The 229,366-nt window shown below is 49.9% G+C and carries 214 protein-coding genes, 2 tRNA genes, 1 other RNA gene, 2 pseudogenes and 1 CRISPR repeat array (1 of these 220 cut by a window edge); of the genes and pseudogenes, 40 read left to right on the top strand and 179 right to left on the bottom strand.

The genetic code is table 11. The annotated features are described in order from the left end of the window. Nucleotides 1-240 precede the first annotated feature (240 nt). Together ACI1P2_RS07870 and ACI1P2_RS07865 are read right to left on the bottom strand one after the other, a co-directional pair. Nucleotides 241-1,167, bottom strand: a complete 927-nt coding sequence (locus ACI1P2_RS07870) for a LysR family transcriptional regulator (RefSeq protein WP_355318456.1) — start codon at nt 1,165-1,167, stop codon at nt 241-243. Between the two features lie 38 nt (nt 1,168-1,205). Then, a complete protein-coding gene (locus tag ACI1P2_RS07865; RefSeq protein ID WP_355318454.1) occupies nt 1,206-1,826 on the bottom strand; it encodes a rhomboid family intramembrane serine protease in 621 nt (206 codons plus the stop codon). Between the two features lie 109 nt (nt 1,827-1,935). Between ACI1P2_RS07865 and tpx the strand changes: the two genes are divergently transcribed. Continuing rightward, nucleotides 1,936-2,454 carry a thiol peroxidase gene (tpx, locus tag ACI1P2_RS07860; protein ID WP_355318452.1) on the top strand — a complete coding sequence of 173 codons (519 nt, stop codon included), beginning with the start codon at nt 1,936-1,938 and terminating at the stop codon, nt 2,452-2,454. 63 nt (nt 2,455-2,517) lie between these two features. Here the strand turns inward: tpx and ACI1P2_RS07855 are convergent, their stop codons facing one another. The 4 genes from ACI1P2_RS07855 to ACI1P2_RS07840 all read right to left on the bottom strand — a co-directional run bounded on the left by ACI1P2_RS07855 (nt 2,518) and on the right by ACI1P2_RS07840 (nt 5,836). Next, a complete protein-coding gene (locus tag ACI1P2_RS07855) occupies nt 2,518-2,910 on the bottom strand; it encodes a DUF1499 domain-containing protein (protein WP_355318450.1) in 393 nt (130 codons plus the stop codon). A 205-nt stretch (nt 2,911-3,115) separates the two neighbouring features. Next, nucleotides 3,116-3,308, bottom strand: a non-coding RNA gene (ssrS, locus tag ACI1P2_RS07850) — 6S RNA. A gap of 55 nt (nt 3,309-3,363) precedes the next feature. Continuing rightward, nucleotides 3,364-4,125 (bottom strand): YesL family protein, encoded by a 762-nt coding sequence (locus tag ACI1P2_RS07845; RefSeq protein WP_355318448.1) that lies wholly within the window; start codon nt 4,123-4,125, stop codon nt 3,364-3,366. Between the two features lie 163 nt (nt 4,126-4,288). After that, a complete protein-coding gene (locus tag ACI1P2_RS07840) occupies nt 4,289-5,836 on the bottom strand; it encodes a DEAD/DEAH box helicase (RefSeq protein ID WP_355318446.1) in 1,548 nt (515 codons plus the stop codon). A 337-nt stretch (nt 5,837-6,173) separates the two neighbouring features. Between ACI1P2_RS07840 and ACI1P2_RS07835 the strand changes: the two genes are divergently transcribed. The 4 genes from ACI1P2_RS07835 (at nt 6,174) to ACI1P2_RS07820 (ending at nt 10,325) form a co-directional block, all read left to right on the top strand. Then, nucleotides 6,174-6,995 (top strand): YitT family protein, encoded by an 822-nt coding sequence (locus ACI1P2_RS07835; protein ID WP_355318444.1) that lies wholly within the window; start codon nt 6,174-6,176, stop codon nt 6,993-6,995. A gap of 171 nt (nt 6,996-7,166) precedes the next feature. Continuing rightward, nucleotides 7,167-7,355: a hypothetical protein gene (locus tag ACI1P2_RS07830; RefSeq protein ID WP_355318442.1), complete on the top strand. Its 189-nt coding sequence runs from the start codon at nt 7,167-7,169 to the stop codon at nt 7,353-7,355. Nucleotides 7,356-7,611: 256 nt separating this feature from the next. Then, nucleotides 7,612-8,793 carry a putative glycoside hydrolase gene (locus ACI1P2_RS07825; RefSeq protein WP_355318440.1) on the top strand — a complete coding sequence of 394 codons (1,182 nt, stop codon included), beginning with the start codon at nt 7,612-7,614 and terminating at the stop codon, nt 8,791-8,793. Nucleotides 8,794-8,960: 167 nt separating this feature from the next. Then, complete coding sequence (locus ACI1P2_RS07820) at nt 8,961-10,325, top strand: MATE family efflux transporter (RefSeq protein WP_355318438.1); 1,365 nt, start codon at nt 8,961-8,963, stop codon at nt 10,323-10,325. A 337-nt stretch (nt 10,326-10,662) separates the two neighbouring features. Here the strand turns inward: ACI1P2_RS07820 and ACI1P2_RS07815 are convergent, their stop codons facing one another. The 6 genes from ACI1P2_RS07815 to ACI1P2_RS07790 all read right to left on the bottom strand — a co-directional run bounded on the left by ACI1P2_RS07815 (nt 10,663) and on the right by ACI1P2_RS07790 (nt 17,376). Further along, nucleotides 10,663-12,369 (bottom strand): glycoside hydrolase family 13 protein, encoded by a 1,707-nt coding sequence (locus tag ACI1P2_RS07815; protein WP_355318489.1) that lies wholly within the window; start codon nt 12,367-12,369, stop codon nt 10,663-10,665. A gap of 47 nt (nt 12,370-12,416) precedes the next feature. Then, entirely contained in the window at nt 12,417-13,202 is a 786-nt protein-coding gene (locus tag ACI1P2_RS07810) for a glucose-1-dehydrogenase (RefSeq protein ID WP_355318436.1), read from the bottom strand. Between the two features lie 240 nt (nt 13,203-13,442). Further along, entirely contained in the window at nt 13,443-14,414 is a 972-nt protein-coding gene (gene pfkA, locus ACI1P2_RS07805) for a 6-phosphofructokinase (protein WP_355318435.1), read from the bottom strand. Between the two features lie 20 nt (nt 14,415-14,434). After that, nucleotides 14,435-15,514 carry a tetraprenyl-beta-curcumene synthase family protein gene (locus ACI1P2_RS07800; protein WP_355318433.1) on the bottom strand — a complete coding sequence of 360 codons (1,080 nt, stop codon included), beginning with the start codon at nt 15,512-15,514 and terminating at the stop codon, nt 14,435-14,437. A 94-nt stretch (nt 15,515-15,608) separates the two neighbouring features. After that, the gene (locus tag ACI1P2_RS07795) at nt 15,609-17,015 is read right to left on the bottom strand and encodes an MATE family efflux transporter (protein ID WP_355318487.1); all 1,407 of its coding nucleotides are present in this window, start codon (nt 17,013-17,015) and stop codon (nt 15,609-15,611) included. Between the two features lie 163 nt (nt 17,016-17,178). Continuing rightward, complete coding sequence (locus ACI1P2_RS07790; protein WP_355318431.1) at nt 17,179-17,376, bottom strand: cold shock domain-containing protein; 198 nt, start codon at nt 17,374-17,376, stop codon at nt 17,179-17,181. 157 nt (nt 17,377-17,533) lie between these two features. On the opposite strand from ACI1P2_RS07790, the gene ACI1P2_RS07785 reads away from it, so the two are divergent. The 5 genes from ACI1P2_RS07785 (at nt 17,534) to ACI1P2_RS07765 (ending at nt 21,483) form a co-directional block, all read left to right on the top strand. Beyond that, nucleotides 17,534-17,767: a hypothetical protein gene (locus tag ACI1P2_RS07785; RefSeq protein ID WP_355318429.1), complete on the top strand. Its 234-nt coding sequence runs from the start codon at nt 17,534-17,536 to the stop codon at nt 17,765-17,767. Between the two features lie 7 nt (nt 17,768-17,774). Further along, the gene (locus ACI1P2_RS07780; RefSeq protein ID WP_355318428.1) at nt 17,775-17,957 is read left to right on the top strand and encodes a hypothetical protein; all 183 of its coding nucleotides are present in this window, start codon (nt 17,775-17,777) and stop codon (nt 17,955-17,957) included. Between the two features lie 195 nt (nt 17,958-18,152). Next, nucleotides 18,153-19,940, top strand: coding sequence for an oligoendopeptidase F (pepF, locus tag ACI1P2_RS07775; RefSeq protein ID WP_355318486.1), 1,788 nt, complete (start codon nt 18,153-18,155; stop codon nt 19,938-19,940). 122 nt (nt 19,941-20,062) lie between these two features. Continuing rightward, nucleotides 20,063-20,428, top strand: coding sequence for a LapA family protein (locus ACI1P2_RS07770; protein ID WP_355318426.1), 366 nt, complete (start codon nt 20,063-20,065; stop codon nt 20,426-20,428). Nucleotides 20,429-20,445: 17 nt separating this feature from the next. Then, nucleotides 20,446-21,483, top strand: a complete 1,038-nt coding sequence (locus tag ACI1P2_RS07765; protein ID WP_355318425.1) for a M42 family metallopeptidase — start codon at nt 20,446-20,448, stop codon at nt 21,481-21,483. A 154-nt stretch (nt 21,484-21,637) separates the two neighbouring features. Here ACI1P2_RS07765 and ACI1P2_RS07760 read toward each other — a convergent pair whose 3' ends face one another. The 10 genes from ACI1P2_RS07760 to hemE form a co-directional block, all read right to left on the bottom strand. Further along, nucleotides 21,638-22,201, bottom strand: a complete 564-nt coding sequence (locus ACI1P2_RS07760; protein WP_355318484.1) for a DNA-3-methyladenine glycosylase I — start codon at nt 22,199-22,201, stop codon at nt 21,638-21,640. Nucleotides 22,202-22,239: 38 nt separating this feature from the next. Further along, nucleotides 22,240-23,955: a DUF4179 domain-containing protein gene (locus ACI1P2_RS07755; protein WP_355318423.1), complete on the bottom strand. Its 1,716-nt coding sequence runs from the start codon at nt 23,953-23,955 to the stop codon at nt 22,240-22,242. Continuing rightward, nucleotides 23,912-24,481, bottom strand: coding sequence for an RNA polymerase sigma factor (locus ACI1P2_RS07750; protein WP_355318422.1), 570 nt, complete (start codon nt 24,479-24,481; stop codon nt 23,912-23,914). The genes ACI1P2_RS07755 and ACI1P2_RS07750 overlap by 44 nt, the downstream gene beginning before the upstream one ends. Nucleotides 24,482-24,607: 126 nt before the next feature. Next, nucleotides 24,608-26,524 carry an ABC-F family ATP-binding cassette domain-containing protein gene (locus tag ACI1P2_RS07745; RefSeq protein ID WP_355318420.1) on the bottom strand — a complete coding sequence of 639 codons (1,917 nt, stop codon included), beginning with the start codon at nt 26,522-26,524 and terminating at the stop codon, nt 24,608-24,610. A gap of 13 nt (nt 26,525-26,537) precedes the next feature. Further along, on the bottom strand, nt 26,538-27,344 hold the full coding sequence (locus ACI1P2_RS07740) for a DUF92 domain-containing protein (RefSeq protein WP_355318419.1): 807 nt from the start codon (nt 27,342-27,344) through the stop codon (nt 26,538-26,540). A 214-nt stretch (nt 27,345-27,558) separates the two neighbouring features. After that, nucleotides 27,559-28,182, bottom strand: a complete 624-nt coding sequence (locus tag ACI1P2_RS07735; RefSeq protein ID WP_355318417.1) for a fumarylacetoacetate hydrolase family protein — start codon at nt 28,180-28,182, stop codon at nt 27,559-27,561. After that, nucleotides 28,179-28,958 (bottom strand): glycerophosphodiester phosphodiesterase, encoded by a 780-nt coding sequence (locus tag ACI1P2_RS07730; RefSeq protein ID WP_355318416.1) that lies wholly within the window; start codon nt 28,956-28,958, stop codon nt 28,179-28,181. Before ACI1P2_RS07730 ends, ACI1P2_RS07735 begins: the two co-directional genes overlap by 4 nt. Nucleotides 28,959-28,994: 36 nt before the next feature. Next, the gene (locus tag ACI1P2_RS07725) at nt 28,995-30,461 is read right to left on the bottom strand and encodes a CapA family protein (RefSeq protein WP_355318414.1); all 1,467 of its coding nucleotides are present in this window, start codon (nt 30,459-30,461) and stop codon (nt 28,995-28,997) included. A 369-nt stretch (nt 30,462-30,830) separates the two neighbouring features. Further along, entirely contained in the window at nt 30,831-31,775 is a 945-nt protein-coding gene (hemH, locus tag ACI1P2_RS07720; protein WP_355318412.1) for a ferrochelatase, read from the bottom strand. A gap of 51 nt (nt 31,776-31,826) precedes the next feature. After that, nucleotides 31,827-32,891, bottom strand: a complete 1,065-nt coding sequence (hemE, locus tag ACI1P2_RS07715; RefSeq protein ID WP_355318411.1) for a uroporphyrinogen decarboxylase — start codon at nt 32,889-32,891, stop codon at nt 31,827-31,829. 223 nt (nt 32,892-33,114) lie between these two features. Between hemE and ACI1P2_RS07710 the strand changes: the two genes are divergently transcribed. Then, a complete protein-coding gene (locus ACI1P2_RS07710) occupies nt 33,115-34,332 on the top strand; it encodes an MFS transporter (RefSeq protein WP_408976161.1) in 1,218 nt (405 codons plus the stop codon). A 76-nt stretch (nt 34,333-34,408) separates the two neighbouring features. On the opposite strand, the gene ACI1P2_RS07705 is transcribed toward ACI1P2_RS07710, so the two are convergent. The 7 genes from ACI1P2_RS07705 to ACI1P2_RS07675 form a co-directional block, all read right to left on the bottom strand. Continuing rightward, nucleotides 34,409-35,374, bottom strand: coding sequence for an ABC transporter ATP-binding protein (locus ACI1P2_RS07705; RefSeq protein ID WP_355318407.1), 966 nt, complete (start codon nt 35,372-35,374; stop codon nt 34,409-34,411). Next, nucleotides 35,367-36,353, bottom strand: a complete 987-nt coding sequence (locus ACI1P2_RS07700; protein WP_355318405.1) for an ABC transporter ATP-binding protein — start codon at nt 36,351-36,353, stop codon at nt 35,367-35,369. Before ACI1P2_RS07700 ends, ACI1P2_RS07705 begins: the two co-directional genes overlap by 8 nt. Nucleotides 36,354-36,365: 12 nt before the next feature. Next, entirely contained in the window at nt 36,366-37,292 is a 927-nt protein-coding gene (gene opp4C, locus ACI1P2_RS07695; RefSeq protein WP_355318403.1) for an oligopeptide ABC transporter permease, read from the bottom strand. A 62-nt stretch (nt 37,293-37,354) separates the two neighbouring features. Further along, nucleotides 37,355-38,308 carry an ABC transporter permease gene (locus ACI1P2_RS07690; protein ID WP_355318401.1) on the bottom strand — a complete coding sequence of 318 codons (954 nt, stop codon included), beginning with the start codon at nt 38,306-38,308 and terminating at the stop codon, nt 37,355-37,357. 63 nt (nt 38,309-38,371) lie between these two features. Next, nucleotides 38,372-40,090, bottom strand: a complete 1,719-nt coding sequence (locus ACI1P2_RS07685) for an ABC transporter substrate-binding protein (protein ID WP_355318399.1) — start codon at nt 40,088-40,090, stop codon at nt 38,372-38,374. A 217-nt stretch (nt 40,091-40,307) separates the two neighbouring features. Further along, a complete protein-coding gene (locus ACI1P2_RS07680) occupies nt 40,308-41,246 on the bottom strand; it encodes an ArsR/SmtB family transcription factor (RefSeq protein ID WP_355318397.1) in 939 nt (312 codons plus the stop codon). Between the two features lie 52 nt (nt 41,247-41,298). Beyond that, nucleotides 41,299-41,931 (bottom strand): O-methyltransferase, encoded by a 633-nt coding sequence (locus ACI1P2_RS07675; protein ID WP_355318395.1) that lies wholly within the window; start codon nt 41,929-41,931, stop codon nt 41,299-41,301. A gap of 261 nt (nt 41,932-42,192) precedes the next feature. Between ACI1P2_RS07675 and ACI1P2_RS07670 the strand changes: the two genes are divergently transcribed. Together ACI1P2_RS07670 and ACI1P2_RS07665 are read left to right on the top strand one after the other, a co-directional pair. Continuing rightward, entirely contained in the window at nt 42,193-43,350 is a 1,158-nt protein-coding gene (locus tag ACI1P2_RS07670; protein ID WP_355318393.1) for a THUMP domain-containing class I SAM-dependent RNA methyltransferase, read from the top strand. 271 nt (nt 43,351-43,621) lie between these two features. Beyond that, complete coding sequence (locus ACI1P2_RS07665; protein WP_355318482.1) at nt 43,622-45,628, top strand: LTA synthase family protein; 2,007 nt, start codon at nt 43,622-43,624, stop codon at nt 45,626-45,628. A 277-nt stretch (nt 45,629-45,905) separates the two neighbouring features. Here ACI1P2_RS07665 and ACI1P2_RS07660 read toward each other — a convergent pair whose 3' ends face one another. From ACI1P2_RS07660 to ACI1P2_RS07610, 11 genes are all read right to left on the bottom strand, one after another. After that, nucleotides 45,906-46,175, bottom strand: coding sequence for a hypothetical protein (locus tag ACI1P2_RS07660; RefSeq protein ID WP_355318391.1), 270 nt, complete (start codon nt 46,173-46,175; stop codon nt 45,906-45,908). A gap of 149 nt (nt 46,176-46,324) precedes the next feature. Next, on the bottom strand, nt 46,325-46,564 hold the full coding sequence (locus tag ACI1P2_RS07655) for a YuzB family protein (protein ID WP_355318389.1): 240 nt from the start codon (nt 46,562-46,564) through the stop codon (nt 46,325-46,327). A 22-nt stretch (nt 46,565-46,586) separates the two neighbouring features. Next, complete coding sequence (locus tag ACI1P2_RS07650) at nt 46,587-46,889, bottom strand: iron-sulfur cluster assembly accessory protein (RefSeq protein ID WP_355318387.1); 303 nt, start codon at nt 46,887-46,889, stop codon at nt 46,587-46,589. A gap of 139 nt (nt 46,890-47,028) precedes the next feature. Then, a complete protein-coding gene (locus ACI1P2_RS07645) occupies nt 47,029-47,304 on the bottom strand; it encodes a hypothetical protein (RefSeq protein ID WP_355318385.1) in 276 nt (91 codons plus the stop codon). A gap of 169 nt (nt 47,305-47,473) precedes the next feature. Next, the gene (locus ACI1P2_RS07640; RefSeq protein WP_355318383.1) at nt 47,474-48,397 is read right to left on the bottom strand and encodes a M14 family metallopeptidase; all 924 of its coding nucleotides are present in this window, start codon (nt 48,395-48,397) and stop codon (nt 47,474-47,476) included. Nucleotides 48,398-48,572: 175 nt separating this feature from the next. Continuing rightward, complete coding sequence (racE, locus tag ACI1P2_RS07635; RefSeq protein ID WP_355318381.1) at nt 48,573-49,382, bottom strand: glutamate racemase; 810 nt, start codon at nt 49,380-49,382, stop codon at nt 48,573-48,575. A 196-nt stretch (nt 49,383-49,578) separates the two neighbouring features. Further along, nucleotides 49,579-49,920, bottom strand: coding sequence for a YtxH domain-containing protein (locus ACI1P2_RS07630; RefSeq protein WP_355318380.1), 342 nt, complete (start codon nt 49,918-49,920; stop codon nt 49,579-49,581). A 183-nt stretch (nt 49,921-50,103) separates the two neighbouring features. Next, entirely contained in the window at nt 50,104-50,739 is a 636-nt protein-coding gene (locus tag ACI1P2_RS07625) for a helix-turn-helix transcriptional regulator (RefSeq protein ID WP_355318378.1), read from the bottom strand. Nucleotides 50,740-50,752: 13 nt separating this feature from the next. Next, nucleotides 50,753-51,196: a DUF86 domain-containing protein gene (locus ACI1P2_RS07620; RefSeq protein ID WP_355318376.1), complete on the bottom strand. Its 444-nt coding sequence runs from the start codon at nt 51,194-51,196 to the stop codon at nt 50,753-50,755. An 84-nt stretch (nt 51,197-51,280) separates the two neighbouring features. Next, a complete protein-coding gene (locus tag ACI1P2_RS07615) occupies nt 51,281-51,568 on the bottom strand; it encodes a Dabb family protein (protein WP_355318374.1) in 288 nt (95 codons plus the stop codon). 136 nt (nt 51,569-51,704) lie between these two features. After that, nucleotides 51,705-52,133, bottom strand: a complete 429-nt coding sequence (locus ACI1P2_RS07610) for a phage holin family protein (protein ID WP_355318372.1) — start codon at nt 52,131-52,133, stop codon at nt 51,705-51,707. Between the two features lie 266 nt (nt 52,134-52,399). On the opposite strand from ACI1P2_RS07610, the gene ACI1P2_RS07605 reads away from it, so the two are divergent. Then, a complete protein-coding gene (locus ACI1P2_RS07605) occupies nt 52,400-52,984 on the top strand; it encodes a helix-turn-helix domain-containing protein (RefSeq protein ID WP_355318370.1) in 585 nt (194 codons plus the stop codon). Nucleotides 52,985-53,333: 349 nt separating this feature from the next. On the opposite strand, the gene ACI1P2_RS07600 is transcribed toward ACI1P2_RS07605, so the two are convergent. Next, a complete protein-coding gene (locus ACI1P2_RS07600; RefSeq protein WP_355318367.1) occupies nt 53,334-54,497 on the bottom strand; it encodes a sn-glycerol-1-phosphate dehydrogenase in 1,164 nt (387 codons plus the stop codon). A gap of 202 nt (nt 54,498-54,699) precedes the next feature. On the opposite strand from ACI1P2_RS07600, the gene ACI1P2_RS07595 reads away from it, so the two are divergent. Next, on the top strand, nt 54,700-54,912 hold the full coding sequence (locus tag ACI1P2_RS07595) for a hypothetical protein (RefSeq protein ID WP_355318366.1): 213 nt from the start codon (nt 54,700-54,702) through the stop codon (nt 54,910-54,912). A gap of 23 nt (nt 54,913-54,935) precedes the next feature. On the opposite strand, the gene ACI1P2_RS07590 is transcribed toward ACI1P2_RS07595, so the two are convergent. Next, nucleotides 54,936-55,484: a GNAT family N-acetyltransferase gene (locus ACI1P2_RS07590; RefSeq protein ID WP_355318364.1), complete on the bottom strand. Its 549-nt coding sequence runs from the start codon at nt 55,482-55,484 to the stop codon at nt 54,936-54,938. A gap of 166 nt (nt 55,485-55,650) precedes the next feature. Here ACI1P2_RS07590 and ACI1P2_RS07585 point away from each other — a divergent pair, with 166 nt between their 5' ends. Continuing rightward, nucleotides 55,651-56,529: an AraC family transcriptional regulator gene (locus ACI1P2_RS07585; protein ID WP_355318362.1), complete on the top strand. Its 879-nt coding sequence runs from the start codon at nt 55,651-55,653 to the stop codon at nt 56,527-56,529. Between the two features lie 160 nt (nt 56,530-56,689). Here ACI1P2_RS07585 and ACI1P2_RS07580 read toward each other — a convergent pair whose 3' ends face one another. Both ACI1P2_RS07580 and ACI1P2_RS07575 read right to left on the bottom strand, forming a co-directional pair. After that, on the bottom strand, nt 56,690-57,202 hold the full coding sequence (locus ACI1P2_RS07580) for an SRPBCC domain-containing protein (protein WP_355318360.1): 513 nt from the start codon (nt 57,200-57,202) through the stop codon (nt 56,690-56,692). Nucleotides 57,203-57,223: 21 nt separating this feature from the next. Then, on the bottom strand, nt 57,224-57,556 hold the full coding sequence (locus ACI1P2_RS07575) for an ArsR/SmtB family transcription factor (protein WP_355318358.1): 333 nt from the start codon (nt 57,554-57,556) through the stop codon (nt 57,224-57,226). A 198-nt stretch (nt 57,557-57,754) separates the two neighbouring features. Here ACI1P2_RS07575 and ACI1P2_RS07570 point away from each other — a divergent pair, with 198 nt between their 5' ends. Beyond that, entirely contained in the window at nt 57,755-58,516 is a 762-nt protein-coding gene (locus tag ACI1P2_RS07570) for a polysaccharide deacetylase family protein (RefSeq protein ID WP_355318356.1), read from the top strand. A 580-nt stretch (nt 58,517-59,096) separates the two neighbouring features. Here ACI1P2_RS07570 and trxA read toward each other — a convergent pair. The 3 genes from trxA to ACI1P2_RS07555 all read right to left on the bottom strand — a co-directional run bounded on the left by trxA (nt 59,097) and on the right by ACI1P2_RS07555 (nt 61,745). Next, nucleotides 59,097-59,465: a thioredoxin gene (gene trxA, locus ACI1P2_RS07565; protein WP_355318355.1), complete on the bottom strand. Its 369-nt coding sequence runs from the start codon at nt 59,463-59,465 to the stop codon at nt 59,097-59,099. Between the two features lie 257 nt (nt 59,466-59,722). Next, nucleotides 59,723-61,057, bottom strand: coding sequence for a sensor histidine kinase (locus ACI1P2_RS07560; protein WP_355318353.1), 1,335 nt, complete (start codon nt 61,055-61,057; stop codon nt 59,723-59,725). Between the two features lies 1 nt (nt 61,058). Continuing rightward, nucleotides 61,059-61,745, bottom strand: a complete 687-nt coding sequence (locus ACI1P2_RS07555; protein WP_355318351.1) for a response regulator transcription factor — start codon at nt 61,743-61,745, stop codon at nt 61,059-61,061. A 211-nt stretch (nt 61,746-61,956) separates the two neighbouring features. On the opposite strand from ACI1P2_RS07555, the gene ACI1P2_RS07550 reads away from it, so the two are divergent. From ACI1P2_RS07550 to ACI1P2_RS07540, 3 genes are all read left to right on the top strand, one after another. Then, complete coding sequence (locus ACI1P2_RS07550) at nt 61,957-62,766, top strand: DJ-1/PfpI family protein (RefSeq protein ID WP_355318349.1); 810 nt, start codon at nt 61,957-61,959, stop codon at nt 62,764-62,766. Nucleotides 62,767-62,768: 2 nt separating this feature from the next. Next, the gene (locus ACI1P2_RS07545) at nt 62,769-63,410 is read left to right on the top strand and encodes a DUF2306 domain-containing protein (protein WP_355318347.1); all 642 of its coding nucleotides are present in this window, start codon (nt 62,769-62,771) and stop codon (nt 63,408-63,410) included. A gap of 61 nt (nt 63,411-63,471) precedes the next feature. Beyond that, nucleotides 63,472-64,263, top strand: coding sequence for a DJ-1/PfpI family protein (locus ACI1P2_RS07540; protein ID WP_355318346.1), 792 nt, complete (start codon nt 63,472-63,474; stop codon nt 64,261-64,263). A gap of 111 nt (nt 64,264-64,374) precedes the next feature. Here the strand turns inward: ACI1P2_RS07540 and ACI1P2_RS07535 are convergent, their stop codons facing one another. Further along, a complete protein-coding gene (locus tag ACI1P2_RS07535; protein ID WP_355318344.1) occupies nt 64,375-65,253 on the bottom strand; it encodes a hypothetical protein in 879 nt (292 codons plus the stop codon). 127 nt (nt 65,254-65,380) lie between these two features. Between ACI1P2_RS07535 and ACI1P2_RS07530 the strand changes: the two genes are divergently transcribed. After that, nucleotides 65,381-66,322 (top strand): zinc-binding dehydrogenase, encoded by a 942-nt coding sequence (locus ACI1P2_RS07530; protein ID WP_355318342.1) that lies wholly within the window; start codon nt 65,381-65,383, stop codon nt 66,320-66,322. Between the two features lie 107 nt (nt 66,323-66,429). Here ACI1P2_RS07530 and ACI1P2_RS07525 read toward each other — a convergent pair whose 3' ends face one another. After that, on the bottom strand, nt 66,430-67,347 hold the full coding sequence (locus ACI1P2_RS07525) for an NAD(P)/FAD-dependent oxidoreductase (protein WP_355318480.1): 918 nt from the start codon (nt 67,345-67,347) through the stop codon (nt 66,430-66,432). A 270-nt stretch (nt 67,348-67,617) separates the two neighbouring features. Here ACI1P2_RS07525 and ACI1P2_RS07520 point away from each other — a divergent pair, with 270 nt between their 5' ends. Continuing rightward, nucleotides 67,618-68,442 carry a MurR/RpiR family transcriptional regulator gene (locus ACI1P2_RS07520; protein WP_355318340.1) on the top strand — a complete coding sequence of 275 codons (825 nt, stop codon included), beginning with the start codon at nt 67,618-67,620 and terminating at the stop codon, nt 68,440-68,442. A gap of 203 nt (nt 68,443-68,645) precedes the next feature. Here the strand turns inward: ACI1P2_RS07520 and ACI1P2_RS07515 are convergent, their stop codons facing one another. The 9 genes from ACI1P2_RS07515 to ACI1P2_RS07475 all read right to left on the bottom strand — a co-directional run bounded on the left by ACI1P2_RS07515 (nt 68,646) and on the right by ACI1P2_RS07475 (nt 78,800). Then, nucleotides 68,646-69,365, bottom strand: coding sequence for an N-acetylmannosamine-6-phosphate 2-epimerase (locus tag ACI1P2_RS07515; protein ID WP_355318338.1), 720 nt, complete (start codon nt 69,363-69,365; stop codon nt 68,646-68,648). A 5-nt stretch (nt 69,366-69,370) separates the two neighbouring features. Then, entirely contained in the window at nt 69,371-70,939 is a 1,569-nt protein-coding gene (locus tag ACI1P2_RS07510; protein ID WP_355318336.1) for a maltose/glucose-specific PTS transporter subunit IIC, read from the bottom strand. Nucleotides 70,940-71,242: 303 nt separating this feature from the next. Then, complete coding sequence (locus tag ACI1P2_RS07505) at nt 71,243-71,761, bottom strand: SDR family NAD(P)-dependent oxidoreductase (RefSeq protein WP_355318334.1); 519 nt, start codon at nt 71,759-71,761, stop codon at nt 71,243-71,245. A 78-nt stretch (nt 71,762-71,839) separates the two neighbouring features. Further along, nucleotides 71,840-73,291 carry a glycoside hydrolase family 1 protein gene (locus ACI1P2_RS07500; protein WP_355318332.1) on the bottom strand — a complete coding sequence of 484 codons (1,452 nt, stop codon included), beginning with the start codon at nt 73,289-73,291 and terminating at the stop codon, nt 71,840-71,842. A gap of 69 nt (nt 73,292-73,360) precedes the next feature. Beyond that, nucleotides 73,361-74,797: a glycoside hydrolase family 1 protein gene (locus tag ACI1P2_RS07495; RefSeq protein WP_355318330.1), complete on the bottom strand. Its 1,437-nt coding sequence runs from the start codon at nt 74,795-74,797 to the stop codon at nt 73,361-73,363. Between the two features lie 62 nt (nt 74,798-74,859). Further along, on the bottom strand, nt 74,860-76,254 hold the full coding sequence (locus tag ACI1P2_RS07490) for a PTS transporter subunit EIIC (protein WP_408976160.1): 1,395 nt from the start codon (nt 76,252-76,254) through the stop codon (nt 74,860-74,862). 56 nt (nt 76,255-76,310) lie between these two features. After that, nucleotides 76,311-77,147, bottom strand: a complete 837-nt coding sequence (locus tag ACI1P2_RS07485; RefSeq protein WP_355318327.1) for a PRD domain-containing protein — start codon at nt 77,145-77,147, stop codon at nt 76,311-76,313. Nucleotides 77,148-77,186: 39 nt separating this feature from the next. After that, a complete protein-coding gene (locus ACI1P2_RS07480; protein ID WP_355318325.1) occupies nt 77,187-77,681 on the bottom strand; it encodes a PTS sugar transporter subunit IIA in 495 nt (164 codons plus the stop codon). A 489-nt stretch (nt 77,682-78,170) separates the two neighbouring features. Further along, entirely contained in the window at nt 78,171-78,800 is a 630-nt protein-coding gene (locus ACI1P2_RS07475) for a TetR/AcrR family transcriptional regulator (protein WP_355318323.1), read from the bottom strand. 166 nt (nt 78,801-78,966) lie between these two features. Between ACI1P2_RS07475 and ACI1P2_RS07470 the strand changes: the two genes are divergently transcribed. Next, nucleotides 78,967-79,320: a winged helix-turn-helix transcriptional regulator gene (locus tag ACI1P2_RS07470; RefSeq protein ID WP_355318321.1), complete on the top strand. Its 354-nt coding sequence runs from the start codon at nt 78,967-78,969 to the stop codon at nt 79,318-79,320. 123 nt (nt 79,321-79,443) lie between these two features. Here ACI1P2_RS07470 and ACI1P2_RS07465 read toward each other — a convergent pair whose 3' ends face one another. From ACI1P2_RS07465 to ACI1P2_RS07410, 12 genes are all read right to left on the bottom strand, one after another. Next, nucleotides 79,444-80,667: an MFS transporter gene (locus tag ACI1P2_RS07465; RefSeq protein ID WP_355318319.1), complete on the bottom strand. Its 1,224-nt coding sequence runs from the start codon at nt 80,665-80,667 to the stop codon at nt 79,444-79,446. Between the two features lie 19 nt (nt 80,668-80,686). Beyond that, complete coding sequence (locus ACI1P2_RS07460; RefSeq protein WP_355318317.1) at nt 80,687-82,111, bottom strand: hypothetical protein; 1,425 nt, start codon at nt 82,109-82,111, stop codon at nt 80,687-80,689. A 301-nt stretch (nt 82,112-82,412) separates the two neighbouring features. Next, a complete protein-coding gene (locus ACI1P2_RS07455) occupies nt 82,413-83,318 on the bottom strand; it encodes a phosphatidylinositol-specific phospholipase C (protein ID WP_355318315.1) in 906 nt (301 codons plus the stop codon). 72 nt (nt 83,319-83,390) lie between these two features. Continuing rightward, a complete protein-coding gene (locus tag ACI1P2_RS07450) occupies nt 83,391-84,806 on the bottom strand; it encodes an extracellular solute-binding protein (RefSeq protein ID WP_355318314.1) in 1,416 nt (471 codons plus the stop codon). A gap of 106 nt (nt 84,807-84,912) precedes the next feature. After that, nucleotides 84,913-85,719, bottom strand: coding sequence for a carbohydrate ABC transporter permease (locus tag ACI1P2_RS07445; protein ID WP_355318478.1), 807 nt, complete (start codon nt 85,717-85,719; stop codon nt 84,913-84,915). A 58-nt stretch (nt 85,720-85,777) separates the two neighbouring features. Continuing rightward, complete coding sequence (locus ACI1P2_RS07440) at nt 85,778-86,551, bottom strand: carbohydrate ABC transporter permease (RefSeq protein WP_408976159.1); 774 nt, start codon at nt 86,549-86,551, stop codon at nt 85,778-85,780. A 218-nt stretch (nt 86,552-86,769) separates the two neighbouring features. Continuing rightward, nucleotides 86,770-87,480 (bottom strand): glycerophosphodiester phosphodiesterase, encoded by a 711-nt coding sequence (locus tag ACI1P2_RS07435; RefSeq protein ID WP_355318310.1) that lies wholly within the window; start codon nt 87,478-87,480, stop codon nt 86,770-86,772. Between the two features lie 246 nt (nt 87,481-87,726). Further along, the gene (locus tag ACI1P2_RS07430) at nt 87,727-88,737 is read right to left on the bottom strand and encodes a LacI family DNA-binding transcriptional regulator (RefSeq protein ID WP_355318308.1); all 1,011 of its coding nucleotides are present in this window, start codon (nt 88,735-88,737) and stop codon (nt 87,727-87,729) included. Between the two features lie 143 nt (nt 88,738-88,880). Beyond that, a complete protein-coding gene (locus tag ACI1P2_RS07425; protein WP_355318307.1) occupies nt 88,881-89,174 on the bottom strand; it encodes a DUF6809 family protein in 294 nt (97 codons plus the stop codon). Between the two features lie 354 nt (nt 89,175-89,528). Further along, nucleotides 89,529-89,612 carry a putative holin-like toxin gene (locus ACI1P2_RS07420; RefSeq protein ID WP_355318476.1) on the bottom strand — a complete coding sequence of 28 codons (84 nt, stop codon included), beginning with the start codon at nt 89,610-89,612 and terminating at the stop codon, nt 89,529-89,531. A 315-nt stretch (nt 89,613-89,927) separates the two neighbouring features. Beyond that, entirely contained in the window at nt 89,928-90,011 is an 84-nt protein-coding gene (locus ACI1P2_RS07415) for a putative holin-like toxin (protein ID WP_355318476.1), read from the bottom strand. A gap of 245 nt (nt 90,012-90,256) precedes the next feature. After that, nucleotides 90,257-91,051, bottom strand: coding sequence for an SDR family oxidoreductase (locus ACI1P2_RS07410; RefSeq protein ID WP_355318305.1), 795 nt, complete (start codon nt 91,049-91,051; stop codon nt 90,257-90,259). Nucleotides 91,052-91,219: 168 nt separating this feature from the next. Here ACI1P2_RS07410 and ACI1P2_RS07405 point away from each other — a divergent pair, with 168 nt between their 5' ends. Then, complete coding sequence (locus ACI1P2_RS07405; protein ID WP_355318303.1) at nt 91,220-92,092, top strand: LysR family transcriptional regulator; 873 nt, start codon at nt 91,220-91,222, stop codon at nt 92,090-92,092. A 7-nt stretch (nt 92,093-92,099) separates the two neighbouring features. Here the strand turns inward: ACI1P2_RS07405 and ACI1P2_RS07400 are convergent, their stop codons facing one another. Next, the gene (locus tag ACI1P2_RS07400; protein ID WP_355318301.1) at nt 92,100-92,267 is read right to left on the bottom strand and encodes a sigma factor-like helix-turn-helix DNA-binding protein; all 168 of its coding nucleotides are present in this window, start codon (nt 92,265-92,267) and stop codon (nt 92,100-92,102) included. 184 nt (nt 92,268-92,451) lie between these two features. Further along, nucleotides 92,452-92,646 carry a hypothetical protein gene (locus ACI1P2_RS07395; protein WP_355318299.1) on the bottom strand — a complete coding sequence of 65 codons (195 nt, stop codon included), beginning with the start codon at nt 92,644-92,646 and terminating at the stop codon, nt 92,452-92,454. Nucleotides 92,647-92,720: 74 nt separating this feature from the next. Between ACI1P2_RS07395 and ACI1P2_RS07390 the strand changes: the two genes are divergently transcribed. Next, nucleotides 92,721-92,888, top strand: a complete 168-nt coding sequence (locus ACI1P2_RS07390; protein WP_355318297.1) for a hypothetical protein — start codon at nt 92,721-92,723, stop codon at nt 92,886-92,888. Nucleotides 92,889-93,055: 167 nt separating this feature from the next. Here the strand turns inward: ACI1P2_RS07390 and cydC are convergent, their stop codons facing one another. The 5 genes from cydC to ACI1P2_RS07365 form a co-directional block, all read right to left on the bottom strand. Further along, nucleotides 93,056-94,786 carry a thiol reductant ABC exporter subunit CydC gene (gene cydC, locus ACI1P2_RS07385; RefSeq protein WP_355318295.1) on the bottom strand — a complete coding sequence of 577 codons (1,731 nt, stop codon included), beginning with the start codon at nt 94,784-94,786 and terminating at the stop codon, nt 93,056-93,058. Beyond that, nucleotides 94,783-96,603 (bottom strand): thiol reductant ABC exporter subunit CydD, encoded by a 1,821-nt coding sequence (gene cydD, locus ACI1P2_RS07380; RefSeq protein WP_355318293.1) that lies wholly within the window; start codon nt 96,601-96,603, stop codon nt 94,783-94,785. The genes cydC and cydD overlap by 4 nt, the downstream gene beginning before the upstream one ends. Nucleotides 96,604-96,670: 67 nt before the next feature. Next, the gene (locus tag ACI1P2_RS07375; protein ID WP_355318291.1) at nt 96,671-97,687 is read right to left on the bottom strand and encodes a cytochrome d ubiquinol oxidase subunit II; all 1,017 of its coding nucleotides are present in this window, start codon (nt 97,685-97,687) and stop codon (nt 96,671-96,673) included. Further along, a complete protein-coding gene (locus ACI1P2_RS07370; protein WP_355318289.1) occupies nt 97,684-99,048 on the bottom strand; it encodes a cytochrome ubiquinol oxidase subunit I in 1,365 nt (454 codons plus the stop codon). The genes ACI1P2_RS07375 and ACI1P2_RS07370 overlap by 4 nt, the downstream gene beginning before the upstream one ends. Before the next feature lie 256 nt (nt 99,049-99,304). Beyond that, nucleotides 99,305-99,907 carry a TetR/AcrR family transcriptional regulator gene (locus ACI1P2_RS07365; RefSeq protein WP_355318287.1) on the bottom strand — a complete coding sequence of 201 codons (603 nt, stop codon included), beginning with the start codon at nt 99,905-99,907 and terminating at the stop codon, nt 99,305-99,307. Between the two features lie 96 nt (nt 99,908-100,003). Between ACI1P2_RS07365 and ACI1P2_RS07360 the strand changes: the two genes are divergently transcribed. After that, nucleotides 100,004-101,017 (top strand): alpha/beta fold hydrolase, encoded by a 1,014-nt coding sequence (locus tag ACI1P2_RS07360; protein WP_355318286.1) that lies wholly within the window; start codon nt 100,004-100,006, stop codon nt 101,015-101,017. Between the two features lie 125 nt (nt 101,018-101,142). Here ACI1P2_RS07360 and ACI1P2_RS07355 read toward each other — a convergent pair whose 3' ends face one another. Genes ACI1P2_RS07355 through ACI1P2_RS07335 form a run of 5 tightly spaced genes read right to left on the bottom strand, consistent with a single transcriptional unit; the run spans nt 101,143 to nt 106,063 of the window. Then, entirely contained in the window at nt 101,143-101,898 is a 756-nt protein-coding gene (locus ACI1P2_RS07355) for an ABC transporter ATP-binding protein (protein ID WP_355318285.1), read from the bottom strand. Then, nucleotides 101,861-102,715, bottom strand: coding sequence for an ABC transporter ATP-binding protein (locus ACI1P2_RS07350; RefSeq protein ID WP_355318283.1), 855 nt, complete (start codon nt 102,713-102,715; stop codon nt 101,861-101,863). The genes ACI1P2_RS07355 and ACI1P2_RS07350 overlap by 38 nt, the downstream gene beginning before the upstream one ends. Then, nucleotides 102,715-103,518, bottom strand: a complete 804-nt coding sequence (locus tag ACI1P2_RS07345; protein ID WP_355318281.1) for an ABC transporter permease — start codon at nt 103,516-103,518, stop codon at nt 102,715-102,717. The genes ACI1P2_RS07350 and ACI1P2_RS07345 overlap by 1 nt, the downstream gene beginning before the upstream one ends. After that, nucleotides 103,515-104,450 (bottom strand): ABC transporter permease, encoded by a 936-nt coding sequence (locus ACI1P2_RS07340; RefSeq protein WP_355318280.1) that lies wholly within the window; start codon nt 104,448-104,450, stop codon nt 103,515-103,517. Before ACI1P2_RS07340 ends, ACI1P2_RS07345 begins: the two co-directional genes overlap by 4 nt. A gap of 11 nt (nt 104,451-104,461) precedes the next feature. Then, nucleotides 104,462-106,063: an ABC transporter substrate-binding protein gene (locus tag ACI1P2_RS07335; protein ID WP_355318278.1), complete on the bottom strand. Its 1,602-nt coding sequence runs from the start codon at nt 106,061-106,063 to the stop codon at nt 104,462-104,464. 140 nt (nt 106,064-106,203) lie between these two features. Here ACI1P2_RS07335 and ACI1P2_RS07330 point away from each other — a divergent pair, with 140 nt between their 5' ends. Next, nucleotides 106,204-106,959: a class I SAM-dependent methyltransferase gene (locus ACI1P2_RS07330; RefSeq protein ID WP_355318276.1), complete on the top strand. Its 756-nt coding sequence runs from the start codon at nt 106,204-106,206 to the stop codon at nt 106,957-106,959. A 96-nt stretch (nt 106,960-107,055) separates the two neighbouring features. Here the strand turns inward: ACI1P2_RS07330 and ACI1P2_RS07325 are convergent, their stop codons facing one another. The 19 genes from ACI1P2_RS07325 to ACI1P2_RS07235 form a co-directional block, all read right to left on the bottom strand. Further along, nucleotides 107,056-107,805 (bottom strand): SDR family NAD(P)-dependent oxidoreductase, encoded by a 750-nt coding sequence (locus ACI1P2_RS07325; RefSeq protein WP_355318274.1) that lies wholly within the window; start codon nt 107,803-107,805, stop codon nt 107,056-107,058. Between the two features lie 13 nt (nt 107,806-107,818). Then, complete coding sequence (locus ACI1P2_RS07320) at nt 107,819-108,250, bottom strand: MarR family winged helix-turn-helix transcriptional regulator (protein ID WP_355318272.1); 432 nt, start codon at nt 108,248-108,250, stop codon at nt 107,819-107,821. Between the two features lie 248 nt (nt 108,251-108,498). Next, entirely contained in the window at nt 108,499-110,070 is a 1,572-nt protein-coding gene (locus tag ACI1P2_RS07315; protein ID WP_355318270.1) for a response regulator, read from the bottom strand. A gap of 76 nt (nt 110,071-110,146) precedes the next feature. After that, the gene (locus tag ACI1P2_RS07310; RefSeq protein ID WP_408976158.1) at nt 110,147-111,886 is read right to left on the bottom strand and encodes a cache domain-containing sensor histidine kinase; all 1,740 of its coding nucleotides are present in this window, start codon (nt 111,884-111,886) and stop codon (nt 110,147-110,149) included. Between the two features lie 189 nt (nt 111,887-112,075). Then, the gene (locus ACI1P2_RS07305) at nt 112,076-113,710 is read right to left on the bottom strand and encodes an extracellular solute-binding protein (protein ID WP_355318266.1); all 1,635 of its coding nucleotides are present in this window, start codon (nt 113,708-113,710) and stop codon (nt 112,076-112,078) included. Between the two features lie 49 nt (nt 113,711-113,759). Beyond that, on the bottom strand, nt 113,760-114,632 hold the full coding sequence (locus ACI1P2_RS07300) for a carbohydrate ABC transporter permease (protein WP_355318264.1): 873 nt from the start codon (nt 114,630-114,632) through the stop codon (nt 113,760-113,762). Nucleotides 114,633-114,711: 79 nt separating this feature from the next. Further along, entirely contained in the window at nt 114,712-115,668 is a 957-nt protein-coding gene (locus ACI1P2_RS07295) for an ABC transporter permease (protein WP_355318262.1), read from the bottom strand. 178 nt (nt 115,669-115,846) lie between these two features. After that, entirely contained in the window at nt 115,847-118,942 is a 3,096-nt protein-coding gene (locus ACI1P2_RS07290; RefSeq protein WP_355318260.1) for a family 43 glycosylhydrolase, read from the bottom strand. 426 nt (nt 118,943-119,368) lie between these two features. Continuing rightward, a complete protein-coding gene (locus tag ACI1P2_RS07285; protein WP_355318258.1) occupies nt 119,369-120,613 on the bottom strand; it encodes a Gfo/Idh/MocA family protein in 1,245 nt (414 codons plus the stop codon). Between the two features lie 75 nt (nt 120,614-120,688). Continuing rightward, nucleotides 120,689-121,510: a sugar phosphate isomerase/epimerase family protein gene (locus ACI1P2_RS07280; RefSeq protein WP_355318257.1), complete on the bottom strand. Its 822-nt coding sequence runs from the start codon at nt 121,508-121,510 to the stop codon at nt 120,689-120,691. A gap of 38 nt (nt 121,511-121,548) precedes the next feature. Beyond that, nucleotides 121,549-122,718, bottom strand: a complete 1,170-nt coding sequence (locus tag ACI1P2_RS07275; protein WP_355318256.1) for a dihydrodipicolinate synthase family protein — start codon at nt 122,716-122,718, stop codon at nt 121,549-121,551. 15 nt (nt 122,719-122,733) lie between these two features. Beyond that, nucleotides 122,734-123,885, bottom strand: a complete 1,152-nt coding sequence (locus ACI1P2_RS07270; protein WP_355318254.1) for a Gfo/Idh/MocA family protein — start codon at nt 123,883-123,885, stop codon at nt 122,734-122,736. Between the two features lie 257 nt (nt 123,886-124,142). Then, nucleotides 124,143-124,979, bottom strand: a complete 837-nt coding sequence (locus ACI1P2_RS07265; RefSeq protein ID WP_355318252.1) for a helix-turn-helix transcriptional regulator — start codon at nt 124,977-124,979, stop codon at nt 124,143-124,145. Nucleotides 124,980-125,325: 346 nt separating this feature from the next. Continuing rightward, nucleotides 125,326-125,413: transfer RNA gene (locus ACI1P2_RS07260), tRNA-Leu, on the bottom strand. Between the two features lie 109 nt (nt 125,414-125,522). Beyond that, on the bottom strand, nt 125,523-126,347 hold the full coding sequence (locus ACI1P2_RS07255; protein WP_355318251.1) for a glycosyltransferase family 2 protein: 825 nt from the start codon (nt 126,345-126,347) through the stop codon (nt 125,523-125,525). A gap of 212 nt (nt 126,348-126,559) precedes the next feature. Further along, nucleotides 126,560-127,564 carry a Gfo/Idh/MocA family protein gene (locus ACI1P2_RS07250; protein ID WP_355318249.1) on the bottom strand — a complete coding sequence of 335 codons (1,005 nt, stop codon included), beginning with the start codon at nt 127,562-127,564 and terminating at the stop codon, nt 126,560-126,562. A 1-nt stretch (nt 127,565) separates the two neighbouring features. Beyond that, nucleotides 127,566-128,660: a Gfo/Idh/MocA family protein gene (locus ACI1P2_RS07245; RefSeq protein ID WP_355318247.1), complete on the bottom strand. Its 1,095-nt coding sequence runs from the start codon at nt 128,658-128,660 to the stop codon at nt 127,566-127,568. 4 nt (nt 128,661-128,664) lie between these two features. Continuing rightward, on the bottom strand, nt 128,665-129,513 hold the full coding sequence (locus tag ACI1P2_RS07240; RefSeq protein ID WP_355318245.1) for a sugar phosphate isomerase/epimerase family protein: 849 nt from the start codon (nt 129,511-129,513) through the stop codon (nt 128,665-128,667). A gap of 52 nt (nt 129,514-129,565) precedes the next feature. After that, nucleotides 129,566-130,729: a Gfo/Idh/MocA family protein gene (locus ACI1P2_RS07235; protein ID WP_355318474.1), complete on the bottom strand. Its 1,164-nt coding sequence runs from the start codon at nt 130,727-130,729 to the stop codon at nt 129,566-129,568. A 227-nt stretch (nt 130,730-130,956) separates the two neighbouring features. Here ACI1P2_RS07235 and ACI1P2_RS07230 point away from each other — a divergent pair, with 227 nt between their 5' ends. Beyond that, nucleotides 130,957-131,799: a helix-turn-helix transcriptional regulator gene (locus ACI1P2_RS07230; RefSeq protein ID WP_355318243.1), complete on the top strand. Its 843-nt coding sequence runs from the start codon at nt 130,957-130,959 to the stop codon at nt 131,797-131,799. A gap of 27 nt (nt 131,800-131,826) precedes the next feature. Here ACI1P2_RS07230 and ACI1P2_RS07225 read toward each other — a convergent pair whose 3' ends face one another. Then, entirely contained in the window at nt 131,827-132,156 is a 330-nt protein-coding gene (locus tag ACI1P2_RS07225; protein WP_355318241.1) for a hypothetical protein, read from the bottom strand. Between the two features lie 156 nt (nt 132,157-132,312). Here ACI1P2_RS07225 and ACI1P2_RS07220 point away from each other — a divergent pair, with 156 nt between their 5' ends. Further along, on the top strand, nt 132,313-133,284 hold the full coding sequence (locus ACI1P2_RS07220; RefSeq protein ID WP_355318239.1) for a bile acid:sodium symporter family protein: 972 nt from the start codon (nt 132,313-132,315) through the stop codon (nt 133,282-133,284). Nucleotides 133,285-133,330: 46 nt separating this feature from the next. Here ACI1P2_RS07220 and ACI1P2_RS07215 read toward each other — a convergent pair whose 3' ends face one another. The 3 genes from ACI1P2_RS07215 to ACI1P2_RS07205 form a co-directional block, all read right to left on the bottom strand. After that, the gene (locus ACI1P2_RS07215; RefSeq protein ID WP_355318237.1) at nt 133,331-133,816 is read right to left on the bottom strand and encodes a MarR family transcriptional regulator; all 486 of its coding nucleotides are present in this window, start codon (nt 133,814-133,816) and stop codon (nt 133,331-133,333) included. Nucleotides 133,817-133,907: 91 nt separating this feature from the next. Then, entirely contained in the window at nt 133,908-134,312 is a 405-nt protein-coding gene (locus ACI1P2_RS07210; protein WP_355318235.1) for a RidA family protein, read from the bottom strand. A 164-nt stretch (nt 134,313-134,476) separates the two neighbouring features. After that, a complete protein-coding gene (locus ACI1P2_RS07205) occupies nt 134,477-135,022 on the bottom strand; it encodes a hypothetical protein (RefSeq protein ID WP_355318233.1) in 546 nt (181 codons plus the stop codon). A 173-nt stretch (nt 135,023-135,195) separates the two neighbouring features. Between ACI1P2_RS07205 and ACI1P2_RS07200 the strand changes: the two genes are divergently transcribed. Then, nucleotides 135,196-136,392 carry an oxalate decarboxylase family bicupin gene (locus tag ACI1P2_RS07200; RefSeq protein WP_355318231.1) on the top strand — a complete coding sequence of 399 codons (1,197 nt, stop codon included), beginning with the start codon at nt 135,196-135,198 and terminating at the stop codon, nt 136,390-136,392. Nucleotides 136,393-136,480: 88 nt separating this feature from the next. On the opposite strand, the gene ACI1P2_RS07195 is transcribed toward ACI1P2_RS07200, so the two are convergent. From ACI1P2_RS07195 to ACI1P2_RS07180, 4 genes are all read right to left on the bottom strand, one after another. Next, on the bottom strand, nt 136,481-138,397 hold the full coding sequence (locus ACI1P2_RS07195; RefSeq protein WP_355318229.1) for a PTS fructose transporter subunit IIABC: 1,917 nt from the start codon (nt 138,395-138,397) through the stop codon (nt 136,481-136,483). A 19-nt stretch (nt 138,398-138,416) separates the two neighbouring features. Then, entirely contained in the window at nt 138,417-139,328 is a 912-nt protein-coding gene (pfkB, locus tag ACI1P2_RS07190) for a 1-phosphofructokinase (protein ID WP_355318228.1), read from the bottom strand. 2 nt (nt 139,329-139,330) lie between these two features. Then, nucleotides 139,331-140,077, bottom strand: a complete 747-nt coding sequence (locus tag ACI1P2_RS07185; RefSeq protein ID WP_355318227.1) for a DeoR/GlpR family DNA-binding transcription regulator — start codon at nt 140,075-140,077, stop codon at nt 139,331-139,333. Nucleotides 140,078-140,358: 281 nt separating this feature from the next. Further along, a complete protein-coding gene (locus ACI1P2_RS07180) occupies nt 140,359-141,225 on the bottom strand; it encodes an alpha/beta fold hydrolase (protein ID WP_355318225.1) in 867 nt (288 codons plus the stop codon). Nucleotides 141,226-141,417: 192 nt separating this feature from the next. Between ACI1P2_RS07180 and ACI1P2_RS07175 the strand changes: the two genes are divergently transcribed. Next, entirely contained in the window at nt 141,418-141,990 is a 573-nt protein-coding gene (locus tag ACI1P2_RS07175; RefSeq protein WP_355318223.1) for a TetR/AcrR family transcriptional regulator, read from the top strand. 105 nt (nt 141,991-142,095) lie between these two features. Here the strand turns inward: ACI1P2_RS07175 and ACI1P2_RS07170 are convergent, their stop codons facing one another. From ACI1P2_RS07170 to ACI1P2_RS07125, 10 genes are all read right to left on the bottom strand, one after another. Then, nucleotides 142,096-143,679: a glycoside hydrolase family 43 protein gene (locus ACI1P2_RS07170; RefSeq protein ID WP_355318221.1), complete on the bottom strand. Its 1,584-nt coding sequence runs from the start codon at nt 143,677-143,679 to the stop codon at nt 142,096-142,098. After that, nucleotides 143,676-144,122 (bottom strand): hypothetical protein, encoded by a 447-nt coding sequence (locus ACI1P2_RS07165; protein ID WP_355318219.1) that lies wholly within the window; start codon nt 144,120-144,122, stop codon nt 143,676-143,678. Before ACI1P2_RS07165 ends, ACI1P2_RS07170 begins: the two co-directional genes overlap by 4 nt. Then, nucleotides 144,119-145,090, bottom strand: a complete 972-nt coding sequence (locus ACI1P2_RS07160; RefSeq protein ID WP_355318218.1) for a pectinesterase family protein — start codon at nt 145,088-145,090, stop codon at nt 144,119-144,121. Before ACI1P2_RS07160 ends, ACI1P2_RS07165 begins: the two co-directional genes overlap by 4 nt. A gap of 33 nt (nt 145,091-145,123) precedes the next feature. Continuing rightward, nucleotides 145,124-146,014 (bottom strand): dienelactone hydrolase family protein, encoded by an 891-nt coding sequence (locus ACI1P2_RS07155; RefSeq protein ID WP_355318216.1) that lies wholly within the window; start codon nt 146,012-146,014, stop codon nt 145,124-145,126. A 15-nt stretch (nt 146,015-146,029) separates the two neighbouring features. After that, entirely contained in the window at nt 146,030-147,382 is a 1,353-nt protein-coding gene (locus ACI1P2_RS07150; RefSeq protein ID WP_355318214.1) for a glycoside hydrolase family 28 protein, read from the bottom strand. Then, a complete protein-coding gene (locus tag ACI1P2_RS07145; protein WP_355318212.1) occupies nt 147,369-148,523 on the bottom strand; it encodes a glycoside hydrolase family 88/105 protein in 1,155 nt (384 codons plus the stop codon). The genes ACI1P2_RS07150 and ACI1P2_RS07145 overlap by 14 nt, the downstream gene beginning before the upstream one ends. 46 nt (nt 148,524-148,569) lie before the next feature. Then, complete coding sequence (locus tag ACI1P2_RS07140) at nt 148,570-150,054, bottom strand: extracellular solute-binding protein (RefSeq protein WP_408976164.1); 1,485 nt, start codon at nt 150,052-150,054, stop codon at nt 148,570-148,572. 66 nt (nt 150,055-150,120) lie between these two features. Then, nucleotides 150,121-151,632: an extracellular solute-binding protein gene (locus tag ACI1P2_RS07135; RefSeq protein ID WP_355318209.1), complete on the bottom strand. Its 1,512-nt coding sequence runs from the start codon at nt 151,630-151,632 to the stop codon at nt 150,121-150,123. Nucleotides 151,633-151,647: 15 nt separating this feature from the next. Next, the gene (locus tag ACI1P2_RS07130; RefSeq protein ID WP_355318207.1) at nt 151,648-152,292 is read right to left on the bottom strand and encodes a YesL family protein; all 645 of its coding nucleotides are present in this window, start codon (nt 152,290-152,292) and stop codon (nt 151,648-151,650) included. 21 nt (nt 152,293-152,313) lie between these two features. Next, complete coding sequence (locus tag ACI1P2_RS07125) at nt 152,314-153,234, bottom strand: ABC transporter permease (RefSeq protein ID WP_408976163.1); 921 nt, start codon at nt 153,232-153,234, stop codon at nt 152,314-152,316. A 312-nt stretch (nt 153,235-153,546) separates the two neighbouring features. Here ACI1P2_RS07125 and ACI1P2_RS07120 point away from each other — a divergent pair, with 312 nt between their 5' ends. Then, entirely contained in the window at nt 153,547-154,431 is an 885-nt protein-coding gene (locus tag ACI1P2_RS07120) for a carbohydrate ABC transporter permease (protein WP_355318204.1), read from the top strand. A gap of 84 nt (nt 154,432-154,515) precedes the next feature. On the opposite strand, the gene ACI1P2_RS07115 is transcribed toward ACI1P2_RS07120, so the two are convergent. From ACI1P2_RS07115 to ACI1P2_RS07040, 16 genes and pseudogenes are all read right to left on the bottom strand, one after another. After that, complete coding sequence (locus ACI1P2_RS07115) at nt 154,516-156,759, bottom strand: helix-turn-helix transcriptional regulator (protein WP_355318202.1); 2,244 nt, start codon at nt 156,757-156,759, stop codon at nt 154,516-154,518. A gap of 534 nt (nt 156,760-157,293) precedes the next feature. Then, nucleotides 157,294-157,513, bottom strand: a pseudogene (locus ACI1P2_RS07110) (AIM24 family protein); the annotation flags it as partial. A 12-nt stretch (nt 157,514-157,525) separates the two neighbouring features. Then, a CRISPR array of direct repeats spans nt 157,526-158,102; the repeat unit is 33 nt; unit sequence ATTTCAATCCACACGCTCCATGTGGAGCGTGAC. A gap of 182 nt (nt 158,103-158,284) precedes the next feature. Beyond that, on the bottom strand, nt 158,285-158,575 hold the full coding sequence (cas2, locus tag ACI1P2_RS07105; RefSeq protein WP_355318472.1) for a CRISPR-associated endonuclease Cas2: 291 nt from the start codon (nt 158,573-158,575) through the stop codon (nt 158,285-158,287). Between the two features lie 8 nt (nt 158,576-158,583). Further along, nucleotides 158,584-159,610, bottom strand: a pseudogene (cas1c, locus tag ACI1P2_RS07100) (type I-C CRISPR-associated endonuclease Cas1c). Then, complete coding sequence (cas4, locus tag ACI1P2_RS07095; RefSeq protein ID WP_355318200.1) at nt 159,607-160,266, bottom strand: CRISPR-associated protein Cas4; 660 nt, start codon at nt 160,264-160,266, stop codon at nt 159,607-159,609. Before cas4 ends, cas1c begins: the two are co-directional and overlap by 4 nt. Then, a complete protein-coding gene (cas7c, locus tag ACI1P2_RS07090; RefSeq protein ID WP_355318198.1) occupies nt 160,253-161,119 on the bottom strand; it encodes a type I-C CRISPR-associated protein Cas7/Csd2 in 867 nt (288 codons plus the stop codon). The genes cas4 and cas7c overlap by 14 nt, the downstream gene beginning before the upstream one ends. Before the next feature lie 11 nt (nt 161,120-161,130). Next, nucleotides 161,131-163,065 carry a type I-C CRISPR-associated protein Cas8c/Csd1 gene (gene cas8c / locus ACI1P2_RS07085; RefSeq protein ID WP_355318196.1) on the bottom strand — a complete coding sequence of 645 codons (1,935 nt, stop codon included), beginning with the start codon at nt 163,063-163,065 and terminating at the stop codon, nt 161,131-161,133. Continuing rightward, a complete protein-coding gene (gene cas5c, locus ACI1P2_RS07080; RefSeq protein ID WP_355318194.1) occupies nt 163,066-163,785 on the bottom strand; it encodes a type I-C CRISPR-associated protein Cas5c in 720 nt (239 codons plus the stop codon). Between the two features lie 20 nt (nt 163,786-163,805). Further along, nucleotides 163,806-166,274, bottom strand: a complete 2,469-nt coding sequence (gene cas3 / locus ACI1P2_RS07075) for a CRISPR-associated helicase Cas3' (protein ID WP_355318192.1) — start codon at nt 166,272-166,274, stop codon at nt 163,806-163,808. A gap of 400 nt (nt 166,275-166,674) precedes the next feature. Next, the gene (locus tag ACI1P2_RS07070; protein WP_355318190.1) at nt 166,675-167,553 is read right to left on the bottom strand and encodes a carbohydrate ABC transporter permease; all 879 of its coding nucleotides are present in this window, start codon (nt 167,551-167,553) and stop codon (nt 166,675-166,677) included. Between the two features lie 15 nt (nt 167,554-167,568). Then, nucleotides 167,569-168,459: a carbohydrate ABC transporter permease gene (locus tag ACI1P2_RS07065; RefSeq protein ID WP_355318188.1), complete on the bottom strand. Its 891-nt coding sequence runs from the start codon at nt 168,457-168,459 to the stop codon at nt 167,569-167,571. Nucleotides 168,460-168,495: 36 nt separating this feature from the next. Then, on the bottom strand, nt 168,496-169,770 hold the full coding sequence (locus ACI1P2_RS07060; RefSeq protein WP_355318186.1) for an ABC transporter substrate-binding protein: 1,275 nt from the start codon (nt 169,768-169,770) through the stop codon (nt 168,496-168,498). Nucleotides 169,771-169,856: 86 nt separating this feature from the next. Further along, a complete protein-coding gene (locus ACI1P2_RS07055; RefSeq protein ID WP_355318184.1) occupies nt 169,857-170,762 on the bottom strand; it encodes an AraC family transcriptional regulator in 906 nt (301 codons plus the stop codon). A gap of 179 nt (nt 170,763-170,941) precedes the next feature. Continuing rightward, nucleotides 170,942-172,315: an amino acid permease gene (locus tag ACI1P2_RS07050; protein ID WP_355318182.1), complete on the bottom strand. Its 1,374-nt coding sequence runs from the start codon at nt 172,313-172,315 to the stop codon at nt 170,942-170,944. 161 nt (nt 172,316-172,476) lie between these two features. Beyond that, nucleotides 172,477-172,866 (bottom strand): hypothetical protein, encoded by a 390-nt coding sequence (locus ACI1P2_RS07045; protein ID WP_355318180.1) that lies wholly within the window; start codon nt 172,864-172,866, stop codon nt 172,477-172,479. Between the two features lie 184 nt (nt 172,867-173,050). Then, nucleotides 173,051-173,935, bottom strand: coding sequence for an SDR family NAD(P)-dependent oxidoreductase (locus ACI1P2_RS07040; RefSeq protein ID WP_355318178.1), 885 nt, complete (start codon nt 173,933-173,935; stop codon nt 173,051-173,053). A gap of 142 nt (nt 173,936-174,077) precedes the next feature. Here ACI1P2_RS07040 and ACI1P2_RS07035 point away from each other — a divergent pair, with 142 nt between their 5' ends. Next, nucleotides 174,078-174,539, top strand: coding sequence for a MarR family winged helix-turn-helix transcriptional regulator (locus ACI1P2_RS07035; protein WP_355318176.1), 462 nt, complete (start codon nt 174,078-174,080; stop codon nt 174,537-174,539). 49 nt (nt 174,540-174,588) lie between these two features. On the opposite strand, the gene ACI1P2_RS07030 is transcribed toward ACI1P2_RS07035, so the two are convergent. The 4 genes from ACI1P2_RS07030 to ACI1P2_RS07015 form a co-directional block, all read right to left on the bottom strand. After that, complete coding sequence (locus ACI1P2_RS07030) at nt 174,589-175,056, bottom strand: MEKHLA domain-containing protein (RefSeq protein ID WP_355318174.1); 468 nt, start codon at nt 175,054-175,056, stop codon at nt 174,589-174,591. A 126-nt stretch (nt 175,057-175,182) separates the two neighbouring features. Continuing rightward, complete coding sequence (locus tag ACI1P2_RS07025; RefSeq protein WP_408976157.1) at nt 175,183-175,419, bottom strand: hypothetical protein; 237 nt, start codon at nt 175,417-175,419, stop codon at nt 175,183-175,185. 96 nt (nt 175,420-175,515) lie between these two features. Continuing rightward, nucleotides 175,516-175,611, bottom strand: coding sequence for a hypothetical protein (locus ACI1P2_RS07020; RefSeq protein ID WP_355318470.1), 96 nt, complete (start codon nt 175,609-175,611; stop codon nt 175,516-175,518). A 17-nt stretch (nt 175,612-175,628) separates the two neighbouring features. After that, nucleotides 175,629-175,898, bottom strand: a complete 270-nt coding sequence (locus ACI1P2_RS07015) for a hypothetical protein (protein WP_355318170.1) — start codon at nt 175,896-175,898, stop codon at nt 175,629-175,631. 358 nt (nt 175,899-176,256) lie between these two features. On the opposite strand from ACI1P2_RS07015, the gene ACI1P2_RS07010 reads away from it, so the two are divergent. After that, nucleotides 176,257-177,129, top strand: a complete 873-nt coding sequence (locus ACI1P2_RS07010; protein WP_355318168.1) for an Rpn family recombination-promoting nuclease/putative transposase — start codon at nt 176,257-176,259, stop codon at nt 177,127-177,129. An 82-nt stretch (nt 177,130-177,211) separates the two neighbouring features. Here ACI1P2_RS07010 and lpdA read toward each other — a convergent pair whose 3' ends face one another. After that, on the bottom strand, nt 177,212-178,597 hold the full coding sequence (gene lpdA / locus ACI1P2_RS07005) for a dihydrolipoyl dehydrogenase (protein WP_355318166.1): 1,386 nt from the start codon (nt 178,595-178,597) through the stop codon (nt 177,212-177,214). A 172-nt stretch (nt 178,598-178,769) separates the two neighbouring features. On the opposite strand from lpdA, the gene ACI1P2_RS07000 reads away from it, so the two are divergent. Further along, the gene (locus ACI1P2_RS07000; protein ID WP_355318468.1) at nt 178,770-179,336 is read left to right on the top strand and encodes a TetR/AcrR family transcriptional regulator; all 567 of its coding nucleotides are present in this window, start codon (nt 178,770-178,772) and stop codon (nt 179,334-179,336) included. A gap of 95 nt (nt 179,337-179,431) precedes the next feature. Here ACI1P2_RS07000 and ACI1P2_RS06995 read toward each other — a convergent pair whose 3' ends face one another. The 10 genes from ACI1P2_RS06995 to nrdR form a co-directional block, all read right to left on the bottom strand. Then, entirely contained in the window at nt 179,432-183,007 is a 3,576-nt protein-coding gene (locus tag ACI1P2_RS06995; protein ID WP_355318164.1) for a discoidin domain-containing protein, read from the bottom strand. Nucleotides 183,008-183,034: 27 nt separating this feature from the next. Then, complete coding sequence (locus ACI1P2_RS06990) at nt 183,035-184,402, bottom strand: ABC transporter substrate-binding protein (protein WP_355318162.1); 1,368 nt, start codon at nt 184,400-184,402, stop codon at nt 183,035-183,037. A 49-nt stretch (nt 184,403-184,451) separates the two neighbouring features. Continuing rightward, on the bottom strand, nt 184,452-185,324 hold the full coding sequence (locus ACI1P2_RS06985; RefSeq protein ID WP_355318160.1) for a carbohydrate ABC transporter permease: 873 nt from the start codon (nt 185,322-185,324) through the stop codon (nt 184,452-184,454). A 2-nt stretch (nt 185,325-185,326) separates the two neighbouring features. Next, nucleotides 185,327-186,181 (bottom strand): carbohydrate ABC transporter permease, encoded by an 855-nt coding sequence (locus tag ACI1P2_RS06980; RefSeq protein WP_408976162.1) that lies wholly within the window; start codon nt 186,179-186,181, stop codon nt 185,327-185,329. A gap of 103 nt (nt 186,182-186,284) precedes the next feature. Then, nucleotides 186,285-187,607 (bottom strand): response regulator, encoded by a 1,323-nt coding sequence (locus tag ACI1P2_RS06975; RefSeq protein WP_355318156.1) that lies wholly within the window; start codon nt 187,605-187,607, stop codon nt 186,285-186,287. A gap of 14 nt (nt 187,608-187,621) precedes the next feature. Further along, complete coding sequence (locus tag ACI1P2_RS06970) at nt 187,622-189,433, bottom strand: cache domain-containing sensor histidine kinase (RefSeq protein WP_355318154.1); 1,812 nt, start codon at nt 189,431-189,433, stop codon at nt 187,622-187,624. A 203-nt stretch (nt 189,434-189,636) separates the two neighbouring features. Further along, the gene (locus ACI1P2_RS06965; protein WP_355318152.1) at nt 189,637-191,886 is read right to left on the bottom strand and encodes a discoidin domain-containing protein; all 2,250 of its coding nucleotides are present in this window, start codon (nt 191,884-191,886) and stop codon (nt 189,637-189,639) included. Beyond that, nucleotides 191,883-192,026 (bottom strand): hypothetical protein, encoded by a 144-nt coding sequence (locus ACI1P2_RS06960; RefSeq protein ID WP_408976156.1) that lies wholly within the window; start codon nt 192,024-192,026, stop codon nt 191,883-191,885. Before ACI1P2_RS06960 ends, ACI1P2_RS06965 begins: the two co-directional genes overlap by 4 nt. Before the next feature lie 215 nt (nt 192,027-192,241). Further along, nucleotides 192,242-192,314: transfer RNA gene (locus ACI1P2_RS06955), tRNA-Ala, on the bottom strand. 99 nt (nt 192,315-192,413) lie between these two features. Continuing rightward, on the bottom strand, nt 192,414-192,881 hold the full coding sequence (gene nrdR, locus ACI1P2_RS06950) for a transcriptional regulator NrdR (RefSeq protein WP_355318148.1): 468 nt from the start codon (nt 192,879-192,881) through the stop codon (nt 192,414-192,416). 107 nt (nt 192,882-192,988) lie between these two features. Here nrdR and ACI1P2_RS06945 point away from each other — a divergent pair, with 107 nt between their 5' ends. Beyond that, entirely contained in the window at nt 192,989-193,216 is a 228-nt protein-coding gene (locus tag ACI1P2_RS06945; RefSeq protein WP_355318147.1) for an alpha/beta-type small acid-soluble spore protein, read from the top strand. Nucleotides 193,217-193,275: 59 nt separating this feature from the next. On the opposite strand, the gene ACI1P2_RS06940 is transcribed toward ACI1P2_RS06945, so the two are convergent. From ACI1P2_RS06940 to citZ, 15 genes are all read right to left on the bottom strand, one after another. Then, on the bottom strand, nt 193,276-193,839 hold the full coding sequence (locus ACI1P2_RS06940; protein WP_355318145.1) for a lytic transglycosylase domain-containing protein: 564 nt from the start codon (nt 193,837-193,839) through the stop codon (nt 193,276-193,278). Continuing rightward, the gene (coaE, locus tag ACI1P2_RS06935) at nt 193,836-194,432 is read right to left on the bottom strand and encodes a dephospho-CoA kinase (RefSeq protein WP_355318143.1); all 597 of its coding nucleotides are present in this window, start codon (nt 194,430-194,432) and stop codon (nt 193,836-193,838) included. Before coaE ends, ACI1P2_RS06940 begins: the two co-directional genes overlap by 4 nt. Before the next feature lie 18 nt (nt 194,433-194,450). Beyond that, a complete protein-coding gene (gene ytaF / locus ACI1P2_RS06930; protein ID WP_355318142.1) occupies nt 194,451-195,140 on the bottom strand; it encodes a sporulation membrane protein YtaF in 690 nt (229 codons plus the stop codon). Between the two features lie 100 nt (nt 195,141-195,240). Continuing rightward, the gene (gene mutM, locus ACI1P2_RS06925; RefSeq protein ID WP_355318140.1) at nt 195,241-196,077 is read right to left on the bottom strand and encodes a DNA-formamidopyrimidine glycosylase; all 837 of its coding nucleotides are present in this window, start codon (nt 196,075-196,077) and stop codon (nt 195,241-195,243) included. A 64-nt stretch (nt 196,078-196,141) separates the two neighbouring features. Further along, nucleotides 196,142-198,793: a DNA polymerase I gene (gene polA / locus ACI1P2_RS06920; RefSeq protein WP_355318466.1), complete on the bottom strand. Its 2,652-nt coding sequence runs from the start codon at nt 198,791-198,793 to the stop codon at nt 196,142-196,144. 209 nt (nt 198,794-199,002) lie between these two features. Further along, entirely contained in the window at nt 199,003-199,662 is a 660-nt protein-coding gene (gene phoU / locus ACI1P2_RS06915) for a phosphate signaling complex protein PhoU (RefSeq protein WP_355318138.1), read from the bottom strand. 28 nt (nt 199,663-199,690) lie between these two features. After that, nucleotides 199,691-200,449 (bottom strand): phosphate ABC transporter ATP-binding protein PstB, encoded by a 759-nt coding sequence (gene pstB, locus ACI1P2_RS06910; protein WP_355318464.1) that lies wholly within the window; start codon nt 200,447-200,449, stop codon nt 199,691-199,693. 158 nt (nt 200,450-200,607) lie between these two features. Beyond that, complete coding sequence (locus ACI1P2_RS06905) at nt 200,608-201,807, bottom strand: methyl-accepting chemotaxis protein (protein ID WP_355318136.1); 1,200 nt, start codon at nt 201,805-201,807, stop codon at nt 200,608-200,610. A gap of 183 nt (nt 201,808-201,990) precedes the next feature. Then, complete coding sequence (locus tag ACI1P2_RS06900) at nt 201,991-202,722, bottom strand: response regulator transcription factor (RefSeq protein WP_355318134.1); 732 nt, start codon at nt 202,720-202,722, stop codon at nt 201,991-201,993. A gap of 104 nt (nt 202,723-202,826) precedes the next feature. After that, entirely contained in the window at nt 202,827-204,638 is a 1,812-nt protein-coding gene (gene pnpS / locus ACI1P2_RS06895; RefSeq protein WP_355318132.1) for a two-component system histidine kinase PnpS, read from the bottom strand. 219 nt (nt 204,639-204,857) lie between these two features. Beyond that, complete coding sequence (locus ACI1P2_RS06890; protein ID WP_355318130.1) at nt 204,858-205,727, bottom strand: SDR family oxidoreductase; 870 nt, start codon at nt 205,725-205,727, stop codon at nt 204,858-204,860. Nucleotides 205,728-206,101: 374 nt separating this feature from the next. Continuing rightward, entirely contained in the window at nt 206,102-206,524 is a 423-nt protein-coding gene (locus tag ACI1P2_RS06885; RefSeq protein WP_355318128.1) for a hypothetical protein, read from the bottom strand. A 136-nt stretch (nt 206,525-206,660) separates the two neighbouring features. Beyond that, nucleotides 206,661-207,602 carry a malate dehydrogenase gene (mdh, locus tag ACI1P2_RS06880; protein ID WP_355318126.1) on the bottom strand — a complete coding sequence of 314 codons (942 nt, stop codon included), beginning with the start codon at nt 207,600-207,602 and terminating at the stop codon, nt 206,661-206,663. A gap of 11 nt (nt 207,603-207,613) precedes the next feature. After that, nucleotides 207,614-208,906 (bottom strand): NADP-dependent isocitrate dehydrogenase, encoded by a 1,293-nt coding sequence (icd, locus tag ACI1P2_RS06875; protein WP_355318124.1) that lies wholly within the window; start codon nt 208,904-208,906, stop codon nt 207,614-207,616. Nucleotides 208,907-209,049: 143 nt separating this feature from the next. Further along, complete coding sequence (citZ, locus tag ACI1P2_RS06870; RefSeq protein WP_355318122.1) at nt 209,050-210,162, bottom strand: citrate synthase; 1,113 nt, start codon at nt 210,160-210,162, stop codon at nt 209,050-209,052. A 313-nt stretch (nt 210,163-210,475) separates the two neighbouring features. Here citZ and ytvI point away from each other — a divergent pair, with 313 nt between their 5' ends. Beyond that, nucleotides 210,476-211,594: a sporulation integral membrane protein YtvI gene (gene ytvI / locus ACI1P2_RS06865; protein ID WP_355318120.1), complete on the top strand. Its 1,119-nt coding sequence runs from the start codon at nt 210,476-210,478 to the stop codon at nt 211,592-211,594. A gap of 216 nt (nt 211,595-211,810) precedes the next feature. Here the strand turns inward: ytvI and ACI1P2_RS06860 are convergent, their stop codons facing one another. The 6 genes from ACI1P2_RS06860 to ACI1P2_RS06835 all read right to left on the bottom strand — a co-directional run bounded on the left by ACI1P2_RS06860 (nt 211,811) and on the right by ACI1P2_RS06835 (nt 216,637). Continuing rightward, a complete protein-coding gene (locus ACI1P2_RS06860; protein ID WP_355318119.1) occupies nt 211,811-212,203 on the bottom strand; it encodes an FxsA family protein in 393 nt (130 codons plus the stop codon). A 3-nt stretch (nt 212,204-212,206) separates the two neighbouring features. Then, complete coding sequence (locus ACI1P2_RS06855; RefSeq protein ID WP_355318117.1) at nt 212,207-212,683, bottom strand: acyl-CoA thioesterase; 477 nt, start codon at nt 212,681-212,683, stop codon at nt 212,207-212,209. 299 nt (nt 212,684-212,982) lie between these two features. Next, on the bottom strand, nt 212,983-213,738 hold the full coding sequence (pstB, locus tag ACI1P2_RS06850; RefSeq protein WP_355318115.1) for a phosphate ABC transporter ATP-binding protein PstB: 756 nt from the start codon (nt 213,736-213,738) through the stop codon (nt 212,983-212,985). A 19-nt stretch (nt 213,739-213,757) separates the two neighbouring features. Next, the gene (pstA, locus tag ACI1P2_RS06845) at nt 213,758-214,654 is read right to left on the bottom strand and encodes a phosphate ABC transporter permease PstA (protein ID WP_355318113.1); all 897 of its coding nucleotides are present in this window, start codon (nt 214,652-214,654) and stop codon (nt 213,758-213,760) included. Continuing rightward, a complete protein-coding gene (gene pstC, locus ACI1P2_RS06840; protein ID WP_355318111.1) occupies nt 214,654-215,589 on the bottom strand; it encodes a phosphate ABC transporter permease subunit PstC in 936 nt (311 codons plus the stop codon). Before pstC ends, pstA begins: the two co-directional genes overlap by 1 nt. A gap of 109 nt (nt 215,590-215,698) precedes the next feature. Beyond that, nucleotides 215,699-216,637 carry a phosphate ABC transporter substrate-binding protein PstS family protein gene (locus ACI1P2_RS06835; protein WP_355318109.1) on the bottom strand — a complete coding sequence of 313 codons (939 nt, stop codon included), beginning with the start codon at nt 216,635-216,637 and terminating at the stop codon, nt 215,699-215,701. 187 nt (nt 216,638-216,824) lie between these two features. Here ACI1P2_RS06835 and ACI1P2_RS06830 point away from each other — a divergent pair, with 187 nt between their 5' ends. After that, nucleotides 216,825-217,727 (top strand): LysR family transcriptional regulator, encoded by a 903-nt coding sequence (locus ACI1P2_RS06830; protein WP_355318108.1) that lies wholly within the window; start codon nt 216,825-216,827, stop codon nt 217,725-217,727. A gap of 118 nt (nt 217,728-217,845) precedes the next feature. Here the strand turns inward: ACI1P2_RS06830 and ant(6) are convergent, their stop codons facing one another. From ant(6) to ACI1P2_RS06795, 7 genes are all read right to left on the bottom strand, one after another. Beyond that, nucleotides 217,846-218,694: an aminoglycoside 6-adenylyltransferase gene (gene ant(6), locus ACI1P2_RS06825; protein ID WP_355318106.1), complete on the bottom strand. Its 849-nt coding sequence runs from the start codon at nt 218,692-218,694 to the stop codon at nt 217,846-217,848. 113 nt (nt 218,695-218,807) lie between these two features. Beyond that, complete coding sequence (gene pyk, locus ACI1P2_RS06820; RefSeq protein ID WP_355318104.1) at nt 218,808-220,223, bottom strand: pyruvate kinase; 1,416 nt, start codon at nt 220,221-220,223, stop codon at nt 218,808-218,810. A 112-nt stretch (nt 220,224-220,335) separates the two neighbouring features. Continuing rightward, nucleotides 220,336-221,328: an acetyl-CoA carboxylase carboxyltransferase subunit alpha gene (locus ACI1P2_RS06815; RefSeq protein WP_355318103.1), complete on the bottom strand. Its 993-nt coding sequence runs from the start codon at nt 221,326-221,328 to the stop codon at nt 220,336-220,338. Between the two features lies 1 nt (nt 221,329). Next, nucleotides 221,330-222,223 (bottom strand): acetyl-CoA carboxylase, carboxyltransferase subunit beta, encoded by an 894-nt coding sequence (gene accD / locus ACI1P2_RS06810; RefSeq protein ID WP_355318101.1) that lies wholly within the window; start codon nt 222,221-222,223, stop codon nt 221,330-221,332. Nucleotides 222,224-222,381: 158 nt separating this feature from the next. Then, nucleotides 222,382-222,570 (bottom strand): glutamate decarboxylase, encoded by a 189-nt coding sequence (locus ACI1P2_RS06805; RefSeq protein WP_355318100.1) that lies wholly within the window; start codon nt 222,568-222,570, stop codon nt 222,382-222,384. 165 nt (nt 222,571-222,735) lie between these two features. Next, nucleotides 222,736-223,230: a phosphatidylglycerophosphatase A family protein gene (locus ACI1P2_RS06800; RefSeq protein WP_355318098.1), complete on the bottom strand. Its 495-nt coding sequence runs from the start codon at nt 223,228-223,230 to the stop codon at nt 222,736-222,738. Between the two features lie 134 nt (nt 223,231-223,364). Beyond that, nucleotides 223,365-226,982, bottom strand: a complete 3,618-nt coding sequence (locus ACI1P2_RS06795) for a DNA polymerase III subunit alpha (RefSeq protein WP_355318096.1) — start codon at nt 226,980-226,982, stop codon at nt 223,365-223,367. Nucleotides 226,983-227,169: 187 nt separating this feature from the next. On the opposite strand from ACI1P2_RS06795, the gene ACI1P2_RS06790 reads away from it, so the two are divergent. Both ACI1P2_RS06790 and ACI1P2_RS06785 read left to right on the top strand, forming a co-directional pair. Further along, nucleotides 227,170-227,496, top strand: coding sequence for a YtrH family sporulation protein (locus ACI1P2_RS06790; protein ID WP_355318094.1), 327 nt, complete (start codon nt 227,170-227,172; stop codon nt 227,494-227,496). A 12-nt stretch (nt 227,497-227,508) separates the two neighbouring features. Continuing rightward, nucleotides 227,509-227,985: a hypothetical protein gene (locus ACI1P2_RS06785; RefSeq protein ID WP_355318092.1), complete on the top strand. Its 477-nt coding sequence runs from the start codon at nt 227,509-227,511 to the stop codon at nt 227,983-227,985. Nucleotides 227,986-228,201: 216 nt separating this feature from the next. Here the strand turns inward: ACI1P2_RS06785 and ACI1P2_RS06780 are convergent, their stop codons facing one another. After that, nucleotides 228,202-229,366, bottom strand: partial view of a DRTGG domain-containing protein gene (locus tag ACI1P2_RS06780; RefSeq protein WP_355318091.1) — the 3' portion only. Its footprint extends 170 nt past the window's final position; the window shows 1,165 of its 1,335 coding nt (coding positions 171-1,335); its start codon lies beyond the right edge, outside the window — the gene reads right to left on this strand; it ends in the stop codon at nt 228,202-228,204.

Genomic DNA, 229,366 nt, shown 5'->3' with positions numbered 1-229,366 from the left:
AATTCGGTTCACATGAACACTTTTTTAAGCGGATATTCCATCTGCTTTGTTTGCTGTACGCTTTTTCCTTGCTTGCACCAAAAAACAAACGGCACAGGGCTTTTCCCCATGCCGTTTCCGATTCCATTTTATTTTCAGCTCTTGTCTTTGAGCTAAACTTAATGACATTGGCCCTCCGGGGCACCCTTTGTTGTGTTGTTATGGTCTGGCTCCTTAGAGAGTGCGTCGATAGACGTTTTCTTAAGAGATGTCAGGTTTGTAGATAGCTTCAATATTCTGCTGCAATCCAAAATAATTCAGCAAAAATTTCCGGAATGACTGCGCCACTAACGGGAGCTTGTCATCTGTCCGGTGAATCAGGCCGATGGTACGGGTTACCTTCGGCTCTGATATTTTCACTTTAGCCGGCTCGAGCCGGTTGGTCTGGAACAACGCCATTTCAGGCAGCAGGCTGACACCCATACCGGCAGCCACCAAACCACGGATCGTATCCGTCTCCTCCCCCTCAAACGAAACATTCGGCGTAAAGCCTGCCTGAATGCATGCATCCCACACGATGGGCCGCAGCGAATAACCGCTTCCGAACAATATAAATTTCTCATCCTTCAGTTGCTCCAGCCGGATGCTCTTCTCCCCGGCAAGCGGGTGATTCGGAGGCAGTATTGCTTGAAGCTCCTCCGTCAGCACAATATCGCCACCGATTTGTTCGTGGCTGTGCGGAAAAGGCGATACAAACGCCAAATCAATCTCACCTGACAGCACATCCCGGATCAGTGTCGGATACATCCCCTGTTTAAAACGAAATTTCACATTAGGATAGCGGTTCCGAAACTCCGCCACGACAGAAGGAATGAGATGAATGCCTAAACTGTGCGGAAATCCGATCCGGATTTCGCCATTTTCCGGGTCCAGAAATTCATGAACCTCCATGACGGCCCGGTCCAGATCCTTCATAATGCTTTCCACCCGTTTGCAGAAGAGCTGCCCGACTGGCGTAAGCTGCAAATTACGGCCTTTTTGCATAAACAAATGGACGCCCAGCTCCTCTTCCAGCTGATGAATCTGCCTGCTTACCGCCGACTGCGCCACATGAAGCTCTTCTGCGGCTTGCGTTACATGTTCTTTTTGTGCTACTTTTACAAAATACTGCAGCTGTCTTAGTTCCACTTCAATTTTCGCTCCATTCTTTTGCCTTATACGGCTGTTCAGGCTCGTGTCCGTCGCTTGAACAGGCGGATCATGAGTCCATAGATGAAGAATCCGCTGATCAAGCCCCCAAAATGTGCCATCCAGTTGATGTTCGCCACGGCCAGCGAGAAGATTACACCAAGGATCAGCAGCGAATACAACGTTTTTCGGGATGCCTCATCCATCATATTGCGTTGGAACAAGGCGATGTATAAAAACGCGCCATATATCCCGTAAATTGCCCCGGAAGCACCGATTGAAACGGTGATTTGACTGATTGAGGTAAAGTAGGCATCCGATATGATGTTCCCCACAACGCCTGCGCACAAATACAAAACAAGATAGCGCACGGACCCAAGCAGCCTTTCCAGAGGAGGGGCAAACACCAGGATGGCAAAGGAATTGAAGAACAGATGGCTGAACCCCCCGTGCAAAAAGATGGAGGTCACATAACGCCAGTACTGTGTATCATAAATTCCCATATTCAGCTGGGCTCCCAGCTCAACCAGCGTGTTCGTGTTAAATCCTCCGTTAAGAAGCACCAGCCCGGCCATAACCAGATTGGCCAGCAAAATAAGACAGGTTACGGGATAATAACGAATGTAATTGTTCCAGCTTTCATATCGCAAAAAAATCAAAATGAGGCCCCTCTCTGCATTACGTTTCTAACCAAGTGGACATCGTCTTTCATAAAAGATTATAATGTATTTTGGCACCAATAACCAATGTTATAAGGAGGAAATACATATGACACAGGAACGTAACGGTGTGGCAACCTTCAAAGGCAATCCGCTCACGCTCATCGGACCCGAACTCAAGGTCGGCGACAAGGCTCCTGATTTTACACTGAATAAAAATTTGCTCGAGGAAGCCACACTGAAGGACTTTGCCGGCAAAGTCAAGCTTGTCAGCGTAGTGCCTTCGCTGGACACTGGAGTATGTGACGCGCAGACCCGGCGCTTTAACGAAGAAGCGGCTGGTCTTGGGGATCAGGTTGTCGTGCTTACCATCAGCGTGGACCTGCCTTTTGCCCAGGCACGTTGGTGCGGGGCTGCCGGAGTTGACCGTGTCATCACCCTGTCGGATTATAAGCAACACTCCTTCGGTGAAGCCTACGGCGTATTTATCAAGGAGTTTCACCTGGATATGCGCTCCATCTTTGTCATTGATGCCGATGACAACATCGCTTATGTGGAGTATTTGGCGGAAATGGCCGACCATCCTGATTACGAGAAAGCAATCGAAGCTGCGAAGAAGCTCGTTTAAAGCAAAAAAAGCGAGGAAGGCCAGTCCTTCTCTCGCTTGATTTTTTTACAGGTATGCCCGCCCTTACTCGTGAATTTTGTAGGCGCCCATTTTTTTGTCCAAAACACCATACAGCTGCAGAATAATGCGGTAATTGGCCCCCAAATCCCCCATGGAGCCCCGCGAAGCGGAGTAAATATCGATTGCGCTGCGCACGGGAGAGACCGAAAGAATCGAAACGGTAATATCGATAACACGCCCGAAAGCGGTACGCTTCTCCAGTGTAATTTCCCCTACCGAGGATACCTCGTGCAGCACCTTGAATCCGGGTATTTTTTTTAATGTCGATGAGACTTCTTCCCATGCCTTATCCTTCGATAAATTATAGTATCGTGTTTTGAGCAGGGGATCCTTCGCCTTGTCACCCGTGCCTTCGTGACTGCGGATAACCCCCACAAGCGTCCTTTTCAGCGACAACCTATTTCCTCCTTCACCATCACCGTGCCCTGCGGTATCTCTGTAGATGCGTTATTTTCTATTGCAAACGCTTTAAAACATGCGGAGCGTACAAACTCTTTCCCTAGGCAGACGGTATTTTGCTTACTTACAGTTTATCATTGTTTCACAACAAAAAACACCCCTGTTTCTTCGTGAAAAGAAAAGAGATGTTTCTCATTTAACAATTGGCCCCGCCGTTGCCGTCCGACCATAGCGTCTTCTGAACCTGCTTCAGCAGGTGGGTGACCGCAGGAAGAGCATTTGAAGTCCCCATGTCGAAAGTGACAGGGCTTTTCAGCCGCTTTCCATGTAGATCTCCCTAGACATTGTCATTGGTTCAAAACAACAAATGATCGTAACGTACACAGCAGGATGTGTTATTACTTATTATAGACCTCGTCACTAAAAAAGTAAATATTGACGAGAAATGTTTTATTTTTTTGTTTCCTCCGCTGCCGCTTCTTTCCCTTCCGGGTCACCGTCCACCTGCTGCTTCTGCAGCTGCTCCTGCATTTTCAGAAAGGTGCCGTAGAAGTTGAAAAAAGCGAACCATGCGATAATACACGGGATGAAGAAAACAAACAGCACAGGGTAGCGAATCCCTACATATACAAGCACAGCGCTGCCTAGCAGTGTGGAAAATACGCGGAATGGCCGGATCAGCGTCAGCAGAATCGCGTTTTTAATAATTTGCCCAATTGTCATATGGTAATGCGTAACCATGGAGAAAAAGTTGAACATTGACACAAACAGGATGATGAGCAGAATCAGCATAATTACGCCGATCATCTGCAGATTCGGAAACTGCGTCATGTACACGGTGTAATCCACATACATTACAATGGTCAGCAGGGTGTAAAACAGTCCGCCGACCAGACTTTGCTTGTAATTTTGTTTAAAGCCGGCAAAATAGGTACGGAAGACCGGTACGTCGCTATCCCCCATGACCCATTTGCGTACAACCGTGAACATGGCAGCCGTTGCAGGAAATAAAGTAAGCGGTGCCACAATTGCCATCGCCCAGTTCATCTGCAAAGATTCATTAGTCATCTGCTGGCTCATGACGATCAGCTTCATGATTAAAAAAAACAGAAAGGGCGATGAACAAAGCGCCCACAGCAGGTTTGTGGCAGCGAAGCGAGTAATCCATTCCGTCAGACGGTATATGCCGCCCATGGCTCCTTTGAATTCCAAATTTAGTCTCCCCCTCAGCGTTGCCCAGTCTCTTTTGGCTATTATTTATACTATAACTTAATTGGCCCCGTTTCCGCCACCCACACAAGCAAAAAGCCGGAGTGTCCACCACTCCGGCTCCTAATGCCTGTCCTCTTATCTCCGCCCAACCGGCGGCAAAATCTTAAGATTCAAACGAATCCTCTCTTCTTGGCCGGCGTGTATCCGAACCTTCTCCAGTACGTGGCTTGCGATCCCCGCGGTCACGGTTATACCCGCCTCCGCCGCTGCGGTTGTCGCGGTTATAGCCGCCTCTTCCGCCACGGTTGTCACGGTTATATCCACCGCGTCCGCCGCCAAAGTTGGAAGGCTTGCGTCCGCCTGAACGGATATCCGGTCTGCGGCGCTTCGCACGAATCGGATCCTCCGGAGTCAGCTCGATCTGCGCATCACGCTTCTCGCCTGTCAGGAGCTTCATAGCAGCTGACAGCAGCTGTACGGAGTCATACTGCTCCAGCATTTGAATAGCGAGCCCTTTATATTCGTTCAGTTCACCCTGCTCAACCACTTCAAGCAGACGCTCGGCCGTAAGGCGCTGTTTGCCTTCGATCGCTTCCGCCAATGTAGGCAGCGGTTTGCGCGGAATACGGTGGCGCGTCACACGCTCGATGAAATGAAGATGATCGATTTCGCGTGGAGTCACGAAGGACCATGCTGCGCCTTCCTTGCCTGCGCGCCCGGTACGGCCGATCCGGTGCACATAGCTTTCAGGATCCTGTGGAAGATCGAAGTTCACGACATGGGTTACACCCGATACGTCCAGACCGCGTGCGGCAACGTCCGTCGCAACCAATACATCGATGCTGCCATCGCGGAACTTACGCATTACCGTATCGCGCTGGTTCTGCGACAGGTCGCCGTGCAGTCCGTCAGCGGAATAGCCGCGCTTTTGCAGCGCTTCGGCCAATTCATCAACACGGCGCTTAGTGCGTCCGAATACGATAGCAAGCTCAGGGGATTCCATGTCCAGCAAACGGCTGAGGGCCTCAAATTTTTGACGCTCAGGAACCTCGATATAAGCCTGGTCGATCAATGGAGCGCTGACCTGCTTCGGAATCACCGACACATGCTCAGGATTTTTAAGAAACTGCTGTGCCAGCTTTTGAATATTCGGCGGCATCGTAGCCGAGAACAGCATCGTCTGGCGATCTTCCGGCACTTGTTTGAGGATGGATTGAATATCATCCATAAAGCCCATATCCAGCATTTCATCCGCTTCATCCAATACAACGGTATTCACGTCATCCAGCTTGATGGTTTTGCGGTTGATATGGTCAAGCAAACGTCCTGGTGTACCGATAATAATCTGGGGTTTCTTCTTAAGGGCACGGATCTGGCGCACAATATCTTGTCCACCGTAAATAGGCAATGTGCGAAGTCCTTTGAAGCGGGAGAGTTTTTCTATTTCTTCGGCCACCTGGATGGCAAGCTCACGTGTAGGCGCCATAATGAGGGCTCTGATTTTATCGTCCGTTTTGGAGATTTTACTGATCAACGGAATACCGAATGCTGCGGTTTTACCGGTACCGGTCTGTGCCTGGCCGATCATGTCGCTGCCTGTCAGTGCGATAGGGATCGATTTCGCCTGAATCGGAGTTGCCTCCTCAAATCCAAGCTCCGTAATCGCCTGAAGTACCTTGGGTTCGAGATCAAATTCTGCAAATGTCGTCAAATTTATTCATACTCCTTCTTGTAACGGATGTAGTGGACAATCCGCGGTCTTGTCTGTATTCTTAAGTAGCAGTATTATGGTTTAGGTTTTCCCTGTAGCAGCGGCAGATTACAGCTCATTTTCATCCGTCCGAACCATGTATTTCCGCATCACAGAGGAATGACCTTATCACATCTTTCAAAAAATACGTCTGAGTGCCAGTGAAGCATTTCAAATTTAAAGCGTTCAGATTGGAAATAGCTCCCTACTCAAGAATATCCACATCGCATTATAGCACAAATCAAATCAATTTTACCAGCAAGCTGGTTTACACATCTTCAAATGAGGTGAACTCACCGTGCCAAGGCTGGCCTGGAACTGTTTTGTTATCATCCTTGGAGCCGCGTCCATCGCTAGCGGTTTTAATTTGTTTTTGGTCCCGCATCACCTGCTCAGCGGGGGCGTCTCCGGCTTATCCATGCTTGTCGGGTATTTTACAAATGCGAATCTCAGCGTGATGTATTTCGTGTTCAACATTCCCATTCTGCTGGCGGGTTTATTCATTCTGGGCCGAAGATTCATCGGATTAAGCATCCTGTCCGTTATCGTCACCACGTGGCTGATCGCTGTCATTCCCGTAGAGGCGCTTGTCTCCGATGCCCTGCTTGCTTCCGTATTCGGAGGTGTGCTTGTCGGCATAGGCGCGGGCATTTCGTTTCATGTCGGGGGCTCCACGGGCGGCTTCGATATCGTGGGCTCGATTGTAACTCGCTACCGTGATTTTCCTGTGGGAACGGTCCTCGTGGGTCTGAATGGACTGGTCGTTCTTGCAGCAGGCTATCTAAGTGATGACTGGAATACTGCGCTTGCCTCCATGGTATCCATTTATATCAGCGGCAAAGTCGTCGATATTATTCATGTGAGTCATACCAAAGTAACGGTGTATATTATTACTGACCGGACTGAAGAAATGCTGTCCCGCCTGCTCACGCTTCCCCGCGGGGTAAGCAAAATCAAGATTGAAGGCGCCTTTTCCCATAAAGAAAAGGACATGCTGATGACAGTAACAACGAGATATGAGCTAGCTGAGCTGAAAAGGATCATTAAGGAATCCGACCCCGCAGCGTTCGTTAATATCGTGGAAACGGTAGGCGTGATGGGTGCTTTTCTGAGAAGATAATCAGGTATCCGTGCACGAATGGACCGATTTGTGTTACACTTGTAATGCACGGTTCCACTAAGACCAGCTTTTCCAGCTTTTTCACAGGTCCTCGGCTTTTCCGATTTACGCACTGAATGATTCGTTGTGAATGATTCCGAGCAGAAACAGGAAAGGGTGATTTTTGTGGAAATGGAAACGGTAAAACTGTCCGATATCGTGATGAAGTGGTTTCCTGAAATGCTTCCTTTTCTCAAGGAGAATGAGCTCAATTCCCGGATTGTGCTCAGGGACGGCATCGGTATTCTTGAAGCTGACGATGCTATGGAGATTATTCAGTACAGCATTTGCGAACACCAGAGCCATTCCTTCCTTCATTAATTTTTTGGCAAGGCCTCAGCTAATAATAATGAATGACTGCCGCTGCACCGCCGGGTTGTTCCCGGGGGGCAAGCGGCTTTTTTTATTTTGGACATGCATATTACCGGCCGATTCAGTCATCCAATATAGGGTAATAGAAGATCTAGGATGTTTGAGCCTGATCGTTATATGAATGGTTACAAACATGTCCTTTTTCGACAAAAAACATCTAGTATAATCAGGTAGACATAGCAAGAAAGGGAGAGAATTCGTAAAGATGAACATCATCTGGGCAATCATGGTAATGTTCGGAGCCCTCGGAGGAACGGGAGATCCGGGAGGAACAGCAGGCGGCACGTCTGTAAAGTCGTCTGTAGAGACGGCAATCAACAGTGCAATCATCCGGTCACAGGGAGCCGACACTGCCGTGAACGCAGACACTCCTCCGGCCAAGGTCGATCCGCAGCCGGGAGCACCCCTCGTAAAAGGAATTTACGTAACGGCATACAGCGCTGGCGGAGAACGCATGGCCAAGCTGCTCAAGCTGCTGGATGATACGGAGCTGAACTCCATGGTCATTGATGTCAAGGACGACGCGGGATACATAACCTATCCGACCCAAAATGCAAAGCTGAAGAAAATGGGCAAACCCCAGCCTTTTATCAAGGATATCTCAGCTTTGATGGCCCGTCTGAAGAAGCATAACGTCTACCCCATTGCCCGCATCGTCGTATTTAAGGACACGGTCCTTGCCAAGAAAAATCCGAAGCTGTCCTTCCGCAATCCAGACGGCTCCTTGTGGAAGAATGGCGGCGGCGACAGCTTTGTAAACCCGTACAACAAAGAAGTATGGGATTACAATATTGAAATTGCCAAGGAAGCCGCCAAGCTGGGCTTTAAGGAAATCCAGTTTGACTATGTGCGTTTTCCAGAAGGATTCGAGAAGAAGGCCGGCAAGCTGACTTACTCCAAAACCGATAAATCGCGGGTGGATGCCGTTGCGGAGTTTGTCCAGTATGCCCGCAAGCAGCTCGCACCCCTGGGCGTCAGAGTATCGGTGGATATTTTCGGATACGCGGCATCTGTTCCTGCGGCGGAGGGCATCGGGCAGGATTTTGTGAAAATATCGGAGAACGTAGATGTCATTTCGCCGATGGTCTACCCAAGCCATTACTCGACAGGCTGGTACGGTGTTAAGGACCCCGATAAAAATCCTTACAAGGTCATTAAGGGCTCAATGGCAGACACGCATAAGAAGCTTGAGACCACCAAAGATCTGAAGCCTGTCATCCGCCCCTGGATTCAGGATTTCACAGCCAGCTGGCTCGGCAGTGGCCATTATATCAAATACGGAAAGAAGCAGATCGAAGACCAGATCCGCGCCATGAAGGAAGCGGGCGTTGACGAATATTTGCTCTGGAGCGCCTCGAACCGGTATACCCCTGGTGTCAATTATTAAACTTACAGCCATTATCATTATTCCTTGCAGGAGACCCGCGAATGCCGCGGGTCTTTTTATTGAGCCCTGCTACCTTTAGTAAAATATACTGTTCAGATTTCGGTTCATCGCTTACAATAAAGCTCTGACATTAGATGGAACATTAATTTTATAAAGGATGCGCGGTTATGAATACAACTTATTCGACTGCCGAGAAGTGGACGCAGTTTGCTGTTATTCTGCTTCCCATTCTGGTAACACAGATTACTTTATCGGCCATGACCTTCTTTGATACCAACATGTCCGGCAGGTATGCACCAGCGGATTTGGCCGGAACCGCCATAGGCGTCAGCCTGTGGAATCCCATTCAAACGGGGCTCAGCGGCATTCTGATTGCCGTTACGCCCATCGTGTCCCAGCTGATTGGCAAACAGCAGAAAGACAAGGTTTCATTTTATGTCATACAGGCTTTATGGTTCGCGCTGCTGCTTGCCGTCGTTGTCATTGCAGCCGGCTTTTTGTTCCTTAAGCCGATTTTGACGGGGATGAGCCTGGAGGCCAGGGTTCATAATGTCGCCTTTTATTATCTGGTTGCCCTCGCCTTCGGCATTATTCCTTTTTTCGGTTACACCGCCCTGCGCAGCTTTATTGATGCCCTGGGTCAAACCAGAATATCGATGATGATTACCCTGATCTCCCTGCCTGTCAACGTATTCCTGAATTATTTGCTGATCTACGGGAAATGGGGATTTCCGGAGCTTGGAGGGGTTGGATCAGGAGTTGCGACCGCTTGCACCTACTGGATTGTGTTTCTCACGGCCCTCATTATCGTCCATCGGGGTAGCGTATTTGCTGAATATGGCGTTTTCCGCCAGTTTCACGGCGTTTCGGGCAAAGGCTGGCTTGAACTGGCACGGATCGGCACGCCAATGGGCTTTGCCATCTTTTTCGAAACTGCCGTATTTGCTGCGGTAACTCTCTTCATGAGCAGCTTTAATACGATAACGATAGCAGCCCACCAGGCGGCCATCAATTTCGCTTCTACTCTGTACATGATACCTCTTAGTATTTGTACGGCTCTGACTATTCTTGTCGGTTATGAAGCAGGTGCAGGCCGTCCGAAGGACGCTCAAAGCTACAGCCGGATCGGTATCGGCACAGCCGTTGCCCTCTCCCTGGCAGCCGCGGTTGTACTGCTGTTGTGGGGAAAAAGTGTGGCGGGAATCTATTCGCGCGATCCTGACGTTATTGCCATGACGCAGCAGTTTCTGCTCTACGCGATCTTTTTTCAGATATCGGATGCCATTGCGACTCCGACGCAGGGGGTGCTGCGCGGCTACAAGGATGTCAATCCAGCGTTCTTCCTGACCTTTATCTCTTACTGGATCATCGGTCTGCCTGTCGGTTATGTACTGGCAAAGTGGACAGAACTCGGTCCATACGGCTACTGGGTCGGGCTCATTACCGGCCTGGCCGTCGGTGCAGCCACCCTTCTCGCCCGCCTCTGGGTTGTGCAGCGCCGGTTCAGGAACCAACGTGTGAAACAACAATGAGAACAGCGGGAGAGCTCATCAAAATAATTTCTTTTATGTAATATCCTTCATTTCTTTTTATAGATTTAAAATGAGTCAAGAACAGGGCAGCTTTTTACCTGTTCTTGACTTTTATCCAATGTAGAAGGCACAAGAAGATCCTTTTGATTCGAAGTCGTAATGTTGTAAGTAGGGGAATACGCACGCAGTCAGCGGAGAGGACGAAGCGATTCCGGAAAAGCGCAGCGTTCGCCTTTGGCCCGAAGGGTCAACAGCGATTGTAGGAATGCTTCGTTCTCGGAGCGCCTCAGAACATTACAACGTGCGCTTCAAGGTCAATGGATCACGGGGCCCCTACTCATATCATATGACTACTTTGCTGAACAAGCTTGTACACTCTGGCTTCATAAGGCCGGAGTGTTTTTTTCTTTTCATTCTCCCCTGGCTGTTGCTCATAATTGGCGATTAACAGCTCTCCCGAATCAAATGCAAGCTCATCCGGCCACTCAAATTCAACGGTGTCACGGCTGAAGTTCAGAATAACAAGCAGACATTCCTCATCCAGTGTCCGCGTATACACGTACAAATCCGGATCCAGCGGCAGCAGAAGCGTGTACTCCCCGTAAACCATCACTTTATGCTGTTTGCGCAGAGCCATCAGCTTCCGGTAGTAGTGGTATATGGAGTTGGGGTCCTTGAGAGCTGCTTCAACATTGACTTCCTTGTAGTTGTGATTGACCTTAATCCAAGGCTTGCTGTCCGAAAATCCCGCATTCTCACTGGCATCCCACTGCATGGGGGTGCGGGCGTTATCCCGGCTTTTCGCATGGACGGCAGCCATAATTTTTTCCTCTGGCACCTGCTGGATTTGTGACAGCTTATAGAAATTCAGCGTTTCGATATCTTTGTAATCTTCAATATGCTGGAAGGAAGTATTCGTCATGCCGATTTCTTCCCCTTGATAAATATAAGGGGTACCTTCAAGGGTCAGCAAAAACGTAGCCAGCATCTTCGCGGATTCCACCCGGTATTGTTTGTCATTACCGAAACGGGACACCTGGCGCGGCTGATCATGGTTGCCCAAATAGTTGGCATTCCAGCCCTTATTATGCAGCGCAGTCTGCCAGTGGGTCATGATCTTTTTCAGCTCAGGCAGCGTCCACGAACGGGTTTCCCATCTGGCGGTGCCCGTTGATGGAGAATCCAGCGTCATATGCTCAAACTGAAATACCATATTGAGCTCATGCCGCTCGTTCCCCACATATTCCAATGCCTGCTCCGGTCCAAGACCGGAAGTCTCCCCTACGGTCATAATATCGGATTCCATCAATACCTCTTCATTAAGCTTGCGCAGCAAGTCGTGAACATGCTCCAAGTTCGAAAAAAACTGATTAGCCTGAACGACCTGCAAATGCTTGGGATTCTCCGCATCCGGAAGTCCTTTGGCTTTGACGATATGCGCGATGGCGTCAAACCGGAAACCGTCGACTCCTTTTTTCAGCCACCAGCGGATCATCTTGTACACTTCGTGAATCATTTCATCATTCTGCCAATTCAAATCCGGCTGGTATTTGGAATATAGATGCATGTAATACTGCCCGGTTTTTTCGTCAAGCTGCCAGACCGAGCCGCCGAAGTAAGATTCCCAGTTGTTAGGGAAAAGCCCGTTCTTTCCATCACGCCAAATATAATAATCACGCTTCGGGCTGGTCCTGGATGATCTGGATTCGATGAACCAGGGATGCTCGTCGGAGGTATGATTCAATACGAGATCCATCATGATTTTAAGCCCCCTGTCATGCGCCTGCATCAGCAGCTCGTCGAAATCCTCCATCGTGCCGAATTGCGGTTTGATTGCGTAATAATCGCTGATGTCATAACCGTTGTCCTGACCGGGGGACTGATAAATGGGACAAATCCAGATCACATCTACACCCAGATCCTTCAGGTAATCCAGCTTCGAGATAATCCCGCGCAGATCACCGATGCCGTCTCCATTGGAGTCCTTAAAGCTGATGGGATAGATTTCATATACAACAGCTTCTTTCCACCACTGTTTTTTCACTGGCGGTGCTTCCTGCAGAACAGGTTCTTTGTTTTCTAATGTCGTCACTACCCTTTACCTCCCTGGAATGAAGGAAATTTTGTCATGCCTCCGTCTGCAAACAATGTAATGCCCGTCACGTAGCTGGACTCGGAGGAAGCCAGCCATGCGGCCACGGCGGCAATCTCTTCTGGCTTGCCAATATAACCGAGAGGGATCAAAGATTCAACGCCCGCTTTCAGCGAAGGATCGGCAAATTTGGCGGCATTAATCGGCGTATTGATTGCCCCGGGCGCAATGTTATTTACCCGAATGCCATGGGGAGCGAACTCGAGAGCCAACGTTTGCGTCATCATTTTAATGCCGCCTTTACTGGCAGCATAGTGCAGGAAATGAGGCCAGGGAATCACCTCATGAACGCTCGAAATGTTGATAATAGCGCCCTTGATTTTGTGCTCCAACATGTAATCTATTGCATCCCGGCAGCCCAGAAAGGCCCCGGTCAGATTGACATCAATGACCTTTTTCCAGTTCTCAAGAGTCATTTTTTCGGAAGGTATCTCATTCTCTATACCTGCATTGTTGATCATGACTTCAAGCGAACCGAATTGCTCATGCGCTGCAGTCACCATTTTTTTGACGTCTTCCTCTTTCGATACATCGCCATAAACGCCGACTGCTTTTCCTCCATAAGATTCAATCTCGGATACCAATGATTCAACGTCCTGATTGTCTCCGAAATAGTTAATCACAACATTTGCCTTTTCCTGTCCGAACCGCAAAGCCATCGCCCTGCCGATGCCGGTTGCGCCTCCGGTAATGACAACGGTTTTTCCTGTAAGATCGTTATACATGCCTTACCTCCTGCAAAGCTTTTCACTCATTTTACCCATAAGAAAAACGTCTATTCGACGTAATTCACAGAAGACAGACCGCATCTAGCAGTAGTTCTTGCGATTAAAGAAAGCTTCAGCTTCGCTGAAAACTTATACTTTCTTTAATCTAAAAAAAATCCCCTCCATGTAAACTGTGTTCTTGTTGCTGACACAGTCACACGGAAGGGATCCTACCTGCCCAACCGGGGTTATATGAAATTATTGGGAAAGGCGGATGGCAAGCTCGTACAAATCCATGTTAAACGGTTTCTTCGTATTAACTACTATATTGATATCAGTGGCAACAAGTTCGCCTTTAATAATACCGCAAGCCTTATCGGATTGTCCTTCAATCAGCTGACGCACCGCAAAATCGCCAAGTCTGCTGGCCAGATTGCGGTCAAATGCTGTAGGAGTGCCTCCGCGCTGAATATGGCCCAGTACGGTTACACGCGGATCGTTCGTCGGGAAGCGCTTGACGAGCTCTGCCGCCACATCTTCTCCTCTACCTACGCCTTCGGCGACGATAATAATACTATGTCTTTTGCCATGGGCGAAATTTTGCTTCATCCGCTCGGCCACTTCATCCATATTGAATTCAACCTCAGGTACCAGAATTGTCTCGGCACCGGAAGCCAGTCCGGCATGAAGGGCAATATCGCCACAGTGACGGCCCATAACTTCCACGATGGAAGAACGCTCATGGGAAGACATGGTGTCCCGAAGCTTGTTGATGGCATCTACGACAACGCTGACAGCCGTGTCAAAACCGATCGTATAGTCTGTAAAAGAAATGTCGTTATCAATCGTGCCCGGAAGCCCCATCGTTTTTATGCCCTGCTGGCTCAGCTTGTTCGCTCCCTGATAGGAGCCGTCACCGCCGATGACAATAAGCCCGTCAATGCCGCGGTCGCGCAAAATTTGCGCACCCTTCTGCTGCCCTTCCAGAGTTCTGAACTCCTTGCAACGCGCGGATTGCAGCACCGTTCCGCCTCGATGGATGATATCGCCCACACTGCGCAAATCCATCGGGAAAATGTCATCGTTCAACAGCCCGTGATAACCGCGCTGTACGCCGTACACTTCCAAGCCGAAATACAGCCCGCTGCGCACGACGGCGCGAACGGCCGCGTTCATTCCCTGAGAGTCTCCACCACTCGTTAATACTGCGATTTTTTTAACTGCTGTCATCTTTATTTCCTCCTAAATTCTCATAATTGCCTTCGAATCCAACGACTGTTCACGAAAAAGAACAACCTCATGAGCGGGCTTTTCTTCATTAAACGCTTTGAGACGAGGCGTACCTCCTGCTGTTCGCTGACCTTCGGGTCGGATAAATATAACGCAAGCAGTCCCTCGATAATCATCCTGTGAAAGGAACTATCAGGTACTGAAGACACATCCACCCGCGCACTGTTTACAATGAACACGAACCGGTCAACCATGGTTTCGGTATCTTCATAGTAATTGCAAAAGTTCAAATCCCCGCCTATACGGTCTTCGTTTTGGTCGATCAGATAATCCAGCAATATATGCAGACCGCAGACATGCGGAAAATACGACCGATGAATTGCGGCTGCCCCCGAATCGGTCAGATGGGGGTCGCTGGCAGCCAGAAACAACATAAATACGCCCAGCGTTGAACCCGTCGCCGCCGCAAATTCATTCCAGCGCAATTCCGGTGTCCGCTCTTTATGAAGGTTCCACCAATCCATTAATGCTGCTTCCCGGAGCTCCGGCTTGATATGCTTGTATACCTGTAGATCGGTATAAAGCCTTGCCAGATCAAGAATATAAGGCATGGCGGCTTCATAACCCGGAAGCTTGCGTATACATGACTGACAAGTCTCCACCAGGTGAAGCAGATATCCTCCATCTTCCTGTTCGTCCCGTAAAGCATAATAATGAACAGGTTCCGCCGCCGGATTAACCGCATCGAGCATGGACTGGTGCAGCAGTCTGAAGTCTTCCGGGTCCAAAGACGTGCTTCGGTCACACAAATTATCGAGATAGTCGCTGATCGTCTGATAAGCGACTATCAGTTGAATCAGCGTATGACGGACCGGCAGATTAACCGCCGCATAGACCGAGCCGCCGATACAGTGAAACGCCTTGCCTGATATGCTTGCAAGCGCCTGCTTCTTTAATTCAGTATCCGGAATTTGTTCAGCCGTCTGGCGCCAATATTCCAGGGTTCGCTGTGTCTCGGGAAGGATGTATCTGTACATTCGGTTCATCAACCCAAAGGGACCGCGCGGAGCCTGAAATTGTCTTAGCTCAATATCATTCAAATGACGGTGCCTCCACAATGTGTCTACGTTTTTCGCAACCTATCCAAACAAGCTTATTATAATATGATCGCCAAGTTTGCACAAATAAAGAAAGTCACTTTTCGACAGGCTCCGGGTGCTTTTCCCGGGTGTCATCCATGGATGCGTTCTGCCATTTTCCGGACACATAATACAGGATTCCGGCAGTCATCGCGACGGCAAAGCCGATGGGAAAGCTCCACCATACCGCGTTCAGTCCAAAGTCATCCACCAGCAGATAAGCCAGCGGAATCCGTATTCCCCACAATGCCAGCGTAGTGATCAGCAGCGGCACAATGACGGCTCCCGTGGACCGGACAACCCCTGTAATTACATTCATGACGCCAAACAGCACAAAGCTCCACAGCGTAATTTCGTTAATCCTCATCCCGATCTCCAGCGCCTGGCCGGAGGACGGAAGAAACAGCAGCAAGGCCTCCCGGTTAAAGATATGGATCACCACCACCAGGCCACCTGTCATGAGCAGATTGAACAGAACGCCGATCCAGGTTGTGCGGTGGACGCGGTCCCACTTCCGGGCGCCGATATTCTGGGCGGCGAAAGAAGACACCGCAGCTCCAAGCGCCATCGCCGGCATCTGGACATAACTGGACAGATTGTTCGCCGCTGTATAGGCCGCAGCCGCATCAACGCCAAAGCTGTTGACAAGATACATCAACATGATTGCGCTGGTGGTAACAACGATCATTTGCAGCCCCATCGGCACCCCTTTGCGGATGAGCGTCCAAATGATGCCATAGTCCATCCGCAGCAGGTGCAGTTCATCCTTTGTAATGCGTAAAAAATATTTCATACGATACAGATAGATCATCATGCCTATAAAGCTGACAAAATTCGCGATGACCGTTGCCAGCGCCGAACCGCCGATTCCAAGCTCGGGTACGGGACCGAGCCCGAAGATGAACACAGGATTAAGAGCGACGTCCAGCACTACGCATAAAATCAGAAAGTAAAAAGGCGTTTTCGAATCACCCGATCCCCGCAGCACCGTCATAATGTAGTTGAATCCGAACATAAACGGGATGCCTGCAAAAATAATCATTGTATAGATGATCGCCATTTCAAGGGATTCCGCAGGCGTATTCAAAGCCGTCAGAATAGAAGGCGAAAGCAAAATGCCCGCAGCGCCAATCAGCAATGCCAGCAAAAGAAAAAAGACGGCGCTCGTGCCGACAACCCGCTTCGCCTTGGCGATATCCTTTGCTCCGATGCTCTGACCGATCAGAATGGTGGCGGCCATGGTGACGCCGAAAATGGAGCTGATCAGAAAAAATAAAATAATGTTGCCGTTGGAGGCCGCGGTCAAGGCCGCTTCGCCGAGAAATTTGCCCACCCAAATGGAATTGATGGTACCGTTCAGCGTCTGCAGCACATTGCCCAGCAGCATGGGGAGAGAGAAGAAAAAAAGCGTTTTCGCAATTGGCCCCTCCGTAAGAGACGGACCGGTCCGCGCAGCGGCCATAGCCATGACAATCAGCTCCTCTAATAGTCAAAGTTGTGGTCATTATGTATATTTAACACCAGTCAAACCTGTGGAAGCAAAAAAGCGCAGCTCCCAACGGGAAAACTGCGCTTTTATGACGTTCAGCCGAACTTTATAAGAGATCCGTTTACCGGAAATATTCTTACAATTTAGTTACGTTAGCTGCTTGAGGTCCACGGTTACCTTCCGTGATTTCGAATTCTACTTCTTGACCTTCATCCAAAGTCTTGAAGCCTTCGCCTTGGATTGCGGAGAAATGTACGAAAACGTCTTCGCCGCCTTCAGTGGAGATAAAGCCATAGCCTTTCTCTGCGTTAAACCATTTAACTGTACCCTTCAAGTGAACAACCTCCTAAAAATACCGCCATCTATGGCGAATATCCATATTATACTCCATCATTTTCAACATTGCAATTGATGTTTTGGGTCGCTGGAATGATTTGTTTTTCCCTGCCGTCTGCGGTATTATGGACCAAAACACTTACGGAGATATGCATATGATGAAAAAGCATGAAATATACAAAAAAGACAAATGGAACATGATGACAGTCGAGGTCCAGGGCCGCTACATCGTCCTGCGGGAAATTTCCGACGACTGGGGGGAGGAAGCGCATACTTTTCTGAGCCGCCCAGCCATGATGCAGTGGGCCAACAACCGCTTCCCAAAGGAAGAGTTTCAAGGCAACGAGGAAGAATGGGAGCGTATCATGAACGCTTTCAAGCAGGTATAGGACGTCCATGGATACGAGCAGCTCCATTATTTTTATTATCCTTGCCTTTACCCTGGGAGCCGTGCTCCTGATGAAACGTGACAGCATCCCCGCCCAGCTCAAGAAATGGATGGCTCTGGCGGCTGTCGTTATGATCTGTTTTGCCTTTTTCCTTATTGTATACGGTTTGATGCTGGGTGGTTCCAGCTAAAAGCGGCAAATTATATTTGCTTCCCTCTGAGGCCATACTATGACTTATATGTCATGGTAAAAGGAGGATGCATGTTTGCGGCCTGCCAAACCACTAGCCGTCCTGCTCGCCATCAGCCTGCTTTCTCCGCTGGTGCCTGCAGACGCCAAAACCGTAACCCGCACATCGCAGATGAAAGAACAAAGGAGGCCCTCTATGAGTAAAGTACTGAAACGTGAAGAAGTAGCACCGGAAAACAGCTGGAAGCTGGAAGATCTGTTCCCGAATCAGCAGGCCTGGGACAAGGAATACGAGGAAATCAAACAGTTAACAAAGAAAGCCTCCTCCTTCCAGGGCAAGCTGGACCAAGCCGAGGCGGTTCGCGACTGCTTCAAGCTTGAAGATGAATTATCGCTCAAAACAGAACGGGTATACGTATACGCCCATCTTCATCACGATGAAGATACTGCGGAGCCTACATACCAGGCTTTGTCGCAAAAAGCGAAAAAGCTCAGCGTGGAAGTCAGCGAAGCGCTCTCTTTTATTACTCCCGAAATTTTATCCCTGCCTGAAGGCAAGCTGGATGAGTTTATCGCCGCTCCGGAGCTTGCCCCTTACAAATTCACACTGCAGGAGATGAAGCGCGAGAAGGCGCATATTCTGAGCAAGCCTGAAGAAGCGCTGCTGGCCCAGGTCGGCAATCTTTCACAGGCCCCGCAGACGATCTTCGGCATGCTCAACAATGCGGATCTAAAGTTTCCGCGCATCAAGGACGAGAACGGCAACGAGGTTGAACTGACACACGGCAGCTATATCCAGTTCCTGGAGAACCCCAACCGTGAAGTGCGCGAACGGGCCTTTAAAGCCGTGTACGATACGTATGCGGCCAACAAAAATACGATCGCTGCCGCACTGAGCGCCAATGTAACGAAAAATATTTTTTATTCCCGGGTCCGCAAGTACCCTTCCGTGCTGGAAATGTCCCTTTATGGCGACAACATTCCGAAGGAAGTGTATACAAACCTGGTCGACACGATCCATGAAAGCCTTCCTCTCCTGCACCGCTACATGAAGCTGAGAAAAAAGCTGCTCGGTGTGGATGAGCTTCATATGTACGACTTGTTCGCCCCGCTGGTGGATGAATACAAGATGGACATCACCTATGACGAAGCCAAGGACACTACGCTGGAAGGACTCAAACCTCTGGGTGACGATTATCTGGCCGCGCTGAAAAAAGGCTACACTGAACACTGGATCGACGTATACGAGAACGAGAACAAGCGTACAGGCGCCTATAGCTGGGGAGCCTACGGCACCCATCCCTATGTGCTGCTGAACCATAAGGACAATCTGAACAGCATGTTTACGCTGGCACATGAAATGGGCCACGCGCTGCATTCCTATTATTCGGATAACGCGCTGCCTTACCGTGACGCCCAGTATACGATTTTCCTCGCGGAAGTGGCTTCAACGACGAATGAGGCCTTGCTGATGGATTACCTGCTGAAAAAATCGCAGGATCCGAAGGAAAAAATGTACCTGCTCACCTATTATGCCGACCAGTTCCGTACAACGGTATTCCGGCAAACGATGTTTGCCGAGTTCGAGAAGATCATTCATGAACGGGCGGAACAGGGTGAGTCCCTCACTCCGCAGGTGCTGTCGGATATCTATTATGATCTGAACGTGAAGTATCATGGACCGGATATGCACGTGGATAAGGATATCGCCATGGAATGGGCGCGCATCCCGCATTTTTACAACAGCTTCTATGTGTACAAATATGCGACAGGCTTCTCTGCGGCCACGAGCTTTTCCAAGCAAATTCTGGAGGAAGGCCAGCCGGCGGTTGACCGTTATCTTGGCTTTCTCAAAAGCGGGGGCAGCGATTACTCCATCAACATTCTGAAAAAAGCGGGTGTAGACATGTCTTCGCCACAGCCGATTCGCGAGGCCATGAGTGTATTTAAGGAACTGATTGAGGAGATGGAAAAGCTCTCCTGAGCTAAGCTGATTCCTGCAGAGCAGAGTTCTGCAAAAAAGCTGTCGAATTGGCGCTGTCATAAAATCCCTTGCCTTTCATAGACAAGGGATTTTATACTTATCATGCCAAGGAGGTGGCCCTGATGAGATTACAATGGTCTCTGATCTCTGCATTAATTATCGCTTTGCTGACCGCAATCTTCGCCGTCATCAATGTCAATGCGGTTAAGGTAAACCTGTTGTTCCAGGTTGTCGAAATTCCGCTGATTCTGTTGATTTTGGGCTGTACGCTGCTCGGAGGCCTGATCGTAGGCTCCCTGGGTATTTTCCGCCAATTCAAGCTGCAGCGCGAGATTAAACGTCTTACACGCCAATTGGAACTCCTGCAGCAGCCGCCAGCGGCCCAGACTTCCGGAACAGAGCAACTGAAGAATACGCCCGGGGAGGCCCAAGGAACCGCCGCTGCCGAAGCAGCTTCCGTCGGGGATGCTGACCGGTTGTCCAAATAAGGAGGAAATCTGCATTCATGAATATTCAGCCGAATGAAGAATACATTATATCTCTGCTCAAGAAGCTGCTGGACACTCCAAGCCCGAGCGGGTACACGCATGAAGTGATGAAAATTGTGCGTGAGGAAGCGGATAAGCTCGGATTCCCGGTGGAGTGGAACGCCAAAGGCGGTGCCATCATTTCGCTGAAGGGCGAAAATACGGATAACACGATAGCGCTGAGCGCCCATGTGGACACCCTCGGCGCCATGGTACGTTCCGTAACCGGCCACGGCACGCTGCGCATCACTTCTGTCGGCGGGTTCATGATGAACAGCATCGAGAATGAATACTGTCAAATACATACCCGGAGCGGAAAAATCTATACAGGCACCATTTTGTCCGCCCATCCTTCCGTGCATGTCTATGCGGATGCACGAACCTTTGAGCGCAAGGAAAGCAACATGGAAGTGCGGATCGATGAATTGGTGGAAACCAAAGAGGATGTGCTGAAGCTGGGCATTGCCGTGGGGGATTTCATTTCTTTCGATGCCCGTGCCGTCGTGACGCCAAGCGGATATGTTAAATCACGTCATCTGGACGATAAGGCCAGCGTTGCGGCGTTGTTCGGGCTGCTGGAATCATGCCGACGCGAGCAATGGACGCCAAAGCGTGAGGTCAAGCTGCTGATTTCCAACTATGAGGAAGTCGGTCACGGAGCATCCTATATCCCTGCCGACATCCGTGAGATGATCGCGGTAGATATGGGAGCGATCGGCGATGACCTGAGCTGCAAGGAAACGGATGTTTCCATTTGCGCCAAGGACTCGTCCGGCCCGTATGACTATGACATGACGAGCCGGCTGATCGAACTGGCCCGGCAGCTTGAGATCCCTCACGCCGTCGATATTTATCCTCAGTACGGCTCGGATGCGTCAGCAGCGCTCAAGGGCGGCAGCAATATCCGCGCCGCACTGGTCGGTCCAGGGGTGCATGCCTCCCATGCGATGGAGCGAACCCATAAGCAGGCGGTGGTGAACACAGCACGTCTACTCGCTGCTTATATTCGGGAATAATGTATGAAATAATGGCATTCCGTCTCTGTAACTGTTTGGGCTAAAGCTTGCCATTGCAGAGGCTACGATAAGAACGATTAGAGGCAGCCGTTATGGCACGTTTGAGCGTGCTGTGAGGCTGCCTCTTTATTTACCATTTCACAAGTCAGGACACTCAGCTTTTTCGGCAAAAGCAATTCAGCGTATGATCATTCACCATACCCGAAGCCTGCATGAACGCATAGCAAATTGTTGAGCCTACGAATTTCATGCCGAGCTTGCGCAGCGCCTTGCTCATCTGATCCGATTGGGGAGTCGTGGCTGGAACTTCGGCGGTATCCTTCCAATGATTCACCAATGGAGCACCGTCCGTGAAGCTCCACAGCAGCTCCGAGAAGCCGCCCTTCTCCATCACGTCCAGATAGATTCTCGCATTGGTAATCGCCGCCTGAATCTTGAGACGATTGCGGATGATGCCCGGATTCGCCAGCAGCTCTGCTATCTTATTCTCATCATAGGCAGCTATCCGCTCAGGGTCGAACTGATCGAAGGCTTCACGGAATGCCTCACGCTTCTTCAAGACGGTATACCAGCTCAGGCCTGCCTGCATTCCCTCCAGCATCAGCAGCTCGAACAGCTCACGGTCCTCATACTGGGGCCTGCCCCATTCCTCATCATGATATGCGATATAAAGCGGGTCTTCGTTGACCCATGCGCAACGCTGTACTTCCGGGCTCAGATGCCATCATCCTTCCTGTAATCACAACTATGAACACACTATGGACGAAGCTGCATGCTGAATTCCTCATCCGGCAGTTCTGTGCTGTAGTAGAACATGTAGACTTCTGCGCTATCTAGAGCGTAATCCTTATACACATCAATATTCTTGTTATTCCCATCCCCTGCGAAATTGACCGTGAGAGGCTTTCCTAGGATGCGTTCCTCCCCTTTGCCGATGTGGGTCTGATTTATGCCGCCGAACAAGGGATCAGCGCTTTCCGTCTCTACGAACAGATTACCATCTTCTCGATAATACGTCCATTTCACAGGATAGCCTCCAATGTCCTGCATGAACGATTGACGCTGCTTGCTAATATTCGTGAGCATGATTGGGGGAAAATCACCACCATCATGATGTAGAACTTTGTGTCGCCCAATCAGCTTGATGATGGACGTGTCTGTAATCTCCAAATCCAGCGGCCTCTCCACAGATAGCTCGCTTATATGAGGACCTTTCTCAGAAGACCAGTATGCCCGGCGTAGTAAATGACCATCCACTTCCAGTTGATACTTGACAAATGGGAGCTGGTAATAGCGCTCCTGATGCTCTTCCGTCACACGGATTTGCGTAGGGGTAATGACCAGTTCCTTCAACATTGCCTTATCCTCCGTACCGGGAACAGGCAGATCAATCTGGGTACGCTGGGTACCTGCTTCCATTTGTAGCTTGCTCAGGTGAAGTGAGAATGTCCATTGTTGATCAATAATGGTATCCCGGCGAGTGTAGTCGAGTTTATATACAGTATCATCCTTTGGTATATCAGCCAGCTTGTAATATTGCTGTGCCGTATATTCCCCGTGATCTCCAGGCTTGCCGAAGGCACCGTTGCTGATGCGAACAGGCTCATCGCTCTTGTAGTAGGCATTCACTTGTGGAGTGGCCCACTCTCTGACCTCCGGCTGAGCAAAAAATACGCCTGTAGACAGCATCAGGCTATCCTCTCCCCGTGGAAACGCTTGAACCACCAGCTTGGAAATGCCATCTTGCTCGATGGCAAACTGCTGCTCGCCTGATTTGCTGACATCAAGCGGTATCTCCTTCTGCTGATTCGAGAAAAATTGCAGCTTTCCGGCCGTAAGTTCAATAGTCGCTTGCTCCGACTTAGGAGTCCAATTTGACTCAAAATAACCGATGTACCTTCCAGCCTGTTCATTCCACATCTGTCTACCGACCCTGCCCTCGATCCGATTGCCTTGCTCATCCGTCAGCTCCATGTCGGCGAACTGCCATAGATTCTTCCCATATTTCCCTGTATCCAGGCTGTATAAGATGACCGTTCGGTTCTCGTCCACTACGGCTGTATGAATGGTTAGCGTGATTCCGTCCTTCGTCACAGATTGCTCAATCGTCTGCCCCAGATTCTGTGCCAGGGCGGTCTGGATGCCACTCCTGCCGCTGCCGTTCAGCAAATGGGTCCAATCGACCTGAAACGCTGCATATACTGGGGCTGCAATGATGACAGTGCTGATAGAAGCAATCATCGCGGCCCGGCGCCAGCCTCCCGCTCTGATTTTAGGCAAAATAAGTCCATTTCTCCGTTGGGAGTGTTGTCTGCCCTTCCCGAAAAATACTGCGTCGGCCGCTTCCACTTGAGTCTCAGCTTGCGGGTCGAGTGCTGCCTCTATATGTGACCACATCTCGTTAAAATCAGGGTAGTTCAACCCGCTTTCACGGTTTAGTTGCTGCTTTAGTCTGTTCTCGGTATGCTTCATGACATCCTCCCTCTTCCGAACGATGGATTGCAAATTCCCGCTTTGACAGGATTAACTTCATTAGCTTTAGACCTTTGTGGACCCTTGATTTTGCCGTCCCAACTGGAATACTCAAAATTTCGGCTATATCAGCCATACTGAAATCGTGCATATACCTTAACGATACGGCAGCCCGAATCTTGGGAGGTAACTGCATCATATCCCCCGCCAGCTCCTCCGCAGCCTCCCGCTCCTCCAGCAGTAAGTCCAATGCCTTACCCTCATGCTCGATAGGGCTATACTGGCTCTGCACGAGAAAATCCTTGGCTTGTCGGCTGCGCTGTGACTTCAGATGTGTCAGACAGCGGTTCACAGCGATACGCATAATCCATGCCCGCAGATGCTCTATATGCTCCCAATTGCTGCGAAAAACCGAGATGAATACTTCCTGGCAAAGATCCTCGGCATCTGATGCGTTATGTACCATGTAGTAGCATGTCCTGTATACCTGCTTGTTGTATGTTTCAAAAAGCTCTCTTTGCGTCAATACTCCCTTCCTCCTTTCATTCCTGTCATAACTTAAACCATCTGACCTGGAAAAAGGTTCATTTCTCACATATGAATTTAAAAAACCGCGAGTCACCTGGTACGGAGACTTGCGGTTATTCATTTACTATTTGCCTTCTTCAATCCGTTCAGCCAATTCGTTAAGATAGGTCCAGCGCTCCAGCAGATGCTCCAGCTTGGCCTCCGCCTCTGACTGCCGCTGCATCAGTTCCTGCAGCCTCGCCGAGTCGCTGAACGCCTTCTCCATCTCGGCAGCAATCTGCACCAGCCGTTCCTCCGCCTCCGCTACCAATTCATCGATCTGCTCATATTCTCGCTGTTCCTTGTAGCTGAATTTCAATTTTTCTTTTTTTGGAGGCTGATCCTGTTTCTCCGTGGACGTCTTCTTCTCCGCAGCAGCTACCGGGGACACCGTCTCTATGGCATGGCGGGCCATCCACTCCGCATACTCCGTATAATTGCCCACATGCAGGCGAACCTTGCCCTCTCCCTCAAAGGCCATAATCTTATCCATGGTCCGGTCCAGGAAATAGCGGTCATGAGATACAGCAATCACTATGCCGGGAAAATCATCCAAATAATCCTCCAGCACTCCGAGCGTCTGGATGTCCAGATCATTCGTCGGCTCATCCAGCAGCAGCACATTCGGCGCTTCCATCAGAATGCGCAGCAGATACAAACGCCGCTTCTCGCCTCCGGATAAGCGGGAAATCATGGACCACTGCATATTGGGCGGGAACAGGAAGCGCTCCAGCATCTGTGCGGCGGTAATGGTGCTGCCGTCATCGGTACGGATGACCTCCGCCCCTTCCTTGATATATTCAATCACTCGCTGATTCGGGTTCATCTCCTGATGCTCCTGCGTGAAATAGCCCAGCTTTACCGTGGCCCCCAGCACAACTTGGCCGCGGTCCGGCTCAATTCGGCCTGCAATCATATTCAGCAGGGTAGACTTGCCGCTTCCGTTCGGTCCGACGATGCCGATCCGGTCGCCGGGCACCGCCGCATAATCCAGGTGCTCAATCAGCGTACGCTCGTCAACCGATTTGGACAGACCGTCGATCTCCAGTATTTTTTTGCCCAGCCGGGTTGAAGCGACCGACATATCTATGGTGCCCCCGCGCTGCTCGGGCTGCTGCTCCATCAGCTTTTCGAATCGCTCGATTCTTGCCTTTTGCTTTGTCGTGCGCGCCTTGGCGCCGCGCCGGATCCAGGCAAGCTCATTGCGCAGCAGGTTTTGCCGCTTCTGCTCGGAGGCTGCTTCCCTCTCCTCACGCTCTGCCTTCAGCTCCAGAAATTTGCTGTAATTGGCCTCGTAACGGTACAAGCGGCCTTGATCCAACTCCAGCATGACCGTAGCCACCCTGTCCAGAAAATAGCGGTCATGGGTAATCATCAGCAAGGCGCCGCGTCTTTTCTGCAAATACTGCTCCAGCCAAGCAACGGAATCATTGTCGATATGGTTGGTGGGCTCATCCAGGATCAGCAGCTCGCAGGGCTGAATCAGCGCCGCCGCCAGCGCCACCCGTTTGCGCTGCCCGCCGGAGAGCGTCCCCATTTTGGCATCAAACTGGGTAATGCCAAGCTTTGTAAGCACACTCTTGGCATCACTCTCCAGCTGCCATGCCCCCAGTGCATCCATCTGCTGATTGGCAGACAGCAGGCGTCTCTGAAGCTCATCGCTGCCCGGATTCAACTCCAGCAGCTCCATAACCTCCATGTACTCCCTTACCGCCTTCATTTCCGGAAGCGTCCCTCGAAAGATCTGCTGCAGTACCGTCACATCCGAATCGAAATCGGGATTTTGCGCCAAATATTGAACCCGGACATCATTGTTGACGGCAATCTGCCCGCTGTCCGGCGTATCAAGCCCTGCGATGATCTGCAAAAAGGTCGATTTCCCCGTACCGTTGACACCCACGACACCGATTTTATCGCGTTCATCCATGCCGAAAGAAGCGTCCCGGAACAGTATTTTTTCCCCATAGCTTTTTGATAGATTTTCAACCGTTAATATATTCATCTATATATACTCCTCACATCCATAGATATCCCAGGGCCAAAGCGACCGCTCCGCCTGCCGAGGAGCTGATCAGATTCACGGCGTCATTGCTCATCCAGGCCCATCCCCGCGCCTTCTCCGTTGCCTGGCCGCAATGGGTGCCAACCTCCACTTCACGTCCGCAGACCCGGCAGCGGCTCATGTACTGCACCGTCGCTCCAAGATACGAGTCCGCAAAAGCACCTGCCGCACCCGCAACACCTCCAGACACAATCCAGGCCCACCATGGAAGCGTGCTTCCGCCAAGGATGGACTGGAACAACCAGGCGCTCAAGCCAATCAGAACGCCGCCTGCTACAGCCGCGCTTGTCCCTAAAGCGGATACGCCACCGCTGGTTCCAGGCGGAAGCGGCCGCCCGTTTAGTACGGAACGCGGAGCCTGACGGCTCAGGCTGCCGATCTCGGTCGCCCAGGTATCCGCGGTGACCGTCGACATGACGCCGATAAAAAGAAAGATCCACGCCGGCTGCGGCCATACCGCATAACCCGCACACAGCAGCATGCCAAGACCGCCGTTGGCAAACACCTGGCCGGCATCCCGGTTGCCCGTTTTGGCATAGGATTTCTCAAGCTCCGCCTTGCGCTCCTGCTTGTACTTCGAAAGCAGTGTGGATGTTATAAAAAACATCAGCAATATGCCAAACCAGAACAGATCACCGGCTCCGTAATAGACCGTGCCCATTACAAATGCCGCTGCAAAACCGGATAAAGTCAGCGATTTCTTCCTGTATGCGGCACCACCCACAAGCAGGGCTCCCGCCGCTCCAATCAACCAGTCCACCATATACCCTCCCATCAAATCCATCCACGCGTACTACGACCTTTTCGCAGGCTCTGTTTACGATTATACCACGCTGCCTGTCACCCAGGGAAAACTGGGGGCAACAGCTATGGGAGGAATGGTTCGTTCTCGGAGCGTCCCAGAACGCAAAAAAGGGGATCCCAGATCATCAGACCTTTTGGGATACCCTGGATTGCGACTGTAGAATATTCCATTAACCAATCGTACAGGCTCCTTGTATTTCGTCCGCCCAGCGGAGCTCCAGCACATCGCCTTTGACCACTGGCCCGACCCCGGCCGGAGTTCCGGTAAAGATCAGATCCCCCTTGCCCAGGCCGTAATGGTCGGCAATATAATCCGCAATTTCCTGGAGGGAAAAGATCATGTCCTTCACGTTGCCGCGCTGTACCTCATCCTCATTTTTACGCAGGGAGAAGTCATGGTTCAGGAGAGAGGCTTCTCCCGCAAACGACAGAAACGGAGTCAGGGGAGCCGAGTTTTTGAAGGCTTTGGCCGCAGTCCAGGGATGGCCTTTTTGCTTGATAACGGTTTGTACATCACGGAGTGTAAAGTCGATGCCAAATGCAAACGCCTCGATGCATTCATCCACCTTCATGCCCCGTTCATAGCTTCGCCCCAATCTGACAACAAGCTCGGCTTCATAGTGCAGCTCTCCCTGGTCCAAAGGCAGCTGAAGCGTTTCTCCATTCATGGGTACAACCGCATGAGACGGCTTAAGGAAAATCATCGGTTTTTCAGGCACAGCATTGCCCAGCTCTTCCGCGTGCAGCTTATAATTGCGCCCCACACAGTAAACATTGCGAATTTCTCTGTTCATCGAATCAGCCACCTCTTCACGGTTAATATGGTGTTGCCAATCAAGCTTTTTCTCTTCATCGCCTGCTCCCATGCCTCAGGCCGGTTGGTGCAGATCATCAGGTCCGGATGGAGGGAGGCAAGATTGCGTATAATCCCAACCTGATCCACAGTCCAGGCCATAACCGTGATACCCTGCTCCGTCATTTCAGCCATCAGCCTGGCGTCGATCTTCGGATAGGCCATGGATAGAAAGGAGCAGCCCAGCGCTGAAAGTCTCCCCGACAGATCTGCTGGCCTGATATCGGTAATGAAACCCGTGCATATCTCCGGCATTAGCTCCTTCACTCTGCGCAAAGCCTGCTGGTCGAACGATGTCAATACGATCTCCTGCTCCATACCGCGTGCAACAACCTGACGGAGCACCGCGCTTTCCAGCCCGGGATACATGTCCCCCGATGTTTTCAGCTCGATATTCAGCCGGACTTTGCCGCGGCACAGATCAAGCACCTCAGCTAACGATGGAATGGGTTCGCCGCGGTAACGTGGACTCTTCCAGGAGCCCGCATCCAGCCTGCGCAGCTCATCCCATGATCTGTCCTTGACCAGCCCTGACCCATTGGTCGTGCGCTCCAGCCGAAAGTCATGGATCACAACAGGAACCCCGTCCCGTGAGAGCTGGACGTCCAGCTCTATCCATTTCACAAACGGAAATGCCATCGCCTGCCTGAAAGCAGCCAGCGTGTTCTCAGGCGCCGCATGGGAAGAGCCACGGTGAGCCACACAGAGGTTATGCATCCTGCTCGCCCTCCATCATCGTTATTTGAAGTGCTATCAGCCTGCCGCAGCTCTGCCCGTGCTGTCGATACTTACATTGGGAGAAGACATGTTTTCGACCTTCTTGAGAATGTTCGCAGCCTTCTCTCCGGACAGCGGTATAGGCTGCCCAAGCTCCGCCCTGCACGGAATCAGCTTCATGCCGCATGCGCCGTCTTTTGTGCAGGATGCCTGGAAAACAGCTGTATCCCAGGTAGCTTCTGTTAATGATTTGGAAAAAATAAAATTGCCCGTACTGTAAGCTACCCATTTGCCCTTGTACATCTCGAGCCCTTGCAGAACATGGGGATGGCTTCCAATGACTAGATCCGCTCCGGCGTCTATAAATGCGTGGGCGAGCTCGGTCTGGTGATCCTCAAGGACGGAAGCCCGTTCTTTGCCCCAGTGTGCTGTGACGATCACCAGATCCGCCTTTTTGCTTGCCTGCCGGATCGCCTGCAGAGCCGCTGCAGGATCATAGACTCCCGCCACCCCAGCGCTTTTCGCGCCAGCATACCAGCTGACTTCGGGAATTACGCGGCTGAAGCCGAGCAAAGCGATCGTCATTCCTTTTCGTTCCACATATACGGGAGCATAAGCTTCTTCCGCATTCTTGCCGGCTCCCATATACAAAATTCCGTAATGACGTAGATAAGCCAGTGTATCCTTCAGCCCTGAGACGCCCTGATCCAAAATATGATTATTGGCCACATTCACCACATCCATCCCCGCTGCCGCCAGCTCGGGAAGGGCATCGGGGGAGGATTTGTATACATAGGTTTTATTCGCTGCCCCTGTACCGCCGTCCGTTACGGGGGTCTCCAGATTACCTACCGTCAGATCATCCGACTTGAACAGGCTGCCCAGCCTCTTGTACGGATAGTCATAGCCCTCCTCCTGCAGAAGCTGCTCCACTTTGCCGGAAAATTGCATGTCACCTACGAAGTTTAAAATGACACCGTCCGATCCGGTGGTATGCGCATCAGGAGCGGTCTCAGCTTCAGGCTTCTCTGCTTCAGGCGCTGCAGATCCTTCTTCATCTCCAGTCTGAACAGCGGACTCTCCTGTATCATCCGGAGAACCACCCGACGTATCGGCGCCCTCTTCCAAGCCGGTCTCCTCCTGGACTCCTTCCTCCTCCTTCGCCGGATTCGGAGCCGTCCGGACCGTCTCCGGAGCACTTATATCCGGCTCGGCCTCCGGAACCGTTTCCATTTCCGATTCCTGCTGCGCCTGCGCTGCTGGCTCGGGAACTGAAACGTCACCAGACATTCCGGGATCGGTATCGTCACTCGGCTTTCCGGGATCGGAGCTGGCTGTCATCTGCCTGCCAATATGTTCATTCCCTTCCGTTATGTAATAATAACCAATAATTGCGATAATCATAAACAACAGTATAAGATTGATTGCGGTCACGGCCCTTATCCGGCTCCGTCGCCGCCGTTTCTGCAGAGCATTTCGCTCCTCCACTCTTGAGGGGGGCATAACTCCTCCTTGTTATTTCATTGTCTCACAGACTTCTTCATTATATATCAGGACTCTCTGCAAAGAGAACCCCCGCCAGTGACTTCACACGGCGGGGGTTCCTGCTGCTCTTTTAGAGGTAGTTCAAAAAGTCATCTTTTGATCACGAAGGAAGTCAGGAAGCATACTCGACATCGAATCTTGAATTCAGCCGGGCCTTAGCGGATGCTTCCGAAGCATGTTTCCTGCGGAAACATTTCAGGTGCTCACGTACCCCAAGTACGCTCCGCTCCTCAGTCCCTATCTTCATTCAACTCAAGCGTTTTGAAAAAACGCACTTCGGAAGCATAGGCTTCGGTGCTGAAAACCTGACTTTTTGAACATGCATTTTTAATCAAACTGTTTCCATTTATCTATAATGACATCGCTCAAAGTCTCCATATAGAGAGGGTCGCTGTTCAAGGATTCGATGCGCATCAACCTCATATCCAGCTCCCTTGCCACGGCTTGAGCTTCAATATCCAGATCGTACAGCACTTCCAGATGGTCGGATACGAAGCCGACAGGCGCAACCAGTACGTCCTCTACCTGTTTCTCGCTCAACGTATGGAGCGTGTCCAAAATATCGGGGCCAAGCCATGGTTCAGACGTGCGACCCGCGCTCTGCCAGGTAAACTGCCAGCGGGTCACGCCGGCACTTTCAGCCACTGCTTTGGAGGTTTCCATGAGCTGATCAACGTATGGATCGCCGATCGAGAGAATGCGTTCAGGCAAGCTGTGCGCGCTGAACAGGACCTGCACCGAACCGCGGTCAGCGCCTGCTTCTTCGAACAAATCCAGCTTGGCCGCCACTCTTTCGGACAGAGCTTTGATCAATTTCGGATGCAGATGATAGCTTTCGATAAATGCCATTTTCAGGCCGAGTTCAGCCGCTTTTTCCTGTGCACGTTTGATATAACCTGCCACGCTCATGGAAGAATAGTGCGGAGCGAGCACAATCCCGATCGCCTTCTTAATGCCGTCCGCCGCCATTTGCCCGACTCCATCCTCGATAAAGGGGCGGGCGTGCTTTAATCCCTGATAACACACAAACTCGACATCGGGATTCCGGTTCTCACGATTCAATGTCGCCTGCAGGCTGTGCACCTGCCGGTCCGTATTTTCACGAAGGGGAAATACCCCTCCTACGATGGCTTCATATCTGTTCTTCAGTTCCTTGAGCTGCTCGGGAGAAGGCGCGCTGCCGCGCCGGATATGCGTATAATACGCCTCTACCTGCTCCAAGCTTTCCGGAGTGCCATATGACATGACTAATACGCCTACGGTTTCCTTCACTTTTATAATCACCTCTGTATGATTCTGCAAGTTAATAATTGAATGAACAGATTACAAGCTGTGCTGCCCTACCCGCTGCTTGAGCACGTTGGCCGAATATTCATGCACATATTGGGTCAGTTCTCTAAGCTTGTCAAGCGAGGCTTCAGGAAAAAGTCCGTGTCCCAAATTGAAAATATAGCCAGGCTCCTGAACTCCCGCATCGATGATTTCTTTGGCATGCTGTTTAATCACATCCATAGGTGCGGTAAGCACATAAGGATCCAGATTACCCTGAACTGCAAATCCGTCGTTCAGCCGCCGGCGGCCTTCCGGAATGGATACACGCCAATCCAGCCCCACGACATCAGCCTCCAGTGTGCGCAAAAGCGGCAGCAATTCGCCCGAACTGACCCCCGGGAAATAAATCTTCGGCACCTTCAGATCGGACAGCTCATGAAAAATCCGCTTGATCGTAGGGAGCACGAATACCTCAAAATCCCGTGGGGCCAGTGATCCGACCCAACTGTCAAACAGCTGGAATGCCTTCCCGCCGCTAGCCACATGAGCGCGAAGATAGGTAATCACCATATCCCCCAGTTTGTCCATCAAACGGAACCATACCTGCGGCTCGCTGTACATTAACGTTTTGGTATAAATGTAGTTTTTGGACGGACGTCCCTCAATCAGATAGCTCGCAATCGTAAACGGCGCTCCGGCAAACGTGATGAGCGGAACCTCGAGCTGCCGGTCAAGAATGCGAATCGTCTCTAAAATATGAGAAAGATCCTTCTGCACGTCGATCGGCTTGAGACGCTCCACATCGGCTGCCGTACGGATGGGTTGGTCTATGACCGGGCCGACGTTTTTGACTATATCAAAGTCCACACCAAGGGAAGCGACGGGATTCATAATATCGGAATATAAAATAGCAGCATCGACACCCAGCTTCCGGACAGGCATCATCGATACTTCGGCTGCCAGCTCGGGCTGACGGCATATTTCCAGCAAGGAGTATTTCTCTTTGATTTTCCGGTACTCGGGATCGTACCTTCCTGCTTGCCTCATGTACCAGACGGGAATGTGATCCACATCCTCCCTGAAGCACGCACGGATAAAATTATCGTTGTAAGTCATTGGCTTGAGCCCCCAGTTCGAATGTAAAACCTATACATTCATTATGCCCTTTTTAAAAGTGCGTAACAACCAGCCAGCACGGATGAACGATGACAATCCGATGACAGTTGGATAAAGTTTCAATGAAGTGTGCTATACTAAAAAGAACTGTTTATTTCTGGTTTCCCGGACTACGGATGAATACCTGAATTACCTCTCCACGGCCGGAAAGGATGTGAGCACCATGAAAACGTGGCAGGTGAATCTCATCGTTCTCTGGTTCGGCCAATTTTTGGCCAATGCCGGCATGACCATGATTACCCCTTTTCTGTCGCTTTATCTCGCGCAGGATTTGCATGTTAAGGGTGAGCATGAAATCGGCTTATGGGCAGGTGTGATCTTTGCCGCGAACTTTTTGACCTCTTTTATTTTTCAGCCGCTGTGGGGCAAGCTGGCGGATCAATATGGACGCAAAATCATGCTGCTTCGATCCGGCTTTGGCATGGCGCTGGTGATCGGCTGCATGGGCTTTGTCAATCACCCGTGGCAGCTCTTGGCGCTGCGTCTGCTGAACGGAACGATCTCCGGATTTAATCCGGCCTCCATCTCGCTCATATCCAGCACCACTCCCAAGGAGCGAATGGGATTTGCAATGGGCATCATACAGTCCGGACAAATGGCAGGCACGATCCTGGGGCCGCTGATGGGCGGATTTATGGCGGATTGGCTTGGCTTCAGGCCAATTTTCTTCATTACTGGGGGGCTGATCTTCTCCGCATCCCTGCTCGCGCTGTTTCTCGTCAGAGAGAAATTTAACCGCGCCGAGGCCGCCAAGGCTCCGCAGACCTCCGTCCTGGCCGGATTGCGTGAGCTGAGCCATACGCCGCAGCTGCCTGCGCTGTTCACTGTAACGTTCCTGCTTCAGTTTGCCATGATCAGCACGGTGTCCCTGCTGCCGCTGTATGTGCAGGACCTGTACGGCTCTGCTGAAGGCATTGCTCTTATTGCAGGTTTTGTCACCGCTGTAACCGGCCTGTCCAACATGATTTCATCCCCGATTCTGGGCAGGCTCAGCGACCGTATCGGGGCGCATCGGATATTGACCTATGCCCTGATCGGAGCAGCGCTCATGCTTATTCCGCAGGCTTTTGTCCAGACCGTGTGGGAGCTTGTCATCGTGCGTTTCCTGATGGGCGTGTTCATGGGCGGTCTTCTGCCGAGCGTGAATGCCCTGATCCGCTCTTATACGCCCACGGGCATGGAAAGCCGCGCATTTGGCTTCAACACAAGCGCGCTTGCACTCGGCAATATGCTAGGGGCCGTGATCGGCGGTCTGCTGTCAGGCTTTATCGGCATTGAAGGCCTGTTTATCATGTCAGGCGTGATGCTGCTGATCAATATGGTATGGGTAAGGATCAAGCTGTATGGCCGCCACAGCGGACAGGCGCATGATTTCCGGTAGAATGCAGTATCATCTAAAAAAGACAGCAAGTTCTTCTTGAGAGAAGACCTGCTGTCTTTTTATCTATACCTACTATTCATACCAAATGACAAGCCACGTAGTGGCCGGCTCCAGCATCACGGAATTCCGGCACCTGCTGTGTGCATATCTCCTTCACGAATGGACATCTGGTGTGAAATTTGCAGCCCTGCGGCGGGTTGGACGGATTCGGGATGTCTCCCTTCAGCACAATCCGCTCCCGCTTCAGCTTCGGAATGGGCAGCGGTACAGCGGAGAGCAGCGCCTTCGTATAAGGGTGCAGCGGATTCCGGAACAACTCGTCCCGGCCGGCCACCTCCATCAGGGAGCCCAAATACATCACTCCGATGCGGGAGCATAAGTGTTCAACCACGCTCAAATCATGCGAAATAAACAAATAGGTCAGGCCGCGCGAATCCTGCAGCTTACGGAAGAGATTGATTATTTGCGCCTGGATCGACACGTCCAGTGCCGACACCGGCTCGTCGGCGATAATCAGGTCTGGTCTCAGTGCCAGTGCCCGCGCGATACCGATCCGCTGCCGCTGTCCGCCCGAAAATTCATGCGGGAAGCGGTAATAATGGTACGACGACAGTCCGCAGGAAACAAGCAATTCTTCAACTACATCGTGAATCTCATCCCTGGATGCCATGCCATGGTCAATTAACGCTTCACCGATGGCATCACCAACACGGACACGCGGATTCAATGAGCTGTAAGGATCCTGGAAGATCAGCTGCATTTGCGGCCGCAGACGGCGCATCTCCTCCTTGGAGACCCGATAGAGATCTTTGCCCTTGAAGCGGATTTCACCCTCCGTCTTGTCCGTCAGACGCAGAATCGTCCGTCCTACCGTGCTTTTGCCGCTGCCGGATTCCCCAACCAGCCCGAAGGTCTCTCCCGGCTTGATGGCAAAGCTGATATCGTCAACGGCTCTTACATGAGCGACGGTACGATTCAAGAGTCCTGCTTTGACGGGAAAATACTTTTTGAGGTGATTAACCTCCACCAATGGTTCATGCATGGGACGCTACCTCCTCCTCATACAGCCAGCAAGCCACCCTCTGCCGTTCACCTTCCTGTTTGAGCACCGGTTCTCTGGTCCGGCAGATATCCATGCATTGAGCACACCGTTCGTGAAAATAACATGATTCGGTCAGCTCCAGCGGATTCGGCACCTGCCCAGGAATAAAATACAGCTCATCCTCGCGCTGACCAAGAATGGGTTTGGAGCGAAGCAGCCCCTGGGTGTACGGATGCTTGGGGCTCTGGAACAGCTCAACAACCTCTCCTTCTTCCACAACTTTTCCAGCATACATGACAATGACATAATCGGCCATTTCGGCTACAACACCCAAGTCATGAGTAATCAGCAGGATGGACATGTTCGACCGCTCTTTGATCTGGCGCAGCATGTCGAGAATTTGCGCCTGAATCGTCACATCCAGCGCCGTCGTCGGTTCGTCGGCAATCAGCAGCTTCGGATCGCAGGAGATCGCTATAGCAATCATGATGCGCTGCAGCATGCCCCCGCTAAGCTCGTGCGGATAGGACTCTGCAATTTGTTCCGGCCGTGAAATGCCGACCTGCCCGATCAACTCAATCGCCCGGGAATAGGCTCCCTTCCTGCTCAGCTTCAAATGCTCCATGAGCGGCTCCATAATCTGCTGACCGATCTTGAGCACAGGGTTCAGGGAAGACATCGGCTCCTGGAAAATCATCGCGATATCGCGGCCGCGAATGGTTCTTAGTTCATTTTTGCCCAGGTCCGGTAAATTTCTGCCGGCAAACTCGATGCTGCCTCCGACGATCCGGCCCGCCGGCCCTTCGACCAATCCCATGACGGACATCGCGGTAATACTTTTCCCGGAGCCCGATTCCCCCACAATGCAGACCGTCTCGCCCTGCCGTACCCGCAAGCTGACTCCGTCCACCGCCTTGACTACACCTTCTTCGGTTTGAAAATGGGTGCGTAAATCATTAATTTCAAGCACGTTGTTCATGGTACTTCCCACCTACTTTTTCAGTTTGGGGTCCAGAGCGTCCCGGAGTCCATCGCCGAAAATATTAATTGATATAACTGTTGTAAAAATAGCAACTCCCGGCGGAATCCATAACCACGGATGCTTCTCGAAATCAATCAGGTTGTTGGCCGAGTCAATCATATTGCCCCATGTAGCTGTCGGCGGCATTACGCCAAGCCCGAAGAAGCTGAGCACCGATTCGCTCAGAATGGCACCCCCGATATTCAGCGTTGCCACCACGATCAGCAGCGGCACCAGATTTGGCAGCAGATGATGGAACAATTTGCGGCGATCACGCAGTCCCAGCACCGTTGCAGCCAACATAAATTCACGTTCGCGCAAACTGAGTATCTGCCCCCTGACCAGCCGCGCAAGCCCCGGCCAGCCAACAAAGCTCAGCATCAGCATGACAATATACATGCGGTAAGAAGTCGGCACCTTCCAGTCCGAGAGCAGCGCCCCCATGATAAACAGGATCGGCAGACTCGGCACCGTCAACAGCAAATCCGCGACACGCATAATCATCTGATCGACAATTCCCCGGTAATAACCGGCAATCGCACCCAAAATAGAACCAATAAATACCGACAGGGCCATGGAGGCGATCCCCACGGTTAACGAAATTCGTCCGGCCTGCAGCAGCCGCGTAAGTACGTCTCTTCCCAGCAGGTCCGTTCCCAGCCAGTGATTAAGGTCGGGTGCCTTGTAGGAGGCCGCCATATTGATTTTGCCGCTTGCATAAGGCGACAGCATCGGGCCGATAAAGCAGATGATAAACATGAATACGATATAACCAAAGCCGAATACTGCCAGCTTGTTCTTCAAGATTCGATGAAGCGACTGCCTCCACAAAGATGAGCGCGGGGCTTCCCGCTTGGCCTTCTTGATCTCCGCCACTCCTCCGCCGATGGAAGACATAGAGCTCCCCCTTGCCATATAGGATAATTGGTACAAGATTGTCTACTGCAACTGAATGATCTCTAAAGTTTGACCCTCGGGTCAGCCACATGATAGAGAATGTCCGAAAGCAGTGTGCCAATGACGGTCAGCACCGCAATGAACATCGTAAATCCCATTAACAACGGGTAATCCCTGACGGTAAAAGACTGCATATACAGCTGTCCGATCCCCGGCCAGTTAAAAATCTTCTCAATAATGAGTGATCCGCCGAATAGACCCGGAAGCTCGAACCCGACCAGTGTGATCGCCGGGAGCATGGCATTACGCAAAGCATGGCGAAACAGCACGGTCCGCTCCTTCATCCCTTTGGCTCTTGCGGTGCGGATATAATCCTGACGGATAACATCCAGCATGTTGCTGCGAAAATAGCGGGTCAACGATCCAACACCGAGCAGCACCATGACGGCCACCGGCAGGGTCATGTGATGAAGAACCTCAAGCACGTAAGCCCACCCGACTGTATTGCTTCCGGTCGTTGTCATGCCGCCCGGCGGGAGCCATCTGAGATCCACCGCAAACAGCTTGATCAGGAACAGACCGATGAAGAAGGACGGAATCGACATGGCCGCAAAAATCAGCACCATTACCAGGGAGTCGAACCAGGAATACTGCCTGTAGGCTGAAACAACACCAATGATGACGGCAATGACCCAGGTGAAGAAGGTCGAGGTGACCGCGAGCAGAAACGAGTTCCAGACATACTCATTAAACAGAGTCAGCACAGGCTTCTGCTGGGCTAGCGAAAATCCGAAATCCCCATGCAGCGCCCGTCCCATCCAATTCAGATAGCGGTCGATCAGCGGCTGATTGAAGCCATAGATCTCCCGCAGCTCCGCCTTGCGCTCGGGACTGAGCTTCAGGTTGTTTGTTATGAAATCTCCCGGTGTCAGTGCATACAGACAGAATATAAACAGTGAGGCCGCCAAAAGTATGACAACCATATATATCAATCTTCGCAGCAGATATGTGCTCATGACCGGCTCCTTTTAACTGAGCCGCCCGCTGATTCCCAGGCGGGCAGCGGGCGGCTGTCTTGTTTACTTCATGGTCCAATTCGGCAGGCTGGTGGAAATGCCCCAGAACGGATTGATCACTAACCCTTCAAGACGGCCGTTCGTAGCCACCACCATCTTGTTATTGCTGGTGAAGATGTATGGCAGATCATCGTTCACGACTTTGTAGAGCTCATGATAAATCTTTTTACGCTCCTCCATATCCGATGTTGCCAGTGCCTGCTCATACAGCTTCTTCACTTCCGGGTTATCATAACCGGATATTTCACCGCTGACGAAGTCGCGCACACCGTCCGCAGGGTCGGTCATGAGAGAGGTCGAGAATGCAGCCATGTCATAGTCTCCGCTTTCCAGCTTGGCAAGCTGGGAATTGAAATCCGCAAATTGCTCCGGCTCGAATTTGACTCCGATTGCCTTGTAGTTTTCAGAAGCAACCGCAATGAAGATGTCGGTAGCCTGTTTTTTGGAGCCAATGAAGTGAATGGTAAGCGGTTTGCCGTCTTTCTCCCGGATGCCGTCGGATCCCATTGTCCAGCCGGCTTCATCCAGCAGTTGGTTTGCTTTCTCCGGATCGTATTTATAAGGATTGATGCCTTCTTCCGTATAAGTCCAAGAAATTGGCGAAGTCGGGATGTTGGCTACCGTCGCTGCTCCCTGGTTGGAATCCACATAGATCGTCTGACGGTCAAGTCCATAGGTCAGCGCCTGTCTGACCTTCTTGTCCTGGATGGCCTCATGCTCAAAGTTCAGGCGCAGATAACCGTAATTGCTCGCTGTGTATGGCGTAAGATTGACAAATCCAAGATTTTTCAGCTTCTCGATATTGTCCGTCGTTGCAGGGAAGGATGCATAGTCCTGCTCTCCGGTCTCCAGGAACTGCCATGTATCACCATCTGTTGTTTTATAGATAAAATGCTCCAGCTTTGGTTTGCCCTTATAGTAGTATTCGTTCGCTGCAAAACGCACTTCCTGTCCAGGGATGAATTTCTCCAGCTTATAAGCGCCGTTGCCAAGCGGATTGGAGTGAAGATTTTTGATATAATCCAGCTGCCCAAATTTGTAATCCTTTCCGTAGTAGGCTTTGGACAAAACGTCACTGCCCAGCAGCAGGAGAGCTGTTGCATTAGGCTTCTCCAATGTAGCGGAAATCGTCTGCGGATCAATGACCTTGATGCCCTCGATCGACGAAGCCTTACCTTCCTTATAAGCTTCTCCACCCTTCACATGGGCTTCCGTGATATCAAAATCCCCGTCGTAGGACTTGTCATGCAGCAGGGTCCATGTAAAAGCAACATCATCCGCCGTCAAAGGCGAGCCGTCGCTGAATTTCGAATCCGGACGCAGGTGGAAGGTGTATGTAAGCTGGTCATCGGAAACTTCGTATTTCTCGGCAAGGTCGGCGTATGGGAGGCCCTCCTCATTCACGCTCACCAACGGGGCGAATAGAAGTGAGGTGACATTCCCGTCGTAACCGCTCTGGGCAAAATAAGGAGTAAAGGAACCGCTTGGATCTGTGAGTCCCACAATGACCGTATCGGTTCGTTCCTTGGCTGCTGCCGGGAGCTTGGATAAATCGGATGCCTTGATTGGCTCGGTCAAGCCTGCGGCTGCCGCTGTCTGGGCATTTTCACTTGTGGCGGTTTGGCCCGTTGTCGGCGCAGCCGTATTGTCCTCAGTGCATGCAGACAGCAGCAGGGCACCGGACAGGAATAGGGCCGACAATACATAAGTACTTTTTTTCATGGTAAACCTCCCTTGAATGTGAGCGATCTGAAGATCGTAGTTATATTTATAATTCCGATCCGCTAACTATGTTTTTTGATCGACAATTCATATTATAGGAACCATGTCCGGTTCTGTAAAGGGAGAACCACAAAAAATTCCACAAAAAACCGCCTTATCCAGGTGACCTTCGGTTCGCAAGATCGGGACGAAAGTTACTGGATAAGACGGTTTGTCGTTAGGATTCAGTTGCTGCAGCCATCTCGGACGAGCCTGTAATATACGACATCAGCGTCTGCTGAAGTTCCATAATGGAACGGCTACGTAAGGAATATTCCACCAGCGTCTCTCCTTCAAAATGAGCGCAGATCAGACCTGAACTCCTCAGCTTGAAGATATGGTCATGTGTAATGCCTTTGGACAGCTTCAAATGTCTGACAATTTCGATAAAAGTTCGTGGACCTTCATGCAGATAGCGCAATATTTTAAGCCTGCTGCGTTCCCCCAGTGCCCGGATCAGCCGCAAGTCGGGATTTGGGAAGACCTCCCCTGGAGCGAGATCGATCCGGGACGAGTAGTGACATATCATGAACCTGCCGTAGTCATAGACGACATTCACCGGTTGAAAATGATATTGCGGCACAAGGAGCAGCCGCTCCATGGCATCGGTCTGGCGGAACCGCATACCGCCCGTGGTTCGATCCACAAATTCATCGGCATCCCACAGCTGCTGCTCTTCCAATCTTACAGCGGTTTCCTGCTGAAGTGCTGCCAGAATGGCCGGATCAACCGACCGAAAATACTCCTCATACCATACGGGTAGAACAGAAAGATAGACAGAGCGAAAAAAAGCCCAGTCCTCAGGCATCATTACGGCATAGCCGGATGTCAGCTCGCGCAGGTCTTCGTTGCTCTGATCCTTTATCCACTGCAGGAATAAAGGCACGGAACCCGGATCCGGACACAAGATCGCCAGCAGATATACCAGCTTCCACTCGGTACCAATGACGAGCGGTGAAAGACCGGCCTTCAATTCGGGGGACAGCGTCTCACCCATAGCGGCTGCCCATGCAGGAGTCAGATCTATTTTCTTGTGGGACGGCCTGCAAATAAATGTATGTAAGCTGCTTAGAAACTCATAAACCTCTGCAAACCGGACTTCAACTTGATAAGCCATCCTGTGCCTCCCTTCCTCTTCACTTAAACTCCTACTTAAACGTGTCCCGCCGCTACCGGATACGGGCCAGCGCCAAGCCGTCATAGGATGGGAGCATTGTGCTCTCAAGCCGTTCATCCTCGGCAATCATCTGATTAAAACGTCTCATCGCCTGTACGGATGGACCATTCTTCTCCGAATTCAGTGTACGGCCGCGCAGAAAGCAATTATCTCCTGCTATAATAGCACCCGGATTGCCAAGCTCGATTGCATATTCCAGATACTTCGGGTAATTCTCCTTGTCCGCGTCAATAAAGAAGAAATCAAATTTGCGCCCTTCCCGCTTCAACTGCTCAAGGCTGTCCAACGCAGGCCCGATGCGGTACTCGACACGGTCGGCAAATCCTGCTTCCGCCAGATGCTTGCCAGCAAGCGCAGCGTATTCTTCCTTCAGCTCAAGAGACGTCAGTCTGCCTTCCGTCCCAAGCCCCCGAGCAAGGCATATCCCGCTGTATCCGCCCAATGCCCCGATCTCCAGAGCGTGCCGAGCCCCCGAGATGCGGATGAGCATCGTCAACAGCCGTCCGTATGCCGCCGCCACGGACACCTCGGGCATCCCTTTTTCCCGGATCGTGTCCTTGACCTTCAATAACAGCTCGTCCTCCCGGAACAACTGCTCTATATAATCTTCAGGTGCTGTGTTCAAATGTACTCCTCCTCAAAAAATGTTCAGCTTCAGCATAAGCGCGATCCTTGCCGAACCGGTGGAACCCGGTATGTATATTTACGGTTTGTCTCCAAGAATATAATCGCCTATACTATACGAATGAACCTTTGCCTTGCATGTTCGGTTTATTTTCCTGAGACCATAATATAGATTGTATTGTTTTTGGGGAATTGCCACAAGGCATTAGACAAGGCGGCCTTATTCAAGTGCCGTACAATCAAGATGGAGTGAATTGTTTACATGGCCCAACTGCAATTGATTGCAACTGCGCCGATGGGGCTGGAAGCCATCGTAGCGCGTGAACTGAAGGAGCTCGGATACCACGATCAGACCGTTGAGAACGGCCGTGTTGTTTTCACCGGTGATTTCATCGATATCTGCCGCTGCAATTTATGGCTGCGCAGCTCGGATCGTATTCTCGTCAAGATGGCCGAATTCGCGGCCACGACCTTTGATGAATTGTTTGAAGGCACCAAAGCAGTATCCTGGCAGGACTGGATTCCTGCCAATGGCGAGTTTCCCGTGGAAGGACGCTCGCATAAATCCCAGCTTAGCAGCGTGCCTGCCTGTCAGGGGATTGTAAAGAAAGCGATTGTTGAAAAGCTGAAGGAGACCTATCATACGGAATGGTTCCCCGAGAACGGGCCGCGCTATGTCATTGAAGTGATTTTGCTGAAGGACCGCGCCCTGCTTACATTGGACACCACCGGACCGGGGCTCCACAAACGGGGCTACCGCAAGCTCGTTACCGAGGCGCCGCTTAAGGAGACGCTGGCTTCGGCCATGATCCAGCTTAGCCGCTGGACGCCGAACAGGCCGTTCTATGATCCCTGCTGCGGTTCGGGAACACTGCTGATTGAAGCGGCCATGCTTGCCTGGAACCTCGCTCCGGGCCTGCGCCGCTCCTTCAACTCCGAGCATTGGCCGGTGATCGGCGAGCATCTGTGGGAAGAGGCCCGCAATGAGGCCATGGATCTCGTCAGGGACGATGTGGAATTCCAGATTGCGGGCAGCGACATCGACCCCAAATCCATTGAGGTCGCGCAGGCGGCCGTTAAGGCGGCGGGCTTGGCAGGGGAGATCAGGCTTGATGTCATGCCTGCCGCCAAAATCAGACCGGAAGGCGAATTCGGCTGCCTGATCACCAATCCGCCTTACGGCGAACGTCTGAGCGACGAGCCGGAGGTGGAAAAGCTGATCCGCAGCCTGGGACGCACCGCCGCAGGCATGCCGACATGGTCCTTCTTTACCATCAGCCCTACCAAGCAGTTTGAGCATTATTGGGGCCGCAAGGCGGACAAACGGCGCAAGCTGTTCAACGGCCGAATTGAGTGTCAATACTACCAATACCTGGGCCCTCTTCCCCCGCGGCGCAGGGAAGCCCAAACCGAAAAATAAGAAAAACGTCTATCGATACTTTCTGATATCTAAAAAAAATCTCGATCATGCAGAGAGCGGACCCCGCAGGGGCCCGCTCTCTCTTTCATTACCCCTTCGTGTTGAAAAGAAACGCCGGCAGGATATAATAAGTAGAGGCAAATCCGGTTTTTACACAGAGATCACATTCCGTTTACAAAATAATAGAATAGAGCTCTCTGATAACAAAATTCTCTGGGACTGGATAGATTGCCAAAGGGGGAAATGTAAATTGAACAGGTACAATTCCGGTATGATTCATCGTGCCGGAGCAAGGATCGGCAGCTGGCTGCAGAACCGTCATACAAGGTTCTGGATTTTTGCCATACTGATTCTGTATAAGCTGGGGCTGCTCCATTCTCAACTGCACGCCCCGAACATCGATATGAATCCGCTGGACTATGTCATTGCCTTTGGTTCACTGCTGATGGCCAGCTTCTGGACCTTCTGGCTGCCTCCGCGCGGGCGGTTTGCAGCGCTGGCTGTATTAAATGTGCTGCTGACTGCGCTGATTTACTCGGATATGGTGTATTACCGGTATTTCGGCGATTTTATCACCATTCCCGTACTGCTGCAGGCCGGTCAGGTGGAGTCGCTTGGAGGAAGCATCGCATCGCTGATTCATTGGCAGGATATCTTCTTCTTTATAGACTGGATTCTCTTTATTCCTTATTTGATATGGATGACAAAGCTCCGCCGCAGACAGCCCGGCCGCTTGTTTGAAGGCCCTGTTTTTAGTGGAAATGGACGCCGGACAGGCAGAAAAATGATGCTCCGGATTGGTACCGGCTTGCTGGCCCTAGGCTTGGGATGCGTTTTGACCTTCGGACCGATCAAGATGTATACCTCGACATGGGCCAAAGGGCTATTTGTTGGCAACTGGTGGTCGCTCGCGCTTTATAATGTGACAGGTCTGCTCGGGTTTCACGGCTACGATATTTATCGTTACGGCATGGATCATTTGGGGCCACAGCCGGTGCTCGGCCAGAAAGAAATGGACAAAGACCTGAACTGGTTCAAGGACCATCAGAGTCTGATTCATGTGGAAAATGAAACCTATGGCAAATACAAGGGCAGCAATGTCATGATTATTCAAGGCGAGGCCTTTATGAATTTCTTTATCGGCAAGCAAATCAACGGTCAGGAGATCACACCCAATTTTAACAAGCTGATGAAGGAAAGCATGTATTTCAGCAATTTCTATCATCAAACCGCCCAGGGGCGAACCTCCGATGCCGACTTTTCGGTACAGGGCTCTCTGCACCCGCTGCAGACGGGATCGGTATTCATCCGTTATCCGGATCATGCCTATGATGTGCTGCCAACCATTCTGAAGCGGGAAGGGTACAGCCCCAATGTGTTTCATGCTTATGACAGCAGCTTCTGGAACCGGTACTCGATGTACAAGGCCATGAATTATGACCATTTCTACAGTAAAAAAGACTTTGTCATTGATGAGCCGCTCGGGTGGTCGCTGGGAGACAAATCCTTTTTCAGACAATCGGTCAGCAAGCTTGAGGAACTGAATGGGAATCCGTTTTACGCCTTTATGATCACCCTGTCGAGCCATCATCCGTATAACATTCATCCGGAAGGCACCGGACTGGACACAGGCGAGCTCAAGGGCACCATGTTCGGCGATTATCTGGAATCCGTGCATTATGTGGATCAGGCTCTCGGCGAGCTGGTGGCACAAATGAAAGCGAACGGCATGTGGGACAACACCATTCTGATGTTCTACGGGGATCATGATAATTCCATTCAGGACAAGGCGATGTATGAGAAGTTTTTGGGTAAATCCCTGTCAGACCTCGACATGCAAAAAATCATGAATCAGGTGCCCCTGCTTGTGCATCTGCCGGATAGAGGAAGCGCGGGCATATACAACGAACCGACCGGCCAGCTTGATATTGCTCCTTCCATTCTGCATTTGCTGGGCATTTCCTCAGAGCCTTATCATTTTATGGGCAACAATCTGTTCAGCGGCAAACAGCGGATGGTCGTCCTTCGCACGGGGGCATTCACGGACGGAAAGGTATACTACATCCCGTCCAAGGACAATACCTTCGTCAACGGAACGTGCTACAATGCGGGTACGGGAGAGCAGACCGATATCCAGGCCTGTGGGCCGGGTTATCAGGAGATGCTTAACCGGATTTCCATATCGGATGAAGTCATCACCTACGACCTGATCCGCCGCTGGAACCCCGCCGCCATGAGCACAGAGCCAGCCGCCGGTACGAAATCTTCATCGCCATGAACAGAGGAAAATAGAAAGCAACCATTTTTATTTAAAAGAAGCAAAAAAGAACGAGAACAGGAGGGAATTGGCTCATGTTCTCGTTCTTTTTTTACCCAGTCAGAAAACGCAGGAGATGCGATTTCTTATTGGGTGTTTTTAAGTATGGATATGCACGGAGCAGCGGAGAGAACGAAGCAATTCCGGAAAAGCGGAGCGTTCGCCTTTGGCCCGGAGGGTCAACAGCGATTGTAGGAATGCTTCGTTCTCGGAGCCTTTCAGAACAAGATTCTGCTGCTTATTTCAGCCCCGTCTTTTTAATCGAATCGAGCCTGCGTTCCTCGGCTGCCATCATTTCCTCTGCTGCTTCCATCACATCGTCCCCAAGACTTTCCCTGGCCTGATCCAGTGCGTGCCTCGCGTGAGCCTGGGAGTGCTCAGCCTGCTCCACCAACTGTTCGTTCGGATGTGACATTGCCTGCGTTACCGCATTATGAAACCTGTCCACCGAATTTTGCGTTTGGGCGGAAACACTCTGATTTTGCAGATTGGAATCGTATTGCGACATCACCTGATCCCCTTTCGCGGAGCTAATAAGTATTTGCCCTATAGGATGAACAGGCGGAAGCAGGACTATTCAAAAACCCCCGTTACCGTCTCGTCGGCCTCGGGGGATCTTTGCTGAATGCACCTAAGGTATAATCTTATAAATCCGGATCAAGCCTTCACACTCGGCTGTTTGATAAATGCTGCAGCCTTGGCCAGCACTTCTTCCTCTGTCGGTGCGCTCACATACCGTCCGTTCACATACACAAACGCACGCTTGCCGCAGGGCCCGCAATACGATTTGCAGCCGATTTTGATCTCGGCATCGGGCGCCATCTTCTGCAGCTTCGGAATAATCGTCTTCATCCGGACGAACTGACATTTATCACAGACACGAATATCGTTAGCCATAATTCATCCTCTCCATGCGGCCTTAATGGTCGCCGTGGTTGCCCATCGAAGGATTCGTAATGACAAAGCCCTCTTCGGGGAAATACAAATAGTCTATTTTGACACCGTCCAGGAACGGTTGGCCTTCCTCAAGAATCACGTCAATGTCTTTATCTGTGGAGACTACGATATCTCCTTCCTTCGGCGTGTCGAGGTCGAGACCATAGTGCGCATGATCCCCGTGCGCGTGAGTCACAACCACTCTTAGCAATTTTCCGCTGTTCTCGGGTTTATCCAGTTCAAGCTTCAGCACTTTTGCCGCATTGCGTGTAATTTTGCATTTCATTTGCTTCATCTCCTATTAGGCTGCATAATTTATAATATTTCAGGATTAAACGCATCCCTGATGGTTGAAAGTCAATATTCCTATTGTAATGAATAATTTATAGAATCGCAAGACTGGTTATTTGAACCACGAATATTGTTCATTTTACCCGGATGCGGTCCGGCTCGGAAAGCTGAGGATATTTGCGCTCCGTTCTGGTCACGAACCAGTTCATGAGAAGCATCGTTACACCGATATCGTCAAGAGGCATGAACGGGATCGGAATGATGATGTCCGGAAGAACCCAATAAAGCAGTGCAGGTACAAGAAACAATAGCTTGTCCCCAAGCGGCACCCGAGAAGAAGCAAGCAGGCTGGGAAGACGGCGCAGTATGTGCGACCACTGCCGCAGAGACCATAATTTTCTCCATTTCATGGATATCAACTCCATTTCACATCTTTTGCAGCCAAATATAATCTTCATGTATAGCATACCCGTTTCCAATGAAAATGAAGAAGGCTGGCGAAAAATCAGGCTTCCTGCCGGAAGCGCTGATCTTCTCGCAAGTTAAATTACGCCGATTTCCCGTAAAGGTTTCAACCATTCAGCAGCTCAAGCCGGAAAGCGCGGCTGACAGCACCTGGCCCGTATCCCTGCACAAGCTGTCGAAATCCCGCAGCGGCAGCGGATTGACACCTTCCCCCAGTTCCACCGTAAAACCCGGCCTGCCGAATTCAAGGATAAACCAATCCTTATAGCCTGCATCACTGTCGCTGAGCCTGACTGCCCTGTAATTCGCGGCATCGGCCAGCCTCTGCACCCATGCCAGGCTGTCCGCCGGCTCCCTGTCGCGGTAATTCCAGTAAATCTCGCGCCCCTGGGTATGAAAAGAGATCACCATATCCGGCTGCAAACTGCGTGTCCAATCGGCCAAGGCACGCGCTTCAGGCTCGGAGAGCGGTTCTGTTCCGCCATAATCGCGCGGACCCGGTCCCTTCGTGGCCCGCCGATGCAATTCGTCCTCCCAATGTGCCGGAAACTGGTCATTCAGATCGATACCACGGATGTTGGCTTTCCAGGAGCTAAAATCAGGGTTCCCCTCATTCCATTCCAGAACATTCTCCCGTTCAGGATGGGGAGCGCCTGCCCCTTCAAGAACCAGGTCCACACCGTCCGGATTGACCATAGGCACTACGCTTAGTGTAATATCCCGCAGCCAGCGCTCGGGATCATGTCCATGAAGGGATCTTCCGGCTGCCACCGCAGAAGCATAACACTCCAGAAAATGCAGCACGCACGGGGTGGTAATCCATTCGTTGGCATGGACCGCCGCATTTACCGCTATCCTGCGTTTCCCTTCACCAATCTCTACACAGGGAATGCTTTTTCCCATCACACTTTTGCCTATGCAGCTCACTTTTACAAAATTATATTTTTCGTGCAAATGTTCGATATCTTGCATTAGATGCTTATACCCGTAACTCCCGGACAACCATGTTTTCCCAGAACGAATAACAGCTTGTTTCATTCCCATTCCTCCCGGCAGCATGCTTCCGTTTCTCTGCTTCAGTTCCTATACGATGTTATACTCCAATTTATGCCAGCCTACCCAATCCGTGATTCGGGACCTTTTCTATAAACATGAAAAAAGCCGCTCCTCGCGGAACGGCAACATTGAAGCTTCCTAGTGCATTCATTCATGATCATTCAAGACGGGTCACCTGCCACAAGACAGGGATGTTGCGGATTTGCTCCCCAAGCCACTGTCTCGCAATGCTTCGAAACAGGAGAGGATCCCCGGAGCAGTAAAACTGATGGATCGGCGATGTATCTCCGGAGGCTAGCTTGCCCTTGTTATAAAGTATTGTGCTTGTCTCTCTTGCCGTCTCATCGGCGGAGCTTATAAGCTTGACATGAGGCCCCATCACTTCCTGAATGGTCTCCCTTAGAAAAGGATAATGGGTGCACCCGAGAATAAGACAATCAATATCATAATTTTTCATAGGTGAAAGTGACTCTTGGACAATCAGAGAAACGTTTTCCGAGCGGAACTCTCCCCTCTCCACGATAGGAACCAGCGAAGGACAAGCCAGACTTACGATCTCAATATAAGGAGACAGCTGCTTCAAGGCTGTGGTATATGCGCCGCTGCGAATGGTCCCGACCGTGCCGATAACTCCTACACGGCCTGTATTCGTAGCGCTGATGGCGGCACGGGCTCCTGGATGAATGACTCCGATCACGGGCACGCTGACCCTGCTGCTGATTTCGTCAAGCGCCGCTGCCGTTGCCGTATTGCAGGCAATGACAATGACCTTGGGATCAAATTGAATGAGAAAATCAACGATCTGCCCGGTAAATTTCAAAACCTCATCAGCCGGACGTGGGCCGTAGGGGGCTCGCGCGGTGTCTCCGAAGTAAATGATCTTTTCGCGCGGAAGCTGACGCATGACTTCTTTGACAACGGTCAGTCCCCCCACGCCGGAATCCAAAATTGCAATAGCCTGCTGCACGAACACACCGCTTTCCTCATTGTTGTTATCCCTCTTGCTATCACTCTTCTACATAACTTATGTGAGACAAGTTCAAAAGGTACGTTAAAAGTGAAACAAAAGGCAGTTCACCACCAGGTCCGCGGCGGCCTGTTATTAGCGGAAGGCCATGCAAAAGCCGGACCCGTTTCCCTTAGGAACGAGCCCGGCCGCACTTTCAGATATAATAGCTGTCGTTGTTTTCCTGGCGTGCTTTCGGCTTCTCTGCATCGATCGCAGAGATGGTTACCTTTTCCTCTTCCTCCTGCTTGCCATACGCTTGGCGGACTTCCTGAACCGCATAAGAAGCCGTATCCTTGACGATGTCTACAAGCTGGAGACCCGCTGTCCCGATTTTGTCCGCCACAGACAGGCTTGCCTCGCTGAGCTGCTGGGTGCAATCCGCCAGATCCTTGCGCAGTTCGCGCCCCGATTTTGGTGCCAGCAGCAAGGCTGCGGCTGAACCAAGAATGGTGCCGGCAATAGCACCCCACATCACCAGTTTGCTTTTTTGATCCATAACAATCTCTCCTTCGACCAGGCCCCACGACCGGAAAGACCCCGTCGACGGAGCAGCGCTCCGGGTAATAATGGAGTGCCTCCCTCTAGCGAGAGCTGTCTTACCGGGCGAACGCCCACCTTTTTAATGCATTATAAGCAGGATGGGCTTGGCTTGTTACAGCAGGAGACATTCTGTTAGGAATTAACTTTGACGCGGTAAGATCTTGTACCTGCAGCAGCGGCCGCCCTCCGCCAGACAGTCGGTACGGAGCACCTCCGCTTCCAGCAGTTCCTCAAACATATGCTGCTCACACTCGCAGGCTTTACGGTAACGATTCGCTGCCTGCGCAATCGGGCAGTTGTACTCATAGAACGTAAAGCTTCCGTCTTCTTCCGTGTTCCAATACGTCATATAACCGGCTGTGTGCTGAATTTCTGCAAGCTTCCTGATCCGTGCCGGCAGGGACCTGCCCTCAAGCTGCGGCATATAACGTCGGATCAGCTTGCGCTTTCTTCCTTCGAAGAGCGCATCAACGGCCACTGCTCCCTGAAGCTCATCCAGCTCCTCCAGCAGGTCCACCAATAGATGGTCGTAGTTGCGCGGAAACTGCTCATCCCCACGTTCACTCAGGCCAAATTTATAGACAGGCCGTCCCATAGCCTGGCGCACAACGGCGACCTCGACAAAACCTTCCTGCTCCATAGCCTTCAGGTGTCTTCGGACCCCCATCTCGGTAATGCCGAGCTCTGCTGCCAGTGAAGAAACGCCCATGGGTCCTCTTGTTTTCAGCAGTGTCATAATCAGACGTCGTGTAGACATTTCAGGTACCGTATTCATCATAAACTCCAATTCATTTACTGCCCGCTGGCTGTGTTCCCAATTCACGGTCAAGATAGCCTTCCACACTGGCCGCAAACCGTTCCAGCACCTCAGGCAGCAACGGAGTCAGCTTATGAAGCTCTGTCCGTTTCCAGCGGAAATATTCCTGAACCAAGGGCTTACGCAGGGATACCAACTCATAAATCGGCGCAAAAACAGACTCGTCAATGACTTCTTCCCCATGAATGATACTAATGATGTCTTCGTAGCTGCTTGCGTCACGCATAATAAAGCCGTCAATCAGATAGCTGCCCGCATCAGTTACCGTCTCGATCGCCAGATGCAGGCAGCGTTCCTGCACCAGGCCCTGCATCAGGTCGCCAGTCCAGCCGGACGAGACCCGGCGCAATCCTTCCGCAATCTCGGGAATTGCCTTGAGACGCAGCTCAATCTGCTCTCTGTTCACATAGTACATTTGTGCCGCACCTCCTTCCTGGCAGAATTGCCGTCAAACCGGTCGTTTGCACCATGTCGGCCATTCCACGTCATTCGCTGCCTGTCAGATTTCATAATCCACCGCAAAGGATACATCCTTCACTTCGTTGATATGCTGAATGATTTCCTGATGCACCGGATGAACCTGGTAAGCCTGCAGGTCCTGCAGATTTTCTAACACCACCGTCAGGGAAATATCGAAGGAACGCTCGGAGCGAATGACATCGACCCCCACCTCCAGCGACAGCACTTCCTTGATTTTACCGTTCATGCTGCGCAGAACGGAGGCCGTATGTTCAACGCTTTCAGGAGAGCGGTCTTTTAGTTTAAAAAAGACGATATGCTTAATCATAGGACAGACTCCTTATTTCTAAATTTGTAGAGGTAGTTCAAAAAGTCATCTTTTGAAGAGCTTGTCCTGAAATTTTATCACAGTTCTCCCTGATAGGGGAAGATACCGCGGGCAGGGGGTACCTGCCATCAAGCCATCATGATGGATCTTCGTCTTTCGGTTTTTCCCCTTTGTCTCTTTGCTTGTCCTTCAGAGCTGAAAGCAAAGTCTGAAACACGGGAGGAAGCGGCATTCCCAGTACGGAAAAATTCTCTGTAATGGAAATGACCTCGTTAAACAGATAAAAATAAATGGCGCCTGCTTGTACAGCCTCCCCTCCCAGAAGCAGGTCAATTTGGTGGGCAAGGCTCACCACCATCAGCATAATTCCCTTGCGGGTCAAGCCCCAAAATCCCGTCTTGCTGCTCAATCCTTTTCCCGATTTGATCGCCGCCGCTATACCTGTCACAACATCTATGGCCATAGTAACGATAAACACCCCAAGCAAGGGGCTCCATTCGCCGAAGGCATAGGTAATTATCCCCCCGGTTACTGCACACGAAATATTGATTAACGGGTTGCTCATCGTCCTCTCCCCTTTCATTAAACCTGTTACATTATATGTAAATGAAGGAAGAATGAAAGTGAGTTTGTCCCTGCGCCGCGCTGAAAATTTATAGATTCATAGAATTGGTAATAACCGCGTTTTTTTTAATTGCTTCATATAGTAAGCAGGTCCCTGTATTCGGCTGATCAGCTATGAAAATAGTTTTATAAAAAATTGATTCGGCCGTACACTTGAAAATAATCCGCGTGTATTGTAGTATTTGTTTAAAAAAAATCGGAGGATATATGCCTAAACAACAAGAACGACATTCCATTCAGGCGTGGTCTCTGATCAACCGCAAGTATTTGGGAAAGGGTGTCCGCGTTAAGCGCTTTCGCAAACCAACCCGCTGTCAAATACGCAACAGGGTTCTCCTTGCAGTGCTGATGGCAAATGACATCAAGCTCTCGCAGCTTGCCGAAGAATTATCCATATCATCCCGGAGCGTCAGCGCCTGGGTGTACGAAGGACGAATTCCCGGCAATACAAATCTGGAGAAAACATGCCGATTGCTTGGTTATCCACGCCATATTCTCTTTAACGAGGGTGTGGTCCGCGGTTGTCCGGTTATCTGTCAGCCAGCCCCTTCCCGATTCATGAAACGTACGGTAACACGGTCTCCGGTAAAAAACCGGATTTTGGCTGGATTATGCATGGTTCATGATCTGTCCGTGACCGATGTCAGCCACTGGATCGGTGTTCATCCGGGAACCTTCCGCAAATGGCTGCATCAAGGCACAGTACCTTCGCAGGCGTTTCAGGACCAGGCTGAACAATTTTTTCGCATCCCGAAATCCATTCTGTTTGCAGATGCCATACTGGCAAAGTAGGCCTCTGCAATGGGTTCACGCTCTTTAACACTTTAATATTGTGCAGGGGTGTAATCATTTAATTATCTCCTTAAGCACAAGGAGCACTGTCAGCTTTAGTGGCCAACAGTGCTCTTTTTGTTTTTTATATGCCATTTTCTGCTCCAGCTCGGGAAGTTCCAGCGAACGAAACATTCCTCCAATCGCTATTGACCTCAAATTTCTGATGATTATTGGTTCAGCGGTAGAAATTTGGTGCCAAAGGCGAACGCTGCCGCTTTTCCGGAATTGCTTCGTCCTCTCCGCTGCTTCGTGCATTCCCTACTTCACGCCCCCATCGGGCTGGATAGATTTTAAACTAAAATTGCGGTTATTCGGCGGACACAGCTGAAAGCATTTGATGTTCATTTATATATTTCAGGCCTGTATATCTGTTGCGCAGGGTATGTGCGGTATGCAGCGCACGGTCCAGTTGCTCTGCGCTGACGCCAAGTTCGTCTATTGTCGCCGGGCCGCCGACCTGACGGAGCCAGGAGCGCATCTGCTCTGTTGAAGGAAGGCCGCGATATATCCGGAATGCCTCCAGACTTTCACGCTCCTCCAGATTTCTGTAAATGTCCGCCAAAAGCGCCGAAGCCACCCCGACCTTGGCCCCATGCAGAATCTGCTTTCTTCCTTCCTTTATAAATTCCATTTCAATACGGTGTGAAATATGGTGCTCGCCACCGGAGGCCGGACGGGAATGGTCAATGATCAGCATGGATATGCCGGAAGCAATCAGCGCTTCCATTAGAATACCTGCTCCCTCCGGGCTTCCCTGCGCGATCGCGTCGACGCCTGCAATGCAAGCCTCAAGGGCTTCCACGGTGATCCGGCTGCCCAGCGGACAGTAGGGCTCCCGTCCCAGATCCCTCGATACATGCCAATCGGCAAGCGAGGTATACTTGCCCAGCATATCGCCGAAGCCGGCCGCCGTCATGCTCTGCGGAGCCGCTGCCAGCACGGACAGGTCTGCAAAGATGGCTTCAGGCGCCACTGCCTGAAACGTCTGCTTAGTCCCGTCCACGATTAAGGGTGCTCCAGCGGAGGTAAACCCGTCCACCGAAGCAGCCGTTGGCACGGATATGAATGACAGCCCCATTTTATAACAGACAAAGCGGACCAGATCATGGATCGTACCGGAGCCGACGGCCAGCACCGCATTGCTCGTTTCCGTGACGCTGAGCAGCACTTTGACAATATAGGCCTCGTCGGCAATGACATCTCCTGCGCTGTTCCCTTGCAAACGTATTTCGTCGGCATGCAAGTCGGCTGCGTGCAGATCATTAAGCACTCGCTCGCCGGCTGCCCTGAAGGTATGCTCGTCATTAACGACAGTGACATGGCTGTAGCCTTGGCGCTGCAGATAAGGAACAATTTCGTTCAGGGCACCTTCCTGCATATAAATCTGCATGCTCACCTCACGATGCGGATTTCCGCATGAACAATGCTGCGCTTCTTCATTCCACTTCTTGATGCGTTCGTTCATGTTCATCGCTGTGATTCCTCCCGGTCTGGAATATTTCACACAAGAATGTAAATAATGATTACTATCGTCGCAGAATATCACGCTAATAAAGCCCAAAATCAAACGCTTTTTTCACCCTAATTGTACGCACATCTTACTGTAAAAGTCTACCGAAATACGTACATGTGCGGTCAATATATTTGAAATGTATTGGAGGAAGGAAGTCTGCATGAAAGTAGCCAAAGATACCGCCTGTGCGCTTGGATGGCTCGCCGGAACTACCATGGGCAGCGGGATCGCTTTTCTGCTCCAGTGGCAGGCCTATGACGCAGTCTGGTCGGTAGCGATCGGCGGAGCGGCAGGGATTATGATTGCGCTCGTGTACCGCTTCTGTATACGCCGTGTCCAGTGGCACGGAACGCAAAAAAACAGTCCTCAATAAATTTTGAGGGCTGTTTATGATTTTTACGCCAGAAAGTCGCTGACTCTGCAAAACCAGACCATATGTACGGTGCCCGGTCCCCAATAGTCTTTCACCGCCGCATAAGGCTCGCCGAATTTTTGCTTCCATTTCTCCTGAGCCCGTCTATACCCGCTGTCCAGACAAAATTCCTCAACCCCACGGCTGTGAAGATATACGGCCACTTCCTTGATCAAAGCAGACGCTATTCCCTGGCCTTGATAGCCTGGTAAAACATATAAACTGCCCAGTTCCCCCACCTGCGCCAATTGATGGTCTGTACAGGCATTAAGATCTTGGTTGGATGGTCCAAAGGAAATTGTTCCGACCACAATGCCATTCTGTTTCGCAAGCCAAAAACGGGTTTGCGACTCATCCTCCTCCCTCGCACTGCGGAGCATATTTATTTTGTGTTCAATCTCCCCCTGCATATCATCTGTCAAATGTCCAATCCCCTCCTGTTCAAAAGCATCAGGGATAACCGTCTCGAACACATGGCAGGCCTGCTTGAAATCGGATAGACTAAACTTTGTGATGGTAAGCCCGTTCATCATTTTTTTGTTCCTTTCCTTATAAGTCGTGTAAGTATGGAATCATCATGATTTTCCTATAATCAGCGTTTCTTTTCAACAACTGCTTAGGGGGCAAAACCTGCACCGATATTGTCGGACCGATTCCTTCCCGTTTTGATACGATACCAGCAGAAAGGAGGTCATGAGCTTGGATGCACTGAAACAGGTAAACCTGGCCATGAGCTATATCGAAGCCAACCTGGGCGGGGAAATCGACTTCAGGGAAGCTGCACGGCTGGCCTGCTGTTCGGAGTATCACTTCAGAAGAATGTTTTCATTTCTGGCCGGCCTGTCCCTCAGTGAATACATCCGCCGCAGAAGACTGACGATGGCTGCACTTGAGCTTCAAGAGCTTGAGCATGTTAAAATCATTGATCTTGCCGTCAAATACGGCTATGATTCATCGGATTCATTCGCACGGGCTTTTCAGGCCATGCATGGCATTACTCCCTCGGCAGCACGCAAGAAGGGCGCTGCTTTAAAGGCCTTTCCGCCCATGGCCTTTCAACTGACCATCAAAGGAGGAAACGAAATGGATTATCGGATTGTGGAGAAAGAAGCTTTTCAAATTGCCGGCATCAAAAAGCAGATCACTTTGATTTATGAGGGCGTAAATCCGCAAATAGATGAGATGTGGGCAAGTTTAACGGAGGATGATTACACCGAGCTGAAAGGGTTGTCCAATGTGGAGCCGCAAGGCATCCTATGCGCCTCTGCCAACTTCACCGAGGGACGGGCAGAAGGAACGATGCTGGATCAGTACATCGGTGTCGCTACAACCCAAGCGGTTCCGGAGCGATGGGAGACTCTGCAGGTAGTAGCAGGCACATGGGCTGTATTTACAGCCATCGGACCGTTTCCCCAGGCGCTTCAGGACGTCTGGGCAAGAATATATGCCGAATGGTTCCCGACTTCCGGTTATGAAACATCAGGAGGACCGGAAATTCTTTGGAATGAAAGCAAGGATACCAGCAGCCCGAATTACAAAAGCGAAATTTGGGTGCCTGTAACAAAGCCTCTTTCCTGAACACGACAGTGGCACTAAACCTGCGTAAGCCTTGATTACCAAGGTCTTACGCAGGTTAATGAATAGATTACTCGACAGGAATCCAGCCATAATTCCCCGCCATATAACAATAACCTTACCCTTCGTTAAGAGAGTAAGGTTATTCCTGGTGTATACAATATCATTGAACGGATTCTACATATTCGGCAAGACGATCCCACGTTTCTGTAAAGCCCTGCTGCATGCCCATATCGATCACGGTTTTCACTGCATCCGCAGATGGATACACAGCCCGGTTTACGACCTTCGTTTTGCCGTCCTGCTCGATAAAGGTCAAAGTGATTTCCGAAGAAGGCATGTTGTCTGCGGTATTGCCCTCAGCATCCGAGAAGTAGTCTGTATACACGATTTTCACCCCGTCCACGATCTCACTGAACAACGCCTTGGCCCATGATTCGAATCCGTAAAAATCCCCCTGGTTCTGATCCATACACTTCATGCAGTAGTGCCATATCCCGCCAGGACGAAAATCGATATTGCAGACGGTCAATTCCCAGCCGCGTGGACCCCACCATTGCTTTAAATGCTCCGCCTCAGTAAACGCCTTGAATACCAGCTCACGCGGCGCGTTAAAGATTCGTTCCGCAATTATTTCCTGCCCTTCCGCCTTAAACATCATTGAATTCGTCATCATCGTTTCCTCCCTGAAATGGAATTATTCCTTCGATGGTTTATCTTTAGCCTGCAGCTGCTGCAAGTAAAGTTCCAGATTGTCAAAGCGCTCGTTCCAGAGCGCTTTATAGCGATCAAGCCACACATTCAGTTCCTGGAACGGCTCCTGCCGAAGCCTGTAAATTCTGCGGTTCGCAACGACCTGGACGTCGACGAGACGCGCATCCAGCAGGACGCGCAGGTGCTTGGAGGCCTGCGGCTGACGAATGCCCACCTGCTCGGCAATTTCCCCCACGGTCAATGGACCGTTGCGCAGCAGCTCCACGATAAGCAGCCTGTTCGGCTCGGCCAGAGCGCTAAATGTCGTTGTATCCATAGCTTTGTTCCTTTCCGTGTCTTGGTGCGATCCACCTCATTTCGTTAATTATATCGTATTTACAATATAACATGAAAGGAATATTCCTGTAAAGGAATATTTAAATATCTATGAACTGCAGATTTGCATAATTTGCAATTTTCCTGGGGAATTTAAACAGGTAACACAGCAAATTCAGCCAAAAGAGGAGTGTGCATCGTGCCACCGAAGGTTCTCCGCATCGTGTCCGGTTGTATCATTAGTTTTCTGCTGCTCCCAGGCTTCTCCTTACCCGTCAAACATGACAGGCAATATTACGAGACCAGGGGAGATGTAGTGTGGGAAGTGCCTATGAACGAGAAAATGATCGCCTTGACATTTGATGACGGACCGGACCCCGACATTACCCCTCAAATTTTGGACTTGCTGAAACAATACGATGCGAAAGCCACTTTTTTTGTCATCGGTTATCGTCTCACAAAATACCCGGACATCATCAAACGTGAAATTGCGGAAGGACATGAAGTCGCCAATCATACAGACCACCACGTTTATTTTAAAACAACGATGCGTCCGGAAACGATTGAACATGAGATGCGAAGCCTTAAAGTTAAAATCAATGGCCTGACAGCGACGAATTCTCCGTGGTTCCGGCCACCGGGAGGCTACTATAATGATTCGGTGATTGAGATTGCGAAAAAACTCGGATATACGGTGGTGATGTGGTCGTGGCATCAGGACACCAGGGATTGGAGCAAACCGGGAGTTGGCAGAATTGCCAACAAGGTGCTTAACAATGCGCGCAATGGCGACATTGTACTTCTGCATGACCATGCAGGAGGCTCCATGCAAACGGCGCAAGCCTTGAAAATCATACTGCCTGAACTCAAAAAAAGAGGCTACCGTCTCGTAACCGTCTCGGAATTAATAAACCATCGAAAGCTGGAAGAAAATTTGCCTTTAATCAACCTTGTGCCATAAACACTGCGTATTCCCTTTTAGCCGAGGGAATTAAAGGACCAGTCTCACTAATGGGGGCTGGTCTATTTGCATGCCATTATATTAACCTGCTGCTTTATCCATGTGGATGATATTTTTGTGAATAATCAAAATATTTGCTTATTTCCAAACCGGATTTTCCGGTGCTAGATTAAATAAGCGCTCTCAAAAGACGATAATACGATAAATAAGTTTGGGCGCGATCAGATAAGACCAACCCCAGTGAAGAAAGGAGGTTTTGGCAGAACGCACGGTATCAGAAACTGCAAGGATAAAATCCCAGATAAAAGGAGGCTTTCGATGCGTAAAGATATCCTGATATTCCCTCTCCCAGGGCGATGGTATGATAACTCCGAACTAAACGGGGAGAATGAAAATGAATGGCTTATAGCACAGCGGTTATAGGAGCCGGCGGGATTGCCACTATTCCCACGTTAGTAAGCCTAATTCTCTAAGAAGCATGCTTTATCCCAATAATTGAAGCCCTCCAGAATTTTGAAGGGCTCCACTTATAGATTATCTATTCATCAATATCGGCCCCGTGTAACTTGGCCCTAATTGTTCAGGAAGCAGTGAGCTGCTTCAGAACACCTTTCGGCAGTATGCCTACCTCTTTATGAAGGAGCTTTCCATCTTTGAATATAAGGGTGCTAGGTATGCTCATAATCTGAAATTGGGAAGAGGTCACCGGATTCTCGTCTACATTAACTTTAACCACTCTAATGGAATCATTTGCTTCCCTTGCAAATTCCTCCAGAACAGGCGCAAACATTTTGCAAGGACCGCACCATGAAGCCCAAAAATTCACTACCGTTACTCCTTCTGTCTGCACCATATCCTTAAAATTAGCATCTGTTGCATGCTGTATAGCCATCAGTATCATCCTTTCAGAATAAGAATATTGAGGATATTTAATGTCTATAATTTTCAAAAAAATTCTGCCTCTGCCAGGTCCATAATAGCGAGCAGATGCTAAAAAATATATTTAAAAGTTAAATTATAGACTTTACGAATCTACAATATATCCAAAACAAACATTTGTCAACAAAAAGTAATCTCCGGGACACCGCCGTATCGGATCAAGCTGGGCCCGATGCGGCGGTTTTTAACAACAGAAAATATCACAGACTCCGGTGTATGCTCGAAGATGATTCTGTCCCAGCTACAGAGAGGCTGTATGATATCTTTTTATCCTGTACGGTTTACAGGTATCCAGCCGGTCAGCAGTGCTCCACCCTCAGCATGGTTGCCTGCGGCAAGCTCGCCTCCGTGCTGCCTGATAATTTTTTGCGAAATCGTCAGCCCCAATCCGCTGCCTCCGGTTGAACGATTCCTGGACACCTCCCCCCGATATAAAGGCTCGAACACCCGCTGCAGTTCTTCTGCCGAGAAACCAGGCCCTGTATCACGTATTTCGAACTTTACCCGCTCATGATCCGCATAACATTGAACAACAATTTCACCATTAGAAGGAGTATGCCTGACGGCATTATCCAACAGGTTGCTGATGGCGCGCTCCAATAAGTGCATGTCCCCGCTAATGAAGCAGCCGCCCGCGGCATGGTTTGTGATCGAAATGCGCTTTTCCCGAGCCAGCGGGCTTAAACTGTCAATGGACTTCTGAATGATGATGTTGAAATCAACTGTTTTTTGGTTAAGCCCAGTCTCCAGATACTCCATCTTTGTAAATGTGAAAAGATCCTCCACCAGCCGGTCCAATTGCGCTGATTTTTCCTTGCATACTGTCACATATTTCGCCATTTTCTCCGGAGATTGGGCAATGCCTTGCTCCAGTCCGTCCAAATAACCGCGTAAAGCAAACAGCGGAGTCCGCAAGTCATGCGCAACAGCACCAATCACGAAGCGGCGTTCTTCCTCCAATTCCGCCTGCTTCCGAAAAGCTTTTTGCAGCCCCTTCACCATCACTGCAAATCCATCGCGTACGGCAGCGATTTCAGTGATCCTGGACCGGGGCAGCTCCGCATCCCAATGTCCAGCTGCGATTTGTCTGGCTGCAAAGCTCATCCTTTCGAGCGGCTTCAGCAGGAACCTGCGCATTTCCATAGCGACGACAAAGAATGCTAATGAAAATCCGGCCAACATGGAAATCGTCTGAACCGTTTTTGGCGCCTGCGGCAGGTAAATGACGACTCTTCCCCGTAACTGGCCATCCTCGATGACGGAGAACTGCTCAACTGACGACAAGCTGCCATGGCGCTCCGGATTAGACTGGTAGATCGCCTGATCTGACGCAGAGAAAATAGTCACGTCCATGTTCCCTTGCTGCAGCTCTTTGTCCAATTGATTTTGCCAATTCCGGTCCTTCCATTTATCCGCGCCCGTTTCGATCAGGTGAGTGATCTCCGTCAAGTATCTTTGCATAAGCTCATCCTGCGGACGATCTTCTGTGATTCTGAGCGTATTGGTCTCCATGAAATGAGCTGTAAGATAAAAGATCCACGGCACCAGCAGTATGAAGAAAAGGCACAGAAAAGTAAATGTGCGAATACGAAGTGTCTCCATGTTATCCTCCCTCGAAGCGATAGCCTACTCCCCATACGTTGACCAGATATTGCGGATGGTTCGGATCGGATTCGATTTTTTCGCGCAGCCGGGCGAGATGCACCCGGATCGTATGCCTGTCGCCCACCCCGTCCCAAAATTTATCCAGCAGCTGTTCATATGTAAAAACATGTCTGGGATGCTCGGCAAATAATTGCAGCAGTTCATATTCCTTCGGCGTGAGCACGACATTTCTCCCATCCACGATCACTTCTCTTGTGGACAGATTTAGCTTGATGCGGCCAAAATCCAGACTCTTTACATCCATTTGCTGCTGAGCAGCGGAACGCCGCAATACAGCCTTTACCCTCGCTACAATCTCACCGGGGGAAGAGCTTTTGACAATATAATCATCACCGCCGAGCGTCAGTCCGCGAATCTTGTCCACATCATCGCTGCGCGCGCTCAGGAAAAGGATAGGAACACTGCTCTTCCCACGAATCCGGCGGCATAAGTCAAACCCGTTTTGTCCCGGCATCATGATGTCCAGAATAATGCAGTTTATGGAATTTTGCTCAAACACGTCCCACGCCTGAGCGGCATCACAAGCGGTGATCACGCGAAAATGTTCAAACTCTAAAAAATCCCTCAATAGCTCGGATATGCTTTGGTCGTCGTCTACAACCAGTATTGTCGTTGCTTCGCTCATGACTATCCCACCTTCGGATTCCAGTTTAACATTTTTGCCGCAAGAAGCTAACGCCACTACTTGATTTGTGATGAAATGTTTATTGTTTTGTGACTTTTTTACAGCTTCATTTGAGATATCTGTTTGTTACTATTCTCTATGCGAACACGGGCGGCCAATACCGCGGGTAATGACTTGTCCTGCGCAGAAACGGATAAAGGAGGATTTATGGATGTTAAAGGTTCAAATTGTGCTGTTTGACGGCTTCGATCTGCTGGATGCCATTGCGCCTTACGAAGTTTTTCACGCTGCTGCGACGCATACTGACAACGCTCTAAGTGTGGAATTCGTCACCGCTGAAGGGCCCAGACTCGTGCCCAGCGGCATCGACGGGTTAAAAATTGAAGCAAGAGGCAGACTGAATCCGGCACATGCAGGCATCATTCTCGTGCCCGGTGCAGCAGGTGCCGTTGAAGGTGATGGCCCTGATTCAATCCCTACTATTCTGGGGCGGGCCATGAATACAGAATTGACTGTCATGATGAAGCAGGCGTTAGGGCAAAAAGACATCGTCGTCGCCACGGTATGCGGCGGCTCCCTGCTGCTGGCCATGGGAGGACTCCTGGAAGGCAGATCGGCGGTAACCCATCATATGGGCATGGATGTGTTTGGGGCAACCGGGGCGATTCCCGTCTCGGCACGGGTAGTGGACGACGGCAATCTGGTCTCCGGGGGCGGTGTAACCTCTGGGCTTGATGTAGCACTGTATCTGGTGGAACGTGAGCTTGGGCCGCGTATCGCACATGCGGTAGAGCAGCTGTTTGAATTTGAACGGCGGGGAACGGCAACACAAGGAGATGAAACCGTCGCATTGATAAACCCTGTACTTCAGGACAACATGCTTTCCTGGTCGCTTCGTATCACCAAACCCATGCGCTTAAATCTGAAATTCGAAGTTGCAGCGAACAGCGATGACATGACCGGAATTGCCAAAGCTGGTATACTGCCCGCATCCAAATTAACAGGAAAACGAGTTTCCTGACTATGCAGAAACAAAGAACATTATTCAGACTTTTGACCGTAATCAGCATTCTGTTTATCGTATACGCCTTGGTGAAAAATTATATGATCGATCCCGGAGCGGCAGGATTTTTAAGCCGTAAAACCGGACTCAGGCGCGAGCTTAATCTCCCTGTCTGGCTGAACGTGATGTATATTCATGTTGCATTTGCCTGTATCGCCATGGCGTCGGGGCTGCTCAATTTTTCCAATCGAATATTTAAAAAAAGCCGCAGGTTCCATCGCATTAACGGCTACGTTTATATCGTGTCCGTGTTTGTTGTCGTGCTGACCTCCGGATACATGGCGCCTTACGCTACCGGAGGAAGAATAAGCAGTATCGGCTTCAATTTGATCAATATGATATGGCCGGTTATAACCATTATGGCGCTTGTACAGATCAAAAAGAAACAGATGATCCGCCACCGGAACTGGATGATCCGCAGTTACGCCTTTTGCTTTACGAATATGTTCATTCATCTGATCACCACCCTTTTTCATCAGGGATTCGGCCTTGTTTACGCCACTAGCTATATCATTGGCGTTTACGGCTCTATTGTGCTGCTGCTCGTCATTCCTGAAATCATTATCAGAACAATCGGTCAGCCTGGAGAAAAAATCGCTTAAGGAAACGGATTCATTCCGTTTATGCACTGAGCTAATTGAAATGAAAGGATCAAATATAAGAATGAAAAAAATCGTTGGACTATTCATGTCACTGGCACTGGTTCTCACTCTGGCAGTCCCTGCAGAAAGCGCTCAAGGGCAAGAAAGCAATGATGCAGCCAAGAGCAAAAATATACATGTACAAATCGTATTATTCGACGGTTTCGATCTGCTGGACGTCATGGGTCCCTATGAAGTATTCGCTGCCGCGGGAATGTACTCCGGAGGGGCAATTACGGTGGAATTGGTATCCGCAGAAGGCAAGCGCTCCGTCCCGAGCGGTCTGAATGGCCCTGCCCTCGAAGCGGAAGCTGCATTGGACCCGAATCGTCCTGGAATTATTGTGGTGCCCGGAGCGGCAGGCAAACCGGCAGGCAATGCGGAGGATTCCATCCCGAATATATTAATGAAAGCTAACGGGACTGCCCTGCCGGGTATGATGAAGCAAGCTTTTGCTAATAAGGAAGTCACTGTGGCTACCGTATGTGGAGGCTCCTTGCTGCTTGCTATGGAAGGTTTGTTGAAAGACAGATATGCCGTTACCAATCAAATTGGCATGCCTGCGCTGGCAGCCACCGGGGCAATTCCCGTTGAAGCAAGAGTCGTGGAAGATAATCCTCTCCTTGTGACCGGGGGAGGCGTGACTTCAGGGCTTGACGTGGCATTGTATTTGGTGGAGCGTGAGCTTGGTCCGCAAATCGTAAATTCCGTAGAAAATTTGTTTGAGTACGAGCAAAGAGGAACGGTGTGGCGGGCAGAAGGCATTGCGCCAGTCAACTTTAATAAGAGTCAGGCTGTGCCTGAAAAAAAATAATAGCTAGGAGCTTTCCTGAATCCCCCGTCGAACCGGGGATGTTCCTATACAGCAACAGGGCCCGGACGCTGGTTCGTCAGGGCCCTTACATTCGTTTCCTGTTCTTTCATGTTAGACGAATTCACAATTGGCAGGACAACCCAAGTCCTTGAAAACTTGACGCGCGGCAGCATCGACAGGCAGAAAAACCTCAATTTGCGGATATACACGGCTGACTGCGGAAATGGAAACCTGCCTGTAGCGAACGGGAACAAGCTCGCCGGAGCTTTCCATTCTGGCCAATATGGTTTGCGTGTGATCAGCCTCTTCCCCTGCATCGGGCATAGTTAAATATTCGTCCATGTTATATTTTTGAACTCTGTAAAGCAATTTCTGATACCAAGCGTCATAGCGGGACAGTATATGCTCCCTCTTGAAGGCATTTATTCCGTTTATGGCGTGCGCCTCCCACTGCTCGTACGATGCTTTGTCGAAAGTGGAGCGCGGCCGGATCGGCAAATCAGGATTAAAGTGAAAATCAACCCTGTTCATAAAGCCGTCGTACGAACGATCGAGAGGGATATCAAACAAGCGGCGAAACCGCTCATTAACTCCTTTGATGTCCTGTGTATGTGTTATGATCATGGCGGGAAAAGGAATGGCCCTCATCGTTTGCTGCGCCCACTCCAACGCACGCTCCAGCGCCCGTCCCTCCAATTCGGTCTGGACTGGAAGGTAGCCGGCTGCCAAAAGCAGATCGTTGCGTTCGTCGGATGTGCACTCAAGATACTCAGCGATGCTCATCATCGTCTGACGATCCGGTATGCGGCGGGAACGTCCGACCAGCAGATTTTTATACGAATGGAATGCCTCGTCATTCAGCTCCTGTTGTGTGAACCGCTTCAAGGACGGATGAGGCCGATCCGCAAGCTGCCGCTGGCGTTTCATCCGCAGCGCTTCAATCTCTCCCAATACGATTTTAAGTCTGGAATTCTCCGTATGTATATCCATCTTCCTCTCCCCTTCTTTTTACGAAGTGTAGTTCTGCACTTGGGGTGATCATTTAATTAAAGTATACTCCTCAACGAAATCGAAAGTCATCTAATGACACACAACCAATTCATGGAGGAGATAACATATGATTCGTGCCATTGCAGTTGATCCGCTTGCCCCGTCATATTTGACGCTCAAGGAAGTTGATGCTCCACAAGCCCAGCCCTGGGAAGCACTCGTGCAGGTGAAAGCCTTCTCTCTCAATCGCGGTGAAGTGAAAGACGCCAAGGATCAGGAACCTTCCTATCGCCCCGGCTGGGATTTCGCCGGGATTGTCATCGAGCCGGCCAAGAGCGGCACAGGTCCGCAAAAGGGAGCACGGGTCGTCGGCTTGCTCCCGATGGGGGCCTGGAGTGAGCAAGTTGCCGCTCCCATATCGATGGTGGCCGAAATTCCGGACAAGCTCACCTTCGCGGAGGCGGCAACCCTGCCCGTAGCCGGCCTGACGGCGCTTAATGCGCTGCGCAAAGGCCGCATGCTGCTCGGCAAGCGAATTTTCATTACAGGCTCTACCGGCGGTGTCGGGCTGTTCGCCCATCAGCTTGCTGCCCAGTCCGGCGCGTTCGTCGTAGGTACGGCCAGTACGGAGGAGAAGGTCAAGCTTGTGCTGGAGGCCGGGGCCAACGAAGTGATCGTTGGATATTCCGGAATTTCATCAGCCCGCAGATTCGGGTCTTATGATCTGATTATCGACTCGGTAGGAGGCGATACGCTGGCTGCTCTGCTGCCGCAGCTTGCGCCGCAGGGCATTTGCGTCGCGGTTGGATTCTCGTCTTCAAATACTGCGACGATCGATATGATGAATATGGTGACCAGCGGCGGAAGAACCTTGTACAGCTTCTTTCTCGGAGAGGAGCTCACTCATCAATCAGCCGCGGCCGATTTAGGCTTGCTGGCCCGCTTGGTCGCAGACGGCCGTCTAACACCACGGATCGAAGTTGAGGCGCCCTGGACCGAAATTGACACCGTCGCCCGCGATCTGATGGAGCGGAAATTCTCCGGCAAAGCCGTGCTTCACATCGATTGATTGTAAAGATTTGCAATGATGATGCCTGGAATCCAAAAACTGATCTGCAAACCAGCGGCGCTCCCTGACTCGTTTCGAGCAGGGAGCGCAAGGAATCGTTCCCATCGTCACCCTTCTCGCTTCCAGGCCTCCATATTCAGTTCATTATTTATCATCGCGGCCACAAGTGAGCCCATAGAGGCGGCAGCAATAGCCTGATTGAAGCGCGATGCCGCATCTCCTGCGCTGTAGACACCCGGGACGCTCGTTTTTCCGAATTCATCGACCACCACGATCCCCGCTTCCATCATGTCGCACCCAATGGCTCGCGGCAAATCAGAGCCTGGGACCAGATCAGGTTTGAAAAAGATCCCCCGGCATGGGATGGCCGTCCCATCTTCGAGAACAACCTGCTGCACGATTCCGTCCTGTGAATCAATATGCCGGATCGGTGAGTCGAATACAGGAACTTGATGCCGCTGAAGCTCTTCACGCTGAGCATCTGTCAATTCATCCGGGCCGTTCGTGCAGATCGTGAAACTGCTCGTCCATCCGGAAATCAATGGGGCGAAGTGCATGAGCTCAGCTCCCCTATTAATGACAACAAGCGGCTGATCCCTTAACTCCCAGCCGTCGCAGTACGGGCAGACGAAGGCGCTTTGCCCATAAACTTCTGTAAGTCCCGGTATATCCAGCGGACGATCCTTCATTCCGACGGCAAACAGCAGCTTTTTGCTTGCAAAGGTTGTCCCTTGCGCAGTCGTAATTTGAAATTGACCATCCTCTCCTGTAATCGACACGGCCGTATCCTCAATCAAAGATACAGAAGGATAAGCGCTAATCTGTTCCTTTGCAATTCGCCGAAATTCACCGGGACTAATTCCATCACGGGTAAGGAACCCGTGGGCCTCGCGGGTCACGGCATTGCGCGGACGGCCTTCATCAATGACCGCCACATTTTTTCTAGCCCGCCCCAATACGAGAGCTGCGTTCAACCCTGCGGGACCGCCACCAATAATCGCTACATCGAGAAGTTGTTTTTCCATTTGTTTTTCCATTTGTTTTTCCATCTCTTTAACCACCTTAATAGATATTTTATATCCATGATTAGAATAAGAAAAACGTCTATCGACGTAATTCAAAGAAGCCAGACCGCGTTTAGCAGTAGTTTTTTCATAACTAATATGGACTCTTAATGTCTATAATAAACAACTCCGCTGCAATTTGCAACGTTTGTTTGCTTTCGCTCCGCCAAAAACGTGTCCAGTTTTGTTTTCAAGGAAACAGACTGTTAAAATGAAAGATATATAATCCTAATGGAAATGAGGCTTTTTGTGATGCCGTCCAGTGTCATAGATGTACTCCAGCTTGAATATCAACGATTTTCAGCCAAGGAAAAAGAGATTGCTGATTACGTGATGCGAAACCGGCAATCTATTAATAATATCAATATTAAGGATTTGGCTTCATATACAAATACGTCAACGTCAACTATTACCCGTTTTTGCAAGAAAGTGGGCTGCGATACGTTTGTCGATTTCAAAATCCGGCTGAACCGCGAAACCCAAAAACCCCGCAATGATACGGATTTTTTTATCAAAACGCAACATCTGTACAATGATATCGTAAATGCCACAGCCGAAATGCTGGATACGGAAAGAATTAAAGAAGTCGTTGGACTTATTAAGAAATCCCGCAGAACCTATGTTTACGGACTGGGCAGCTCCGGTCTCTCCGCTCTGGAATTTAAATACAGACTCACCCGTATGAATCTTGTGGTTGACGCTGTGACCGATTCACATATGATGACGATGAGCGCCTCCCTGCTCGGGAACGATGATCTTGTGATTGGATTGTCCAATTCGGGACGTACAACAGAGGTGAGTCAGGCGTTAAATCAGGCTAAAAAAAGAGGCGCCAAAATCATCGGAATCACCAACTTTGACCATACCCCCCTATCCGAGGTTTCGGATATTTGTCTGTTCACCCCGGAAATCGGACGATCGGGCGATGTGAATTTTATCAACAGCCAGCTTGCCATCATTTATATTTTGGACGTCATGTCCCTGCTCTTGCTTGAAGATGAGAACTTATTGAAGGCTCGGCAGCGAACTTTGGAGGCGCTGTATTCAGCGGAATAGAGTGGCGGGTTCTGCGAACGCTCCAAGAACGAAGCATTCCTCCCATCGCTGTTGACCCTCCGGGCCAAAGGCGACCGCTCCGCTTTTCCGGAATTGCTTCGTTCTTTCCGCTGATTCGAGCATCCCCTCACTTCAGAATAAAAAGTAGAGCGAGTATTGGTGTGAAGTTCGACACCAATACTCGCTTTATTAAAACCAACAGATTATTTTGAGGAGGATTCCGGGTGCTTTAATTTTGCAATCTCCGCTACAAAACGTTCCGTAATCTGCTGCGGACGGGTGATGGCTCCGCCAACAACAACGCAATATACGCCTGCTTTCAGACAGCTTGCCGCCATTTCCGGTGTCATGATATTCCCTTCCGCCACAACGGGAGTCTTCACAGAGGACACAATATCTTTTAATATGGCAAAATCATCATCATACAGTTTACTTCCGGCTGTCTCCTCTGTGTAACCGACCAAAGTGGAAGATATCAGATCAAAACCAAGGTTTTCCGCATAAACCGCTTCTTCCGTGGTCGAGATATCTGCCATCAATAGAAGCTGCGGATACTTGCTGCGAATCTCGCTGACAAGCTGCTTCAATGTCTTGCCATCCGGTCTTGGACGCAGCGTTGCATCCAAAGCTACGATCTCTGCTCCCACCTCTGCAAGCTCGTCTATTTCACGCATCGTTGGTGTGATGAACACCGGATTGGTTCCGTAGTTTCTTTTTACAATTCCGATGACGGGCAGATCTACCTGCTCTTTAATTTCTTTGATATCAATTGCCGTATTGGCCCGGATACCAATAGCTCCGCCTTCTTTGGCCGCTACCGCCATTCTGCCCATGATATATGGACTGTGAAGGGGTTCATGCTCTAATGCTTGACATGATACAACGAGGCCGCCTTTTAATCCCAATCTATTCAAATCATTCATTGCCATTACTCCGTTTCCAAATATTCTTCAATTTCATTCTTGATTACCGTAACCTGAGGTCCGTAAATGACCTGTACTCCGTTGCCGACAAATACGACACCTTTGGCTCCTGTAGCTTCAAAGGCTTCCTTTTGCACCTTATCTTTGTCGATGACGGAAACCCGCAGCCGCGTAGCGCAGCAATCGAGGTCCGTAATATTGTCCGCGCCGCCAAGCGCGTTCAATATGGCGACGGATCTGGACTCTCCAGATGTTGTTGATGTACCACTGTTGCCTGGAGCTGCTGCCCCCGGATCAGAGGCTGCTTCATCTTCACGGCCCAACGTTTTCAGATTCAGTTTAACGATCAAAATACGGAATGTGAAATAATACAGGAAGAACCATACGACACCGATCACCGGCACCAGCAGCCAGTTGGTTTTCTCATTGCCCTGCAGAATGCCAAACAGGATAAAGTCAATTAACCCGCCGGAGAACGTCTGACCGATTGTAATTTCGAAAATGTGTGCCAGCATAAAAGCAAACCCGTCAAATGCGGCATGAATCACATACAGGATCGGAGCTACGAACAAGAAAGAAAATTCCAAAGGCTCAGTAATTCCTGTCAAAAATGAAGTGAGCGCAGCAGACAGCATGAGACCGCCAACGACTTTTTTACGTTCAGGCTTGGCCGTATGATAAATAGCCAGCGCTGCGCCCAGCAAACCAAACATCATGGTGATAAAACGACCTGACATGAATCTGGATGTGCCGATAAAGTATTTCTCGGTAGCGGGATCTCCCAATTGCGCAAAAAAGATGTTTTGCGTTCCTTCGTATACTTTGCCTGCAACTTCCATCGTGCCTCCCAGACCTGTTTGCCAGAAAGGAAGATAGAAAATGTGATGCAGCCCCAAAGGACCAAGCATGCGCAAGAAAAATCCGTAAAACAGTGTGCCGACATAACCTGTTTTGTCAACCAGACTGCCGAGGCTGGCGATTCCGATTTGGATGGTCGGCCAGATTAAAAATAAAGCAATGCCGATGAAGATGGCCGCAAAGGACGAAACAATCGGAATAAACCGCGAACCGCCGAAAAAGCCGAGAAACTGGGGAAGCTCTATCTTATTGTACCGGTTATGCAGCCACGCCGTGACCAATCCGACAACAATTCCTCCCAGCACCCCAGTCTGTAAGGTTTGAATTCCCAGGACCATGCCCTGCCCCGCACCTGCCAGGTTGTCCGAGGCCAGCTTCCCAGTATTGACCAACATCGCGTTGATCGAGGCATTCATGACCAGGTAGGACAGGCCAGCTGCCAAACCCGCTGTTCCTTTATCCGCTCTTGCCATGCCCACGGCAACGCCGATGGCGAAGATCAAGGCAAGATTATCGAACACAATGCTGCCCGCGCTGCTCATCACGGTAAAAATTTGCTGCAGCCAGGTGATTTGCAGGAGCGGATACGAGTTGATCGTATTTGGATTCGATAATGCGCCGCCGATGCCTAATAAAAGACCGGCAGCAGGCAGTACCGCAATCGGAAGCATAAATGACTTGCCGAATTTTTGCGCCTTCTCAAAGTATCGTTTCATGAGGGACCACCCTTCTAAATCTATTTTCATATAAATAATAAATATGAAAATAATTTTCGTCAAGAAAAATATAAATCGCTTTCCTGGCGTGTAAGGTATCCCTCTGCCTCCGAAAAAGCAAAAAGCTCCTAAATCGCTGCAAGAGCGAATTCAGGAGCTTTTGGGAGTGTATTGTCAATCAACTGATGCCTTGCGTTCCCCTGCCCAAATTTAAAAAACAGAGACCAATGGGCATTTATTCATCGTTCCCTGTACTTCTATTGATATTAAAATCGCTTACCAAAACGATCATAAATCCTGATCCTACTGTGCAAGCAATCCTCCGTCTACAACAAACTCCGAACCGGTTAAATAGCTGGATTCGTCGGAAGCCAGAAACAGAAAGAGATTCGATACTTCTTCCGGCCGGGCGATTCCGAGCGGAATCTGCTTTTCGAACGTTTTGGCCAATTTTTCCGTACTGTCCTGCCGGATCATTGGCGTTTCGATAAATCCGGGATGCACAGAATTTACCCGAATGCCATTCTTCGCAAATTCGAGCGCCGCCACCTTGGTCATCCCTCTCACGGCGAATTTGGAAGCGACATATGCGACCTGTTCCTTGTTCGCAACAAGACCGGCAAGTGAGGAAATATTGACGATCGAACCATTTTTCGTTTTTCTCATGGACTGAAATACGGCCTTCATGCCGAGAAACGCAGACACGGATGAATAAACGGAATCTGATTCTTTTGTTTTATATGGAGTCATCACTGCAACCAGCCGTGTCTTATACAACAAAATAGTTTTCGGGACAACCAGCATAAAAAACAAAAGTCGCATAATACTGAGTCGCATGAACATGCCTAAAAACCCCATTTTTATGCGACTTAGATATTTATTGTGCCTAATTAACTTATACTAGCTAAGATCTTTACCATTTGATTCAATACACTTTTTATACCAATAGAATGAATCCTTACGATAACGTTTCAACGTACCATTTCCCTTATCATCTTTATCAACATATATCATTCCGTATCTTTTTTTCATTTCTCCAGTGCTTAAGCTGACAATATCAATACAGCCCCATGCAGTATAGCCAATCAGCTTGACCCCATCATTAATGGCTTCTTTCATTTGCTCAACATGCTTGCGCAAATATTCAATACGATATGGATCATGCACAGTTCCGTCAGATTCAAGAGTATCCGATGCCCCTAATCCATTTTCAGTAACTATAATTGGAAGCTGGTATCTGTCATAGAATTCATTCAAGAAGAATCTTAACCCTTTTGGATCGATCTGCCAACCCCAATCACTAGTTTCTAAGTAAGGATTTTTAACACCAAATATCAGGTTTCCTCCAGTTTTTTCAGCTTCAGGGTCAGTACTAATACAGCCTGTTGAGTAATAACTGAAGGTAAAGAAATCTACACACCCAGACTTAAGAATCTCATCGTCACCAGGTTCTTTTTGAATAGTGATACTATTTTCTTTAAAATAACGCTCCATGTAGTAAGGATATTCACCTTTTACATGTATATCGCCCGCAAAGAAGAGTTGTTCACGTTTTTGTTTTTGGGCAGCTAACATATCATCTGGGTTAGGTGTATAAGGATACGAAGTCAGACCGGCAATCATACAACCCATGGAATAATTACTGTCGATTTCATGCGCAAGTTTCACCACTTTTGCACTAGCCACAAATTGATGGTGAAGGGCAGTGAGACGTCTACTAGTTTGTTCTGAAGTCTCTTGTGGATACTCTTCTGGGCCAAAACCTCCAGCAATAGACATGATTCCCCCATTGAAATAACCCCCGGTTACCAAAGAGAGAGAATTGATTTCATTAAATGTAAGCCAGTATTTCACAAGGCCTTTATATTCTTTCAAAACCGTCTCGGTGTATTTTACGAAAAAGTCTATCGTTTTTCTATTTGCCCATCCATCGTACTTTACGGCTAGATTGTATGGTATCTCATAATGAGACAACGTGACTAATGGTTCAATATCATACTTTTTAAGTTCTTGAAATACTGAACGATAAAACTCTATTCCTTCCTTGTTTGGTTCCTTATCATCCCCATTAGGGAAAATTCTACTCCAGGCAATCGACATTCTGTAAAGCTTAAATCCCATTTCTGCGAACAGCGCAATATCTTCTTTATAATGATGATAAAAGTCTGAAGCCTCATGAGATGGATAGATTACATCTTTTTCAATCGTTTCTGTATACTTACGAATGCTCGTTTTTGAGCCCTGTGTCAAATGATCTTGTGTAGAGGGCCCTTTTCCTCCTACATTCCAAGCTCCTTCCACTTGGTTTGCGGCAGTTGCTCCGCCCCATAAAAAATCTTTAGGAAATGACATATTTCTTCCTCCTTGATGTATCTTATTATTAAAAATAAACTATAATTTGAATTAGTAATTCAAATTTAATTAATCTAGTTGTTCACCATTCGATGAAATAACATTTTTATACCAGTCAAAAGATTTTTTTCTGTACCTCTTCATAGTTCCATTTCCGTAATCATCACAGTCTACATAAATAAATCCGTATCGTTTGCTCATTTCACCGGTTCCTCCACTTACTAAATCAATACAACCCCACATTGTATATCCAAGAAGTTCTACACCATCTTTGATAGCTTCATTCATTTGAATAATATGGTCACGAACATAGTCAATACGATTATCGTCTTCAACTGTTTCATTTACGAGTTTTTCATGAGCGCCAAAACCATTTTCGACTATCATCAATGGTTTTTGATAGCGATCGTAGAGATTGTTGAGAGACCATCTCAATCCCTTAGGATCGGTTTGCCAATCCCAAGCATTCGTTTCGAGATATTTGTTTCTCACTCCTCCCATCATATTACCAGAAACGACCGCCTCGTTTTGTTGAGTTGTTTCACAGAAACTCATATAATAACTTATCGATATAAAGTCGACGGTTCCTTCACTTAAAATCTGGTCATCTTCTCGTTCTTTTTTTATTACAATATTATTTTCTTCAAAGTATCTTTTTCCATAACTCGGATAATAGCCTCTTACTTGAATATCAGCTGCAAAATAGTTATTGATTTGACTTTTTTGTTGAACTAAAAGCATATCATCCGGATGACAAGTTAATGGATATATTGCAAAATAAGCCATCATGCTCCCCATTTTGAAATGAGGATATTTCTCATGTGCTATTTTGACAACTTTTGCACTCGCTACTAGCTGATGATGCAATCCTTGAAACCTAACTTGTAAGGGTACTTCCTGTTTCATAAAATCTGTATCTTTCTCTTCTTTTAGCACACCCAGGTTTAACCAGCTTGCAGTTTCTATCGTAGATGTATTGAGTTCATTAAATGTCAACCAGTATTTAGCTTTATCCTTATATCTTTCAAAAATCACCTCGCAAAATTTCACATATAAATCAATACATTCTCGACCATTCCAGCCACCGAATTTTTTGGCCATACTAAGGGGCATCTCATAGTGGGAGATTGTAACTAACGGCTCTATTCCGTATTTGTGCAATTCATTAAAGACTTCATCGTAATGCTTCAATCCTTGTTCGTTTGGTTCTTTTTCATCTCCATTAGGAAAGATCCGGCTCCATGCTATCGACATCCTGAATACTTTAAATCCCATTTCAGCAAAGAGTGCAATATCTTCTTTATATCGATTATAAAAATCTATTGCTTTATGATTTGGATAATACTCCCCATCCTTAATATCAGTAGTAATCATTCTGGATTTGGTATGGCTTCCTACTGTCATTACATCAACAATGGATAAACCTTTACCATCCTGAAGATAAGCACCTTCACATTGATTAGCGGCTGTAGCTCCGCCCCATAAAAAGTCTTTAGGAAAATTCATAAAGCCTCTCTCCTTTAATTTTATTTATGGTTATCACATTAAATTATTTGAACCGGGAGTTTCTACTTTTCTTCAAATCCCAGTACCAAAGTCATTATAAATGTGCAAGCCATTCCTATTAGTATAGCGATAATACCGTTTATAACATTGCCTGTAACAGGACCTGCTAAAGTTGGTAACCCGAAAATACCACCACTTCCCGCAAAAGCGTAGGCATATACTTTTGTAAGACCTGCATATATACCTCCGGCAAAGTTCCCTATAAGCACAGCATACAAGGGTTTTTTAAACTTCAGTATAATACCAAATAAAGCAGGTTCAGTGACTCCACCAGCAATGGCAGTTACTACGCATGAAGCAGCATTAGATTTTAGACTTTTTCCTTTAGCTTTTATTGCAATAGCTAAACAAGCTGCGCCAATTCCGAAATTCGTAATCAAACTACCGATAATCACCATTGGTTCATATTTTGCCGAGGCGATCATTTGTACCAAATACGGTGTTAATGTCGTATGCATACCTGTTAAAACAAGCAACGGAAATAGCGATGCCATAATTGCCACACCAAGGAATCCAACTTTATCATGTAAGAAAATAATAGCTGATGTAATATATTCTCCGAGAATTACACCCAATGGGCCTACTGCACACAAAGCTACAGGTGTCATAATCAGAATTACTGCAACAGGTACAAATAATGATTTTAAACTTGACGGAGATATGCGTTTAATAAATCTTTCAACATATGACATAATAAAGACGATCATTATTGTTGGAAAAACGGTACTACCGTATGAAGCTGATTTGATCGGAATTCCAATAAAACTCATTGGTACTCCGTTCGTTATATTAGAAACAAATGTGGGATCAATCAGTAGAGCGCCAAATAACATTCCCAGCGGTACGCTTGTATTAAACTTTTGGGCAGCACTATAGCCTACAAATACAGGCAAGAAATAGAACGCAGCATCTCCTACCATGGATAAAATAGCGATAGTAGCATTTTCAGCAGATAAAAGTCCGGAGGAAGTTAGCAGTAATACCAATACTTTTATTAAACCGCCGCCAATGAGTATGGGGATGACAGGAGCAATGCTACCTGCAAGTCCATCAAGTATAGTATTAAAACTAAATTTTTTCTTTTTCCGATTATTATCTGAATTCTTATTGTCAGAGTCTTCGGAAGATTCACTTTGATCAAAACCGCCTTTTTCAGTAACGGCTTTATATGCATCCCCAACAGTCTGTCCTATTATGATTTGAAATTGATCACCTTGCCATTGACTTCCGATTACTCCAGAGATTTTATCTATTTCTTCTGAATTTGCTAAGCTTCGATCTTTAAGGTTTAATCTCAATCTTGTTACGCAATGTGTAATGTAAGTTATATTGTCTTTCCCACCAACATTTTCTAAAACTTTTTCTGCCAATTCATCATAACTCTTTTTTTGAGCCATAATATTCGCATTCCCCTTTAGAGTTTTATTCATTTCCCCATAACTTTTCATGATCGCTAATTGTTCAACCGTTCTCTCGTACACAATCGGCTTACATGCAAAATTAGATATAACAATTCTTCTTCATTAAGGTTCCAATCATGGTGTTTCATGAAGTACTCTTTTATTTTGTCTACGCAACGTGAGAATTTGGAAAATTGTTTTTTCATTGAATCATAAGTTTTCTTGTACTCATCTGCCGCTTCAATATCCTCACCTTTCTTATTCAGCAGTGTTTTAATGTGTGTAACAAATCGCATATAATTGAAATCTTCCGTGTTGATCTGTATATGGAAGAAATCTTCAATTATTTTGACGATATCATCAATTATCTGTTCATTATTTGTTGAATGGCTTTCATTTAAAAATGCTGATTGTGCATTAATGAAATGCATTGCGATACTTGATGCTTCCCCGCCGGGAAGTTTAATCTTCATTTCTTGCTCAATGAGTTGAAGCGCTATTTTTCCAATTTCCATTTCCACCGGATAGAGACGTTCCACACTAGATTGCAGAGGATATTTCAAATTAATTTTTTTCCGATATCGTTCTATTGCAAAATTTAAATGGTCTGCCAGAGTAAACGTAATATTCGGATTTAAATTATAATCAATTTTGTTCTTCGCCAGATCAACTATCCTTGCAGTTAATTGGAATACCGGTTCCGGAATAAAATTCAGTAAATTTAAATAACTCGGATCAATGCCATAATAAGTTCTATCAATTGTGCTTAGATCATCTATTTCATAGGGCATTTGTTTAAAGCCTATGCCTTTTCCAAATACAACGAGCTCTTGATTATTTTTATCAATACATATGGCAACATTGTTATTAATTTTCTTAATAACTTTCATAATATGACTCCTTTACATGAATGCTTGTTGCCTTGAACTTCAATCATTTTTTCTATATGCAATTATTTCGGAGTCACTTTTCGTGACGGATTGAGATATATTTTTAAATTCCAAATTGTAATCGCCCCCATTTGTCACTATCATTGGTGTGGTTAAATCCACTGACTTCTCTTGCATAAAACTTCGGTTTATTCTGACTAAGGGTTCCCCTAACTTAACTTTTTGCTTCTCCTTAACCAACACTTCAAACCCTTGTCCCTTTAGCGAAACCGTATTCACTCCAATATGAATAAGAATTTCAACATCATCTTTATTTTTCACTGCAATCGCATGTGCTGTTTTTGCAATCGTAGCAACCGTTCCTGCGCAGGGAGAATAAACAGTGTCATCTTCAAAAACAAAAGCTACCCCATCCCCCATCATCCTTTCGGCAAAAACTTTATCGTTTACTAACGATAAATCTATACATTTCCCATTAACGGGCGACATGATAACATTACTTTCCTTTTTTTCTTTGCCAAACAATTTAAACATAATTCTCACCTTTTCCAATTGATATATGCTACTTCTATTAGGTGCAACCATTGCCGTTCAATTTTAAAGCGCTATCAAAGCGCACAAAAAAACTCCTCGCGGCATACCTAATGAAGCTAGGTAATGCCTCCGAGGAGTTACAATCCTATACTTAGGATATCATGTTATCGAAATATGTCAACCTGAATTTCGAAAGTCAAAAATATAAATCGCTTTCATTACGTGTAAGCTATTAACCTTTCTTGTAGCTTGCAACTCCAAAAACAACAAGCTCCTAAACTGCCGCGAGGAGGGGATTTAAGAGCTTGGTCCTTGATCTCCCTTTAGGGATATTAAAAAGATCTGAAGTCTGGTTTAGCATGGTAACCAACGGGCTAATCCTTGCCTTCATTAACATGGTTTGCCGATAAGCTGGAAGCTTCCCGCTAAAAGACCAAGAAGCGATCCAATATCACGTGAGTGGTAAAGGATCGCTTCTTTTTGTCCTGATCATACAATTTCCCGATCACCCGGCGCGGCGGATAATGCATCCCAGACGCGCATCAGTTGAGTGATAGCGGCGTCAATAGCCTCGTATGGAACACCGTCGCGGGCTTGTGACGATATTCCCCGCAGAAATGTTTCATATAACGTAACCAGCATGGAGATATCCGTTGATTTGGGCAGCTCACCATTCGCTACGGCACGTTCTATACAATCTTCCAGCCAACCGCGGACTCTCTCCCGTTCCTTGGCGAGCATCTCCTGGATGTGCTTTTGCTCGGGAGAACAGTTCACGGCAGACAATACCAACAAACAGCCCGTGGGATGGGAGTTCTCGGTCTGCATCTTTGCCGATTGCCGTAATCCTTGCTCCATAGCTGCTTTCGCTGTCAGGCTTGTATCCCTGAAGCTTTCCGAAACCTCTCCATAAGTAGATATATATCGATCCACCGCTTCGCGGAACAGCGCTTCCTTCGATTCGAATGCTGCGTAAAAGCTCGCCGCTGATATATTCCCCATCGCAGCGCGCAGCTGGGCCAGTGATGTGGATTCAAAGCCGTTTTCCCAAAATAGAATCATCGCGGCAGCGACCGCCTCGTCACGGTTAAATGAGCGTGGACGTCCCGTTCGTGGCATAAGATGACCTCCTTTATCACTTTTATACTAATCGATCCAGAACTTATTGACAAGGGAGCCTGGCAGAACTTAATATATGGAAAGACTGATCCACAATTCATTTCGGCATAAATAAGAAACTTATGCAATCTGCTGCTTAATTCTTCTGAAAGGGACGTGTTGATAGATGATCAATTTCAGAGACAAATCCTACCGCTGCACCTCGGAAATTGTATTGGGCCTGGTGAGCGGGAAATGGAAAATATCTATTTTAAATCATTTAGCCAAAGGCCCGATACGGTTTAATGAACTGCGGCGGCTGCTTCCTGAAGCTACCCAACGCATGCTTACGATGCAGCTGAAAATGCTTGAAAGCGACGGACTGATCACTCGCAAGGTTTATCCGGTTTCACCGCCAAAAGTGGAATACTGTCTGTCCGAACTGGGCGAGCAGCTGGCCCCCATGCTCTTGATGTTATGCGAATTTGGCACGACATATATCGAGAGCTTTCCCGATGAAGTATCATACACTGATCATTAGCATGCATAAGGAAAAGCAGTTTGGCAATTCCAATCTAAGACCATATTCACGTCCTGCCGATTGATTATTTAAGTGAAGAGGCACCCTCTCGGGTACCTCTTCACTTGTATATGGGGATCGATATTACGAGGTTTTAACTTCGTATTGGCCTTGAAGTCCATCCTTCTCTTGATTTGCCTTACGCTCTCCCCGCTCCAAACCATAATTCATAAAAGCCAGCAAGGCTGCCAAAATGGCCACGATGCCGCCGAACCAGGAAACATCAATGAGCTTCATGTTTGTCGTGACAAAGCCTCCCAAAGCCGATCCGATCGCAATGCCAACATTGACAGCTACGGAGGTCAAGGACGAAGCCAAGTCTCTGGCCTCCGGCACATGCTGATCGGCCCAATCAATGAAGTACAACTGCATCGTAGAATTCATGAGATAAACGACGAGAGCAATGAATGAGATACTCACCAATCCCCCGATAAGCGAACCTGACGAAACATAAAGCGACGCGAGGATGACGGCCTGAGCCAGGAATACATACCGAATTTTTCCCATCCCGTTACGTGCGGCCAGCTTGCCTCCGATTAACGTGCTGAAGATGGATACGACGCCGTACAGTAAAAAGACGAGGCTAATATACTGTGCCGGAACAAACAGCACATCCTGAAGCAAAGGAGCTAAATACGTATATACGGTATAGGTTGCCCCAATGCTTAATGCGGGAATAAAGAAAGCAAGCACAACTCTGGGATAGGCGAATAATCTGATTTGTTTTTTTAATGAACTGCGCGCTCCCTTTAGCCCTCTGGGAATGGTTGCGAAGCTTGCCAGCAGAGAAACGATTCCGAGCAGCGTGGTGAACCAGTAGGCCATATGCCAACCGCCCCATTGCCCGATATAGGTACCAAGGGGTACGCCAAGTACGCTGGCCACCGTGAAACCCGTAAAAATGATGGAAATCACTGGTCCCCGCTTTTCAAGAGGCATCGTTTCGCTGGCAACAGCCATGGCGAGTGCAATCAAGACCCCAGTGACAACAGCCGTGATCACTCTGGAAACGAGCAGCAGGCCATACGACCCGGATACTGCGGTTACTATATTCCCGATAATAAATATGCCGATCAAAGTAAGGATAAGAGGATACTTTGAGAAGCGGCTGAATAACGCCGTGAAGACCGGTGTGCCTATGGCAAAAGACAGGGCAAACGCGGACACCAGGGAGCCTGCAACCGATATGGCAATGTTCATATCCGCAGCCACTTCGGTTAATAGCCCGACCATCACAAATTCACTGGTGCCCAGGACAAAGGTCAATAAAAATAAATTCAAAGTCAGAAGCTTTTGCTGTTTAGTCAAAATAAATCTCCTCCCCGCCTTACAACACTAAAAATTGCGTTCCGAACCCCTTGCCGGAAACATAAGCCGCCTCCAGTTCCTCCTTGTCCCCTTTATCCAATAACACCACATTTTCGGGATACAGCTTGCCCAGCAAAGCCCATACGATAAGTTCATTTCCGCCAGTCGGAATGAAATGAATCCCGTCCGTATTCGTCACCAGTCCGGAATGCGACAAAATGTCTATCGCCCGATGCGAGCTGATGGATGTTCGTTTCACAACTGCTACTTCGGCATTGTCGTTCCCCTGAGGCCGATATAAAAAGCGATATCCCCTGAAAAGCTGACCAAGATCTACAGAAATTTCGCTGCCTTCCATTTCCAGGATGAAACGCAGTATCGTTCGATCACCCTCCGCATTCGGTAGCAGCCGAGCGACGGAAGGCTGATCGTAATACTCTCCAGTAACAGGAAGTGTATCTTTGTTCACCAGTGTACCTGTTCCCGCTTCGCCGCGCGGAGCAGCATAATAATCCCCATATTCATAATCGAATGAAACAGCGGCCAAATCTTGTGTTCCTGCTGCCTGTATCGTTTGTACGGGATGCCACTTCAGTAGATAGCGCGGCGCTGTCCCGGCCGGCTCTCCCAAACCAGCAGGCAATACGGTCCCCAGACGGTATTGAAAACCGTAACCGGCTGTGCTCAAACCCGAGCTGACCACACTTTGCGCATACTGGACAATCGATTTGTGAGTCAGCTTTTTCCCAAGTAGCTGAGTTAAAAATTTCTCGCGGGCCGTCTCCAGAAAACGCAATCCTTTGAACTCCGTATATTCCTTGACTTCAAACGGAACCTGCTCCCAATTGGCGAACGGAAGCAAGGCATCCCGCAGCAAAACAAATTGGTGCAAGTATTCATTATATAGCTGCATCACCCTTGGGCCGCCCGTTGGTCCGAAAGCCTGTGAAATAGCTTCCGGGATCAAGGCATGACCATAACAGTGGCTTCTAAACTCCATCGCTCCGAGCGTCTCTGCTCCGTATTGTGCTAGTGCCCGCTTTTGTGAATTAATTTCCCGCGCCCAGCTTACTAATTGTTCGCCTATGCGGACCGCCTGAGCTGTGAGTTCAGCCCCAGCCTTATCTTCCAAAGCCAAAGGACCAAGCGGCAATGCCGACACACGCCCGGAAATCGCCAAATTGGCCTGAAGGCTGTCCAGCAGCACCGTCGGATCACTGTTCACCGGTTCGCCAAGTTGAACCAGCATGGCTTCGAGCAGCTTATCCAGCTCCACAACAACCTCTTTTGCCCGATATACACCGGCAGGCAAATTCCAATCCAGGGCCGTGTTCGCGCCTTGTCTGATGGAATCGCCGGGATATTTGCCGATTAGCGGCTCAATATCCACTGCAGTTCCCCATACGATTCGTTTATCTTTCAAAGCAATTTGATATTCTTGCATCATTTCGCACCCCATCTATGAGTAATTTAACGACCGCCCCACTTGTGGATCGATTGTTCTGTATGTAGATTACCAAGTTCCAATACCGTTGAATAGTACGCACTTTTTTGTATGGTCCGATCATTTTTGTATGGTAGGATACATTTTGATACTGGTTATTCTACTATTTCAAACCTTTTTCGGACTCTTAGCAGCAGATTCTATGAACATTGCGAATTTTGAGCATGCAAAAAAGCTCCTAAGTCGCTGCGAGAGCGAATTTAGGAGCTTTTCATTGTTAGATCGTTGAATAAATTGCGATTTAAAAATTAGTTGCAATAATCTTCGAAGCAAGTTCGCTTGTCATAAAATCCATCGCGGAAACACCGAATCGGCCGCTCATGTTCGTGGTAAAGAATTGATTAACCTTTGGATTGATCTCGTCCGAAATCGCTCGAATGTTCGGAATGCCGAACAAGCCCGGACTATACCCGCTTGTGAAGTTAATGTATAACGTCGATGGATTGGACGAATTCGTTTCGTTGTACATGTTCTGAATATTCGTCCACTTCTTGTTCCGGTCCGATACTTTGTAATAATCTTGGATCTTCAAGCTGGCTGCATTATTGATTGTGAAGGAGGTGTTGTCTTTCCAAGCCGTTGCATCAATGCCTTTCGGAAGCTGGTCGGCCGCGAATCTTCGAAGAAGCACGATCTTGCCCCTGGCCTCGCCGAGAGTAGGGATGTGATCCGTCATCAACCATTTGTTCGGATTTTTATTAATATAGCTATTAAAGGTCTCTTCATAGGAACGTGTATTTTCGGCAGCGGTATGCTCCTCTTTCACGCTCATGATCACGGTTTCCGTCGGATTGTTATTCAGGAACGAAATTACGGCATTCAAGACGCCGTCAAAGTTTTGATTCTGATACACCGCGCCGTGGTGAATCGTGAAGGCGTCCTTAAAGTGTCTCGTACGAATATCCAGATAGCGGACCCCACTGGACAACTGCTCTGCAATTGTGAGATCCTGCGTCTTGGCCGTACCGTAAATAGACTCGTACATCGCACCGGAATCATGTGTTCCCGGGATCGAGAGCGCGGATAGCGCGGTCTGATCGCTAATCTCCCCCATCCAGTTGGAATTGCTGTAAGCCATGGATGTGTTCGCCAAAGATGTGACACACACAACAACGATAGCAACAAACAGAAGAGCTTTCTTAAACATTTTTGTACCACCTTGCCTCTCAATGGATTTATGTTAATCAAGCAGCACCGCTTGAAGAAGGTAATGATTTGTTTATTGCTGACCTTCCAGCCAACTCTCCGTCTCCTCCTGCGCTCTCTTCATTCCTTCGGCAGGCGACAATTCACCTAACAAAATGCGTTCTACGTTCTCCGACAAAATATAACGCGGTTGTCCGGAACGATAAGGATAGCGGGGTGCCCACAGTTGGCTCATTTGTTTGAGAATAATGTCCATCTGCGGCTCTGCCTTCACACTTTCCCAATCTGCCGCTGCCTTAAGGACAGGCATACTCTGGGAGCGTTGTTCTTCCCACATGTATTTCTGAAAAACTTCGCTTCCGCTGAACTTCAGCCATTCCCAGGCAAGATCCTTGTTCTGGCTTGTTGTACCGATGGCAAACGGGCTTCCCGCAAACATGCCGCCCATTCCTTTCTCGGAATGCTTGAAGAGAAGCGTCGCCTGGTAACGGTCTTGCGTGCCGAATGTTTTGATGCTGTCGATGAAGCCGGGTGCTACGCGCAAGTTGATGGCGATATTGTTGTTATCCTTCAAGAAGTTCTCGCTCCCTTGGTCCACAAGCACACCCTCCGGAGCATATTGGCTCGCTTCCTTCAGCCGTTCCGCCGCCTCGATCATCGTCGGCGAATCGAATTCCACCTTCATGCCTTTCCATAAGAACCCGGTTCCCCACTGACCGCCAAGCGATTCGTTGACGTTCATGACAGTATCTGCGGCATCCTTTCCATTAAAGGTCAATCCATAGTTTTGTGCACCGGTTTTCGGGTTGTTTCCCGTCATCTTCGCCGCTTTTTCCAGCACCTCATCGATCGTTGGCGATTCGGACAAATATTCGACACCCCAATCGTCGAAAAGCTGCTTGTCATACACAAGGACACGCGCATCACCGATGAACGGCAAACTGTAAATTTCCGGCTCCTGGTCGTTCGGTCCCATCGCTCTCCAGCCGTCCACCTGACCGTTCAGATACATACCCAGATCGAATTTGTCTTTTTCAATATAAGGCTGAAGCGGCTCCAGCAGTCCTTGTTCCGCGAACGTAGCGATTCCGGGCACTTGGTATACGTCAGCTGCGCCGGACTGGAGCATCGTCTGCGTCTTCTCGTTGTAGCTATCCCAACCCATAAGCACGAATTCGACCGTCACGCCGGGATGCTGTTTTTCAAACTCTTCTTTCAATACATGAACCCCTTTAGATGTCGCTCCCGTGACAGGGTCCGTCGTGTCCTCCAAGGAGAAGCTTCCGATCAATTGCACCTTCAGTGTTCCCGACAGTCCCCGCTTAGATGAAGTCCCCGGTTCGGATGAGGAATTCTGCGATTCGGGTGCCGAACCGTCAGACTTGTTGACGCTGGTATCGACGTTGTTTGTCCCGCTGCATGCGCTGAGTATGGCCATAACTATGAAGAACAGAGCAACGGCGCTAAACCTGGATTTTCCTTTGAACATCGTGATTCCTCCATAAATTCAAGTATTTAAGAACCTGACATTGCCTGTGTTATCCGCCGGGCCATTCCTGCTAACCTGCACTTTCTCCCTTTCTTCCCCAGTCCCATCACTCTCCTTTCAATCCGCTTAATGCAATGCTTCGAATGATATATTTTTGGAAAAACAGGAACACCAGCAGCATAGGCAAGATGCTCATCGCCGCCAGCGCCATCGTAACCCCGGCGAGCCGTCCGCCGTTCTCCGTGGAGAAACTGGACAGGAACAACGGCACGGTCTTCAGATCCTGGTCGTTAATGACGACAAGCGGCCATATGAACGAATTCCAGCTGTCTTGAAAAGACAGGATTGAAAGCGTTGCCGTAATCGGGCCGGTCAGCGGTGCGAAGATGTAGAAGAACGTCTTGAATTCACCGGCACCGTCCATTTTGGCGGATTCCCTCAGCCCCTCCGGAAGCTGATCGAAATATTGCTTCGCCAGCACAAGACCAAGCGCATTAACAATCGAAGGAAGGATGAGCGGATACTTCGTATTGATGAGACCTATATCGTTGAACATTGTAAACATCGGGATGAGCCGCGTTTCGAACGGAATCATCATCGTTGCCAGCACTGCAAAGAATAACAATTTCTTTCCCTTAAAGTTACCTCGTGAGAATGCATATCCGCCAAGCAATGCGGAACTGACGCTAAGAACGACGCAAAAGACGGCGATGACGATCGAATTCCAATAGGCCAGAAGCAATTTGTTATTCTCGAATACAAGTCCGTAATGAAACCACGAGAACTCCTTGGGAATAAGCCGCGGCGGGAATGGCATCGCAACGTTCGCCGTTTGCTCCAGACTGACGCTGATCATCCAGACGAACGGATAGATCATAGTGAAGCCAATGGCTACCAGCAGCAGGAAAACCACGGCGTTCAAGATTTTCTGCCTATCCTTTATGCGAATCATATTGGATCACTCGTCCTTCCTAGATTTTCATGCGCAACAACTTGGTATTGAAATACGTGAAGATCAGAATAAACACGAATAAAATATAGGCTGCGGCCGATGCAATACCGTACTCATGGCCGCCGAAACCGCGCTCGAATATGAATCCGACGACCGTATACAGTGACCGGGCCGGGCTACCTTGCAATCCACCGAGCATGTACGCATCGGAAAAACGCTGCAGTCCTCCGATCCAGCCGAGGATGAACAGGATGGTCAGACTTCCAAGCATATTTGGCAGAGTGATTCGCCACCATTGCTGCAACGGCGAAGCGCCATCGATCGATGCCGCCTCATAGTATTCAATCGGGATCGCTTGCAAGTTCGCCAGATTAATAATGATCACGAAGCCAAGCCAGTGCCACACAGCCAGGATCACCGCTCCCCATTTGGCCGAGACGGGCTGTGACAGCCACACGACCTTCTCAAATCCGAGCAGCTCAGCAACATAATTCAACGGCCCATCTGGATGAAGGATCGCAAGGAACACCGTTGCCGCCGCCACCATCGAGGTTGCATTCGGAATATAGAACAACACCTTGAAAAAATACGAAGCCCGCCGCAAGCTATTAATCAGACAAGCGATGAGAAAACCGATCGGAATCGCAATCAGAAGTTGAAAGATCGTTATGTAGATCGTGTTGTAGACCGCGTACCAGAACGTCCCCGAGGTGAGCACGTCCGCGTAGTTCTGAATTCCGACGAACCGTTCCTCCGCCCCCCGCATGAAGCTGAGCCGCAGTGACTCGATCAAAGGATAAAGGGTAAAAATCAAAATGCCGAGCAATGTTGGGAGCAAGAATACATACCATACGGCATGCGATTCCCGTCTCGAGGCGCTCCTCCATCTTCCGGACGCCTTAGCTTTTGATTCTCTTGCATTCACCTGCAACATGATTGTCGGACAACACTTCGGCTGTCCTCCTCCCCTCTATCATGGAATCAGACAATATGGTATCGATACCATATTTGTCAAAGAAAATAGGCGTCATCCGACGACCAACGCTTCGCTAGCTCCATGCAGGCGGATACGTCCATAACGGACACCGCGTCTATCCCCATGTCAACATATCTGCGGAGCAACGCCCCGTTCGCCGGCAGCGTATAAATCCAGACGAGCAAGCCGCGCTGTGCCGCATGCTTGATCAATGCTTCGCGGCAAGATTCGTAATGGGCATTCACCCCGTCAAAGCCTGCTTGCTTCACCTGTTCGCAATATCGCCGGATATCCGCATCGTATTCGTCATCAGGTGTATCTAGCGGGATATGCGGCAAATTCCATACGACATGCTTTGCCCGGATGCCATGTGCAAGATGGTCGGTAATACCCGTAAAGTACACTTGACTCCAGGCGTCCAGTCGGTCCACGACCTTCGCTGCAGCTTCATAAGCTTCGGGTGTCTTCAAATCCAGGTTGAATTGAATACGCTTATTGAGGAACTGTCTCAATACGGTTTCCAGCTTCTCGACCGGATCGTGTTCGGCACTCATCCATTCCGTATATGTGTAGAGCGAGACGTCAGGTTCATCATCATGATAAAGCACCGCTGTGCCGTCCTTCGTCGCGCGAACGTCCACTTCCAGCATGTCGGCACCTGCATCGAAGCCGGCTTGACAAGATTCTGCCGTGTTGTAAGGGGTTCCTTCGCAGCCGGTATGCGCGATGATCTGATAACGTTTCATTGTGCCAACTCTCCTTCTCCAGTCAATTCTCTTCCAGTTCCAGTGATTTCCTCCGCGATCAACAGTTCGTCCATCGTACGTTCCACCCCTACAACATTGATATGGTATCGTTACCAGAAATGATTCTGTGTACATTCTAGTTGGCTTATGTAAAATCTATTGCTATTTTTTGTTTGACTTTATGTAAATTGCACAAAGCGAAAAAAAATCACCCCTTCGGGTGACATAGATTGTTCTCTGGGAGCACTACATTAACGCTCGACTGCTTTCACGTACGACGAGTCGATGCTGCAATATAATATCCGAATCGAACGTGAACTCCGGGTTTACGATCAATTGGTGCATATAGTCGACCGACTTCCTTCCAAGTTCCTCCACCGGTTGCTCCATTGAGGTAATCGCAGGGCGAACCAACTCCGTTATCCGACTCCCGTCAAAACCGACGATGGAGATATCCTCCGGCACCTGCAGCCCGTAATCCAGTGCACAATTGAGCGCCCCAACGGCCATATCGTCACTGGCTGCAAAGACGACCGTCGGCAACTCATCTTGTCGAATGATTTCCTCCATCAGCCTGCGCCCTGAAGGTAGCTTGTAATCGCCGAATTTGACGAATCGTTCATCCTGCTCCAGACCATGCTTCTTCATCGCATCAAGAAATCCGCGATACCGATTCAATCCGGAAGTAATGTCATCCAAATCACCGCCGAGATAAGCAACGTTCACATGCCCTGTCTGAATAAGATGCTCCGTCGTGTCGAAAGCGGCTTGATAATCGTCGATCATCACTGACAAGTATTTGGATGATGGGGCTTTCACACTGGAAAACAAGATCGGCATCGAGGCGCCCGCAAAAAAATCAAGAATGCGGTCATCAAACTTCTGATGCATTACAATGATGCCATCGACCCTCATGTTTTGAAAAATCCGCAAGTACTTCAGTTCCTTCTCCAGGCTCTCCGCGATGTTGCCGACAAGCAGATTATATCCTTTCGCACTTGCGGTTTCCTCGATGTTGCTTAAGATCGTTGAAGAAAATTGATTCGTCAAATCAGGAACAATGATGCCGATGATACTTGTCTTCTGCGACTTTAAGCTGCGCGCGATATGACTCGGCGAATAATTGAGCTCTTCAATGACGCGATTGACCTTCTCAAGCAGCGCCTTGCTCACATACTTCTCACCGTTCAACACCCTGGAGACACTGGTAACAGACACACCGGCTCTTCGTGCGACGTCTTTAATGCTTGTTCCCACCTTGCTTGCCACCCCTTAACCGATTACGTTCCTAAATAATTACGATATGATACGTCCGTCCATTCGTCAACTTTCAAGATGGGCGAGAAAGACCGGCGAAATTCAAGAGCGCCGAAAAAGGTTTTGCGTAACGTTACGCCCTCCTAACTTCCGCCCATAACATCAGGTTTGCCCCCTCTGAACACCTCAACCATCACCAAAGCTCCCATTCTAAATCCCTGGACAAAAGCTTCACTTGCAAGCATCGAATTAGACTCATCATTTAAATCCAATATTTGCTCAAGGGCTGCAAAATCGCTCTCCGAAAATCTCTGTTTGACTTCCTCCATGAATTCAGAAATTTTTCTATTGAGCGGACGATATTCCGGATCTGTGGGGACCATTCGTTCTTCAGGGTCCAGGTTGCCTCTGTAAAGTTCCTCCAAAATACTTTTCATTCCACACTTCCCCTTTAAGAAGATTATGTAAAAAGCCGTGTACAGTCGTTTATCACTTAAGCTAAGTTTAAACTATGTGAAAACAATAAAGTGAGTTTTATGCATTTTTCGCATAAAATCTACTTGTGAGTGGATATTTTCTCTCCAAATGAATGTATAATAAGCTAACCGTATCCAAAGAAATATATATAATTACACAGCAATCCGTTGAATTGTATAATTTCATTGTGGTAACATAAGAATAGAAAAAGGGATCGGCTGCAACCGATCCCCTTGTACAACCACCGCTAAAAGAGCGGGCAGCCATGGAAAGAACTCAAAAGAAATGAGCCGTTATCCTAGTCACAGGGCGGCTCATTTCCGCTTATTGAAAGACAGCATGGCAATTACAAACATGCCAAATGCAAGCATCAAGTATAATGCTTCAAACACTGTCATAGCCTCACCTCCCTTCCAGGAGATTTGGCTGCCGCCCTGTTAGCTGATATGTTGTACAAGCCAGATTATACCACAATAAGCCCTGGGCAGTCGTCCCCAAGCTATTTATTTATGTAGTCATACACTAACCATATCCAGAGAATTATTTAGAATCGCACAGCAATCCGTTGAATTGTATAATTTCATTATGGTAACATAAGAATAGAAAAAGGGACCGGCGGCAACCGGTCCCCTGTACAACCACCGCTAAAAGAGCGGGCAGCCAGGATCTCTACTCAAATAGGAAATGAGCCGTTGTCCTAGTCACAGGGCGGCTCATTTCCGCTTATTGAAAGACAGCATGGCAATTACAAACATGCCAAATGCAAGCATCAAGTATAATGCTTCAAACACTGTCATAGCCTCACCTCCCTTCCAGGAGATTTGGCTGCCGCCCTGTTAGCTGATATGTTGTACAAGCCAGATTATACCACAATAAGCCCCGGGCAGTCAGTCCCGAGGCTATTTATTTATATAGTTTTTGGCTTTTCGTTTAACCTTCGCGTCTGCCTTCACGTTTGCCTTTACGTAGACTATGAGCCTACAACATGCTCAAAGGTATGTTGTAGGCTCAAAACGTAACGAATTCAGCTATTTCACAAAAATTAGATCGTCGGAATCGACCCTCCGTCAATCAAGTATTCACTGCCAGTAATCCATGCCGCGCGGTCAGAGGCCAGGAATGCGACCAGTTCAGCAACCTCCTCGGGCTGCCCCGGCCGTCCAAGGGGAATGCCGCCGATCGAATCCATGAACTGCTCCAGTCCAGCTTCCCGGCTTCCTGCAGCTTGGGCAAACAGGTCGATCACCGCTTCTGACGCCTCGGTCTGAATAAAGCCTGGCGCCACGGTATTAATGCGGATGCCGCGCGGCGAGAATTCTTTGGACAGTCCTTTGCTGTAGTTGGACAAGGCCGCCTTAGCCGCAGCATAGGCCAGCGTAGTTTCATACATCGGCAGGAGTCTCTGAGCTGACGAAATGTGGATGATCACACCGGAGCCCTGTTCCAGCATCATGGGCAGCAGTCCGCGGTCCAGGCGGACTGCTGCAAGCAGATTCCAGTTCAATGCGTGCAACCAATCCTCATCCGTCAGGACAAGCGCACCACCCGGAGGGGTGATTGAGCCACCGACATTGTTCACCAGAATATCAATGCCGCCAAGCACTTCCTTAACTCCATCGATCACCTTCGCCACTCCCTCCGCTGTGGCAAGGTCCGCTTGCACGAACAGCTCCGGCTTGGGCAGATCGGCAGGACGGGTGCGGGCAGTCGTCATCACGGTTGCGCCGCTGCCCGCCAGTCTTTTGGCGATGGCTCCCCCCATTCCTCGGGTGCCGCCGGTTACCAGTACTTTTTTACCTTCAAACTCATGCAAAGGATCTTTAAATATTACAGTCATTTCTAATTCCTCCTACGAATTTGATCCTGCTGCGGCCACGCTATTCCTGTGCTATAGCGACTGCGTGTCAGGTACAGTGTTATTTTACATTCGCCTCTTGTATAAGTATAATTTATATTATTCATATGATTGATTATTATAATTCATATATTATAGGAGGACTTCTCTTTGGAACTCACTCAACTGGAATACTTCATTACTGTGGCCAAGCTTCAGCACATGACCAATGCCTCCAAGGCGCTTAACCTGACCCAGCCGGCCTTGAGCCACGCCATTTCCAAGCTGGAGGATGAATTGGGGCTGCCACTGTTTGACCGGGACGGACGTAATATCCGGCTCAACCGTTATGGGGTGCAGTTCGCCAAGCGGGTGGAAGAAGCTCTGCGGAGTATCGAGGGCGGGATTCAGGAAATCAGAGAATGGTCTGACCCGGATACGGGTGTAGTCTCCATCTCTTATCTGAACATTCTTGGAGTGGATCTGATCCCAAACCTTGTTATGGTTTATAAGCAGGAGCATCCGAAGGTCCAGTTTGAATTATTTCAGGGCAGCCTTGGTGATGTGGATGAGCATTTTGAGAATGGGAGTTCCGACCTGATGATTACCTCCAAGGAATCCGCAATCATGAAGCATGAATGGCTTACGATCCACAAGGTGCCTTTGTATATCGTCGTTTCTGCTCAGCATACCTTTGCACGGCAATCATCCCCACTCAGTCTTACGAAGCTGTCCGGCGAACCCTTTGTGGGCCTCAAGAATAACTGTGCCTTAAGATCTACTATTTCCACATGTTTCGATAACATCGGTTTCCATCTGGCCACCACCTACGATGCTGAAGATCTGGTTACTGTAGCCGGCTTCATCAAAGCTGGTCTGGGTGTTTCGATCCTTCCGCAGACCCCAGGACTGGAGCTGGAGGGACTTGTCTGGATTCCGATTGCCGAGGAAGGCTGGGAATGGGAGATTGGCCTGAAATGGCGAAAAGACCGCTACCTTCCGGCAGCGGCCATGGAATTTATAGAATTTATTAGACAACGGTGAGGTGCTGCTATTTCAGTAAATGGATCTCACTTGCACGGACAATAGCCAGTCTGAACACATGGCTTTTTACCGTTCCCTCCGTAATTCCGAAGCGGACAGCAATCTCCTTATTGGTGGGCCCGTCGACAGGGAGTATATTTACTGTTCGGGAATCCTTCAGTGCATGCAGGTACACCACCTGCTACTATGTAGGGAGCATTTCTCATATCTATTGTTCAATATAACGCGATGAAGAAACTCTATTTCATTGACGATTGCGTTGTTCAATGTCATTGGATCGAAGTCGTCTCTAGTTGTCCGCGTTACATACAAAAAGCCAGGAGAAAATCCCTGGCTTTTTGTATCCGGCATCTGTATTTTTAGCCGATTAACCTTGAAAGCAGAATAATCTCTGCTAATCGCATGATGAGTCGTCTTCTGCGCCCTCTAATGATGGCACTTAAAATAAGAAAATCCGTTCCAACCGATAGGAGAGTTCCAGTAAAAATGCTGCCGGTGGTTGTAACCTGTACGGTTTTTCCCTGTAGTAATTTGGCTTGTTCGCGAAATGTCACGTCTTCAACCCCCCTTTCCTTTACTGATATAAAACGCATAACAGACTATTCCCGTTCAGCAAAGTTTGAAAGGGATGAATGTGGAGAAAGAAAAGTATATTCATGGAATAGGCGAAGCCGCCAAAACTCAAGGTCGGACCGAAGCGAAAAAAAGCAATCCCCCCGGGTCTCGCAAAGCAGGGAAATTGCTTCTTTTGGATGGATCATTAAGCTATCGCATTCATCCAGTTTTGCTGGAGTAGGAAACATATATTCCCCCCCTTTAAATCGATAGGACTGAAAGCGTAGGCAACCACTTGTTGCTTTTGGTTTGCTTTGGTGAAATTATAGAACGATGGAAAAACACCCGCTCCCTACGATGTTGGAAAAACATCGGAGAGCAGGCGCTTTTAGGGTTCATCTGTTTTCTTCAATATGCCCCGGCTTCGCCGATCATTTGCAGCTCGATTTGCTTCATTTCATAGAAATATCCCTTTTGCTCCATCAGCTCTGCATACGAGCCCGCTTCAATGACTCTCCCTTGGTCCATGACCAAGATCCGGTCCATCTCCTCCAAGCCAGTCAGCCGATGGCAAATCAGCAGAAGCGTGTCGTCAACCGCCTGAGTTAATAGATGCCGGAAAACGCGCTGCTCTGTAACGTAATCCAGTGAAGATGTCGGTTCGTCCAGAAGCCACAACCGCCCTTTCCGAAGCATCGCCCGGGCCAGGGCCAGCCGCTGCTTCTCTCCCTCTGACAAGTTCTCCCCTTTTTCATACACCGTGTCGTCCAGCGACTTATTCGTCAGTTGCACTCTATCCAGCATAACCGACAGCTCTTCGTCAGAATGATGTTCCTCATTCAGCAGCAGGTTGTCCCGAATGGTGCCCCGGAAGAAATGGCTGTGCTGCAGCACCACATTGGACGCTTGCCAAATGCTCGCCTCATCCAGCTCCTGGGCCGAGACCCCATTTAAACGAATCTGGCCTTCTGTCGGTGTGCGCAGCTTGAGCAGCAATTCGATGATGGTTGTTTTGCCTGATCCGCTTGGTCCAACAATGGCGGTTTTGGAACCCGGGGGAATCTCCAGAGAAATATTCTTCACCGCCGGACGCCATTCATCTTCATATTGAAACGTAACTCCGCATAGATCAATCGAAATAGCCTGATTGACGGAGAGGACACCGCTTGGCTGCGATGGCTTCCGGTCTGCGGCTTGAACCGTTTCCGCAAGCCGCCTTGCCGCATGTTCGCTATCCTGCTTATAAGCAGGCAGCGTGGCCATTGCCGCAGCTTCTTCAAACACCGTGAGCGAAGCCATGACCAGCATGGCGAGAAACACACCGGCTAGCGAGCCGTGCATGATCAAATAGGCGCCAAGTACCAGTACTCCCCAGGAAATGAGATATGTCACAAAAGTATGCAGCGATTGCCCGCGCAGTAAGTGCCGGGCTGCTGCCTGCTGTTCGGACGCCAATGCGGCAGCGTTTTGCTGCAGCTGCTGCTCTCGCTTTTTCAATTGCCCGTATACTTTTAAATCGCGGAAACCGTAAAGCAATTCGGTCACTTCAGTGGAAAACACCGCCCGCTGTCGGCGTACACGGCCATGTATCTTTCTCTGCCCAAGCAGAACAAGCCCCGGAACCACAAAAGCCGTTGCCAGCATCCCCAGCACAAACAAACAGGCCATCCAGAACGAAAAGGCCGAAGTAAACAAAACCGTAGCCAAAAACACCATAACAACAACGACAGGGGGATAAGCGACACGTATAAAATAATGCTGCAGACTTTCCACATCCCCGACGATCCGTGCGAGCAGCTCTCCGCTCCGCTTTTTGCCCAATATCCCAGGTGTCAAAGGCACAAGCTTGGCAAAAAAGGAGGTGCGCAAACGGCTGAGTATAGAGAACGTCGCCCGGTGGGAATACAAGCGTTCGGCGTAGCGGCTTGCCGCCCGCAGCAGGCCAAGAATTTTTACCAGTGATGTCAGCACAATCAAGGTATAGAGTGGCGGGGCGAACACCGTTTGGGAGACCATATAACCACTTGCGGCAAAGAGGCATACACCTGCTATGCCGGCGACGAATCCGCCGATGATCGCCATGGCAATATCCTTACGTTCCTGAATCATCGCCTTTGTTAATATAGCCAGCTCACTCATGCGAATCCTCCTTTACGCTGAACATCCACCATCTCGGCATATTGGGGCAGACGCGCAAGCAGCTCATCATGACGTCCGCAGTCCAGCAGTACACCGTTGTCCATAAACAAGATCCGGTCGGCATGCCGTATCGTGTACAGGCGGTGAGCTACGGTAATCATGGTCGCCTTTTTTGCAAGCTCGGCAATGGACCGCTGCAGGACGCGTTCAGTGTGCAAATCCAATCCCACCGTGGGCTCATCAAACAAAATGACGGCAGGACGCTTCAAAAAAGCACGCGCCAGTGCAAGCCTTTGCTTCTCACCGCCTGACAATCCTCTGCCTCCTTCTCCGACAAAGGTATCATAGCCCTGCTCCAACTCGGCAGCAACGGCGGCAAGCCCGGCGGCCTCCGCCGCCTGCACGATTTCCGCCCTGGAGACGTCCCGGCCCGCGCCAATCGTTATATTGTCGGCAAACGTGCCGGCAAAAATATACGGATGCTGGGTAATGTAGCTCACGTGCTCAAACCATGAGGCTTCATCGTAATGCACAAGCGGGCGTCCGTTCACCAGCACTTCTCCCGATGCCGGCTTCAACAACCCGGCAATGAGATGCAGCAAGGTTGTTTTACCTGACCCGCTTTTTCCTACGATGGCGATTTGCTCCCCAGGTCCAAACGACATGGAACCGGCTGCAAGCTCGAACGAATCCGGCGCATACCGAAAGCGGATATCCCTCAGCTCGATGGATGGCGGCATCCGGATCAAATCCAAGTCAGCGGTCCCAGGTTTGTCCGCCTTCTTCATCCCGTGGACCTCGTCTGTTCCGGCCGTTTTCCCGGCGCCCTCTCCCCTATCCGTTTCCGCTCTCTCTTCCCTTGTTTCCGCAAGCATTTCTTCCACTTTACGGACTGCGCCCATGCTGGTGCGGCCGCTGTGAAAGGCAGTTCCCGTGCTTTTTAACAGGCTGTAAAACTCCGGCACCAGCAGCAGAATCAAAAAGGCGATGTGGAAGGAAAGCGATTTGAACACCAGCAGCTGCAGCGCCAGCTCAAGCGCAACAATGCCCATGCTGAGCATCACGATCGATTCCAGCATGAAGGTATTGGTAAAGGCAATACGCAAAATGCCCATCGTCGCATCCCGGTAACCAAGGCTGCTGCGCTCAATTTCCTGCTGCTGGCGATGAGCCCGGCCATACAGCTTAAGCGAAACCAGCCCTTGAAGCGAGTCGAGAAACGTACCGGAAAACTCGGCCAGCTGCGCAAATTTCTCCTCCGATTTGTTCTTCGTTTTCAGCCCCACAAGCACCATAAATATCGGGATAAAAGGGGCGGTAACCAGCATAATGATGCCGGAATTCATATGCAGAGTAAAAACAACGATCAAGATCAGAATCGGAATGACGGCAGCTTCCATCATACGCGGCATATACTGGCTAAAATAACTGTCCGCCTCATCCACGGCATCCAGCGCCACACTCACCTTGCCCCCGGTTTGCCCGCGCAGCGCCGAAGGAACGGAAGCATTGGCAAGCTTACGCAGCACCATTGCCCGCATCTCCGTCTTGGCACTGGCAGCCATGTGCAAGCCGATGCGCCCGTTTCCATACGACAGCAGCGTACGCGCAGCCATGACGGCCAGCAAAAAGCCAAGGACGACAACAACCGATGACAAGGAAGCCTGCTGCACAAAAATCCTTTCGACGGCTTCAGCGAGCAGTACAGCTTGGCCGGTCATGGCTGCACCAAGCGCAAGCGACAGGCTCGCCAAGAGAACAAGACGTTTCCTTTGTGCAGACATGAGCTCGGATATCAGACTGGTTTTCCTTTTCACGCAGACTTCCCTCCTTTATACATACGCCTGTTAGGTACTCCAAATATACAGTCATGCACGTGTTGGCTCATTTTTTACCTTTGACATAATCCGCATCAAACAGGAATAACCTGAAGACCAGAATAAGGGACGGTACCAGCAGGCACAGGCCGCCGATAAAGGCAACCACCAGCGCAATGCCCATCGACTCCTGCGTGGCCCCGCCTTGAATGGTAATGTACGGATCCAGAATATAAGGATATTGCCCGATCCCGTACGCAAAAAAGGCACAGAAAAACTGCAGCATGACACATATAAAAGCCAGTCCGTAGCGGCGCCCACTATACAGAAGCCACAGGGCTATCATGAAAAAACCGACGGAAAGCGCGAGCAGCCACCATAAATCCATCATGTTTTGAAAATGGCGCTCATTGTGCTGGCTGAGATAAATAAATGCCGTAAGTGCGGCAATAATCGTTGGTGTGCTCCAAAACAGGGCATAGGTCCGCAACAGCTTCAGCGCAGACTGATCGTCCGCCCGGGAAGCGTAGAAGGCCAGGAACGATCCGCTAATGAACAGCACCGATACGATGGCCAAGGCGACGATGCTCCACGACAATGGGCTTGATATCAGCGACCCATATTCCAGAAAAACAGCTCCGCCTTGCTCCATAATATAACCGCCCTCGGAAAGCGTCAGTGCCACCGACAAAGAAGCCGGAATGAGCAGACCCGTTGCCCCATATAAAAACAGATACACGATATTTTCTTTGGAGCCGTAATTTTCAAACGCATAAAAGGAGCCGCGAATAGCCAGCAGAATAATGGCGATACTCCCCGGTACAAGCAGCGCAGAGCCGTAATAATAAGCCGTGTCGGGGAAAAAACCGACGATGCCAACGAAGAAAAAGACAAAAAACACATTCGTAATCTCCCAGACCGGCGATAAATAACGGGATATCAAACGATTGATCAGGTGATCCCGCTTCGTGAGACGGGCATAGAAGGCAAAAAAGCCGGCGCCGTAATCAATAGAGGCCACAATTAAATAACCGTACAAAAATAGCCAGAGCACGGAGATGCCTATCAACTCGTAACTGATCATACCGGCTCACCCTTTTCCATGGATTGAACATGCTTGTCTTTCACAAGCTTTTCCAGTTCTGCTTCTGCCGGTTTATTACGGAACAAGCGCCTCAGTACAATGACACACATGGTTCCCAGTACAATATACAAAAGCAGGAAGAGGAAAAAGAGAATCCTCACACTCGGTGACGAAGTGGCCGCTTCCTCTACGCGCATATATCCGCGGATAATCCACGGCTGCCGCCCGATCTCCGCATAAAACCAGCCTAGTTCAACACCCAGAAACGATAGCAGCGTGCTAAAAACAATCCCCCGAAGCAGCCACTTGTTAAGCTCACTGCGTTTCTTCCAGAACAAAAACAGAAAATACAGCAGCGCAACGGCCAACATCACAAAACCGATCCCGGCCATGAAATCAAACAAATAGTGCACAAGCAGCGGCGGCCGTTCATCGAGGGGAAACTCCTCCAGTCCCGTTACCTCGGCATTAAAGTCTCCAAAAGCCAGGAAGCTGAGCGCTTTCGGAATGTGAATGGCTCCCATGACCTTCTGCTCCGCATTCAGCCAGCCCAATAAAATCAAATCCGCACCGCTCTCCGTTTCAAAATGCCATTCCGCCGCCGCCAGCTTCTCCGGTTGATGCTCTGCCAAAAACTTGGCCGACATATCCCCGGCCAGGGTTGTCAGCAGGCTGAACACCAGCACTACGGCCATCATGAGCTTTAATGCTTTCTTGGCATACGCCGACGGCCCTTTTCTTAGCATCGTGTAGGCCGCGATTCCCGCGAGCAGGGCGGCTCCCGTCAAATAAGCCGAGGTTACGACGTGAAATACTTTGGAGGGCGTCGCCGTATTAAACATCGCTTGCAGCGGATTGACTGCCGTAAATTGGCCCGCTTCCATGACAAAACCTCCGGGCTGATTCATAAATCCGTTCACTGTCGTAATAAAAACAGCGGACATGCCGGCCCCAACGACAATCGGAATCGTCAGCAGCCAATGAGTATAAGGATTGCGAAACCGGTCCCATGTGTACAAATAAATCCCCAGGAAAATAGCTTCAAAAAAGAACGCAAAAACCTCCATAAATAACGGAAGTGCGATCACATTTCCCGCCAATTGCATAAAGTTCGGCCACACAAGCGAAAGCTGCAGGCCAATCGCCGTTCCGGTCACCACGCCTACAGCCACGGAAATGATAAAACCTCTCGTCCATCTTTTGGCCATGAGTATGTAATGAGGGTCCTTCTTGCGTATACCGACGAATTCGGCAATGGCAATCATGAATGGAACACCAACGCCAATCGTTGCAAAAATGGCATGAAACGCCAATGTCATCCCTGTCAGCCATTTACTCCACAGCACAGTATCTATAACCACGCCAGACTGTCTCCTTTCAATCACTGTTATTTCAATCATCGGGATTGAATCCAGCCAAAACATGCCCGATATTTAAAATTTATTATAACGACGCAATGTCTCAAATTAATCACGAAAGGAGCTCAGTTCAAAAAAGAATCAAAACTTTCTGACAACTCGGTGAAAAACAAAGAAAACCACCCTATCGAGTCATTGATCCGTTCCCCGATGTGTGGTAATAACAGCAAAAAGCTCCTAAATCGCTGCAAAAGCGAATTTAGGAGCTTGTGTCGGAACATAAAGCCGCCAGATAAGATTCCAAGAGGCTTTCCAGCCTTTCCACCGACAGCCTGTCCGGTTGTAAGATTCTATGCACGGCTAATCCGTCGATGAATGCAAACAATTTCTCTGTCTCCAGTTCGATATCCAAGTTGGGCCGGGCTAACCGATTTTTTACGATCTCTTCCAGCACGAAACGGGAGGCTTTATACAACCCATCTTGAATATTCGCACTTAACCTCCTCAATTCGGGATAAACCAGGGCCTTCGAATGAAAAGCAAACCAGACCTCCATTTCCAGCGTTCTCTCCTCATCGACAGGCAAAAGCTGCAGCAGCAATCTCTTCAAGTCCGCCAGCAGCGGCCCTTGAAGCTCAAAAGCCTCCAATCTTTTCTCGACCCGTTCGACAAATATATTCATACAAAAGGCAAACAGCTCTACCTGCGATGAAAAATAATGGCGCATAGATCCGACAGACAGTCCCGCCTCTTCCGCGATTTTGCGCACGGTAGCCTGCTCCAGGCCTGAATGCCGAATCACTCTTAATGCGGCTTCTGCGACTATACGTCTTTGCGTTTCATGGTTCACGATTTTAGGCATAGTGTTATTATACGTTCTTTTCTTTTTTAGTACAACGTGTTAAAATCTTTTTAGCACAATGTATTAAATAAACAGAAATAAGAGAGGAACCTTTACATGAGCAAAAGCGAAAAGAAGAAAACATCGATATGGAGAAAGCTCATATACGGTTTGGGGATTATTTTGGCCGTTGGGATCATCGGGATCACCGCTGCTTTCACTTATGAAGCCATCGCTTCGAAACAAGCCGCAAAAGCCTACCCTCCTCCCGGCAAAATGGTGGATGTGGGCGGATATGATCTTCATTTGGTGAAATCGGGCAGCGGCTCCCCGACGATTGTACTCGAGGCGGGAAGCGGGGAAACGAGCTTGTCCTGGCGTGATATCCCGGACAAGCTCGCCCCTTATGCGACGGTCGTCACCTACGACCGGGCGGGGTATGCGTGGAGCGAGAAGGCAGATCGCGAGCGCACCGGGGATCAGATCGTCCGCGAGCTTTACAGCGCATTGAAGCAGGAAAATATCCCGGGGCCTTACCTTATGGTCGGACACTCTTTGGGCGGGATGTATGCCCGGCTGTTTGCCCAAACCTACCCGGACGAGGTCATGGGTTTGGTCCTTGTCGACGCGAGGCCCGAGGATGATGAGAGGGATACGCAAGCGATCCTGGAGCAGGAGAATTTTACTGGAAACCCGCCAGCCTCCACTCTTAAGCTGCTCAAGCAATCGGGAATCCTGCGTCTGTTCCAAGATGCTTTACTAGAAGGCATGGTGGCGAAGGAAGATCGGGGGCAATTTATCAATGTGATTGCAACTCCGAGCTTCTTTGAAGCGAAGGAAGAAGAGGGTGAACTCGCCTACACCACCGAAGATGCCATTCGGGGACAACGTTTAGGCTCTTTACCGGTGCGAATTATTGCCCGTGGTCTCCCGCAGGATTACGCCCAAGTGGGCATTTCCGAAACAGCTGGTCAGAAGCTTGAGGCGATCTGGCAGTCCGGACAGCGGAAAATGCTGGATATCTCGACAGACAGCCGTTTCATTGTCGCAGAAAAAAGCGGCCATATGGTCATTCATGACCAGCCGGAGCTGGTCGTCGATACGATTCTCGATGTATTGCCGGGGCGGTAACCGTTTCTACAAGTTCAGCATAAGTGTATCATTTTGCGTACAGCGTATACGAAGGATAAAACAGATCTAATCATGTGAAACCGGCCCGCAAATGCTGTATCGGCAATTTGCGGGCTGGTTTTGTCCTAGACCTCGTTCATTCTCCACTTGGTTTCAAGCATTTCAGTTGATTTAAGCAGCGTGATTGTATAGGCGTCCCGCACTCGCTCATTATGAAGGTCAGAAGTATGAAATTGCTCTATCTTTCTCCCGTCTTTCATCACTAAGATATCCTGACACAGTCCGGGTACAAGCGAGAGATCATGGGTAATGAACAGAAGAGACAACCCTTGTTCCTGCTGAATGTTCTTAAGCAGTTCTATGATCCGCTGTTGCAATACAATATCAAGGTTCGAGACGATTTCATCACAGATCAATAGTTTGGGATGGATCATCAGTGCTTTAGCCAGGCAGGCTCTTTGATACTGTCCACCGCTTAATTTGCCTGGCCGGGATGTTAGAAGTTCCTCCCGAAGACCTACCTTGTCTAAATACTCCAGAATCCTCTTTTTACGCTCCGTTCTATTCAAACTTGTAAAGTTAATTAGTGGTTCTTCCAGACACTTAAACAAGCTCAGCGCCGGGTTCAATGTTGAGGCTGTATTTTGAAAAACAATCTGAATATCGCGATACCACTTTTTATACGATGTTATGCCTTTGCGGGGCAGATGCTGCCCGTTAAATATAATGTGACCCGAAGTCGGTTGCTTTAAGGCCATAATCAGCTGTGCCAGCGTGGATTTACCGCTGCCGCTCTCGCCAACGATGGCTAAGGAACCTCCGTCTTCTATCACAAAATGGATGTCATTCAGAATTTGCTTTCCATTCATTTCTTTGAACAACTGTTGAACTTGAAGCATTGGGGTCGGCACCTCCTTTGCTAAGGAGTCTTTGCGATCGATACCTGCATAATTGCTGGGTATATTCATGCTCGGGTTGTCCTAATATTCGCTCGGCGTTTCCCTGTTCTATCATTTCTCCGTCACGCATCACACCGATCGTATCCGCAAGATAACTTGCAAGCAGTATATCATGCGTAATAAATAACATACTCATGTTCAGATCCAATATTAGATGATGCAATAAGGATATGACTTCAGCCTGAGTTGTGACATCAAGCGCGCTCGTCGGCTCATCGGCTATGACGACTTCAGGCTGTAACAGAAGCGCCATCGCGATCATGACACGTTGATTCATGCCGCCGCTCAGCTCATGAGAATAACTTTTCATCACATGCGCCGTATCTTTCAAGAACACTTGAGACAGCATCTTTTCCGCTTGTTTCTCAGCCTCATACCTCGATATCGGTAAATGACTAAGCATAAGATCACATAATTGTCTGCCAATCGGGAGCGATGGATGCAATGCTTGTTCAGGATGCTGAAAAATGACGCCCACCTGTTTCCCCCTGATTTTGCGCCAGTCCTTTTTGGATAAACGATTCAGGTCTTTGCCGTGCAGCATGATATCGCCTGACATCTGCAGACCTGCAGGAAGCATTCCTAAAATAGCTTTGCTGGTTAACGTTTTACCGCTTCCGCTTTCTCCCAATAAGCAGTAAGTTTTCCCCGACTCCAAAGAAAAACTGCTATTGTGTACAAGCGGCCGGCCATTTGCGTTTCTAATACTCAGATTTTTGATTTCCACTGCGGCATCCATTACTTCTCCCTCCTGAGCCGCTCGCCAACAATCTGGAACGAACAGGCTGTCAGAAAAATCATAAACCCCGGGAAAAACCCCATCCATGGTGCAACTTGCAAATAATTTTTCCCATCCAATAACATCACACCCCATTCGGGTGAAGGCGGCTGCGCGCCAATTCCTAAGAAGGATAAACCGGATAAAGTCAAAATCACCTTGCTTACATCCAAAATCAGCATGGTTCCAATCTGTGGCGCAATATTCGGTAACATATGTCGTATGATCGTCCTCATTCCAAATGATCCGCTTACCCTGCTGGCGATTATATACGGCTCCTTTTTCACATCATGGATCAAACCGCGAATTAATCTTACGTACTTGGCCCACCAGGACAGAATCACCGCGAAATAGACATTTTCCATACCAAAACCGAGAAAGCCAACGACCACAATGGTGAGCAGGACATTCGGCAATGCCGTAAAAATATCCGTCACACTCATCATCAACATGTCAAGCTTATTCCCCCAAAAAGCACTCAGTGCGCCAACGAGCAGTCCGATCAACATAACAACGCTGAGAACTGCGAAAACGGGGAACACGGAGTCGCTGATCCCGTGCAACACACGGCTTAACAAGTCTCTTCCCAGATAATCCGTTCCAAACGGATGAGAAAGGCTTGGAGGAATGAGCTTTTCATGATGATTGGTTTGGAACGGATCATAAGGTGAAATCCATGATGCGCTTAACCCGGCAATAATAAGAAGCACAATAAACAACAAAGCTGTTGCTGGAAGCTTATTCGCCCGCACGAGATTCATCATAGCTCCCACCTCTGTTTGTCAAGATGAACACGTGGATCGGCCACAAAATAAAGGATATCGGCCATAAAATGAAACACAAATATAAAAGCCGCCACCAGCAGCGCGCTCCCCTGAATGACGGGAAAATCACGGCGGTAAATCGCCTCAAGCATATATTTGCTGAACCCCGGAAAACTAAAAATCGTTTCTGTGATGATAGCGGCTCCAAAAAAGCTTGGCAAGCTGGTCGTGATTAACGTCAGGATCGGGATAAACATGGCGCGGAACAAATAAGCCGGGTAAAAGATAGAGGGCCGCAAACCTCTGGCTTTTGCCGCCTCAATATAGAAGAATTTACTGTATTGCACGGTGTATGAGCGTACCATCCGAATGAAGTAAACGCTTTGCACCAGGGAAATGGCAGTTACCGGAAGCACATAATGCTGTACGGAAGAGCTGCCGACAACCGGAAGAATCGGCCAGATCACACCGAAAGCATACATCAGAAGAATAGCAAGCCAGTATAAGGGGACGGACAACCCCAAAATCGTTACCGAATAAACCACTCGATCCGGAATCGATCCGGAATTCAAGCCTAACCAAATTCCTGCCGGTATGGAAATAAACATCGTAAGCAAAAAGGAGCCTGCAATCAGTCTGATTGTCGGATCTAAACGGTCCATGATTTCGTTCAATACCGGTTCTCCGGACATAAAAGAATTTCCCAGTTCTCCTTGGAAAATTTGAAGCACCCAAGCTATGTATTGCTGAATAAACGATTGATCAAGCCCCCATTGCTCCTGTAGATTAGCCACCAACGCTCGCTCAGGCACCGCTCCGATGTCTAACAGCATCATTGACGCCGGATCACCCGGCGCCAGGCGCATGAGTATAAAAACGAACAATGAAAACAGGACAAATGTGGTCATTAGCATCAACAAACGATGGGTCATGGAACGCAGCATTATTGTGCTTCTTTCTTTAAGTGATGCCATTTTATAGGATCGTCTTCAATGGCATTAAAAGTAAAGCCGGCAAGTTCACGCGTATGAACAAAGGTTTGCTTAGCGTAATAAATCGGCACCGACATCGCTTCCTCATGCATGCGAAGAAACACTTGGTCAAATAACATCTGCTGCTTCTCTACTGAGATGGTGGAAGCAATCTGATCCAGCAGGCCTGACAATGGACGGTCTTGATAAGCTGCTCCCGGCGTTGATGGCGAACTGTAGAATAAAGAAGACAGGAACCGATACGGCAATTGAGCATCCGTATAAGTCCGATACATAAGCAGGTCATAATCCTTACTGCTCCATAACGTATCGTAGTAAGCTGCCCTTTCCTGATTCACGATGTTAATTTGCATTCCGATCTGCTTCATGTTGTCCTGAAAAATTTCAGCCATTTCTTTCCACTCCGGATATTCTTCCGTTTGGATCACCAACCGCAGCTGCAAGACTTGCCCATTTTTCTCATAAAGCTGCTTTTTCTCATTCCATTTGTAGCCCGAGGCTTCGATCAATTGTTTTGCCTTCTCCGGATTATAAGGATAGTAAGGCTGATTATCAGCCGTTACAAAGGCGACTTTATCCTGAAACAATCCCTTGACTGGTTCGCTGCTTCCATCTGCATATTTACTCGTATCATTTCCATAATTGATGGCCTGGCGTATATTTTTATCCGATAGAGCTGCATTGTTCTGGTTGATGACCAAAAAATAGGACATCGTACTGGTTCCCGTTTCCACCACATACTTGTCGTTATTTTGAAAAACACTTATACTTTCCGCCGGAATATTGCCAAGTTCCCCGCCTGCAAGATCCGCCTCTCCGGATTGGAGCGCCAGGACTCTTGCCTGTGGATCTGTAATCACTCTAAAAACAAGCGAATATTCCGATGGTTCCTCTAACCAATAGTGCTCGTTTGCCACCAGAACTGTCTCAACTCCCTGTTGATAGCTGCCTATTTTCCATGGACCTGTGCCGATCGCCTGGCGAAAGTCTCCTTTCACATCTCCCGCAGGAGTTACCGAGTTTGGACTCATAATCCGAAAAGGCCTTGCCTGACTAAGCTCATACAATACTTGAGTTGCAGTTTCTTTAAATGTAAGTACGACGGTGTTGTCATCAGGGGATTCTATTTTTTTCAGCAAACGGGATATTTCAAGCGTTGCATTCTCTTCTCTGCTGATCGCTCGCTCCAATGAAAACTTAACGGCCGCTGAATTCAACGGACTGCCGTCCGAGAATTTCACTTGTTTTCTTAGATGAAAAATGTAGGTCTTTCCGTCATCGGAGATTTCCCATGACTCGGCCAAGCTGGGGGCAATTTTACCTTCTCCTTCATATTCCACAAGCGCATCATACACAGCGGCATGCATATGCCGTGTCCCATTGTAAGTCGCGGCATCCAGTTTATCTCCTTCACCATCCTGGGTTACTGCTACAAAGATTTGTTTGTCCGCTTCTTGGCCAGAAACGGATATCGAACTTTCGGCTTGTGTGCACCCCACAAGCAGCAACAGCGTCAAAACGATTGCAATACTGAAACGAAATCTGCTAAACATCCCTACTCCTCCTACTTCTCTCGTGATTAAACTGCTGCAAATGATCATGATCACTTGCATACGAAGTCATCTTTGTATATTATTAATCGTAATATTTACTATTTGCAAGATATTTTTTTAATAAAGGAGACCAGAGGTTAATGGCTGAGCATAAACTTGCACAACAATATCGTGATTATTGGGACAAAGGAGCAGATGTCTATGATGAAATCGTAAATACTGAATTCGCAACAGATACATATGATCAATGGAATGCGATCCTGAGTCATCTTTTATCCGGAAAGCGGAATTTAAAGATTCTGGATGTTGGAACAGGGCCCGGATTTTTTGCGGTTTTGCTCAGTCACATGGGTCATCAGGTTACCGCCATTGATTCCTCACCTGAAATGGTGGCCAGAGCTAAACAAAATGCACAAAAATATAACTGCAATATCAAGATTATTGAGACTGATATCATCGAATATAAGACGGAAGAAACATTTGACATCATCATTTCCAGGAATGTAACTTGGTTTTTGTATAACCCTGTTGCAGCTTATCAAAATTGGTACGGAAAGCTTAATGACGGGGGCCACGTTATAATTTTCGATGCAAATTGGAATTTGTTTTTAAGCAATCCCCAGGAGGCGGAGCTTTTCAGAAAGGCTAAAGAGGAGGCTGCAGAACAGGGTTATTTGCCGTACCGCGAAGAGAAAGACATTGAGGAAGGAGATCAACTGGCCCTTACCTTGCCATTGACCTATGTAAGAAGACCGGGATGGGACAGTGAAATGCTTAAGTTTATTGGTTTTACTAAAATCCAGGTCCATGAAGGATTCGATACTAAGTTTTACAATACAGGAGAACAAATTCTAAACCGTCACAGGCCCATGTTTGCTATCGTTGCTGAAAAATAAGCTTCGCCTAAACTGCAAATCGCCGCCGAACGGAAGTTCAGCGGCGATTTGTGTTCGGTCGGCGGCTATCCAAAAGCGCCCCCGAGGGGATGCGTTTCAACTCATATCTTTTCCGCCATTAACAGGTACATAGGAGCCAGTAATAAATCCGGACCGCTCGCTTGCGTATAAGGCAATGGCTCTTGCGATATCCTCGGGCTGACCGATCCTGTTCAGCGGCGTTTCCGCGATCATCGCGCTTCGATACCGCTCTATTTGATCCTTGGATGCCTCGGTTTCTACGGCCCCTGGAGAAATAATGTTCGCCGTAATGCCAAACTCGCCGAATTCCTGAGCGATGAATTTCGCAAATTGCACCAGTGCGGCTTTTGCCGTACCGTGCGCTATAAAGCCCCTTCCGGGGGTCCTGGCAACACTGCTGGCCACGTAAATGATACGTCCGTAGCCATTTTGCTTCATAAATGGAACAACAGCCTGCGTCAAATTAAAGGCGGCTTGAATTTCAGACTTCAGCTTTTCAGCCATTTCGTCCCATTCCATGTCAAGAAAAGGTTTAATGGTAAATGGAATATTCGCATTGCTGACCAGAATGTCCAGGGTACCCCAACGGTTGATAACCTGCTTTGCCATGGAATTCACCTGTTCGGCATCGCATACATCTGCCTGTATCTTTATGGCTTCCCCTCCGAGGCGTTCAATTTCATCGACAACCCTTTCCGCACTGGCATGGTCCGAAAGATAATTGACTGCAACCCTCATCCCCGACGCCGCCAATTCCTTCGCCGCAGCTGCACCAATCCCCCGCCCGGCTCCGGTTATCAACGCTACTTTTGCTTCTTTCCCCATTTACGACAACTCCTTAATCTTCCACAAACTGATTGATCAGCTTGTTCAGAAATTGTGAGAATTGCTTGAGCTCTTCTTCGGTAAATGCGCTAAGAACCTTGTGATCCATCTCTGCCAGCATCTCTTCCAGCTGCTCCAATTTCTCATTTCCCGTTTCCGTCAGCTCAACATACACGTAACGCTTATCCTCCATATCCTGATACGTTCTTACAAGCCCTGAACTCTTCATGCGTTCAATCATTTTGGTAATGTTCTGTTTCGTCACCATCGTTCTTTGACTTAAATCGCCTAACGAAGTTTTGGTCGCTTGCGCGATGGCGCCCAGAATCAACCATTGCTGTACACTTGTAAGTTTACATTTAGAAGCGATCTCACCTCCCTTCCTGGATAACAGGTTAGCGGCTTTAATCGTGTCTGAAATCACATCCATACCTTGGCTGCTCATCATCATTGCTCCTCAACAAATAGTCAACTAGTTGACAGTTTAGCATATATAAAAATGTTAAGCAACACAGATCAAACGATCTATCCAAAAAACAAAAAGCCCCTAAATTGCTGTATGAGCGGCCTATGAAAAAAGAAAACCGCTCCAAGGGAACGGAATTTAGTAAGCTTGCTTGCTTATCTTGAACTTTCCGAAGTTCATCCTTTAGTTTATCGTCCACGTCAAGAGAATTAGACTGCCCCTTCGCATCAAAATCCATCCGTGACTCCCTGCTGCGGCTCCGCTGTCCGCTTGCGGTATTCCTTTGGTGGGAGCCCTGCTATTCTGTTGAACATATGCGTGAAGTAATTGGAATCGTTGAAGCCGATGGCTTGGGCGATTTCGAAAATTTTCATGTCGGTGCTTTTGAGCAGGATCTTCGCTTTCTGTACACGCAAGTTTTGGATATAACCGGTGACGCTTTCGCCGGTTTCTTTCTTGAACAGGTTGCTGAAGTAGCTGGGGTTGAGATGAACATGGGCCGCCACCTCGGCCAATCCGCATTCGTCCATATATTTCTCTTCGATAAACTGGATGGCTTGCTTGACCGGATTGTCTATTTTGCCGGCAAGCCAGCTGTTATGGGAACGCAGGAATTCATGGATGTATACCTGCAGCCAAGCCGCAATCTCTTCGGGCGTCTCGCATTTGTAGACGGAACCCCACTCGATGGAACGTGCGGCCATCCGCCATATGGGAAACTGCACTTGCACCAGCCGGAGAAGGGCCGCGGCCAGGAGCAGGGCTTCGATTTTGGCGGTTTGCGGGGGCATACTGCTGATTCGCACCACTTGATCCAGAAGCTCCTTGTTCAACCGGCTGTTGTCTCCCGACATAAGCCAGGATACGATTTCCTTCTCCTTTTCGTAAAGCACCGTCTGGTTAAGTAAAAATTCATAGGCAGTACTGCCCTTGCCGACCACCTCCCGTCCCGGCCCGCTGCAATACCGTTCGTAAGCCTGGCGCAGGTCCTCCGCCGTGCGGCATCGTCCTTGTCCGCAGCAGGCAAGCGCCAGTTTCAGATAATGCTGAATCGAATCGGTGAGGGTCTGCAACCAGGAAGAAGGCATTCCCGGCCGGGAATCCGTCCGGTTCGCCAATAAAGCCCATTCCGATGAACTCAAGGAAAAAAGCCGGAAGCCGCCGCCATACCATTTATGCAAATGCTCCCTGACAATGTTGCCGAGAGCAAATTGCAATAGCGGCATATCCTGGGCGGAATAATGTTTTTCCGCGGAAATATAGGTGGGGATGCTAAGAAAGTAAAGCTCGCATTCATTCATCCGTCCGAGTAAAGCCTCCACCTCTCCGTTGTTGCAGGACATGCCCATAATCGCTGAGCGAAGCTGGCTGTCCTCATGCTGGCGCTTCCACTCCGCCACCAGCCACCCGGACTGATTCTCTTCGATCAGCCGTACATAGGTCCGGTCGAGCATGTTTAATATATCCACTTCTACGCAAGGTTTCGTGATAAAGTCCAGCACTCCAAACTTGAGGGCGGACTGGGCGTAAGCAAAATCCTTAAATCCCGTGATGATCACAATCTTGGTCCCCCAGCCGCGAGTCTTGACTTCCTCGGCAAGTTCGAGCCCATCCATATGGGGCATGCGGATATCGGTTAACAGCAAATCCGGGACGCATTGCTCCATCGAAGACAGAGCGGCCCGGCCATTTGCCGCTTCTCCCGCCACCACCCACTCGGCGGACCGTTTCCCGGCCAGCTTGAGCAATCCTTTGCGAAAATTCGGCTGATCTTCGGCGATAAACAGCTTCGCTTTCATCCGTTTCCCTCCCAAAAGTTTTGTGAGCGTTACCTCCTGATAAGCTTCGAGCAAAACTCGCTTCGAAAGCATAGGCCTAGTACTCTTTCGGGATCGTCTGAATGGGAAGCCTGATGTGAACGGTCGTTCCTTTTCCCTTGACACTGGAAATCTCTACTCCGTAAGGAGCCCCGTACACCAGTTCAATGCGCCGCAGCACGCTTTTAAAGCCAATTCCCGTTTTGTTGTTCTCCGGCAGCGCATCCTTAGCTTCCTTCAAAGCATATAAAGTGCTGTCATCCATGCCGCAGCCGTTGTCAGCCACCTCGATATGCAGCGCTCCATCCCGTAAATCCGCCTTCACCCTAAGCACCCGGTCTTCATCCATGTTTCGGAAGGCATGCACAAAAACATTTTCCACCACCGGCAGCAGCAGGCATCTCATCATCCGCAGACCCAGCAACGATTCTTCGGCCTGAATGATCGTTTCAATCTCGCCGGTAAACAATTCGGTCTGAATCTTAATGTAATTCCGTATCTGCTGCAGTTCTTCTCCCAGCGTCGTATCGGTCTTGACGGATTTAAGCGAATACTTCAGCATCTCCGAGATGGCGTTGATCAGGAGAGCCGCCTCCGCCTGGTCGTCGTTATACAGCTTCCAATACAGTTCATTGAACAGGTTATGCAGATAATGAGGGTTCAACTGCGCCTGAATGGCTTTTAATTCCGATTCCCGCTGACTGATCTGGGCCAGGTACACTTTGTTGATCAGAGTGCTTACTTGCTCCGCCATGCTGTTGAAGCTCTCGCCGATAAACCCGAGCTCATCGCCGGAACGGACGCTGATCCGAGCCGAGAAATCCCCCGAACGCAATTTGCGCAGCCCCCGCAACAGATCGGCCAGAGGCTTCAGCAGGGTTCTGGTAGAAATCGTAATCAGCAGCGCGCTGAGAAGCACGACGCCAATTCCGGCAATAACAAAGATATGGATGATGTCCTTGTTTTTGCGTTGAATCTCCTCCAGAGAAACCCCTCCGTATAACGTGAAGCCTGCCGGTTCCAGACGATGGCGGACAAATAAATAGGTGACCCCATTCATCTTGGCATATTGGGGATCACCGGCTTCGATCAAGCTCATGAGTTGCTCCGTCTCCTCCTGATTCGTATTGGAGTAGAGCAGTCCCTCCTGGGGCTCCAGCAGCAGTACCTTGCCGTTGCCGTTCTCCGTAAGATCCCGCAGCACTTTGGATACCAGCCTTTCCTCCATTACCACCACCATGGTTCCGTACGGAATCAGCTTATCATTGAGCATCCGTCTGGCGGCGATCAGCACCGTCCGGCGTCCGCCGGGATCTACGGCACTGGGCAGACTGGCCCGCCCCCAGACCAAGTTCCCCCGATGCGACTCCAGCTTGCCCATCACCATGGCCATTTCTTCAGGTCCGGGTTCTCCTGACGCCCCATTTTGGGAGAAAATAGCCAAATCTCCATGTTCATTGAACAGAAAGATGGAGCGGATCGACGGCGTATCCACTTGCAGCGTGATCAGTTGCTCCTCCACGTACTTACGGTTCTTGAATTGAGTATAGAGATCCCCTCCGGGATCAAGGCTCTCTGTGACGAACAATTCTATAGAAGGGTTCAGTATAATGGATTGGGATACCCGGCTTACCTCCTGGAAGGTGAGTTCCAATCTGGCCAAAGCCTGTTCATTGGCAATGGAGAACTGCTTGCTGATCTCGTCCTCCATCAATTGGACATTTAAGCGGTAGACCAGCCACCCCGCTAATGCAAAGGCTAGTGTGACCATACACGAGAGCAGAACAATCAGCTTCAACTTGAAGCTGCCCTTCATTTTTCCGGTAATTCTCCCCGGCCAGCTTATCGGATTCAGTCTCGCTCCCTCCCCTTAACGATGATGTAATCCGATTGTAAGCCCTTTCATCGTAATTTTAAAACAAAACTTGGCCTGGCTGCTACCGGACCAAGTCTATATTTACTTTATTCCGGGAGCTCCCTCCGAACTTTACTTTAGCTGAGAGCGGACCATTTCCAGTACATCATCGCCCAGGAAGGCCGTGTCTTTATTTTCTTGATACCACGTATTCATGTATTCCTCGATCTGCTTGCCGCCGCCTTTCTCCCAGGCTGCTTTAGCATCCGCAATAGCTTGCTCGGCCGTATATTTGGGCCCGCCGATGATTCCTTTGACAATGATGTCGCTCACTTCTTTGCTCACGTTGGTATTGATGACCACCAGGTCGCTTGGCAGAACCGGCATATGCTCGTAATGACTCAGAGCGGGATATTTGGCGTCCGGATTGAGCAAGAACTGGTCCGCTTGCTTCATCATCTCCAGCCCAGCCTTCTGATCCGGATCCTCCACATTAAATGCCGATAGGGAGGTCAAAAATTCGTTCTGCGGGAGTGAATAGAACATCGTGTAGTCCATGGCCCAATCCACTTCCTTCATATTCTTGTCGAGATCAATCACGATGGGCGCTCCGTCCGCTCCCTTCTTCCAATGTTCTCCCTCCAGCCCCTTTTTCAGCGTCAACGCCGTATCCGGCTGAAGCATAAAGTTGATATATTCCATCACAGCCTTGGGATCTTTGGCTGCGGCGTTAACCACAGTCGTCATCTGAATCGGGTTGGTCACGTGATGGGTAAACAGTCCCATAGGAGACGCGGGCTGCATCATCGGCGCAATTTCCGCATCCGGGGCCACCTTTCTGATGGTCCTGATATCGGTGACCGTACTCTCAAACCAGTTGCTGATTTGCGGAGGAAGGAAAACGCCCACCTTGCCGTTCAAATAATCCTTCTTTGCTTTGGAGCCGTTCGTGTCCGCCAGGTAATCCGGGTCGATCAGTTTTTCGTCGAACAGCCTCTTCTTGAATTTCGTCGCCTCCAGCGTATTATCCCAGCTGCGGATGATTTTGTCATCAGCCGAGATGGCCCAACCGCCCGCGCCGAACATGGAATCCACCATGCCGCCGGAGGTATAGCTTATATTCGTTCCGTACGTATCCTTCTTGCCGTTACCGTCAGGATCTTGCTCTACAAAAGCCTTCAAGACTGTAATCAGCTCTTCGGTCGTTTTCGGCACCTCCAGGTTCAGCTTTTTCAACCAATCCACCCGGATAAACGCCACGCTTTGCAGATGGGGCTCGTTAATTTTGCCGATTTCGTAAAGCTTGCCGTCCGGCTTGGTGCCCACCTCGCGCAGTTTGGGATACTTCTCCAGCAATTTTTCATATTCGGGAGCATACTGCAAGTAATCGTCCAGGGGCAGCAGTTGCTTCTGCTGGTACAGGGAATCCCGGAAGCCTGTATCATAATCATTGACAATATCCGGCGCGCTGCCGGATGCGAACATCACATTTAACTTCTGAGTCGATTCCGACCGGAGCACGGGCACAAACCTGGCCTCCACCGGAGAATGTTCATTAATCCATTTGGTCCAGCGGTTCTCCTCCACTGTTCCCTCCGCTGCCGGGATATTGCCTCTGTCATAGTTTGATACGGTAATGACGGGTTTATCTCCGCTTTCCCCCCCTTCTTTTGGCTGGCTGCATCCGGCAGTCCCCACCGTCAACACGATAGCCAGTACTGCGGTTAACCAGACCCTTTTGTCCCACTTGGATGTTTGCTCAAACATTTGCATGCTCCTCTCGATCTATAATCTATATTGAACAGATGCATTGCCGCTATCCTTTAATGGAACCGAGCATAATCCCTTGAACGAAATACTTTTGCAAAAACGGATAGACCACCAGCATCGGCACCACCATCACCACAACGCCTACCGCCTTCAGCTTCTCGGAGACCAGCTCCTGCTGCTGCATGATATCCATCGCCATCATGTTGTCCATGCTCTGAATCTGCAGCATGCTCTGGACGATTACCGTGAGATTCTGCAGTTCCGTCCGATTGATGTAAAGAATGACATTCATAAACATGTTCCAGTAACCAACGCCGTAGAATAACGTCAATGTGGCCAGCATAGGCAGGGATAAAGGCAAAATAATGCGCAAAAGCAGTTGCATCTCTCCACAGCCGTCAATCTGAGCCGATTCCGTCACTTCACTTGGAATGTTTTCAAAAAAGCTTTTCATGATTAACATATTGTAGGTACTGATCAGCCCAACAAACCATAAGGACCAGTACGTGTTCGTCAAATGCAGACTGTTCATCACCAGATAAGTGGGAATCATGCCGCCGCTGAACAACATAGTAAACAGCGCGGCCGTTGTGAACGGCTTGCGGGCATACAGATAACGGCGGGACAAAGGATACGCCGTCAGAACCGTAGTCAGCATACTAAGCGCTGTTCCGCCCAATGTGATGATCACGCTGTTGCCAAACGCCCGCAAGGCCGGCGTGTTCTGAAAAAAATATTCATAAGCGGTGAAATCAAGACCCACCGGCCAGAACCAGACCTGCCCCAGATCCACCGCCTGCCCTTCGCTTACGGACAAAGCGATCAAATGCAAGAAAGGCAGAATACAGGTGAGTGCAATGATAATCAGAACTGTGTGAACGAAGACCGAAAAAATCTTTTCGCTAGCCGACACTCTCAATGCAGTTCCCCTCCCTAAACGTTTTGTATGCATTGCTTTCCGAATAAGCTTCGTACAAAACTCGCTTCGGAAGCATGGGCTAGAATAATCCCTGGTCGAATTTCCTCGCCAGTGCGTTAGCCGACAACAGCAGTACCAGGCCGACAACAGACTCGAATAGACCCATGGCCGTGGTCAGACTGAATTGGGCCTTCTGCAACCCCACTTTGTACACATAGGTGCTGATGACCTCGGCTTTTTCCAGGACTGTGGGATTCTGCAAGTTGTAAACCTGGTCGAACCCTACCTCCATCAAGCGGCCCATGCCCAGAATCAGCAAAAGGATAATCGTAGGACGGAGGCCCGGCAGCGTAATATGCCAGATCTGTCTCATCTTGCCTGCGCCGTCCAGGGCGGCGGATTCGTACAAGCTGGGATCAATGGACGAAAGGGCGGCGAGATAGATAATGGCGCCGAACCCCATTTCCTTCCACATCCCGGAGCCGATAAAGATCGCAACCCAGGATTCGATGCGGTACAGAAACGGCACCGGCTCCATTCCCCATTGCTCCAGCAGCTTGTTGAGGGTGCCGCCGTCGATCGAAAACAAGGTGAGAACCAGCCCCGCTACGATGACCCAGGACAGAAAATGGGGCAGATAAATAATCGTTTGAATCCAGCGCTTCAGCCATCTTTTCCGAACCTCATTCAGCGCGATGGCGATAATGATCGGCGCGGGAAAACCGAAGATCAGATTCAGAATACTCAGTTCGAGGGTATTCCAGATAATCTGCAGCGTAGCGTCGGACTGAAATAAAATCTTGAAATACTTGAGTCCCACCCAAGGGCTGGATAAAATGCCATCGCGGAAATTGTAATCCTTGAAAGCGATCACAAGCCCGCCCATAGGAAGATACCGGAATATCACGTAATACAGGATCCCCGGTATGAGCATGAGGAACAGCGGAATATTCTGCCGAAACCTCTTGGTCTCGTAAAAGGCTTGTTTGGCCTTCGGCACACTGTCCGTTCCGACGGTCACAGGTGTTGTTGGCATGTTCTAACCTTCTTTCTTGGTTGATTGCTTTTCGATGATGTTTATACTGTACCGCAGTCCCTTCGGTGCATACCTTAAGAATCTCTAGGTTTTTCTATAGATTTTTTGTTTTTCGCGTACAGAAAAAAGGACGCGAATTCGCTCGCGCCCTTTTTTGCGCCTCCCTTTCCCATTTGCATCAGCTTGCAACTTCCGATCCTCCCGTAACCCTGACTTTGAAATCGTCGAAGTCGATCGAGGCGTTGGCGTAGCCGTCGATGCCGAACCGTTGGCCGGTCAGCCTACCGCCGCCTGTATGGCGAAAGAGGAAGTCAGTGGCCGCCGGAACAGGATCATCGTTGATATAAACGGTATAAGTCTTGGCGTCCCAATTTGCCACCATTTTAATTTTGTACCATGTATTGTAGGAAACGTCCTTGACCGGCTTCTTGGACCCTCCATTCTGCACGATCATTTTACCCGTATCAAAAGCCGTGACCATGGAATAATTGCCGGTGCCGCTGTCATTTCTCACCATGGCGCCATTGGCGTACTGGAAGTTACTGTTTAATCTGACACGATATTCGATGACGATGCGCTGATCTGCCTCAGCCTTGACCTCGCCTGCATACGGCAGGAACAGGTTTGCCTTGCCCGCAGCAGCGGTTGTGGTCAGCCGAAGGAATTTATTCCCGTCCTCTTCTTGCACAGTGGCAGCAGCGCCATTGGTCAGATCTTCGGTGGTGATTCCGTAAGGGTACTTGCCCGTCTCATCGTCGGAGAAATCCCGGTAAGCGTTATAGGTCACGCCATTCTCGGTAAGGTTGAGTGAGCCTAACAGGGCTGCTTCCGCTTCAGCAAGGCGATCCAGCACCTCTTCAAACTGCTCTTCACGCAGATCAGGGTCTACGGACAACTCTTCCGCATGATCCAGCTCAGCCAAGAGAGCATTATACGCATCTTGACTATAGGTTCCCAAGCCTTCGCCCAAAGGATATGATAAACCGACGATCCTGCTGCGCATGATATCTACAATCTCATCAAGACCCCATCCCGGGATAACTTCTACGGAAACGGCAGCAGGAATCTTCTCGCCATTCAGTGTCAAGATGACAGGCACCTGAACAGTGCCAAGTGAGTTGAAGTATATTCCTTCCAGCTTCCAGCTGACCTCGGCAATGCTTCTCTCACCCTTATAGTTGACGTCAACAACACCGGGCAGCCTCGGTGTCACTCCGGAGGGAGTCTTTACTTGAGAAAGAATCTGAGGAACCTGAGACGGATCAGGAGTTACCGTCAAGTTGAACTTTGCTTCCTTGCCGCCGTATACGGCTTTAATCACCGTATCCCCCGGCCCAGTGTCATATACCTGACCGGTCACCGTAACCTTAGCCACGTCGGGGTTGCTGCTGAAGTACGCAGCGTCGGCCGTCACATCCTGAACTTCATAGGTGTTGTATCGTGCTGTTAACCGCAGTTGCCTTTTCAGCCCGCTGGTCAGGATGTTGTTCAATCCGCTTATGGCAATAGACTGTACCGACTTAGGTTCAGTGGTAACGGCAACCGTGGCCATGGCCTTTTTTCCGTTATATGTCGCGGTGATCGTGGCGCTGCCCGCCTTGAGTCCCTTGACCCCAATCCCATCAATATCAGCGACCTCTTGGTTGGAAGAACTAAAGGAAACTCCGCTGTCAACAGGGGAATAGGTAGTGCCTGTTACCATATACACGGGCAAGTTGCGACTTTCACCCAACCCCAGCGTGTACCCCGGAGAATCGAATAGAACCTCCGACGCAACATCAAGCTTGAATATATCCATGCTGTCAATTTCGGCAAGGTTGGCACCCGTTGAGAAACGGATGGTATTCTTGCCTTGCTTAAGATAGACTTTCGCCGTGGAGAATCCCCAACGATTCCATCCGGAATAGACGATGTTCAAATTAGCGCCGGAACTGCCGTTGACCGACAAGATATGGGAAGCATCCGCCCCATTCGATGAGCCGTTGGCATTGCGCACGGACAGCACATAAAATCCCGCCTCTGGCACGTTCACTGTGAACTGGGCATAATCATTGGCGTTCTTGATATTGGCGATCTTCTTCCCGCCGGAAGCGGTACTTTCCCGCAAGACACCGGGACCGGTTCCGACGCTGGGATCTTTCACCAACAAGGCTGCTTCCGCCTCATAGCGCTGACGTACCGGCTCCCCTGAAGGCGTGGCAATCGGTTTGTTCGGATCGACGGGCTCTCCCAGGTTTGGCGTTCCGTCTGCGTTCCAGGTGAATTTCTGTGCGCGTACATTGCGGGTCCACCCTGATCCTGGCCAGCGAGCAGCATGGTAAATAATCCAGTCCTCACTGCCATCGGGAGAGGTGGTGAGACTGTGGTGACCCGGGCCGTAAACGCCGTTGGCGCTGGAGAAAATCGGCTTGTCCTGTTTTACCCAGGAGCTGGGGTTCAGCAAATCGTCGCCAATCTTGGCCGTGATCAGTCCGAGGCAGTAACTGTCTGTCCAGCTTCCGTTTGCGGAATAGACCAGGTTGATGGTGTTGCCGCGTATATTGACTTGAGGACCTTCATTGATCCTGCCCGGGGACGTTTCCCAATCATGTTCAGGCGTCGAAATCAATACCCGCTGCGAGCTGATGGTCCGTGGATCGCTCATTTCCGCAATATATAGATTTTGGAAACTTCCATCCGTTTCCTCCCAGCCGGACCAGATGAAATAGTGTTTCTCATTTACAGTCAGCACAGTGCCGTCGATCGCCCAGCGGTCGGTGGAATCGGTTATTTTCCCTTTGAATTCCCAGGTTCCGGTCATCGGACTCTCACTGGCGTTCTCCAGCACATACATGCGGTGGTTTGCGTTGGTTCCGTTGTCAGCTGCGAAGTAAATATACCATTTGTATTTGCCATCGGTATCTCTGAGATAGTGCATTTCGGGCGCCCAAACATTGGAACTGTACATGGTACCCTTAACCGGTGTCCAGGCTAGGCTCCTCTCGCCCGCATCAAGGCCGGTGATGGTCTTCGATCTGCGGATCATGATACCGCTGGCGTTGACAAAAACGTTGTAGTAATAGCCGTCCGTGTGCTTGTAAACCCAAGGGTCGGCTCCTACCTGCATGATCATATTGTAGAAATTTGACACCTCCGACACCCCATTTGTCGACGCCGACATCGAATCTGTCGCATCTGGCGTCGGCTCTGCCGCGGCAGCCGCTCCGCTCCATTGCGGCAGCATCAGCAGCACCGCGAGACAAAGCAGCAGATACCTGAATCTTTTCCTGAGCATTTGCAGTCCTCCCTGGAATCATATGGCTCTCGGCATTCGCCGAGGCAGATGGGGCAAGCCTCCAGATTCAGTTTTTTCAACCAATCCATCCGGATGAACACATTGAAAGCGATTACAATCTTGTCCGTAGGAAAATACCGGTTAAAAGCTTGTTTGACCTTCGGCACACTGTCAATTCCGGCCATGGCAGGTGTTGTTGGCATGCTCTAACCTTCTTTCTTGGTTGATTGCTTTTCGATGATGTTTATACTGTACCGCAGTCCCTCCGGTGCAAACCTTAAGAATCTCTAGGTTTTTCTATAGATTTTTTGTTTTTCGCGTACAGAAAAAAGGAAGCGAAATCTGGCCATAAGGGAGAGGCAAGAAGGAAACAAAGAAAAGGGGCCCCTGCCGCGAAGCGGCAACAAGACCCCGGAAGGGACGCCTCTAATTGGTCGGTCGACCTTTACTTGCGCGCATGTCGGCAGGCAGCTCGAATCGGCTGTAACCCACCATCCGGAACGGACGGGTCGGCGTCGCCCAAAGAAGCGGGTATTCACTGTACAGTTGCCGCTTCGCCGCCGCGTCCCTCATCTTCTCGGACAAGCCGGGCAGCAAGCTTACCGTGGAGTCGCTCTCCTCCTGCTCGATCACGAATCGGCCGGGAATGGCGCGAACGGCGCGGGCCGACTCGTAGGCGCCGTTGGATACCAGTACAAAGCTTCGGCACGCCTCGATCGGCGAGAAGAGCGGCTTGCCCGGGGTCTCGATCGCTTTCATCAGGTTCAGATACATGTTGCGCATCAAATCGTCCGGACCAAACGCCAAATCTTCTTCGCCGTCCTGTGTGCGAATCGTCAGCTTGTTCTGGTAATCCCAATGCGCCTCCCCGCGCGTTCCGTACACGGCAATGGAAGGCACTTCGCTCGCTTCGTGGCAAAGCATGGCATAAAAATAAACGCTCGCACCGTTAGCCATAACGGCGCGAATACAGGAGACGTCATCCCCTTCGATGTCGTTGACGTGGTAAAGCTCGGCCTGCACCGATTCCGGGTACAAATCTGGGGCGCCTTCGACTCCGGCCGCCAGCAAACAATTGTGCAGCAAGTGGGCGAACGGATTGGTGAACGTCCCGTCCAACACATACTGACCGTCGCTGACCAGTTTGCCGGCCCAGCGGGTTCGATCGTAGTACGAGCGCAGCCGTTTCCACATGCCAACGCCGACCACATGCTCCACATGCCCGAGCACGCCGGAGTCGAGCCTTTCCAGCAGCGTTCGGAACGCCTGGCCCGACGTATTCTGGAAGTTTACCTGGCACAAGCGGCCGGTCTCCCGCCGCACGGCGATCATCTCGTCCAGGTCTTGAATCGTTATCGCCGGGGGCTTCTCCACCAGCACGTGAAAGCCCATCCGCATCACCTGGATGCACATCGGCTTGTGGGTGGGGATCGGCGTGACGATCACGACGAAATCGATGTCCGGATGAAACGTGAGCATCTGCACATAGTCCGTATAATGGATGGCCCCAAGCGCGGTCAGCTTGCCGTAAGATTCTTGATGAGCGCCGACATTCGGCTCCGCAAAAGCAACAACCTGCAGGCTGCCCTCTACGGCCAGCTTCTGCATGATATTCACATGCTCAACGCCGAATCCCCCGATCCCGATCAGCGCGGTGCGACAAATCTTCACATTCCTTCCCTCCAAACCTATGCCTTGACAAGCCGGGAAGCGATCTCCCGGCCCGCCAAAGCCGCAAATAAAAATTCATACGTGCTGCAAATAACGTTCCTTGATTAGCGCGAGCGCTTCGTCTCCCGGCATATCCCATACTTGCCGATTGAAGATTTCCACCTCGATCGCCCCCGCGTAACCGGCCGCCTCGACGGCATGACGCATCCGGCGCAGCTCGATGACACCGTCCCCCATCATCCCTCTGCCCATCAGCAGGTCGGGTACCGGCACGATCCAATCGGAGACGTGGAAGCCGAGTATCCGCCCTCTGGCCCGCTCAATTTGCGCGTACAGCTCGGGGTCCCACCAGATGTGGAACGCGTCGGCAACGACGCCGACGTCCTGCGGGTCGTGCTGCTCCGCGAGCGTGTTGGCTTGTGCCAGCGTATTGATGACGGAGCGTTCAGCGGCGTACATCGGGTGCAACGGCTCGATGCCGAGCTTGACTCGGTGCGAGCGGGCGAACGGCACAAGCTCCGCGATCGCCTCTTCGACCGTCTTGCGGGCGAAATCGATGTCCCGGTCCGGCGCCGGTCCGCAAACGAGCACGAGCACGTCGGTGCCGAGCTCGGCCGCTTCCTCGACAGCGCGACGATTGTCGTCCATCCGCTCTTTGCGCGCAGGCGCGGTGGCCGCCGGAAAATAACCGCCGCGGCACAGGCTGGAGACGCGCAGGCCTGCGTCCCGCACAAGCCGCTTGCTCTCGGCTAGGCCGGTGTCGGCCACTTTATGCCTCCACAGCGCAATCCAAGACACTTCGGCGCGAACGCATGCTTCCACGGCCTCGCGCATATTCAGCCGATCGGTCGTAATCTGGTTCAAGCTGAGTCTGTCTATGGAACGAAGCGGTTCCATACTGATCCCTCCCGGATTTCAAACATCTCTATAAATGATTACGGCCGAATACCCGCCAGCGCCAAGACAGGCTTCATCCGTTCGGCGGCAAGCTCCGGATCGGCCAATAGCCCGGCCCTGTCGGCAAGCACGAACAGCTCGGCCAAATGCACGATCGAGCGCGATCCCTCCGCTCCCCCGATCATGCGGAAATGCGGTTGGTGGCCGTTCAAGTAGGCCATGAACACAATTCCCGTCTTGTAGGCATACGTCGGCTTCTGGAAAATATGTCGCGACAAGGCAACGGTAGGCTCCATAATCGCCGCATAACTGACCAGATCACCCGCGTCGAGCGCATGAAGCGCCTTGGCGGCAGCCGGCGCGATCGCGTCGAATATGCCGAGCAGCGCATGGCTGTAACCCTGCTCATCACCCTTGATCAGCTCTGGGTAGTTGAAGTCGTCGCCGGTATACATCTTGACGCCTTCCGGCAGTAGCCGGCGCATCTTGATTTCTTTACCGGCATCGAGCAGCGAGATTTTAATCCCGTCGACCTTGTCCGCGTTTGCCCGAATGACGCGCAAACAAACGTCCATCGCCTTGTCCGGATTGTCCTTGCAGCCCCAATAGCCGGCCAGAGCGGGATCGAACATGTCGCCGAGCCAATGCAGGATGACCGGCTGTTTCACCTGTCCCAAAATCCGCCCATACACCCGCTCGTAATCCTCGGGCCCTTTCGCGCAAGCGGCAAGCGCGCGGCTCGCCATCAGAATGACTTGACCGCCCTCGCCCTCGATGAAGCCGACTTGCTCTTCATAGGCGGCTTCCACGTCGGTGATCGTGACCGACGGTCCCGGGAGCAGATGATCGGTTCCCGCGCCGCAGGCGATTTTGCCGCCGACCGAGCGCGCTTCCGCGATCGAAGCGCGGATAAGCTCCTTCGAGCGGTTCCAGTCGAGGCCCATGCCGCGCTGCGCGGTATCCATCGCTTCCGCTACGGCCAGACCGAGCGACCACAGATGGTGCCGGTAGGCGAGCGTCGAGTTCCAATCGATCTGCGCGTGATGCAGCGGATCGGCGTCCGCAAACGGATCGCAGACGACATGGGCGGCCGAGAAGGCGATGCGGCCCGTAAACGGCTTGGCCGGCACGGCGAACGAGCCGGCTTTGCCCGGAGCATATTCGTACAACGCTCCCCCTGCGCGGGGGAGGAGCAGCGATTTGGTCATCTGTACTCCCCTCCTTTACAGGCTCAGCTTCGGAACGTCGATCCAGCGGCGCTCCTGCCACGACTGCAAGCTGAGATCGGCAAGCTGGGTGCCTTTCGCGCCTTCGAGCAGATCCCACGGGAACGGCGTACCGATGACGACATGCTTCAAGAACATTTCCCATTGCACCTTGAATGCGTTGTCGAACGACGCGTTGTCCGGCACCTGCACCCATTGGTCGCGGAACTGGAACGGATTCGGAATGTCCGGATTCCATACCGGCTTCGGCGTGTTGACCCGATGCTGCGTCTTGCAGTCGCGCAAGCCCGCCACGGCGCTGCCTTCGGTGCCGTCGACCGTAACGGTAAGCAGATCGTCGCGGTCTACGCGCACCGCCCAGGACGAGTTGGCCTGCACGATAATGCCGCCTTCCAGCTCAAACATGGCGTACGCCGCATCGTCCGCCGTGCAATCATACGGAACGCCCTGCTCGTCCAGACGTTTCGGAATATGTGTAGCGGCAAGACAGGAAACAGCCTTCACTTCCCCGAACAAATTCTCGAGCACATAGCGCCAGTGTGCAAACATGTCAACGATAATGCCGCCGCCGTCTTCCTTGCGGTAGTTCCACGAAGGCCGCTGACCCTGCTGCCAATCGCCCTCGAACACCCAATAGCCGAACTCCATCCGCACGGACAGGATGCGCCCGAAGAAGCCGGAGTCGATCAAGCGCTTCAGCTTGAGCAATCCTGGCAAAAACAGCTTGTCTTGCACGACGCCGTTTCTCACCCCGGCCTCGGCGGCGATGCGGGCCAGCTCGAGCGACCCTTCGAGATTAACGGCCGTCGGCTTCTCGCAATAAATATGCTTGCCCGCGGCGATCGCCTGCTTGATGCTTTCCGCGCGGCGCACCGTCGTCTGGCTATCGAAATAAATTTCATTGTACGGATCGGCGAGGCATGCTTCAAGATCGCTGCTCCAACGCTCGACGCCGTGAGCGGCGGCCAGCGCCTGCAGCTTGCTCTCCTGCCGGCCGACCAGAATCGGATCGGGCATTATGACGTCTCCACCCGGCAGCGCGACGCCACCCTGCTTGCGAATCGCAAGAATCGAACGGATCAAATGCTGGTTGGTTCCCATCCGTCCGGTAACGCCGTTCATAATAATGCCGATGTTGCGAACTGCCATCGTTCATTGCTCCCTTCGTTTCGTATAACCGTATTGTAGTCGATGCAAAACCGCTTTTCTTACGATTCCGGGAACACGATTCTCAATTTCGGAAGCGAATTGTTCGAGCGAAAAAATCCCCCGCCGGCCCTTAGCCGATGGGGGATGAAGGAGAATTTACGTTTCAATCAATCGACTGGTCGTCCGCTGATCGCATTCTTGTTCGTTTAATCGCACTTTTGTGGGCTCGCTTGTCCGTTTGGCGGAAGGCTCCCTGCCTACTCGGCTTGCGCGGGCCCGTTCAGCTCCCGGTACGTTTTCGGCGACAGCCTGGCGACAGCTTTGAACGACCGGTAAAACGTGGACACGGAGTCGTAACCGACCTCGAAGCAGATCGAAATAATGTCCTTGCCCGTTTCCGCCAGCAGCTTCTGGGCGACGCGGATGCGTACCTCGGTCAAATATTGCATCGGCGTCATGTCGTACCGTTCCTTGAAAATGTTGTTCACGTACCGCGTGCTGATGCCCAGCTTGGAGGCGATGTCTCCCGCGGTCAGCGGATCGAAATACTGCGAATCGATATAGCTGCGAATTTTCTCGGCACGCAGCCTGTTGGAGCTGGAGCCCGCTCCGGCGGCCTCCGTTCCGGCCGAACGAACCAGCAAGAGCAGCAGCTGAGACAGCTGGACTTTGAGCGAAAGCCGGACGAGCGGCGACAGCTCCCTGGACTGCTCGAACAGCATTTTCCTCAGCAGCTGACGCAGCTCGCTCGCGGCAAACAATCCCGGCTTCATCAGACAGGAGGCCGGGAAATAGGGGTGGAGCAGCTGCGCCCTCATATCCGGATCGAGCACCGCCTCGTCAAACGCCAACACTAGCAAGGTAAGCCTGGAGTCGGACATGACCGAGTGGACAGAATACGGCACGATCAGCGCCGTATCGTCGACCGCCAGCTTCCGCACTTCCCCCCCCAGCCGGATAGCGCCTTCGCCCTCCAGCACAAACAGCAGCTGGTGCGTCTGGTGATAGTGCTCGGGCACGAGATGTCCGCCCGTATGCTTCTGCTCGTATAAGTCTATCGCATTCATGGACAAGTCGATCCATTTAATCGTCACGGCGAAGCCTCCGTTTTTTTGAGACGTTTCAGTTAAAGCCATTTTAGCGCGATCGGCGGCTTCGATACAACATTTTAGAATAAGTGCAGCCCGGAAACCGCAGAGTACCCCCGCGGGGGATAGAAACAAAAGCAGAGGGTTTAGCGTCACTGACGACGCCGGCCCTCTGCTTGACATGTTTCATCTGCTTTCGATTGGCATGAAAACGTCGAAAGCAAATGATGTCTCTTTTGCTCTCATTTCTCCTTCTTCCTCAAGTGATGAGCAATGCCTTGCAAATTCCGAGTATACAAAAAGCTCCTGAATCTCCACAAAAGGAAACTCAAGAGCTCGTTCATTTATAAGTTGGTGCGGTCGAGAGGACTCGAACCTCCACGGGGGGTTAGCCCACACGGACCTGAACCGTGCGCGTCTGCCAATTCCGCCACGACCGCAAGTTTGGAAGAAAATCTATGAATCACGTAATTAATAATATACACCCGAGCAAGGTAGAAAGCAAGCATTTTTTTCTTTTCTCTTAGGCAAAACCTCCAAAAACGAGATTCAAAACAAAACATGACTTCCTGGAGGAGTATTATAGTTAGATGAATTATACTGCAGTCCTGCTAAAGATATATATCCATTATCGTAGTGAAATACAGGTTTATAAATATCTCCCCAGCTTTTCAGGGTCTCTTCAATGATCCAGCGCAGTGTTATGGCAATTTCAGTTTTATCGTTCGTATTGTTGGTTTGATGTCTACGATGATATAACATTAATTCATCTATCCAGTGGAAACGATAATTTACGATTAGGCGTAAAAGAATACTCATATCCTCTACATACCTTCCATCGTAGGGAATATCGGTCGGCCATCCGCCAATTTCTTTTAATATGGATGTACGATAACATCTGGGCCATACAGAGCTATTCGCTTGTATAAAATCATACGGATCGGAAAATGATCTTCCTTTTCTGATAATAGACTGTGTTACATTACCAAGAGCATCTTCGAAGCTAAAATTTATATTCCCGCTTAACACAGCAACATCCTGTGGTTGTTGAACAGCTTCCCTCATTAATGCTTGCAGAGTATCAGGATAAAACCAATCATCAGCGTCCAACTGAACAAAAAAAGGTGTGTTAATTTGCTGCAGCCCTGTATTTAAGCTTTTGGCGTGCCCTTGGTTAGCGGAATGGCGAATTAAAGTAACCCGGGGATCTTGCAGATAAGATTGGATGAGATCTGAGCTGTTGTCAGTCGAAGCATCATCCACCAGTAAAATTTTCCAATCTGAATACGTTTGATTAAAAATACTGTTTAAAGCATCAATTATATATCTTCCAGGATTATAAAAGGTGATTAAGACCGTAATCATACTTCCCATGTTTTATTCCCCCTACCTGACTTGCCTCAAAATATGTATATGATTTTCGATTTGAAATGCTTGTTTGTTGTATACAGTAAATTAAAATATGTTAATGATTAGGGGGTAAATAAACTAAAGCTTGCAGGTAATCTTATGAATTAAGAACTCAGGTAGAAGCAGGTGTATCCCGGAAAAGGGATACGCACCTGCTTTCGCTGCCTCTCACTGGTTTAAACGCGAGCGGTAGAGGAAGCCTCATAAATTTGCTTGACCAGCCTTAGCGATTTGATGCCCTCGGTACCGTCCAGCCAAAATTTATTCCCTTCCCGAATATGTGCATAAAAATCGCGGATCATCAGCCTGTGACTGGTTCCCCAATAGCTTTTGGCGCCGGTGATGGCGAGCGGCGGTTCACAAAGCAGCGTCTCCTTCCCGTCTCTGTACAGATATAGACAATCTCTTCGCTGATAAAGGGTGCCTTGTTCGAATACGATCTCCAGCTCCACCGGTGAATTGACCGCATAAGCGTTCGTAGCATACAGAACTGCTGTCGCTCCGCTGGCAAACCGGAAATGAGCGTGGGCGGTATCCTCCACCTCAATCACGCCGTCCAGCACATCTGTCGTAATGCTGCCCCTAACGGATTCCACCGTCCCGCCGAACCACTGCAGAAGATCAAGCGTATGGATGGCTTGGTTGATCAGCACGCCGCCGCCTTCTGTCGCCCATTGCCCTCTCCAATCGCTCTTTGCATAATAGGCTTCATCCCGGTGCCAGGTCACGATGCCCTTCATGCCGATTAACCGGCCCAGCTCGCCGGAGCCAATGATTCTGCGGATCGTTTGCGAGGACTCGTTATACCTGTTCTGCAGCACCACACCAAGCTGTGCCGTACTATCAGCAGCGGCTTGCACCATCCGTTCCCCTGCTTCGATAGTTTCGGCGATCGGCTTTTCCGTCACGACATGCTTCCCGGCCGCCAGCAGTTCGACAGCCAGCCCGGCATGCTCGTGATGCGGAGTGCACAGATGAACCACATCGATGTCCTCCCGTGTCAAAATATCACGGTAATCATCCGCTGCCTCGGCCCCATATTCCGCTGCGGCGGCTTCCGCCTTCTTCCGGTCCCGGTCCACCAGCAGCCGCAGCGATACACCGTCCAGCTCGCTGACCGACTGGGTATGCAGCGGATAAATGCTGCCGCAGCCGATGATGGCTGCGCCCAACTGTTTCATGTCATACCTCCTGTTCAGCCGCAACCCGCTGCGCCATCTCCTGTGCCTGGAGGCACAGCTCCGCCGCCTTGAACGCATGTTCTTGCGTCATGGCATTCTCCGTACGGTGCAAGCAGTCCAGAATCAGCTCACCAAAGTAGGGATAGCCTACTTTGCCGCTGACTTCAAAGTGCTGTTCCCCATCCCCATTGACCAGAAACACGTGATTTCCATGCGGGCTTCTGGCTACATCAATATATTTGCGCAGCTCGATGGTCCCTTCCGTGCCGAGAATGAAGGTCCTTCCGTCTCCCCACGTTCCCAGACCATCCGGTGTGAACCAATCTACCCGGAAGTAGTGGGTGCTGCCATTATCTCCAAGCAGTGTCGCATCCCCGTAATCCTCCAGCTCGGGATACTGCGGATGATTGTAATTGGCCACTTTGCTGTGCAGCACTTTGGCGTTCCGGTTGCCTGTAAAATAGAGAAACTGCTCAATTTGATGGCTTCCGATGTCGCAGAGAATGCCGCCGTAATTTTGCTTGCGGAAAAACCACTCCGGCCGGGCAGAGGCATTCAGACGGTGCGGGCCAAAACCTGTCACCTGCAGCACACGCCCGATCGCCCCCTGCTGCACAAGCTGCCCGGCGAACACGGCGGCCTCCACATGAATTCTTTCGCTGTAATAGACGGCATATTTCCTGCCGGTTGCCGCCGCTTTCCGGCGCGCGCTTTCAAGCTGCTGCAGCGAAGTGAACGGAGCCTTATCGGTGAAATAGTCCTTGCCCGCGTCCATGACCTGCAAACCAAGCGCACCGCGCTCGGATGGCACGGCCGCGGCGGCTACCAGGCGAACCTCGGGATCAGCCAGCACTTCCTCAAGGCTTGCCGCCCATCTGGCCTCCGGGAACCTCTCCCTGAATTGGCTTACCTTCACGGGATCGGGGTCATATACCCATTTCAGCGTTGCGCCCGCTTCCATCAAACCGTTGACCATGCCGTAAATATGGCCATGATCCAGAGCCGCCGCCGCGATCACAAATTCACCGGTGCGGACGACCGGAGCAGGTTTCCCCTGCGGCGCATAATTCATCCCATCCTGTCTGTTTTCAGCCATATGCTCACATCCTCTCCCGCACAAAATCAGCAAACGCTTTCAGCAGCTGCCGGGAATCATATTGTCCGCTAAAATCTTCAATACCGAGATAGCCTTCATAACGGACGGCTTTCAAGCTTTGCAGCACCTCTGTATAATCGATCATCCCTTCTTCCAGCGGTGACCAGCCAGCCGACCAGCCTGCAGTCCCGTCCGCTCTCCGCCCTTCCTGCTTCCAGGCCGCGTTCTTGATATGAACATGCGCCAGATACGGGCCCAGCAGCTCCATGCCCAATTGGAACGGCTCATACCCTTCGTATACCATGTTGCCCGGATCATAGAGGACTCCGATATAATCGGGGTTGCAGCCGCTGACAAGACGCTGGGCCAGAGAGGCACTCGGGGCGATCGTTCTGTGATGGGTTTCTACCAGCCCCTTGATGCCATAGCGCTTGGCCAGCGTTTCAACCTCCTTCAGATACTGCACCGTCTTATCATATAGCCCTGAGTAAGGCGTGGTTCCATCATATCCAGCGACACCGACACGAATCAGTTCTGCTCCTAATTGACTTGCCGCATGAAAGGCCTGCTCCGCCGCCTCCAGATTCCCCACCTGCAGATAAGGCATCAAACCCGTCACCTTAAGCCCCCTGGATACCGTGATTTCCCTGAGCTTCAGCAATTCCTCTTCGGAAAGCCGCGGATCGATAGAGCAGCGGTTATTGCGCCAATACGATGGCTGCTCGTCCGCCACATCCGGGGGAACCTCCCGGTACCTCCATTCCACCCCGTCGAGTCCGGCTTCCCTGGCGGCGTCCGCCAGCTGCTCCGGCGTAAGTTCAGGTGTGGCCACAGTAAATACGGATAGCTTCATAATTCGTCACTCCTTTTGGTAGGGACATGGATTTATCCCCTGATTCGTGCGCCTAATGTGAACCCGACACATCCAGCACGACACTGCCTCCCCCATTTTTGCGGAAGGAAGAATTGCGGATTCGTTCATCCAGCATATCCGCATACAGCTGCTCATCCAGAGGAAGGGCGACCCAATCGTCAATCCAGGTAGACAGATGCATGGCGTTGGATAATGTCAGTCCGAGAATACCTTCCTCACCCGGCGCCAGCAGCTTTTCTCCATGAAGAATCGCATTGGTGAAATTTTGCAGAATGCCTCTGTGCTGCGTTCCTTCCTCGCCGCTCAGAGGGATGTCACATTTCCAGCACTCCGGACTGCCGAATCCCCCACGATAGCTCGCGTTAAATTCGGGTTCCGGGGTCCGCAGCCTCCAGAAGGTCAGCTTGCCATCCTCGGCCACGATTTTACCCCGATCGCCCGTCACCTCGAAGCGGTTCGTACCCGGCGCTTCACCTGTTGTCGTAATAAAAACGCCAGTGGCCCCATTTTCATATTCCGCATAAGCCGTCACATCGTCTTCCACTTCAATATTGCGGTATTTACCGAATTGGCAGAAGGCTCTGATCCGCACCGGCATCAAACCTGTCGTCCATTGCCACAAATCGAGCTGATGGGGGTCCTGGTTCAGAAGTACGCCGCCCCCTTCCCCGGCCCAGGTCGCTCTCCAGCCACCGGAATCATAATAGCTCTGGGAGCGGTACCAGTTCGTAATGATCCAGTTCATCCTGCGCACCTCGCCAAGCTCCCCCGACAGTATCAAATCCCGCAGCTTCTGATACAGCGGATTGGTGCGCTGGTTGTACATCATGCCGAACACTTTGTCCGCAGCGGCGGCGGCCTCGTTCATTTCACGCACCGCTTTTGTGTACACGCCGGCGGGCTTCTCCACCAGCACATGATAGCCGTGCCCGAAGGCTTTCACCGCAAGCGGCGGGTGATCATAATGCGGCGTGGCGATGAATACCGCATCCATGGCTCCTGAAGCCAAAAAGTCTTCCACATCATTATACCTGCGCACAGAGTCAGGCAAGTGCTGCTCCGCCCAGTGAAGACGATCAGGGTTCACATCGCATACCGCAGTCAGTTCCGCCCCTTGAATATGCTGACTCAAACTGACAGCATGCGAGGTTCCCATATTACCGATGCCGATGATGCCGAATCGCACCTTTTCCATTTCCGTTTCATCCTCCCATTCCATAACCAATATCCGTTGCGCCGCACTCCTTGAGTGTAGCCTGAGGATTAAGCCGGGAACATGACCGCAACTAAGAAGTTTTTGTACGATACTAAGATGAATCCGGTAAATCTGCTATAATAAATGATAGCGCTACCAAAATAACGCGTTTAAGCCTTAGTATGCTCACTTTATATACTCGCTGTGAATCAGGAGGTGTAATCGCATTGGATGACTCGAACCCGTTCTACTGCGGTCTGCTTGACGGCCTGACGGTCAGCGTGACCCATGCCCAGCAGCGCAGCACTTATGCCGGCTGGAACCGTTCGGAAGAAAAACCCACGTTCAATAGGCTTTATTTTATCGCTGGCGGCGAAGGCAAAGTGCTGATTAACGATGTCCCCTACTACCCCAGAGCCAATCAGATCATGCTGATGCCCGCCTTCACCCGGCAGATTACCGAGACGTCCGTTCATAATCCGTATGACCGCTATTTTATCCATTTTGACGCACGCGTAGGAGAATGGCCGTTGTTTCATGCCGCGAATCGGCTCTTCATCACCGAGGTTTCCGATCCTGCGGCCGTCCGCTCCCTGTTTGCCGACACGATCACACAATTCAACCGGCCCAGCGTGTATTCTGTGCTGAGAATGAAAGCCTCCGTCCTCTCCATTCTGGCCTGCTGCTTTGAAGAGGAGGGACATACCGACTTCATCCATGAATTCGTCCTGCCGGCGGAGCACGGCAATCTCACCGGCGTGCTGCAGTATATCAACAGCCATCTGCACGAGCAGCTGGAGGTGGAGCGGCTGGCAGAGATTATGCATCTGCATCCCAATTATTTTATCGCCTATTTCAAAAAATACATGGGCGTGACGCCGATGAGATATGTACTGGAAAAAAGGATGGAAGAAGCCAGGCGCCTGCTCTCTTTCTCCGATTGGAGCATCAGCGATATCGCGGAGCATATGGGCATGGAGCTGGCCTATTTCTCCAGAAAATTCAAGCAGCTGGCCGGTGTCTCGCCGAAGGCCTACCGTACGGCCACGAACGATTCGGTTCATTCATAGACACGGATAGCGATTAACCTTCATAATTTAGTCTCCATCCTCGGGGATGACCGGTTTATGTAAATCCAGCAGCTTCATCAGGTACGCTTCACCGGCCTTCTGCTGCATCTCCTCCCAGGTGGCAAACGAGGTGCTGGCACGGACATACTTGTCCAGAACGGACGGTTCCAGCAGGTCCCATTCATCCTCTGTCCGGACCCCAAGACCGCTGTCCTGTATAAACCGGCCAAAGGATGGCGCATTGGTGTAGGCGGCCATAAAGGATTCATCAAAGGCCACATGATAGGGCACGCCTTCCCTGACGGCTTCCTCCACCTTTTGGCTGATTGCCTGAACGGATTTTTTCGTCTCATCCATCTGCTTCTGTCACCTCTACATGTGTCTTTTTTTTAAAAAATTTGGGCGGAATGATCATCCTTCTATTAATTAGGTGTATTATACCATTAATATTGTTGTACGAACGCTCACGTTTTTAAAGCAGATTGGAGAGACGATTCCTTGATAAGAACTCATATGATCCGCATCAATACCGTGATGGAAAAATGGACACCGCTGATCGCGCCGGGCAGTCTCGTGCTTGGCATCCTGCTGGCACGCTGGCTGAGCCCGTATACCGGGCTTGTTCCGTGGATATTCGCCTTTATGACGTTTGCCGGCAGTCTGGGCTCCAGCTTTGGCGATCTGAAAAGAGTGCTGGCACGCCCGCTGCCCCTGCTCGCATCCCTGCTGCTGCTTCATGTATGGATGCCCTTGGTTGGCTGGGCCGCAGGCGCGCTTTTCTTTCCCGCGGATATGTATACGATTACGGGCATTCTGCTTGCTTTTACCATTCCCACCGGAATCATCAGCTTCATGTGGGTATCCATGTTCAAGGGCAACATTGCCGTGACCCTGTCGCTCATCCTGATTGATACGTTCCTGTCTCCGTTTATCGTACCTTACACCCTGAAGATTGCGGTCGGAGCCGACGTGCAGATCGATACGCTCGGCATGATGGGAGGGCTGCTGTGGATGGTCGTTCTCCCGTCACTGCTGGGCATGGTCCTGAACCACTTGACGAAGGGACGGATCAAGACTGGGCTTGGCCCCCTGCTTGCGCCTTTCAGCAAAATCGGGCTGGTTGCCGTCATCTCCATCAACGGCTCGGTGGTCGCGCCTTATATGATGGATTTCGACTGGAAGCTCGTTCAGATCGCGCTCGTCATTTTGCTGGTGGCCGCTTCAGGATATCTCTTTGGACTACTGGCAGCCCGGCTCTGCAAATGGGACCGCGGCATCACCGTCGCGATGACCTTTAATTGCGGCATGCGCAACATCAGCGCAGGCACGGTGCTGGCCATGACCTATTTTGCGCCTGCCGTCGTGCTTCCCGTCATTCTCGGGTCACTGTTCCAGCAAATTCTCGCTTCCAGCTATGCGCAGGTCTTGCGGTTTATTTACAGAAAGCAGGATCAAGCCGCACTTTCGGGAGAGATTTCATCCTAAAAGAACAGCGCACCAGCCTTGTGATTGGCCAGTGCGCTTTTTTGATTCAGTATTCCCATTCAAGCAGATCCTGCAGCAGCATCTTGGCAAAAGCCAGCTGTTCAGGCGTGTACTTGTCAAGAAGCTTTTTAAAGCGCTGCTCCACTTCCTTGTGAAGCTTGTCATGAATAACATGAAGCTGCCCGCCCCGCGGGGTCAGACGGAAAAAAACCTCTTTCTTGTTGTCATTGAGCTGCTCTCTTCTAATCAAACTCTGTTCAAGCAGCTTGCCGCTGATCCGGGTAATCGAGCCCTTGGTTAAATTCAATTTCTCGGACAGTGTGGTGACGTTGATCGGTTCATGATCGCCTATGCAGGCAATCATATGAACGTCAGACAGGTTGAGATTCAGGCGCAAGCCGAGCTCCTTCTCTACCTTTTCCTTTTCTTCCTCCAGCCGTGAGGTCATCACGCTATCCTTCACTTCCTGCTGGCTGATCAGCCTGATGAACAGCTCAAAAATCCACTCTTTGGTTACATCCGTCTCCTTCATGAATAACAAACTCCTCCGGTTGGTTTCATCCTCCTTATTATACATATTGTTTCCCGCAAAACAATCAAGAGAGCAAAATCATGCTCCAACATCAATTGATAACAGCTGCAATACAATCCACTTCAATCAGCCAATCCGGCATGCCAAGCGCCTGAACTCCCAAAAGCGTGCTGGCCGTCAGCGGCCATTCCTCGCCAAATACTTCAAAGCCTGCCTGGAAAATAACCTCCACCAGCTCTTCACGGTGATTGACCACATGTATTTTCATTTGCACCACATGCTCAGGTCTGGCTTCGGCCGCCTCCAGCGCCAAATTGACATTTCTGAACACCTGCAGAGCCTGCTGTCTGTAATCATTCAGGCCGACCAGCTCCCCTTGCTTGTTAAGTGCCACCTGCCCGGAGATAAAAGCCAGGCTTGCCGGTGGTGTAATCACTACTTGCGAGATTAAATGACTGTACCTTTGATCCAGCGTAGGCGGATTTATTTTTTTCATGCATCTCATCCCTCCATTTTTTTGTTTTCCACAAAACAATATTAACACAAAAATTTTTCGCACGAAATGACCTAAGCATCCCCGGAAAACCGTTCATCATCTTCTCATGTTCCACGTCATCGTATGCGAAGGCATGGCATTTCAGCAGGAAAAACGCCTCCTCCTTATTCATGGCGCTTTCCCTCCGGATTAAGTATTTCAATATTACCCTGCATATGCTCCTGCTTCTCTCCCGTCATTGTACAATCTTCAAGTTCAAGCCAGAAATTCTTTTCATCGTATCCACGTACAATTCCATCCATCCGAAACCCGGGGTACAAATATTCGGCCTTCACCTTCGATCGCACGGCCTCATATCCCGTAACTGCAAACACCGTTTCCTCAAGCCTAATCATAATGCCCTGCGGGTAAAACATCGCAATGCTGCCCGTAACACGCATTCCAGAACTATACTTTGCCTTCGCCCTTTCCCAATTGTGTTTATAGAGTCCGACAGCCTGCTGCCATATCTGCTCAAACTGTTCCGGGCCGATCTCTTCGTCTCCTTCATACATTTCCACCGGCACTTCGCTAAGCATAAAATCGGGTGCGATAGAAACCCTGCAGCCGCCATCGATAACGCTCACCTGCCGGTGAGCCCAGCCTTTATCGTCCAGCTCAAAATAATACATCTCGCCTTCTTCAATTCCATTGGCTTTCACATATTTCATCGAATGACCTCCCTGGTCACATTCTACTATATTTTTTTATGTCAAGAACAGCTCCCGTGCCATCTATCAAGCCTCTTTGCCACATAAATAGATAAGCCTCTTCATATGCTGTTCTGAAGAATTGGGTTCTCCGACTAATCTTGCATTTTGCATACGAAAGGAGCTTGAAATACATGGGAAACGAGCATGAGCGCGATGGAAAGCATTATAATGTGCCGCAGCCGATTCGGGATGATGGGGCAGGCGGTCCTGATTATGGCCCGCGGGATATTCTGCGGGACAGACAAAATCCCGATATGCTTGTCCCTCCCTCCACCGACAGTGGCCTGCTGCCAAATCTAAAATTTTCATTCTCAGATACAAGTATGAAGCTCAACCATGGAGGGTGGTCCAGAGAAATCACGGTGCGCGAGCTGCCTGTCGCCACAACGCTGGCAGGTGTAAACATGTACCTGACACCGGGAGGGGTGCGCGAGCTGCACTGGCACCAGCAGGCGGAGTGGGCCTATATGATTCTGGGGAGCGCACGAATCACATCGGTCGATCAGAACGGCAGAAATTTTATAGCCGACGTTAATGCAGGCGATCTCTGGTATTTCCCGCCAGGTCTGCCGCACTCCATTCAGGGTCTTGAATCAGGATGCGAGTTTCTGCTTGTGTTCGATGACGGGAATTTCTCCGATTTGCATACGTTATCGATCTCCGACTGGTTTGCGCATACGCCGAGTGACGTGCTGTCCGCCAATTTTGGCGTTCCTCCCCAAGTGTTTGATACCCGGCCTTCGCACCAGGTATATATTTATCAGGATGAAGTGCCCGGTCCGATCGAAACCGAGCAAATTCAATCCCCGTACGGTGCGGTTCCGCGAAGCTTCACCCATCATCTACTGGCACAATCTCCGCTGCGAACTCCCGGGGGAAGTGTGCGCATTGCTGACTCCAGAAATTTTCCTGTGTCCAAAACCGTTGCGGCCGCCCTGGTTGAAATCAAGCCAGGCGCCATGAGAGAGCTTCACTGGCATCCCAATCAGGACGAGTGGCAGTACTACCTGACCGGTGAAGGAAGGATGACGGTTTTCGCACCTAACGGAACGGCCCGCACCTTCGATTACAGAGCCGGGGATGTCGGTTATGTTCCCTTTGCCTTTGGCCACTATATTCAAAATACCGGGACTGAAACGTTGTGGTTCCTGGAAATGTTCAAAAGCGACCGGTTCGAGGATATATCGCTGAACCAATGGATGGCCCTTACCCCGCGTGAACTGGTCAAGTCCAATCTGAATGCGGAGGAAGAACTGCTGAATGCCCTGCGCAAGGTAAAATGGCCTGTTGTAAAATATGCTTCGGATCATGACGGAAAGAAATCTTAGGTCATATCCCCCGGGTATTTTAGGGCAAAAAGCAAGCTTCCCCTCCACATTAGCGTGAAGGGGAAGCTTTTATTTTCATAGCGTCTTATTAAGCTTCAATTCTCTTTTTCCACAGTCCCAGCACGAACGCTGAGACCACTGCGCCAATCGCAACGGCCAGCAGGAAGAGCAGGGCGTGGTTGGCAAGGGCTGCTACGAAGATGCCGCCGTGCGGAGCCGGGATGTTAATGGCCCAGAGCTGTGTCAGGCCGCCTGCAATCGCCGAACCCAGGATACAGGAGGTGAGCACACGCAGCGGATCAGCCGCCGCAAACGGGATCGCACCCTCTGTAATAAAGGACAGGCCAAGCACATAGTTGGTCAGACCGGATTTTTGCTCCTGCTGTGTAAATTTGTTCTTGAAGAACGTTGTAGCCAAGGCGATTGCCAGCGGCGGCACCATGCCCCCTGCCATAACAGCCGCCATCATCTCTCCGTTCGTATTGCCGCTGGACGTAAAAACACCGATGGCAAACGTATATGCCGCTTTGTTGAAGGGGCCGCCCATATCGATCGCCATCATGCCACCCAGGACAAGACCGAGCAGAACCGCGTTGCCTGTGCCCAGGTTGTTCAGTGCTCCTACCATCCAAGCGTTGATCGTACCGAAAATCGGGTCGAAAATGTAATACATGATCGTGCCGGCAATCAGCAGGCCAAATACAGGATACAGAAGGATCGGCTTCAAGCCCTCCAGCGTCTTCGGCAGACCGGCAAAAGCTTTACGCAGCCCGATGACTACATAACCGGCCAGGAAACCTGCTGCCAGACCGCCAAGGAATCCGGCGTTGGAATTCACGGCCATGAGTCCGCCCACCATACCTGGCATCAGTGCCGGACGGTCTCCAATGCTGACTGCGATAAAACCGGCAAGAACCGGAATCAGGAAGTGGAAGGCCCCATCTCCGCCCCCAAGCGCCATCAGCAGCTTGAACAGTGGATTGTCCGCGCCCCCGATCTGTTCAAACAGGAAGGAGAGGGCCAGCAGAATCCCCCCGCCAACAACGAAAGGCAGCATGTGGGAAATCCCGTTCATCAGGTCTTTATATATTTTGCTGCCCACGCTGCCTTTTTCCTCGTTCTTGTCGCCAACTGTGCTTCCGCCCTCGCTGCGGTAGATCGGTGCTTCTCCTTTTAACGCTTTCGAAATCAGCTCCTGCGGCTTGCGGATACCGTCACTGACCGGTCTTTGCAGCACAGGCTTACCGTTGAAGCGATCCATATCCACCTTCTTATCCGCCGCGACAATAACACCTTTCGCACGCCGGATTTCCTCCGGAGTCAGCACGTTTTGCGCCCCTTCCGAGCCGTTGGTCTCAACCCGGATTTGCACGCCCATCTCTGCGGCCTTCTTCAATAGCGCGTCCTCTGCCATAAACGTATGGGCGATGCCTGTCGGACAAGCGGTTACCGCAACGACGAAGTCCTCGGATTCCGAAGCTGCTTTTGTCACTTCCGCAGGTGTCGGCTGAGAAGAAGCTTTCTTTTCTCCGTTTTCTTTCTCCGCCTCTTCCGATTGCCGGGCATCGAACAGAGCCGCTACTTCATCCGGAGTTCGTGTATTCATCAGCTTGTCAATGAAATCGTTATCAATTAACAGCCTGGATAGAGCCGCCAAGGTTCGAAGATGTGTATTGCCTGCTCCTTCAGGAGCAGCAATCATGAAGAAGATTTTCGCAGGCTCACCGTCCAGGGATTCATATTCCACACCTTTGCTGCTCTTCGCGAATACTACGGTCGGTTCATTAACCGCTTTGGTTTTGGCATGCGGCATGGCAATTCCGTTGCCGATTCCTGTGCTCGATTCCCCTTCACGCTTCAGGATCATTTCTTTGAACAGGACCGGATCGTTGATCCGGCCGCTGGCGGCCAGGCTCGCGATCAATTCGTCGATGGCGGCCTCCTTGGTCGTCGCCTGCATATCCATGATCATTGTTTCTTTAATCATCAGATCTGTAATTCTCATTTTTGGCTCCCCCAATTTCTTAACATTCTGAAATCTTGACCTGCGGCTGCAGCTGCTCGATCAGCGAACGGACGGCCAGATCGTCGGAAAAAGCCGTCGCACTGCCGGAAGCGACTCCTGTGCGGAAAGCCTCCAGCGGATCGCTGTTCAGCACATAGGTCCCGACGAAACCCGCGATCATGGAATCGCCTGCTCCGACAGAGTTCTTCACCGTCCCCTTAGGAGCGGTTGCGTGATATACCTTATCCGCTGTAATAAGCAGCGCCCCTTCGCCAGCCATGGAGATCAGCACATTCTTGGCGCCTGCCTCCAGCAGCTTGCGGCCGTAGGCGGCGATCTCCTCACGTGTGTGAAGCTCGACGCCGAACAGCTCCGCCAGTTCATGGTGATTCGGCTTGACGAGCAGCGGCTTGTGAACGAGCGCTTTCATCAACGCTTCGCCTGTCGTATCAATCACGAATTCGGCACCCGCCGGCCGGCATGCGCCGATCAGCCGCTCGTAAAAATCTCCGCCCAGCGAAGGCGGTATGCTTCCGGACAGGATGACGATGTCATCCTCGTGCAGCTCAGAAAGCTTGCGCAGCAGTGCATCGGCTTCCTCCCGGCTGATATCCGGCCCAAGTCCGTTAATCTCTGTCTCGTCCCCGTGTTTAAGCTTGATGTTGATACGGGTGTCGCCCTGGACCGTCACGAAATCAGTTCGAATGGAATCCTCACGCAGCTTATCGTCGATAAAACGTCCGGTAAAACCGCCGAGAAAGCCAATCGCCGTATTCTCCGCGCCAAGCTGCTTCAGCACACGCGATACGTTAATGCCTTTGCCTCCGGGCAGCTTCAAATCCCTTTTCATCCGGTTCAAGCCGCCCAGCTTTACGTCTTCAACTTCTACGATGTAATCGATGGAAGGGTTAAGCGTCACAGTATATATCATGGTTATCCCTCTATTATTTTAGTTTTCTGGGCAATCGCCCGGCGCCAGCGCTCCGGCACGAATTCCGTTATCAGCACACCTGCCCTCAGCTCAAAAAGTTTGGCAAAAGTCACCTCGCCGATCTTGCTGGAATCCGCCAGAACGTAAGTCTTGCTCGACAGATCGTGCGCACGTCGTTTGATTAACGCCTCTTCCGGATCGGGCGTGGTGTAGCCCATTTCGGCATCCACCCCATTCGTGCCGATGAAGCATTTATCAAACCGGAAATTGTCCAGATTCTGGAGAGCAATGCTGCCGATAACGGCTTTGGTATGCAGCTTCATCATTCCGCCCAGCAAATAGCTGCGAATCTGTTTGCTCACCAGTGCTTCGACATGGGACAATCCATTCGTCACCACGGTTACGTCCTTGGCCTCGATATGAGGAATCATCGCTAATGTAGTTGTACCCGCATCCAGATAAATGCATTCCCCATCCCGTATTTCCCGGGCTGCCAGACGACCGATGACGGTTTTTTGTTGAACGTTTTTGAACGTTTTCTCATCCATCCCCGGCTCCTGACTTTTCTGGTTAAGCAGGGCCGCTCCTCCATGCACACGCTTGAGCAGCTGACGGCTTTCAAGATCGATCAGATCACGGCGGATCGTCGATTCCGAAGCGCCAAGCTCCTCAACCAGCTGCTGCAATTTTACAACACCGTTAACTTGTAAGCGCTCTAAAATTAACTTATATCTTTCCTCTGTCAGCATGGTCACTCCTCCAACTGAACATATCGTATCATATTTTCGGCAAAAAACAATCACTTTCCTCCAAAAAACTTCAGAAATATTCAGATCGAACGGGTTATTTTACAAATTGGTGAACTGGATCAACCATGATTGTGGCTTATCTTACAAGGTTAGGATTCAAAAGAATGATTTTCTATATACCTCATTCTTTATTGCATGTAAAAAAAGTGCCCCATATGAAAATGGAGCACCTTGTATAAGCATCGAAAACAATAAGCAGACAGGTCTGTATAATTTTTTTTTTAATGAGTTAACCGTTTAGCCAGAAAATTTCGAATCAAGCTTGCACTGAGCTCCAGTTCTTCTTCAAGTGGAAAGTGACCTGTATTTAACAAATGGATCTCTACATCATCTAAATGCTTCTGGTAAGCAAGTGCTCCCGCCGGCCCAAAGAAGATGTCATTTTTCCCCCATGCAACCAGCATCGGTGGCTGATATGTCTTAAAGTAATCATGCCAGATCGGATATTGCTTCAAATTGTTCTGATAATCATAATAAAGTGCCAACTGGATGTCGTTATTCCCTGGTCGGTCAAGGGCGATCTGATCCATATTCCAGGTATCAGGGCTGATGTTCTCAGGGTTACGTGTTCCATTTACGTACTGATATTTTGTGAACTCCAGGGTAAGCAGCTGAAGTACGTTCTCACGGTTTGCGCTGTCGGCAGGATCTTTCCATAAGGCACGGATCGGGTCCCAGGCCGGCTCAAGCCCTTCTTCATAAGCATTTCCATTTTGCGAAATGATCGTTTGAACTCGTTCCGGATGCATACTGGACAAACGGAAACCGACCGGAGCACCATAGTCATGAACATAAATACTGTATTTATTCAGGTTCAATTGTTCCACAAAATCGTTTATCAGACTTGCGAGGCTGTCAAACGTATAAGTAAACTCCGAAATTAAGGGCTGATCGCTGTTACCAAAGCCCGGATAGTCCGGCGCGATGATATGATAACGATCTTCAAGTTGAACAATAAGATTTCTGTACATGTGTGAAGACGACGGAAATCCATGCAATAAGAGAATTGTTGGATTCTCCCTGCTTCCTGCTTCCCGATAAAAAATATTCAAACCGTTAACTTGGGCAAAACTGTGTTTAATGCTCATGACACTCACCTCTTCATCTTATTTGCGATTCAGTAGGTTAACTGCTCCGACGATTCGAATTATACATACAGGTCTGTATAGTTTCAACTCTTTTTTAAAATTTTTTTTGATTTGCTTATCGTTTTATAGCGCTTTATAATAACTAGACAGGTCTGTATAGCTTTTAGCTTCTTTCGAAAAGGAGGGGATCATGTGGCTAATAAAAGTAAAAAAGAACATATTCTTAAAGTCGCTTCCGACTTGTTTAATAAACAAGGAATTCGAGCAACTGGCGTTGACCAGGTCGTTTCGAAATCAAATGTTGCCAAGATGACACTTTACAACCATTTTCAATCCAAGGATGATCTTGTACTTGCTTATCTAATGAGACAGGATGACGAATGGAGAAAATGGTTCGAGGATTCTGTTAATAAACAAGGAAAAAACCCAAAGGATAAATTATTAGCGGTTTTCGACGTATTAGGCGAGTGGTTCGAGGAACCGGAGTTCAATGGATGTGCATTCATTAAGACGGCATCGGAGTTTACCGATCATTCCCATCCTTACTATGAGGCGGCCCAGCATTACAAGTTATTTATGCGTAATTATATTGCTTCTCTTATAGACCAATGTAATGTATCAGATCCGGAAGCTTTAGCTAATGGTTTATTTTTGCTAGTTGAAGGAGCTATTACAACGGCGATGTTACAAACCGATCCTGAGCCCGCTCTACATGCACAGGAAACTGCCAGAATTATTATCGATCACTTCATCAAATCGGACTGAAATTGTATAAGTCAGCACAAAAAAATTAGACGGTACAGAGTACCGTCTTTGCCCGGTTGCCCGGGCGCTCTTTTCCTGCCAGCTGTTGAATAAAAAGGTTGGTGTCTATTCATCCTTTCCATAATAACGGAAGCTGGAAAAATCAGCATGGCTGCCCGCAAACTGCTGCATATCGTGAGCGCCAATGCCAATAAAATTGCCTGTAAAGCCCCCGGACAGGAAGCTGATCCGCTGCTGCTCAAGAAGCGGCTTCCACTCATCGGCATCCCCCACTCCGGTTCGGAAGTAAAACTGTGCATCCGTCTCATTCGCCTCCACTGCCAAATGAACCGGCACTTGCTCATCAATGGCCACGGCTTCCGGCAGCAGCGTAAATTGATCCCCTTCGCATTTCATCATCCGGAGCACCTTTCCCAGCGTTTCGTCCCGGCTGACACAGGCATACAGATAATTCTCATCATTCAAATAGAGCAGCAGCCCGGCCATTTGCAAATAGCTCCAGGGATCATACTCCTGCACCGTTTCCGCCCGAAACCGTTTGTCCGTCTGGCGGATGGCAAGCAAGTGATGCCGGAAAAGGCTTTGCACCGACTCACCGGCGGTCACTCTGAGATAACCTGGGCGAGCGGCCAGCGAGCACCAGCTTTCATCCACTAATATGCGCAATGTATTCCAGCCTTTTTTTAGTTGCGTACAATCAAATTCATCCGCGAAATCCCGACTCTGCGCCTGCGTCTCTCCGCTCAGGCTTCCACCTTCAGGCTGCGGGACGTGCAGCTGCGGCGTATTTCCGCCTGCCGTCAGGCGCAGCCAGCCATCACGGTCCCAATAGACCTGCTGCAGCGCGGTCTCCCGCCCAATAATCGCATACTTTCCTTCAATAGGACGCGTGCACAGATGCGCCATATACCATTCCCCGGCCGGTGTCTGCACAAGACTTCCATGCCCCGCACACTGCAGCTCCAGCTCAGGATTGTCCCGCGAAGTTAGCATCGGATTGTGGGGATCCACTTCGTAGGGGCCGGACAGCTCCTGCGATCTTGCCACGGTGACCGCATGACCGGAGCCTGTTCCGCCCTCCGCTGTAATCAGGTAGTAGTAACCGTTCTGCTTGTAAATGTGGGGCGCTTCCGTTTTCTTTAACCATGTCCCGTCAAAAATTTTGATCGGCTCGCCGATTAATCGCTGCTGCACGCTGTCATATTCCTGCATAACAATGCCGCTCGATTTATTGCTTTCCTTGATCCGGTAATCCCATAAAGCATTTAGCAGCCATTTGCGGCCGTCCTCGTCATGGAACAACGAAGGATCAAAACCGCTGCTGTTCAGGTAAACAGGCTCCGACCACGGCCCTTCAATCGAAGGGGCGGTAATCAGGAAGTTATGGGCATCCTTGAAAGGACGCCGGGTGCTCTTCACGTCCGTGTATACGAGGTAGAATAGCCCACCATGATAGCTGAGCTGGGGCGCCCAGATGCTGCAGTTCTTCGGATTGCCCCGCAGATCGACCTGGTTGGTCAAAATATCGGTACAATGCTCCCAGCAAGCCAGATCCCGCGATTGATACACACGCACACCGGGCAGCCATTCAAAGGACGAAACGACGATATAGTACATCTCCCCAGCCCGCACGATACACGGGTCAGGATTAAAGCCCCGCAAAATCGGGTTCTCAATCAGCTTGTTCATAAGGTTTCAGGGTTCTCCTTTTCATCATCCGCCGCAATCAGCCGTCTATTCCGTATCATACATAAAGCAGCGGCTACAAAATAACAAAACGAAAGCGGGAAGCCAAGGTATTGGGTGCCGAGAAGCAGGCATAATCCTGCGAGTACGTAAAAGACAGCAGCTGCCATAAGGCGGTTGTTTCTGGCTCCGCATAGTCCGGCCAGAATCGCCAATATCATCACGGCCATGACCGTGATGCCGAACCAGGCCCCCAGCGTGCGCATTCCCTCATAGCTTTCCTGCAGCATCAGACCGCCGTTACTCTCCCGCAGCATTGGGAAAAGCGTCGTTTCAAAGGTGCCGATGGGCATCTGCAAAATTACCATGGAAAATCCGCCGGCGAACACCGCTGTCATTACGGAAGCGAACCAGCATATGCCTACCTCCCATTTTCGCAGCGTCACGGGCTATTTCCTCCATCCTGCCAGAAGTCCGTTCCGGCAAAGACCTTCCCCTTGGTCCATGCCTCCGCCCCAGCAGCCAGACAGCCTGCCCAAGGCACGCGAATCGTCCGCATCGCGACCGCATCCCGGGCGCTGTATTCACGGTAATCGACTGTTTCTTCGTTTGCAGGGTTGCTCCAGTTATCCCAGCCTGCGGGATCAATATGCCCGCCCATCCGGCAGCCGGCATATACAGTTTTGGCATACTCCCGCCACGGACGCCCGAGAAACACGGATGAAACTCCCGGCTCGGCGGTCAAGAAGCAGTTTTTGAACACATAACCGTACTGCTGCCCTTGCGGCGTAGACGCGGCGGCGATGTATCCCGGCTGGCTCTCCACATGCCGCAGGCTGCGGATTTTGCAGGCCTCGAAAAAAGCGGTGGCCCCGCCAAAAACAAAGTCAACCGTTCCCTCGATATAACAGTGCTGGTACAACTGCCGGTACTGTTCGTGGTGCTCGCGCAGCGGAATGCCGCCAAAGCTCGCCCGCTCCCGCGGTTTTGGCGGCAGCGGACCGGTGAACAGGGTGTCCTGATGCCCCTTGAAGGTGCAGTTCCTGAACACCGTTTCATCACAATGCGCATACACGGCCACCGCTTGCCCAATCTCCTCCCCCTGCCCGGCTGTATTGGAGACAGTCAAATTCTCCAGCACAAGTCGTCGTCCTCCCAAAAACAGGGTGGGAGTTGCGAACGTTCCGATTTCCTCGTCATGTTCGTCAAGCTCTTTGGCATACCGGTTCATGCTGATTTCCACCTGCCCGATCCCCACAATACGCAGCCATGAACGGTAAATACGGACCGTCTCCTTATAAACCCCTGGCAAAATATACAGAGTCTCCGGCTGCTGCGGATCTCTCTGCTCCAAAGCATCAATAGCAGCCCGTATGGTGTCGAAATCACAAAAGGGTTCTTTTCCTACCAGCATCGTGCACGCGTTCCCCCTTAGCAATGATCCCAATTATAGATGGCTGGCCAAAAAACGCTGCCAAGCCGTCCTCATTTCCAACGTCTCCATATGCCCCCCGGAAGTGATCACAGGCTGCCAATGCTCCGGCCTGCCTGCTTCACGGTATGCTGCCGCCAGCCCTTCAGCCAGGTGTTCGACCCCTTCGATGGGACACAGCCTGTCATTCCTGCCCGTCAAGCTCATGCGCGGACGGGGGACAATCCTTTTCTGAATATCCAGTGTGGTGAAATGCTTCAGCAGTCCGGGAACATACGAGTAGAAACCATGATGGTCCAAGCCTCTTTTGGCTATCAGGGTGTGGGCATCCACCTGTCCACAAATGTCGATAACGACCCCAATCCGTTCATCGAGCGCCCCCAGCCACCATGCCATCAAACCGCCCATCGACATGCCGATGGTTGCGATCCGTTCAGCATCGATTTCTTGACGCGTACACATATAATCAAGCAACCGGCGGTTATCGTAAAGCATCATGCCCCACATGACCCGGCCGTGCCACAGCATTTCCTTCACCAGCTCACTTTCGGCTTTGCCGCCCCGTTCATTGAAGCCCCACATGTCGATGCAGCACACCGCATAACCCATCCCGGTCAGCACCGAGGCGAATGACGGCTGCTGCAGATATGTGCTGCTGTGGATCAGTTCATTACGCCCGTTGGTATAATTTCCGCCATGGGAATGGTTGAACACGACCAGCGGATAAGGCCCCTCACCTGTTAAGGGAAAAGCAATAGAGGCGGGCACCAGCTCAAGCCCGTTAAGATCGAGCAAAACGGATTCCAGTCTGTATCCGTTCTGCTCCTCCTCCCTCATCACTTCCGCCGATATCGGCGTTTCCGGGGGGAGGTCGCCCAATAAGCTCAGCAGCAAGTCCTTCTCCATATCCATCCTCCCCGTTCACAAAGTTGATGCAGGTGTCACGGTTACCTGCTCCACCAGCTTTTCCGGTTTGGCGGTATTTTTCGTGCGGCAGTTGATGACCTCAACATCTTCCCCATTTTCAATGTAAAAGGCAGGCCCTTCATGGTTCTCAATCGTCACCTGCTGGAACAGAATGTCCCGTACATTGCCCAAATAAAAACCGCGCTTCTTCATCTCTTCCAGGCCAGACATCATCGCCGGCAGGCCGGGAATGGCAGGCTCTGCCATGGAGATATCGATATTGGTGAACGTAATTTCAGAAATATAGCGCTCCGCCAGCCCGTACAGGAAGCCAGCCGAAGCATGAACGTTGCGCGCGGTGATATGGTCAAAATGAATACGTCTGAAGCATGGCGTTTCCTCTGTGACCGGATACGGATTTTTGTCCCACACATATTTGTCCTTGCCACGCGGGCCGCAGAAATAATACAGGTTCAGAATAAAAGGACAGATGACCTGATCCATGACGATGTTGGTCACGCGTATATCCTCAATCGTACCTCCGCGTCCTCGTCTGGACTTGAGCCGGATGCCGCGATCTGTCTGCTGGAAAACGCAATTACTGATCGTGACATTGCGGATGCCGCCGCTCATTTCACTGCCCAGCACCACCCCGCCGTGTCCATGTACCATCGTGCAGTTCGTAATCGTAATGTTTTCACACGTTATGCGCTGCTCGCTGTCCTCCGTCCCTGACTTGATCGCAATGCAGTCATCCCCCACATCAATGCTGCAGTTGCTAATGTGCACATTGCGGCAGGATTCGGGATTGATACCATCCGTATTCGGAGAATCCGCAGGGTTATAGATGAACAGATTGTCAATGGTAACATCGCTGCAGCGGATGGGATTCACCGTCCATGACGGCGAGTTGCGCAGGTTCAGGTCCTTGATCGTAACCCGCCGGCAGCCGTCAAAGCTGATCAGCTTGGGACGTGGAAACTGCAAATCCTCCGGCGTGTTCCGCTGCTTCTCCCACCAGGGCTGGCCGTTTCCCTCCAGCGTGCCTGATCCGGTGAGCGAGATGTTCTCCAGGTTCTCCCCATAGATGCAGGAGGCATGAACCTGCCGGTTTACTCCCTCCCACCTGGATTCCACCGCCGGATAATCTTCGGGTTCTGTGCTGAAGGACAGCACTGCGCCGGGGCTCAAGTGCAGCTCAATATTGCTCTTCAGAAAAATGGCGCCGGTCCGGTAAGTTCCCGCAGGCACATACACCGTGCCTCCCCCTGCCCGGCTTGCCGCTTCAATCGCGTCCGCAATGGCCGCGGTGGCCAGCGCCCCGGTATCCCGGGACGCTCCGTAATCTGTTATGTTATACACCTGCATTGGAGCTCTCTCCTATCTGCTGTCCGTCCGGGTCCTTCAACTGCTCGTATTCGCAGCATGCCTTCAGGAAGGCCCCAAGCCCTTTCTGGTCATTGGTTATAATCGGCTCGCTGATATAATAAGCGAACGTTCCGTCTCTCTTGTCGGCACCGCCCAAGCCTGCGACCTGGCAGTTCTTATTCAGATTGACGAGCCCTTCCTTCGTTTCCGTCACAAATTCGGTGACGACACCCTGGAATGCGCGGTCCAGCGGGTCCAGCCAGCTTTGATCCAGCACGCCCAACCGAATGCCTTTGGCCATGGCGTACGTGATCATGCTGGATGCGGAGGCCTCCAGATAATTGCCCTTGCGTTCCGCTTGATCGACCACTTGATACCAGACACCTGTAGCCTTATCCTGATATTTTTGCAAAGCTGCCAGCGTATCCCGTAATATGCGGCACAGCGTGTCATAATCCGCATGGCTATCAGGCAGCAGCTCCAGCATATCCGTCAGTGCCATCACATACCAGCCCAGGGAACGTCCCCAGAAGTTAGGGGAATGTCCCGTGTCCGGATTGCACCATGGCTGCACACGCTTTTCATCCCAGGCGTGATACAACAGGCCCGTGGCCTCATCCTTTGTGTGCCGCTCGCACAGGATGAACTGCTTCGTGACATCGTCGAGCTCTTCACCATTTTCAAATGTCAACAGATACTCCAGATAAAACGGTGATCCCATATACAAGCCGTCCAGCCAGATTTGGTATGGGTAAATCTTTTTATGCCAGAATGCCCCTTCCGAGGTGCGCGGATGTGACTTAAGCTGTTCCCTTAACAGGCCGGCTGCCTTTTTGTACTTCTCCTGCCCAGTCTCGCGGTACAGGAGAAATAACAGCTTGCCATTGTTGATATGATCGATATTGTACTCTTCCAGACGATAACCACGGATGCTCCCGTCCTCCTGGATGAAGTAGTCCATATTATCCTGGATAAACCGGAAATACTTCCGGTCCCCCGTTCGCTTCCACAGCCCCTCAAAACCCTTTAGCACGACCCCGTAGTCATAGGACCACTTGCAGTCATAACCTCTCGCCTCATACAGCCTTGGCGTGCGCTGCATAATGGAATCGGCCGTTCGTACGGCCCACTGTGTATTCAATGTCTTCCCCTCCCCGGTTTGATCTTGTCATTGCATTCTTCGCTACTCAGGGATTTGAGCTTTTGTATGCCGCCTCATATTCGCTGATGATTTGGCTTCCCCCGGCATTCTTCCAGTCCTGCACCGCCTGTTTGAATCCGTTTTCATCAATTTGACCCATGATATACATGATGGTGGCATCTGTTATAATTTTCTCAAGCTCTGTTCCCTTTTCATTGGCGGTTGCGGAGTCCAGCGGAACGCTTGGGTCAAGCACGGCAAATTCCGCGTTCTCTTTTACCAGCTGATTGGCCAATTCCTTGTCGGGGTCGGCATCCTTCAAGGAATAGGTGACCTCGCTCGGCCTGGAGCTGGAAAATGGCTGTACATCCGCCTGCCACTTATCCTGATCCAGCCTTTTAAACGCCTCATTTTCATCAAATTCATAGTGGACCCCTTCAATGCCGCCGGTCATATACATGTACACTTCTTCATCGATCAAATCGTCCACGAACTGCAGCAACCGCTTCAACTCCGCTTCGGATTTCACCTCTGACTTCGGAAACGCCAGCAGCCCGCCGACACCGTTTCCCTCGGACCAGATATGATATTGGCCGTCGCCTTTTGAAATTTTGTTGACAGGCACGACCTCCATCCCGTCCTGAATCCCCTTCGCCAGATTCTTCAGGTTCGCGATATCAATCATGCCGGTATATATGCCCGTCTTGCCCTGGGCAAACTGCTGCTGCTGATCCGATTTGGCCGTCACTGCAAAGTCCTGGATCAAATACCCGTTCTCAAACAGCTTCCGCGAATAATTCAGAGCTCCCATATACTCCGGTGTATCGAATTCAGGCGTAAACTTGCCCTGTTCGTCAACCTTCCAGCCGTTGGGGGAGCCAAAATAGGAGCTGATCGTTTTAAAGCTGCTGTATCTCAGATCGGAACGGTCCCCGAAGCCAACCGTATCATCTTTTCCGTTGCCGTCCGGATCGTCCTCCGTAAAAGCCCTGGCCACTTCATACAGCTCATCCAGGGTCGTCGGCACTTTCAGCCCCAGGCGGTCAAGCCAGTCCTTGCGGATGACCAGTCCGCCCCGGGCCAAATCTTTCTGGAACGGCACGCCGTACAGCCCGCCTTCAATGGAGGCGGCTTTCCTTACTTCCTGCGGGATTTCCTTCAGGTGCTCGTAATCGTCCAGGTAAGGACTGACATCCCAGAACAATCCGGATTTCAGGGAACTGCGCACAGATGAGTTATCCAGCAGTGTCAAAGTAACGATATCCGCCAGCTGTCCCGAAGCAAGCGCCGTGGTGATGCGCTCCTCCTTAGAGGCGTCGGGCACCCAGTTAAAGGTGATCTTCGTATTGGTATATTCCTCAATCTTCTTCTGAATGACATCCGTCGGCGGAGAAGCCGTGTGCAGAATGTTCAGCCACGTCAAGGACAGGGTCGAATTCGGATCATAGGTCTGATTGGCATCCGCCCCCTTATCGCTTGCCCCTCCTCCGCAGCCGCTTAAAACCAGAGCACCGGTCAGAAGAACGGACATGCTGATAGCTAACGTTCGCTTAAAGCTCTTTTTTCTCATGGGTTCTGCTCCTGTACTTAAATAGTTTTACGGGTTCACTTCCTTATAAGCAGCTTCATATTCTTCAATCATCCGGTTACCGCCGGAATTCCTCCAGTTCTCCACCGATGCCTTGAAATCTTCCAGGCTCGATTCGCCCAAAATATACTTGTAAGTGGCATCTGTAATGATTTTCTGCAGCTCGGAGCCCTGTGTTGTGAATGTTTCCGAGTCCAGCGAATAAGCCGGATTCAATACGGCATGTTGCGCATTTTCCTTGATCAGCTTGTCGGATTTCTGCTTTAACGGGTCCGCATCATGGATGTCATAGCCAAACTCTTTGGGACGGGTGGAAGAAAACGGCTGCACCTCCTGCTGCCACAAATCCGTATCTGTAATCGTCGTCGCATTATCTGCATCCACCGTATAATGCGTCCCTTCGATGCCATAAGTCATCAGCGCGTAGACATCCTCGTCCATCAGGTCATTGATGAATTTGAGGATACGCTTCAATTCAGCTTCATCCTTCACTTCTGATCTCGGGAACGCAATGAGCCCTCCGATACCGTTGTTGGCCGCCCAGATCGCGCGGTCGCTTTCGTTGCCGGTGGTAGTGATGTTGTTGACAATTTCAAGCTCCATGTTGTCCTGTATGCCCTTTGCCATATTCAGCAGGTTTTTGCTGTCAAATAAAGCACCGACATAAATCCCCGCTTTCCCCTGGGCAAATTTCTGCTGCTGGTCCGTTTTGGCCGTGACGGCAAAATCCTTGTTAATGTAACCGTTATCAAATAACTTCTTCATAAAATCCATCGTAGCGATATATTCCTGGGTCTCAAACTCCGGTGTCATTTTTCCGTCCTCGCTCACCTTCCAGTTGTTCGGTACACCGAAATACGAGCCCAGCGTCTTGAAAGCGCCGTAGATCAGATCATTCCGGTCCACAAAACCGGTCGTATCCGCTACACCGTTGCCGTCAGGGTCCTGTTCAGTAAAAGCCTTCGCCACAGCCATCAGGTCATCGGTCGTTTTCGGGAGCTCCAGGCCGAGCTTATCCAGCCAGTCCTTGCGGATGGTAATCCCGTTGCGGGCAAGATCCTTCTGGAAAGGCACCCCGTACAGCTTGCCGCCAATGGATGCCGATTTGCGGGTATCGTCAGGTATCTTCGCCAGATTCGGGAATTCATCAAGGTATGGACCTACCTCCCAGAACATGCCGGATTTCAGCGCGTTCCGGACGGAGGAGTTATCAAGGATCGTCAAGGTAACAATGTCCGCCAGGGAATTGGAAGCCAGGGCCGTATTGATCCGCTCCTCCTTGGATGCGTCCGGAATCCAGGAAAACTGAATGTCCGTGTTTGTTTTCTCTTCAATCTTGTTTAGTACGGTATCCGTTGGAGGAGAAGCCGTGTGCAAAATATTGAGCCAGGTGACGGTTGCTTTTGCGTTTTCATCATAAGTCCCGGCATTTTCCCCCGTACTTTTACCGCCGCCGCAGGCTGTCAGCAGCAATGCGCAGCTGAGGAACAAAACCGCCGTTTTTTTACCTTTTCCCTTCATCTTCACTGCCCCTTTTTATATTTTTGGTGAAACGGATACTGCTATATCTTCCTCCTCCGCCGCAGCCGCCCGTTCCATCCGGGCGAATACCTGATGGGTCATCCACATGACGAGATAGCCCATGAGGCTGGCTCCGGCAAAGGTAAGAATTCCTGGATAAAACCGCAAAATGAGTCCACCAGACACGGCAATCGCCACAAACAGCACAAGCGTGTACTGCAAGTGGGAGAAGCCGATTACAAACGACATGCGGATTTTGAACCCGATGCCCTTCCAATCGTAATGGACGAGCAGCGGAAATATATACGCCAGCGAAATCATGTACAGAAATACGCCGAGCAGCACAACTACACGCACGTACCAGGAGGAGACATACAGGAGATCAACATACAGCACATATCCGGCGAGACCGTAGATGACCCCGAGCAGCACCCCCTCCTTGAAATTCTCCCGGAAGTACCTGACAAAAGCGGGGAATATGGCCGCATCCTCATTGCCGCGAATCCACTGCCGCTGGATGCTCAGCATGGCGGCGGTCGCGGGACCGAGGCCGAATACGCCCAATCCCAGGATGACAGCCAGTGTCCACAGCAGATTCAAATACACCAGCCGCAGCAGACGCATGCACCATTGGTTCAGCGTTTCCACAAACTGTATCATCGCGCATCCTTCCCATCCTGATTAATAGACGCCATCTTCCCCGAATTTCTTCGCGAGCTTGTTGGACAAGACCACGAGGACCAGACCTACGACACCCTTGAACAAACCTACTGTCGTACTGAAGCTCAACTGGCCGTTCTTAAGGCCCGCCGTATAGATATACGTATCAAAAATTTCGGCAACCTCGCGGTTCAGCGAGTTCAACAGCAGATACATATGCTCAAAGCCGAGGTCCAGCGTGCTGCCGATCTTCAGGATCAGCAGCGTAATGATGACCGGCCGGATCGCCGGCAGCGTTACGTGCCAGGTTTTCCGGAACCGTCCCGCTCCGTCCATCTCAGCCGCCTCATACAGCTGTGTATCCACAACGGTGATGGCCGCTAGATAGATGATGGTGGACCAGCCGAGCTCCTTCCAGATGATCTGCCCGATGTAGACCGGACGCAGCCATTCCGGCGAGGTAAGGAAGCTGATTTTGTCGCCTCCCAGCGTGGCAATGAGCTCATTGAGCACACCCCCGTCTACAGTCATAAACACGTAGGAAATGGAAACGATGATGACCCAGGACATAAAATGCGGAATATAAATGACCGTTTGCACGGCCGTTTTGAAATACCGGTTCTTCACCTCATTCAGCATCAGGGACAGAATGATCGGCAGCGGAAAGAAAATGACAATATTCAGCGCGAACAAAATCAGCGTATTGCTCAATAACATAAAAAAGGTCGGCTCCGTAAATAACCGGATAAAATGCTTTAACCCGACCCATGGGCTACCCAGAATACCGAGAAACGGCTGATAATCCTGAAACGCGATGATCAGCCCGCCCATGGGAAAATACTTGAAGATGATAAAATACAGTACTCCAGGCAAAACCATCAGATACAGGAGTTTGTTTCTTCGGATACTTACGAGATGACTGGCCGGTTTCTTTTTTTCCATGTTCACATCCACTGCTGCAGCTGTTGAAGCCTTCACTTGGCAACCTCCTTTAGACGCTCCGTTTACGTCTTCCAGCGTATGTGTTTTCCCGCATTCCGTACATAATCATTACTTGATAGCGTTTGCAAAAGGCCGTAATACCGCGGCTTTCCGCGTTTCTTACCTTAGCTGGTGATTACTTTATCAGCTCATGATTATCCGCTGCTGAAAGCCACCTGCTGCCCGTGCAGCAACACCTCACAAGCTGATTATGTACGTAACCGGAGGCTCCTGATAAAGTCTACATGTAAACGAATACAGGGAGGATAACGCATGGCACAACGACTCAGAAAGAAAAACACTGTGGGCGGCCGCATTTTCACGGCGGTAAACAGTACACTGCTCATTCTCATCGCCCTTACCTGTCTCCTGCCTTTTGTAAATGTTATAGCCAGCTCCTTCGCTTCAACCCAGGAGGTGGTGGCCAAGAAGTTCATTCTGTTCCCTACCACGTTCTCCTTGGATGCTTACAAGTACATCCTTTCCACACCGACCATTTTCAAAAGCCTGGGCGTATCCGTCGGCGTGACATTGGTGGGAACGCTCGTAAGTATGGTGCTGACTGCATTTATGGCCTACGGATTGTCGCGAAAATATCTGCTCGGCAGAAATGTCATCAACTTTCTTGTCGTCTTCTCGATGCTGTTCAGCGGTGGCATGATCCCAACCTTTCTGGTGGTGAAAAGCCTTGGCCTGATCGATTCCTACTGGTCGCTGATTCTTCCGGTCGCCATCAACGCCTTTAACATGATCATTATGCGGAATTTCTTTCAGGCACTGCCCGATAGTCTGGAGGAATCGGCCAAGATGGACGGGGCAACAGACTTTGGCGTATTCCTGAAGATCATGCTGCCTTTGGCGCTGCCGTCCATTGCAACGATTTCCTTGTTCTATGCCGTTACCTATTGGAACACCTATATGAATGCCATTCTTTATTTGAACGATTCCAACAAATGGCCGATCCAGATCCTGCTGCGCCAAATCGTCATCGTCTCCAGCGGCATGCAGGCCGAAAGCGGCTCCGTGGATGTCATCCCGCCGGCGCAAACGATCAAAATGGCGGTGATCGTGATCGCTACCGTTCCGATGCTGATCGCATATCCTTTTGTACAGAAGCACTTTACGAAGGGCGCTTTGCTGGGCGCTGTTAAAGGTTGATAAGCTGCTAAAAGAAAAAGAAGTCTTTTCTTCCGCACGGATCTGCAGAAGCGAAAGGCTTCTTCTTTGTGTTCCTGGTTGTTCTCAGTTGGCCTGCTTCATTTTCCGGTATGCTCCGGGCGTGACATGCTCCTTCTTGCGGAAGGAGCGGATAAAGTTCTGCGGATTCTGATACTGGAGGCGCTCCGCGATTTCCTTGATCGTCATGTCTGTATCGATCAGCCACTTCTTCGCCATATCCAGCCGGTAATTCATCAGATAGTCGCTGAAGGTCGTGCCGAATTCTTTTTTGAAAATGCTGCTCAGGTAGTTCGGATTGTAATGCAGCCGGTCGCCGATCATTTCGAGCGACAGCTCATGGTCGTATTCGGCGCGCACGATCGCGGCAATCTTCTCCGAAAGGGAACGGAACTGCTGGTTGGTCTTCTCTTTCATGCTGCGCACCATCGGGAAAATCACCTGCTCTACAAGCAGTCTCTCCACCTCTTCGGGATTGCGGATGCTGAGCACCCGCTGGTACAAGGCGTGATTGTTCTGGGTCATCAGAACATCAATGCCCAGCACCTGCTCCAGCTGGATAAGGTTGTTCACGAGCCGTACGAGCGTGACTTCCAAATGGACGGCATTTTTGTTATGCTTCATCAGCTCGGCCAGCAGCGGATACAGCGCGCGGGACACCTGCTCCTCATCTCCGAGCCGTATGGCGTCAAACAGCTGCGTTTCCAGCTGGACAGGATAATGCAGCAGCACTGGACCGGAGACAACCTTGGTGATGTCTTCGTAAAAGATAATCGACTCTTTGCCCAGGTTCAGGCGGTGGTGAAGAGCCTGCTTGCTCATTTCACAGGCCTCCTTGCTCTGCAGCAGGTTGCCGTACGATTTGCTGATCCCGATGCTGATGGAACATTGCAAATACTCTTTCACCGTGCGAATCATCGTTGTCGCATATTCCAGCACCTGTCTTCGGATCTCCAGTTCGTTTCTTTCGCTGAAGGCAACGATGGTCGCCTGGGTGTCATCATTCAGGATGATCGGAAGCAGCCTCCGTTCCGCCGGAATGACCTCCTCCGCCACCTTGTTCACCGCCAGCAGCAGTACATCCTTGTCGGACGCCTCCCGTTTGCCAAGGTTGTCGAGCTGGACCAGCATCGTCACATACACCCGGTTGCCCAGCACATCATAACCAAACCGCGGCAATTTGTGCTCCAGCTCCTCCCTCGTGACACGGTTGCGGAACAGGTTGAGGATCAGCTGTGTTTCCAGCTGAGGCAGCTCCGACTGAACCAGCGTTTCAAGGCTTTTCTTCTCCGTAATGATCGAATCGATGGAGTTAATGATCCAGTCGATTTCATTGTTGGACGTAAACTGCGTATCCTCCGGCAGGCTGCGCTTGATCCGCAAAATCGGCTTCGTGAAATAAACGGAAATCGCATAAGCAACCACCCCAATAAACAGCATCAGCAGCAGGCCCATCGTGATGAGGCCGAAACGGGTTATTTTTAAGGCGTCGTTCACTTCCTTCTGGTCCAGCAGGGTGATATATGTCCAATTGTTGTAAGCTGATTTGGCATAAAGCGCCTTTAACGGTGCCTCCTTGGAACGGTCCAAAGAAAGCATCCCCGCGTCCTTCTGCGCGGCGGCTGTGCTGGAGATCGTACGCAGCTGATCGGCCGTTAACGAGTTTGCTCCCGGATCGGTTTCATACATCAGATCGCCCTGTCTGTTGACAATAAAGACAGCCGGATGATCCCCTGTCTTGATCATGCGGTCCAGCGTATCGAAAGAAATGTCCGATAAGGCGATCGCCTGCTTCTTCGTGGAGAACGCGGGCAACGTATTGACAAAACGAATTCCCGTATCCGTCTTGAGCCAGAACAAGCCTTGGGCCTGATTGTTGATATAAGTATCGTATAAACGGTCCAGATCCGCTTGTGTCAGATGTGAGAGGCTGCCGTCCGATAACTGCCATTTCTGCTTCAGGCTGATCAGCGTATAAGTCGTTCCTTCCATGCCCATCGAAGCGATGTAGTTGAGCTGTGTGTTGATGTTCCGGTAGGCGACAAAATCCTTCTCGGTAATGGGGTTTTCGACCACCTCGTTGAAGGATTGGGTTGTGCTGTATGTACTGAAAGCGTATTCAATCGTCTGAATTTTTTGCTCCAGATTATTTTTGATTTGTCTGATGTAGCTCTCTTTGCTGTCCGCCAAACGGTCAACAACGGAATTCATGGTATGGTAGTAAATATATATTTCAAAGCTGGCGACGAGTCCAATGCCCAAAACCAGAATCGGAATAAAAATTTTGTAAAACATGACCCCTTTTTTCATTGCGATCCTCCATTGGTCGGTGTAATTATATGTAATTATAGCGTTTCCAATGTGAGGAATCTATGATAAACTTCAAGAACTTGGCGTCAGATCATGAATTTTTCACACTATTTAAGAGGGCAATGAGGCCTCCTCCTTTCGTATGTTGTGAGGCGCTCCGAGAACGAAGCATTCCTACAATCGCTGTTGACCCCAAATTTCAATGAACTATTCTTTAAGAGGAAGAAATTTGGTGCCAAAGGCGAACGCTGCGCTTTTCCGGAATTGCTTCGTCCTCTCCGCTGCTGCGTGCATCCCCCTACTTAAACCCATAGCCTCGCTTGCGTGATCTTTATTGCCCCTGCCAGCTTAAGCACGCCAAATAGGCCAACCAGAAGTTTCTAGTTGACCTAAAAATTTAATTTTAAACCAGATAACATCGCACATCTCCTGCAACTTCTAAATTTGATTTGATCTAAGCTGGAGAGCAAGAGCAGATTCCTCACTGTTATCGACCTTGTATTCTTCGTACTCATACATACCATCTTTTTCTGCCCCGTCCAGCAGATTGCCCAAGCCCCCGAAAATACTTCCCTCTTCCTTACGGATCACCGCTTCCTGCGGCGGAGAGAATGCGGTCCGCCATTCTGCTCAACGGCAGGGACTGCACCCACACCTAACCCGGTCCTCGCAGCGTGGCGAAGAACAGACCTTCGCCGCCGAAGAACCTGGCTCCCGGCTTCCGCTGGAACTCAATATCCACCGATACGCCTTTGGCCGCACAGAGATTTCAATCCACACGCTCCATGTGGAGCGTGACGTACATTTCCGCCTGGATGTCGGAGTTTTTGCCATTTCAATCCACACGCTCCATGTGGAGCGTGACGACATTCAACGCAAATATGCTCCAATAGGCGCCGGATTTCAATCCACACGCTCCATGTGGAGCGTGACAGCAACGTTATCTCACCGATATACCCACGGCACTGATTTCAATCCACACGCTCCATGTGGAGCGTGACCGATTCCATCTCGAACGGGGCCTCGCCGAGTTTGGCATTTCAATCCACACGCTCCATGTGGAGCGTGACGCCCGTCCTGTATACCCGATAAATCGCACAGAGGCATTTCAATCCACACGCTCCATGTGGAGTGTGACTACCTCCATAGCATAATAATGTTCCGTACAAGGAAAATTTCAATCCACACGCTCCATGTGGAGCGTGACTAGATTTTTATCTGCATCCCATACCCGTGGCACATATTTCAATCCACACGCTCCATGTGGAGCGTGACGGCGTTTGCCCTCGCTCTTTCCCCGGTCACATGGTATTTCAATCCACACGCTCCATGTGGAGCGTGACAGCGAAAATGTAGGGGATTCATCTACTTAGGGCATGAATCTCCTACAAATCCTTGTAAAACAATGCTATAAAAGTGTTAATTCACAGTTGACTTTTCAACGCCCAGCTTAAGAAAGGATATTATCGACAAAATTCGCGGTGCGAATGTCCCAGGGATTTCATGTGCGCTTCACATTCGCACCTCAGAGAATGAGTGGGCTTTCCATATCATATGACTCTTTGGCCCCAATATGGTCAACCTTCGTCTTGTAGTTTTCTCCCAAATTATAGAATCGCAGACTATCCGTGTCCTTATCTATCAGCTCTTCCAGTTCATACTTCAACTTGCGAAGCTGAGTGGAGTCGAGGATACATTCAAACACCGAGTTTTGCACACGTTGACCGTGGTCTACACATTTCTTGGCTACTTTAGTCAGACGGCGCCTTCCTTCTTTATCCATTGTACTGACATCATACGTAATCAGAACCAGCAACACAACACCTACTTCCACAAAAATGGCGGATATTCATCGAGATCCCCACGGATATGTCGGGCCAGCAACAAAGCTTGGGCGTAAGGAACGAGGCCCCAAGATATTTTTTCATTCAAATAAGGGTGTATGATCTTGTCCTGTTTCCGCTCCTGCCACGCCTTGATCACTACTTTCCTCGTCTCATCTTCCATAATAACAGCGCCGTTCTCCTTCTGGTAGAAGCCCTTGGCATTAATGATCTTCTTATTGATCAGAGAAAGCACAAAACGATCAGCATACACCCCCCGCAACTCCTCCATCATATCAAGTGCCAACGAAGCACGCCCCGGCTTGTCCCGATGCAAAAAACCAACATACGGATCCAGCCCAACGGATTCCAGCGCTCCCTTCATATCATTAGAGAGCAGCGTGTATGCAAAAGACAATAATGCATTAACATTGTCCAGTGGCGGGCGCTTGTTGCGGCCGTGGAAGAAGAACTGCTCCTTCTGTTGCAGGATCAGATCATCGAACACCGAATTGTATTGAACGGCTGCCGCGCCCTCCAACCCGCGTAATATATCCAGAGCTTCTACACCGCGAACCAAGGCCATCGTCTCCGTCAGCGAGCCTGTGACCCGCTTCACTCTGTTTGTATCTATACGCAGCGGATAATCTCGACTCGCCCGCTCCAATATCCATTTATGGTTGTACAATTTGCCAACGATCATATTTCTCGCCATTAGCGCGCTTTGGCGCTCATCATCCGAAATCCGGTACTGCTCTTTGCGCAGCACGACATTCCCGCGATCCTCGCCAATAACGCGCGCCTGAAAACGTCCAGTGCGGGTCATAAAGGTCAGTCCAATGTTACGCGTCGCACAAGCTCCCATCAAAGCCGGACTCACACCTGCATAACCGAATGTGCGCCTCAAAATTGTGCAGCGGAAATCGGCCAATCGCTTTCTCTTCCTGCTTGACTACAATATTCTCACCATCTAGCGACAAGTACGTGTCCGGTATCGTCACAAAAAGAGTATTTAACAGTTTTTTCATTCCTTAATCCTGCTTTCAATATAGCTTGAGACCGTTTTCCGAGCCAGCATCTCCGGCAAACATACCAAATTCAAGGAGCAGTTCTGACAATGGGGCCCTGCCTTTGCTTTTGGCGTATGCTTCCTGTCATAATAATGCCGCATCTCCTGCACACTCTGTTTGACCAGCTCCCGATCAGCCGCAGTAACGGGCACTTCCACCCGATGCTTGATTTCATCATAATAGAAATAACCCAGTGACAGATCACATACGAGCATCTCTTCCAGACAGATCAATTGTGCAACGAGCTGCGAATGGTCGGAAGCATTGCGCTTGGGCTTGCCTCGCTTATATTCAACGGGATAGGGAAGGTACAAGCCTTCCTCCCCCGCCAAGGGTACGCCTGATGGATCACGGATAAATTCCACCACATCGCATATGCCTGTCAAACCAAGCTCTCTGGAGTGGATAGGCATGGCGCGCACGATGAGCTTGTCCCCTCTTTTCTCTCGAATCAGCGGCTGATCCGCTTTCTCGTGCAGATGGGAGCCTTCAATTGTCCGGACGTTCTCCGCCCACTGCTGTTCAATATGAATCAACGCCCACTGCCGTCTGCAAAAGTTAAAATGCTGGATACCCGACAACAACAGGTAATCGTCTTCGTCATAAACCTTCATACTGCTGGCATTCCAGTCCATCAAGCTGCTGAAGGGTGAATGTATAGTCCTCAAACTTCGTCGCTTGAACGACATCAGGATTCAGCTTATAGTCAAGCGAACGATGAACCTTTGCCGACGAATATTGGCCCAGCTTGCTCTTGTGTTCCCACCAATACAACTGATGAACTTCCATGCTGCCATCGGGACGAGCAGAGGATGTATCATTCGCGAACAGAGTACGCAACGCTTCCTTCAGTTTCTCGGCATCCTCGATTGTGAAGCCTGTTTTTTCCGCCAATTGCGTATTAATACTTCCATAGAACACATACACGCCAAAATCCACCCGATGCTTCATCCCCATCGTATCCGAGCTTTTCTTATCGGGGTCCTTCTGCGTGACGGCATTTACGCTTTTGGTAATTTGCATGCTGGAAATATCGATGGGATCAATACTTACAGCGGTATGGATGGATACCGGACCGCGAATACCGATCGACACATCTGAATCTTTGAAAGCAAACACTTGACCAAAGCTGCGAACGTCGATCCATGATTTGCAGGCTCCTTGGGCGTAAAGCTCATTGTTCTGCTTTTTCCCTTTGGCAAATTCCTGAATATCGGGGTTGGCATCCGCGCGATCCTTAATACTGCGATAACCGTCATCACGCCGCTCATCGGATTGAACAAGGATGGACTCCCCCATATCTTGCCAACGGTTGCGAATCTTTCTTTTGATGCACACATCGGAAATTTCACCACGGCCATCATAGCTCTGACGAGGGCGATTGCCATTTAAGGGGTCGCCATTAGGGTTGGCATTACGGACGGACAGGACAACGGCAAAATCTATTTTATGATCGAGAATAGTCATTGGATTCGCTCCTATTGGTTGGTTTTTTCTTGGTCATCTTGGTCATCTTGGTTCAAAGTGGCTTGTGTTGCAGCTGCAGCTTCCTTATCTTTCTTGCTTGTATATAAATCCCGACGTTGACTGTACAGGCCTATCAAATAAAGTCCGCTTAGCGGTTTGTCGGTAAAGTCCTCCATTTTAAATTTGGAGCCAACCTCATCAATTAGCCGACTGTACCATAAAGCATCCGTCCCCATTCGCGCCTGATAAGGCTGCAGACTGGACTGAATAATCTCCCACGTCCGTCTCGGATGCCGGGCGAAAGCATTCATGTAACGTACCGCGTTCGTAGCCCGTTTCTCTTCTTTGCCGAGCGCATTTCTCTCCAGCACATCAGCAATGGCCAGGAGTCGGCCGAACAAGTAGTCGCGGTCATCAGTTTCTGTATTCAAAGTCACTTTGAAGCCCTCCTTTTCATGTAATTTATTAATGAGCGCACATGTAATGCCCAGCGTCTTCTCCCATTCCCAAGGCTCCATACCTACCGGATTGGAAGCGCGGCTGATTGCGCTGCGTACAATATCAAGCGGAATGCTGCGACGATCCACAATACAAGGCAGCATCCGCTCCATCAGCCCTTTGATCACCTTATCGCTGGCCCTCGGACCATAAGCGGCAATAGCGATATCTCTGGTTGCCGGCGCACCTGGAAAGGTGATGATTCTGCCTTCGTCATTTTTGCGCCGATGCTCCCAGAAGCAGGTTTCGTGCCAATGCTGCAAATTATCGAGGAACGCCCCCCTCTTCATTTCGTTGTAATAGATAATAGACATTCGCCCGGGCGTTGCTGCATCCAGTACCATGATGATGACATTGGACCTATAATCGCTCTCATAGCGGTGGCCGTTGATTCCTTTGCGAATCTGATTGGCATACTCCTTATGCGTGCTGTCCCCGCCTGCTTCCTCTTCCTCGGACGCCGGGAACAAAGTGAATGCATCCTCATGCGGGTCCGGAACCTCCAACTGCTCCGTTCCCCATACAAGAAAAACCCTACCGTCCTTCTGAATACCTTGCTTCTCGATCAGCCACTTGAGCGCATTATGCGCCTTCTGGGACACCTCGTAACTCACGGCTGCCGCTTCGCGGCTCGTCTTGAACCGCCCACGATAGGTGAAGCCTGCCGAATCATTCGCCGAGATCAGCTTTGATTTGTCCCCCGAATTACGAATCCGACTTGCATGTTTGTCTGCATAAGGCAGCCGCTCACCCGTCACATAACATAACTCGATTTCCTGAAGGCTTCTATTATAGAACTGGATGAATGATTCTTGAACAGAGCGATCCCTCCACAACCTCGACTCTGCTTCACCTGGAATTTGTACTGCAAAACGGATGAACGCAGAACTTTGATCAGAAGCGATCACCTTAAAAATGGTCAGTTGTCCCTTCAGCTCTGTCTCTAACTCCGGTGTCAGCTTATTCCGCAGCCTGTTGTTCTCATCGACCCAGAGCTTTTGATCACGGATCAAATCCGCCATCAACGTCCCTTTTCGCAAATACTCGTAGACGCTTCTCACTTTGGGGTGAGAAGACGGCGATTCGCACCATTCACGAAGCTGTGCCATGTAATCAGCGTGCTGCGAGCCTTTCACTTCTCCGCAATAGGTTGTGAAATCGCCCGCCACATAGACGAGTTTATCGAACAGCGGATATGGGACTGGAGCGCTTGTCCGGCTGGCCGAAGCCTCGGTGCAAGGAATAATGGTATTGCTTTCACTTTTATCCACAATCGCAGCATACTGATAGTTCCCGTTTCCATCCAGAAAAACCTCAATATGTGCGCTCTGGGTCGTATGTGATATAGGAATCAGCGCGTAATCACGGCCAAATCGGTTTTTCTCAAATTGTCCGATGAGTTCGACATGCTTCTCATACGTCTGGTTCAAATTTGCAAGCCAGGTCATTTATACCCTCCCCTCTGGAAAGCACTCATCGTGCAGTTCATCCACAGATTGCGTGTTGACAGCGTTGAATGTCTTGACTGAGCCTGCACCAGTCTTGCGAATCATCGTACATTGCTCAGGTCGAATAAACGTAATGATGCCTTTCTCCATTTTGGCACGCCATAGACGGGTTTCACGCTCAGCTCGTCCTGTCTCATCCGGATAACTGATGCCATGCACCATCGTGCCAAAGTCGATCTCCGGGACTTCATCGTAAGCCCCCACTCCTTCATTGAAAACGCATGGCTCTACATAACCTTGGCATTCACGCGTCCCCAGGAAAATATCTCTGCGTCCGCCGACCTGAACAGAACGTTTGGCAATGTTATGGTGCTTGAACTCATTACGGTCATGGGCCAGATCCTCTCGAAGCAGGTTGAACTCAAAATGCGCCCTGACTCTGTAGCGAACATCTCGTAAATACGTGTAATAAGCAAGTGTATTCCCACCGTTATATTCAATGGGGCGCATGCCTTTGGACTCCGTCTGTATGACGTTCATCACCCTAACTTCATCAATGATCCAGATTAGAGTCGGTTTCCAGTATACGGAGGAAACGATTCCTTTCAACGCTTCATACGTCGGGACCTGATAACTAAATTTCTCGCCTCCAAGTTTCGTCAACGGGTCAGTAAATAAGGCGTAGTTACCGGACACTTCAAATTCTATTTGGTTGCGCAATCCACTATCTCCTTTCTTTTTCACAACACTGCATCCTGCCACACGCCTTCGCCCTCAGACTCTACGCCAAAGAACTCGTTGTACGCCGGTTCGCGTAAGGCGAGTACATGACCATGCAATAGCGGATATAAGTCGCCGTTCTTCTCCAGCTTTTTCCTGTCATGCTCATAGATGTTCACGACATACTGCTGCGACTGCTTCAGGAGATCTCCCAGCATGCGTATATCCAGTTCACCATTTAAATCAAGGATCAGCGTCCTTGCTGTTTCATCATAAGGAACAAGCACCGCTGTCGCCCGATTGCTGATCGCTTCGAAATGTTGCTCGGCTGTCGCCAAGGCGGCAGGAGTGATGACGCCGGGAAGCTTGCCATGCTTATTCTTGTAAGCATCCAGATAATAACGATTCGCCCCTAATAGTTGAAACAAATTTTGATTCAGCCGCTTGATCCGATATTCCATTTCATCCTTCATTTGCGCAAAATAGTATTCAAAATACTGCTTAACCGCAGCAACCGACAGCAGATCATGGCCATAAAGCTCGGGCTGTTCCTTAAACTCCGCCAACAGCCGTGTAGTCTGGTCAGCCCCGCATTGAATTTCCTTGAGCTGCTTCAAGCTCTCATCTGCCGATTTGATAATATACACTTGACGCAGTGCATCCTTGCCATGGCGGTTGCATCGACCCGCTGCCTGAGCGATGGAGTCCAGTCCCGCCAACGAGCGCACAACACATTCAAAGCTGATATCCACCCCTGCTTCAATGAGCTGCGTGCTTACACATACAACCCGTTCCTCAGCCTTGAGCGCCTCTTTCATCTCACCCAGTACTTCCTTCCGATGAGCCGCGCACATATTCGTGCTTAGATGAAAGAGCTTAAAATCACCTTGCCCTAGACCATCATGCTCGTGCAGCTCGTCATACAGCTTTCGGGCTGCCGCCTTCGTATTAAGAATGATGAGCGTGCTGTTGACCTCATCCATTCGTTCCAGCACAAACCCGCCAAGTTGATCAGCCTTCCACCCAAGCGGTGTCGTCCGGTCCACAATCTCAACACGCTTGAAGCTGTTGCCTACTTCGGCCATATTACCGATAATCTCAGGCTGTTCAGACAATCGCAGGCTATGCTTGACGAAATCTAGCGCAGGCTGCGTAGCTGTACATAACAACAAACTCGAATTACCCAAAATATTCAGGAAGTTCAACGCCGAATTAAAGAGCGAAATACAATTAATAGGAACCGACTGTACTTCATCAAAAATAATGACCGCATTAGAAAGCTGATGAAGCCTGCGAACATTCCGCGTACCTCTGGCATAAAAGGTATTCAGAAATTGAACCATCGTTGTAAAAATAATGGGACGATCCCAATTGTCTCGAGCGAGCTTCAGCTTTTTTCGGCGAAAGTCGTAGGCCTCGTCCTCCATCTCGTCCTTGTCGCTGGAAACGTATGTATCCGCTGCTCGAGCCTTCTTGTCTTCATGGATTACATTGGAATGGTGCTCCAGAATCATATCGTCTTCCTTGATTATTTTTCTGATCTCGTCGGCGTTCTGCTCAATAATCGTCGTGTAAGGTATAATATAAATAATTCGTTCCTTGCCGTGTTCAATCGCATGCTTCAATGCATATCGCAGGCTCGCCAGTGTCTTGCCGCCCCCCGTAGGAATCGACAACGTATATATGCCAGAAGGTTTAAGTGCAAATTTTTCACATTGCCTAGACATTTCACGCCGCAGACGATTAATCGGGTGGTCCGCATTCTTGCCCTTCTCCAGCTTGTGAAGATGCTGCTGTAAAGCGTCGTACGCTCTTCCAAAAAATGCGCCATGATCTATGGGCTGCTCTGGCTCCTTACCCTCTTCAAAAACCCGCGTGCTCGTCCGATCCGCATCAATCAGGCAACTGAAAATATACTTAATGAGCAAGTAAGGCGTAATTTCAGATAACTTATGTTGTCTGACTATACCCATCAAATGATTGACTTCTGCCACAGCACTTGCAAAATAACGATCCAACTCTTCCACAGATACAAGACTCAGAAACTCTCGCTCTGCCTGCTCGTATTCTTTCAATTCCGTCTCAACGACCCTTTTCATAAAGGGCGAGGTCTGCTCGGCACTGACAAAGTCTCGCAGCCCTCCATGATGTGAAATGATGCAATTCGCTATCCATTCCGCCGTAGCTTTGTTCAGCCCCTTCGTGGAGCCTTCATGGTAACGACGATAAATGAACCTGCCCCCGGCAGTGGAATGGTCCACCGAGCCTCGCTTGGGCGGCGCATCCGGATTAGCGGCAGCTTGCTGAATGTAGTTATAGAATTCATTCGTATTTTTGCCGAAATCATGCAGCCATCCCGCTATTCCAGCCAGATGCTTAACTCCGATTTTTCCACCATGATGCTCGCTATACTCCTTCACTTCCCGCAAATGTGCCTCAACTGTCTGAATAGTCTTGTCCTTCTCACGGATATGTGCGATATAATCCATTTGGCCCCCTGTCACAAATCTTTTGTCCTACTAAAATAAGGAATAAAGTCTTATTGACGTTATTCGACGAACTATGTCAATTTCCTTCCAGAAAGATATTAATTTTGGTAAAAACCTAATATATTATTTACGCATAGAAAAAGCCGCTAAACACTCGGAAATCTCTGTGTTTAGCGGCTTTTTAAATTAATTACAAGTAAGGGGTACACACGGATTTCACAGTAGGGATACGCACGGAGCAGCGGAAATTACGAAGCAATTCCGGAAAAGCAGAGCGTTCGCCTTTATCCCCCAATTTCATCCGCTAAAAAATATGATTAGAAATTGGGGGATAACAGCGATTGGAGGAATGCTTCGTTCTTGGAGCGACTCAGGAGCGCCTTAGTGAATCTCCAAGTCGCTACCCCTTGACCGCCCCTAAGGCCACACTGCCGATAATCTGCCTGGAGAAGACTGCAAACACAACAATGATCGGCACGATGGAAATCGCAACACCCAAGTAGAGCAGGCCGTAGTCCATCCCGTAATATCCCTGAACAAGCGCGACCAGCACGGGAAGCGGGTATTTCTCCAATGAAAAGAACAATACGAGCGGTGTAAGGAAGTTGTTCCAGGAGCCGATAAACGTAAATATCCCCAGAGCGGCAATAGCCGGTCCCAGAATGGGCAGCACAATGTAATTAAAGGTTCTGAACTCCCCGGCACTGTCCACTCTGGCAGATTCAATAATTTCGTCCGGCACGCTGCTGTCGATAAACTGTTTGATAAAAAATACATTAAAGGCGTGTGCCGCAGCGGGCAAAATAAGCGCCGCATAGCTGTCGAGCAGGCCGAGTGTGCTGAAGAGCCGATACATCCCGATGAGAGCCAACTGCCCCGGCACCATCATGGTCGCAAGGAGGAACAGGAACAGCCAGTTCCGCCCCTTGAATTTGTACTTGGCGAACCCATAAGCCGTCAACGCGCCCACATACAATGACAGAACGGTCGAAGCGCCGGCAATAAAGAGGCTGTTGGCAAAGCCGCGCCAGATGTTGATTTTGGAGGCCATATTGGCATAGTTTTCAATGAGAAACTGTCCCGGAAGAAAAGTGAACGTTGATGCGATCGTGGCATTGTTGTGAGTGGCATAAATGATCATTAAATAAAAAGGAATGATACATAAGATGGCAAGCCCGACAAGAAAAATATATACGAGCACTTTGCCCGCCGTCAGCCCTTTTGCGCTGGCTTTACGGGAATAGGCCAGGCTTTGCTCTAATGTTTTAGCCGTTTGCATACATTTCCCCCTCCCCTATGACCTGCTCTTCCGGTTCGTCATGACAAAAGACACGACGGATAACAAAATAATGATGATGAACAAACAAAATGCAATCGCCGCCCCGTAACCGAATCTCGTGCTTTGGAATGCGACGTTATACAGATACATAATGCTCGTCATCGCCGCCCGGTCCGGTCCTCCCGTCCCGTTTGTCAGGGTGAACGGCTGATCGAAGATCTGGATGCCGCCGATGATGGAGGTAATAATCTGAAACAGGATGATGGGCCGCAGCATCGGAACAACGATATGCAGGAAAATATGCTTTTTCTGCGCACCGTCGATGGCAGCCGCTTCCTGCAGTGCCGGGTCGATGCCTTGGAGGCCCGCTAGATAGATGACCATGGAGTAACCAAAATATTGAAAGAATAAAATGGCTGACACGATGAGCCGCATGAACCAAACATCATTCTTCCAGTTGATCGGTTCATGAATCAGTCCTGTTTGCACAAGAAAATGATTCAAGCCCCCCGACTGCCAATCAAAAATGAGGCTGACGAGCAAGCCGAGCGAAGCCGCCGTGACGATGTTCGGAAAGAAATAAACCGCTCTAAAGAAGTTCCTGCCCTTCAAGAGCTTGTCATTCAGGATAAAAGCAAGCACGAGCGATACCGTAAGCTGCGGAACGACGGAAATACCCCAGATGAACAGCGTGTTAAACAAGGTTTTATAAAACAGCGGGTCTTGCAGAACAGCTACATAGTTGCCGAGACCGACAAATTGGGGCGAAGTGATTCCATCCCAGTTGGTGAAGCTGATATAGAGGGAATACAGGATCGGATAGAGTCCAAATATGAGGAAGATGATGAAAAAAGGAGCAATAAAGTAATAACCGTAATGGTCTTTGCGTATAGATTTGGCAAACATGGATTTGTACCCCCATCATCGGATTCGAATTACCGTCTACTCGACCTCAAGCTCGGGAAATCTTAATTTCACGTCACGTTTGATCCTCTCTACCGCTTCTTCTTTCGTCTGGATGTCATTGTTGAGATACAGCTGAAGCACAATTTTGAATATATCGTTATTAATGATCGTGTCGTATTTGGTTCTTTCGTATACGGGAACCTTCCTGGCTGCTTCCGAGAAGAATTCGAAATGCTTCTGCCCTCCCAGGTAATCCGAGGTTACCGTCTGCGCCAACTGGTCATTGACAATCATATTGCTTGTAAAATAATCCTGCTCCCTTGCCAGCTCGGACAGAAATTCATGGTCAAAGTTATAGAACTTGATGAACTTCCAGGCGAGATCCTTTTTGTCACTGTTGCTGTACATCGCAATATAGGTTCCTCCCGCACTGAAACCGGTCGGACCCTGGGCCAGTCCCCATAACCCTGCCGTATCCGGCGCATTCGCCTTAAACGTATACTGAAGCGCCCAGGTGGCGCCGGGATAGAACATCACTCCGCCATTTTGCATGGACGCGGCCACGCCTGCGCTGCCATCCTCAAATTCGGCCAGCACTTTCCGCTGCCTTGCTTCCCGAACCAGATCGAGCACCTGCAAATATTTCTCGTCCATAACAAATCTGCCGTCCTTCACCCACGGAATTCCATCATACGAATTCAAGATCGCATTCCAGTTGGCCAGCGCATGGACTTTATTTCCGCTTTCCTGCTGCACACGCTCGCCGATCTCGAATATTTTGTCCCAGGTATCGATTTGGGCGCTGACTTTTTCGGGATCATCCGTCCCCAAATACTGTTTGGCCAGATCGCGCCGGTAATAAATGGCGCCAGGGGTGGCCTGATAACCGATGGCTTTTACATTGCCCTCACTGTCCTTTTCATTGCCCTGCACAAACGGATACTGCTCGGGCAGTAAATCGTCCGCATTGTACGGAGCCTCCGACAGGTTCTGCAGATAAGGAACATCGATCATTTCTCTGATGTTGGCGTTCTCGATCATGAACACGTCCGGCGCTTTGGAACGGGTTTGCAGGGCTGATTTTAATTTGGTGATATAAAAATTGCCCGGAATATTCACGAAATTCACCTTGATATCCGGGTATTTTTGCTCAAACTTCTCGATGGCATAACCTGCCTCATCGGTGAAACTCCAGACGGTAATCTCGTTGTCTGCATGATCGGCCATGGCTTGAGGCTGACAGCCGGCTAATACAATGGCTAAGCATACAAGCATCCCAAGCGGAAAACAGTTCAGCTTAAACCTCTTCATGAGCCCCCTCCTTCAATTAAGGAAACGCTTACATTTTATTCGATTATATTGATTTGGAAGTGGGCTTTCTCCACAAATATTGTTATTCATTCTTCATATTTTGCGTTCATGGTCTTGTGCTTCCTCCTGAACTCCGTTGGTGTGCAGTTATTATATTTTTTAAAAAGACGGTTGTAGGAATTCATGTTGTTGAATCCGTGGTTAATGGCAATGTCGAGTATGGAGGACTCGCTGAACAGCAGCGCCCACTCCGATTTAATGATCCGAAAATGATTCAGGTATTCCATCAATGTAACTCCCTTGATTTCCTTGAACAGCTTGCAAATATAAAATTTGCTGAATTTGATATGCTCCGCGACCTGCTCCAGCTTAATATGTTCTGCATAATGCTCCTCCAAATAGCTGCATACAGAATCTATAAACTCAAACTTTTTGGAAGGGGTAATCTGCAAGCCATGAACCGGGGGTTCATCACAGGGGGCTTTCGTTCTCAGCAGGCAAACGATCAAATCATACAATCTTGCAATCATGGCCCACCTATAGCCCGCTTCCCGAGCTTTCGCCTCAGCCGCAAGCGCATCGACACAGCGGGTCAGCTCCCTTTCCCTTGTCAGGCATGCCGGCATAACCGCTGTTTTGTTAAACAGCTTTCTTGTCTCCAGCAGGTCATTTTCCGCAATAAAGCTGCCGGATATCAGTTCCATCCGAAACAGGATAATGGTCAATTTTCCTGTTCCGGGCAGAAAATAATGCACATCCCCGGGTCTGATGATCAGCCCATCCCCCTGCTCCAGCTCGTAAAGCTGGTCGTACACGCCAATGCGCCCTTTTTTTCCATTCACGAACACCATTTCAACCTCTTCATGCCAATGTGCAGCAAAGTTAAACTCTTCGCCTGTATGATTAACCTGAATATGAAAACCATCTTTCATATGACCTTTTTCCAGAAAAGTCGGTGCAGCCATTCGATCCATCCTCTCCTGTACTGTCATTCCATACCACCTTATTATAATTATGCATCCTGCGTACCTCTCCCTCTCCTGTGTCTCACAAATTCTTTAATGTATATAAAATCGGGTCATTGGGCTTAGTACTAACGGCTGCACAAAAAGGGGACAGTCCCTTGGTCATATCTAATGACTTTTGGGAAGTCCCCTTCCAATTCTATGATTTACTCCAGCTCATCAACACGCTGACGCTTACCGATCCCGAAGACCATATAACCAATCACAACAAGGGCAATGAAGGCAGCCCCGACGATCAGGGAGGAACGGGTGTCCGGATTGAACCACATGCCGGCAATGACAAACAGCAGGAACAAGATAATCAAAATGTTGCTGACCGGAAACCATTTGGATTTAAAATTATGCTCCGCCAGTTCCTTGCTCCAGCGCTGTCTGAAGCGAAACTGGCTGATCGCCAGCGCAAACCACGGCATCATGCCTGGCAGTACGCTTGCGCTGTAGATGTACAGGAACAGCTTGGATTCCGGCATCAGATAGTTCATGGCCACCCCGATCAGCAGCAGCGAAATCGTCGTGACAATGCTGTTCCGGGGCACTCCTCCCTTGGATAATTTGCCGAAGAATGCGGGCGCCTGTCCGTTCCGGGCCAGCGTATACAGCATTCGACCCGCACTGTAGATGCCGCTGTTGCAGCCCGACATGGCCGCCGTAAGCACGACAAAGTTAATGATGCCCGCGGCCGCCACGATCCCGACCTTGGCAAAGGTCAATACGAACGGGCTGCCTGTCTCGCCCACTTCATTCCATGGAAACAGCGTGACAATGACGAAGATCGCGCCTACATAAAAGATCAGAATGCGCCAGACAATGTTTTTGATCGCTTTGCGCAGGGTGAACTTCGGATTTTCCGCCTCTCCTGCGGTAATCCCGACCATCTCTACCCCCTGGTAAGCTCCTGTTACAATACAAAGCGCAAAGAGAAATCCTTTGAGCCCACCAGGGAAAAAGCCGCCATGGCTGTACAGGTTGGACAACCCGAACGGCTGTCCGCCGTTGCCCAGCCCAAAAAAGATCATGCCTGTCCCGACCACAATCATGAACACAATGGCCGCAATCTTGATGATCGAAAACCAGAATTCAAACTCCCCGTAAAATTTCACCGCCGCCAGGTTGGCCGCAGCGATGATCAGGACGCCTGCCAGCGCCGGAATCCACTGTGGAATATCCGGGAACCAGTAACCGAAATAGATGCCAATGGCCGTAACCTCGGCCATGCCAACCGTCACCCACAGGAACCAATAACTCCAGGCTGTAACAAACCCTGCGAGCGGGCCGATATATTTATGGGCAAAGGTAGCAAAAGAACCCGCCACCGGCTCCACAATCAGCATTTCTCCCATAATGCGCATAATGAAAAAAATGATGATACCAGCAAGCAGATACGCCAGCAGTACGGATGGCCCCGCCCACTTGATCGTGCTGGCTGATCCCATGAACAGCCCGACTCCAATCGTGCCTCCAAGCGCAATCAGTTCAATGTGTCTGGGTTTCAACCCTCTTTTTAATTGCTCTGTCTCCAAATCGCTTCCTCTTTTCTCTCCATGGTACAGTACGCATTAACGCAATGCAGAATTACATCAATAAATTCTACTGGAAGAATCGAGGGAATACAATATGAAATGATATGTAAAAAACCAGGGAAGCTCAAGAATCGAGCTTCCCTGGGTTTTGATATATCGTATTAAGAGGCAGACACTGCGCTAACCTGAGCGAAGTTAACATAAACGATAGATCCTGCTGTCAGGCCTGAAGAAAGCGGAGTGGTTACAGAGGCTTCAAATCCATTGCCATCCACACTGATGATACGCCCTTGAAAAGAGGTGCTGCCCAGATTAACTGTAACAGGTGTACTTGCAAGAGCCCAAGCATACAAGCGTTGTTGCAACGACGGGCCTGCAAAGGGGCGTGAAGAACCATACTGCTGTGGAGCAGGACTATAGAAGCTATTATTATTATTGTAGTAAGGAGTGCTGCCAAAACATTTGATTTTAACTCTGCCTTTGGCCTTCACTTTCTTAGGAGCCTTTCTCACAATCTCACTATAGTTTTTGACACGCATTTTTTTTGCCATCGTATTGTTGCCTCCCTTTGTTTGAGATACTGTATTCTATGCAGTTGGACAAGGGAGGCTTGGACAGATAATCTAGTAAAATAGTGGAATTTAGTAGACACAAAGATAAAAACACAATCATCGTGAACTGCATTCTGCCAAGCCCTGATGATCTTCACTGTTATTGCTTAAGAGGAGCTTCAAATTAATTCACTGTTTCAAGAAATCCCCTTTGCTGCAGTAAATCCTTGGTCGCATTCCACAATCTGTTTTGCATCGAACTATCTCCGCCGGGATGCACAGGTACGATAGGATTTCCGGACCCGACATTAAAGTATCCCCCTGTCACGCTTAGAAACTCCGGATCAACGATTAATCGGGTAATGATGTCGGCCCCTCGCCGCGGATCACCAATATGCAGAAACTTCAATACTCTCTCAAGCATGGATGCAAACCAAAGCTCACGTCCGAGCCCTGTAACGTTAAACCCGGGATTCAGCGCATTAACGCTTATTCCCGTTCCTTCCCATCGACGTGCCAATTCTCCGGTAAACATAATGTTTAGCAGTTTGGTTTTACCATAGATGGCTGACGAACCTCTGGCAGTAAAAGGAGAAACATCCGTTAAATCCTCAGGAATTTTGAATTCCCCATGATTCCGTGAAGCCTCGGAAGCCACATTGACAACTCTGGCATTTCCCGCATTACATAATGAACGGTATAGAGTGTTCGTCAACAGCCAAGGTGCTAAATAGTTCACGGCGATCATCTCAGGGAACCCTTCGGACGTTACCCGCTGCTCGAACGCATGCACTCCTGCATTGTTCACCAGCACGTCTATTCTCGGGTATGCAGCTGATATCTCCTGTCCCATTCGTTTGACATCCTTTACCAAGGACAAATCCCCATAAAAAAAGTCAACAGACGCTGAAGGCACCTCTTCATTTATTTTTTTCTTAGTCGTTTCAGCCTTCTCCCTGCTCCTTGCTGTCAAAACAAGATGGGCCCCACGCTTGGCCATTTCAATCGCAACGAGCTGCCCCAGACCACTTGTGGCTCCCGTTATTACAATAATCGGTGTTGTCGTCATTTGTCTGCTCCTTCCTATAATCCAGCGTTCAGCTTTGACTTGTGTCGGACACCCTTATATAATTGACATAAATCAACTATATTCATTTGATTGATATATGTCAACTATTTAGCTGCACATTACAAAAGGTTAGGTGAAGAAGATGAATGACGAACAGCATAAAAATACGCGAAGAACAAATTTGGAGCTGGAGCTGGGCGAGCAACTCAATACCCTGATTACTTCCATGCATGCGCTAAATGTAAGAATAGCCGCACGGTTTGATGCTTCCCTGCAGCCTGCGGCTTTCCATCTTGTCCGTTGGCTTTATTCATACGGCGCCACAAGCGCCTCAGCATTGGCGGAAGCAACAGCCATGGATCGTAGCTCGGTCAGCCGACTCGTCAAGCAGCTCGAGCTGTTGGGATATGTACAAAGGGAATCCTCTCCTCATGATCGGCGGGGAATATTTCTTTCCCTTACGGATCTGGGGCGGGAAAAAACGAAGGATGCTCTGAAGGAGAAGGAAATTGCCTATTTCGAACGCATTTCCAAATGGAATGAGGATCAGCTTGAACATTTCATCGGCATACTCAAAGATTTTAACGGATTGGATTCCAGATAAAAGGCAGAGAAAAAGCCGCCAAACACTTGTGTCCAGCGGCTTAATAACGTTATTTAATATAGCGATGCTCCCGAAACGCGGCAGCCTGTCCGTGAATCGCGCCGTTTTCGTCGATCAAATTCCATACCGTTGCCCTCAAGATGTGAAACCGCCGGCCTGTGCTGGAAATTCGGACTCCCGTATAGTCATCGACGTATCCTTTTTCGCTAACAGCCTCAAGGAACTTGTCCCGTTCCTCGCGTTCCATCGGCTCTGCCGTGAATCTTGACGGTGTCCTCGTAAAAGCCTCCCAATCCATTTCCCACAGCTCAAGTGCAGCGCGGTTGCCGAAGTTCAACACCGGGTCCGATTCCGTTCCATGGGACAGCACCACGAGTGGAGCATGAAACAATTGCGTGAAAGCATCATCGGGAGAAATGACCTCCTGTAACAAAGCTTGCCCAATTACTCTCTGGTAACTTTCCATAATCAGTTTTGCGTGTTCGTTCGTTGCTCCGATACCGGTGAAAGTCATCATGATAATCCTCCTTGATGTCACTAAGTGATTTGGTTATGGATTTACCAGTGATGGTAACAGAAAAAAATTCCATTATCCATAATTTTTCCAAATCGTATCTTTAGCAAATCAGCCAGTACACCGGCTCTATTTTAACGCTTCCGTCTTTTGCATCAACTCCTGCAATTCCGCAGCGATTAGTCGAAGCGCAGCAATGGAAACGGATAAATGTTCAACAGAAGAGGATTGCTTTTCAGAGGCATTTGCGACATTTTGTACTCTCTCCGTTGTTGTTTCCGCAAAGCTGGCCATTTCATGAACGGTTGCCGAAACCTGCTTTGCGGAAGCGGATACCTGTCCGGATGACGACGAAATTTGCTTCATCTGATCGGCGACGCCATTTATGGATGAATGGATTCGCTTGAATATTTCTCCCGATTCTTTTACAAAATCCAGGCCGGTTTGCATTTCACGACTTACCTATTCAATCACATCGGCCGATGTAACCGTGTCTTCCTGAATGGACTGAATCATGCCGGTGGTTTTATCGGTTGATGCGACCGAATGCTCCGCCAGTTTCCTCGCTTCAACCGCTACAACCGCAAACCCTTTCCCATGTTCGCCTGATTACCTTCATTCGCTTCTTCCGCAGTGCCCGCTGCCCTTTCCGAGACCGCAGCCGACGCTTCTGCGATATGTATGATTCCCGAGGTTATGTCCTCTATCGCTGTTGAGCTTTCCTGGGTTTGTTTTTTCTGGATACTGGCCCCGCTTGCGATCTTCTGCATATGGGCAGCCATGCCTTTAATCGATTCACGGCTGGAATTATAATTGTCATTTAATCGCGAGGATACTTCAGCCAATTGATTGAAATTCGCTGAAAGCTACTCGATCATGCCGTTTAAAATGATTTGTTTATGCTCTTTTTGACGTATTCCATCTTCAAAATCCTCCTTCTGGATGTTCCAAATGCCCCTATCAAAAAAATCCTCTGTAAAACAGAGGAATGGCTTCTCACATTTCGGCATTAAAAATTTAAATATACAATTTTATCCATATTCATTTATTTATTTTTGCTGAAAACTGCCTTTCTTCCTGCTCCCTAAGAGGCTGATCAATACTAAACTGAAATCAAAGCATGGTATAATAAGAAAAGCATCTTTCGTCGTACTTCTAAGCGGATAAACCCTATTTCAATAATAAAATGGAGTTGATTCCTAAATGCAGGAACTGCTTGACCCTCGGAATGATTTCGTCTTTAAACGAATTTTTGGCAGCGAAGAAAATAAAGATGTGCTGCTCGCCTTTCTGAATCGAACATTCGCGGAGTCTGCTGAGCCACCACTGACGGAAATTGTCCTTCTTAATCCGTACACAGATAAAGATGCCCCTCTCGATAAACAGTCTATTTTTGATATCTGGGCCAAGACAACAGAAGGCAAACTGATTAATATTGAGATGCAATTGTTCAATAAATATGATATCGAGAAGCGCACGCTCTATTACTGGAGCAAGCGTTATTCCAGCCAGCTGCAAGAAGGGCAAACCTACAAGGAACTCAAAAAATGTGTCACTATTAATATTTTGAACTACTCATTTATTTCCAATGAACGTTATCATAATGTATTTCATCTAAGAGAAGACTATACAGGGCTTGAACTGAGCGACGATATTGAAGTGCATTTCATGGAGCTGTCTAAGCTGGATGATAAATCTGTTCCTATGGAAGGCGGGTTAGTCAACTGGCTATTGTTCCTGAAGGGTGTCGACAAATCGAATTGGGAGGTGCTGAAGATGAATGAACCGACTTTGAAGAAAGCGATGGATACGCTTGAATTTCTGAGTCAGGACCGCGAAGCACGCAGACGGTATGAAGAGCGGCAGAAATATTTGCATGATGAGGCCTCTATGATCGAATGGGCTACGGAAAAAGGGATGGCCGAAGGTATGGCTAAAGGTATGGCTGAGGGAGAGAAAAAGAAAGCCATTGAAATCGCCATGAATATGCTCTCCATGGGTATAGAGGTTTCCATCATCGCCAAAGCAAGCGGACTGCCTGAAGCGGAAGTAAGAGCGCTCAAGCGCGTTCAATAGGCTTTACCGTTGTTCACCTTTCAGCAAAGTGACCAAAAAAATATCGCCTTATCCCCATGAATGCGGGCAAGGCGATATTTTCTTACTTATACACCTTCATTTTTCTGACGGCGTTTTCGGCGGCCTCCATAATCACTTCTCCCAGTGTAGGATGGGGATGGATCGTCATCGCCAAATCCTCCACGGTCGCTCCCATCTCGATTGCCAAAGCCAGCTCCGATATGAGGGTTGAAGCTTCTACCCCAACAATTTGCGCGCCAATGACAATGCCGGACGCCTGATCCGCAATAATTTTAACAAAGCCTTCCGCCGCTTTCAGGGCAAGCGCTCTGCCGTTAATCGATAATGAAGATTTTCCAACAACAACCGGAATCGCATTGGCTTTGCACTCTGTTTCGCTCATACCAACGCTGGCCAGCTCCGGCTCGGAAAAAACGACAAGCGGAATGGCTTTGTAATCAATGGCAGAAGGTTTACCCGCAATCACTTCCGCAGCAACCTTGGCTTCATAGGAAGCCTTATGAGCAAGCGCCGGACCTTTCGTAATGTCGCCGATTGCGAAGATATGCGGGATTGCCGTCCTGCACTGTTCATCCGTTTCGATCAGTCCTCTGCTCGTTACCTGTAAGCCGATGTGTTCAAGCCCTAAATCCCCGTCTGTATTAGGCCTTCTGCCGACAGTTACTAAAGCATACTCCGCTCTAATCTGATGCTGCTCATCATTTTTCAAATAATGAAGTGTCAGCCCATCCGCATCCTGTTCCGCTTTTACCGCAATCGCTCCCGTTTCGATGGTTACGCCGTCTGTGTTCAGGTGCCGGATGACAGGAGCGACAAGGTCCGCTTCAAACCCGGGCAGTACCTGTCCCCCTCCCTCCAGAATCGTCACCTTGGTGCCGAATTTGGCATACATCTGCCCCAATTCAATGCCGATATAACCGCCACCGATAACGATCAGGCTTGTCGGAATTTGAGATAGCGAAAGCGCTTCAGTTGAAGACAGGATACGTCCGCCAAATGGCAATGCCTCCAGCTCAATCGGACGGGATCCCGTTGCCAATATAACGTGCTTAAAGGAAACCCTCTGTTCTGTTCCTGGCCGTTTAACAACAACCGTATGTTCATCAATGAAGCTAGCTTCTCCTTCCAGAATCGTTGCTTTGGCATTGTTTAGAATAAAATGAACTCCGCCAACCTGCTTATTCACAACCGCTTGCTTGAAAGCTTGGGCATCCGTAAAGAAAGCTGAAGCAGCTGAGCTGTTCCACTCCCTGTGCACACTGTAACGATGCGCTTCTGAAATTAACGCTTTGGAAGGAATGCAGCCGACATTGGTGCAAACTCCGCCAATCTGGCCGCGTTCCACAATGGCCGTCTTCATTCCCAATTGAGCTGACCGCTGCGCCGCCGCATGGCCTCCCGGTCCTGATCCGATGACCAGAGTATCTACGGTTATAGGCTGATTCATGCCTTAACACCACCTGTTTAAAATATGATGATCATAATATATTATAATCATCATATTTTAAAGCGGTCAATACTCCCTTCTACCTGGGATGCTGGGGCCCGAGAGAATTGACATGCTTTTTTATGATGAATATAATATTTTGAAATTGGATTATAAGCTTGAGGTGATTGATATGCCTTATCCCGAAGGTCATAAACAAAAAGTGCGCGGGCAAATTATCGAAAGTGCCGCCAAAGCCTTCCGTACGAACGGAACACGCGAAATCAGTGTACCTGTCATAATGAAGGGAGCCGGACTGACACACGGAGGATTCTATGCTCATTTTGAAAATAAAGAACAGCTGGTTTCAGAAGCCTGCTGTTATGCGGTTACCGAGGGAATTGCGCTGATGGGGAAATTGGCTGACCGGGAGAAGGAAAAGCCCAAGATCCATACGGTAATCGATTATTATTTGAGCCCTTATCATCGTGACCATCCGGAGATTGGCTGTATTCTTCCCGCCATTTCCAGTGAAATCTCCCGAACCTCCGAAGAAGTTCGCCAGATTTTCACCCGTGAGCTGGAACGAATGATTTATTTTCTCTCCGATCTTGCCGGTATTGATAAGTCTGCGGGCAGTGCATTGCTTAGTACCATGGTTGGAACGCTAATGCTGGCACGGTCGGTTAACGATCCCGGGCTGAGCGAGAGCCTTCTCGCTTCTGGCAGGCAGCATGCCAAGGAGCTAATTAAATCCTAGTCTTTGCTCAAGGCCTTGTAAAATAAATATCGGGACCGGCAAATAAGCTGGTCCCTAATGTTCGACTTTCCCACTAGCAGTCCCCGTTAATTATATCACCAGTTATTACCTGATACTCTAATAACATTAAAATCAGGGCATTTGTCTTCTCCATAGATGGCGTGAACACCGGGATTATTAATTTTGACATTGGTAAAGCTTGCTTCTCCAACCGCCGGTCCCTGCCCGTTTTCGGCTTTGACAACCAGTTTGATTCCATAACGTGCAGGGTTATTGATATTGATGTTCTCTACACGTACGTTTTGCATCGGAACATGTTCAGGAGATTTGCTCTGGAACATCAGGCCAAAGTATACAGGCTCGTTAATATCCACATTTTTCAACACAATATTCTTGAAGTCCCGATCGCCGCCATGGAACCAGACAGCACCAAAGTTCTGGTATTCATTGATTTTGTCATCTCCTCCAGCACTGGTCCAGAAATCCCCGCCAGTCCGGTCCAGGGTTACTCCGTCGATGACCGTATCTTTGTCGCCAAAGCCCAGGGTGTTATATCCAAAGCTCAAGCTGCTAATCGTTAATCCGGGATAGGTTAGCGTATCAGCACCGTACAGATTCCGGAATACGTTATTCTGACCGCCATAGACTGCAAAAGCCGCAGCTCTTCTTACACAGGTTGCCGTAAGGTTGGTGTACTGGTTACCCACATTGTAAGAACCACCCGAATCAATTGCACTGAATAATGCGAATGAGTCGTCACCGGTGCCGCGGGCGTAGTTGTTGTCTATGACATTATAGGAGGAGCCATTAGTCATGTTGATTGCATCCGCAAATATGTTCTTAATGCGGTTATTTTTGAACGTATTGTGCGAGGAGTTGACACCCCAATACAGGCAGATAAAGTGCTCGGCCCAGACATTCTCTATCGTTACATTCTGCATGCCGCTGCCATCAATGAATTTTCCGGGTCCATCTACTCTGTACACATAATTGCCCCAGGCTGACAGATCTTTAATGACTGATCCATTGGCTGTTGAACCGATATTAAACCCAACATCCGTATTCGTCCGATTCTGCGGCGCAACCAGCTTGGTGTGCCAAAGGCCAGCACCGACGATTTCCGTTGCGCGTCCGTATAAATAAATCTTGTTGTCCAGCGGCCATTCGCCTGCAGGAATAAAAATTCCTTTCTTCGTTTCATCCTGTCTGAATTCATTCAACGCCTGTTCGATTGATTTGGAGCTTGAAACCTCCACATACTTGGACGGGTCCGGGTTTTGAGCCGGAGGCGCCACATGTTCCGTTTCGATCATGTCTACATAAATCCATGGAACATCTCCCGCATCTTTTTGAATTTTAATCCTGGTACCGGCCGGATACACTTGATCCAGTAATAACTGGGCGTCCTCATACAGCCAGTAAGCTTTTTCTCCCTGATTATCATATCCAAGCCGCCCAAGCGTCGCAGGTGTTGCGTACACGTAAGAGAATTTGGATGTTATGGTAAAGTCACCAATCTCAGCATCATCTGCATAAATACTGATTGTACCCGTGGTGTTTTCAGCAACCGCGTTACGGAGCACGAACGCATTGGCTGGAGAGGTGAGTGTAAACTCCACATATTCTCCATTTGCATCCAGATGAACTGCTGAACGGCCCGATGCTTCACCTGCAAAATCTCCAGGCGTAAAATTTTTAGCCAGTACCGTTCCATTGGTGCTATTGGATGAAGACTCCGCTTCTATTATGGTAAATGGCATATTTGCACCACGCCCTGAATAAAGACTTGCTGTATTTTCATTGTTGGTTCGCTTGCTTGGGATTTCATTGGCATCTGCTTCAACGATGCTCCTTACACTGTAGCTGCCGTCTTCCACTGCCCAGGTTCCCATGGTTACATTCGCGGATTCACCCGCCTCCAACGTACCGTTAAAAGCTTCATTAAATGTTTGCACCGTTGAGCCAGCGGCATCCGTGATCACTAATTTCACGCCATGATTCCCGCTTGCGCTGGCTATACTGCCTTGGTTCTTAAGGTTCACAGTAAAGGTTATCGTATCGCCTGCACTCGGATTCGTCGGTGTCCATGAAGCCATTCCTACCAAATCTGAACTTGGAACGGGAGCAACGACCAAGGATGAGGAATGAGTGTAGCTGTTATTCGTCTCATTTTGTTCAATAATCAGGTTGCTTTCATCTACCTTGGCACTTACCGAATAGGTTGCAGCGCTGCGCGCTTCCGCATCCACGGACACTGTCGCTGATGCCCCGGCAGCCAATGATTCAACTTGGGCAGTCCCTGCCCGGGTATCGTTAAGATAAACATTGACATCCGTTGCCGGAGAGACTGTTGAGCCCCTATTTTCAACCGTCGCACTGATGGTCATTGCATCTGTTTCAGTGGGTGCGGCGGGTGTCCAGGACATACTCGTTACGACCAGGTCCGGATTAGGCGCCGTTGTGCCGATCACCTGGAGCTCCGCCACTTGTCCGCCCGGCGCTCCGGAGTTTGAAGTAAAACGAAGCTGTACACTGCTTGCCGTTGCATGAACAGGAATGGTTACGGTGTTTTCCGAAGCAGGGTTAAACGTATATTGAGCAGCAGAGACCAGATTCGTAAACGTTGTGGAATCCTGGTCATGGCCAAGCACTTGAATGGTTTGCGTGCGTGTGCCCCACTCGCTTGAAGGGTTCAGCTTAATCACAACAGATGAAAGACTTGCATCCGCTCCAAGATCTACCGAAAGTGTGCTTGGATGCCCGTTTCCTTCCCAATAAGTGGTTACATCGCCATCATTGGCATTCGCAGCGACGAAGTTAAAGGTTTCAGATGACGCGGTTATAGGCCTGTTGATCGCCAGGTTCGTGCCATCCTGGCCAGACCCGTTCCGTGTTACGGAACGGCTTGGAGCCGATGAATTGCCTGCAGCGTCTTTTGCGATGACATAATACGATAAGGCTACATTTGCAGGCTGATGATCTGTATAAGCAAGCGTATCTCCATCCACACTGTCATGCAATTGATTATTCAAGTAGATATCATATTCTGTTACACCTGCGTCATCTGTCGATGCGTCCCAGGTTAAATGAATTGTGTCTGAGGTCGGCTGTGTCAAAACAAGATTTGCAGGTGCTGTAGGTGCCTCTGAATCAGTTTCATCCGTGGAAGTTCCGTATACCTCCAACTCGGAAATTTGTGCGGCTGGCCATGTAGTGTTAGCAGTAACGTTAACCCTTACATACCGGGCAGCAGCTGCGTTAAGATCAACTGTAACGGTATTGCCGTCAGCCGGATTAAATTCATAATCTCTGGAGCTCACTATGTCTGAGAAATCAGAGCCATCTGTACTTCCCTGGATGGATAAAGTCTGTGTTCTGCTCTCCCATCCCGCAGGCAGCCTCAATGTAACATGATCAATGCTGGCCTTCCTCCCAAGATCCACTTGAATCCATTGCGGGAACTCATGATTTTCGCTTTCCCAGTAGCTGTCTTGTTCACCGTCAAAAGCATAACCTGCCGTATATTCGCCATTATTGCTGCTTGAAGTGGCGGATTTTCCTAATGCCAGATTCGCTCCTTCTGCAGCCTGAACCACTGGCATACCGAATGATGAAACAAAGGTCGCAAACAGCATCGTCAAAATGCTAAACAAGGCTAATTGTTTCTTCATTTGAATCCTCCTCATTTTTGATAGCGCTTACTTTTTCGCCTCGATTTTATCAAAGAAATCCTTTTGAACCGTTTGAGCAGCTTCGTCGAGTATTGCCTTTAGATCGTTGCTGTCACCAGTGAACACCTTTTGGATTGCAGTGGTCATGGTTGCATAATAATCCTGCGTATTAAATTGCGCTTCCGGCTTGCCGTCAAGCAGGGCATTGGACTCAGCATTGTATTTATAAACATTGTCATATTTATCTAACACAGCCCGAACTTTCTTGCCGTACTCGGAGTCAACGGTATAATAGTCCATGTGAGGCGGCACATAATATTTCCCATCCTTCTGGAATTGCTTGATGTTTTCTTCCAGGGAAGCCAAACCTTCATCCGAGAAGTAGTCAAATACGATATAGTTAAAGGCAGCTTCCTGTTCAGCTGGTGTAGCGTTAGGGTTAATGACCAGATAGTCTCCACCCAATACACCCGTATGTTTCCCGCCCGTTTCTGCTGCCGGCATAGGGAAGGTCAATACATCTTCAGGTTTCATCCCCCCTTGATTCAGTGCTTGATCTAGCGGCCCTTCCGCACCTGCAATCACCATGGCCGCACGCCCTTGGGCAAACGCGCCCACTGCGTCCCCCCAGCCTAACGCCCAGTCTTGTGGAATTGTGTTCTCATCCTTCAGCTGACGGTAGAAATCCAATGCTCTCAGACCCGCTTCACTGTTAAAAGTAGCTGTAACTTTGCCATTCTCAACCTTCTGAATGTCTCCGCCTGCTTCAAACAAGAAATTTGTCCAGTTCCAGCCAGCATCGTTGCCTTTCCCCATGGGAGCGATGCCTGCAATACCTGCTGACGGGTCTGCAACCACTTTCGCAGTTTTCAGCATATCATCCCAGGTCCAATCGTATGAAGGAACCGGAACTCCTTTGTCTTCTAACATTTTCTTATTCACGATCGTTGTCGTAACGTAACCTTTTTGCGCCACTCCATATACTTTACCGTCAATCATAAATTGCTTTTGCAGCACCGGGTTAATTTGATCTTTGTATTCGTATTTGTTCCACAAATCCGTGATATCCGCAGCCCAGCCGCTATCCACGAGAAACTTCGCTTCTGTTGCAAAGGTGTTGAAGAATGTTGGCGCTTCATTTGCGGCCATTTTGATACCGATTTGATCTACATTGTACTGCCATTCATCACGCACCACCTCCACATTCGGATAAGCAGCTTCGAAACGGGCTATTTTGTCATCCTCAATCGCTCTTAATTCTACTTTGTCCGGAGTTGGATAATAGATCTTGATTGTAATCTTGTCTTCTGATGCGGCGTTATCGCCCGCCCCGCAAGCAGCGAGAATGGTACTGAACAAGACCAGAATTAAAACAATAGCTGAAAGCTTCTTCATGTGATTTCCCCCTTGATTTATATTAAGGTGTTTCCGCGATGCTCGCCGTTTACCCCTTCACTCCGCCCAGATGCAGCCCGCGCATGATGAATTTTTGGAAAAGCAGGAAAACCACAAGAGGCGGAATCGTCACCATGGCAAGAATCGCAAACTTCACATTCAAATCCAATCTTCTTGCCTGAATAACGTATTGATAGATTGCCGTAGACAAAGGGTATTTTTGGTTGTCATGCATCACCATGGAGGGCCAGAACCAATCATTCCATACCGCTGCAAAAATAAAAATGCCTAAAGTAGAAAAGATCGGAATAGAGAGCGGAACCGCAATTTGGACAAAACATCTCCATTCGGATGCGCCATCCATCCTTGCCGCTTCAAATATTTCTTGGTGTATTTCATCAAAGAAGGTCTTAAGCAGCAGCAGGAAAAAAGCATTGGCTCCGGCAGGCAGCCAGAGGGCCGCGAAGCTGTTCAGCAAGCCGAAGTCTTTTAAGTTAACGAAGTTCGGTATGATATAAGTTGTAGGCGGTATAAACAACGTCATTAAAAAGAAAAAATAGATGCCTTTTTTATACGGGATATTTAGCCTTGATAAACTAAAGGCGGCCAGACCCAATGCAGTAAAAATGACGGTTATGTTGCCCAGAAAGATATAAAGCGTATTGCGGAAAAACAATGGGATATCAATGAACTCCCAAGCCTTCTGGAAATTTCCCCACTGTACCTCATTGGGGAAGTAGGTAGGCGGAAAGGAATTGACTTCCGTGTTAGGCTTGAAGGCGTTAAAAAGCATAACTGTAACCGGATACAGCATGGAACACACCATGGCAGCGATGATTAAGAGCATCAAGATATACATCAGCTTATACTTGGGTTTCCGCAAATCATAATGTGATAAAATGCCACGATCCGCATTCTTCATCCTCATTTCGCCTCCTCTTGGTTCAGTCTGAATTGCAGAACAGCCAGCCCTGCCAATACAAGGAACATCAACACCCCTAATGCGGAAGCAACACCAATTTCAAGTCTTGTAAATGCGTATTTAACAACCAGTAAGGCATAAGTCAGTGTGGCATTGTTGGGTCCGCCATCGAGCATGGCCAGCTGGGACTGATAACCCTGTGATGTCGAAATTAACTGTAAAGTTAACATCAGCAGGATGAGTTTTTTAATCGAAGGAAATGTAATGAATCGAATGCGATCCCACACGCCGGCGCCGTCAATTTCAGCCGCTTCATACCAATCTCTGGGGATGCTCAGCACCGCGGCCAAATAGATTAACATGCCTGATCCGAACTGCTGCCATGTTTCCATAAATACCAATGATGTCATGGACCATGCTTTATCAACCATGAAGGCGATTTGATTGAACCCTAGCGATGTGAGCAATGCGTTGAGGGGGCCAACCGGATCATAGATCCATCTCCACAAGCCATACAGGACAACCAGCGGAATGACATTGGGGAGATATGAGGCGACCCTTACAAAACCCTGAAACCGTTTTAGCTCTGAAATCATGACGGCAAACATAATCGGCACCCAAAAACCGAATATTAAACACAGCCCCATATAATAAAGCGTATTTTTGACAGCAATCAGTACGTTGGAATCCCCAAACACCGTCTTGTAATTCTCAAAACCGACAAACGTATTGCCCTTAACAAAATCCACATCATAAAAGCTGTACACAAATCCTTTAAAGATCGGCAGCCACAAAAACAGTACAAATAAAACGGCTGCAGGCAGTATAAATAAGAAACCCCAAAAGTGTCTACGCAGCAACGGATCTCCTTCTTTCTTTGGCCTTTTCTCTCCTTATCCCTATTGTATAAGGCTGAACCAAGAGGAGACAGGTGCAATTCTATGCAGATGGTAGGCGTTTTTACTTCTTTAATTGGCTGAGGCTTACACCAAAATATTTTTTGAAAATCTTGCTGAAATGCTCCGGTGATTCATAACCTACTTTATCCGCGATCTCATATCGCCTTAAATCCGTATTTAAAAGGAGCTTCCTGCTCTCCTCCATTCTTAACTTGATGACATATTCCCACAGGTTGCAGTCCGTATATTTTTTAAATAAGTAACTTAAATAATTGGGGCTGACATGGATTTTTTGCGCGACCTCATGCAGGGTTAATCCCTTTTGCGCATAGTTTTCGTGGATATATTTGGTTGCTTTCACGACAATCCTGTTGTTTTGTTCATGCAGCTCATCTTCTGTTGGCTCCTCAGAGACACTTCCGCTGAAATCACCGTAATAAAAGACATGGTGATCCTTGTGCGCTCTATTCCAGAGCAATGCCTTATGGGCTTGCTGATTCAGGACGCTTAGAAATTCAATGCCTTTTAAAATTTGACTGATTCCAACCACGCATTGCACACCTAAATATTTATCAAGGTGGCTATGAATAGACCGTCCCATCGTATCCAACTGATTGATCTTGCTCACACTTAAGTCTGAATACATCACTTCACTCCATGGAATGATCATGCTGATTTCCTGTTCATCGGATGCAAAAGCGACCGGGCTCCAATCATGCTGGAGCAGTTCGCAAGCTATGTTAAGCACACCATAAGCAATCAGATTTTTATCTCTTGTAGTGAGCGCTTGATCGATCCGTGTTTCCGGAAGATCAAACCTGATTTTGAATACAGAAAAATAAGGACCTACCAGTTCCGTCTGATAGCAGGTTCTGAGCTTATTCACAGTCGTCTCTTTTTCATCCGTTCCCTGCAAAAGCTGCTGCAGCAGCTTGTTTCTCGCATCATCCGGCTCCTGCATGTGAAAGCCGTTAAGCAAGGATAAATATTCTCCTTTTTTCTCACTGGGCCGAACCATCTGGAGCAATACATTCCGTACCGAGTCCAGAAATTGCCCATCTTTTATAGGTTTAAGCAGATAATCCTTTGCCCCCATGCGAATAGCCATTTGAGCGTATTGAAACGTTTCATGGGCGGATATGATAATCGTCTGCATCCACGGCTTGGCCAGCTTGGCTTGCTGCATTAAGTCAATACCACTCATGGCACCCATTTGGATATCGGTCACCAGCAGGTCGATCTCCTCCATACGAATCACATCCAGGGCTTCATGACCGCTGTAAGCCAAAAAAATTTGATGAATACTGAGCCCGGAGCTGTTTAATAAATGGCTTAACCCTTTACAAATCAACGGTTCATCGTCGACGATCAATATATTGTACATATCCTTCGCCCCCACTAAGCTTTATAATGTGAATCTGCTGGCCGATTCTTTGGAAATATCAAAATCGCGACTGTCCCGCCTTCCGGGATGGCCCTGTAGCTTAAACCATAACCTTGCCCGTAATGCAGCTGAATTCTTTGATGTATATTACGTATGCCGTACCCCAGGGACGGGTTGGATTCATTACCATAAAGCAAGCGGTGCATCGCCTCTAAATCGGCAGGTTTAAATCCATTGTCCGTGATCTCGACCATAACAACGTCTTCTTCCCTTAACCGGGCTGAAATCGTAATCATCCCATCTTCCCCCATGTTTTTCACCCCATGAATGATGGCATTTTCAATCAATGGCTGCAGGGTGATCTTGGGGATCAGGACATGATACAGTTCCTTGGAAATATTCCAATGTACTGTGAATGAATAATCATATCTTATTTTCTGCAGGCTGACATACGCTTTGGCATGCTCCAGCTCTTCTTCCAGAGTAATGAGCTCCTTGCCCCGGCTGAGTGCAATCTTCATCAGCTTCGAAAGCTCTTTAATCATCTCTGATGATTCCGTTTTTCCTTCCAATGAACTCTTCCAATAAATGCTTTCCAGCGTGTTATACAGGAGATGTGGATTGATTTGCTGATACAAAATTTGCAGCTGCGCTTCCTTTTGCCTGATTTCCGCCTGATATTTGTATTGAAATAACGTATTTAGCCGCAATGCCATTTCATACATGGACGACATCAAAACACCTACCTCATCCGTACGTTTACTTGGCGGCGGGATCACGACCGTCTTGCCCGGTTCATACCATCTTATAAATTTCACCAGCTTCTGGATGGGTGTCATCAAGGACTTCCAAAAATATATGAATAAAAGCAGAACCAGCAGTACATAGAAAAATGATATCAGTCCAATCACCTGTTTCAGCTCACTTTGCTGCTGCAAAAGCGTATCCATTGGGATTTTATAGATTAATTTCTGGTCTGATATCTCATTTTGATTGATGACATAGATCGTATCTTCCGTCATTGCGTACTCCATTGTCCTAGAACTGTTATGCCGCTGGAAGTTGGATGGAAGCTTAAGGATTGAACCGATCGCCCCTTGTGTGGACGCAAGCACTTGATTGTTGTTATTTACAAGATAAATCTCCCCATCATCAGGCAATGATACCGCTTTCATGGATTCGCGTACTTTTTGCTCCACATTCGTCACGACCAGCACCCCAATGACATCATGATTCCTATAGATGCTTTTCACAGCGCGTATGTAAGACAGTGTGTCGTTATGATTAAAATAGCTATTGTTTTGGATTATTTTTAGGTAGCCCTTGCCTTTCTTGCTTATGGCTTCATCAAACCATTCCGGTTTATTGGCGTCCGAGAAGAAATACACCCCGGTGTTTTGCACCTGAGTTTTCGGGGCAAAGAAATAATAGTCATTGGGATCGTAAATATACAGCGAGTAATACAACCCCGCTCCATTGTCTGCTTCCAGTGAATAGGCCGACAGCAGATTAAACATTTCATTTTCTTTTTGCAAGCGTTCATATACATGATCCGTTTTGCTGGGGATCAAGGCCTGGGTAACGGAATCCTGAATGATCGTCACCGTAATTTTATCAATTGTATTGATATCCCGGTCAATGAGAATATGGTTCAGCGCATTCATCTCAGCATAGGCTGTAGTGACATGCCGCTTAAGGATTGCCTCGGCTTGAACGTTGCCATACCAATGCAGGAACAGCAAGGGAATAACCATAGTCAGGAAGATCAAAATAATCTGATACTTTAGGTTCCAATTTGTCAATGGATTAAATGTTATCTGTTTCATGGCCTCTCTCCCTGCCATTTATATTGTGCATATCCCACTATATAGAAAATACTGTATAAATGAAGTTAATCCTTCCCCGAGATTAACTTTTTCATGGAGGGTAACATCAAACTTTGCTCAAGGCTTTGTAAAATAAATATAGGGACCGGCAAATAAGCCGATCCCTAATGATTAACCTTTTCGCTATAGCTCCAACAATCCAATCACCAGTTATTACCTGAACCTCTTATGACCTTGAAATCAGGAGATTTGTCTTCTCCATAAATCGCCTGAACACCGGGGTTTTTAATCTTGACATTGGTAAAGCTTGCTTTGCCAACCGCCGGTCCCTGTCCGTTTTCGGCTTTGACAACCAGCTTGATTCCATAACGCGCAGGGTTATTGATATTGATGTTCTCTATACGTACGTTTTGCATCGGGATATTTTCCGGAGATTTGCTCTGGAACATCAAGCCAAAGTATACAGGCTCGTTAATATCCACATTTTTCAACACAATATTCTTGAAGTCCCGATCGCCGCCATAGAACCAGACCGCACCGTAGTTCTGGTATCCATTGATTTTGTCATCTCCGCCAACACTGGTCCAGAAATCCCCGCCGGTTCGGTCCAAGGTTACTCCGTCGATGACAGTATCTTTGTTGCCAAAGCCTAAGGTGTTATATCCGAAGCTCAAGCTGCTGATCGTTAATCCGGGATAGGTTAGCGTATCTGCACCGTACAGATTCCGGAATACATTATTCTGACCGCCATAGACTGCAAAAGCCGCAGCTCTTCTTACACAGGTTGCTGTAAGGTTGGTGTACTGGTTGCCTGCATTGTAAGAATCGCCCGAATCGATTGCGCTGAATAATGCGAATGAATCGTCACCGGTGCCTCGGGCATAGTTGTTGTCTATGACATTGTATGAGGAACCATTGGTCATATTGATGGCATCCGCAAATATGTTCTTAATGCGGTTATTTCTGAACGTATTGTGCGAAGAGTTGACACCCCAATACAAGCAGATAAAGTGCTCGGCCCAGACATTCTCTATCGTTACATTCTGCATGCCGTTGCCATCAATGAATTTCCCCGGTCCATCTACTCTGTACACATAATTGCCCCAGGCTGACAGATCTTTAATGACTGATCCATTGGCTGTCGAACCGATATTAAACCCAACATCCGTATTCGTTCGATTCTGCGGCGCAACCAGCTTGGTATGCCAAGGACCAGCGCCAATGATTTGCGTTGCGCGCCCGTATAGACTAATTTTTTTATTTAGCGTCCATTCGCCTGCAGGAATAAAGATTCCTTTCTTCGTTTTATCTTGTCTGAATTCATTCAAAGCCTGTTCGATTGATTTGGACTTTGAAACCTCTACATATTTGGTCGGGTCCGGGTTTTGAGCCGGAGGCGCCACATGTTCCGTTTCGATCATGTCTATGTAAATCCAGGGAACATCTCCCGCGTCTTTTTGAATTTTAATCTTGGTTCCGGCCGGGTATACTTTATCAAGCAGTAACTGGGAATCCTCATACAACCAGTAAGCTTTTTTTCCTTGGTTATCATATCCCAGCCGCCCAAGCGTCGTAGGCGTTGCATACACGTGAGAAAATTTGGATGTTACAGTAAAGTTGCGGATATCGGCACCATTCGCATAAATACTGATTGTTCCTGTGGTGTTTTCGGCAACAGCGTTACGGAATACAAACGCATTTGCTGGAGAAGTGAGTGTAAACTCCACATATTCTCCATTTGCATCCAGACGAACTGCTGAACGGCCCGATGCTTCACCTGCAAAGTCTCCAGGCGTAAAATTCTTTGCCAATACCGTTCCATTCGTTCGATTGGATGAAGACTCCGCTTCTAATACGGTAAATGGCATGTTAGCACCACGCCCGGAATTTTGTGTGATAGCAGGATTTGCGGTGGCTGTAGACGCCTCTGAGTCAGGAACATCAGTAGACGTACCGTAAACCTCCAACTCGGAAATTTGTGCGGCTGGCCAAGTGGTGTTAGCTGTTATGTTAACCCGTACATAGCGAGCACTAGTTGCGTTGAAGTCGACTGTAACGGCATTGCTGGCGGCCTGCTTAAATTTATAGTCTTTAGAGCTCACTAAGTCCGAGAAATCAGATCCATTTGTACTTCCTTGGATGGATAAGGTCTGTGTTCTAGTCTCCCAACCCGCAGGAAGCCTCAATATGGCGCGGTCAATACGGGTTGCTTTCCCGAGATCCACTTGAATCCATTGCGGGAGCTTATGATTTTTGCTTTCCCAGTAGCTATCCTGTTTACCGTCAACAGCATTGTCAGCCGTATATTCACCATTATTGCTGCTTGAAGTGGCGTGTTTTCCCAATGCCAGATTCGGTCTTTCCTTCGCTTGAACTACGGGTAAACCGAACGAGAAAACAACGGTCGTAAACAGCATCGTTAATATGCTTAACCAGGCTAATCGTTTCTTCATTTTAATCCTCCAAACTCAATTTTATCAAAGAAATCCCTTTGATCCGTTTCAGCCGCCTCGTCAAGTATAGCCTGCATGTCGTCACTTTCACCAGCAAATATCTTCTGAATTGCAGTGGTAATTGTTGCATAATAGCCCATGCCGCAAAGCCATTTCATACATGGACCACATCAAAAAACCTACCTTGTCAGTACGTTTACTTGGCGGCGGATTCACGACCGTTTTGCCCGGCCTTGTGGAATTTATGAGCAGATTTGATGAAGTTTATCAGGAACGAACCCGGGGGTTCGCTCCCTTCATGAGCCCATAAAAAAAAAGAAAACCTCACTCTGACGAGTGAAGCTTCCTTTTTTTATGGAGCCTAGGGGGATCGAACCCCTGACCTCATCGCTGCCAGCGATGCGCTCTCCCAGCTGAGCTAAGGCCCCAAATTCTTATTCAATTTGTCATCCGTTCGCGGCGACTTCTATATCATATAAAATTCAAGCGCTTCTGTCAATACTTTTTCACCGCCTGAGGCCGACGATTTATTCGTCGGCCGTGTCCTTGGAGAGCAATGTTTTCAGTTCCTTCATGAACATGTTGATGTCCTTGAATTGGCGGTATACTGAAGCAAAACGGACATAGGCCACTTCATCCACCGGGTACAGCTGCTCCATGACCAGCTCGCCGATATCGCGGCTTTCCACCTCGGCTGCTGCGGTGTTGCGCAGCGAATTTTCCACCTGAGAGACGATCCGTTCCAGATGCTCAACGGACACCGGCCGCTTCTCACAGGCCCGGATGAGCCCCCGCAATATTTTGTCACGGCTGAACTCCTCGCGGCTGCCGTCCTTCTTAATGACCATCAGCGGCGTTTCCTCCACCATTTCAAAGGTGGTAAACCGCCGGCTGCATTGCTCGCATTCACGGCGGCGCCGAATCGATTTATTTTCATTCGCTGGTCTTGAATCCAGCACTTTGGTGCCTGCATAACCGCAGAATGGACATTTCATAAAAACTCGCTCACTTCCTTTTACCAATAACTTCATTTTTAATAAGAGTCATAAAATCTGTCTTCCTGCACATAATACTTGTACCAACCCGGAGGAGGTGAACAGCAATGGGACAAGGTGGTAGCAATGGAAACTCCAACAACCTGGTAGTGAAACAAGCTTCCGGCGCGTTGGAACAGCTTAAATACGAGGTTGCTCAGGAACTTGGTATCTCTATTCCACAAGACGGTTACCAAGGTAACATGACTTCTTACGAAAACGGTTCGATCGGGGGTTTCATCACGAAACGCCTGGTGACAATCGCTGAGCAGCAACTGGCCGGTCAATTTCGTTAATTCTTAACCCCTTAAAACGGCGGGACAGGTCAAACGGCTTGTCCCGCCATTCCTATTCATTAAAACTGGCCGTATATTTTCGTGTACTGCCTGTAATAATGAATGACCCGCTGTACATAATGCCTTGTTTCCCCGAACGGGATCTGCTTAACCGTCTGTTCCCTGCCATCCCAAACCCCTTCCCGCATCCATTCTTTCACCTTGCCGGGGCCCGCGTTATATGCGGCGATCATTGCCACCGGATTGTTCTGGAATTGCTCCCCCAGACTGTGTACGTACCAGGTACCGAGCTTAATGTTCATATCAGGCTCGTCCCTTATCAGCTCAAGCGGAACCCGGGGAAAACCTGTTTTATCCATAATCCACTGCGCCGTATCCGGCATCAGCTGCATCAGGCCAAGCGCTCCCCTGCGTGATTCCTTGCTTGTCTCATAATTAGTCTCCACGCGGATAATGGAGGCAATGAGGAACGGATCGACTTCATACATTTGAGCATGTTCCCTGATTTCATCCTTGTAATGGATCGGATAAAACCAGGACATCCAATTCGAGCTTAGGAATAAAAAAAGCACAAAAGCTACAAACAAAACAAGCAGAACTCTTTTTTTACGCAAAATCCTCATGAAAATACCTTCCGCTCCAACAACTCATCCAATTGCCGCTCTGTATCAGCTACATCACGGCTGTTATCCACAACGATATCCGCAAGACGCTTCTTCTCCTCAATCGGCATCTGTGCGTCAAGTCTCTGTCTTGCTTGCTCTGGTGTCAGCCCGTCACGCTGCATCAGCCTCTTGAGCTGAACCTCCGCCGGAACATAGACGACCATAACCTTTTGAAACAGATTATCCAGCCTGGACTCATACAGCAGCGGAATATCCACGACGACGAGCTTGTCCGGAAACTCCGCCTCGTAAGCATTCATCCGCCGTATGATCTCCTGCCGAATGGCGGGATGGGTAATTTCATTCAAGGCTTGGCGCTCCGAAGGATTGGCGAATACAATCGCCCCAAGCCTCTTGCGATGCAGCGTTCCGTCCTCATTCAAAACCTCTTGTCCGAAATGACGGACAACAGCGTTCAGCACAGGATGCCCCGGAAGCATCACTTCCCGGGCAATGGCATCGGCATCGACCAGCAGCGCACCCCTGGCTGCCAGCAGCGCCGATACCGTGCTCTTCCCGGTGGCAATGCCCCCGGTCAAACCGATAATCATGTATTCACCCGCTTTCGGCTATAACAATTTCATCATACCCATAATAATTAGCAGTAATGCAGGCAGTACGCTGAATACCTTCATAAAGCGGAAGGCTGCCAAACGGAACCCTGCCTTCATGCCAGCGATCAAAAACAGCCCGCTGAATACCGCTATGGTTGCCGCTGTGGTCAGCGGAGTATATCCCAGCATGGCCGCCCCTAATCCCGCTCCGAAAGAATCAAGGGATAAGGCCATCCCAAGCCATATCGCTTCCTGGGCAGATATGCTTCCGGAACGGTCCGTATCGGCGGCAGATGGGCTGCGTAAAATATGGATGACCAGCCCTATCTTGCGAAGCTCCATAGAGAACAGCATTTTATTCGGACCCTCAGCAACTTCGCTTTCCGATTCCTTTTCATGCGAAACAGCTTCCCCGGCCTCTTCCTTATTGTCTCTGTTTTGTACCGATTGGATCAGCGACCAACAGCCGATACCGATCAGAATGACAGCACCGAGAAGTGAAGTGAAGATTGGGGATAGAAACCTCATCAGCAGTGCTCCGGCCTGCATGGACACCATAATGATCAGGCCGGAGCAAAGGCAAATGATCAAAATGGAGCCTATCGGTATCCTCATCTTCCGCAGCCCGTATGTAACCCCTACACCAAAGCTGTCCAAACTTAACGCAAAGGCAAGCAGCAGCAGGGAAAACCACGCATAATCCACTCCAAATACCTCCCTGTAACGGAGCCGGCCCGGTTGGGGCCGGGCTCACGTTCTCATATCTCAGGGATAGTATATGGCGGGAATTTGCGCGAAGTGCATGCTACATTGGCGGCACAGGCTGACAGACAGGACAGTAATGAGTTCCCCGTCCGGCTACCACCGTTTTCTCTACGGCTGTTCCACAGCGAACACAAGGCTCCGCTTTTCGTCCATAAATTTGCAGCTGATGCTGAAAGGAACCGGATTGTCCTTGTCCGTTCACATAGGACTTGACGGAAGAGCCGCCAGCAGCAACCGACTCGGACAGCGTGTCCACTATTGCTCTGTGCAGCAGGGTAATTTGCTCCATACTGAGCGATTTGGCTGATTGGGCAGGATGGATACCTGCACGGAACAACGACTCATCTACATATATATTCCCGATCCCGACGATATATGCCTGATTCAGCAGCGCGGCTTTGATGGAAGTCGCCCTGCTTCCTACCGCATCGCGCAGCGCCTCCACGGTAAAGGCTTCATCCAGCGGCTCTATGCCCAGCTTGTACAGCGGTGCTGAAACCAGGTCTTCGCCTGTTTTGAATAAATGCATCGTTCCGAACTGTCTAACATCCTTATATCTTAGCTCGGTCCTATCCGTAAAGTGAAAGATGACATGCGTATGCTTCTCTACGGGTTCATCCCCATTATAGAGACCATAACGTCCTTCCATCCGCAAATGGGACACCAAGACCAGGCCGTCAAGCAAAATACGCAGAAATTTGCCGCGGCGCTCCACACCGGTCACGGTATGTCCGGCAAGCTCCAGGGCAAATGCATGTATATCGTCAGGCCGCTGTATAATACGCGGCAGATGGACTGTTACTTGTTCGATTTGTTTTCCTGTAATAAGCTCGTTTAATGTTCTTTTGACTGTTTCCACTTCCGGCAGTTCCGGCATGTTGACTTCACCTCATGCTTTATTATAACGAAGAACCGCCTTTATGTTGAGCAGCCCATCCAGTTTATTTCGCTTCATACCAGTTGCTGCCGTAGCTTACCTCCGCTTTCAGCGGCACCGACAGCTTCAGCGCCGATTCCATCGTTGCCGGAACCAGCTCCTTCATGATCTCCAGTTCATCCTCCGGGACCTCGAATACAAGCTCATCATGTACCTGCAGCAGCATGCGGCTGCGCAGCTTACGCTCACTCATTGCATGATCCATATGCACCATGGCCAGCTTGATAATGTCGGCCGCGGTCCCCTGGATCGGCGTATTCATGGCCGTCCGCTCGGCGAAGGAACGGAGATTGAAATTGCTCGCATTGATTTCAGGCAGGTACCGTCTGCGTTCCAGCAGCGTTTTCACATAACCGTCGCGCTTGGCGTCCTTGACAATATCGTCCATGTAACGGCGGACACCCTGGAAGACGTCAAAATATTGATCGATAAACCTTGCGGCTTCCTTCCTCGTAATGTTCAGGTTCTGGGAAAGGCCGTAATCGCTGATTCCGTACACAATACCGAAGTTAACAGCCTTTGCGGAGCGCCTCATATTGGCATCCACCGCTTCCGGAAGAACGCCGAATACGTCCGAGGCCGTTTTGGTGTGAATGTCCATATCGTTCTGGAAAGCTTCCTTCAGCCGCTCGTCATCAGAGATATGCGCCAATACGCGGAGCTCAATCTGGGAATAGTCAGCCGCCAGAATCAGCCAGCCTGGCTCGGAAGGAACGAATACTTTACGGAGCTTTCTTCCTTCTTCCAGACGGATCGGGATGTTCTGCAGGTTGGGGTACTGGCTGCTGAGCCGGCCTGTCGCCGCGACCGTCTGGCGGAAATACGTATGCACCCGGCCCGTTTTCTCCGAAATTTCCTTCAACAGGCCTTCCACGTAGGTAGATTGCAGCTTGGCGATCGTACGGTATTGCAAAATATTTTGCACGATATCGTGGTAAGGGGCCAGCTTCTCCAGCACTTCGGCATCCGTGGAATAACCCGTCTTGGTCTTTTTGACGACAGGCAGCCCCAGCTTATCAAACAGAATTTCCCCGAGCTGCTTCGGTGAGTTCAGATTAAACTCCACCCCGGCAAGCTCATAAATTTCCTGAACCAGCCTTGCAATCTGCTCTTCAAATTCCTTGCCCAGCGCTTTAAGCTCGTCCACATTAACCCTGACTCCCTGCTTTTCCATATCCGCCAGAATTCGCGAGAGCGGCATTTCCAGCCCGAAGAACAGCTCCTTCATTCCATTCTCTTCAAGCTGCTTCTGCTGGGAAGGGATCAGCTCCTGAATGACGGCCGCTTTACGCGCAAGGTGATCTGCCAGGATGTCCTCCTCAGGCACCTTGTACTTGGCCCCTTTGCCGAACACCTCCTCATCCGGGCGAATAGACGGCAGGCCGTATTTGGCAGCAAGCCCGCTCAGCGTTTGATTCGCATCTGTCGGATCAAGAATGTACCCGGCAAGTTGAACGTCAAATTCCGCGCCCGCAAATTCAATACCGTGCCAGTGCAGGGCCAGGTCAGCCCGGTGCAGGTCATATCCGCGTTTTTGGCGCTGCGAATCGGACAGCCAGGAACGGATCGGATCTGCCGCATGCGAAGCCATCAGTTCAAACGGGATGAAGAATTGACGATCCGCTGTTCCTAACACAAGTGCAATGACCTGCGCCTGATGAGGGTTGTCTCCGTAGGTTTCAATATGAACGACTTCAATGGTATCCAGCGCGTTTTTCAGTTCTTCCAGGTTCTCTTCGCGGACGATCAGCACATCTGCTGCCGCCTCTGCAGTGCCTGAGGAGCTGCCGCTTTCGGCGGACAGGGATAGTCGCTCCAGCAGCGACTTGAATTCCAGCTTGGCCAGCGCAGCACCCGCCGTCTCCTCACGCAGACCGCCGAATACGATGTCATCCCACGTTTTGTCCAAGGGAACGTCACGGTATATGGTGGCCAGCTTTTTACTCATGCGGGCATCTTCGGCATGTGTTTCAATACGTTCCTTCATTTTGCCCTTCAGCTCATCCGTATGGGCAAGCACCTCTTCAACTGAGCCGTATTGATGCAGCAGCTTGAGCGCCGTTTTCTCGCCAACCCCCGGTATGCCCGGAATGTTATCGGAAGCATCGCCCATCAAACCTTTGAGATCAATGATCTGTTCCGGCTTCAGCCCATAGCGCTCCTGAATCTCGGCCGGACCATAGGCTTCGACCTCTGTGACTCCCTTCCGTGTCAAGCCGACCGTGACATGACCGGAAGCAAGCTGCAGCATATCCTTATCGCCCGTGACAATCATTACGGTACGTCCCGACTCGTCCGCCCTCTTCGTCAACGTTCCAATAATATCGTCCGCTTCATAACCCTCAAGCTCGAACTGGGCTATGCCGAATGCCACTAACAACTCCTTCAGCAGCGGAAACTGCTGGGACAGCTCCGGTGGTGTTTTCTCGCGTCCACCCTTGTAATCCTGATAGCCTTCATGACGGAAAGTCACCTTACCCGCATCAAAAGCCACCATGATATGCGTAGGTTTATGCTCTTCCAGCAGCCGCAGCAGCATCGTGGTGAAGCCGTACACAGCGTTGGTCTGCTGCCCGCTTGAATTCGTGAGCGGCGGCATGGCGAAGAACGCCCGGTATATAATACTGTTTCCATCTATAAGCATGAGTTTGTCCATTCCAGCACCTCGCGTGTTCATCATAAACATTTGCTCCCTTTATCTTAACACAATCCCCTTCCAACCAGAAAAAAATCGTCCTGCCCGCTTACATTCAATCATTAGGGATCAGCCGGTCAGAGGGAAAAAGGAAAAAACGGTTATTCTGTACCAGAGATGGAATGCACTCATCTTTCCTGGTAGCATAAATAACCGTTTTTCGCAAATAATTACTGATTAAGATCCGGGCGCTGGCCTGTTACAAGATAGACCGTGTTCTCCCCGATGTTCGTCGCATGATCGCCGATCCGTTCGATGTACCGTCCGACAAGCAGAAGCAGCATAGCCTGCGAGGCCTGGGAAGGACTATTCATCATAAAGGAATAAAGTTCCGTGATCATCTTGCTGTACAGCGAATCAACTTTGTCATCCTGTTGAGCCATTTTGTAGGCCAGATCCGTGTTTTCATCCAGATAGGAGGTAATGGAATCATCAATCATATCCTTGACGATTTCGGCCATTTGCGGAATGTCAACCAGAGGCTTGATCAGTTCCTGCCCTTCCATCCGCAGAGTAACCTTGGCCACATCCGATGCCAGGTCCCCCATCCGCTCCAGATCGGTCGAAATCTTGAACGCGACGATAATTCTTCTTAAATCCTTCGCCACCGGCTGCTGCTTAATGATGAGGCTGGACCCCATATCCAGAATGTTCTCTTCCATCTGGTTCAGAGCAGCATCATTCTTGATGATTTCCTGGGCAAGCTCCGTATCATTGGTCTTCAGACTGGTGATTGCCCGATCGAGCGCCTCTGAAACATGCTGTCCCATCTGGCGCAGCAGTACGCGGAGCTCCTCAAGCCCTTCATCAAATTCTTTTCTGCGGATCATCTGCAGATGCCCTCCCTCTGTGCTTCGCTCAGCCGAACCGGCCGGAAATGTAATCTTCCGTACGAGAATCCTGAGGTGTGGAAAACAAGGTTTCGGTAGGCTCAGCCTCAATCACTTCGCCATTCAGGAAGAATACTGTTTTGCCGGAAACGCGGGCCGCCTGATGCATATTGTGCGTTACCATCACAATGGTGTACCGGTCTTTGAGCTCCTGGACCAGTTCCTCAATCTTGGCCGTGGAAATCGGGTCAAGCGCGGAGGTCGCTTCATCCATCAGCAAAATATCCGGCTGCACTGCGAGCGCCCTCGCAATGCACAGACGCTGCTGCTGCCCGCCGGACAGGCTGAGCGCAGAACGTCTCACGAAATCCTTCACTTCATCCCACAAAGCTGCATGGCGAAGGCTCTGCTCAACCAGCTCGTCCAGCCGCGCCTTGTCGCGGATGCCGTGCAGTCTCGGTCCATAGGCCACATTGTCATAAATGGATTTGGGAAAAGGATTCGGCTGCTGGAACACCATGCCGACACGTTTACGGAGTTCCTCTACCTCCATACTGCTGTCGTAAATATCCAAATCGCCTAATTGTACCTTACCCTCCACCCTGGTGCCGGGAATCATATCGTTCATCCGGTTCAGCGTCCGCAGCAGCGTGGATTTTCCACAGCCGGAAGGACCGATGAATGCCGTTACCGTTTTGTCCGGGATATCAAGATTTATATTTTTAAGCGCATGAAATGATTCATAATATAAATTCAAATTTTCTATCCGTATTACTGCCTCATTCAACTTAATGGCGGTTTCTGTCATGGGATTTGATCTCCTTCACTTGCAGATCTGGTTTTCCATGCCTGCACTTTTCCTGTAACTGCCCACAGGCAATATGACAAATTATAAACGAGCTATGTAAATGAAATCCTTTATATTTGTTAACGCAATGTAAAATATCAAACAATACAACGTTCCTCGTCTTGCGGCTGCAAGTGCATGGTTCCCAGTTCTGCGGCAACCTGTGAAGCTGCTGCTGCTGCATCTTCGGCCATACGCGACAACCCTTGGCTGCGACTGTTAACATTCTCCATATTAGCCATCAGCCTGGAGAAGGCTTCGCTGCCTGCATCGATGTGCTCCGCACCCTGTTCAATTTCCCGCAAGCCTGACTGGGTAAGGGCCACATTTTCTCCAATCAGCGAACCGATTTCACCCAGCAGCGAAGCAATATCCTCTGAAAAGTGCCGGGTCTGCTGTGCAAGCTTGCGAACCTCCTCTGCGACAATCTGAAATCCTTTTCCATGCTCGCCCGCATGAGCCGCCTCAATCGATGCATTGATGGCAAGCAGACTGCTCTGATCGGCAAAGCTGCGGATGGAAGAAGCCATGCCGGAAATGGAGTGAATGTGCTGTTCCAGCATGCCTGTCTGCTCAAATTGCCGCTTCATTTGTTCCGCAATCATTTGATAAGAGGACATGACCTCCTCCAGACGGCTTCTGCCCGTTTCCGCCAGCCCGCTCATTTCCAGCGTCGCCACTGCGCTCTCAGCCGCTTCCCGCGCCATTTGCAGCGCACTGTCCCCGATTCTGGCGACACCGCTGGAACTCTTCGCCACAGCTAGTCCGCTTCTTTCATCAGCTTCCTTCTGCAGCCTTCTGGACAATTCCATCAAATCCCGTAAGGTTAAGATGCCAAAAAAACGCCCTTCGCTCATCACCGCGACGCAGTCATAAAACTTTTCATCAGGCCTGAGTAGCGCTTTGTTCAACACCTCCGCAGCAGGATCGGCGGCATCCACAATCAGGGTGTCAGGATCGGCGAACATGGCCGCAGGCTTGTCATAATACAATTCAGCGGCAAACCTGCCCGCCAAATGGCGGTTGAACGCTTCTCGCATAATGATCCCTGCAATTTCCTCTGCGTTATGGACAAGGACAACACAGGGCGCCGCCGGATTCTCTCTAAGTATGTCCAGCAAAGCCAAGCAGGAAACTTCCATTCCGATAACGGGAACAGAACGGCAGGCCGTATATTCGATAAGCTTACCCGCATGCCCGTTTTCTTCAGCATGGCCGTTATAACCACCGTCCGTACAGTCTTCCGTCTGTATCGTCTGTATCGTCTGTATCGTTTCCAGCTCTGGTGCCATGATCATGATCAAATTCCCCTTTGCAACTGAATACTGATGTGTTCAGCTCATCTTATAGGTCGATAGAACCATCATAAATGTATTCGGTAAACAGAAAGGAGGCATTGTGTAAGCCGTTTGTAAAACGATTGCAAAACTTCCGTGAAAAATCCGACCTGGTACCTATCCGCAGAAAAAATCCCCAACCTTTTATACTAAATGTTGGGGACTTCTTTTCCTGTTCACAACCAATTTATAGCCCACTCCGCGTATGGAGTCGATATGCACCGATTCCGGCTCCAGCTCCAGCTTCTTGCGTAAAGAACTGACATGAACATCCACAGTCCGCTGCCCGCCGATATAGTCGAAGCCCCATACCGCGTTCATCAAGTCATCTCTCGTAAGGACGACGCCAGGCTTTCTTGCCAGGTACAAGAGCACCTCGAATTCCTTCGGTCTGAGATTGATGGACTGTCCGCCCAGAATTACCTCATATTTTTCAGGGTAAATCTCCAGCTCACCGAGCACGATCCGGGAAGCATCGCTCTGATCAGGCAACACGCCTTCATCTCCACCCATAGAGCGGCGCAGTACAGCATCCACACGGGCCAGCAGCTCGGATACGCCGAAAGGCTTTGTAATATAATCATCTGCACCAGATTTCAGTCCCTGCACCACTTCAGCTTCTCCATTTTTAGCGGTCAAGATAATGATTGGTGTGGTCACTCCCTGGGTGCGAAGCTTGTTCAAAATATCGAGGCCATTCATGCCAGGCAGCATCAGATCCAGCAGGATTAAATCAAAGGCTTCTCTTGAGGCTTTCTCGAATCCGGCGGTTCCATGATCCTCCGTCTCCACCTCATAACCTTCCTGCGTCAGATTGTAAGTAAGCAGCCTGGCCAATGTAGGCTCGTCTTCTATAACCAAAAGACGTTGTGCCATGTCCTATCCCCCATCTCCCGTTATACATTATTTTAATGTAATAACGCATGTATGTCTGACTCCAACCCATTTTATCACGGCATTGTTAACGTGGTGTAAAAAAATCATCCTTGCTGCTCCTCAACCTGCTGCAAGAGCGGTAACTCGACCGTAAATGTCGTGCCAAGCCCCAATTCGCTGTCGACCGAGACGCTCCCGTGATGAAGCTCAACCAGATGCTTGACGATGGACAGCCCCAGTCCGGTTCCGCCCGAGTTGCGGGATCTTCCTTTATCCACACGGTAAAATCTTTCAAAGATGCGCGGCAAATCCTTCTTCGGAATACCGATCCCGGTATCGCTGACGGTAAACACCACTTTTTCCGGCTCATGATCATGTGAAAGCTCCTTGACCTTCAGCTTCACAATTCCGCCTTCCTGGGTGTAATTGATTCCATTGGAAAGCAAATTCAGGAATATTTGCCTTAGTTTGTCCTCATCCGCTTCTATGAACAGCTCCTCGGGAACTTCCATCTGCAGGCTGATATGTTTCTTCTCCGCCACCTTGGCCAGCGTACCGTTAATCATATCAAAGAGTGAGGACAGGTGAACAGGCTCGCACTCCAGCGGAGAACGTTTGGATTCGATTTTGGAAAGCTCCAGAATATCCCCGATCAGCCGGTTCAACCGTTCACTTTCATCATAAATGATCTGCAAAAACGAGCGTGCTGTCTCCTCATCCTTGACTCCCCCGCCAAGCAGCGTTTCAGCAAAACCTTTTACCGCCGCAATCGGTGTCTTCAACTCATGCGAAACGTTGGCTACAAACTCGCTGCGCATGTTCTCCAGCCTGCGGATGGCTGTGACATCCTGCAGCAGAAAGAGCATGCCGCGATAGCTTGCTTCGTCCTGCATCGGCACACCATCGAGCAGAATGAGCCGCTCCCCCGGATTAAACACACTGACTTCCTCATGCATTCGTTCCCGGTGCTGTATGCTGTGCTCCACCAGCTTGGTCAGCCCGTAATGCTGCTTTAGCTCATGATAGGGTCTGCCGGTTACCCGGCTGCTGCTGATCCCGAGCATTCGCTCAGTCTCTCGGTTTACCAGCGCAACTTTGCCATGCGCATCAACCATCAGAATACCGCCTGTCATGTTGCTCATCACCCGCTGCAGCAAATCCTCGTTATCACGGATCGTTTTCATCTGCATCTGCAGGCTGTCCGCCATCCCGTTGATTGCCGCCGCCAGCTGTCCTACCTCGTCATTGCGCTTCAACTCAACTCTGGCGTCATAATCAAGCTTGGAAATGCGATTGGCTACCTTCGTAATATGCTCGAGCGGAGAAGTCAGATTGCTCGCGATACGGTAGCTGACCACAGAAGCAACCAGAAATAGCAGCAGCAAGCCAATAATCATGGCCGTCCAGGCACGCTGCATACCTTCATCTACAGCCTTCAGACTCATCGAAAGCCGTATATACCCGTTGAACCCGCTGTCCGTGCTGACCGGTTCCGCTACATACAGCATATTCTCCTTCAGCGTATCACTGTAACGAATTGCACTCCCGATGCCTTTTTCTTCAGCCAGCCGTATTTCATCCCGCAGCGCATGGTTGTCCATCTTGTCGACATCCATTTCCGAGTCTCCTATGACCGTTCCATCCTTATTGATGAAAGTTATACGGGAATTGATCAGCCCGGCCAGTTCCTTAGCTTTTTCAGTATAATAAGCCGTGTAATCGTCGACCGGCACATTGCTTGTACTGTGAAACTCAAAGGTGCTGCGCAGGAGATTTATTTCCCGGGCCATATTTTCTTCCAAGGCCTTGATATGCGATTCTTTGAAAATCTGCCCCATCGTCAGTCCTGCCGCAATCACGGAAATTCCGATCAGCGTCAAGATAATGGCAGTCAGTCGAAAACGGAATGATTTCATAAGTTCTCCCTCGGCAGCATGTTATGCGCGTATTGTAAAACTAATTTTACCGTATGGGCTGCCTTCCATCCATATCGCACTGTAAACGGATTGTTAAATTTGATCTGCTTTGTGTAATCAGGACATAATGAAGGACCGTCCCTCGGCCGCTGGCCTGAAAAACGGTCCTTTGTAAATAGAACTCACATCAACAATGCTCTGCAGTTCGGCTCCTGTTCATTAACCATTCACGACTTCGCCGCCATTGACATGAATAACCTGGCCGCTGACATAGGAGGAGTCCGAGGATGCCAAGTATACGTACGCAGGAGCCAACTCTTCAGGCTGTCCGGGACGCTTCATCGGCTGGGTAGCTCCAAATTGGCTTACCTGCTTCTCATCAAAGGTGGATGGTATCAGCGGAGTCCAGATCGGCCCAGGTGCGACTGCATTTACACGAATACCCTTTTCCACCAAATTCATGGACAGCGAACGGGTAAAGGCGGTAATAGCCCCTTTGGTCGAAGAGTAATCAAGCAGCTGCGGGTTGCCTTTGTACGCTGTAATTGATGTCGTATTGATGATCGTGCTGCCCGGCTTCAGCAAAGGCATGGCTGCTTTCGTCAAGAAGAACATACCGAAGATGTTAGTGCGGAAAGTCCGTTCCAACTGTTCGGCAGTAATGTCTTCAATGGACTGCTGCGGATGCTGTTCGGCGGCGTTGTTCACCAGGATGTCCAATTTCCCCAGATTCTCCACCGTTTGCTGCACAGCCTTCTTGGCAAATTCCTCGTCTCCTATATCACCGGCAATCAGCACACATTTGCGTCCCTCCTGCTCAACCTGACCTTTCGTTTCCTCCGCGTCACTATGTTCGTTCAGGTAGATGATGGCTACATCTGCGCCTTCTTTCGCATAGGTTACGGCAACTGCACGGCCGATCCCGCTATCTCCACCTGTAATGAGAGCAACCTTGCCGGTCAACTTGCCCGCAGGCTTATAGGCCGGTGTCTCGAACTCCGGCTGTGGAGTCATTTTGGATTCAATCCCGGGTCGCTGGTTCTGGTGCTGCGGCGGCAGTGTTTGCTGATTACTTTGCTGTTTGGACATGCTTCAATCTCCTTTCCTTAAGCCAGAATGATGGAATCTTCCCCTAGGATGCACATAACTCTGTATAATAAATCTTCCCGACACTGTACTTTTACCACGCTCAGCCAGACTTAAACACGTTGATCAGGAGATTCTACTGCTGGCTGTTCTGAGACGCTCCTAGAACGAACCGTTCCTACAATCGATGTTGGCCTCAAATTTCAATTAATTATTTTTAGTCAAAATGAAAGAAAAAGAGCGGTTTTAGTGGAAACCCTTCCACCAAACTCGCTCTTTCAAATCAAACATAGTTATATTCGTAATACCCTCTGCCTGTTAAATTCTACTTCTGACAGCATTTCATTACGCCGCCAGCAGAGTGCCTCTGTCCGGATTTAAATAATCCGACGGTATACCATGAAAAACAGCATCAGCAGCATGCTGATCGCCAGCAGAACACTGAAGGTTCTGAGCTTGGCCCTTTGAGCGGATATATCGCTGCCTTTGCTAATTCCATCGATTGCAAGGCGCAGCGGCTTGCCCATCATGCCGCCCAGCCCCGCAATAATGAGAAACAGCAGAAAGACGACCACCATCCACGCAATAGAGTAGTCTTCGCCAGTCAGCATATATCCGCCGGTCAGCAGTTGGATAATGAGCGCATACTGCGCAAACCGGTTCAGCGTCCGAACTGCGCTGACCGCCCCTTCCTGCGCAGGAGCCGACATGTTATTAAGCTTTCCGACCAAGAAAGGCAGAATGAGATAAAAGCCCATAGCCAGAGCTCCGATGATATGCAGCAAATAGATAACTCTCATGAAATAACCTCCCTTATTTTGTAATCCGAACCCCAAACATATACTATTATACTGGGAAGAAAGCAAGAATCTCAATCTGCCAAAAAAGGAATCCTCCCATAAAGAGAGGATTCCCGGCCTGTTACGATATCATGAACTATATCGAGACAACTTTAATGACATTGCGAACAGATTCGGCCGATTGATCAAGCGCCGCCTTCTCCTCCGCGGTCAGCTCAAGCTCGAATATTTTCTCGATTCCGCTGCCGCCCAGCAGAGCCGGTACGCCGAGGAACAGGTTCTCATACCCATACTCGCCTTCCAGGTAAGCGATCACCGGAATAATCCGTTTCTTGTCCTTCAGGATCGCTTCGGTCATCTGTACAAGGGAAGCTGCTGGCGCATAATATGCGCTGCCGTTGCCCAGCAGATTGACGATTTCTCCGCCGCCAACCCGCGTCCGCTGCACGATGGCTTCAATGCGGTCGGCTGGAATGAGCGTGTCAATCGGAATGCCTCCGACGCTGGAATAACGGACAAGCGGCACCATGTCGTCACCGTGGCCCCCTAACACAAAGCCGCGCACATCCTCTACCGAAACATTAAGCTCCTGCGCAATGAAGGTGCAGTAACGTGCTGTATCGAGTACACCCGATTGGCCGATGACACGGTTTTTAGGGAAACCGAGCGTCTGATACGCCGCATAAGTCATCGCGTCGACAGGGTTGCTGAGAATAATGACAATGGCATCAGGACAGTAGGTCTTCACATTCTCGCACACCGATTTCACGATGCCTGCGTTGGTATTGACGAGATCATCGCGGCTCATGCCAGGCTTGCGGGCAACACCGGCAGTGATAATGACAATATCGGAACCGGCGGTCTCCGCATAATCGGAGGTGCCGATAATGTTGCTGTCAAACCCTTGCACCGGGCTTGCTTCCAGCATATCCAGGGCTTTGCCCTTCGTCGGATTCTCCAATTGCGGGATGTCCACCAGCACTATGTCGCCCAGCTCTTTTTGCGCGAGCATCAATGCAGTTGTTGCACCGGTAAAGCCGGCTCCGACTACAGTGATTTTTCTTCGTTTAATGGCCACGGTACCGCCTCCTACATATGGCTGATGACTTTGTCAGCGAACTCAGAGCATTTTACTTGAGTAGCCCCTTCCATCAGGCGGGCAAAATCATACGTAACCGTTTTGTTGTTGATTGCGGTTTCTATGCCTTTGTAAATAAGGTCTGCCGCTTCCTGCCAGCCCAGATGCTCAAGCATCATGACGCCGGACAGAATAACGGAGCCTGGATTCACAACGTCCTTATCCGCATATTTCGGAGCCGTTCCATGCGTTGCTTCAAAAATGGCGTGGCCTGTCACATAGTTAATGTTGGCGCCAGGGGCAATACCGATACCGCCTACTTGTGCAGCCAGCGCATCAGACAGGTAGTCACCGTTCAGGTTCAGAGTAGCGATCACATCAAACTCGGCCGGGCGTGTCAGCACCTGCTGCAGCGCAATATCGGCAATAGCATCTTTGATAATGATCTTACCGGCTTCTTCAGCCGCTTGCTGTGCAGCGTTAGCCGCATCCGTGCCTTCTTTTTCTTTGATTTCATCGTATTGTGCCCAAGTGAACACCTTATCGCCGAATTCCTGCTCGGCAACTTCATAACCCCAGTTTTTGAAGGCACCTTCGGTGAACTTCATGATATTTCCTTTATGAACAAGCGTTACGCTCTTGCGATTATTCTTGATGGCATACTCGACAGCTGCACGTACCAGACGCTTGGAGCCTTCGGAAGAAACCGGCTTGATGCCGATGCCTGACGTTTCAGGGAAACGGATTTTATTGACTCCCATTTCCTCCTGAAGGAATTTAATGACCTTTTTCACTTCCTCGGAGCCTTCCTTGTACTCGATGCCGGCATAGATATCCTCCGTATTTTCACGGAAAATAACCATGTCCACCAGTTCAGGACGTTTTACCGGAGAAGGAACTCCGTCGAAATAGCGAACAGGACGAAGGCAGACGTACAGGTCCAGCTCCTGGCGCAGAGCCACGTTCAACGAGCGGATGCCGCCGCCGATCGGAGTTGTAAGAGGACCTTTGATCGCCACGATGTATTCGCGGATCGCTTCGAGCGTATCATTCGGAAGCCATTCCCCGTATGTATTAAACGCTTTCTCTCCGGCAAATACTTCATACCATGCGATTTTTTTCGAACCGCCGTATGCTTTCTCCACAGCAGCGTCCAGCACGCGCTTGGAAGCTTTCCAGATATCGCGTCCCGTACCGTCACCCTCGATGAAAGGGATAACCGGATTGTTAGGCACCTGCAGTTTTCCGTTGTCAATTGTGATTTTTTCGCCTTCTGTTGGGAGATCAAACTTTTCCAATTTCATGAGTTCCAGTTCCTCCTTGTATGGTTAGTAGCTCGTCTCTGCCCAGACTAATGGGCAACCAGCATAGAGGGGCGGGAAGAGTGACTTATATCATTGCCTCCCGGCCCCTGCTTCTCTATTGTACATGATTAAATTCCAGCATGTCACCGCAATTCAGGGGAAACGTATTTCTGATTCGTCGGACCTGTATATTCCGCACGCGGACGGATGATCCGGTTATCCTCATACTGTTCAAGAATATGCGCCGTCCATCCTGATACACGGCTGACAGCGAAAATTGGCGTAAACAGCTCACGTTCGATTTCAAGCTGAGTGTAAACGGATGCGGAATAGAAATCCACATTCGGCTTCAATCCCTTCTGGGAAGTGACCAGTTCCTCGATACGGACGGACATTTCATAAAGCGTCGTGTTTCCATTCTGCTCGCCAAGCTCGCGGGACATCTTCTGAAGATGCTTGGCACGCGGATCGCCATTTTTATACACCCGGTGTCCGAAGCCCATAATTTTATCGCGGTTGGCCAGCTTTTGCTGAATGAACGGCTCCACATTGTCCAGGGAACCGATTTCGTCCAGCATTTTGGCAACCGCCTCGTTGGCTCCTCCGTGCAGCGGCCCTTTGAGCGCGCCTACAGCGGACGTGATACCGGAGTAAATGTCCGATAATGTAGCCACGGTCACACGGGCGGCAAACGTGGAAGCATTCAGCTCATGATCGGCATGAAGCACCAGTGCCTGGTCCATGGCTTTTACAGCCGTTTCGGAAGGCTCCTCACCATTCATCATATACAGGAAGTTTTCTGCAATGGAAGCGCCTTCTTTTGGCTGTACCGGTTCCAGTCCCTTGCGAAGGCGGGCAATCGCCGCGACAATTGTCGGCAGCTGAGCCTGCAGCTTGATCGCCTTGAGCTCATTGGCTTCACGGGACATATCGTCCGCTTGACTGTCAAACAGGGCAAGAGCCGATACCGCAGAGCGAAGCGCCGCCATGGTGTTCATGTCTTTCGGGTACAGCTTCATTTGCGAGATGAGTTCATCGGGAATCGGGGCGTACCGGCTCAGCTGAGCCTGCAGATCGCTAAGCTGGGAAGCGTTCGGAAGCTTGCCGAACCACAGCAAATAAGCAACTTCTTCAAAAGAGGCGTTAATGGCCAAATCATCAATATTATAGCCACGGTAAGTGAGAACGCCATCTACTATGGAGCTAATGGAAGAAGTCGCAGCCACGATTCCTTCCAGACCTTTAGTCGCTGTCATATTACATCTCTCCTTTGTCTAAAAGCTTTGTAAAGGACTTGCAAATGAAAACAGTTTCAAAACTAAAGATGACATGGGAAAGCCTTAAAAAGGTTAACGTCTGATGTCAATAATTTTAATCTCCTCTAACTATACTGGATTTTGTCGGTTCTGTGAACAAGGATAAGCCAATCCTCCGCATTCAAATATTTTATCAGTCCTATAAACATTTTTTGAAACCCTTTACATTTTCAAAGTTTTTCTAGGCTCATGTCATATTTTCCGGAGCGGGCGCATACAGGTATACATCTAACAAAAAAGGAGAAATAGAAAGGTGAACCGACTTATACTCAAACGTATTCTACGGGCAATATGGGTCGTAATAGCAATCATTTTGTTCGTTCTCGCCGTATACGGGCTCTATCCGCTCGTCTATCCCTTTCTGCTGGCGTGGCTGGTCGCTTACGCAATGAATCCGCTTGTTCTGTTTCTTCACAAAAAGGCCAAGCTTCCCCACTGGCTGGCAGTCACCCTTTCGCTGTTTGTATATCTCGGGGCCATTCTGCTGGTGCTGTCCGCTGCGGTCACACGCATCGTGAAGGAGCTAATTGAACTGACAAAAACGTTTGACATTCATATTGAACAATTTAAAAGCCTGTTCATCTCCTGGACGAAGAGTGATATCATACAAAATATTATTGTAGAAATAGATAAGTTCATTCGCGAAAATCCCGATTATCAGCAAACCATCAACAATAATATCGATAAAACGACACAAAATGTCAGCAGCGCCGTTACGGATCTGGTTAGCCGTTTTTTCAACGGGATTCTGAGCTTTCTGACTGCCCTGCCGAATATGGGGGCCGTCCTTATGGTTATTGTGCTGGCCGCTTTTTTCATCAGCAAAAACTGGGAGCGGCATGGCCGCACATTTTCCGGGCTTGTCCCGGTCGGTCTGCACAAGACGGCCGCCGATATTTGGCAGGATCTGCGCAAGGCCTTGTTCGGATATTTGCGGGCACAATTCATCATGATTTCCATAACCGCGGTGATCGTTATTATTGGGCTTATCATTTTGCAGGTGGATTCCGCCTTTACCATCGGGCTGATGATCGGCCTGATCGACCTGCTGCCATATCTCGGTGTAGGTATCGTCATGATCCCGTGGGCCATTTATGCGTTTATGTCGGATAATTTTGCGCTCGGGCTAGGGCTCTCCATTCTTTATATCGTAATCTTGATTGCCCGTCAGATCGCCGAGCCCAAGGTGCTGGCCAGCAGCGTCGGGCTCGATCCGCTGGCCACCCTGATTGCCATGTTCGTCGGGCTCAAGCTGTTTGGCGTACTGGGACTCATCATCGGCCCCGTCTCCCTCGTTGTGCTGGATGCGTTCAATCGTGCCAACGTGCTTCGGGATTTGCGCAACTACATTCTCGCCGGCAGGATCAGATAAGGCTGTTATAGAGGTAGTTCAAAAAGTCATCTTTTGATCACGAAGGAAGTCAGGAAGCGGACTCGACATCGAATCTTGAATTCAGCCGGGACTTCCGGTGCTCACGTACCCCAAGTACGCTCCGCTCCTCAGTCCCTTGCTTCATCCAACCTTCTCGGTGCTGAAAACCTGACTTTTTGAACTCGCAATTATAGTGGAAAAAACGGCGGCATTACGTCAGAACCGCCTGAACGTAATGCTGCCGTTCTTCATTTTTTTCTCCACCCATTTGAACAGCAGCTTTCTGTAAATAGGCCGGGTGAGCGGAAAGATCAAGGTAAAGCCGATAATATCGGTGATAAACCCCGGAATAACCAGCATGCTACCGCCCAGGAAGACACATAATCCGTCAAGCATTTTATTGCCCGGCATTTGCCCCTTGTTCATTTGCAGCTTGGCATCAGCAATGACCTTACGGCCTTCAAACTGCAGCATGGCAAAGCCAATGATGGAAGTCATGATAATCAATAATATCGTCTTTCCCGCACCGATCCGCTGACTTACCCACAGAAAACCGTACAGTTCCAATGCCGGAATTAATAATAATAAAAGCCAGTAGGGCCTGCGCATGCTTTACTCCTTTCTGTCTGCAGCCAGCTTCTGCAGCGCCTGATACACTTCGGGGGAGGCTTTATCGAGCCTCGCCGGCTTCCAATCCCCATTCAGCCATACATGCTGTGTTGAGCCTGTGACCAGCAGCTCACTCCGGTGCGGCTCCTGTCCGTCTGCCCCCATGCGTCTTATCTCATAAGCAAAGTTCAGGCGCATACTAGTCAGCTTCGTAATTTGTGTATATACGATTACCTGATCATCATATTTGGCTGGTTTATGATACTTCAGGTTTACATCAATGACCGGCAGCATCAACCCTTGCTCCTCCATGCTGCGGTAGGTGAAGCCGGACTGCCTGAGCATTTCCGTTCGCCCGATCTCGAACCAATTTAAATAATTGGCGTGGTACACGACCCCCATCTGATCGCATTCCGGATAACGCACGCGAATCTGAACAGATGACCATCTGTGTCCTTCATCCTGCTTTTCTCTGGTCATGTAGTGCTTCTCTCCTGTTCCGGACTTCCTTCTTTAAGAGGTTGTTCAAAAAGTCATCTTTTGATCACGAAGTAAATCAGGAAGTGGACTCGACATCGAATCTTGAATTCAGCCGGGCCCTCCGGTGCTCACGTACCCCAAGTACGCTCCGCTCCTCAGTCCCAAGCTTCATCCAACCTTCTCGGTGCTGAAAACCTGACTTTTTGAACACGCACTTTAATATAAATGTCCTATTTCCATTAAACCACATTTCAGGCACAGGAACAAAAAAGGCCTGCCTCGAAAGGCGGCCTTGTCATTTAGCCGAAACGTCCCATGATATATTCCTGGGTCAGCTCATTGGTCGGATTGGTGAAAATATCCTTCGTTTTTCCGCGCTCAATCAGATTGCCCACATAAAAATAGGCGGTGAAATCCGAGATACGGGCTGCCTGCTGCATATTATGAGTAACGATAACGATGCGCAGCTCCTTCTTCAGCTCCGTAATGAGCTCTTCGATCTTGCCTGTGGATACCGGATCCAGCGCGGAGGCCGGTTCATCCAGCAGCAGAATGCTCGGATTGACCGACAGCGCGCGGGCTATGCAGAGACGCTGCTGCTGACCGCCCGACAGGGCAAGTGCCGAACCGTGCAGCCGGTCCTTTACTTCGTCCCAGAGGGCTGCTTTGCGCAAGCTGGTCTCAACAATTTCATCCAGATCTTTTTTCCTCTTCATGCCCCGGTATCTAGGTCCGAAAGCAATGTTATTGTAGATCGATTTATAAAAAGGATTCGGCTTCTGCCAAACCATTCCAATCTCCTGGCGAAGCTTGATGACGTCCGTTTCCGGATTGTTCAGATCCTTTCCATTCATCCAAATATGACCTGTCGTGGATGATCCTGCAATCTCATCATTCATCCGGTTCAGAGATCGTAAAAAAGTTGATTTTCCGCACCCCGACGGACCGATCAGCGCCGTCACCGTCTCGGCGGGAAATTCCATGCTGATTTTTTTGACAGCTTCAAAGGTTCCATAATATATGCTTAAATCCTCAGTACTGAAAGGCTGGGCCATTGTGTAGGTTCATCTCCTTTTAATCCATACGCTTCGCAGCAGTCAACTTTTTGTATGCCACCCTGCCAAGCCAGCGGGCCGACAGATTAAATACCAGTACAAGCAGCACCAGCACTGCTGATGCTCCGGCGGCAATTTCTGCGGAGTCAGGTGCAATCCCCTCACTGTTCACTTTCCAGATATGAACGGCCAGCGTTTCGGCAGGCCGCATCGGATTGATCGGCGACCTTGGGCTGAGCGGATTCCAATCCGTGAAATCAAGCGGAGGCGTAGTCATACCCGCAGTGAATAGCAGGGCTGCAGCTTCGCCAAAGATACGGCCCGCCGCCAGAATCGTACCTGTAATCAAGCTTGGCAGTGCAACCGGCAGCATGATGGAAGTGATGATTTTCCATTTGGACAGGCCCAGAGCCAGCCCCGCCTCTTTTTGCTCCTTCGGCACGGCCCGGAACGCCTGCTCCGTCGTACGTACCATCAGCGGCAGGTTAAATACGGCCAAAGCCATCGCACCCGATAATAACGAGAAGCCGAAATTAAACGTATTTACGATCAGCAGCAAACCGAACAGGCCGATAACGATCGACGGGAAGGATGAAAGCACCTCTACCGTCAAACGGATGAAATCCGTAAGACGTCCCGGCTTGGCATATTGCGCCATGTAAATGCCGCCTCCCCATCCCAGGGGAATTGTAATGATCAGCGTCAATATAAGCAGAAATACGGAGTTGAACAATTGGGGACCGATGCCCCCGCCTTCACGCAGCGTTTGCGGAGCTGCAGTCAAGAAATTCCAATCGATATGACTAATGCCGCGGAACAATATAAAACCGATAAGACCAATCAGCACGGCGACGATCAGCAAGGCAAAGAAACAAATGATAAACGTAGCGGCTTTATCTATGGATTTAGCTTTCATTAAATACGGTTTCTCCTTTCAAGCACCCTAACGAGCAGCACGAATACAAATGTCATCAGCAGGAGAACGAGCGCCATGCTCCACAAAGCATCGTTTTGGAGCGAGCCCATCGCGGTATTCCCCATACTAAGCGTAATTACACTCGTCAGCGTTGAGGCTGATTCCAGCAGGGAATGCGGAATGTGCGGAGCGTTACCGATAACCATTTGCACGGCAAGGGCCTCACCGAATGCTCTGGCCATGCCAAGGATGACGCCTGTCATCAGCGCCGGCAGCGTCGTCGGAATGATAACCCGGGCAATCGTCTGCCAGCGGGTTGCACCAAGGGCAAAGGAAGATTCACGAAGCCCCTTTGGCAGGGCTGCCAGAGCATCTGCCATTATACTTGTAATCGTAGGGAGAATCATAAGAGACAAAACGAGACAGCCTGCAAGAATCCCGTTGCCCTGGCCGCCAAACACATTGCGCAGCAATGGCACAAGCACAGTCAAACCGACAAATCCGTAAACGACAGAAGGAATACCGGACAAAAGCTCGATCGCCGGCTGCAATATCCGTTTGCCGAACTTAGGCACAATCTCCGTCATGAATAAAGCCGCGCACAAACCGAGAGGGCTGGCAATAAGGGCTGCCAGAATAGTAACCGCAAACGATCCTGTAATAAAAGGAAGAGCGCCGAATGAAGCCGGTTGGCCGTCCGGACTCCATTTCGTGCCAAAGAAGAACTCGCGCAGACTCACTCCGTCAAACGCAAAGGTAGCCACTCCCTTGGAAGCGACAAAATAGACGATCGATATAATAACTGCAATCAAAAAAACGACACAAACCGACGTAAATATACGGCCGGTCCATTCTTCCCAGTAATGCTTTTCTCTCATCATCCCGCGGGTTCTTTTACTTTGCTCCATGTAAGTCTTCCCTTCAATAGGTTCCATCTTTAACTCCTTTTAAACCGAAGAATAGAGGCTGGACGCATGTCCGCCTCTTCTCTCCGTGTGATGACTGTCTTGTTCGCCGTACATGTGTCCGGCTCATGAAGTGTTATTATTTTTTCGTTACGTTGCCGTCAACGTCACGAGTAACCTGCATACCACCTACTGGAATGTATCCAAGATCCTTAACATCGGATTGTTGCACTGTGTCAGACAGGATGTAGTCCAGGAAAGCTTTTACATGAGGCTGCGGGTCGCCTTTAGTGTACATGTGCTCGTAAGCCCATACCGGATAGTCGCCTTTTTCAACGTTTTCTACAGTAGCTTCAACGCCGTTGTATTTCAGAGAAGTAACCGTGTCATCCAGGTAAGACAGAGCCAGGTAACCAATTGCACCAGGTGTTTCAGCGATCAGCTTTTTAACAGTACCGGAAGAATCCTGTTGGATGGAGCCTGGAAGGTCTTCTGTTTTTGTGCCCAGAGCGTATTTCTCGAATGTAGCGCGTGTACCGGAGCTGCTAGGACGGTTAACGATTACGATCTCTTGATCCGCACCGCCAACTTCTTTCCAGTTTTTCACTTTGCCAGTGAAGATGTCTACCAACTGTTCTTTGGTCAGGTTATCCACACCAACTTTCGGGTTAGCTACAGCAGCCATGGCTACAACAGCAACCTGATGGTCGACAAGCTCATCAGCACCGGATTCCAGCTTCTCTTGAGCAAATACGTCGGAGTTACCGATGTCCGCTTGTCCGCCGGATACCTGAGTCAGACCCGTACCGCTTCCGCCGCCTTGAACCTGAACAGAGACACCTTTATATTGATCTTCAGCCATAAACTTCTGCGCAGCTTGCTCTACCAACGGCTGCAGTGCAGTAGAACCAACAGCCAGGACATTTCCGCTCAGAGCTGGTGTTTCTGCAGCCTGACCACCTTCGTTGGTTGTTCCTCCTGTCTCTCCGCCCTGCGCTGCATTTTTGCCCGAACCGCATGCGGCTAGCAGGAACACCAGAGTAAGTGTCATCAGAACGAACGGCCATTTTTTCAACATGATAAATTGTCCTCCCCTTAGTTAGTGACGGTTTGTTTTTATTTTTGTCCATCAACTACTTTTACATTGTAGTTTTCGATTGTTAGGTTAAAAACATAGTTTTGTAAAAACAGTATCAAAAAACAATAGATTTTATCGTTTTTTTGTATACAATAAATCTATACTTACTTTAGACGGGGGATTAGCTTTGAATTTTCTCAAATATCAGATCCTGGTACTTATGGACAAGCATCATAAAGTGACTGAAGTCGCACAGGCATTAAACATGAAGCAGCCTACAGTGTCCTTCCACATGAAGAGCATGGAAAGGGAAATGCAGACACCGCTGTTCCACTCCGCAAGAGGCCGAATCCTGCTTACGGAAGCCGGAAGAAAGCTGCTTCCTTATGCCAGGCAGATTCTCTCCCTGGAATCCGCAGCCATGCAGGCGCTGGCCGACCACGCAGGACTGGCGGGAAAGAAAATCCGAATTGCTGCTGAAATATTTCCCGGGAGCTATATCCTTCCCGGGCCCGTGACGGAATATACCAAAATAAAACCGGAGACCTATATTTTGCTTGAAATTCACCCGGCGGAAACGATCAACCGGCTGCTTCAGGAGGGAGAAATTGATTTTGCATTTGTGCATGATCCGCTCCTGTCCGATTCAATCACATGTCACCCTGTATTCCGGGATGAAATGGGGTTCATCATGTCTGCTACCCATTCACTTCGCTTGGACGGTTCATCTCTGAAAGAAACGCTGCTCCATGAAGCTTTCGCCATCGTCTCTTCACCATCGTTTCTGCACAGCTTTGCGAAGACATGGTTTGAACGGAACAGCATCTCAATGGCCTCTGCAAATATCGTATTGGAGACCGGTTCCTTGGAAGCGGTCAAGCATGCAGTGTCAGCCGGGAGCATGATCTCCTTTTTTCCGGCATGCGGCATCCGCGGCCAGGAAGAGGGGCTTATATGGCACGCCCTGCCCGGGGCCCGGCCAGCTTTTTATGAAATATACATGATGCACGGCAACCATCCGCTGTCTGAGTCTAAAGAAGCATTCAAGAGCTATATTCTCGGCCAGACAGGGCAAACGTTGGGAATTTAAACCTTTTAGATTCGGCAGAAAAATCGAAATTTGGAGGCAAAAGAGAATCGAGGAATAATGAAAAAGGAGAGCCCCAGGTCAACGAACCTTCGGGGACATCTCCTTGCGATTATCGTATCTATGAGTTGTGGATATTCATGGTGTACCCGGTGATGGCTTCATCATAATCCGGATACTTGAAACCCTGACTTGCTGCCACGGCTTTGGAGTATTTTCTGAACAACTCGCAGCAGATGAATAAAGACTGCCACATTTTCTCGTACCCATTGCCGACGTAAGTTGACAATAGCGCTTCCCAATCTTCATTCGGAAGGTATTGATCAATAAATTTATAATTTTTTCCAACGCTAAAGGAATATCCTCGCTCTGCTCCGATTTGCCAGGCCATCATTCGAAGCAAATTAGGACGGACGATCTCATGCAGGTGGTCGATGGCAAACAAAATTTCTTTACGCGCCAATCCTTTGACTACATATGTCGAAGTCATCCAGAATTCATTGCAGCAATCGTCAAATTTTCTGGCCGTTGGCTTCTGAATCCAATATTGGCGGTCATCTGCCCGCACTTCATTTTGAATCAGGCCGTCTTTATCCAGCAAAACTTCAACCAAACCATCGCTACCGCTGAAATACTCTTCTGTCTCATCAAGCGGAATAAGCGTCAGGTCTAATTTATTGCCGTCATCAAAAAGAATGATATAGGAGAACCATCTGCCCAGTTCTGCCGGAAACAGCTCCATATCCTCCGGCTTTTGCATCATAGTGCGCTTACCGAAATGATTAAGCCATTCATCATTTTCCTTGAAAGAGTCCATGTCATTCACAAAATAAGAAATATCGTAATCCTGAAATGCATCAGGGGCAATATTTTTGTTGGTTCTTGAGCCTTCCAACGTGGCCAAACGGATTCTGGGGTCCTCCACCGCAAAATCCACCAGCAGCTTCATCATGTCCTGTTCACTTCTCAAGCGTGCAGCCCCCCTTCCTTTAACCAGAATAAAAAATGCTCCATATTAAAAAAGCTGCTCCTCAGCGCAGAATAAAATTCTGCAGCGGGAACAGCCTGTAATTCACCTGTCTCTTATACCTGAGTCACTTTAATCAGGTTCGTGGAGCCGGAGCGTCCAAGTGGAACGCCTGCCGTGATAACAACAAGATCTCCTTCTTTTACAAGACCGGTCTTTAATCCGCCTTCAATAGCGTTGTTAAAGAGCTCATCCGTTGTATCCACAGATCTTCCCTGTACAGCCACCACGCCCCAAGTGAGGGCCATCCGGCGAAGGGTCCGCTCATCGGTCGTAACGGCAATGATCGGAGCTTGCGGACGATACTTCGAAATCATACGGGCTGTAGTGCCGGACTCTGTCGAAGTAAGGATCGCTTTCGCATGCAGATCAAGTGCAGATATGGAAACCGATTGGCTGATCGCTTCCGTAATGCTGACTTCCTGAGCCGTTCTTTGTTTCTTGAACAGCTGGCGGTAGTTCAGAGCGGATTCCGCTTTCTCGGCAATACGGGACATCGTCAGCACCGACTCAACAGGATATTTACCAGCAGCCGTTTCACCAGACAGCATGATCGCATCCGTTCCGTCGAAGATCGCGTTGGCAACGTCACTTGCTTCCGCGCGGGTAGGGCGCGGGTTGCGCTGCATAGAATCCAGCATCTGTGTCGCTGTGATTACCGGCTTGCCGGCAATATTACATTTCTCAATCATGAGCTTCTGCACGAGTGGAACTTCCTCGGCAGGAATTTCTACCCCAAGATCACCACGCGCTACCATCAGTCCGTCAGATACTTCCAGAATTTCATCCAGGTTATCTACGCCCTGCTGGTTCTCAATCTTGGAAATGATCTGGATATGGCTGGCATTATGCTTCTCAAGCAGCTCGCGGATTTCCAATACGTCGCTTGCTTTCCGGACAAAAGAAGCAGCGATAAAATCAATGCCCTGCTCGATACCAAATACGATATCCGCAGCATCCTTTTCCGTAATACCAGGCAGGGAAATGCTGACGCCTGGCACGTTGCAGCCTTTCTTGCTTTTGATCGTACCGCCATTCACGATACGGCATTTGATTTCGGTGCCCGCAACTTCAACAACAGTGAGACCGATCAGACCGTCGTCGATCAGAATCGTCGAACCAGGCTTCACGTCGGAAGGAAGATCACGGTACGTAACGGAAAGGCGTTCTTTCGTACCCAGAATTTCTTCCGTCGTAAGTGTAACGTACTCGTCCTGAATAAGTTCGATCGGCTCGACTTCAAGCTTTCCGGTCCGGATTTCCGGCCCCTTCGTATCGAGCAGCACAGCAACGTTTTTGTTCAGCTCCTGGCAGGCTTGGCGGATGTTCTTGATACGGTTGCCATGCTCCTCGAAATCACCGTGGGAGAAGTTCAGACGGGCCACATTCATGCCGGCCATAATCAGTTTCTTTACATTTTCCAACGACTCGCTGGAAGGACCGATGGTACATACGATCTTTGTTTTGCGCATTTTTGGTTTTCCTCCGTTTTCACAAGGTCTGTCTATATCTTTTTCCAACAATTAAATCTACTATAATTTTGTCTTTTTGTATAGGAACTTCGTCATATTTAATGTTTATCCACTATTCCTCATTCAAAACCGTACTGGGCGTTTGGTCCTGCGCAAATGTAAACTCGCCGATTTTACGAAACTTGCGGTAGCGGTCTTCCTTGAGCTCATCCGGATTCATGCCAGACAGCTGCTGCAGATGTACTTCCAGAGCCGATTTAATCGCTTGCGCAGTCTGCTCGTAGTCCCGGTGAGCACCGCCCCGCGGCTCAGGAATAATATCTTCGATCACTTCCATGTCCAGCAAATCATGCGCGGTAATCTTCATCGCTTCGGCCGCCTGGTCCGCTTTGGATGCGTCTTTCCACAGAATGGAGGCCGCTCCGTTAGGAGAAATCGCGGAGTAAATGGCATGCTCCATCATCAGAACCCGGTTGCCGACAGCCATGGCGAGCGCGCCTCCGCTTCCTCCCTCACCGATGACCACACAAATAACAGGCACCGAAAGCTTCGCCATTTCCCGCAGGTTGCGGGCGATTGCTTCCGATTGACCTCTCTCTTCCGCTGTATTTCCGGGATATGCCCCTTTGGTGTCGATAAATGTAATAATCGGCCGGCGGAACTTGTCCGCCTGCTGCATAAGACGCAGCGCCTTACGAAAGCCTTCCGGATGCGGACTGCCGAAAAAGCGCGCGATATTGTCCTTCGTATCCTTCCCCCGCTGCTGTCCGATAACCGTAACCGGCGTGTCGCCCAGACGGGCCAGTCCGCCTACGACCGCCAAATCGTCACCGAAAAGGCGGTCGCCATGCAGTTCCATGAAATCCGTGAATACCAGCTCAATCAGGTCCAGCGAAGTAGGCCGCTGCTGGTGCCTGGCAAGATGCATTTTCTGTGCAGCGGTAATGTTGCTGTATATCTCTTCCTCCAACTTGCGGTACCGTTCCTCAAGCCGGTTGATTTCCTCTGTGAAATCGATCCCTTTCTCCTGACCGAACTGCTGCAGCTCCTGAATCTTTTGCCGCATCTCCACAAGAGGTTTTTCGTAAGGCAATTCTCCTGCCAATCTAGTTCGCCCCTTTCGTGCTGTGAAGTTCCAGCAGCTTGGCAAGTGTTGCGCGCATGTCCTTGCGGTGCACCACCATATCGAGCTGACCGTGCTGCAGATTAAACTCCGAAGTCTGAAAATCATCAGGCAGCTTCTGGCGAATCGTCTGCTCGATGACAATCCGGCCCGCGAAGCCAAATACTGCGCCCGGCTCCGCAATGTTAATGTCTCCAAGCGTGGCGAAGCTTGCTGATACCCCACCGGTTGTCGGGTCGGTAATCACAGAAATATAAAGGCCCCCCTGCTCGTCCAGCCGGGCAAGGGCAGCGCTTGTCTTGGCCATTTGCATGAGGCTCAGAATGCTCTCCTGCATCCGTGCGCCGCCGGATGTCGAAAAGATGATCATCGGCAGCTTATGTTCGATGGCATGTTCAATAGCACGGGTTATCTTCTCACCTACTACAGAACCCATGCTGCCTGTGAAAAAGTCAAAGCTCATAACAGCGGCGACAACAGGCTGTCCGCCGATTGTTCCACGTCCGGTAACCACTGCTTCACGCAGCCCCGACTTCAGCGTCTGCTGCTCGAGCTTGCTGCTGTACCCCGGGAAACCCAGCGGATCGACCGAGATCATGTCCGCGTCAAACTCCGTAAAACCTTCCTCATCCAACGTCATTTTAATCCGTTCCAACGCATTCAGCCGCATGTGATAACCGCAATTCGGGCATACTTTCAGGTTTTTCTCTAATTCTTTGCTGTATTGGATTGTTCCGCATTTCCCGCATTTGGTCATCAGACCTTCGGGAATCTCCCTCTTGGGGCGTTCCTGTATCTCCTGATCGCCGCTTCGCAGCGTCCTGTCGGACGGGATCGTCGCGTATTTCCTTTTTTTCTGAAATAGATCTTTAAACACAACTACACCTCTCCAGCCGTGAATTTGTCGGCCGCAACCGATAAAGGTCATCGTGTCGCCTCTGCGGCACCTGAAATACGATATAATATCAGCCGCCGACGCCTGCGGGCGTCACCGTTGTCCATACTCTTCTCATGCTCACTGCCGCCGTTTCGGACTCAGGGGTGCAAAATGGAATTAAGCACTTCCTGAACTTCTTCGACTTCTCCAGAAGGGACGAGTATCTCAAACTGCTGCTTGGAAGCGCTGATCGCGCGCGTCTTCACCAGAAAGCCTTCCTCGGACAGTTTAAGCTTGATCCTCTCGGCCAACTTGGCCGTAGGCGCAATATAGATCACCGTCCACACCTCTTAACCCCCCAAATATGATGTTCTGAGTCCGTATAATGAGACAATGATACCATACCTTTCTTTTTTCCCGCAAGAAAGACCCTCCTGGTCAAGGGAGGGTCCCATAGCTTAAAAACATGGACAATACAGGCCCCAGGCGGGCTCTGCCATTCTCTTAAAATTTTAAGATAACGGCGTAGGATAATGCCTGGCCCCCGCATTCCGGTGTGCAATTCTGGCGGAGGCGGCCGCCGCCAAGCCGGCGACAAGGTCGTCTAAAAAGACGTGCACGCCTTGCTCTTTGTTGTTCAGAAGCTTCATGATGCCTGTTTTATCTTTATCCACGTATCCGAAACTTGTCAAGCCGATCATGCCATACACGCTGGTGATTCCGAGAGCAAGGGTTTCATCGACCCCGAACAACGGTTCGTCAGCCTCCATCATTTCCTGCAGCGGCTGGGGCAAAAGCCTCTGCTCAGCTAATTCATCCAGTGCAATGCCGGTATAAAGCGTATACTGAACTTCCCTTTTCTGCAGGACGGCCCTGACACTCTCGGCACATTCCTCTAATGTCAAATCCGGATAATAGCCATGCTGCAAATGAAAAACAATTTCTGCAATGGACTCGATTCCGACTCCTCTGCGCTTCAGCAGCTCCTCTACATACACCTGTGACATTAGACTCCCTCCGTTTCACCGCGGCCGCAATACTCCGGCTTATGCGAGCTCGTGAAAAATTTTGAATCAGTTTGCCAATGTTCTCAAGTGTATGCGGAAGAAAGCCAAATAGTTCAAAAATCATCCAATTTGAGTCATTTAACCCGGACTGTTCCCTTGCCGAGCAGTGCCTCCAGCCGGCCGATCAGCTCCCGTGACGGCTCGATTCGGTATGCCTGGCTCAGTGCCAGCAGCTTCTGGCTGCTCTCGTAGAACAATATGGTTTCAAGCGGACCGCTGTGCTCCTGCAGCACCTCTTTGAGCTGCGCCAGCAGCTCCGCATCCTCCTCGGCCTGCCGTGTAATTTTGACAAATACACGCGGGTCAGAGGCATTACGCTCAGGAGCGGCGGCCCTGGCCGGCGCGGTCTGGACAGCCGCACCACCGGCCTGCGGGCGCGCATTGGTTCGTGCCGCGCGGTTTGCAGAGCCCGCTGCCGGCGCTCCGGCACTGCCGGACAGTCTGCGCCGCAGCCGCTCCAGCTCTTCCCTGCCAAGGGGTCCGACTTCGTCGGCGAGCAGCTTGAAATGCTCATCCTGCTGCTGGACCTTCGCGCGCACGGCGAGCAAAGCGCCCTTGTCCACAAGCCGCTGGCTGCGCCGCCACACTTCGGGGAACAGCACGACTTCACAGCGCTCGATCTGGTCCTCCAGCTCGATGAAGGCCATGGGCTTGCCCTGCTTCGTTGTAATCGTTTTGACCGAGACAACCATGCCCGCCGTGACCACTGCCGCCTCGTCCTCCGCTTCGGCAAGCTCCATCAGCCTGTCAGTCCCGGCCGCTTCCAGCTCTTCCCCGAAATCGTCCAAGGGATGCCCGGACAGATATAGCCCCAACAGCTCGCGCTCCAGCTCCAGCTGCTGGCCCCCGCTGAATGGCGGCACCTCCGGATAAGGGATGTCCCAGTTCGGTGTCTCCACAAAATCGAACAGCTGAATCTGCAGATCGTCCCGTTCCTTGCGCCATTTCAGGGCAGCCTCAACCGCCTCGTCGAGCATGGCCAGAAGCTGTGCGCGGTGGCCTGGCAATGAGTCGAATGCGCCCGCCTGAATCAAGGATTCGATCACCCTTTTATTGCAGACTCGTAAATCCACACGGCGGCAGAAATCCAGCAGGCTCTCGAAAGGCTTCTCGGCCCGGACAGCCAGAATGCTTTCCATCGCCTGGGTTCCGACGTTCTTGATCGCCGCAAGGCCGAAGCGGATGTTGCCGGGTCTCGACATGCCCTCATTTGCCGAATCGTTCGGGCCATTCGGGACTACAGGCGTAAACAGCACTCCGCTTTCATTAACATCCGGCGGCAGCACCTCAATGCCCATGCGCCTGCATTCGACGACATATTCCGCTACCTTGCGGTGGCTGCCCATTACGGCGGCCAGCATGGAGGACATGAAGTGAACGGGATAATGCGCCTTCAGGTATGCCGTCTGAAAGGCCAGCACACCATAGGCAGCGGCATGCGCCCGCGGAAAGCCGTAATCGGCAAAGCGGACGATCATATCATACACGGCCTCCGCCTCGGCTGCCGAGTACCCTTGCTTCAAGCTGCCCTGCACGAAATGTCCGCGCTCCCGATCCAGCACCTCACGTTTCTTCTTGGACACCGCCCTGCGCAGCAAATCGGCGTCTCCCAGCGAAAAACCCGCCATCCGGGATGCAATCTGCATAATCTGCTCCTGGTAAACGATAATGCCGAAGGTATCCCTGAGGATCGGCTCCAGGTCGGGATGCGGGTACTGAACCTCCGTTTTCCCGTGCTTGGCCTCGATAAACCGCGGAATAAACTCCATCGGACCCGGCCGGTACAGCGCCACTACGGATATAATATCCTCGAACCGCGACGGCTTCAGCTCCTTAAGAACACGCCGCATTCCCGCCGACTCCAGCTGGAATACGCCGGTCGTATCTCCGTGCCCCAGCATGTTATAGGTGAGGCTGTCATCGTCGCTGATTTTGCTGAAATCGGGGTGCTGGCCGTACTGCTCTTGAATCCACTGTTGACAGCGCTCGATAATGGACAGAGTCCGCAGGCCGAGAAAATCCATCTTGAGCAGACCGACCGATTCCAGATTTTCCATGGAATACTGGGTCAGCGGAATGCCTTCTCCGCCCTCCTGCAGCGGAACCGAATCCGTCAAAGGAGATTGCGAGATGACAACACCTGCGGCATGGGTCGAGGCATGGCGCGGCATGCCCTCCACCTTCATGGCCATATCCAGCAGGTTGCGGGTCTGTGACTTCGTCTCGTACAGTTCCTTCAGCTCGGGGCTGATCTCAAGCGCCCTGCTGATATGAATGCCAAGCTGCCCCGGAATCAGCTTCGCCGCTTTATCCACTTCACCGTACGGCACATTCAGCACCCTGCCCACGTCACGCACAGCAGCCCTGGCGGCCAGCGTTCCGAAGGTAATGATCTGGGCCACATGCTCACGTCCGTATTTCTCTGTCACGTAAACAATCACTTCGTCCCGCCGCTCGTCGCTGAAATCGATATCGATATCCGGCATGGTGATCCGTTCAGGATTCAGGAAGCGCTCGAACAGCAGCTTATACTTGATGGGGTCAACATTCGTGATTTCCAGCACATAAGCAACAAGGCTGCCTGCCGAGGAACCCCTTCCCGGTCCTGTTACGATCCCGTTCCGATGAGCAAATGCGATAAAGTCCCATACTATTAAAAAATAATCGCTGAACCCCATGCTTTCGATCGTGCTGAGCTCATATTCCAGTCTCGCTTCCAGCTCCCGCCGCCCTTCAGGGTCTGTCCACAGCGAAGTGGAAGCATACCGCTTCTCCAAGCCCGCGCTGCACAACTGCTGCAAATAAGCCGCAGGTGTCATTCCCTCTGGCAGAGGGCGATAAGCCGGCAGGATCGATTTGCCGAATTCCAGCTCCACATTGCATTGGCGGGCAATTTTCACCGTGTTCTCAAGCGCTTCCGGAATATGGGGAAACAGGCGGGCCATCTCCTCCGCGCTCTTGAAATAAAGCTGATCCGTCGGAATGCGGAAGCGTCCTTCATCCTCCACCGTTTTCCCTGTTCCGATGCAGATCAGCACGTCCTGAACCTCCGCGTCCTCACGGGTAAGATAGTGAATGTCATTGGTTGCCACGAGCGGAATGCCAAGCTCCTGCGCAAGCGCAACCAAAAGCCCATTCACCCGCTTCTGTTCCGGCAGCCCGTGATCCTGCAGCTCCAGATAAAAGTCATCGCCGAAAATATCCAGGTACCGCCTTGCAGCCCGCCGGGCTTCCTCCTCACGGCCGTGAAGCAGGTGCTGCGGCACCTCGCCACCCAGACAGGCGCTCAGGCAGATGATGCCTTCGCTATGGGCTGCCAGACTTTCCATGTCGATGCGGGGCTTATAGTGGAAGCCTTCCAGATGCCCAATGGAGCAAAGCTTCATTAAATTGCGGTAGCCCGCCATATTTTTGGCGAGCAATATCAGGTGGTATATGGGCTGATCCTTGCGGCTGCCGCGCTCCTTACGGGAGCCTGCCGTCAAGTAGGCTTCACACCCGATAATCGGCTTGACGCCATGTTCGATACAGGCCTTGTAAAAAGGGATGATGCCGTACATGACCCCATGATCCGTCAGGGCCAGCGCCTCCATCCCATCCGCTGCGGCTTGTTTAACCAGGTCCAGGGTACGAGCCGCGCCGTCCAGCAGACTGTATTCACTGTGAACGTGCAAATGCACAAAAGAGCTCATGCGCTTCTCTTCCTTTCACCCGTTGTCTATGCAAAAGTCTCTCACGAATTTCAATTGCTTAGTGAAACTATTTTATCATATCCTGCAATAGCCCGCCCATAGAATAAAGTACAGCCCTGAGCGGACAAGTGTGCATCCCGGGACTGAATTTATCTGGCTTCGCCAAGTCGAAAGGAGCACGGGCCGAATGAGCACATTTATCTCCAAAGCCATTCTGGATTTCTTCATTGCGTTTGGGATTGTACTGGGAGGGGCCTTGCTGGGAGGAATGGGTGCGGTCGTCTCGCTCCAGCCTCCTACACAAACCATGCTGGACGTTGCCGGACGCATCAAAATATGGGCGCTGGCCGCCGCCGTGGGCGGCACCATCGATCCCATGCGGGTCATTGAGAGCAATGTGCTGGACGGAAATCTGTCTCCGGCCATCAAGCAAATTCTATATCTGATCTTTGCCTTTCTCGGCGCGCACATGGGCACCGAGCTCGTCAAATGGGTATGCAGCGGTCGCAGCTGAACGGGTCAGCCTATGAATAAATGGATACAGGTTATCCGGTCGTCCGCCCTTATCGTGCTTGGTATGGTGTTCGGAGCAGTTATTTACAATACGGTGTGGCACAACCGCTTCAATGAGCTCTGGACCATGAATCAGGACCTGCGGCTGCAGCTGCAGCAGGCGCAAGAGGACAACAAGACACTGCAGCAGCTCAGCGGCAGACAAACGGTCATTAAAAAAATTAAAATCACCGCCGAGCAGGCATCTGCTGAGAAAATCGATCCTGTCGACATCAAGGAAATCATCCAGCAGCTGTATGAGGATATGGAAGTGCTTCGGGGCAGGGACATTTTCGAAATTGACAGCGACAGCCGCCTGGTGCGCACCCTGCTGAACCGCAAAATCTATATGGTCCGGGAAAAGGAGTACACCATACAGATCAAAACGATGCTCGTTATGGAACATGTGCTGCAAATCTGGATTGAAGTCAGGCCCTATATCCGGAGCTGACCCACCTGTCCCTTTAAGAGGTTGTTCAAAAAGTCATCTTTTGATCACGAAGTAAATCAGGAAGCGGACTCGACATCGAATCTTGAATTCAGCCGGGCCTTCCGGTGCTCACGTACCCCTAGTACGCTCCGCTCCTCAGTCCCTAACTTCATCCAATCTTCTCGGTACTGAAAACCTGACTTTTTGAACACGCACTTTAATGGAGCAGAACCGCCGTCAGCCCGGATCTATGGAGTGCATCGTCATGACCCCTTTGCACACAAGGCTGCCCTCCCGTAAAATTTCGATTTCAAGCCTGCACAAACGGCGGCTTGTCTCCAGAATAACCGGACGAATCACCACAGAATCCTCAATCTGCACAGGTCTGATAAAATAAGTGGTTATATTGTCAAGCACATGGTCATTCCCTGTTACATCCTTGGCTGCGCGATAGGCCGCCTGGGTCATAATGTCGATCAGCACGCCCTCGGAGATCGTTCCAAGGTTCGTGGCCATCTGCGGGATAATGAAGCCGCGGAACATCAGCTCCCCGTTTGCTCCTTTTTCCTCCACAAAACCGTTCCAGATCAGATGGTCGAACGTCTCTCCAAGCTGCGGCTGCTTTTGCGCGCTGCGGAGCGCCTCCAATACTTCACGTCTTGTAACGGCCCCTACCAGCTTGCGGCTGCGGTCCACAACAGGCAGGTAGTGAATACCCTCCCACGTCATAATCTGTGCAGCCGAAGCCAGCGAGGTTTGCTGGGATACCGTTACCGGGTTGCGGATCACAACCTTATCGATCGTCTGCTCCAGTGAAAGCCCCTCCACATCAGCACGGCTGACGATACCGACAAGACGGTTCCATTCGTCCACAACCGCAAACCGGTGCTCCCCGGTAGCACGGGCCAACCGCTCGAATTCCCCCGCCGTGCTGCCTCCCTTCAAGGTGTGCAGCTTCGGTTTGTGGGCTGTAATATCTTCGATGAGCATAATTTTCTTCTTGATTAGCCGGTCAAAAATGGCCCTGTTGATCATGGAGGCCACTGTAAATGTATCGTGCCGTGAAGAAATGATCGGCAGATTCAGCTTATCCGCGAGCAGCTTGACGTCGCGTGTCGTTCCGAATCCCCCGGTGATCAATACGCCGGCTCCCTGCTCAAGGGCCAGGGAGTGCGCATTATCCCGGTTGCCCACAATAAGCAGGCTGCCCGGGTCGATATAACGGGCCATCGCTTCCTCCCGCATAGCTCCGATCACATATTTATGCAAGGGCTGATCCAGTCCCTCGCTTCCGCCCAGCACATGGCCCTCCACAATTTTGACCACCTCGGCAAATGTCAGCTGCTCGGACATCCCGCGCGGCCTTTTCTCCACACGCACGGTGCCGATCCGTTCCTTCGTG

This window comes from Paenibacillus jiangxiensis (assembly GCF_046098255.1).
Classification (GTDB): Bacteria; Bacillota; Bacilli; order Paenibacillales; family Paenibacillaceae; genus Paenibacillus; species Paenibacillus jiagnxiensis.
Note: the sequence above shows the minus strand (reverse complement) of the source record. Positions and strands in the feature narration are given on the sequence as shown.

What these genes read in the sequence shown, in the direction of transcription:
- tpx (WP_355318452.1), top strand. Translation starts at nt 1,936, where the DNA reads ATGACACAGGAACGTAACGGTGTGGCAACCTTCAAAGGCAATCCGCTC.
- ACI1P2_RS07830 (WP_355318442.1), top strand. Translation starts at nt 7,167, where the DNA reads ATGGAAACGGTAAAACTGTCCGATATCGTGATGAAGTGGTTTCCTGAA.
- ACI1P2_RS07825 (WP_355318440.1), top strand. Translation starts at nt 7,612, where the DNA reads ATGAACATCATCTGGGCAATCATGGTAATGTTCGGAGCCCTCGGAGGA.
- ACI1P2_RS07820 (WP_355318438.1), top strand. Translation starts at nt 8,961, where the DNA reads ATGAATACAACTTATTCGACTGCCGAGAAGTGGACGCAGTTTGCTGTT.
- ACI1P2_RS07810 (WP_355318436.1), bottom strand. Translation starts at nt 13,202, where the DNA reads ATGTATAACGATCTTACAGGAAAAACCGTTGTCATTACCGGAGGCGCA.
- pfkA (WP_355318435.1), bottom strand. Translation starts at nt 14,414, where the DNA reads ATGACAGCAGTTAAAAAAATCGCAGTATTAACGAGTGGTGGAGACTCT.
- ACI1P2_RS07795 (WP_355318487.1), bottom strand. Translation starts at nt 17,015, where the DNA reads ATGGCCGCTGCGCGGACCGGTCCGTCTCTTACGGAGGGGCCAATTGCG.
- ACI1P2_RS07785 (WP_355318429.1), top strand. Translation starts at nt 17,534, where the DNA reads ATGATGAAAAAGCATGAAATATACAAAAAAGACAAATGGAACATGATG.
- ACI1P2_RS07780 (WP_355318428.1), top strand. Translation starts at nt 17,775, where the DNA reads ATGGATACGAGCAGCTCCATTATTTTTATTATCCTTGCCTTTACCCTG.
- pepF (WP_355318486.1), top strand. Translation starts at nt 18,153, where the DNA reads ATGAGTAAAGTACTGAAACGTGAAGAAGTAGCACCGGAAAACAGCTGG.
- ACI1P2_RS07770 (WP_355318426.1), top strand. Translation starts at nt 20,063, where the DNA reads ATGAGATTACAATGGTCTCTGATCTCTGCATTAATTATCGCTTTGCTG.
- ACI1P2_RS07765 (WP_355318425.1), top strand. Translation starts at nt 20,446, where the DNA reads ATGAATATTCAGCCGAATGAAGAATACATTATATCTCTGCTCAAGAAG.
- ACI1P2_RS07755 (WP_355318423.1), bottom strand. Translation starts at nt 23,955, where the DNA reads ATGAAGCATACCGAGAACAGACTAAAGCAGCAACTAAACCGTGAAAGC.
- ACI1P2_RS07745 (WP_355318420.1), bottom strand. Translation starts at nt 26,524, where the DNA reads ATGAATATATTAACGGTTGAAAATCTATCAAAAAGCTATGGGGAAAAA.
- ACI1P2_RS07735 (WP_355318417.1), bottom strand. Translation starts at nt 28,182, where the DNA reads ATGAACAGAGAAATTCGCAATGTTTACTGTGTGGGGCGCAATTATAAG.
- ACI1P2_RS07730 (WP_355318416.1), bottom strand. Translation starts at nt 28,958, where the DNA reads ATGCATAACCTCTGTGTGGCTCACCGTGGCTCTTCCCATGCGGCGCCT.
- ACI1P2_RS07725 (WP_355318414.1), bottom strand. Translation starts at nt 30,461, where the DNA reads ATGCCCCCCTCAAGAGTGGAGGAGCGAAATGCTCTGCAGAAACGGCGG.
- hemE (WP_355318411.1), bottom strand. Translation starts at nt 32,891, where the DNA reads ATGACTTACAACGATAATTTTATCCGTGCGTGCTTCAGGGAGGATGTG.
- ACI1P2_RS07710 (WP_408976161.1), top strand. Translation starts at nt 33,115, where the DNA reads ATGAAAACGTGGCAGGTGAATCTCATCGTTCTCTGGTTCGGCCAATTT.
- ACI1P2_RS07705 (WP_355318407.1), bottom strand. Translation starts at nt 35,374, where the DNA reads ATGCATGAACCATTGGTGGAGGTTAATCACCTCAAAAAGTATTTTCCC.
- ACI1P2_RS07700 (WP_355318405.1), bottom strand. Translation starts at nt 36,353, where the DNA reads ATGAACAACGTGCTTGAAATTAATGATTTACGCACCCATTTTCAAACC.
- opp4C (WP_355318403.1), bottom strand. Translation starts at nt 37,292, where the DNA reads ATGTCTTCCATCGGCGGAGGAGTGGCGGAGATCAAGAAGGCCAAGCGG.
- ACI1P2_RS07690 (WP_355318401.1), bottom strand. Translation starts at nt 38,308, where the DNA reads ATGAGCACATATCTGCTGCGAAGATTGATATATATGGTTGTCATACTT.
- ACI1P2_RS07685 (WP_355318399.1), bottom strand. Translation starts at nt 40,090, where the DNA reads ATGAAAAAAAGTACTTATGTATTGTCGGCCCTATTCCTGTCCGGTGCC.
- ACI1P2_RS07680 (WP_355318397.1), bottom strand. Translation starts at nt 41,246, where the DNA reads ATGGCTTATCAAGTTGAAGTCCGGTTTGCAGAGGTTTATGAGTTTCTA.
- ACI1P2_RS07670 (WP_355318393.1), top strand. Translation starts at nt 42,193, where the DNA reads ATGGCCCAACTGCAATTGATTGCAACTGCGCCGATGGGGCTGGAAGCC.
- ACI1P2_RS07665 (WP_355318482.1), top strand. Translation starts at nt 43,622, where the DNA reads ATGATTCATCGTGCCGGAGCAAGGATCGGCAGCTGGCTGCAGAACCGT.
- ACI1P2_RS07660 (WP_355318391.1), bottom strand. Translation starts at nt 46,175, where the DNA reads ATGTCGCAATACGATTCCAATCTGCAAAATCAGAGTGTTTCCGCCCAA.
- ACI1P2_RS07655 (WP_355318389.1), bottom strand. Translation starts at nt 46,564, where the DNA reads ATGGCTAACGATATTCGTGTCTGTGATAAATGTCAGTTCGTCCGGATG.
- ACI1P2_RS07650 (WP_355318387.1), bottom strand. Translation starts at nt 46,889, where the DNA reads ATGAAATGCAAAATTACACGCAATGCGGCAAAAGTGCTGAAGCTTGAA.
- ACI1P2_RS07645 (WP_355318385.1), bottom strand. Translation starts at nt 47,304, where the DNA reads ATGAAATGGAGAAAATTATGGTCTCTGCGGCAGTGGTCGCACATACTG.
- ACI1P2_RS07640 (WP_355318383.1), bottom strand. Translation starts at nt 48,397, where the DNA reads ATGAAACAAGCTGTTATTCGTTCTGGGAAAACATGGTTGTCCGGGAGT.
- ACI1P2_RS07630 (WP_355318380.1), bottom strand. Translation starts at nt 49,920, where the DNA reads ATGGATCAAAAAAGCAAACTGGTGATGTGGGGTGCTATTGCCGGCACC.
- ACI1P2_RS07625 (WP_355318378.1), bottom strand. Translation starts at nt 50,739, where the DNA reads ATGAATACGGTACCTGAAATGTCTACACGACGTCTGATTATGACACTG.
- ACI1P2_RS07620 (WP_355318376.1), bottom strand. Translation starts at nt 51,196, where the DNA reads ATGTACTATGTGAACAGAGAGCAGATTGAGCTGCGTCTCAAGGCAATT.
- ACI1P2_RS07615 (WP_355318374.1), bottom strand. Translation starts at nt 51,568, where the DNA reads ATGATTAAGCATATCGTCTTTTTTAAACTAAAAGACCGCTCTCCTGAA.
- ACI1P2_RS07610 (WP_355318372.1), bottom strand. Translation starts at nt 52,133, where the DNA reads ATGAGCAACCCGTTAATCAATATTTCGTGTGCAGTAACCGGGGGGATA.
- ACI1P2_RS07605 (WP_355318370.1), top strand. Translation starts at nt 52,400, where the DNA reads ATGCCTAAACAACAAGAACGACATTCCATTCAGGCGTGGTCTCTGATC.
- ACI1P2_RS07600 (WP_355318367.1), bottom strand. Translation starts at nt 54,497, where the DNA reads ATGAACATGAACGAACGCATCAAGAAGTGGAATGAAGAAGCGCAGCAT.
- ACI1P2_RS07595 (WP_355318366.1), top strand. Translation starts at nt 54,700, where the DNA reads ATGAAAGTAGCCAAAGATACCGCCTGTGCGCTTGGATGGCTCGCCGGA.
- ACI1P2_RS07590 (WP_355318364.1), bottom strand. Translation starts at nt 55,484, where the DNA reads ATGATGAACGGGCTTACCATCACAAAGTTTAGTCTATCCGATTTCAAG.
- ACI1P2_RS07580 (WP_355318360.1), bottom strand. Translation starts at nt 57,202, where the DNA reads ATGATGACGAATTCAATGATGTTTAAGGCGGAAGGGCAGGAAATAATT.
- ACI1P2_RS07575 (WP_355318358.1), bottom strand. Translation starts at nt 57,556, where the DNA reads ATGGATACAACGACATTTAGCGCTCTGGCCGAGCCGAACAGGCTGCTT.
- ACI1P2_RS07560 (WP_355318353.1), bottom strand. Translation starts at nt 61,057, where the DNA reads ATGGAGACACTTCGTATTCGCACATTTACTTTTCTGTGCCTTTTCTTC.
- ACI1P2_RS07555 (WP_355318351.1), bottom strand. Translation starts at nt 61,745, where the DNA reads ATGAGCGAAGCAACGACAATACTGGTTGTAGACGACGACCAAAGCATA.
- ACI1P2_RS07550 (WP_355318349.1), top strand. Translation starts at nt 61,957, where the DNA reads ATGTTAAAGGTTCAAATTGTGCTGTTTGACGGCTTCGATCTGCTGGAT.
- ACI1P2_RS07545 (WP_355318347.1), top strand. Translation starts at nt 62,769, where the DNA reads ATGCAGAAACAAAGAACATTATTCAGACTTTTGACCGTAATCAGCATT.
- ACI1P2_RS07540 (WP_355318346.1), top strand. Translation starts at nt 63,472, where the DNA reads ATGAAAAAAATCGTTGGACTATTCATGTCACTGGCACTGGTTCTCACT.
- ACI1P2_RS07535 (WP_355318344.1), bottom strand. Translation starts at nt 65,253, where the DNA reads ATGGATATACATACGGAGAATTCCAGACTTAAAATCGTATTGGGAGAG.
- ACI1P2_RS07530 (WP_355318342.1), top strand. Translation starts at nt 65,381, where the DNA reads ATGATTCGTGCCATTGCAGTTGATCCGCTTGCCCCGTCATATTTGACG.
- ACI1P2_RS07525 (WP_355318480.1), bottom strand. Translation starts at nt 67,347, where the DNA reads ATGGAAAAACAACTTCTCGATGTAGCGATTATTGGTGGCGGTCCCGCA.
- ACI1P2_RS07520 (WP_355318340.1), top strand. Translation starts at nt 67,618, where the DNA reads ATGGAAATGAGGCTTTTTGTGATGCCGTCCAGTGTCATAGATGTACTC.
- ACI1P2_RS07515 (WP_355318338.1), bottom strand. Translation starts at nt 69,365, where the DNA reads ATGAATGATTTGAATAGATTGGGATTAAAAGGCGGCCTCGTTGTATCA.
- ACI1P2_RS07510 (WP_355318336.1), bottom strand. Translation starts at nt 70,939, where the DNA reads ATGAAACGATACTTTGAGAAGGCGCAAAAATTCGGCAAGTCATTTATG.
- ACI1P2_RS07505 (WP_355318334.1), bottom strand. Translation starts at nt 71,761, where the DNA reads ATGCGACTTTTGTTTTTTATGCTGGTTGTCCCGAAAACTATTTTGTTG.
- ACI1P2_RS07500 (WP_355318332.1), bottom strand. Translation starts at nt 73,291, where the DNA reads ATGTCATTTCCTAAAGATTTTTTATGGGGCGGAGCAACTGCCGCAAAC.
- ACI1P2_RS07495 (WP_355318330.1), bottom strand. Translation starts at nt 74,797, where the DNA reads ATGAATTTTCCTAAAGACTTTTTATGGGGCGGAGCTACAGCCGCTAAT.
- ACI1P2_RS07490 (WP_408976160.1), bottom strand. Translation starts at nt 76,254, where the DNA reads ATGGCTCAAAAAAAGAGTTATGATGAATTGGCAGAAAAAGTTTTAGAA.
- ACI1P2_RS07485 (WP_355318327.1), bottom strand. Translation starts at nt 77,147, where the DNA reads ATGAAAGTTATTAAGAAAATTAATAACAATGTTGCCATATGTATTGAT.
- ACI1P2_RS07480 (WP_355318325.1), bottom strand. Translation starts at nt 77,681, where the DNA reads ATGTTTAAATTGTTTGGCAAAGAAAAAAAGGAAAGTAATGTTATCATG.
- ACI1P2_RS07475 (WP_355318323.1), bottom strand. Translation starts at nt 78,800, where the DNA reads ATGCCACGAACGGGACGTCCACGCTCATTTAACCGTGACGAGGCGGTC.
- ACI1P2_RS07470 (WP_355318321.1), top strand. Translation starts at nt 78,967, where the DNA reads ATGATCAATTTCAGAGACAAATCCTACCGCTGCACCTCGGAAATTGTA.
- ACI1P2_RS07460 (WP_355318317.1), bottom strand. Translation starts at nt 82,111, where the DNA reads ATGCAAGAATATCAAATTGCTTTGAAAGATAAACGAATCGTATGGGGA.
- ACI1P2_RS07455 (WP_355318315.1), bottom strand. Translation starts at nt 83,318, where the DNA reads ATGTTTAAGAAAGCTCTTCTGTTTGTTGCTATCGTTGTTGTGTGTGTC.
- ACI1P2_RS07450 (WP_355318314.1), bottom strand. Translation starts at nt 84,806, where the DNA reads ATGTTCAAAGGAAAATCCAGGTTTAGCGCCGTTGCTCTGTTCTTCATA.
- ACI1P2_RS07435 (WP_355318310.1), bottom strand. Translation starts at nt 87,480, where the DNA reads ATGAAACGTTATCAGATCATCGCGCATACCGGCTGCGAAGGAACCCCT.
- ACI1P2_RS07425 (WP_355318307.1), bottom strand. Translation starts at nt 89,174, where the DNA reads ATGAAAAGTATTTTGGAGGAACTTTACAGAGGCAACCTGGACCCTGAA.
- ACI1P2_RS07420 (WP_355318476.1), bottom strand. Translation starts at nt 89,612, where the DNA reads ATGACAGTGTTTGAAGCATTATACTTGATGCTTGCATTTGGCATGTTT.
- ACI1P2_RS07415 (WP_355318476.1), bottom strand. Translation starts at nt 90,011, where the DNA reads ATGACAGTGTTTGAAGCATTATACTTGATGCTTGCATTTGGCATGTTT.
- ACI1P2_RS07410 (WP_355318305.1), bottom strand. Translation starts at nt 91,051, where the DNA reads ATGACTGTAATATTTAAAGATCCTTTGCATGAGTTTGAAGGTAAAAAA.
- ACI1P2_RS07390 (WP_355318297.1), top strand. Translation starts at nt 92,721, where the DNA reads ATGAATGTGGAGAAAGAAAAGTATATTCATGGAATAGGCGAAGCCGCC.
- cydC (WP_355318295.1), bottom strand. Translation starts at nt 94,786, where the DNA reads ATGAGTGAGCTGGCTATATTAACAAAGGCGATGATTCAGGAACGTAAG.
- ACI1P2_RS07375 (WP_355318291.1), bottom strand. Translation starts at nt 97,687, where the DNA reads ATGATCAGTTACGAGTTGATAGGCATCTCCGTGCTCTGGCTATTTTTG.
- ACI1P2_RS07365 (WP_355318287.1), bottom strand. Translation starts at nt 99,907, where the DNA reads ATGCCTAAAATCGTGAACCATGAAACGCAAAGACGTATAGTCGCAGAA.
- ACI1P2_RS07360 (WP_355318286.1), top strand. Translation starts at nt 100,004, where the DNA reads ATGAGCAAAAGCGAAAAGAAGAAAACATCGATATGGAGAAAGCTCATA.
- ACI1P2_RS07350 (WP_355318283.1), bottom strand. Translation starts at nt 102,715, where the DNA reads ATGGATGCCGCAGTGGAAATCAAAAATCTGAGTATTAGAAACGCAAAT.
- ACI1P2_RS07345 (WP_355318281.1), bottom strand. Translation starts at nt 103,518, where the DNA reads ATGATGAATCTCGTGCGGGCGAATAAGCTTCCAGCAACAGCTTTGTTG.
- ACI1P2_RS07340 (WP_355318280.1), bottom strand. Translation starts at nt 104,450, where the DNA reads ATGACCCATCGTTTGTTGATGCTAATGACCACATTTGTCCTGTTTTCA.
- ACI1P2_RS07335 (WP_355318278.1), bottom strand. Translation starts at nt 106,063, where the DNA reads ATGTTTAGCAGATTTCGTTTCAGTATTGCAATCGTTTTGACGCTGTTG.
- ACI1P2_RS07330 (WP_355318276.1), top strand. Translation starts at nt 106,204, where the DNA reads ATGGCTGAGCATAAACTTGCACAACAATATCGTGATTATTGGGACAAA.
- ACI1P2_RS07325 (WP_355318274.1), bottom strand. Translation starts at nt 107,805, where the DNA reads ATGGGGAAAGAAGCAAAAGTAGCGTTGATAACCGGAGCCGGGCGGGGG.
- ACI1P2_RS07320 (WP_355318272.1), bottom strand. Translation starts at nt 108,250, where the DNA reads ATGAGCAGCCAAGGTATGGATGTGATTTCAGACACGATTAAAGCCGCT.
- ACI1P2_RS07315 (WP_355318270.1), bottom strand. Translation starts at nt 110,070, where the DNA reads ATGAAAGCGAAGCTGTTTATCGCCGAAGATCAGCCGAATTTTCGCAAA.
- ACI1P2_RS07305 (WP_355318266.1), bottom strand. Translation starts at nt 113,710, where the DNA reads ATGTTTGAGCAAACATCCAAGTGGGACAAAAGGGTCTGGTTAACCGCA.
- ACI1P2_RS07295 (WP_355318262.1), bottom strand. Translation starts at nt 115,668, where the DNA reads ATGCCAACAACACCTGTGACCGTCGGAACGGACAGTGTGCCGAAGGCC.
- ACI1P2_RS07290 (WP_355318260.1), bottom strand. Translation starts at nt 118,942, where the DNA reads ATGCTCAGGAAAAGATTCAGGTATCTGCTGCTTTGTCTCGCGGTGCTG.
- ACI1P2_RS07280 (WP_355318257.1), bottom strand. Translation starts at nt 121,510, where the DNA reads ATGGAACCGCTTCGTTCCATAGACAGACTCAGCTTGAACCAGATTACG.
- ACI1P2_RS07275 (WP_355318256.1), bottom strand. Translation starts at nt 122,718, where the DNA reads ATGACCAAATCGCTGCTCCTCCCCCGCGCAGGGGGAGCGTTGTACGAA.
- ACI1P2_RS07270 (WP_355318254.1), bottom strand. Translation starts at nt 123,885, where the DNA reads ATGGCAGTTCGCAACATCGGCATTATTATGAACGGCGTTACCGGACGG.
- ACI1P2_RS07255 (WP_355318251.1), bottom strand. Translation starts at nt 126,347, where the DNA reads ATGGGAAGTATGATTACGGTCTTAATCACCTTTTATAATCCTGGAAGA.
- ACI1P2_RS07250 (WP_355318249.1), bottom strand. Translation starts at nt 127,564, where the DNA reads ATGAAACAGTTGGGCGCAGCCATCATCGGCTGCGGCAGCATTTATCCG.
- ACI1P2_RS07245 (WP_355318247.1), bottom strand. Translation starts at nt 128,660, where the DNA reads ATGGCTGAAAACAGACAGGATGGGATGAATTATGCGCCGCAGGGGAAA.
- ACI1P2_RS07240 (WP_355318245.1), bottom strand. Translation starts at nt 129,513, where the DNA reads ATGAAGCTATCCGTATTTACTGTGGCCACACCTGAACTTACGCCGGAG.
- ACI1P2_RS07235 (WP_355318474.1), bottom strand. Translation starts at nt 130,729, where the DNA reads ATGGAAAAGGTGCGATTCGGCATCATCGGCATCGGTAATATGGGAACC.
- ACI1P2_RS07225 (WP_355318241.1), bottom strand. Translation starts at nt 132,156, where the DNA reads ATGGATGAGACGAAAAAATCCGTTCAGGCAATCAGCCAAAAGGTGGAG.
- ACI1P2_RS07220 (WP_355318239.1), top strand. Translation starts at nt 132,313, where the DNA reads ATGATCCGCATCAATACCGTGATGGAAAAATGGACACCGCTGATCGCG.
- ACI1P2_RS07215 (WP_355318237.1), bottom strand. Translation starts at nt 133,816, where the DNA reads ATGAAGGAGACGGATGTAACCAAAGAGTGGATTTTTGAGCTGTTCATC.
- ACI1P2_RS07210 (WP_355318235.1), bottom strand. Translation starts at nt 134,312, where the DNA reads ATGAAAAAAATAAATCCGCCTACGCTGGATCAAAGGTACAGTCATTTA.
- ACI1P2_RS07205 (WP_355318233.1), bottom strand. Translation starts at nt 135,022, where the DNA reads ATGAAATATGTGAAAGCCAATGGAATTGAAGAAGGCGAGATGTATTAT.
- ACI1P2_RS07200 (WP_355318231.1), top strand. Translation starts at nt 135,196, where the DNA reads ATGGGAAACGAGCATGAGCGCGATGGAAAGCATTATAATGTGCCGCAG.
- ACI1P2_RS07195 (WP_355318229.1), bottom strand. Translation starts at nt 138,397, where the DNA reads ATGAGAATTACAGATCTGATGATTAAAGAAACAATGATCATGGATATG.
- pfkB (WP_355318228.1), bottom strand. Translation starts at nt 139,328, where the DNA reads ATGATATATACTGTGACGCTTAACCCTTCCATCGATTACATCGTAGAA.
- ACI1P2_RS07185 (WP_355318227.1), bottom strand. Translation starts at nt 140,077, where the DNA reads ATGCTGACAGAGGAAAGATATAAGTTAATTTTAGAGCGCTTACAAGTT.
- ACI1P2_RS07180 (WP_355318225.1), bottom strand. Translation starts at nt 141,225, where the DNA reads ATGAGCATTAAACACAGTTTTGCCCAAGTTAACGGTTTGAATATTTTT.
- ACI1P2_RS07170 (WP_355318221.1), bottom strand. Translation starts at nt 143,679, where the DNA reads ATGAACAAGCTGATTGAGAACCCGATTTTGCGGGGCTTTAATCCTGAC.
- ACI1P2_RS07160 (WP_355318218.1), bottom strand. Translation starts at nt 145,090, where the DNA reads ATGCTGGTAGGAAAAGAACCCTTTTGTGATTTCGACACCATACGGGCT.
- ACI1P2_RS07155 (WP_355318216.1), bottom strand. Translation starts at nt 146,014, where the DNA reads ATGGAGAAGGACTTGCTGCTGAGCTTATTGGGCGACCTCCCCCCGGAA.
- ACI1P2_RS07150 (WP_355318214.1), bottom strand. Translation starts at nt 147,382, where the DNA reads ATGCAGGTGTATAACATAACAGATTACGGAGCGTCCCGGGATACCGGG.
- ACI1P2_RS07140 (WP_408976164.1), bottom strand. Translation starts at nt 150,054, where the DNA reads ATGTCCGTTCTTCTGACCGGTGCTCTGGTTTTAAGCGGCTGCGGAGGA.
- ACI1P2_RS07135 (WP_355318209.1), bottom strand. Translation starts at nt 151,632, where the DNA reads ATGAAGGGAAAAGGTAAAAAAACGGCGGTTTTGTTCCTCAGCTGCGCA.
- ACI1P2_RS07130 (WP_355318207.1), bottom strand. Translation starts at nt 152,292, where the DNA reads ATGATACAGTTTGTGGAAACGCTGAACCAATGGTGCATGCGTCTGCTG.
- ACI1P2_RS07125 (WP_408976163.1), bottom strand. Translation starts at nt 153,234, where the DNA reads ATGGAAAAAAAGAAACCGGCCAGTCATCTCGTAAGTATCCGAAGAAAC.
- ACI1P2_RS07120 (WP_355318204.1), top strand. Translation starts at nt 153,547, where the DNA reads ATGGCACAACGACTCAGAAAGAAAAACACTGTGGGCGGCCGCATTTTC.
- ACI1P2_RS07115 (WP_355318202.1), bottom strand. Translation starts at nt 156,759, where the DNA reads ATGAAAAAAGGGGTCATGTTTTACAAAATTTTTATTCCGATTCTGGTT.
- cas4 (WP_355318200.1), bottom strand. Translation starts at nt 160,266, where the DNA reads ATGAAGGTTTATGACGAAGACGATTACCTGTTGTTGTCGGGTATCCAG.
- cas7c (WP_355318198.1), bottom strand. Translation starts at nt 161,119, where the DNA reads ATGACTATTCTCGATCATAAAATAGATTTTGCCGTTGTCCTGTCCGTC.
- cas8c (WP_355318196.1), bottom strand. Translation starts at nt 163,065, where the DNA reads ATGACCTGGCTTGCAAATTTGAACCAGACGTATGAGAAGCATGTCGAA.
- cas3 (WP_355318192.1), bottom strand. Translation starts at nt 166,274, where the DNA reads ATGGATTATATCGCACATATCCGTGAGAAGGACAAGACTATTCAGACA.
- ACI1P2_RS07070 (WP_355318190.1), bottom strand. Translation starts at nt 167,553, where the DNA reads ATGCAAACGGCTAAAACATTAGAGCAAAGCCTGGCCTATTCCCGTAAA.
- ACI1P2_RS07065 (WP_355318188.1), bottom strand. Translation starts at nt 168,459, where the DNA reads ATGTTTGCCAAATCTATACGCAAAGACCATTACGGTTATTACTTTATT.
- ACI1P2_RS07060 (WP_355318186.1), bottom strand. Translation starts at nt 169,770, where the DNA reads ATGAAGAGGTTTAAGCTGAACTGTTTTCCGCTTGGGATGCTTGTATGC.
- ACI1P2_RS07055 (WP_355318184.1), bottom strand. Translation starts at nt 170,762, where the DNA reads ATGACAGTACAGGAGAGGATGGATCGAATGGCTGCACCGACTTTTCTG.
- ACI1P2_RS07045 (WP_355318180.1), bottom strand. Translation starts at nt 172,866, where the DNA reads ATGGCAAAAAAAATGCGTGTCAAAAACTATAGTGAGATTGTGAGAAAG.
- ACI1P2_RS07040 (WP_355318178.1), bottom strand. Translation starts at nt 173,935, where the DNA reads ATGACGACAACACCGATTATTGTAATAACGGGAGCCACAAGTGGTCTG.
- ACI1P2_RS07035 (WP_355318176.1), top strand. Translation starts at nt 174,078, where the DNA reads ATGAATGACGAACAGCATAAAAATACGCGAAGAACAAATTTGGAGCTG.
- ACI1P2_RS07030 (WP_355318174.1), bottom strand. Translation starts at nt 175,056, where the DNA reads ATGATGACTTTCACCGGTATCGGAGCAACGAACGAACACGCAAAACTG.
- ACI1P2_RS07025 (WP_408976157.1), bottom strand. Translation starts at nt 175,419, where the DNA reads ATGAAGCAAATTTCGTCGTCATCCGGACAGGTATCCGCTTCCGCAAAG.
- ACI1P2_RS07010 (WP_355318168.1), top strand. Translation starts at nt 176,257, where the DNA reads ATGCAGGAACTGCTTGACCCTCGGAATGATTTCGTCTTTAAACGAATT.
- lpdA (WP_355318166.1), bottom strand. Translation starts at nt 178,597, where the DNA reads ATGAATCAGCCTATAACCGTAGATACTCTGGTCATCGGATCAGGACCG.
- ACI1P2_RS07000 (WP_355318468.1), top strand. Translation starts at nt 178,770, where the DNA reads ATGCCTTATCCCGAAGGTCATAAACAAAAAGTGCGCGGGCAAATTATC.
- ACI1P2_RS06995 (WP_355318164.1), bottom strand. Translation starts at nt 183,007, where the DNA reads ATGAAGAAACAATTAGCCTTGTTTAGCATTTTGACGATGCTGTTTGCG.
- ACI1P2_RS06990 (WP_355318162.1), bottom strand. Translation starts at nt 184,402, where the DNA reads ATGAAGAAGCTTTCAGCTATTGTTTTAATTCTGGTCTTGTTCAGTACC.
- ACI1P2_RS06985 (WP_355318160.1), bottom strand. Translation starts at nt 185,324, where the DNA reads ATGAAGAATGCGGATCGTGGCATTTTATCACATTATGATTTGCGGAAA.
- ACI1P2_RS06975 (WP_355318156.1), bottom strand. Translation starts at nt 187,607, where the DNA reads ATGTACAATATATTGATCGTCGACGATGAACCGTTGATTTGTAAAGGG.
- ACI1P2_RS06970 (WP_355318154.1), bottom strand. Translation starts at nt 189,433, where the DNA reads ATGAAACAGATAACATTTAATCCATTGACAAATTGGAACCTAAAGTAT.
- ACI1P2_RS06965 (WP_355318152.1), bottom strand. Translation starts at nt 191,886, where the DNA reads ATGAAGAAACGATTAGCCTGGTTAAGCATATTAACGATGCTGTTTACG.
- ACI1P2_RS06960 (WP_408976156.1), bottom strand. Translation starts at nt 192,026, where the DNA reads ATGGGCTATTATGCAACAATTACCACTGCAATTCAGAAGATATTTGCT.
- nrdR (WP_355318148.1), bottom strand. Translation starts at nt 192,881, where the DNA reads ATGAAATGTCCATTCTGCGGTTATGCAGGCACCAAAGTGCTGGATTCA.
- ACI1P2_RS06945 (WP_355318147.1), top strand. Translation starts at nt 192,989, where the DNA reads ATGGGACAAGGTGGTAGCAATGGAAACTCCAACAACCTGGTAGTGAAA.
- ACI1P2_RS06940 (WP_355318145.1), bottom strand. Translation starts at nt 193,839, where the DNA reads ATGAGGATTTTGCGTAAAAAAAGAGTTCTGCTTGTTTTGTTTGTAGCT.
- coaE (WP_355318143.1), bottom strand. Translation starts at nt 194,432, where the DNA reads ATGATTATCGGTTTGACCGGGGGCATTGCCACCGGGAAGAGCACGGTA.
- mutM (WP_355318140.1), bottom strand. Translation starts at nt 196,077, where the DNA reads ATGCCGGAACTGCCGGAAGTGGAAACAGTCAAAAGAACATTAAACGAG.
- polA (WP_355318466.1), bottom strand. Translation starts at nt 198,793, where the DNA reads ATGGACAAACTCATGCTTATAGATGGAAACAGTATTATATACCGGGCG.
- phoU (WP_355318138.1), bottom strand. Translation starts at nt 199,662, where the DNA reads ATGATCCGCAGAAAAGAATTTGATGAAGGGCTTGAGGAGCTCCGCGTA.
- ACI1P2_RS06905 (WP_355318136.1), bottom strand. Translation starts at nt 201,807, where the DNA reads ATGATCATGGCACCAGAGCTGGAAACGATACAGACGATACAGACGATA.
- ACI1P2_RS06900 (WP_355318134.1), bottom strand. Translation starts at nt 202,722, where the DNA reads ATGGCACAACGTCTTTTGGTTATAGAAGACGAGCCTACATTGGCCAGG.
- pnpS (WP_355318132.1), bottom strand. Translation starts at nt 204,638, where the DNA reads ATGAAATCATTCCGTTTTCGACTGACTGCCATTATCTTGACGCTGATC.
- ACI1P2_RS06890 (WP_355318130.1), bottom strand. Translation starts at nt 205,727, where the DNA reads ATGTCCAAACAGCAAAGTAATCAGCAAACACTGCCGCCGCAGCACCAG.
- ACI1P2_RS06885 (WP_355318128.1), bottom strand. Translation starts at nt 206,524, where the DNA reads ATGAGAGTTATCTATTTGCTGCATATCATCGGAGCTCTGGCTATGGGC.
- icd (WP_355318124.1), bottom strand. Translation starts at nt 208,906, where the DNA reads ATGAAATTGGAAAAGTTTGATCTCCCAACAGAAGGCGAAAAAATCACA.
- citZ (WP_355318122.1), bottom strand. Translation starts at nt 210,162, where the DNA reads ATGACAGCGACTAAAGGTCTGGAAGGAATCGTGGCTGCGACTTCTTCC.
- ACI1P2_RS06860 (WP_355318119.1), bottom strand. Translation starts at nt 212,203, where the DNA reads ATGCGCAGGCCCTACTGGCTTTTATTATTATTAATTCCGGCATTGGAA.
- ACI1P2_RS06855 (WP_355318117.1), bottom strand. Translation starts at nt 212,683, where the DNA reads ATGACCAGAGAAAAGCAGGATGAAGGACACAGATGGTCATCTGTTCAG.
- pstB (WP_355318115.1), bottom strand. Translation starts at nt 213,738, where the DNA reads ATGGCCCAGCCTTTCAGTACTGAGGATTTAAGCATATATTATGGAACC.
- pstA (WP_355318113.1), bottom strand. Translation starts at nt 214,654, where the DNA reads ATGAAAGCTAAATCCATAGATAAAGCCGCTACGTTTATCATTTGTTTC.
- pstC (WP_355318111.1), bottom strand. Translation starts at nt 215,589, where the DNA reads ATGGAACCTATTGAAGGGAAGACTTACATGGAGCAAAGTAAAAGAACC.
- ACI1P2_RS06835 (WP_355318109.1), bottom strand. Translation starts at nt 216,637, where the DNA reads ATGTTGAAAAAATGGCCGTTCGTTCTGATGACACTTACTCTGGTGTTC.
- pyk (WP_355318104.1), bottom strand. Translation starts at nt 220,223, where the DNA reads ATGCGCAAAACAAAGATCGTATGTACCATCGGTCCTTCCAGCGAGTCG.
- ACI1P2_RS06800 (WP_355318098.1), bottom strand. Translation starts at nt 223,230, where the DNA reads ATGTCACAGGTGTATGTAGAGGAGCTGCTGAAGCGCAGAGGAGTCGGA.
- ACI1P2_RS06795 (WP_355318096.1), bottom strand. Translation starts at nt 226,982, where the DNA reads ATGAGCTCTTTTGTGCATTTGCACGTTCACAGTGAATACAGTCTGCTG.
- ACI1P2_RS06790 (WP_355318094.1), top strand. Translation starts at nt 227,170, where the DNA reads ATGAGCACATTTATCTCCAAAGCCATTCTGGATTTCTTCATTGCGTTT.
- ACI1P2_RS06785 (WP_355318092.1), top strand. Translation starts at nt 227,509, where the DNA reads ATGAATAAATGGATACAGGTTATCCGGTCGTCCGCCCTTATCGTGCTT.